Genomic DNA, 230,686 nt, shown 5'->3' on the forward strand with positions numbered 1-230,686 from the left:
TAATAATCTACATATATGCCTTGGGCTCGTATCATTAGTGGACTGATTGCCATCGTTCTAGCGTTGGGCATGATTTTATTGGGTGGATGGTACTTTACCCTTGGTTTTTGCATCCTTGTCTATCTGGCTCAAGATGAGTATTTTGACCTGGTTCGGGCCAAAGGTAACCGGCCAGCTGGCAAAACTACCATGATTGTTAGCCAGTTGCTGTTGATCACCGCCACCATTAACGGCATGCTGGCTGATGCAGTTTTACCCGTTGCGGGAACCTTCATCTGTTTCTATCTGTTATTTCAACCGAAACTGGCCACTATTTCCGATATTTCTAGTTCAATCTTGGGTCTCTTTTATGGGGGATACCTACCCAGTTTTTGGATTAGATTACGATCACTAGGTACGCCAGAAGCCAGCAATTTACCTCTATGGGGATATTGGCCAGAACAATGGTCGAATATCAATTTGCTGCCTGTCGGATTAACGATTACCCTTCTTGCCTTTGGTTGTATTTGGGCTGCAGATATTGGTGCCTATACATTTGGTCGGCTATTTGGTAAAACCCGCTTATCAGATATTAGCCCCAAAAAAACAGTAGAAGGAGCAGTATTCGGAGTTTTAGGTAGCCTGACCGTTGCTATTATTGGTGCATATACCTTTATTTGGCCATTTTGGCTGTTTCTCGGAGCAGCCTTGGGGTTGTTGATTGGTGTTGCCAGTTTATTAGGAGACCTGACGGAATCCATGATGAAGCGAGATGCAGGAGTCAAAGACTCTGGGCAACTAATTCCTGGCCACGGCGGTATTTTAGATCGCGCAGATAGTTACGTATTTACGGCTCCCTTGGTTTACTATTTTGTCACCCTATTATTGCCTCTCATAGAAGCCATATAATTCGAGAGCTTTTATTAGTTAGTTCATAGCTATAATCGAAGTCAAGTTGGTTGATTGATAGCTGGATGGAAGGCTAAGATTCATGTAAACCATGCCAGCTCTATCTTTGACTTAGTTCAAAGACGTATATTGAATCATGGAGGAAGTTGTGGCTGTTTCCTTTAATATGAAGGATTGTCGCTATATGTACCTTCTTCAAATCAGGCAAGCGATTACTGCATAGTCCTTTCTGGCCAATACAGCTCTCCATAGAGATACATTGATTAAGAGTGGCTAAGCTGTCCTGGAACCAAATACAGGACAAAAACTCTGCTGTAACTTAGGGGATTAGATTGATGCCCTTGTACAGAAAGCATGTCAAAACTTTATTCTTAAAGCTTTGAACAGGGAAAGTTTCAAGGGGCTTATCTTGTACTTAGACTTTAAAGGTGGTGAAGCCTAGTACACCAGATGAAGTATAAAGTTGAACCAAAGCTTGATGCTAAAACTCTATGATCTCAGGTTTCAAGCTCTTGACAGAATAATTAAATTGTAGCCACCAGAAAAATTTGCTGAAGTATTCAGCCAAACTTGGAGTGACGGCATAAAAAAATGAGAGTAAAAGGAGTGATCGAGAACACCTTAAATTTCAATACCGATCGCATATTTTCCCAACAGAAAATTTGAGCGGATTAGTTTTAAGAGCTTAATCCGAACAGAACACAAACTATACTTTGGAACTGCTATCAGTTAGTTATTTAACTAAAAGACTTGAGTAAACTTATGGAGCAACTTTATCTTTAAACAATTTCCCAGCACTAAAGGCAGGAACTCTGGTGGCAGGGATTTTTAGCTTCTTGCCAGTTTGTGGATTACGGCCATTTCTGGCTTTGCGATCGCGTGGTTCGAAACTACCAAATCCGACTAAAGTAACTTTATCGCCATGGCTAACGGCATCGATAATGACATCAACCGCAGCACTGAGCGTAACGTCAGCTTGCTTCTTGGTTACTCCTGTTTTATCAGCAATAGCATCAACTAATTCGCCTTTATTCATTGAGTTATCCTCAAAACCTTGCGAGCATTCTATCTCAAGTTTTTAAAAAGTGAACAGATATAGCAAAGAAATTGCACAAAAGTAACAAAGAAAACCCAAAAAAGTAACAATGAGGGTATTGAAAGGTTGCTTCAATCTACCAATTTGCTGCTATTAAATTCTACCAATATTGAAAATACCTAACTTCTTTCAAATTGGAGATTTAGAATACATGAGCCTAAATTCAAATAACTGAGTAGAGATGGATAAATTAGCTAGCTTTACGAGCTAATGTGCTGCAAGAACCTGAAATCTGAAATGGAACAGTTTGAGAAAACCTTGCCCGACTACCTTGGCTTTGCACTTCAACATGTAAATGCGGACCTGAAGACCATCCCGAATTGCCACTGTAGCCTATAAGTTGTCCCGCTTTTACCCAGTCTCCAGCTTTAAGTTGGACCCGTTGTCGGAAACCTTGTTGTAAGTGAGCATATGCCGAGCGATAGCCATGTTCATGTTCGATCCAAACATAGTTAAACCTGGAGGCATTCACTCGGGTCCCGCCCGTGTCTGGATATTTATCTTGTAGTCTGATTACCCGCCCTGCCCGCATTGCATAAACAGGGGTACCAATTGAACTGGCGATATCGTAAGCATATTCCATCCGATTTTGATGAGTTTTACCACGAATTCCTTGAGATAGATATCCTCTTCCATTAAGAGGGTGGCAAAACCCTTTCAGGGGAGTGGCAACGGTTGGGGTATGGCTAGCTGCAATAGTGAGAGACAGTGGATCTGGCTGAGATACTTGGGATGTGGAGTTTAGAGCACCTCCAACATTAGATTTAGGCTTTAAACGCAGAACTTTCTGGTTCTCAGGAGATTGGGAACTGGCAGATTGAGGAGGTGTGATAGAGAAAGTGGGGCCAAGGGTACTGAGGGTTAGTAGAGAGCAAGCTAGGAAATTTCGACACCGTTGCTCAACTAAAACTTGCTTCAGCTGAAGTTGAGAAATATGACCCTGCTGAATCAGTATTTCACCTAACTTTTGTCCAGTCTGCTTTTGGATTTGGAGGGCTTGTTGTAATTGGAAGTCACTAATAAGTCCTTTTTGAATCAGGACTTTACCAATACGGACTAGATACATTTGTAACAAATGATATGTGATGGATGGGAGTAAATGGTAGCTAGAGAGAATGGTATAGCCAACTTCTCTCATTGTTTTCAACTTGAGGAATGTCAAGTATCTTGTACCAGTAGCTACACCTTAACTGGGCATCCAGCAAAATGAGATCCGAATTGATACGGAGGTATAAATAGATTTTTCGAAAGCTCAGGAAATTAGGAATATAAGCCGGTTCGTAAGGAGTGTATAAGGTAAAAGTCTTATTCAGCAAAGGGTAAACCATAAGTTAAAGTTGCCAAAAACAAAAAACCTTCACCGTAAAAATACTGTAAGTTTTATGCTTTTTTAGTTGGATTCTGAAACCTCAAACCCTGAAATAATTAAGAAAATATTAATACAGGTACTTAACGACTCTGCACTGAAAGTACAGAGGTTATTTATGGACTTTAAGTCCGATTCTTCTCAGGACTAAAGTCCTGATTCACTCCAGCATGAACATATCTACATCGTTATTTGACACGGGACGGTGATGCTCCAAATATTCTTCTACCATCCGTTCACTGATGTTACCCGTACTCCAGGCTCCATAACCTATGGCCCACAAATGCTTCCCCCAATATCGCTTCTCCAATTCTCGATACTCTTGCTGAAGACGTCTTGATATGCGACCTTTCAACCGCTTGACGATGTCACTAATCGATTTCGATGGTGGATATTCAATCAGCATATGAACATGATCTTTACTGACCACACCTTTTAATATGCGGATATCCTCTGCATCATATATCTGGATGAGTAATTCTCGGCATCGTTCTTGCACTTCCCCTTTGAGCACTTGATAGCGATACTTGGTGACCCACACGATATGAACTGTTAAACGGGTGACGGTATGATTCCCTCGACGATTCTCGACCATAGACTTCTGGATGCTGCTTCTCTATCCTGCTTTAGAGGTGGGTAGCAACTAAAGTCTCGCACTGAAAGTGCGTAGTTTTGGACTAGCGTGTTTAGGATAATTAAAGCTCTAACAGCCAAGACACTGAAGATGCTTAAATTGTTGTCGTTTATAGGAACTGTTGAGGCTGTTGTACGACTCGCAGGATATCTTGATCATCGCTACGATACACTGATTAACGTTCAATTATTCTGGAATGAATGGGCGAAACCTTTTGGATGCATTAACCTTCTTCTCAATTTGCTGTTTTTATGCAGAGCTTCAGTGATTCTTCATGGTGCGATGACATGAGCTATTGATTGAGTCTGTCTTTGCCCTATTTTTGATACAAAAACACTCGCGCAAACCAACCGAAGTGCGCGAGTGACAATCAACGTTCTAACCAATTTAGATAAGCTAATCTCAGTATTCCCACTCCTAGAAAAAAGAAAACTTTTTCTTTAGATATGCAACTTTAGCTTGCAAGGCCATGTTGCTAGGATCTGTGTCGATAGCGGCTTTAAAGGGTTTTTGATATAAAAATATCCCCTGCCGCACTCAGAGACAGGGGATAGTTCCCTTATTAACGAAATCAGGTTCGGTCTAATTCCAAAATCGAACCTGAAGCCATAGGATGAATTATGGCTTGATTAGATTATGCCCATAGATCGGTAAAAGATGGCTATATCAGAAAAATACTCACATTTTGTGTAGAAAATTAAACAAAAAAGGGGAGTAAGGCTTAGATAGTAGTGAATAGCAACCTGTGTCTTATGCTTGGATCTTAGTTCGGTGACAATTATGAATCTTCTTCGAATGCTGTTTTGATCCTCAATTTGAAGGTAACGCCAAGCATTTTGTGATTAGGCTAGTCATAGTTATAACTCCTAGATAAAACAGCTAGACTATCCAGATTAAGGAATAAGACAAACTAATTGTTTCATGCTGTTGTGGATAGGGTTAGATTTTGTTCAAAATTCTATAATCGTTGGGAAGCTTGGGGGGAGCATGTCACCTTTGCAGATGCAAAAATTTAGAATTAAAAATTTGATGTCTGAAAGCAAGGCTAGCAAGGATTTCTGAGATGAGTATAAATACTAGCTTGCAAAGGTGACATGCTCCCAGCTTGGGGACATTAACCTTTCCGCACATGATGGCTGAGAAGCTGATACCCAGTGGAAAGAGCTGATTGTTAAAAAGTTGAAGGTATTGTTCTTGACAAGTACCCAACAATAATTTCAAGGGTGTTGGACAGAAAGGGAGCTACCACTCTTGAATACATCAATCCTTACAAGGATGATTCTGTCTAACGATTTCTTACTGTAATTGACTTAATTCTGGCTAATTGGAATTAGCCTGAGAATAAGTGAGAGATTGAGCCACACGGTGTTTGTTTTAAATAGAATGGTAGTCATTCTCGACAAAGAGGAGCATGAAGATTGAATTCTGTTGCTTGAGGATCAGCCCTACCAATATAGAGCATGCAGATTCTATTGAATAGCCAAACTTGCTTAAAGTAAGGTTGCCAAACATATGACCCTGTATTGTAGAGGGTTTAAGGTGAGTTGCAGAACGCTATGAGTCTACTTAATTAATGGAGCTGACGGGAGTCGAACCCGTGTCCGCCCTAGCTATTAGCTCCCCATTCATTCACAGGCTTAGCTTTTCTAATCCTCAAAGCGGGAATCGCCACTTATCCCGGACGATGGGATGCTCAGTTGTAAGTCTTTACCATTAGAGACAACAGAGAAACCCTAGTGGTGCATCCGTTGGGGGTTATCCATAGAAATTAACGGAGTCAATCTACAGATGCTCAAACCAAGTTAGGTTTTTTTAGGCAACAGCAGTAGCCGTGCGCTGACGAGCGAAAGATACGATGTTGTTCGCATGTACGATGTTTTGAGTCTTTTATTTGCGAGAGATGACTCACTCTCGGCCTGAATCATGAGGCTACGTTTGCTAAAACGTCGAAACCGTTACAGCCCCAGGTTGTGGAATTACATTATAGTATCTTGACCACAGAGATTACATCATTTCTTTTGTGGATAGTTGAATACCGTCAATGATAGGGACCGGTAATTGTCGGGTTACTCTCGAGAAAATCCATTCTTCTAGAGATTCTACTAAGTCATGCCGGCATTGCTCTAGGGTGTCTGCACGGGCAGAAACCTTCTCGAACCCAGGTATTTCTCCATAGGTTGTGCCATCGGCAGCAGCAGTATATGTCGCTCGGGACATAACGGCTCGAATATAGTTAGACAATATGGATTCCACGTTCTGCTAAGCGTATGACAGAATAGGTCATACATAAATGAATAAATTGTGACAATCACTTTTTGCAAGTCACTACTCTTTAGTTATTGCCTTATCAACGATGTATTCACAAGATTTTTCTAGTATTCCCGAAATTGATGTAGAGACGCTAGCAGCTCAATTGAACGATGATGCAACTCGCATTCAACTCCTAGATGTTAGAGAACCTCAGGAAGTTGCGATCGCAAGTCTGAATTCATTCCAAAATATTCCTCTCAGTGAGTTTGCGGAGTGGTCAACTACCATTGGCCAACAGCTCGATCAGCATCAGGAAACCTGGGTAATGTGCCATCATGGCATGAGATCGGCTCAGGTTTGTGTATGGTTAAGTCAAAATGGGTTTACTAACGTCAAGAATGTCAGTGGTGGCATTGATGCTTATTCAATGAAGGTAGACACCAGCATCCCACGCTATTAAAGTCTGAACGCACTTTTTACCCAAGTTCTATGGACCTTAGCCTTACTAACCGTCAACAACAAGTTTTGCGGGCAACCGTGGATCACTACATTGCTACGGCTGAACCGGTCGGGTCTAAAGCTTTAGCACGAGAATATTCTTTGAGTATTAGTCCAGCGACCATTCGCAATGTGATGGGGAGGTTGGAGGAAGAAGGCTTGCTCTTTCAACCCCATACTTCAGCGGGTCGTGTTCCTTCAGACTTTGGCTATCGGCATTATGTGGATGAACTGGTGATGCCCTCAACCACATTGATGTCCCAGATTAAACATGCCCTCGATCAAAAGCTACGAACTGACAGCTGGATTTTTGAAGTGCTGCTTCGCGATGCTGCTCAAATTCTCGCGACCTTGAGCGGCTGTGTGGCTTTGATCACCCTGCCCCAAGCCACGACCTCCACTATCCGCCATCTCCATCTCGTCCAGGTTGAGCCCCATCGGGTCATGTTGATTTTAGTGACCGATGCCTACGAGACTCAGTCCGTGATGATGGAGTTACCCCACTCGACCTGGGATGAAGTGGATCCAGACCGAATTGAACAGGAACTGCAGATTCTCTCTAATTTTTTGAACCACCATTTTGTGGGAAGTTCATTGCAAGACTTAGTTGCGCTGGATCCATGTGAACTGGATCGGGAATTTCAAAAATATACTGATTTCTTAAAAATATTGCTGACGGATCTGACACAACAGTGTAAATCCCTCAGTCCTAAAAATATCTTAGTGGGTGGTTTAGCAGAGGTTTTGCGACAGCCTGAATTCTCTGAATTACAGCAGGCTCAGACCTTAATTCACTTATTAGAAGATGGCCAAGATCTGCTTCGACCTCTTTTTAATGAGTTGATGGCTGATGAGATTAAACAAGGGGCTGATGTGGTACATCGGAGTACGAAAGTCAACGTTCGCATCGGCTCAGAAAATAGCCTTGAGTCTATTCAGGCCTACTCCCTGGTCTCTTCAACCTATCAAAAAGGCGAATTGCCGATGGGAAGTGTTGGCGTACTTGGACCCACTCGTATGGCCTATGAAAAAGTCATTGCTCTGGTAACAGTGACCGCCGATTATCTATCTACCTGTCTCACCCAGGTCGCTTAAAGATTATTTTATTTTTTAGAATAAATATGACCTTCTGAGAAAAAGTCAGGTGGCATCGCTGACTTTTTTTCGAAGATTTCTGACCTTTTCTGTCTGTTTATTCTTACATTGCCTTGGCTATATTAGTGTGCATTGGGATTAGTATTTGGATTCAAGAGACGGTTATTTCCAAACTAGTTGGATCAAAAGTTGAGAGAAGTCTATGTCTAGTACTACTGAAATGTTGACAAATCCAAACGATCTTTCGCAAGAATTGATCAAGCATTGGCTTACAGAATTGACCAGTTACACCCCCCAACAGGTCGATACAGCCATTGCCCAAATGGAACAACTACGCACACAGACTGCTCAACATAACTAACCTTTTATTCCAACCATAACCAACGCTCTTGAGGAGAGGGAAATATTTCCCTCTCTTTTTTTGGCTATTTAACAAGGTCGAATGAGATAGTGAAGACAGGCAGCTTGCCCAGTATATGTTTAGCACGGTCAGATCAAGAGCATGGGAAATACCTTTGGACATTTATTTCGAATTACAACCTTTGGTGAGTCCCATGGTGGCGGTGTTGGGGTCGTCATCGATGGCTGTCCACCTCAAATTGAAATTGCGGTAGAAGACATTCAGTTTGAGTTAGATCGGCGACGACCGGGGCAAAGTCGAATCACCACGCCCCGCAAAGAAACAGATACCTGCGAAATCGTTTCGGGCATGTTTCAGGGAAAAACATTAGGAACACCGATCACCATTTTGGTGCGGAATAAAGATACTCGCCCCCAAGACTATAGTGAGATGGCCCAGGTCTATCGGCCGTCCCATGCTGATGCCACCTATGATGCGAAATATGGCATTCGGAATTGGCAAGGAGGGGGTCGCTCATCTGCTCGGGAAACCATTGGCCGAGTCGCAGCTGGGGCGATTGCGAAAAAGATTCTTCAGCAAGCGGCTGGGGTGGAGGTGATCGGCTATGTCAAACGGATTAAAACCGTGGAAGCGGATGTTGATCCGGATCAAGTGACCTTAGCTCAGGTAGAAGCTAATATGGTGCGCTGTCCCAACCCTGAAACCGCTGAGAAAATGATTGACCTAATTGATCAAACCCGACGGGATGCTAATTCGATCGGAGGTGTGGTGGAATGCGTAGCTCGTCAGGTGCCGAAAGGATTAGGCGCTCCTGTCTTTGACAAGCTGGAGGCTGAACTAGCCAAAGCAGTGATGTCTTTGCCTGCCTGTAAAGGATTTGAGATTGGCTCAGGATTTGCGGGTACTCAGCTGACGGGGTTAGAACATAATGATGAGTTTTATACCGATGAGACAGGTCGTATTCGCACCGTAACCAATCGGTCTGGTGGGATCCAAGGTGGTATTTCTAATGGTGAAAATATTGTGCTGCGGGCAGCATTTAAGCCAACCGCAACCATTGGCAAACCCCAAAAAACGGTCAATCAGGCGGGTGAAGCGACAACATTAGCGGCGAAAGGCCGCCATGATCCTTGCGTATTGCCGAGAGCTGTACCTATGGTGGAAGCGATGGTTGCTTTGGTGTTGTGTGATCATTTACTCCGGCATCATGCGCAATGCCAGGTGCTGACAGAGTAATCGTTAGGAACTCAAGCGATCATGCGATTGCTGTTGATTCGCCATGCCGAGACTCGGGGAAATACCCAACATAGGATGTTAGGGCAGTTGGATGAGCTGCTGTCGCCTCATGGGGTTCTGCAAGCACAGCTCTTAGGGCAATTTTTATCCCAGCAAAGCTGGCGACCGACGCATCTTTACAGTAGTCCACTCCAACGGACAGTGATTACGTTGGAGATGTTGGTGGCGGGTTACCCGGAGGGCGATGATTTCCCCCTAATTCAAACGGATGAGGCTCTACTGGAAATTGACAATGGCATTTTTCAGGGGCTGACTTGGCAAGAGGCCCAAGAGCAGCACCCTGAACTGTGTGAACAGTTGATGAATAGCCAGGAGGTAATTCCCATCCCAGGGGGGGAGACCTTGTCTGATTGTTGCGATCGCACTTACCGTTTCATCCACACCCTCTATCATACTCACCAATCTTCAGATCGAGTTTGGGTAGTAACCCATGGAGGAATCTTGCAATATCTGATTGCCGCTATCCTCGATACGCCCATGATTTGGGGCATCAATATCGGCAACACGGCTCTGTTCGAGTTCGAAGTTGCTTTGCCTCCTGCTTCTCAATCCAAACCAAATCCCCAGCTATGCCGCATTCATCGATTTAATGAATGTCCCCACTTAGCCAGAGATCAAAATAACTCCTCTGGAATGGGAAAATTTAGATGCATAGATGGGGAATAGGGAACTATCGAGTGGCAATATAGCCCGCAGCAATGGAGAGAAAAACGAGGGTACAGAATACCCAGAGGAAAAACAGCACCCCTGAGGAAAACCGGGGGCCTTCAGGGGAGGACTGGGGTTGTGCTTCCTTTGGCTCAGATTTTGCCGCCGGAGATGGGGACTCTGCTTTGGTGGGTTCAGGAGTGGCTACCTCAGCCTGTTCAGGGGGAGCCGTTGCTGCCACTTGAGGTGTTTCGGCATTGGGTTCAGAGACAACTTGATTATTGGCAGTGGCTGTCTGTTCTTCGGTCATGACATTACCTTTGAGTGGTTCAGAAAATTTTTTATCTAAAAAGAATGGCGTTGAGACCCTAATCGCTTTGGTAAAGCAAGCCTTGCCGCTTTTAGGCAAGATGGCTACCTTATGGGGATAGCCATCCTGCCAAGTTACGAGAAAGATAGCTCTATCAATCTCTGAAATGCTATTCGCCAGCAGGCTGAGCTGCTTCTGTAGGCTGGGAAGATTCAACTTTGAAAGCCGCACCAAGAGCTTTAGGGAGATTTTCAAACTTGACGCCCATGGCTCTGAGGCTATGGAATAGATGGCCCTGCAAGCAGTAGAAGCCAACATAGTAAGTCACATTGGATAGCCAAGCTCGGGAGCTATACACACCATCTCCTAACTCAACCGAGTCCTTGAAGTAAGGGGCAACGTTAAATTTCACTTCCAACGCAGCACCGTAAAACTCAACCGGATAGACAAAGGTATTGACCGCACAAAAATAGGCAGAAATAAATCCCATGATGGCAACACCGCCTAGGGATAAGCCAATCAGCCCATCAGCGCTATAGTTATCTCGTCGAGCACCTAGCTGTTGTTCCCAACTAAAGGGGGCGACATTAATATGCCAAATTCCGCCGAGCATGTCGAAGAGGCCAATTAAAATATGACCCGCGGCTAAATCCCCTAAATTATCGATAAAAAATGGATTAAATCCAGGCGTTGACCAACCATATTGGTAGATATGGGTAAAGTTCTCAGCCGTGGGGGTGACAGCATGAACCTCCCCAACGGTGGGGTCATAGATACCATGATTGATCATCCAGCCTGCAAACAGGATTGAAGCGAATCCAATAAAAAGGAGGTGATTGCCTAAGATATATCCCAACTGTTTTGGATCATCCCAGTCAAAGGCAAACCGTTTTGTATTTCCTCGGCCTCCTTTAGACAGGTCAGACGGCCCCACGGCAAGATGATAATAGCCACCAAATAGGAGAACTAAACTCGCAACCCAATGCACAAAGGCAATGGCAAAGTAGGGGAATGTATCCGTAACCACTCCCCCTGGACCGACGCCTATCCCTTCAGCTGCCATATGAGGGATTAGCACTAATCCCTGCTCATACATAGCAACATCGGGGTCAAAGACCTGTAATTCCGATAGGGTATTGAGCCCCACCCAGAACATAATAATGGCCGCTTGGAGAATATGGGCAGCTAACCATCTCCCTGAAACAGAGGGTTCAATTAAGCGGCTATTCCCTGCATACCAGGGATAGTCTTGGTTTTCAATCGAGGATTCCATAATGGTGTTCCAATATATAAATAAAAGAAAAAGGACAAAACGAGGGTTTTGAATATCGCTGCGCTGTATCAGTACGGAACAAGAGCGATTTGTGACTCTTGTTGTGAAGGGATAAAACCAGGCGCTTGTGGTCGCGAGTGATCGCGACGGTTTAGTTTTTTCAGGACAACATGACGATATTGCTGGGCCGCAACATCGTTGGGGTCGATCGCTAAAGATTTTTGGAAAGAGGCTAATGCTTCTTCATACCGTTCCAGCTTGATCAAGGTATCGCCCCGATTATTCCAGGCGAGAACCTGTCCACTAAATCCCCATTGCTGATCACCAATTAAAGCCATGTCACAGGAATCTAAGGCTTCGGGATATCGACCTAAGACAGTGAGAAGACCGCATCGGTTGGCCAAACCCAGGGAGTAATCGGGCTTCAGCAACAAGGCATTTTCAAAAGAAATCAAAGCTTTCGTATATTGACGAAAATCGAATAGCTTTTGGCCATGGTTGATCCAAGCTGCGGCTACATGGGGATTGATCTTCAAGGCTTGTTCACAAGCTGCTAAGGCATCTTGGCCTTGAAGATGTTCACATTGCTTGAACCAATATAGAAATTCTGCTTTGTCCGAGGTCGATGATGGTTCACCTTGAGGATGAGATGAGTGACTATCGGCACTGGGAAGCGCCATCGCTGCCGATGAACCATTCAAGAAAATGGCACCTGCTAGAAAAATGGTGATTAATCTGAGAGCAATGCGTTTCATATCTCCACCTTTCATGGGCACTGAATCCTGCAGACTTTGCTAGATTCTCGTTCTAGTCAGTCAAGGGTAGGATTCAGTTTTGCAGCAATAGTCTGATGCTGGGGCGGCGTGCAATAACCACGGCCTAGCCCTGAAAAAAAATAGGGAACTGAGTACTTACAGCTCCCCTTGCCATGTCTCTGAGAGGAGAACATTTTTTAGAGCGATCAATGATTGCCAGAATAGTTTTATTGAAAGTAAGTGTCAATAATCTAGATGTGCAGCTGTAATAAAACTCAATAATATTAGAGCTGATAGATAGCTTGGCAGCAGATTTATGCAGTAAAACTAACTATTCACAATGGATTTTGAACTTTTTGTCGATAGATGCGATTTTGATCTGTTGGCAAGCTTGTGTAATTATTGAGATATACTATCAATAAAAATTGTACAGAGGATTATCACCGATGATTCGCAATAGTCTCAAGCGTTTGCTGATCAGCGCTGTAGGTGTGTGCTTAGGTTTGTTGATGATGACTAATTCCGCATGGGCTACCACCTACTCCTTCAAGAGTGCTGGCAATATTGGAGATGAGGGAGTGATCTCTGGCAAGGTTTCCTATGACAAAGATACTGTGGTCAATGCCTTAAATAGTGGCAAAGATTTGGAAGGGTTAATGGGCAGCTTAACCATCAATGATTTGGGTAAGGATGCAAGATTTTCTTTTGAATATATTTCTCCCCATACGGGGGTAAAGCATACAGAAGAGACCATCTGTAATCGGAATATTTATGATTTGGATAATGGTCAAGACGGAAATTATTCAATTGGCGGCCAGGATGGTCCTTTCTTTAGCTTTGACAGTGGCGGCAACTTGTATTTGGTAGACTTCAAGTCCTGTGTTGGCGAAGAAGGTGGACTAGCCAGCTCAATTTCCAAGAGAGATCCCAAAATTGCTTATAGTGAGCTGGATGTGCAGTTTAGTCAATATAAGTTGGCTGAATTCGACTATATCGGCAACAAGCCCCCTAGATTTATCCAGAAAAATATAAAAATTAAGTTCGACAGAGAAATTGCTTAACCCATGTTCCATTCCTGGTCCAAGCAATTCCCCTTGGGCTGGAAAACAAACTGGTACGAGTCCGACATTTATCCATCGCACCCTCATTTCTGAAAATTCTCAGTTGCCTGGACTTAACCAATGGCGGATTAGGTGGGCTTGATAGTCTAAAACGCTTTAAATAGGTGCCCTAGCAGGGTTGTTTTACGTTCCTCCTAGAAAAAATAGGATGGTTCTACTGACCAACAGTAGAGAGACCGATGAGCCATCTAATCGATACTTTGAAGCAAGTCCCGGATTTCCGCAGTGCCCATGGCCGTATTCATCCGTTATGGCTGCTGTTGCTATTGATGGTGATGGGCATGCTTGCTGGATATCAAGGGTACCGTCCGTTAGAAACCTTTGTGAGCGATTATCGCCAGCCTTTAAGTGAGCTATTGGGGCTTGAGAGCCTCGAAGTTCCGTCTCACTGTACCTTTCGTCGAGTGATGAAGGGTCTTGACTTCCAAGCGTTGAGCCACCAATTTGAAGCATGGATGCTCTCGAAAGCCCAGACTCACTCTCCCGATAATTATGCAGCCTCCATTGATGGCAAACGGATTCGTCAGGGGCTGACAGATGCCAAGGGGAAGCAGCGTTTTGTAGGGTTGGTGAGTTTATTTGCGGTGGAAGCAGGCACCACCCTCAAGCTCGAAGCCCTCACTCAGGAGGATAATAGCGAAATCAAAGTCGTCCAGGCTTTGTTGGAAACCCTTCAACTCGATGGCTTGCTGATTACCATGGATGCCTTACACGCCCAAAAAACACTTGAGAAGATTGTGGCCTCGGGTAACGACTATCTTGTGGCGGTCAAATCCAATCAGGGAAGACTTTACGACCACCTCCAGACTTACTTTGAGTGTCTTAAACCCATGGCTGAGCACATCCACTCCGCCCAAAGTAGAGGACGAGATGAACATCGGTGTATACAGGTTTATGAGCCTGTCGGCATAGCCCTACAAGAATGGACAGCAATTCGCTCTGTGCTTTGTGTCCAACGATGGGGCACAAAGCAAAGGAAAGGAGTATCACAACACGGCCTATTACATCAGTTCAGCTGCCACCTCACCCCATCATTGGCAATCTCTGGTCCGAGAACATTGGGGCATTGAAAATCGGTTGCATTGGCCGAAGGATGTTGTTTTTGGCGAAGATGATTATCGACTCGAAGATGAACAAGCACTGCTCAATTGGTCAGTGCTTAGAACTATTGGGATTAATATCCTGCGGCTAAACGACTATCAATCCCTCAAAACCGCGATGACTAAGCTTGCTAATCGGGTCGATATTATTTTTTCGCTGCTAACTTAAAACAGCCCTGGGTGCCCTAGGCTTAAGCCATTGATTCTCCTCTAAAGGAAAGGGCTACTTACCCTAGATTAAAATGTGCTTTTACCAACAAATTGAGTTTCAATCAGAATAGATATATTTTCTGCTGAATGTTCCTCAGTTCGCTCTATAGGGTGTAATGCATGCACTTTCTTTTTGAAATTCCTGATCCGCCATACTTTTTGATTGGCATTGCTGCCCTCTGCGGATTTGCTTGTGGCAAAGCGTTTGAAGTGTCAATCAAACGCAAAACAAAAGAATGGTCGGAGGGATTATCTGAAAAGCCACTCAGGAATGTTAATGAACCCAGGTTATTTGTACCTTACCTAGGGATTTGTATTTGTAGCTGGATTTTTGTGGGTTCATCCTTAACGACTTTTGCTGTTACCTGGGCTGTTGGATTTACCATGTCTACTTTTGTGGTGCTATCCAGTGGGCTATTGGTGTGGTATCAGCTGGGAATACTTCTAAGAACTTTAGAGGAAGGCGGTTCAGAAGCCTTAGAAATTAAATAATTGGGTTCAGGCAAGAGGGGTAGATCGCTACCCCTTTGCAATTTTGCAAGTTGGGCAAATGGCATGAATCGTCAATTGACAGTCTAGGAGATGAAATCCAGATTGCTTCGCTTTACTTTTCCCCACTTTGAGGATGGAATCGCTTTTAAACTCAATCGTCTGATTACATTTGACGCATATCAGGTGATGGTGATGATTCGGGTAGGGTTGATTTAGCTCATAGTGCTTATGCCCTTCAGCGAATTCCAGCTCTCGGAGTATTCCCATATGGGACATAAGCTTAGTGTTTCTATAAATGGTGGAAAGGCTGATGGGGTTACCTTGTTGCATTAACAGCTCGTAGAGATCTTCGGCGCTGAGATGTTGCCCTTTCTCCAATTCTTGGAAGGCCGTCAATATGATTTCCCGCTGAGGAGTCAGTCGCCAACCTTGCTCATTTAATTCGGCTTTGAGTGAGCTAGAAGTATACATGTACCGTCCTGACAAGATATTTTCCTATGGGCCTGAGGGGATAGATGCCTGTATATAAGGGCAGCGGCTAGTGATAGCTGAGGTTGTGATGTTGTTTCCACAAAATCATTCCAAGTTAAAGAGCTGTGTCCAGGCTTAACAGTAGATAAAGGACAACACACTAGGCTGAGGTTTAGGGCGTTCAGTCTGTCTCCAAATTTACAACAATTCTCAATAAAAATTAAAATCATTGCTCATGAAAGGGCAAAAAATGGGCTGGTGATGACGATTGGCTCCTCGCTTCCAAGGGCTGGATTTGCGCCGTTATAGCTTTTACTTATCAAATCTCTAAATGAGAACAGAAATCATCTCTTGCATTATTGAAAATTAGTTGCAATAATAAGCCTGTGAATAAGAATTATTCTCAACTAAGTTAGGAGATGCTTATGGCCGGTGTAACAGGTGAGCGCCCGTTTGGTGAGATTATCACCGATTTTTCTTTCTGGAAGCTCCACGTTATTAATATTCCAGCTATTTTTATATCGGGATGGCTCTTTGTCAGTTCTGGGCTAGCATACGATGTTTTTGGAACTCCCCACCCTAATGAGTATTTTTCTCAGTCTGAGTCTCAAATTCAAATTGTGACGGATCGGTATGCCGGTAAACAGCAAATCGATGATTTTCGCAATCTTAGTCCAAGTCTTGATACCAACAATTAGGAGGCATTCGATATGACGGCAAGAACTCAGCTCCAGCGACCGCCCCAAAGGAAATATCCTATCTATACGGTGCGCTGGTTGGCGGTCCACACATTGGGCGTTCCTTTGGTGTGGTTCCTCGGTGCAATTGCATCTATGCAGTTTATTAACCGAATGGATGCCTATGAAGCTGTTACCCCAACGATGATTGCTGGAATTGATCTGCGGCTAGCCTTGGTACTGGCTCCCATCTTGTTCTCGGTTGTTTGGAACATAATCTTCTTTGGAGGTCCGACGTTGCAAGAACTCCAAGAAGTCTTACAACGCGAATAAGGTTGGCAAAACGACGCTAGCTTGACACTCTCTTGAGGCAGAAGGGGGTGTCTTTTTTTGCTTCTGTTGGTAGGTATGAACAAAATTTTAGGTGCAATATTATGAAACCGATCTTTTCAAACCAAGTTGTCTTTTTAACTCGATTGGTATGGATTAGTTTGGGATTGACCATCAGCCTGTTGGTGGAAGTCGTTGGCAAATCCTGATATACTGCCAACGGCTGAGGGCTTAACATTTCAGATTGAGCTACAACTCTCTCTACCAAGGAATTTTAAGCTCATCTAAAAAGTAAACTTTCAACTCGTTCGGAGTATAGCGATATTACACCTATTAATTATTGGAAGTTAATTGTTTGAGGGGGGCTCCAACTCCTAACTGGTTCAAGTCTGTCAGGATTTAATATCGGTGGTGATTCCACCCCATTTAAGTCTGTGAGTTACCCTTTATCAGCCTTGAGTACCAGATCTTTAACTTTGACTGCTGTTTCTTCAGGCTTACCGGATAGGGGAAACACTAAAATGCCTTTTATTTTAGGATCCTCGACGAGTCCTTGTAACCGGTGGAGCTGGTTGTCAGTAATGGCAATACCGACGTGGGCGTGAGCGTACTCTAATTCCTTGGCAAAATTAGCCTCGTTATAGGCTTGGACAAAGACCCGGTCCACGTCCCAGTTCTTCCAATCCGCAGCAAAATAGCGTTTGGACCAGTAAGGATTATGGTGACACAGATCGAAACTCACCTTGGGGTTTGCTTTTTTCATTTCCTTGATCATGCGCTGGGAAAATTTTGTGAGGCTGGCGGTTCGGTCCACCTTGCCTGGGAGTTCAGCGTGATACCCCAAATAGTCATCCCACTGCACCGCATCGATGGTGGGATATTTCTGCACAAACTCCACCGTAATGTCTGTGAATAGGTCTGCGACTTTCGGGTTGTCCACATCCAGGACATAATGCTCAATACCGCTATAGGTTTTATCGACGCCAGGGACCAGCCACTTTTCAGCCACAGCCCGTTTATAAACGGGGCTGTTTTTATCAATTTTGATGCCTTTTTCAAAGTAGGCATGCACTTGCATATCCTGCTTATGGGCTTCGTCGATGAGCCAGTCCAGCCATTGATCTTGAAATAGATTTGGGCAGCTAGGAAAACCCAACTGTTGGGCCATTACTTCGCTTTTATACATGGTGCAGGCATTGCCCCACACCCCATGCAAGATGGTGTTGAACCCTTGGGCGCGATAATATCGAACCCGTTCTCGAATGGTTTCTTCAGATGCGTTATTGGTGACTTGATATCGACTGAGATAAATTCCCCGCATCTTCTTCTGAGTCCAAGCCTTGGGAAATTCGATTTCCTTGGGCACCTCAACTTCGACCACTTCTGGCGTCGGCAGGGGTTCGACTGGTTTAATAGGGACAACACTGGGAGCCGGAGAAGGCGATGATGGATTGAGAGTAATTGGCTGGTTTAAAACGGGAATGGTAACCGTTGTATCTTTGGGGAAATATCGGCTTAGCTGTCGATTCTCTGCTTGGCTAAACCACCACCCTCCAACCCCTAAAACCAACAAGATCACGGAGAAAGGAATACTGCCACAGCCACAGCCCGGCTTTTTTTTCTTCTTTTTTGCCATCGAAGTATGAGTTGAACCTTACTAGTTATTTTTGAAGATAATCGTAAAAGTCTTCTTTAAAAACGAGGACTTCTTTGGGGCGCTTATGTTTGAAAAGCTTGAAACTGGGTGTAATCAGCGCAAAGCCAAATTGAAAGGATACACATTCAATTCCAGTCATAATGGCTGACTTGTCCATCGACTGAATCCATTGGCTTAACTTCTCCATGGACAGTCGTTTTAGCAGACTACGATTTTGGAAAATTGGATTTGCAGGTCGGAATAGAAGAATGCGATCGCAAAGGGAGCATGTCACCTTTGCATTCCAATTAAGCCATTGAGGTAAGCACACCGATGTGCCAGCACTTGCGGGACATTACTTTCATTCCACTGCGCCCCTGAAATTTTGACTCTGCGACTAATCTGCTTGATAGCAGATTCAACAGCCCCAGACCCAATAGAGCAGATTTGCTCACTCTGGTAATAGTCATAATTGACGATCCGATGCCGATGTTTGCGAACATAGTTGCAAAAGACTTGGGCCTGCTTTTTCTTCAATGACTCAAATAGAGCCAAGGTTCATCAACCTTCCCCTGCCATAAGAGCTGCTCAGCCTGGTGCAGACGTTTGAGGGACCCACCGACCTTATGAAGATTTTCCACCAGATGGTACCAGTCCAGAATCTCTCGCCGTTGCTCAGGTATGCTCAGCTGACGAATGATATTCCAAATGCCATCATGACCATCCCCTAAACAAGTCAGTGGAGAGGCTAACGGTTGCTGGTGAGTCCAGTCAATGAGCCGGGCATTATTGTGATAATCCGCGATGAGTCCCACATGCGTTGCCAGGGTTTTATAGTCTTTCCACTGACAAGGGTGTCCTAAAGGGGTGCGGATGCGCACTTTGCCACCATCTACACTCACTTCGGTTAAAGCTTCATGAGCCTGGGGGGTAGGAAACCGTTGTTGATGCACCAATCGCTGCTGGGTTTTGGCTGGTACCTGAATCCCAGTTAAATAAGCCACATCTTTAGCAGTTTGAGCATAGGAGACATTGGCACTGATGCGCAAGCAACAATTCTCTAAATGAGGACTGATTTGACGATAGGGGGAAACGGCTAGATGCTGTGCCTGTTGAGTTGTAATGCTTAGAACGCCCAAGGTGCTTTTCAGGCGTCGGTTGCGGCCTGCTGCTGTGCCAGTAGCTGTGCGGATAAAAATGACCGAGTTCGGGACTGACATGGGTCTGAATTTGCTGACGCACCGTCATCTCAATACCTTCTAGCGTCTTCAGGTTCTCTGGATCGCTTTCTTCGTACAGTAATTGGGCTATCGCATCAAGATGGACTTTGAGTTGAGCTGCTTTTTCGGAGTTCATTGATGAAGACTTCTGGGCAACACTTGTATCCTGAACGATTTCAAAACAATCTGCAAAGGTGACATGCTCCCGATCGCAAAGATGATTGGGAGCTTGATAACAAATATTCAACCCAAGCACACCAAAGTGATCCCTAATTTCAGAGGAGTCAGAAAGCATAGATGTTTTTGGTGTACACTTCAAGACTCGTCGAACTTGCTTAGGAGTCATTCCTATCTTGACTGGCCCAACACTCTCATAGGGTTTGATTCGGAAATTCATCAACCGTGAACCCAAAATCTAGCTCTTAGACGTTCTTTCTCAGTATTCCCCAGAGTTCTAAACGCAATTTCTTTGAAATGCTTTCGAATCCAAATCATTTATATTCAGAAATTACCTTCGTAAAGAAACACCAATGCTTCAGTCGGTTCTACAAAATTCATTGGACAATGTAAGCTAATCAGTTGCTTCAGGTCTGAAATCATGCAACTTTCCAGCCACTCCACTGCTCCACAAACTGACGTCAACCACCGTATTTTAGAAGCTGCCCAGCGGTTATTTGCCCGTCAAGGATTTGAAAAAACGACGACACGTCAACTAGCAGAAGCTGCTGAGATTGCTGAGGGCACCCTATTTCGGCATTTCGAGAACAAAAAAGCCATTTTGGTCGCAGTGGTCACCCAAGGCTGGAGTGAAATGCTGACAGACCTACTCACTCATTTAAGTGAGATGGGTAGCTATCGATCCATTGCCAAACTGATGCGTGAGCGTATGTTAACGCTTCCCAAACAGGCCGACCTGATGCGGGTTTGTTTTATGGAAGCCCAGTTTCATCCTGAACTCCGAGATCGAATTCAAGCTGAAATTATTTCTAAAATGACCAGCGTGGTGGAAGCCTTTATTCAAACGGGGATTGAGCGAGGAACCTATCGTGACCTCAACCCCCAGGTTGTTGCCCGTGTGTTCCTAGGGATGTTCATGATCGCTGGATTTAGCCAGGATACGCTGATGGATGAAGACCCTTCTCCAGGGTTTCAGCGAGAAATGGCCGAGACCTTAGCAGATATATTCTTAAATGGAATTCTGACGCAACCTGCCATACAAAAGCAGCCAGAGATCTGAGACCCTGACTGCTTGACCGAATCTAGTTGAGGTAACCCCTAGGCTTTGGATCTAGAGCGTTAAAGAACACCCAAATAGGTGAGTCCTAGAATCGCTCCAGCACCTAAGACATGACCAAACACTTGGGTCCCCAACACAGCATTGAAGCTAAACCCACCAAACAAGTTGGATGCTGGCATGCTTGGGCCAACATTGGGATATTGAATGCTGTACTTTGCGATCGCAATTGCCAAAATATTGGCTGCAATCATTACAACACCTACTGCTGGGGTCCAATTAACCGCGCGGACGGCAACCGTAAGAAAAGTTGGTGTGAACAATTTGTATGCTCCTTAACCCTAAAAATAATAATATTCAGTCTGAACTGAATGTTGATAAGTGCAATAAGAGTGCCTTGTAGAACGATACTGTATCAAAGGTGCATCGTGAATCTTTGTATGAAGATTTACTAAAGCTCTTGTCAATAATCTTTATGGGCTACGTCAATAAAGTTCATGTTGAGAGGGCAAGGGGACAACTATTGTGGTATTTGCAGTAATGGTTCGAAGGGATGTTCTTCTCTCAACCCGCCCCCAACGTACAAGCTGTAAAGCATTAATGTTGTTGAGATAGGGCAGGATTAGAGACCACTCCTCCAGCTTATATTTACCCAATAGGTAGAAAGGAAGTTTGCGATTCCTGCTGATTTAAGAGCCATATAAATATATACTTTTGTAAATTAAGCTTTTATTTATATTTTCTCTAAAAAGATTTATTCAATCAAGGAGTGACTGTGTACATTGTCCAGATTGCCTCTGAATGTGCCCCAGTAATCAAGGCCGGTGGGCTCGGAGATGTCGTCTATGGTCTGAGTAGAGAACTTGAAGTCCGGGGCCATTGCGTTGAACTCATCTTGCCAATGTACGACTGCATGCGCTACGACCATGTTTGGGGTCTGCATGAAGCCTATCGAGACTTGTCAGTGCCTTGGTATGGCGGAGCTGTTCATTGCAACGTCTTTTGTGGTTGGGTTCATGGCCAACTATGCTTCTTTATCCAACCCAACTCTGGCGATAATTTCTTCAATCGGGGGCATTACTACGGGGCGACCGATGACCATATGCGCTTCGCCTTCTTCAGTAAAGCAGCCCTAGAGTTTTTGCTCCGATCCAATAAACGCCCCGATATTATTCACTGCCATGATTGGCAGACAGGACTGGTGCCTGTCTTGCTCTACGAGATGTATCAATATCATGGCATGGGTCGCCAGCGTGTGGTTTACACCATCCATAACTTTAAGCATCAAGGCATCGCTGGAGCCAATGTTTTGTGGGCAACGGGGCTCAATCGAGAATCCCATTACTTCAACTACGATCGCCTGTTAGACAATTTCAATCCCTTTGCCCTCAATCTGATGAAAGGTGGGATTGTTTACGCCAACTATGTGAATACCGTATCCCCTCACCATGCCTGGGAGGCGCGCTACGAAACGGTGGGCTATGGGTTAGGACATACCCTAGAAATCCATCAGGGTAAATTTGGCGGTATCCTCAACGGCATTGATTACAATGTCTGGAACCCTGAAAAAGATGACTATATTCCTCATCCCTATTCCATCAATGATTTAAGTGGTAAAGCCCTGAATAAAAAGGCGCTACGGGAGCGATTATTGCTTAGAGATGTCAATCGGCCTCTAATTGCCTTTATTGGCCGATTGGACGAGCAGAAAGGGATGCATTTGGTGCACCATGCCATTTACCATGCCCTCAATAAAAATGCCCAATTTGTTCTCTTGGGTTCTGCTACTGAGCCTGGAATTAATACTTGGTTCTGGCATGAGAAGCATTTCCTTAACTCCAACCCAGACTGCCATCTCGAACTCGGATTTAACGAAGAACTGGCCCATCTGATTTATGCTGGGGCAGATATGATTGTGGTGCCCAGTAACTATGAACCCTGTGGCTTAACGCAGGTGATTGGCCTCCAGTACGGTACCGTCCCCATTGTGCGTGGGGTGGGTGGTCTAGTAAATACCGTCTTTGATCGCGATTTCGATCCAGAAAAGACGCCTGACGAACGCAATGGTTATGTCTTTTATCAGACCGATAACCAAGCCTTAGAGTCAGCCATGAACCGAGCGATGGGGCTATGGACGGATTATCCTAAAGAGTTTCAAAAGTTGGTGATGCAGGGGATGGCCTATGACTATTCCTGGAATCATCCTGGAGAGCAGTATCAAGGCGTCTATGAAATGGTTCGTTGTTAACTGCTAAGTAGCATCAGTTGCCGTGCTCAACTCCTAATCTCATGAGATGAGGATAAGCTTTACGATTTATATGTGAATCGCTTTATGGACAGTGACGCATAATCGTGACCGATGCCGTTTCGACCACCACCCTGCTTAAAGATCGTGATCGTCTAGAAGCCAGACTGAAGGAGATCCCACCCGAGCCGGGTGTGTATTTTATGCGAGATGCTAATGATGACATCTTGTATATTGGCAAGTCCAAAAAACTCAGAAATCGCGTCCGCTCCTATTTTCGACAAATTCAAGACCACCCACCTCGAATTGAGCTGATGGTTCATCAGGTGGCGGATATCGAGTTTATTGTTACGGATACCGAAGCAGAGGCGTTGGCCCTAGAAGCCAACCTGATCAAACAGCATCAGCCTCACTTTAATGTTTTACTTAAAGACGATAAAAAGTATCCCTATCTCTGTGTCACTTGGTCCCAAACTTACCCTCGCATCTTTATTACTCGCAAACGGCGGTTAGGGAAAGCTCAAGATAAATACTACGGTCCTTATGTTGACGTATGGCAGCTTCGTCAAACCCTGCGGTTGGTCAAGCGCCTTTTTCCCTTACGACAGCGACGGAAACCCCTATTCAAAGATCGTCCCTGCCTCAATTATGAAATTGGCCGCTGCCCTGGCGTTTGCCAATCTTTGATTACGCCAGAAGCCTATCGCCAGATTCTGCAAAAAGTCGTGATGATTTTCCAGGGGCGCACCAGCGAGCTGATCAACACCTTGTCACAGCAAATGGAGCAGGCCGCTGAAGATCTGAATTTTGAGCTAGCCGCTCGACTGCGAGATCAAATTAAAGGATTACAGGGATTGGGGGTTGACCAAAAAGTTGCCTTACCCGATGACACTGTATCGCGAGATGCGATCGCCCTCGCTGCTGACGATCAAATTGCCTGTGTTCAACTCTTCCAGATTCGGTCCGGGCGTTTAGTGGGCCGGTTGGGATTTATGGCGGATGCTCAATCGGGTTCCCTCGGCATGATTCTGCAGCATGTACTGGAAGCCCATTACGGTAGCGCTGAACCAGTAGAATTGCCTTTGGAAATTTTGGTGCAAACTGAGTTACCAGAAACGGAATTACTCGCCAGCTATCTCAGCCAGCGAAAGGAACGCAAGGTCAGCATTACCTGTCCCCAACGGCAGATCAAAGCTGAACTGATCGAAATGGTCGAGCGCAATGCTCAATATGAGTTAGCCCGAACCCAAAAGAGCCGAGATCGCACCCTTAATGCCCTCCAAGACCTAGCCGAACTTCTAGATCTGCCCGAGCTACCTCACCGGATTGAATGCTATGACATCTCCCATATCCAAGGGTCAGATGCCGTTGCATCTCAAGTGGTCTTTATCGATGGGTTACCCGCTAAGCAACATTATCGACGCTACAAAATTCGCAACCCCAACGTTAAAGCCGGCCACTCGGACGATTTTGCCAGTCTAGCGGAAGTCCTACATCGACGTTTTCGTCAGTACCATGAATCTCCAGAGCAGCCGCGTCAAGGCACCTCTGACTGGCCTGACCTAGTGGTTATTGATGGGGGCAAAGGGCAATTATCAGCGGTTTTAGAGTCGTTGGCGAAAATTGAAGTCGTTGAAGATCTACAGATTATCAGTCTGGCTAAGCAACGGGAGGAGATTTTTCAGCCTGGAGAAAGCCAGCCTTTGCCCACGGATCCTGAACAACCTGGCGTTCAACTTATTCGCCGATTACGGGATGAGGCCCATCGCTTTGCCATCAGTTTTCATCGCAAGAAGCGATTAGAGCGAATGCGGCGCTCGCGGCTAGATGATATCCCAGGGCTTGGCCACCACCGCCAAAAGGAACTACTCGCGGCTTTTCGGTCCATTGACTATATTCGGGAAGCTAGCCCAGAGCAATTAAAAGCCGTCCCGACCATTGGCCCTCAACTTGCTCAGAAAATCTATGATTATTTCCATCCCGCTTAAAAAAGATGACGTTAGTTTATCTTTTAATAAAAACAATAAAGGATTTTTATGGGATATTTTCCCCGAGAATGCTATTGATGCATCTCTCAAATCAGGGAATTGTTTTCGAGTATTTTGCTTTTACAAAAAATCAATCTCCCCATCCGTGAAGTAAAAAAAGTCTTTTTTATCTGATCCCCGATAGTTCATCTCAATAGTTCCCTAATAGTATTCCCTCTCAGGGATAGTTTTAGCCATCGGGGATCAAATCTAAAAATTCATTAAAAAACACCATCACCCTTAAGAAGTCGGTGCTATAAAAGAGGGGATCACGGGCTAGAGAACACCAACAAGCTTAGGATTTAAACACATTTATTTAATCTTTTTTTTAGCTTCTGTAACTGGGTCACTCACTTCTCTCTTCAACAAAGGTATTTACTCATGAGTCGTATAGAAAAGATTCGCTGTCCTAACTGTGGAAGCCAGCATGGAGAGCGCCACTATATTGATAATTTAATGCGCACCCAATGCGTAGAATGTGATTATTTAATGATCACTGATGCCAAGACAGGTGAAGTTGTTGAAGCCTACGCACCTGGACTTTATATGCATCAACTCAGTAGCTGCTCATCCTAACAAAGCCTAAGGCAGCTCTACTGATGTTGGCTTAGCGATGTGGGGTAACCCCCAACCCAGTTTCTCCCGCAGGATTTTAAAGAACTCTGGGGAGCCAAGCCGAATAAAGCGAGCTGAATAGGGTGACTTAATTACACGTACGCGATCGCCGGGTGCAATATAGCATCCGGCGTTTCCGTCTACTTCCAGGACAAGCTGCTGTTGGTTGGCTGGAACCACCTCTAGAGGCTCGGTATCAGCAAATACCAGCGCTCTGGATGCCAGGGAGTGGGGGCAAATCGGGATTAGCTGCATCACTGGAACGCCGGGAGCAATCACTGGACCTCCAGCAGCCAACGCATAGGCCGTAGATCCTGTGGGGGTTGACACCAGCAGGCCATCTGAAGCAATATCAACCACTGCATGCTCGCCGACGGCTATTTCAAAGTGGCACATCCCGGCTAGGGGTTCTTTATGGAGCAACATCTCATTGAGAGATAAGGCTTCCCAGAGCACTTTGCCATCTGTGATCACCTGTACCGTCAGAGTCGCTCGCTCTTCGACGGAAAATTGATCTTGCAGCAACAGATCCAGAACTTCATCTAATTGATTGACATAGGTTTCCGTCAGGAACCCCATATGCCCCGTGTTCACCGTCAGCATCGGCACATTACAAGGAGCCAACTGTCTGCAGGCAGATAAAACCGTTCCATCTCCACCTAAAACGATGGCAAATTTGACATCCTGATCAAAGCCAGTAGGGACCAACTCATCAATCGTCGTGAAGCAAACGGGATGTTCAGGGCGTGAATATCCAAGTATGCCGCCAACCCCTGTCGCCAAACAGACTTGCCAACCACAAGCATAGAGCTTGTCTCTGAGTTCAGTCGCAATTCGGCAAGCGAACGGCTTGAGTTCGTTATAGATAATGCCAGCTTTCGGCACGCTCAAGGTTCAACCTATCGTTAGGAACTGGGAGTTTTGAAAGGGCTCCGTTTGCGAGATTGTTTCTGGTTCTTCTCGTATTCGAGCTGCTTCAGTTTCTTGAGAATCCGATCAAAATATTCTTGCATATAGGCTTCCAGAGTAGAAATCTCAGATTCATCTACTCCAAATACCTTACAGGTCTCTGTCATCGGGACGGTGATCGGCGCTTGAGACGTAATCACTTCACTAAACGCTAAGCGATCAGCAATGTTCCAGCTCCATTGGAAGAAACGAGCAATTTTTTGCCCACTCCGTAATAAGCCAATCGGCATCCGTGTCACTTTGGCGGGTTGATTGGCAATATTCTCGCAAAGGGCCACAATTTGTTCAGGGGACCAATCTTTGGGGCCAGCTAAATCAAAGGTTTTGTTCTCGGTTTCAGAATGGGAAAGTGCATTCACCGCAAACTTGGCGATATCTTGCGTATCCATGTATGCCGTTGAGGTGGCTTCATTCATCACCCAAACGGACTGATCCTCAAGGATGGGAATGGCATACTGTCCAATTAGTCCCTGGAAGAAACCGCAGGGCCGCAGAATCGTGTAGTTTAGGCCAGATTCTTTGATAAACAGTTCGGTGCAGTTCTTAATGTCCATCAAGGGCACCTTTGGATAATTCTCCGCACCCAAAATAGAGAAGAACACAAATCGCTGGATGCCAGCAGCTTTAGCGGCCTGAATCAGGGCCACCTTACCATCCCAATCCACTTCTCGAATGCCGATGGAATCTGTGGCCCGAACCGTTGCAGCGTCAATAACGGCGGTGTTGCCTTCCATCGCCAATTTGAGGGTTTCTGGATCCCGTAAATCCCCTTTAATCAAGGAAGCACCCCATTCCCTTAGAAACGTGGCGGCGCGAGGTGCGCGCACTAAACAAGTGACCTCATGTCCCTCATCTAAGGCCCGACGGGCAATTTGCCTGCCAAGTGTTCCAGTAGCACCGACAATTAATAGATTCATGAGGTCTTAAATTACAAATCTTAACTTTTGTAATATTTTATCAGAAAGTTGAGGGTTGTATGGGTGAAGTCAAGAGATTTCTCTACTCACTAACGGGATTTTCCGAGCAGATTTGAGCGGGGATCATATTGCCGCAGGTTTGAGAGTTGCTCATATAACTCCTTTTCGGCGGTGCTCAGATCAGGGGGAGGGATGATTTGAATCTTAACCACCAGATCGCTGGCACTCCCCTTAGCGCTTGGCCATCCCTTTCCTCGCAGACGCAGGGATTGTCCGGATTTGATACCGGCAGGAATATTCATACTGACTTCCCCAGTTGGGGTTGGAATATTAACCTTGGCTCCTAAGACCGCTTCATCCGGGGCAATAGGGAGAGTGCATAAAACATTTTCCTTGTCAAACTTAAAAAAGGGGTGGGCGTCTAGTTTGACTTTGAGGTAAAGATCCCCTCTGGATTGATTGAGGGGGTTCACTTGTCCTTTTCCTTTAACTCTTATGCGACTATCAGGTTTGGCACCGGGGGGAATCCGGACGGTGATGGTCTCAGTGCCGCCAATGGTCAGTCGTTTTTCTACGCCTTTGAGGGCTTCTGAAAAGGTCAATTTTAATTCTGCTTCGGCATCTGCAGAAATACCGGGTGTGTTGAAGCCTGAAAAATCTTGGAACCCGCCAAACCCTGGGGCGCTAGATGTTCCTCCGCGGTAGGAAGTGCTTTGGGATCTGGTCGAGGCGTTTCCCGCTCCAAACCCACCGGAAAATCGCCCTAATAGTTCATTGATAAAGTCGTCAAAACTGCCATATTGCCCAAAATCAAAATCGAAGCCACTCCCTTGTCCACCGGCTTGATTCCAATATTGGCCAAACTGATCATATTTGCGCCGTTTATCTGGATCCGATAGTACCTCGTAGGCTTCGCTGATTTCTTTGAATTTGGCCTCGGCAGTTTTATTGCCCGGATTCATATCTGGGTGGTACTTTCGAGCTAGCTTACGAAAAACCCGCTTTATTTCTGCTTCACTAGAAGACTTACTCACCCCAAGAATTTGGTAGTAGTCTTTGTAATCCGCAGCAGGCATTAGCGTTACTCCTTGGGTCAAGCAAGACAAAAAATACTGGAGACCAACCGATGGGTGTTAAGCCATGGGTTCCCTTGTCAGGTAAGAACGCAGCCTGGGGGTAAGGCTTAGGCCTTGTATTTATCGAGTGATAAAAGCGTCAAAACACCTGAGATAAAAGGGTTGGCGTAGCTTTAGCCTAGCAAGTTTGTGGCATTCATAGGTTCGGTTTTTGCTAAAGCAGGGTGAGACATAACCGTACCCTTTTCCTCAGCCTGAATGGCAAAGGGTGACTTAAGTGAGGGCCAGCCCCCCTCAAGGGTAGAACGGTACTATATTAAGCCAGCAAACCAATTCCTAATAACAAACCACTCACAAAATGTAGGCCTACAGCAATAAATTTGCAGTCTTTGACCTGGTCTGGCTGATCGTGATATCGCCACACATGGCGACAGAGATGGATGGCGAGGGGGAGACTGACCCAGCTCAACACCACTCCATTGCTAAATAGATTGAACCCCATAAAGATCAAAATCAGACCAAAAATTCCCCCGCAGATCCAAGGCAATAACCGAGCGCCCCGAGCGGTGCCGAGACGAGCAATGGGGGACCGTTTTCCGGCCGATAAATCATCGGCGACTTGGTGAAAATGGGAGCAGAATAGAATCAAACTAGTGGTGAGGCCGATAATGATCGCGGCAGGTAAGGGGCGAATCGACCAGGTTTGGGTTTGACTATAGTAGGCTGCGGAAACGGCAAGGGGACCAAAGGTAACAAAACAAATCAGTTCTCCTAGACCTTGATATCCCAAGCGGAACGGTGGGCCTTGGTAGGTGTAGCCCAGAAAACAACTCAAGAGGATGAGGGCCAATACCGTAATGTCCTGCTGCCACCAAGCGATCGCAACTAATCCCAGACAGCCTAATCCCAGGAAACCATTGGCTAGCCAAAAGATCAGGGACTGATTGCCTGTTAAGTTAACCAAGGAATGGGCCTTGTTTACGTCAATCCCGGTGTCGGCATCAAAAACATCATTGGTGAGATTAAGCCAGGCAATAATCAGGATGGCGGCGCTGAGGAAGGTCCAGAAGATGGGGGCGTTTAAGTGCTGTTGTTCTGACCATGCGATCGCAGATCCCACCCAAATTGGTATCACAGCCACACTATACATAGGGGGCTTTAGGGCAGCGAACCACAGTTTACGAGTTGGTAGGGTTTGGGTGGTCATAGAAAAATTGCAATGGCCTTCATTAAGTTTAGGGTACAGGATTGGCTCTTTCTAAGCATTTGTGAACAAGGGGGCGGTGAACCACACGGGTTGCCCCTTTCAATGGTTAGATGGAATATTAGGTACGAAGTCTGGCCCGACCTAGTGGTCATGCTATAGCCAGATTGTGTCCTTTACCTTGGAGGTAACCTGCATTCCCGGCGGCCCACCTTGCTATCCTCGAGTTCATGACAGTAACTTCCTCTTCTGCCAATTTATTTCAGGACCGCAGGTCACTCCACGAGTTTCTCGCTTCCTGTCGTACTATCGCCCTTGAGAAGGAACATGCCCAAGTTGTTAGTCTTTCTTTGGAACTCCCCAAGTTAGACCCACTGGCTGCTCTGGATTTACTGCAACAGGCAGATCATCCTTATTTTTATTGGGAAAAGCAGTCGCAACGGACTGCGATCGCAGCAACGGAACCATTACTCCATCTACAAATCGACGGAACGCAGCGATTTACCCAGGCTCAACACTTTATCTGTACTTCTTTGGTGGATACCGTTTCTGCGGGTGCCCTCCACCTTCCCTTTGCAGGGCCTCATTTTTTCTGCAGTTTTACCTTCTTTGATCACACCCATCAAGAACAGGCGTTTTTCCCTGCAGCTTCCGTTTTCCTCCCCCGCTGGCAAGTGGCTTGTGTTCAAGACCAAGCCGTACTGGTGGCTAATGCAGTTATTGATACAGACACTGCCTTAGAGCCCTTGGCCCGGAGCATCTGGGAACGATGGCAGCTATTACAAACGCCTCGCCGCTGTCCTTCACCCCGATCTCAAGCATCCCAATTCTATCCCCAGTTAACGAATGCAGACGCTTTTACAACAGCAGTCGTCGATACATTAGGACTTATTAAGGCTAACAAACTGCAAAAGCTGGTCTTAGCTCATACCTTAGATGTCAAAACACCTCAGCCGCTGGATTTATGTCATGCCTTGGGGACTCTTCGGGAACGCTATCCAGAATGTTATGTCTTTGCCGTTAGTAATGGCCAAGGCCAGAGCTTTATTGGCGCCAGTCCTGAGCGGCTGATTGAATTACATGATCACCACCTGGTGACGGATGCATTGGCCGGATCAGCCCCTCGGGGGCTTTCCCATGAGGATGACCAGGCCTTAGGTCATCAACTGCTCAGCAGTAAAAAAGATGGCCATGAACATCGCGTTGTCCTAGACTTCATTCGCGATAGCCTCTGGGAACTGGGGATTACCCCCCAAGTGACTTCTCTGCCCCATCTGCTCCAGCTCCCTAATATTCAACATTTACGCACCCTGATCACAGCTGAAGTCCCTCAACATCTGCATCTACTGGAAATTTTGGCAGCCTTACATCCAACCCCTGCTGTAGCAGGAATGTCACGAGAAGTCGCTCAACAGCAAATTCACAAACAAGAAACCTTTGAACGTCATCTCTATGCAGCTCCTTTAGGATGGATTGATTATCAGGGGAATGGTGAATTTACAGTCGGCATTCGGTCCGCATTGATCAACGGCTCCCAAGCCCGGCTCTATGCTGGGGCAGGGATTGTAGCTGGCTCTGACCCCCAACGAGAACTGGCCGAAATTCAGCTCAAACTCCATACGCTACTCGATGCACTGTTATAGGAAGATAAGCTGTTATCAGTATCAGAAGCGGCTGCAGTCCTCTGCTTTCAACCCAACAACCTCTTCAGATCAAATCAACTGTATATGATGCGATGACGATGACCCTAGATTTTCGCAATGTCAATATGTTGTGGTCATCGATTATTGCAGAAACCCTGAGCCGATTAGGGTTAACAACTGCCATCATTTGTCCAGGGTCCCGCTCCGGTCCTCTAGCCGTCGCCTTTGCCCAGCATCCTGACATTGAAGCCATTCCAATTTTAGATGAGCGTTCGGCCGCCTTTTTTGGATTAGGCATCGCTCGCCGTAAGGGTTTACCTGTTGTGTTAGTGTGCACCTCCGGGACCGCAGGGGCCAATTTCTACCCAGCCGTCATTGAAGCTGAAGCCAGCGGAGTCCCCTTACTTTTACTCACGGCAGATCGACCACCAGAATTGCGACACTGCCAGGCGGGCCAAGCCATTGATCAAGTCAAGCTCTATGGACATTATCCACGGTGGCAGGTTGAGTTAGCTTTACCCAGTACTCGTCCAGAGATGCTGGCCTATTTACGCCAAACCTGTGTTTACGCCTGGGAACAATCACAAAGACCAGTTCCTGGCCCGGTCCATCTCAATATTCCGTTCCGCGATCCGCTCGCACCTATCTCCGAAGTAGAAACGGAGCGCCTAGCGACGACGTTCGATATCGATCAATTCTTTGCTGCTGTTCACCCTTTACCCTCGGTCCAGATCTCCCTCGACCTTCAGACCACCAACGTCTATTTGGATCAGTGGATGAGTTGCGATCGTGGACTCATTATTGCAGGACCTGCACAACCCGATACCCCAGAACACTATTGTTTAGCCATCGCTCAACTCGCCCAAATACTGGGTTGGCCGGTACTTGCAGAAGGGCTTTCTCCCCTGCGCAATTGGGCAGATCGAAATTCTTATCTGATTTCAACCTACGACCTGATACTGCGCAATCCGACCATTGCGAGTCAGTTACAGCCTGAGCAGGTCATTAGCATCGGAGCCTTGCCAACCAGTAAAGTCTTGAGAATGTGGCTGACCCAGAGGCGTCCTCAAACTTGGGTGGTAGACGTCTCTAATCACAATATGGATCCATTGCATGGTCTCTCTATTCCAGTACGCATCTCCGTGGAAGGATTGATCGCATCTATCCCCGCAGCTAAGAAGGAACACTGTCAGCCGCTTACAGCGTATGCAAAGTCATGGTTAAATGCCGATCATTCTGTGCGAACCCTGATCAATCGGGCAATGCAAAAACAGTCAGAACTTATCGAAAGTAAAATCGCCTGGTTACTTTCTCAAATCTTGCCACCTCGCACCCCACTATTTATTGCCAATAGCATGCCGGTACGCGATATCGAATATTTTTGGCAGCCAGGAACCCTGCATATTCAGCCTTACTTCAATCGAGGGGCAAACGGCATTGATGGCACCCTCTCTACGGCCTTGGGGATGTCCCATCGTCAACAAAGTAGCGTCCTGTTGACGGGGGACTTAGCGCTGCTCCATGACACCAACGGATTTTTGTTGCAGTATTATTGGCAAGGCCATTTGACAATTATTGTTGTTAACAATGGCGGAGGCGGTATTTTTCAAATGCTGCCGATCTCAGCCTTTGACCCCCCATTTGAGCGATTTTTCCGCACTCCACAACAGGTTCAGCTGAAACATCTAGCAGCAACCTATCAGGTCAAGTGGACACTTATTCAGTCCTGGGCACACTTGCGACAAGCCTTAAACCCTTTACCAGAAAGCGGTTTACATATATTGGAAATCTCTTGCGATTGCCAGAATGATACCCAATGGAGGAGAATATTTTTTAAGGAATGCGTGAAAAGTCTCTAAATGCTAGGAATTTCTCTAAAAGTTCCATCATTTTGGATCATAACTTGCACTAGATTCTGTCCATCTCTCATGAACTATTTTTTAGCTTATAAGATGAAAGACATTCAAAATTAGCCAGTTATTTAGCCTCTAAAGCTTAATGAGGTCATTACTCCAATAGACTAACGCTAACAGGGGGAAGTTGGGGGATTGAGTCACATCAACAATCCAAAAGAGTCCTAATTCGAAACAGAGAATTCTCCCTGCCAGAAATATGGATTAATTGGGGAACACTAGGTCAGTATGGATGAGCTACAGGCAATAGATTCTCAGAAGGACATTCTCTAAGTTGAGTATTTAATTCAACTTAAAGTGTGATTTCATCCAAGATCTTTTGGTTGTCAATGATCTTGTTGCAGAACCATTAAAATGCAGACTTTAGAACAAACTCAGCAATTTTCTTTTCAGTCCCAAGAACTTCCAACTAAATTGCTGGACCCCTCGCTGATTAATAGTGACGGACATTGGAAGATACAGTTCTCTCGCTTAGCGAACCGGAAAGAGAATACCTTTGGTTACCTGGGTATTACGGATGTGGGGACCATTAGCTACTCCGGCTATCGTCCTTGGAGTAGTCGTGAACTTCTACAAGCCGCCAAGCGCTACATTTTACAGACCCGCCAGGAATCCCTTAAGCCTCATGTTGCCCGTTGGCAGGCTGCCCTCAAGGACCAAACGATCACTGCAAAAGCCATTTACGAGCATATGCTGCAGCTGGGGATTATGCCTGAACAGGTTCAGCAAGCCTTGAGATTGAAGATGCTCAACGACTTTGATGCATTTCTAACCCTCGGAGGGGGAGAAGCGTCTTTCATCCCCAGTGCGCAACTGCGGGATATCATTCCGGTCCCAGGCATCCCCATCGCTGAACTGTTAGACGAATCCCAGAAACGTCTCGTCTTATGGCAACAGTTGCGACCGATTATCCCTTCGATGAATATGTTGCCGGTGCTAGATCCTCAGATTCTTGACGCGGCTAATTTACCGCAATCCCAGCGACAGTGGATCGAAAAAATCGTTCAGCACCAGCGCCCTTTGAACAAGATTGCTATTGGTCTAGCGAAAGATCCTTTAGAAGTTGCGCGTCTCTTTGCAAAATGGGTGCGGGCAGAATTGCTGCATTTAGAGCCCCTGCAAAAGACTCAATCGACTAAAGTCATGATTATCGATGACTCCCCTCTAGTCCTCAAGCAATTTCATAGTCTGGTGGGAGCGCTGGGTTATCAAGTGGAAGTTTGTCAGCAAGCTGAAACTGCCCTAGAACAAATTACTCAAGTGAAACCTGGCATCGTTTTTATTGATATTAATATGCCCGGAATTACGGGCTTTGAATTGGTAAAGGAAATTCGGCAACAGCCCAGTTTAGCGGCAATTCCGCTAGTCATATTAACGGGAGAACAGAAGCTATCTAACAAATGGCGGGCCCAATGGAGTGGTTGCGAGTTTCTCAACAAACCCCTTGCAGCAACAGAGATTAACCAATTTCAACTGCAATTGCAGGAGTTGATCCATGCGTTGGTGTTTGGTCCATCGATGATCACGGGTGCTTAGGAATACACCTCTTTATCTAGAGTGTTATTAGCAGAGCAAGTTTTTTGGAGTTAGGAAGATGCGCTTATTAGTTATTGATGACAGTTCAGTAGATCGATTGGCTTTGGTCACAATGTTGCAAAACCTAGGCCATGAAGTCGATGAATGTGATGGAACTGAGAATGCCCTCCATCAAATTGAGGCGGGAAACTACAACCTCGTTTTTCTAGATGTTGTGATGCCTGGCCAGGACGGCTACAAATTTCTACGCTCTCTTCGGCTGAACCCCCCAACTGCTGACCAATATGTGGTGTTCTGCTCCAGTAAGAAAACGCCCTTAGAAGTGAACTATGGCATTAAACGGGCTGGGGCCAATGATTATCTCACCAAGCCTGTCACCAACGAAACGATCGAAGAAATCTTACAGCGCGTTAGCTCGTAATGGAGGTATAGATGTCAGCTGCTGCGACAACCAAACCCATCGTCTACTCCTCTGCCTCCATTAAAGAAAGGTATATCCTCACCCAGGTTGGGGCATGGGTTCTGGTTTTCCCCGCCCGCTGGGCCGCTGAAATTTTTAGAGTTCAAAGATCCCGAATTCTAGATCTGCCTTTTTATCAATCCCCCTTGGTTGGTGTTACCCATCACAACAGTCAAATTATTCCCTTAACTTCAGCCCATCAGGTATTGAAGACCCAAGAAAACACCCTGCGAGAAACCGTCACCGTACTTCAGCTAAGTCATGAAGCAGGAAGGTTAGCCAATATGGGCATCATTGTTGATAAGGTTCTTGGCAGCACCAGCAAAGAACAACTCCCTCCAGCCGTTCTTACCACTCAAGCACTCCACCCACCGGACACGGATTCCCAGGTTCTATTCCAGCCTGATTGGTTTCCTTCAGACTTGTGGCACCCTCAAGGATAAGGTGCGCTTCTTCGTCCAAGATTTTTCCCCTGTGAACGCCTAAAAGATAGATTGTGCTGTCTTATTGGATGGCCTTTCCCGTACTGTAATCAGTTTGCGCTTATGAACTCTGATCAACTTCAGCCCAACCCCTCGGATCAAGCCTTCTCGATCCAATATTCTTCTCCTCTACACCACGCTAAACAGTTTGTCAGGAAGAACTTGGTGGCAACCCTTGCCATTTCTGTTGCTACTAACCTAATAGTGGCAGCAGGCTGTGGGGTGAGTATCTGGAATAGTTCACGTAACCTAGAACAGATTTCAGAACGTGAACTGCAGCTGCAAAAGAACACTGGAGATATTACCTATCTCGATGAAGTGCTGACCATGTCGGCTCGAATGGCTGCCAGTACGGGAGATTTAGCATGGCTCCAACGCTACGAGAATCATGTGCCTTTATTGGATCAAGCCATTGCTCAAACTTTAAAGAATGTGACCGAGGACATTCGGGCTGATGCGAGTAAAACGGATGCAGCCAACAAACGGCTGATTGAAATAGAAGATCAGGCGTTTGGACTGGTCAAGGCCAACAAAGCGGAAGATGCACAAAAGCTACTGGCAGGGGAAGAATATGAGCTACTGAAAGCCCAGTATGCTGAAGGCAATCGACAGGTTATTAAGCGCATTGAGATCTTTATCAATCAACAGCTAGAGGCCTATCAAAACCAACTTAAGAATTCCATTAACTTTGCCGGTTTGGTGGCTTTCCCTATCCTGTTGGCTAGCTGGATTTTGGTTTTAGCTGCTGTCCGTGATTACGTTCGCGATAAGCAAGCCACCCAGGACAAGATTAACCAATCTCAGCTGGATCAATTGGTCTTGAATAGCCAGCTCCAAGAAGAGATCGATACTCGGAAACGGCAGGAAGAAGAGACTCGCCAGGATAATGACCAATTGCAAGGAGACATTATCGAGCTACTGGACGTGGTTGCCAATGTAGAAGAAGGAGACTTTACCACCCAAGCTACGGTGAACGATCGAGCGACGGGCTTAATTGCAGATACCCTCAACCGGTTGATTGAAGAACTCGGCAGTATTCTCAAGCAGGTCTCGGCTACTTCCCGTCAAGTTTCGGCAAGCAGTATCCGCCAAAAAGATATTTCCGAAATTGTGGCCCGGAACACCGATCAGCAATCACAAGAAGTTATGCAGGTCTTGGGCTTGATTAATGACGTTCGCTCCTTTGCTACCAACGCCGCTCAGCAATTGGCAACCACCAACCAATCTTTGGTGACCCTCAATACTGCTGTGGCCCAAGGTCAAGTTGAGATTGGTTCGCTGGGGGAAGAAATTGATGTGCTGCAACAGGGTAGCGATCGCATCGTGCAGCAGATGAAAACCCTAGGGGAATTTGTGGGTCTAACGGATCAATTTGTGCAGGACCAAGGGGATATTGCTGAACAAACCCAGATGTTGGCTTTGAATGCAGCATTGGTAGCCGCAAGAGCCTCTGAACAATCCGATCCGAAGCGATTTGCCCAAGTGGCACAAGAATTTGAATCGATTGCGAACCAGGTCAGTCAACTCGCTCAACAAACCAACGATGGCCTCGGGTCTCTAGAACAACGGAGCGCTCAGATTCACCGGGTTGTAGCCGATGTAGACGCCGATGTGCAACGACTAGGCGGCGTGGTGGATGACTTTACCCAAGGGGTTCGACATACCCAATCCGTGTTCCAAAAGGTACAAGATGTGACGGGGCAAGCGGTCGCATCTGGTGAGGCCGTCGCCAAAACCAGTGAAGAGATTGTTCACACATCGGAACAAACGGCGATGACCATGGAGGCCATTGCCCAACTCTCGAACCAAATTGCAAGTCAGTCGGATGATGCGCAACAGTTAGCGGATACCATGAATCAGCTTTCTGATGACTTGTTAGAGAAAGTCAAAGTCTTCACTCTGCCCGAAGAAGACGAATTCACCCTGCTCCAAACGACTCCTGTCGAACAGCCTGAGGCATTCACTGCTGATTCACAATCTGAAGATTTAAATCCCATTGTGGAATCAGAAGAAATCGCCTCGCCATTGGAATATGAAGAATTAAGCCCTATGGCAGAATCGGAAGAATTCACGTCTGAAGCACAATTCGAAGAATTCACATCTGCATTGGAATCCGAAGAAGTTACGACTGCTGAACAATTCGGAGAATCCATTCCTACTGAAGACTTGGAAGAATCCACTCCTGTATTGGCATCAGAGGAATCTGTACCGGTTGCGCAAACCGAGAAACTCGAAGCGGTTGAAGCATCCATTCCTGCTGCAGAATCCGAGGCATTGTTCCCTTCTATGGAATGTGCAGACTTGACGCCTACGGCAGAATCCGACGCATCTGTTCCTGTTGAACAATCTGAAGATCTCACTCCTCTGATGGACTCTGAAGCAGTCATGCCAACGGCAGAGTCCGAGGAATCCTTGTCTGCTGAGTCCTCTGACGAATTCACTCTTGCTGAGCAATCTGAGGGATTAACTTCAAATCCGGACTCCGTAGAAACCATTGCTGTTGAGCCATCCGACGAGTTAATTTCTGCTGAAGAATCCGAGGAACCCACTCCTGCTGCAGAATCTGAAGAATCCACGCTTGCGGAACACTCCGAAGACGCTGTTGCTGCTGAAGAATCTGAGGAATCCGCTTCATCTGAGTCAGCACTTGCTGTCTAGATTCACACCATTCATTTCAAATTATTTGGTCCACTGACACTAGGTACACATGATGACTACTGGCCCATCCCTTTCTCCCCTATCTGAAGATGCTCCTATCGAGCAGGTTGAGTCTTCAGCCGTTTTCATAGAGGAAAATGAACAGGGCTCTTGGCTCCAGCGAATCCAACAACGTTTGCAGAATCACTTAGTCGGCACGATCTCAGCCTCTGTTTTAGTGAGTTTGGCTCTTACGGGCACCTCTGCTTGGAATATCCGACAGATTAAACAGGGACTAGAAACCACGATTGCCAAAGAATTCCAGCTACAGGAATTGAGTGGTTCTATTGTGCATCTAGACGAAGTGCTGACCATGTCGGCGCGAATGGGGGCCAGTACAGGCAATACGCGCTGGGAAGATCGATACAACGAATATGTGCCCAAGCTCGATGCCGCCATTGGTAGCCTTTTGGACCAGGTGCCCGTTGACGAGCAATCTAATCCTGAGCAAACCGATGAGGCGAACAAAAAACTTGTGGCCTATGAGGTGCAGGCCTTTGAGTTAGTAAGAGAGAATAAAGCCCCCGAGGCGCTGGCCTTACTGCTGGGTCCTGAATATGAAGCTCAGAAGAAAATCTATAATGATGGGATTCAGGGGACTCTACAAACGGTAACGGACAATGTTCAGACCCAGTTGAGCAGTTATCAGCAGCGATTGACTTGGTCATTTACCTTTGCCCTCGTAAGTTTGGCCGTGTCAGCTCTAACTTGGTACATCGTCTTTCTAGCGGTTCAGGGGTATATCCGAGAACGGAAGCGATCCCAAGTCAAATTAGAGTCATCCCGAGTCGATTTACAGGCCCTTAACCAACAACTAGAAGCCCAGCTCAAACAGCAGTCGGCTCAAGAGCAGGAAATTATTGCAGAGAGTGAGCTATTCCAAGAAGATGTGGGCCATATTTTGGATGTGGTCTCTGCGATTGAGTATGGGGATTTGACCATTGAAGCGCAGGTCAATGACCGAGCAACGGGTTTGATCTCAGATACCCTCAATCGTTTGATTGAATCCTTGCACCGAATTATGTCCGTGGTCTCGACCACCGCCAGCGAGATTGCGAATAACACCGAGCAGCTAGAGACATTGGCGGTTGAGACCAATGAGCGGGCCGCCAGCCAAACCCAGTCGGTTACGGATGTGCGATCGCTGATGGAAAACGTCAACACCCTGACCACCAACTCCCGGGAACAGGCCACCACCACAGAGAACGCGCTGGAGCTGGCTAAAGCAGCCGTTGAAACCGGTCAACAAGAAATGAACGCCATGGTCCAGGGTATCTCAACCTTGGAAGAAGGCACCGAGCAAATCGTCAAACGAACCCAGCTTCTGAATGAATTTGTGGATTTGGCCGCTCAATTCTCGAAAGACCAAAAGCGGGTGGCTTCTCTGACTCGCGTCTTGGCCCTCAACGCATCTATGCTGTCCACCCGGGCCTTAAAAGAAAAAGACCCGACCCAATTTGCCAGTATTGCTAAAGAATTTGAGACCCTCTCTCGCCAAGTGAATGATTTGGCGGCTGAAACGAACCAGACCTTAGCTCAGCTGCAGCAACGAACGGATCAGATTCAGACCGTAACATCGGGTTTGACCCAGGATGTCAGCGACATCAACCAGTTGGTTAACAAGTTCACGGATGAGGTGGGTAAATCACGACAAGCCTTTACCAATATGCAGGCCGCTACCGACCAGGTGGCCTTGGCGGGTCAGCAGGTCCGTCAAGCCAACGATGACATCTTTGAGGCGGTGCAAAGTACCCTGATCGCTACTCAAACCATTGCTCGTGAAGCGGAAGATACTGCTTCTCAAGCCAACATTACCCAGGAACAAGCGGCTGCCATGGGTGAGTTAGCCCATAACCTCGCCAATATGGTGGAATTCTTCCAATTGCGGACGATGAGCGAAGATGACCTGTCTCCGCTGATGGCTGATCCTGAATTGAAATCAGCCAATATTCCCCTAGCGGTTGCCGCTGAGTCTTAACAGGGGCATTGGATTTACCGAACCACTGCCACAGAAAACGTATCTTTTTCGTCCTACTGAGATGACTGACTCCGACTTCGCCTATTCGTCCCCCCACAATCCTGCGATCAACGATCCTGAAGCTGAACTGCAGAAAGAACTGCAGGCCATGTTCGAGATTGATAGTCAAGAGCATCTGCGGACCTATTTTCAGCTGTCTCAACACCTCAATCCCAGATCTTGGGTGGCAGATATCCAGAATATCTACCGGGCCATTCATACCATTAAGGGAAGTGCGGTTACGGTGGGGGCCGATGCGGTTCTCCATGCCGCCATGGTTTTAGAAGATCTTTTATCCGATTTGCGTTATCTAGAAGAAGCGCCTCCCCTAGAAGATGGGGCCTTACATCGCATGCTTCTAGAAGCGGGGGAACTGCTGGGTAGCTGTTTGCAACTCTCAGGCCCTGAAGCTCAATCTGCGGTTACGCCCACGGTCAACCGCATCAAAACCCTACATGAGCAGATTCAGCTCAACTATCTGCCTAACTGGGATGAGTTGACCCAAGTTCATCAAGAATTTGCTGAGCAAGGTTTCGATCTGGTCATTTTAGAACTAGAAATGGCCGTCAACCAACTGGACACTCCTCAGGTGCCCTCGTCAACCCTGGCTAAGGCGCAGCAAATGTTAGGCCAGCTGCAACAAATTGGTGAGGACCTCCAGCTCGCCGAGGATTGGTCCAAGCTGTTGGATAGTGCATCTCAGCTCCAGCAGTTTCCATTGGCGGATGTATGGCAACAGCAATGGCCTCAGTACTTTGATTTACTCAAACATTGCGCCAAACAAAGCGGCCAGCTAACCTCTGAACAACAGGAGCAGTTTGAATCGCTGATTGCAGCCCTGCCAGAAGAGCCAGTTTCAGTCCCCTCGCCCGTTCACGAACCTGAGGCAGTCTCTCCCATTGCCGATGCCACCTTTGATGACTTCGATGCAGACATCGACCTGGATGCAGATATCGACCTCGATGCAGATATCGATCTAAGTTTCGATGAAATGGACTTCGATCTGGCCGCAATGGCCCCTGCCGACCCCACCTTCTCCAGTGCCGTTGCTGCAGATCAACCCGAATCAGCCAAGCTGGATGACGAGGCCGATCTGGATGACATGGCTGATTTGTCCGATGAATTCCTGGCTGCAGCAGATGCCATGGACTTCGATGACCTCATCGATCTAGATTTAGGCACTGACGATCTACCAGACCTACCCGTTGATGTTGCAGAGTCGGTTGAGTCATCCTCTCAGCCCGGTCTATTCCCCAGTTCTCAGCCCAGTTCCAAACCGTCTACTGCAGCCCCAGCCCCCAGCCCAGCAAAACGGGAAATCAAAATCCCGGTCCCCTTAAGCCGCCTTAATCAATCCTCTCAACAAGTGGTTGAGACCCTGCTGACTGCTCGGTCTGCCTTTAATGAGTCTTCGACTCTGCAGTCCCAACTCACCCAACTGACGGCCCTCACCCAAGAGAGTGCTGAATATATTTCTAGACTTCGACAGCTTCAGGATGACTATGCCTTGTTGCGGGATATCAGCGACGTGCAGGATTCGGACAGTGGCGTCTCCATGGAACGCTACCGCCAGGGTTACACCACCATCAATCGTCTTTTAGAAAATATTTTACGGATGGCTGAGCTGGGGGCAGAACTAGAAGGCACCACCCAGCACACCGTCAACAATTTAGGCCAGCTCAGTCGCAATATCACCCAGCTCAAAGATGGTATTGAAACCAGTCGCCTGGTGCCCTTTAGCAATCTCACGCTTCGGGCCCGAGCCATTCTGCGAGATTTGACCAATCGTTATGATAAACCCGCCCATTTAGAAATAGAAGGTGAACAAGTTGAACTGGATGCCGGTATTATCCAGCAATTGGAACCGGCCTTGCTCCATCTCCTCAGGAATGCCTACGATCATGGCATTGAGACGATGGATGAGCGCTTGGAGCGAGGGAAGCCGGTGCAAGCCACCATTCAACTGGCCTTGGAACGGCGTGGTAATTTATATCGGCTATTGCTACAAGACGATGGCAAAGGGATTGATGCCCAAAAAGTCAGTCAGATTGCCCAAGAGCGAGGTTTTCCCCTCACTCAAACCAACACATCAGCGGATCTGATCGCCGTTCTCTGCCAGCCAGGATTTAGTTCCCGTAGCTCCGTCAGTGAAGTCTCCGGCCGAGGGGTCGGCATGGATGTGGTTGCCAACCAAATTACCAATATTGGGGGTCGGTTACTGCTCGACACCCGGTTGGGACAAGGCACCACCTTTATCATTGAAATTCCAGCACCACAGCTATTGGTTCCTTGTGTCCTGCTCAAAGTAGGAGAACGCAAGGTGGCGGTACCCACCGATGACATTCGAGAAACAGTCCTGGCTAGCGCAAATCAACTGCAGCCGCCAGCAGATAGTGACTTGAGTTGGCAGCTCTCTTTTCAAGATGGCTCTGGAACGGGCTTTGGGCTGGCAGCTTTTTGGCATGAATCCACCCAAGTGTCCGATACGGCTATTTGTGTCCACATATCCCTACCAGACGGCAATGATGTTTGGTTAATTGCGGATGATTTGTTGGGTCAAGAAGAACTGCTGATTCAGCCCCTGCCCCATCCCCTCGTCAGTCCGCCCGCCTTAATGGGCGTCAGTTTACAAGCGGATGGTCAGTTACTGAGTGTCTTAGATCCCCTGGAACTAGCTCAGTCTTTGGCGAAGCAACAACCCCAAACCAACGCAGCTCCAGAAGAGACTAAAGCTCCTATATCTGAAGATGTACAAACGATTTTGGTGGTGGATGATGCTGCCCTGATGCGTCGGCGATTGGAGAGTAGCCTGAATACCTATGGTTTTGCCACCTTTACCTGCAGCGATGGCCAAGAAGCCTGGCAATGGCTGCAAGCGAATGGTGCTCCCGATATGATGATTACCGACGTGGAAATGCCCAATATGGATGGGTTTACGCTGATTGACCGCTGTCGGCAGTCCAATATGGAAATGCCGATCCTAGTGGTATCTTCCCGGCTTTCTGAAGAGTGGGGTAAAGAGGCGGAACGTTTGGGTGCCAACGACTATTTGAATAAAGGGTTCTCGACTCCAGAGCTGATTAACTGCGTCAAAACCCACCTTAACAAGCAGCCAGCCGAATGTTGACCAACAGGTCATGGAGATCGGCCCAAGCAGAAGGACTATCTGGAAGCATACTAGATTGACTGGCGTTTTCTAGCTTTTGTAAGAGACGGCGATACTCTCCTTCAAAGAACACCTGATCTCCCTCTTTAATGACTGCCCGTTCTGGACCAGATGTTTTTTGGGCGATTAAATCGGGGATGTAGGTTAATTGAAACTTTTCATTCAAGTGTCTGAGATTAGCCTCAATTTCGCCCGTCTGCATCAGGTGAATTCCCGTAAGCAAGACTCGAAAGACATACAGCAATGGTTTGACCCGAGCTGGAGATTCTTTGGTGAAGAGCCGCCATTGGGTCTGGGCAAATCCCACATAGTGATAACTATGATGTCGCGTGATGCATCGGGTTGCGATCGCTTTCAATGCATCATGCTCAGGAGACGTCGCCACAATCAGCGGTGAGTAGAGCTGCTCCAGCACATAGCCATTACGCTTCAGCAGCAACCCCATAAATTTCTTGACATCATGGGTCACCAGATCTAGCTCAATGCCCTCCTGATCGGCAGAAATTTCCCGAGTCTCTGGTCCCGTCTGTAGTCCAATCACTTCCTTTAGGGGCAGGATATGAACCCCTCGCAAGTCATAGTCAGAATCAGCAGAGGGAAACCCATACAAGTGAGCACCACTAATGGTGGCAAAGAGCAGGGGATAAGGCTGCTTGGCTACAACATCTTTGAGCTGAGGCGGTAAGTTAAAGGTCATGGGATTTGGCTGCGGCTGGGTAAAAAAGCCGAGATTGGCTTCTGGCAGGTAGTTTGCCCACTATACTGCTACTACCCTAGGTTCTGATTCAGGGGCTATGGGTGCAAAATGTAAAACCATCATTTGAGAGTCTTGAAGGGCAATAGATTCATAAGTTCGACCTTCTTGATCGCTGAACTCAACCTCAAAAGCATCGCCCTCAGCAAGTATTTCCACGACCGTACCGACTTGGCCACGGTAGAGTTGATACTCAGGCAGGTCATTGGTTAGCGCTACAACATCAAGCAAGTTGAGTTCCTGTGTAGTCATGGGCTACATCTCCCCACATTACAGTGGATAGCAGGTTCCAGTTATGAGCCGTAACTTGTTTGAGTTAAGCTCGATAAACCAACCACTCTGTCAACAAGTGTAAGCTATACGATTTGCGTGCTAAACGTCTTGATCTGCTATGAAGTAATGCTTTCTGATATCCATCAGACTGTCGCATGAATAGTGAGACGGATTTTCTGGAACTCCCCTATTGTTTTTAGAGCTATGAGTTTACGGATAATTGGATTGCTCTGTTTAGGGGGTGTAGGGATTGCCGGAGCATCTTGGTGGAATACTGACAAAATAATGAATCCCGTCAATGAGGAAGTTGTTATATCGATTGATCGAATCAACTCCTTAGCATTTACACCGACTCAAGAAGTTTCAGAGAGAAAGTATAATGCGCGGCTTTATTTAGAAAATAGCCGAAAATTATTGTTAACTTGTGAGGATATTAAATTTCTTGGCATTCAGTGGGAAATATCAAACAGAAACATCGCAAAGTCGTGGAATTTACTAGCCAATACAGATTACACCTGTGACTCTTGGGATAATACGACAGTCGTAAGTTTTGTGGCTCCACCATTCAATCCCCATACAAAGTATTTTTTTCATGTATCAAAAAGCAATAAAGCTGAGATGCGAACCAGTATCAAAGGTCGTGCTGGTATTCAACATAAAGATGGAATAGGCACACATTATCTATTTATGGACAAAGCATTTTCAGAATTATTGGGAGCAGGATTGCTCTTCATCAGCCTTATTTGTTTCGCGATAGATTTCTGGAAAGTTTGTCACTCTTGGGTATTGTCAAACCAGTCCATACAGCGGTAAGTCAAAGGTCATGGGACTTGACCTCAGCCTGGCAAAAGAGCTGCTGGGGTGCAGATTCAAAGTATTTGAACAGGGCGGGACAGAGCCACCCTTCCATTTCCTCCGCCGACCAACGATACCAATGGCCACCAAATTCTGGCCGCAGCCAGTCTAGCTGAGCTTGATACCCCGGAAAAGGGGTTTGAGCAAAGATCAGCTTAAATCCTTGCTCAGCTTTAGGAATATCGACCACCAACCGATCGATCATTTGGGGAATACCGCTGACAAAGGGTTCCTGCACTAATCCCGCTAGCGGATCGTCAAATACCCACATCTCTTCATATCGATAAGGGGCAATTACCATAATTGAATTTGCCATTGCTGGATCTCCTTGTCTTACACCATGCTTTGTCGTGCTTCGATCAAAAAAGCATTGGCTTGTTCATAGTTAGGCCGTTCTGGCAGTTGGGTTTGAGCAAAGGCTTGCTCGAACTGCCGATGGAGTTGCAGCCGCCACTGATCCACCTGGGGCCAAGTCCAGTGCTCGTATTTTATCCCTAGCAGACGCTCACGATAGTCACGCATATCGACGGGGACAAACCCTTCCTTAAGCACGGTAATCCCAGATAAGAGCAGCCGAATCAGATGCATCGCATGTTTCCAGCGGATATGGCCTTTGGACCGTAAATCCTGCTCCATTTTTTTGAACTGGGAGAGGGCATAGCCGTTGTAGGTTTGATAGACCAACCGGGATAAAAACATCGTGCGCTGGTCTAGAAGCATTTGTGCCAGAGGCGTTGCCGTTTCAATCAGCGGTGAATAGAGACATTCCAAAACATTGGGGTTGGCCTTAAGGGCTAACAAGAGAAACTTCTGCAGTTCCCAATAGCATTCTTGAGCCGGTTTATCTTCAATTTGCTCGGGAATTCCGTACAGAGACCAATGCAAGGGGGCAGGGGGGAGGTAGATACCTCTGCGATCGCAATCTGAATACTCGTCATCCAAACCATAAGCTCGCGACCCGACCACACAGCGATAAATCACGTAATCTTGCAGGTTGTAGTCTGCCAAAAAGTCAGGGAACCCTTGTGTCTGATACTGTTTACGCAGGCTAAACTGGTGCCGCTGTAAATGTAATTGGCGACCATCGGGCAATTCAATTTCATAGGAATGGGAATTATCCGTGGGGGCTTTGACAATTTTGCCAACGGCGCCCGCGAGACAGACCCCTGCCTCAGTATTAACATCGACTCGGCTGACCACTTGGGTACCCACCGGCACAATCAAATGGGGTTGCATGGCCTTGTGTGACTAAATGGTATGGCTGCTCACCATCAATGAAAATGAGCAGAACTAATTGTAGTATACATAATACAAAACGGCTAGTCTTTTAGGTATTCAACCTTCCATTGAAACCTTAGGTCGTATATTCAGCATTGATTTTGACGTAGTCATAGCTCAAATCGCATCCCCAAGCTTTGCCCATCCCATCTCCATCTCCAACACTAACCTGAATAATCACCGGATCTTGATGGAGATATTGGCTAGCCGCCTCACGATCAAACCCTTGGGGTGCGCCCTGATGCATCAGGACAAAATCACCCAACTGAATATGGAGTTGGGTCGCATCGAAATCTACCCCTGCCCGACCTGCCGCCATCGCGATCCGGCCCCAATTGGGGTCACGACCAAACACTGCCGATTTCACCAACATCGACCCGGCAATTGTTTTGGCTATTTTCTGGGCTTCTGCTTCATCGGTAGTGCCTTGGACCTGTACTTCAATCAGACAGGTCGCTCCTTCCCCATCTCGGGCAACTTTTTGTGCCAACTGCTTACAAACTTCCGTCACCAGAGCTTCCACTTGATCCGCTTCAGGACCGGGACCCTGAATGGCTGGAGCGGCAGATTGGCCATTCGCCAATGCCAACAGCATATCGTTGGTACTGGTATCCCCATCCACCGTCACTTGATTAAAACTGCGATTGGCAGCTCGCCCAATCATTTGTTGCCAGAGCGTTGGTTCCACCTGGGCATCACAGGTGACAAACACTAACAAGGTCGCCATGTCAGGATGAATCATGCCCGAGCCTTTGGCAATCCCGCCGACTCGAACTGGCTGACCGCTAATGTGAGTTTCTAAAGCAACGGTTTTGGGCACTAAATCAGTGGTCATAATCGCCTGGGCTGCTTGATCAGACCCTTCAGCAGAAAGCTGCTCTACCAGTTGGGGCATTGCTGCTTCTACCTTATCGATGGGGAGTTGTTCGCCAATGACCCCAGTCGAAGCAATCAGAATGGCGTCCGGAGTCAGTCCCAAGATTTGAGCTGCGCTCTTTGCTTGTGAGATCGCAATGGCGTCTCCCTGGGGGCCTGTTCCCGCATTTGCCTGGCCAGAATTGCACAAAATTGCCTGAATCTCGGTCGGACCAGTTTGGATCCGGTCCTGGCTATAGGTCACACAGGCAGCTTTGACCCGATTGGTCGTAAAGACCCCAGCCCCATGAGCTTTGACATCAGACACAATCAGAGCCAAATCTTTTGCCCCTGAAGGCTTTAAGCCTGCTGCTATCCCTGCTGCACGGTATCCCTGGGGAGCGGTCACCCCGCCTGGAACGGTCTGCCAATCTGCCATTACTTTTCCTTACCCCCATTAGGGACTGCATCAGCAAGCGTCATCAACGGGCCTGCGTCGCCCTATTCTAATGGGCATCAAGGGTGGGTTTCAAGCTAGCATCAGCTCAACCCAAGTGGTTCTAGCGCACAGGCTTTGACTCAATTTCGGGGGCGTTGTTTGTCATAATGAGGCTATTCCTGTTCATTATTTATATAAAAATCACTTTTAAAAAATGACTGCTGCTTCCCCCCAAGCACCCCGACTTGCGTCTCGCGTCGTCAATGGTCTCTTAGCTATCAAGCCGCTGGCTAACTTTGCTAAGTTCCAAGCCCGGAAAATGATGATTGAACGGGCAGAGTCAATCGGAGTCCCCTGGCGAAAACGAGCCTCGTCCCTGATGGATCGAGGATTAGAGGTGTGGGAAGCAGAGCGACAAGCCATTCAAACCCCCGATTTGGACTATCCAGACTATTATGTGGTTTCCTTTCATGCTTACGAGTCAGGAAATCTGAGTTGGGAAGCGGCGACAGAAGTGGAAGTCGCGTCTTATGCTGCCCATGCTCGGATTTGGCCTGAGTCGGGTGCCCAGGGGGATAGCCGCTTACGCCAGAGTTATCACACAGTGATGCAGGAGAAAATCTCGACAGCTCCTAAAGATATTTTGGATATGGGCTGTAGCGTTGGGCTGAGTACCTTGGCGCTGCAAGAGACCTATCCAGAGGCGAGGTTAACGGGGTTGGATCTGTCTCCGTATTTTTTGGCGATCGCAAACCACAATACCCCCGCCAACGACTCTCTCCAGTGGATACACCGCGCCGCAGAAGAGACGGGCTTACCGGATAACAGTTTTGACTTAGTCTCTATTTGCCTGGTCTGTCACGAGTTACCCCGCACAGCCATCCGCAATATCTTTGCCGAAGCCCATCGCCTACTGCGGCCCCAAGGACATTTAGCTGTAATGGATATGAACCCCAACTCCGATGTCCACCGCAAGTTGCCCCCCTATGTGCTGACGCTCCTTAAGAGTACCGAGCCTTATCTAGACGACTACTTCACCTTTGATATTCAGCAAGCTTTTGTCGAGGCCGGTTTCCGACGGCCCTCCCTGACCTGCAACAGCCCTCGTCACCGCACCCTGATTGCCCAGGTGAAATAATTAATTTTCTGTTTATTTCTAATCCAGCACGCTAGCTTCTGCATTCCCAGGCAGAAGCTAGCTTTTCGACGTTAAATAATGCAGTAGAGCCATTTCATCTCGAATCAGGTGAAAATCACGATTATTTAGCACAAATTATTTATTTGGTTTTTGTATACTCATAAATTAAATTAAATTTTTTCGTTAATTATCAATAGATATTTTAGCTATTTATAAAGTACTATTTCACGATTCACTCATTTAACTGAATTTACTGAAATAAATGCAGAGATGACTATTAAGAACCTGTATTCCTAATTTTATATATAAATCAATTGATATTTCTATTCATAGCTAATGCAAAGCTTCTATTTAAAATTAAAAAACTTCAATGAATTTCAATCATCTTAACTTTTATTGCGACTTGAATAAAGTCATAATCCTGGGCTGAAAAGTAATGGTTGCAGTCCAGTACTCCTTTTGAATTGTGAACCTGACTTGAGGCCCAATTTTGTTTGTTTGAGAAAGCATCAATCCTGGACAGCCCTACCTATCGCTAAAATCCGATATCTCATAGGTGGAATGCTGCCCCTATGCTTATTTAACCCTCACCCTCTCCAGGCCCAGATCATTCCCGACCAAACCCTACCAATTAATTCCCAGGTCACGGCCAATGGCAACAATATTGTGATTGAAGGTGGAACAACTGCAGGAAACAATCTCTTTCATAGCTTTGAGTCATTTTCTCTAACAAATTCTAATCAAGCGATATTCAATTCTGCTTCTGCCATCGACAACATCATTAGTCGAATTACTGGGAAATCTATATCCAATATTGATGGCGTTATCAAAGTAAATAGCAATGCTAACTTACTCTTTCTAAATCCCAATGGCATTATTTTTGGTCCCAATTCCAGCCTGGATATGGGCGGCTCCTTCCTTGCTAGTACGGCAGTTGGAGTCCAGTTCCAAGACGGTAGTGTCCTGAACACAACCAATTCACAATCGCCACCCCTCTTAACGATTTCCAGGCCAACTGGGCTCCAGTTTAATGGAACTCAATCTGGACAGATTATGGTGCAGGGCACATTAGCTGTACCCCCTAGTCAAACCCTAGCCCTAGTGGGCCGTAATGTTGAGTTCAATAGCGGCACAGCCATCGCAGAATCTGGACGGCTTGAAGTGGGTAGCGTCCGTCAAGGCTCAGTCACCCTTTCTCCCTCTAAGATTGGATGGCATCTGAGGTACAACCAAGTTCAGGCATTTAGTGATATTCAGCTGCTGTCAGAATCGGCCCTATTAAATCCCAATGTGGTTAGCAATCCTTTTGGAGGGATTCAAATTCAAGGCCGTCACATCCGCCTCAGCCAATCTGAAGTTCGAGCCCAAATGTTGGCCGATCAGCCTGGTGCAGATATCAATGTCCAGGCAAGTCAATCCTTAGAGATTGGCGGTGAAGTAGATAGCTTCTTTCCGTTCAGCTCTTGGATTGCCAATGTGGTTGAAACAAATGCAAACGGTAATGGTGGCAGTATAAAGATAAACGTTCCCAAAGTATCTTTACTCGATGGTGGACGTATTCAAACCCTGAGTTTGGGGAATGGCTCAGCTGGAAATGTTCAGGTTAAAGCTGATACTTTGTCTTTGAATGGGGGAGCATCCCCCATCATGAATACTAGACGAGAGCTAGGAGACAGCCTAAATAGTCAAATTTCAAGCTCTAATTTCAGTAATGGAGTTGGCGGGAATGTCACAATTACAGCCCATTCCCTTTCATTAACTAACGGTGGTCGGATAGGAACTCTAGTTGGTCCTTCAGCCTCAAGCCAAGGTGGCAATGTAGATGTCACCATCTCAAAGTCAATTTTTGGCAAAGAAGTTAACCCATTTCAAAGAGACTCTGGTAGCGGCATCACAACGTTTACTTTTGGTAACGGAAATGCCGGACAGATTAACGTATCTACTCAGCAGCTATCTCTTCGGGCTGGGGGACAAATTAGTTCACGTAGCTTAAATTTTCCGTTTGGGAATCAAGGTTTTTCTCCTGGAACTGGCAACGCAGGCAATGTTGATGTTCAGGCTAATCAATCGATCCATCTTCAGGGGGCATCCAGATTATCTCCAGACATCATTAGCTTTTTAGGAAGTATTAATAATGGCACTGGAAAAGGGAGTGATGTTTCTGTTACTACCCCGCAATTGACCGTAGCAGAAGGCGCCAGTGTATCTTCAGCTGTCTTTTCTTTTGCGGCTAGTGCTGGTGTGCTGCCACCAGGAGTGGGAAAGGGGGCAGGAGGTAACTTAACTATTAATGCTGCAAACTCGATAACAGTCATTGGCATTAATTCTTCCCCGTTCAATCCCTCACCCAGCATATTAGGAACCTTTACTCTCGGCCAGGGCAATGCAGGTGATACCACCATTAATACCCGAAGATTAGCTGTCTTAGATGGAGGGCAAGTCAATACTGGAACCCTGGCTAGTGGTAACGCTGGCAGGTTATTTATCAACGCTTCAGAATCAGTGTTGGTCAAGGGAAGAGCCTCAAATGATCTTCCAGCTCAAATTGCATCAAATACCTTGGTTCTAAATGAAGCCACTCGCAACGTTTTCTTTCTCCCCTCTCAGCCAACTGGCAATACAGGAGAGGTTACCATTCAAGCGAGGCAAATTACCCTCACCGATGGGGGGCGTATTGGTGTGCAGCATATTGGTAGCGGTAATGCGGGTGAGTTGAGCATCCAAGCGGATTCCCTTTTCTTAAATAAGCAAGGAGCAATTATCGCAGAGACCGCTTCTGGCGAAGGTGGCAACTTAGATCTTATGGTCAAGGACATCTTGCGGTTACGGAACAATAGCCTTATTTCCACAGAATCCGAAGGACTCGGGAATGGTGGCAATATTAATATCAACACTCAATTCCTGATTGCCTCTCCCTTCGAAAACAGCGATATTATTGCCAACGCCTTTGATGGAGATGGTGGGAATATCACCATCAGCACTCAAGGTATTTTCGGTTTTGCGTCTCGCGACACAGTCACCCCATTCAGCGATATTACAGCCAGCTCTCAACAAGGCATTAATGGTGTTATCAAAATCAATAGCCCCGAAGTAGATCCCAGCCAGAGCCTAGTGGAGCTACCTGCTGTCGTTCCACCACTAGAAAACATTGCCCAAGGCTGCCGACCTGGACAAACATTGGGTGGTAGTTCTTTTACCCATATTGGTCGCGGAGGACTTCCTTCTGGGCCAGGTCGATACTTAACCCCCCATACAGTATGGCAAGATCTCAGACCGAACCATTCAGCTCATCTGAGTCCTGTTCACGATCATGCAAAAAATTCTGCCATGGTTAAATCCCCCATCCAGATTGTTGAAGCAAAAGGATGGACTCAGGATGCGCAAGGTCGTATCCATTTAACTGCCCAAACGACTTCCAGCAGAACGCATGGAACAGGCTGCTAGGTTAATTGAAAATGGGATTCGCCCCCATGTTCAATCCAGCCATAAATCATGCCCGAGGTGGAGTGGCCAGCACCGCATCTGCCTTCTGCATCAATAACGATCACGCCCCCCAAACCTTTGACCTTAGACACTAAATACGCCATGCCAGCCTCAGCAGCCTGAGCAGCAGTCAGAGATTGGAAGAGAATATGGTCTGAAATCGTTTTGGCAAGCACAGTCCGCATAAACTGCTCTCCATATCCCGTTGCCGAAACTGCGCAGGTCTCATTGTCTGCAAATACGCCAGCACCAATAATCGGCGAGTCTCCCACACGCCCCCACCGTTTATTAACAATGCCCCCCGTTGAGGTGGCCGCCGCTAAATTGCCTTCCAAATCAAAGGCTGTCGCACCTACGGTTCCAAACTTGCGTTGGGGTTCCTGCTCAATATCTTCATGATCCAGCACCATCTTGCCCGCCTTTTTGGCTTCTTGGAACTGTTTAACTCGGGCTTCGATAACAAAGTAATCATCGGGTAAACATTCCACTCCCCATAATTCTGCAAACTCCATGGCACCATGCCCCACCAACATCACATGCTCGCTTTTTTTGAGTACTAGGCGGGCAAGGGAAATTGGGTTTTTGATATTTTTAATGCCTGTGATCGCACCAGCAGCCAAATCTTGACCATTCATAATGGCCGCGTCCATCTCTACTTCGCCATACTCATTGAGGACGGATCCGCGTCCAGCGTTGTACAGCGGATCATCTTCTAACAAGCTGACACAATGCTCTACCACATTTAGAGCAGGCTCCCCTTGCTGCAGCTTTTGGCGCCCCTGTTCTAAGATGCCATTGATACTTTGGGCAAAGTCCTCTTCACTGCCCTCGGCTTGAATATGTTGTAGGGCACCAGCGCCCCCATGAATCATTAGGGAGTAGTTAGAAGACATGATGGGGGAGAACGGGAGACTAAAAGGTCATTACTTGATCCTCTTCGCAAGATCGCCACAAGGATAATCCTCCCTTGGGATCCATAGACAGAATCTGTTGCCAAGCTTGAATCCTATTCTCGCAACAAATGGCTGGTCTAGACTAGATTTATCTCGACCACTCAAAGTCGCTGCTTTAGCTGTTCTCTCAAGCGATTTTGCTGTTCTGGTGTGCCTGCAAGCAGGATGACCAGTTTACCAATCAAGATGCTGCCCCAATTCACAATTACAATCCCTTGCTGAGTATGGGAGTTGTACTCAATATCCGTTAAATCGACCTGTTGTAAAGAGCGGGCTGATGTGATGAAGGTTTCACTGGTCCAGCTCGTAATATTGAGTTTCCGAGCAATTCCCGTGGGATAAGAAGCCCCATTAAACCGAGGATTACATTCAATGGCTAAATAGCGAGGTCCTCCTTCGTTCTCAGCCACAGCAACATCAAAGGCAAAAATATCCTTCATGCCTTGTTGTGCCATCCATTGGGCCATGGGTTCAACCACATCCCAGGGCTGATGATGAGTGGGATAACGATTCCCACTATGGGCACAACCATCTAAAATTTGCTCGGAGGCAGCCAAGGGTTCTACCCCTTCAGGGGTCACTTGGTATTGCAAATTTAAAAAACTGATGGCTTGAACCTCTTCTTGAATCTGGAAGGGCATATAGTCTGGTAGCCCTTGTAAAGCCGATAGGAGATGCGGCTCATCGTCACACCGCACTATCCCCACGCCGTCGACGGAAATAGAGGGCTTGAGATAACAGGGATAAGGAATATCCGCGTTCAGGTCAATGGCTGACTTGTCATCAAAACACAAGGTTTGGGGCACGGTAACCCCCAAGGTATGGGCCAAGTCCATAAAGTTGTTCTTGGAATTCACATAATCCACCACCCCATACCAGTTTTGATCTAACTGTCGGCATTGTTCGGCGTAGGAACTTTCATGATTAACCGCATCACCAAAGTAAAAAACAGATCGCTCTAGTTCAGGATTCTCGGCAATTCGACTGAGGGAAACGTCCCAAACCACTTGATGAGTGTGATGGAGGCCAATGCGATGATAGTGCTCTGTGATTGCCCGCCATTCTGATTTCAGTTCTGGGTGCAGCTGAATGACATCATCAGGTTCCGTCAACCCCAGCACCCGCCCGGAATACAGATAGTTGCCCTGTACCTGCTCATGGGTGCAGTTCATAATGTCATGATTGAAAATTTTCATACCGCATATTTCTCCGTTGGGTTCAGTGGGGATTAAGGTGCGATCGCACCCTCAATACGAACATTCTGAATGTCTTGAATTTGTCAAACGAAATTAAGGGCAAATAACAATTCATTGCACCAGCATTCAATCAGCCCATCAGAAATAACAAATTAAACGCTGTTCACTACTTTGGCTATTCAAAAAAACAAAACTCATGCGAAAAACGCATTAAGACCGACATTGATATTCATGAAGCGATCATATGCAATCTAATAAGACTCTGCCTGAATTGATTAAACAATAGCACAGTTATTGCTTATTTAATTTATTCAAAGTTAATCATCTCTAAATAAACTAATTATTTCCAATGCTTTCAAGTGTTCTGATCGCACAAATTATTCCCTTAAGTAAATATCTGAGATCTTCTAATAGCAAGAGTTCCAGAAATCTCTAAAGTACTAACAAACATAAGATAGAGGCGTTTGTCACTTTTGCGGCCAATGAGTAGCGCTAGATATTTTCCAGCTCAATATGCCATTTCTGCATCATCAAAGAATCCACGCATCGCCCTTAAATACTCAACCATTAAGCAGGTAACTTATTCGGATCAATCGAAATATAAATTTTAAGAAAAAGTTGTTAGAAATTTAACAAATTAGATTACTCTTCTCTAGGGCACTGATAAGCACCCTTATCCTCCCATACCTAAATATTGAGCACAGAAAGATTCAAGTTGAAGTATCTTTCTAGGACTTGCTAGCCTTTCTAGAAAATGGAATGAAAATATTTAATCACGACATTCAGACCAGTACCTACGAAGCCGTTGGAGGCACTCACCTTTACTCAGGTAGAGTGCTCGGACTGTCTGAACAAGATGATATTGTCCAAATCCATCCAGCCCTGAAATCCGAATGGGAGGCTATCTGTGCTCATTATCTACAGATTGGCTTGAGTCATTCCCAGAACGTGGTTTGGGATCTCGCTCTAGAGCATCTGCAACAGGAAGGCTATGAGCCTTCTGTCTATTTATTCGGGGATGCTGTCCATGCCAATAGTGCGCATGCCCAGCTCTTTCGGTCGATGGATGAATCCTGGTTTAAGGTGGTTGAGTTTATCAACTCCAAAAATAATTTTATGCACCTGGCTCAGGCCCTAAACATAGCGGTTCCCTCTACGGCCTGTTTTCATAGTGCTGAGGCGATTCCATCTCTAGATAGGTTAGCCTATCCTTGCTATTTCAAACCGTCTGTCTCTGACAGTGGCTTTGGTATTGTCCGTTGTACCAGCCCTAGACAGCTATCCGCCACCCTGTTGGAATTGGGGAATCAGATTCCCTTTCAAGTGCAAGCAGAAGTTGCCACCTCAACCTTTATCAACCTTCAGTATCACATCACAGACCATGGGGTAAGCCACCTATTAGCCTCCGAACAAATTCTGCATGGCTGCGTGCATGGTGGGAACCGCTATCCCACCCTCCACCAACCGTGGTCATTATTTGATCCAATGGCCGAGTGGCTAGCTCAGCAAGGCATGAAAGGGGTGTTCGCCTTTGATGCGGCAGTGATACAAAATGGCTCAGCAGTGGAATATTTAGCCATCGAATGCAACCCGCGATTTAACGGGTCTTCCTATCCAACCTTGATTGCTGAAAAATTAGACATTCCCCAATGGAGCAGCGAAACGTTTGAAACTCACCATCATTCCTTAGCAGATATTGATCTGAAGGGGTTAGAGTTCGAGCCTCAAACTGGGACCGGAATTATTTTAATCAACTGGGGAACGGTTCTGGTCGGTAAAATTAGTGTTCTGCTCGCAGGCACCATCGAACAGCAAGCTACCCTAAAGCAGCATCTGCAACAACGCCTAGTCGATCCAAAGCAGTTGTCCATCTCCACAAAAGCCCTTGCGGATTGGGAACCTGCCCGAATTTAGGGTTTCTTGAGTTACCAATAGACTTGTCCGAAAATTTACAGCCCATAGTGTGTCTGGTTTTGAGCATGGTTGCTCTGACAGCAGACACACTATGGGCTGTAAATTTTCGGACAAGTCTATTGATGACGTCAGTCGAAACGGCCTGAACGTCTTGGTTGTGAATCATTTGGGCTTTATGGCTCGCTGAACGAATCACACTCACACAAGTGTTGTAAGCCACACCTGTGATGCGGGATAGGCCTCTGAGGCTACTGCCTTCAGCATGAGATTGAAGGATGGTCTGGATGGTTTCATACCAAATCCGATTTATATAACTCCGATATAATGCATAATTAGAGAATGCCAAGAAAACTATATCTCGAACCCCATTTTTAGCCTGACGAGCTGAAGTCTCATTACCGAGCCAGCCAAGACCCAGTAGAATCGCGCCGCTGGCATCTACTATGGCTCGTCAGTGAGCAAACAACGCTAACTCAAGCAGCCCAAGTGGTCGGTCTCAACTACGATTACGCTCGAGAAATCGTCAGGGAGTATAACCACAATGGCGCCCATGGGTTACGCAACCGACGCAAAGATAAGCGACCTCATCAATCTCGCAGTCTTCTGACTCAAGACCAATGTGCACAATTGTTGACTCGTCTACAAACCCCACCCGCCGACGGTGGTCTATGGAACGGCCCCAAAGTAGCCCAGGTCATCGCTCAGATGACAGGAGTCGATAAGGTTTGGCCCCAACGCGGTTGGGACTATCTCAAGCGATTGGAGCAGTCCCTGCAATGCCCACGTCCTCACCACCGTAAAGGTGAACCAGAGGCCCAAGCCGCTTTAAGAAACTGCCTGAGTACAAAGCAGAATTGGAGCGACGCTACCCTAATGCTCAGGTCGAAGTTTGGTCCTTGGATGAACATCGTTTAGGCCTTAAACCCATTATTCGAAAGATTTGGGCGCCTGTGGGTCAGCGTCCAATTGCTGAGGTGGACCATCGCTATGAATGGACCTATCTGTATGGATTCGTTCATCCCGCAACTGGCAATACCGAATGGTTCATTCTGCCTCGGGTCAATGGAGAATGGTTTAATCAAGCCCTACAAAGCTTTGCTCAGCAAGTTGGAGCGGGAAAGCACAAACAGATTCTTCTCGTTCTGGATGGAGCCGGATGGCATACCTGTAAGAATCGGGTGGTGCCACCTGGCATTCATCTGAAGGTTTTACCCCCCTATTCTCCAGAACTACAGCCCGCTGAACGGTTGTGGCGGCTAGCGGATGAACCACTGGCCAATCGGTGTTTTGAGACCCTGGAAGACCTCGAAGATGTTCTCGAACAGCGCTGTCGAACTTTAATGACAATGCAATCAGACATTCAAGCTCTCACTCACTACCATTGGTGGCCAGCTTGACAGATAAGATATTTCGGGGGTTAATGAGTCGGATTTGGTATCAGAAGAAATCTGACGGCGATAATAAAGGGTATCAAAGGTCTCACTGAAGGTTTGGTGACAGTGGGGGCAACGGTAACGTTGGCTGCCTTTACTGGTTTTACCGTGTTTGTGAGACTTAGGATGACCACATAGAGGACATTGCATCAGAAGATAGGATAACTCAACTCCCTATAGGTTTAACAAACCCACACTTTTTTGATGCACGACCCTCACATTCACTCAAACGCGAACGTTATACTTCTAACCAGGGCATGCAGAGGGACGCTACGCAGCACCCGAACCTTCGGGCTCGATACGAGATTTCTCGTGCGCCCCTGATGCTGCCCCGTTAGGCGAACATGGCAGAGCATCTGATCCGACAGGCGGTCCCCGACGACATCTCGATCTTATGCGACCTCGATCAAATCGCACGCAGTAGTTCCGACCGAAGGGACTTCATCCAAGATGCTGTGCAAAATAGTCGCGCTTGGGTCGTCGAGATTTGCGATCGCATTATCGGTTACGGAGTCATTTCCCATCAGGGTTGTTTTACGTTACTCCTAGAAAAAATAGGATGGTTCTACTGACCAACAGTAGAGAGACCGATGAGCCATCTAATCGATACTTTGAAGCAAGTCCCGGATTTCCGCAGTGCCCATGGCCGTATTCATCCGTTATGGCTGCTGTTGCTATTGATGGTGATGGGCATGCTTGCTGGATATCAAGGGTACCGTCCGTTAGAAACCTTTGTGAGCGATTATCGCCAGCCTTTAAGTGAGCTATTGGGGCTTGAGAGCCTCGAAGTTCCGTCTCACTGTACCTTTCGTCGAGTGATGAAGGGGCTTGACTTCCAAGCGTTGAGCCACCAATTTGAAGCATGGATGCTCTCGAAAGCCCAGACTCACTCTCCCGATAATTATGCAGCCTCCATTGATGGCAAACGGATTCGTCAGGGGCTGACAGATGCCAAGGGGAAGCAGCGTTTTGTAGGGTTGGTGAGTTTATTTGCGGTGGAAGCAGGCATCACCCTCAAGCTCGAAGCCCTCACTCAGGAGGATAATAGCGAAATCAAAGTCGTGCAGGCACTGTTGGAAACCCTTCAACTCGATGGCTTGCTGATTACCATGGATGCCTTACACGCCCAAAAAACACTTGAGAAGATTGTGGCCTCGGGTAACGACTATCTTGTGGCGGTCAAATCCAATCAGGGAAGACTTTACGACCACCTCCAGACTTACTTTGAGTGTCTTAAACCCATGGCTGAGCACATCCACTCCGCCCAAAGTAGAGGACGAGATGAACATCGGTGTATACAGGTTTATGAGCCTGTCGGCATAGCCTTACAGGAATGGGAGGCAATTCGCTCTGTGCTTTGTGTCCAACGATGGGGCACTCGCAAAGGAAAGGAGTATCACAATACGGCCTATTACATCAGTTCAGCTGCCACCTCACCCCAGCATTGGCAATCTCTGGTCCGAGAACATTGGGGCATTGAAAATCGGTTGCATTGGCCGAAGGATGTTGTTTTGGCGAAGATGATTATCGACTCGAAGATGAACAAGCACTGCTCAATTGGTCAGTGCTTAGAACTATTGGGATTAATATCCTGCGGCTAAACGACTATCAATCCCTCAAAACCGCGATGACTAAGCTGGCTAATCGGGTCGATATTATTTTTTCGCTGCTAACTTAAAACAGCCCTGCATTTCCCATAGATTCTTTGGCCGCTCTTTCATTGATCTCATCTACATCGCAGAACCGCTGCGCTCATCCGGGTACGGACCCAAATTGTTAACCTTCCTTGAAGGCCAATCGCAATCGAACGATCTATTCACCTCGACCAACACATCCAACTCGCACATGCAGCATGTCCTTGAGAAACTAGGTTACGAACGCTCAGGAGTCATCCATAATCTTGATCCAGGCGACCCAGAGATCGTGTATGTCAAACGTTTGGTGCGCGCCTAACAAGGAAGTGCTCGAACGATTGGAGCCACCCGATATCAGGGAAATTGTTACTTGTTCAGAGCGCTCTGTACTATTTGCTATGACAGCTAAACTTGAACACACCGCCCATCTTATCAATCAATCTCAGGCAGGAGATCTTGAAGGAATAAAGAAACCCCTGAATAAAGAAAGGGAGTTCATCAACCTATCCGTTTCCTGGCAACTCAACCTTCCCAAGGCACAGCAATACAGTCAACAAATAGGTTATCCGATTGCCAAAGACCTTATTCTTCAGGGAAGTCTAATGGCTTAGTCGCAGGTACTCCTGATCCATACCATGCGATCAATAGCCAAACCAATCCAAAACATGCTGCAATACCTGAACTCACTCCTGAAGGAATCTGAACTTTTCAGGATTTTTTCTGCTGGCTATTTCGAAGATAGTGAATTCAACAAAGCACAGCAGTGCACCAATAACCCGCAGAACCTAAAGGAGAATCAACCATGCTGACATTCTTATTCATTCAAATCATGAGTACCTGGGCTATTTGTTTCGTCTTCGGATTTTATTTTGCCTTGGAAGCTGTTAATGCAGACTAAGGCAGCCCTGCGCACCTCAATGAACCAATGAAGCAAGTTCTGATGTTAATTACAAGCAGCCTGAAAAATCTTAAATTGACAGGATACATTCTCAAACGGTTCTTTCTAAAGCTCATTCACCCATCTTTGCCTCCAACAATATTGAAGATCCATAAACCACAAGTCTGATCTGTGAACTAATTCCATACCAGTGCCCATTTGAACGAGAAATCTATTTCCAGAGCCATAAATTATTCCAGCTTGCCTTACTCGGCAAGTTCAACCCAGCTGAGGGTGAAGTAATTATGTTGAGATTCCAACTACTTTCCTATTTAGCCAATCAGTGTAGCAAGGATATTAATCGATACATCTACTAATCAGCCACGATCCCTGAATAGAATCAGTGTATAACACCATGAATCTAAATCTTTAGTGGCCCAAACAGGAATAAAGCATATTACCTTAAGATCTTGCAAAGGAAAAAATCAATTAAATACCTGATAACTAAAAACTGTATTTTAAAATACGTTCCTAATAAAAGATTTTGCTTTTTCTGGAGATATAGTAAATATTTTCTTGCCATATTTACATCTCGATATTGTTAGTTTAAGCTTGAAAACATTATCCTCAGATAATCAGTTAGGACAAAAAATATGGTTTATGTCGCACTGGAATGGGACCATAAAGTTGGACATCCACCTATTCAGTGGCTAGTGGTAGAGTGCTCTAGCCTTGGGGAAAAATTTGGTGGACCACAAGCCTTACCACCCAGAAGGGATGTGGCTTATTTTGTGGACGAAGAAACGGCCCAAGAAGATGCTCGGATGTTTGCGGACTACAAAAATACGATCAACTCTGATGATCCGTCTCTCGTCAAGCGATATTCAGAGTTATTGCATAAACAAGCGAATCTTCACCGTCATGTCCCATTTGCCTGGGATCATGACATGTTTAAGGGGTTGATTCGCTGGGCAGTTCTCGAATGGGGAAAACCGGGTAGAGAAGATATGGCCTATTTTCTTGATCCAAAAATTGCCCAAGAAGATGCTAAGGCATTCAGCATTTTACGAGATAGAAGACTTTACTCTTCTGAAGAACAAATTCGTAAACTGTATGCAACGACTCATAAAGTTGCCGAACGTACTATTCATCCTGTCCATAGCTAACCAAAACCCTCTTTGGGCTGCCTTGAACTTCTAATCATTCAGACATGGCTGTGAGAGATCTACTTGGGAGCATGTCACTTTTGCAAGCTAGTATTTATACTCATCTCAGAAATCCTTGCTAGCCTTGCTTTCAGACACCAAATTTTTAATTCTAAATTTTGTGCATCTGCAAAGGTGACATGCTCCCGATCTACTTGAGCCATGAAATGACTTTTTTAAAGTTAGAGGCAGCCTCATTTTTTGAAGGCAATGGCTCTCAATAATATTGCGTCCAATATTGTTGAAAATTTGGTTTGCATTCTTTTATAAAAGACTATATTAATAGCCGGATTTTTATGCATCTATAGGTCATGCCTCACTGTTCAAACGTCTTGGCACTGGTCTACTAACAGGGCACATACCTAAACCCTTTATTGGTGAGGAGTTCTAGTGTGCTCAACGGACGAGAACAAAATCCCATCTCCATTGCTGGTGTGGTCTGCTTACTGAGCCCCCAATGGGGTCTAACCCAGTTATGAATCAGGCGTTGTACATCTAGCACTCGCTGTAACCCCGACCGCTTCTTAGCGTAGAGATTCTGCCGTCTTCGATAAGCACTACATCGTCTCCTCAAGGCAGCATTGTGAGCCTCATTATGATTGGCATGGACCTCAGACCCTAGACTGATAGCGGTAAAGGGATGCTCTGCTTTCACCCACTCTACTCGCCGATTCCCCTGAGACCCTTTAACTTTCATCGCGACTTCTAACCCCTCTCGCCAAACCTTGCGATGCCCATAGTCAGGATGACACTCCTCACCATTGAGATAGACATTGGCGAGCTTCCAAAGTTCTTGTCCATAACGCCTCTCACCATCGGTAAACCATCGAATCCCATCACAGGCTTTGACCCACTCCCAAGCTGAGTAAACGCCATTTGCAAAAGTTGTGCATCCTTGAGGCCAGCTTGTGCTGTCAACCAATAGCGGCTTTCGCGTTCAAGGAAATGGATGGTCCAGCCCTGGGATTGGCTGGGGGGGAAGATTTTTGCCTACACGCGTGTAAACTTCATCCCCTTCTACCGTCACATCAGAGGCTGCTGGTGCGGGAGGTGACCAGTTCTGTGCTTGGTCTGCTAGGCGTTTTCCCAACGCATAATGGTGGTATGAGATTTACCGAAAGTTCGACCTGCAGCACGAATACCCATCCCTTCGGTGCGAGCTTTGATGGCATAGCTCACTACTGAACTAGCGGTGCGTAAGCGAGCCATTGGGGTACCCGTGCGTTCGTTGAAACGCCGATTGCAATCCTTACACTGATATCGCTGGACTAATGTCCCATCTTGCAGGCTATCAAAGCCGCGCTTTAGGATCTTCTCGCTTAGACAATATGGGCATTCCATTGATCTACATTAGGTTGCGTCGGAAGCATTATAGCTAGATCCTGCTAACAGACCAGTGCCAACGTCTTTTTTCCCAACCAATAGCTCTAAGAAATTTTGGAGCACTGGATTTGCCGCATTCTGCCGCCAAGCGGCACCAAATTCAAGCTGAATTGGACAATCTTGTATGGGTCTACAAACGACGTTCGTCCCCACCAAAGTTTGCAAACGATCTGACACAAAGGTAATTCCTAAACCTGCAGCCACCAGACATAGGCGTGTTTGCAACGTAATGGATTCTTGGATGACCTTGGGCTGGAAGCCTGCCATCTGACAGACTTGCAGAAACCCATCGTAAAGGATAGGCCCTTCCTTGCGAGGGTGAACGATAAGGGGTTCATTGGCAAACGCCTCTAGCGGGATGGCGTCTAAGTGAACGAAGGGATGCTGAGGCGGTAGTACTGCGACAAAACGTTCTGCCAAAATGACCTGCAACTGCAATCCTCGTTGATCGATGGGGGGATGCAAAAAAGCAACATCAATATTGTCCTGATTGAGGGCTGTTACTTGTGCTTCCGTTGCCAGTTCTCGCAGATCTAGATCGACCTCTGGATAACGCTGGACAAATTGCCGTAGCAGTTGCGGCAGGACTGTTTGGGTTGCGGTTTTAGTAAATCCAATCGATAATTGGCCAATTTCACCATCCCCTGTGCGTCTGGTCAGTAGAACTGCCTGGTCCCTTTGCAGTAGCAGTTGTCGGGCTTGGTGCAAAAAGGTTTGCCCTGCATGGGTCAGAGTTACCGTCCGCTTGGTCCTAGAGAAGAGCTGCACGCCCACGGCTTTTTCTAAGACCAAAATCTGTTTACTCAGAGCTGGCTGAGTAATGTCTAGGCGATCTGCCGCTCGTCCAAAGTGCAGCTCTTCGGCAAGGGTGATAAAAGATTGGAGTTGCCGAAACTCCATAGAGCATACCAATTAATAACTTTTAGCTATTAGTTTAATGCCAAAAATGAATTGGACAACCTTTTTTCTTCTCGATAGGCTGTCAAGGGAGAACCCTGAATTGCTCTGAAACGCAGATATGATCAGTCTTTTGAAATCTAAGGGGCTAAAGCGAGGGCTGCTAGCCGGACTAGGGATGCTCCTAGCACTGTTGATCTATGGCCTCCTCCAGCTGATTGAGCCAATTGGTATCACCCCCATCTCTGCCAATGCAACAGTGCAATTTACGGGACAAGCCTTATTGGTGGCATCGGATGCCGATATGGTCGCCACCGCTTATGCCGACGCCCAATTGGATCGGGTTGCGGGCATAGAGGATGCGTTGACGATTGTGGGACTGCCTCTGAATGCGAAACAACCTGCGATCGCATCGGTGCAAGTGTCCAATTCAGTGATGTCCTGGCCTCAGATAATCGCCGTTTCCCCGGATGGTCAGCGAGCTTATGTTGCCGAAGTGCGATCGCGTCCTGCTGACGGCATTCAATCCTTCGATGATATTGACCAAATGCCTCCTGGGGAGAAGATTACCGTGGTTGACATAGCCGATCGTAGCCAACCGAAAGTACTTGAAACCGTCAAAGTCGGTCGCAATCCTGAACACTTGAGTCTCAGTCCAAACGGGCGCTTTTTGGCTGTCAATTTAAATGAACCTGGCAAAGAATTGCTGATTGCCCAAATCAAGGCAGATGGAACATTAGGTCATCGCACCTACTTCCCGGTGGAGACAGAAGGAACTCGTGAGGATAATCAGACCGCAATTTGGCATCCTTCCGGGCAATATTTAGCGATGATTCAGGCAAAGAATCGACGGCTAGGGTTTTATCGAGTGCAAACCGCTAATGAAGAGATTAACCTCACTCCAGTGACTGACTCGCTTCCCCTCGGCAACCATTTAAGTCACCCTCGTTTTACTGCCGATGGTCGTTTTGTTCTAGTCACAGATTTGAAATGGAGTCTACACACCATTCCAATTTTCAACCATTTGCTGAACCCCAAAGGCGAATTAATTGCCGTTCAGTTTGAGCCTAACTTAGGAAAAGCGCCCCAGGTCGTTTCTAGGGTTGAAGTGGGTCTGAGTCCAGAGGGGTTTGCCCTCAATCCCGACAACTCTCTCATTGCCACGGTGAATATGCGGCGCACCTATTTACCCAATTTCCTACCCGCATGGCGAGGGAAACCCTACAGTTCCTTATCATTGGTCCCGTTTGATCCAAGCACTGGCCAGCTCACCCAGGGTAAGGAGTATGGATTCGAAGGCCTCTTAGCCGAACAAGTCACATTCGACACCAGCGGCAATGCCTTAGCCGTAGTGATATACAACTACCGAGAACCCAGTCCTCAAACAGGGGCCATTGAATTTTGGGCTGTAAAAGCGGGCAAATCTCCAAAATTAGAGCGCACGGGTTACAAACTGGAGGTTGTCCGCGGTGCCCACGATATCTTCTTAGTCCCCTGAACAACTTGTAGATGACTTCAGTGGCAATGCAGCGCAGCAGATAACTCTCAAGATAAAAACGTAGCCTTATTTCAAACTGTTCTACCCAGGTTCGTAGTGGGCCATCATAAAGGGGCTAAAGGGTTTTGGGCTAACCTGTGAAAAATCTACTGATTCCCCTGTTTATTTTGGGATGTATTAGCCTACTGACAGGCTACTTCCAGTTTATTGTCGATGACAAAGGCAATATTCCTATCAATCGTTTTCGACTGACGGGCTGTATCGGTGATGTCCTAGTGGGAATGGTTCTGGGAACCAGCGATTTATGCGCTCGCCAACTATCGGACAAGGCGAAATCTGCTTTGTTGGTCTATGGAGGGATTGCTCTTTTTTTTCTGGGATTTCGACTGGGAACTTAAGCTCTAAAGCGGTGAGCAGAGGTGGCGATGTTGATGTCCCTGAGCATTATTTTTTAGAAAATTTGAGATCCAACGACAAGCATATTCCTCTTCCTTTATCTGTAGAAGTTTCGCCAAATTCCAGCGCATTAGGGTTTGGTCATCGCTCGCTGAAACTAAGGATTTCCCATCTGGACTAAACGCAACGCTACGGACTGCACGATCATGCCCGGTTAGCGTTCGCACCAAAGTGGCCGGTTTCGTTCTTGAAAGATCAACCTGCCAGAGTTTGACCGTGTTATCCATCGCCGCAGACGCTAACCATTTGCCATCTGGGCTAATGGCGACCTCCCGGACCGCAGATTGATGATCAGGCAGGGTTTGAATTAATTGACCTGAAGCGGTCCATAGCTTAATATCGCTATCTTCTGAGGCCGATACAAACCACTGGCTGTTAGGACTTATGGCCACACTTTGGACAGCCGCACGATGCTCAGACAGCGTTGTTTTTAAGGTGCCATCCTTTGCCCACAGTTTTAGAGTCTTGTCGAGAGAAGCGGAAACGAACCATTGACCGTCGGGGCTAAAACTAACATCACGAACGGTGGCTTGATGCCCGTCTAAAATTTGAAAGGGAGTCTGTTCCAATTGCCCTTGATCATCAAATTGCCAGCGTTGAATCGTATTGTCAGCGGACCCTATTGCTAACTGGTGACCATCGGGACTGTACTCTACTGACCATAGGCGGCTTGGCGTTGATCTTCGGGTGCGAAGTGAGCCATCTGCATTCCAGATATGAATATAGCCACCGCGATCTGTTGTCACAAATTCTGGTTTGTTAGGGTGATAGGCCAACCCATGTAAGGGGCCACCTAATTCAGGCGATGTGACTTGAGGCACGGCTTCAAAGGTTGTTGATGTCTGACGATGCCAGCGATAAATTTTGTGGCTAGGGGCAATCGCTGCCAGTTGCTGTCCATCCGAGTGATAGGCCACTTGGCTGAGAAAATCTGTGGGGCCAACTAACCGTTGCCAAAAGGGATTGTTAAGCTGCCAATAGCGCACTGTTCCGTCTTCTGAAGAAGATAATAAAAACTGACCATCTGGGCTAAATGTGACGGACCAAACGGTCGCTTGATGTCCCTTGAAGGTTCTCAATAACTGGCCATTTCGGTGCCAAAGTTTCACTGTTTTGTCGGACGACACTGAGGCGATTAGTTCACCATTGGGGCTAAACGCCATGTCTCGGATTAAGGCACCATGACCTGGTAGCTCACTGACTACCTTGCCTTTTTTGGTCCTAATCCGAATTTTTTGATCCAGCCCTGTTGCTGCAATATAGTCCCCGTTTGGGCTTAATCGTATGATTCGCAATAATTCGGGAGCTGGTGGCAGCTCCCGAATCAGGGTGCTATCGGCATCACGAATTTGAATAACATGCCCTTTGTAGTTATTAGCAAGATAGCGACCATCCGCACTTTGGGTAAAAAACTTCGTCTTGGTAATGGAGTTGATCAGTTCGCCTTTGAGTGTCCAAGACTGTACTTTGTGGCTATTCGTAGAGGTCACAATCCGATCCCCCTTAGCATTGAAGACTAAGGCACGGACCTCAGCATCAAACGATGAGAGGGTATGGATGACCTTGCCTTGCAAATTCCACAATTTGACGGTTCTATCGGCTGAAGCTGAAGCAAGGGTTTGCCCATCTGGGCTAAAGACGACTTGGTTGACCTCGGCTTGGTGATTAAATTTTTGCCATCGTATTTGTCCATCCCACCCCCAAAGACTGACAGAGCCATCGGCGGCGGCAGTGGCAATTTGGGTGCCATCTGGGCTAATCGCAACATGCTCCACTTTAACGCCTAAAGTTAGACGATTTCGCTCCACCATCCGGTGGACGTTACTAAGGAGTGTGGCTTGGATCTCGTTCGCTAGACCATCAGCCCCCTTTTGCAGGTGATCGAGTTGTTGATGGGCTTGAATAATGTCGGCGAGGGCTTCAAGCTGTCGATGGGAATCCATATTTCCCTGGGAAGAGGAGAGGAAAGCCCTAATGTTACTTTCTAGGGTCTTTTGCTCACTGGCCTGGGCCAATTCAGTCTGTTTTTGGGCCGTTTGTGCTTGCTGATAGGCAGCTCCTCCTAAGCCCACAGCAATTAAGAAGGCAATAGAAACGGTAATGGAGAAGCGCTTTTGGAGTTTGGTGGTTTGCTGTTCCTGTTGAAGCTGGGTTTCAATAGCCCGTGCCCGTTCGGCTTCGAGGGTCATTTGAATCTGTTTGCGATCGCATTCCACAGACGCCGTTAAAAACTGATGATCCTCATCGCTGAGCCGTTTCCCTTGGGACCAGTCCAGCGCCTCTTGCAGGGTTTGGCCCCGCAATAACCGGGATTCATCTTGCTGCTCTGAGGCCAACCAAAATTCCAAAGACGTTTTGTAGGGACGGAGTCGGCCGAGCTGCTTCTCCACCCAAGCTTGATTGAAAACCTGGCGATAGATGGGGTTCTTAACCCGAAGTTGTCCATCCTGCTTAACGACTAACCCCGATAGAATCAGGTCGGTTTGATCTGGGCTCTCTTCTGCCGGAATAGCGGTAGCCTGCAACACCTGCTGATAAAGTCCTAAGCGCCGACCAGCAGAAGCTGAATGATTGAGCAATCGATTCTGCACCGTTCTTAAATGTTCCGGTTCATCCTGGGATTCCCAATGCTGAAGGATATGGTCTTTCACAACTTGCTCGACCCAGTTCGCTTCCTTCCCCGGTGAAATGCTGACAGCTTCATCACTGGCTTGAGCCACGAGTTGACAGAGCTTTTGGGTCAGGAACGGCTGACCTTGGGTCCAGTACAAAATCGCAGCTAAGATTGCATCGGCATCCCCACCTTTCAAATCCAGCCCCTGAGCCAATATCTTACTTTCCGCCACCGTAAAACCTTGGAGAGGAATGGCGGTGCCTAAATTAAAGGGCGTACGCTGACGGTTTTGGATCAGGTCCGACGGTGTGGCTACACCAAAAAGGGCAAAGTTGAGTCGACAGTAGTCTGGATCCACGGCCCGTTGGTTATAGCAAAAGCGAATCAGGGCAAAGAAATCATCAACAGAAAAGGGCAACCCCAAAATACTGTCGATTTCATCGATGAAAATCACCAGTTGCTGATCGGGGAACTGCTCTAGCAGCCCAACCTTGATAAATTGACTCAATCGCTGTAGTAAAGAAATATCGGCTTCGTCTTGCCACCAAGATTTGAAGTCAAACTGACGGATCAGTTTGAAGTTGCGCCACAGATCTTTGATCATCCCTTTGTACCACTGCAAAGGAGTGATATTCTCGCTACCGATATTGGTCATATCGACAACTGCACATCGATAGCCCTCTGCCTGCAAACGGTGACGCGTCTGCACGAGTAGAGACGACTTGCCCATTTGCCGGGAGTTCAGGACATAGCAGAACTCGCCCCGTTTTAGGGCAGCGTAGATCTGCTGATCGGCTTGCCGGGCAATATAGGTCGACGCACTGGCTGAAAGACTACCACCAATCTGATATTGCATAAGCTTAAGGCCAGGTTAGTCAGCCGCAATAGCAATCTGCACCCGATCTCGCCCTAATGCTTTGGCCTGGTAAAGTGCCTGATCCGCTGCTTTGATTAAACTCGTCGGATCCTGATCGAGGGTGGGAATGATACTGGCGACCCCCATACTGGCCGTGACAATTTTGGTGGCGACGGTAGAACGATCGTGACTTATCTTTTTCTCCTTGATGCAGTTCAGCATGGTCTCAGCTATTTGGGCCGCACTTTCTGCAGTGGTGAGGGGCAGCACCACCACAAATTCTTCGCCGCCATATCGTGCCACCAAGTCCGAGGCTCGTTGAGCGCACCTTTGCATAGCCTGAGCAACCTGCTGAAGGCATTGGTCTCCAGCCTGATGACCGTAGGTATCGTTGTAGAGCTTAAAGCAGTCTACATCTGCCAAGATCACGGCCAAAGGAGCTTGCATCTCGCCTAACTGTTGCCACTTTGCCTGAATAAACTCATCAAAGGACCGACGATTGGCAACTTGGGTAAGGGCATCTAAATTAACAAGCTGTTTTAATTGCGTATTCTCTTCTTCCAGTTGGGCTAACCGTTCTCGCCAAGCATCCAGTTGACTGAAGGTTTTGTGAACAAAAAATTGCCTATAGAGTTCACAGGAGATCAGGCACTCATTTCTCCTTAGCTCCACTAACCCTAAGCTATTGAGCTTATATGCAATGACGGGTTCTAATTCAAACCCGCTCTTTGCTGATACCACATCCTTGAGGGCCGCCGCTAGCTCAGGCTGGTGATTGAGGGTGGTTAAGAGCTTCTGGAGGTGGTGGCGATAGATGCTTGCTTGGGTGGGAGCCTCCTGCAAAAACTGGTCTAGGGTCTTTTGGCCATAGCTAATGTCATACAGGGCCATATTGACTAAAGCAGGACGCCCACCCACTAAGTCCATTAACTGCTGGGCCTCACTGTCGGATTCCCAGTCCAAACCATAAGCATAGGCCAATGCTTTGACTTGGACCAAATTAAACGGCGGCAACCGAATCGGCAAGCCCACATTAAACGGCGAGTGATTAATATTCAGGGGAACATACACTTCTGTGGAGTGACTGACCATGAGTCGCAGATGGCGAAAAACATCACCTTGTTTGGCTTGCTCATGCCAAAAGCGCAACAAGGGTAAGAAATCGACGGCAATGGCGACATGTTCAAAGATCTCTTCAACATGCTGAAGGGCAATGACCAGGGGGGTATCTAGCTCAGCCAGCAAATAATCTTCAAAATACATGGTGCAGCTTAGCTTTGCCCCAATGTCGTCATCCCAATAGTCATCTAAACAAGAGGGCTTTCTCAGCTGATAAGTAACGCTAGCGCAGAACCACCGCAAAAACTTGCCAATATTGGTAAAAATATCTTGATCCGCAGTCTGAAAGTTGATCGTCACCGTCTGATAGCCCTGGGCACGAGCATGAGCAGTGAGCCGCAATAACAGAGAGCTTTTTCCCATGCCTTGGGGCGCTTGAATACGCACTAAACCGCCCGGTTTTTCGATGCCCTGATAGGCATGATTCTCCAGGGGTAATCGCTCAATATAGAGGGATGAATCTAACGAAATCGCACCGCTAGGGAAGTGAAGATCGGCAGGATTAATTGAGGGTCTTGTTGGAACAGAAGAAGGAGGGTCGAGTGGTGACTCAGAAACCGTATTCATTCTAAATAGAGTCTTAGCTTAAAGTTGAGCAAAACCAGGAGGTCAGTTGGTTTGAGCCTATTGTGCCCAGAACAGATTGGCATTCTCAATTTCGATTCAGCTTTTCTTCGTTGAGAGCTTTTTTTGCCTCTTCTTAAGCTCTGGGATCTCTTCAAGATTAGGGGAGGTTAATGGTGGTGCCGAGGCGGAGGAGGCCAATTACCAGGGTGGGGCGGACGTCAATGTCGAGGGGGTCGATGTCGAGGCGGATGGTGTTTGGGTGGATGCTGCTTAGGAGGAGAGGGAGGGTGGTGGTGTGGCCTCCGCGAAGGCGGCAGATGATTGCGGGCAAAACTTGAATCAGGGGTGCCTCGAAAACATCTAGGAATAAACGGATAGGTCTCAGTAATGTAGTAGTGATAGATCCCTTGAGGATGCTCCGGGGTGACACCCACTCGGCCATTACACTGGTCCAGATCACCGATACCCTGAACAAACTGATAATCCTGCTCAAAGGTACCGTCATATAGCCCTAAAGGGCCGTCGGGTCTCCGGCCTGACTTTAACCGATAACTCGGTTTCATTTGTTTTAGCTCTGAATTAGCATCTTGGGCATCGGTATAGCCCTTAACAGCGTAGATGGGAAATCCATCAGCTGCATATCCCACCAAAATCATCGGTTTGGCAGAGGAGAGAGAGACAATTAAACCTGTGGGTAACCCATGATAGTGATATGCTCCCGTCGGCTGAACATGGGCATGATGGTCATCCAGTCCCAAATTGATAGCCCCAGACAAGGCATTGTACCGCCATCCCGATTGGCGATCGTTATTCCAAAATTCTGCCGTTCCTGGATCAAACGGAACCCCATTCAATGCCACGCCAAACGGCTGTCTCTTCATAGGGGTAATGGTTGCAGCTTGTTGGGGACGAACAGTCACACGATACTGATGGGTTTGGGGTGAGATTCGATTGGGGTTGCCACGATTTGGAAAGGTGCCTGGCGGATGATCAGGGATACCATTACTGGTGATGTAGCGATAATTCCCCTTTACTTCAATGGTGACTTGGTGCTGGAATGCCAGTTTTTGGGCAATGGTGGACGACCCTTGAGGATGGGTTTGAGCAGCGGACTCCAGCCAAAGGGGTAAACAAATAATGCTCCAATGTCCGAACTTTATTCCCCATGTTCGCAGCTTACCCATAGAATGATCGTCAACCCCGTATCCCTAGAGACGCACTCAGTTTACCCAATCCCATGGGCATGAATGACACTTCACCTAGGGCTAAAGGAACACCAGCTCCTCAAGACATATAGCCGTTTGGTATCCATCCCTATGACGATTCCTTTTATTTTGGCCTCTGCCTCCCCCGCTCGTCGCCAACTACTGAAGACGGTCGGTATTGATCCGGTGGTTCTTCCCAGCCATTTTGACGAATCTCAAGTCACTACAACGGATCCGGAAGCCTTGGTCACCACCCTGGCCACAGGCAAAGCTAAAGTGGTTGCCCACCAGCAACAGCCTCCTGCATTGGTGTTGGGATGCGATTCGGTGTTGGAGTTAGGAGGCAAAATTTATGGTAAGCCCCAGGGGATTGAAGATGCGATCGCAAGATGGAAAACTATGCGCGGTCAGACAGGTCGCCTACTCACCGGACATACCCTGATCGATCTCAGGCAAAACCGTCAGCTCGTCCGTTGCCAAATCACTGAAGTAGATTTTGCTCCCCTAACGGATGGTCAAATTCGAGCCTACGCAGAAACGAGTGAACCTTTACACTGTGCAGGCTGCTTTGCCCTAGATGGTCGAGGGGGACTGTTTGTCGAGCAGATCAGAGGTTGCCATAGCAATGTGATTGGCCTAAGTCTGCCGTTACTGCGGCAAATGCTAACAGAGCTAGGTTATGACGTTACAGACCTATGGTCTAACGAGTCACCTTAACGGGAGTCCCCACCGCAACCAATTCAAACAGCTCCTGAATATGTTCGTCATACATGCGAACACAACCGTGAGACGCGGCGGAGCCGACGGAAGCCCGATTAGGGGTGCCATGAAACCCGATCCAGTTTTTGCCATTGGTCCAAAATCCTAACCAACGGGTACCGAGGGGATTATCGGGGGCACCCCCTGGAATGACGTAGTCCTTACCCTGAAAAGGGTTTTGCCAGGAGGGATTACGAACTTTTGTTTGAACTTCGAAATCTCCTACAGGGGTGGGCCATCCGGCTTTTCCTACCGCTACCGGATAGGTTTTTAAGACCTGATCTCCCTGAAATAGGGTCACCTGGCGACGACTAATGCTGAGTTCTAACCGGCGAGTCCCATGGGCACTCGGCAAATAATTTCGAGGTTGATCCAAACCTGGCAAAGGTGTTTCAGGAATATTTTGCTCTGCTGCTTGAGCGACATCAAATGAAGCTATTGTGCCGACATAAATTACTACACAGGCAATTTTAATAAATTCAGTTTTCATGGGAGAAATTAAAACAGCAGAAGATGCATTAGAGACGTTAAACCAATAGTTCCCAAAACATCTGCTTCAAATCTAGCTTATGAAAATTTGAAGAGCAATATTTATTTTGTTTTCGAATATAATTTAATCAAAGAGGTTCTACTTCATTCCTTTTTTTCGCTAAGCGCATTTTTAACTCAACCCACCCATTGGCATCAGTGATTGGTGCTGGGGATAGCAATAGCCAGATAAAATGTTAGGGGAGTGTCAGCACAGATCAGCACAGAGTGGTCTTTCTTTAGAACGCGACAAATGCCGCAACAGAACCATTCTCTGCATTCCTCTTGATTGAGCCTATGAGCCCAGATCAATACCCAGGCATATTCTGAGTCGGTTACCCCTCCACTAAACGGGTATATAGCCCCACTAGGTTCACGTACTGGTACAGGGCTAAGGAAGAATAGCGGGCCACATCTTGTTGAGTTTCAGGAAAATATAAACCTAAGCCACATAACACTTCAGCCTCAGTGTGGGGCAGAGGGGGACCGAAAAGTTGTCCTCCAGTCTTATGGGACACTATCACCGAGGTTTTGAGAAAATCAGCAAATTCAACCAGTTCATCCTCACTTTGTTCACTGAATTCCGAGAGACGCTGGAGTAGCATGAGCGCATCACAGTGCAACTCACCGAAGTATGGATAAGTGGAAATATTTAATTGACTGAGTGAAGGTAGACGCCCCTTAAGAATGGGTTGGAGCAATTTTGAAAGTTGTTCAGGAATTTCCTCAACAGCTTGATTATCCACCAAAGTCAGGGTGTGATACATATCAGCCCTTTCAGTATCCATGATGGTAAGGGCAGCTTCACGTCCATCTACTAATGTGTCAAGCTTTTTCAGCCAATCTTCATAGTAGTAATTTGGGGCACCCAAGGTAAGTTGTGAGGCAAGGGTGTATCGTGCACAGTCCTTGGCTTCATAAATCACTTCGAGGGTCGCTTTATTGCAATTTTGGAAATACAGTAACTCAACCTGGTCCTGCGTCGATGGGTTGAATTGACGGATAGCTTTTGTAAATTGGTCAACGCTCATCCAGGTGCGCGTCTGACGATGATGGGTGTGATCATCTGGACTCAGTTCATTGATCTTGCCGCCATGACCCACAACAATGACAGCCCAATGCTCAGCTTCAAAGGTTTGATTGGCCCAATTCAAATACGCGACTAAAGCAGTGTGATCGCTACTGTCTTCTTCTAAAACCTCGATCTCAGTGACAGTACCCTTAATAATCTGACGACGACGCATTCGGGATTTTCCCCAATAGTCAGATTGCACGGCTATTGCAACGTCAGTGTTTTGGGTGCCAGAGATCAACATCTCAATGATGGGTTCCCCAAAATGTGACAGGTCGTTGTCATAAGGCATCCAATACAAAACAGCCCATTTATAGTGTGCATGGGCTGAAGCCAATTGGGCCGTTTGAGCAACGTTTAATTCACGGCTCACTATCCCAGGAAAGCAAGCTGAGCCCACCGCATACCGAATAAACTTCCTTCGTTTCATAAGGAAATTAAAGCATTTCAGAAATGCGAGTGGGACCGCACAATCATTCCTAGGCTAGGAGATTCTTTGAACCAGGCCTTTGAGGCCGTTGTTCTACACCAGATTGCGATCTGTCAGGATTTCATATCCAGTTTTAGTAACCAGAATGGTGTGCTCAAACTGAGCTGACAGCGCATTATCAACCGTCACTGCCGTCCAGCGATCTTTGAGAATCTTGGTCACCTTGGAACCCGCATTGAGAATCGGCTCAATGGCTAACGTCATCCCAGAGCGAAGTTTGACATTGCGCATCTGGCGGGTGCGATAGTTAAACACCGAGGGTTCTTCGTGGAGATTACGACCGACCCCATGCCCCGTGAAGTCTTCTACCACTACAAAACCATTTCCTTCCACATGGTCTTGGATAGCTCCGGCAATATCCATGAGGTAATTGCCTTCTTTCACCTGCTCAATACCCTTAAAGAGGGATTCTTCAGCTATTTTGATGAGTTTGGCCGCATCGGGAGTGACTTCTTCAACCGCAATGGTAATACAGGAATCGCCATGAAAGCCTTCAAAATACGCGCCTGTATCAACTTTTAAGACATCCCCTGACTGAATCACTTTTTTGGGATTGGGAATCCCATGCACCACTTCATGGTTAATGCTGGCGCAAATAGATGCCGGGAAACCGTGATATCCCTTAAAACTAGGGGTGGCGCCCATCTCCCGAATTCGCTTTTCAGCATGGGCATCCAAATCGGCAGTCGTCATGCCCGGCTCGACTAGTTCAGAAATCTCCTTCAGAACCGTGGCGACAATGCGGGACGCCTGTCGCATGATTTCAATCTCACGCTTGGACTTGATTTCAATCCCTCGACCTCGTTGCTTCGGTACAGAGGGCTGGGCAGGCTGTGCCAATAGATTAGAGAGAATGTTCATGCGTTTTTGAAGACAGGTTTGCTGAGGATGTAGACCAATCGACTGAACAATGCAGCAGCAAGCTACATGAATTGATCACCCTATCCATAAGGATAACGCCAAATTCTCCTTCATAGGCAGATAGCCACTGCCTTAAGAAGGATTTATCATACTGACCAACGCCTCCTCCCTATGTTGAGAATTGTGGTTGAACCTCTTCAGAGACCACTAAAGCTCAAGCTTTTAATTTACACAACCAATATGCTGAAGCATTTCCAGTTGTTGTTGAGCAGGCACTAAAGCATGAGCGGCTAAGAATCCACTCGCTGCCACTGCAGGCATGCCAATCCCTGGAAACGTGGAATCGCCACAGCAAAGCAGACCCGGAATTTTCGTTTTGGGACCAGGAAACAGTCCGGTACCTGCACGAATCCCGGGTCCATAGGTCCCCCGATGGCGACGTAGAAATCGCTCATGGGTTAAGGGTGTGCCCACCAAGGACACCTCACAACGGGATCGAATATCGGGGATAATCCGCTCCAAAGCCTGCCACATCACCTCTGCCCGCTGTTGCTTAAGCTGAGCATAGTCAGAACTGTTCCGATCCAACCCCTGCCAGAGATCATAGGGTTCATTGCCGGGGGTGTAAGCATGAATCACATGCTTATTCTCAGGAGCCAGTGAGGGATCCAGCAGGGATGGAATAGACACCAAAACTACATTCTGGGGGGCCGTCACCCCTTGTTGCCAATCATTCACCACAATGTAGTGACAGGCCAAATCTGAGGGCAGGTTTTGTCCGTCAATTCCCAAGTGCAAATGCATAAAGCTGGGGCAGTCCGGCAAGGTTTGTTTTTGCCGATGACGGCTATGGGAAGCGGGCAGTAAAGCAGCCGTATCCCAGAAAGAGGCATTTGAAATCACGGCCTGACGACATCGCAATTCCTCTCCGGTTCGTAATCGCACCCCAGCGGCTCGATGGTTCTCAATCAGGATCTCTTCGACATGGGAACTGAATCGGATCTGGCCGCCCTTTTTTGTCAGTCCTCGGAGCAGCGCCTCTGCGATCGCACCGCTGCCACCCATGGGATAATCCAACACCACATCCGGGCGATACCATTCCCCAAACATAAAGGCCATTTCCGCCGCAATAATCCCATCCGCTGGTAACCCCGCTAGTAAGAAGCTCATTAAATCCAGCCAGTTGAGCAGAAATTCATCCGTGACCTGTCCCTGAATCACCTGGTTAAACGGGCCGTTTAGTTGGGCTAATCGCGGAAATTTCTTCAGGAGTTTGGGGATAAACCGACCGACGGTTTGCAATACACCTAAGTCAAATCGAACTGCTGCAGCAGGAAGTGCGATAGCAGCTTCTTTCAACGGCTCCATTCGCTGCTGTAAGGTCCGCCATTCAGCAACGGCTGATTCTCCTCGCAGCTCCCGCACGACTTCACAAAACTGATCGGCCCCGACAGAAGTGAAGAAATTCCCCTCCGGTAAACAGCATCCCCAAGTATCGTAGGTGGCCCATTCCAAATCCTCACCAATGGCATCGAGCACCTGGCGTAAGGGGTTCGGGGATGGACTAAAAGATAATCCTGAGAACAGAGACGGACCTGAATCAAAGGTATAGCCCTGGCGTTGAAATCCATGGGCAGCTCCACCGGGTAGAGTATGACTTTCACACACTAAAACCTTAAGGCCATACTGGGCCAACAGCGCCCCACAGCTCAATCCACCAATGCCACTGCCGATAATGATTACATCTAAATTGTCGTCCTTCACCATCCACAATTACCCCATACCTCGGTTATTAATGGTAAATTCGCCAAGGATATTAAAACAACGCGATTTCTCTTCTCCTCTACACGGCTATGACCTTACTGCAAGCAATTATTTTGGGGATTGTACAGGGACTCACAGAGTTTCTGCCCGTCTCCAGCTCTGGGCATTTAGTGCTCGCCAGCTATTACTTAGGTTGGTGGGAGAAGCTGCCCCTCTATGTAGATATCGCCACCAATACAGGCACCTTCTTAGCCGTTTTAGTTGCTCTCCGTAAAGATGTCTGGCAAGCTTTATCGGGTTTTTTTGCGGGCCTGACTTCGTCTGCGGCTCGACAGCAAGAGGGATGGCGAATGGCGCTACTGGTGGTTTTAGGCTCCATCCCCACAGCCATGATTGGTTTAGGCTTAAAACCCATTTTTGAGGAACTCAATCAACCTCTCTATGTATCCTTTGCCTTAATCGTGACGGGACTGGTGTTATGGTTCACCCCCAAGTCCGGCCTTAAGCGCAATGCCATGTCCCTTAGCTGGCTGGATGCCACTATAGGCGGCATTGCTCAAGGATGTGCTGTTATTCCAGGCATCTCCCGGTCTGGCAGCACTATTTCCACCATGCTCTGGCGCGGTGCGACCTCCGATTTAGCACCCCGTTTTTCTTTTCTCATGTATTTAGTGGTGTCCTTTGGTGTAGCCATTTTGGGTATTGATGAAATGCGAGAAGAAGGACTACAACTCGCTCCCCTCTTAGGCATGATTATTGCCTCTTTCGTTACAGGCTACATCGCGTTGCTTTGGCTGTTTTCCGTCTTAAAAAAAGGACAGTTCAAATGGTTTGCCCCCTACCTCTGGCTCGTTGCAGCGATCACGCTGATGAAATTGGCCATAGGCTAACCTCAGCCCACCTCTAGAAATGATCGCTCAGCCACGGTTGAGGACCACTAAAGAGTGTGGTTGCCAAAGCCAGAACCTCCCTCGAACCATCGACAGCCCCCAGTAACTTTAACTCCTGGGCCGTCAGCAGACTGGAATAGAGCGGCGCAAGACCGCGAATATTCAATTTCAAGTCTCCCCGCCCCCCGGTTCTCACCTGCCCCTGTCCTTGGGATACTTGCAATACAAACTGGCCTGAATTAGCAGGCACGAGCGGATCGTCTACTTGTAAATGCAGCTCTGCTTCCAGGGCAGGTGGGTAGCCCCGCAGGGTTAACGCCTTGGGTAAATCGACAATCCGCATCAACCAGCGTTCTGTTTTCTTTACCTGATAGGTTTGTTCCGCCAGAAAAAGCTGCAATGGATCGACTGGAGCCCCATACCACTGGATATCCTTGGCTAAGGACCGATGATCGGCGAAAAAGGTCCATAGCCGTTGTCCTGCGGCGGGAGTAATCCAGACCCAGTCGTAAATATTGATGTTGTAACACCCTGAATCCACCTGATGGGCAAAGATCACATATCCCTCCGGGTGGGCCTGTTCCCCAATTAGGTAGGTATAGATAGGCGTATCATCCTCTATCATCTGTTCCCAAATCGCCGGGTGGCGATCCAGGTTACCGTTGGTTTGCTGGGCTCGCTGCTCATACAGCTCAATCAAGACAGCTAAATCACTGGGGTCCATCGCCGTGATCGGTAAACTCCGATCTTGAATCGTCAAGGACTGGGTGGACAGCTCATAGAGGCAGTAAGTGCCCGCTTGTTCAAACCCCACGCTTCGATAGAGCTGTGAGGTGGACGCATACAAGGTTGCTAACGGAACGCCCTGCTGATGCAAGGTTTTCACGGTTTCAGCCATCAGGGACCGGGCGACCCCTGCCCCTCGATATTCTGGGGCGATGCCCACGCCAGCAATACCATGCATGGGAATGCGCTGCCCGCCAAACCACTGGCCCATGGGATAAATCCCTAGGCCCCCTAATACGGTGTCACCATGGCAAATGACCCTTAAATTATCTTGTCCCAGCTGCCGGGCAAAGGTTTGCCAATGCTCGGCAGACACATTAAAACACTGGGTTAACAATTGGCCCAAGGCCTGGACTTGTCGGGAGGTGGTGGGGATGCCAACCTCGTAGTGCTGATGGGAAATCTGGGACATTCTCAAGCACCTCGTCTAGAATTACCCCTGTTCAGTCTCCAGAAGAGACCGCTCAAATCGTTGTTGGTCAACAGATAGGCAAAAATTTTCAGCCCCCAGATGACATCTAGGGATATGTTGGTATACTAGATGAGCTTTTGTGCATTAGTCATCCTGACTGGTGTCGAGGTGCTTCCCAGTCTGCGGATGTGGTGGAATTGGTAGACACGCACGCTTGAGGGGCGTGTGGCTTATGCCTTGCGAGTTCGATTCTCGCCATCCGCATAGCTATTCCTTATGAATATTGAGATTTTAGGTCTAGGGTTCGCTGGCTTCTGCTTGAGGGGCAAACAAAACGTTATCTGCATGACTTTGCGGGAAAAAGTTAACGCCGACGGCTGATGCAGCCAAATAAGCGGTACTCAGCACCACAGCAGACAGCAGGCTTCCCGCCAATCCCATGGATAGATAGCGACGCAGGCCTTGATCATGAACCTCTAGCTGGGCAATCCTCACTCGTTTATGAGTTCTCCGATCTTTCCCTAACAAAACAACAAAGTAATATTTGCGTCCCAACAGCGAGAAGGACTTACGGACATCCAACTTCCGACTGGGTGGAGAAGAACTTGTTAAAGCCGTCATCAAAGCCTGACGCTGTGTGGCATCAAAGGACTCAGACACCTCTAAGGGGAGCTTGTTCAGAAATCGCGCGAGAGTTTCTTCTTCCTTACTGTTATTGGTCGGAATCATCAGGAATTTCTCCCAAACTGTACTAGCAGAATACCGTGGTTATTCTGCCCAAAACAGCGTGATTTCACTTATATTTGTGGCGGGCATCAAACACTCATCTCTAGCATGCGCTGAATGGGATGGAGGGCAGCTTGGCGAATGTCTTCCGGTATCGTGATTTCCGGTTTGCGATCGCGCATCGATACATACAGCTTCTCCAACGTGTTCAACCGCATGTAGGGGCATTCATTACAGGCACAGTTCCCCGTCGGTGGAGCCGGAATAAATTGCTTGCCGGGGGCCTGCTTCTCCATCTGGTGCAAAATGCCCGATTCCGTCGCCACGATAAAGGTGTCTAGGGGACTGGTTTGCGTATATTTCAGGAGAGCTGTTGTCGAGCCAATAAAGCTGGCATGTCTCAAAATGGTAGCTTCGCATTCCGGGTGAGCAATCACCTCTGCTTGGGGATTTTTGGTTTTGAGTTCAATCAACCGCCGTTCAGAAAAGGTTTCATGAACGATACAGCTTCCTTGCCAGAGCACCAAGTCCCGCCCCGTTTCGGCCATCACGTAGCGACCCAGATTTTGATCAGGAGCAAAAATAATCGGTTGATCGACGGGGATTTGATTGACGATATGAACCGCGTTGGAGCTAGTGCAGATGATGTCGCTCATGGCCTTAATCTCAGCCGTACAGTTGATGTAGGAAATCACCAAGTGATCGGGGTGAGCAGCTTTGAAAGTGGCAAATTGGTCAGGGGGACAACTATCTGCCAAAGAACAACCGGCGTCCACATCAGGCAGCAATACCAATTTATCTGGATTCAAAATTTTAGCCGTCTCCGCCATGAAATGAACGCCAGCGAAAACAATGACTTCAGCATTGGTGTCAGCAGCTTGGCGAGAGAGGCCTAAAGAGTCCCCTAAGTAATCTGCGACATCTTGGATCTCGGGCTCTTGATAGTAGTGAGCCAAGACAATGGCATTCAGGTCTTTCTTTAGGTCATTAATCGCACCCACTAAATCATGGGGCGTTGACAAAACATCATTTGGGCGAAGGGCGGTTGTAAACACTGGTCAGCGTCTATTTTTTGACGAAGGTTAATAGTTGACAATTAGAATTATAGTTGAATTTACCAAAAATGCCTAATCCAACCCTGCGAACCCTCTCTGCGAGGGATCCATCTCGGAGCTAAGAGGTCTGCCGTCTCCCACTAAATGATTCCGAAGATGAAGTGACATTCTAGAAAGACTAAGAACAATGAAGCAAAATATTCAAATATTAAATTAAGGTAAGGCTTATCCCTGGCAAGGGTTAAGGAAATTGGATCAGTGTTAGCCTATGTGCAGACAAATGATTACACAATTAAATATTTCTGGTATCGAGGCATCAGCTTTCACCAACATTTAGTTTGGTCTCGTTTATTCTTCCACCTGGAGATTCTTACATTTAGTCACTTAGTTCTACTAAGGTGTGGTTTGAGGAAGATAAAGCTGATAGGGGGGAGAGAAGCTTATTGCTTCAATGTCAGTGTTATGGGCGTTTACTAGCTGAATTCTCTCACTAATTCGCTAGGAGCCTAGCGCTTATCTCTCATGCATTATCTCAGATAGATGATGTCCAGTATTCCTTTTGGGGGCTGGGTTAGATGTGTGTTGACTTGAGCACGATTCCATTTGAGCTGTTTCAGCATCAAGACTTGAACCATGGACAATATCATTCCTCTATTTAGTACTTCACAGCCGGAGATTAAGGTTGTGAAGCCCAGCTCCTTTGAAGAAGCCCAACAAGCAGTCGATCACCTTAAAAGTGGTTGTCTGGTAATGTGTAATGTTTCTGAACTCCCCTTTAAGCTAGCTCAGCGCATTATCGATTTTTTATCCGGTAGTATCGATATTCTCTCTGGAGATGTCGTGAAAGTGGGTAGTGGCGTTTTTCTCTACAGTTTGACGGAAATTGAAGTAGCGGGCTTCCAGGATCAGCGATCTGCTTAAATTTCTAACTCTCTAACCATCCAAAATCATTGTGATTAGTGCTGCAGAAGCACGAACGACAGGGGCATTGACTCCTAGATTGAGCTTCCTCAGCCTGAGGGGGCGTAATTCTAGTCTAAGCTAGGCATAGGTCATTGCGGCCTGCCCCTTACTGCAGACTATATCCTCATGATTGCCACAGATACTCAACGCAATTGGCAACCGATTATCCGACAAATGCAAACCGTTGTCGGCCAAGATGGGGTGATCGTCACGCCAGAAGAGTTATCGGTTTACGAGTGCGATGGCTTAGCGAGCTACCGACAACGACCTAGCCTGGTTGTTTTGCCACAAACGACGGAAGAGGTGGCAGCGGTGGTGGAGATTTGCGATCGCAACCAGATACCGTTCGTGGCCAGAGGCTCGGGAACAGGTCTGTCTGGCGGAGCAATGCCTACAGAAGGTTGTGTGTTAATCGTGACCTCCCGCATGAATAAAATCCTCGAAATTGATATTGAGAACCAATGCGTGGTGGTCCAACCGGGGGTGATTAATGCTTGGGTGACCCAGGCGGTCGCCCCTGATGGCTTTTACTATGCCCCTGATCCGTCCAGCCAGATTATTTGCTCCATCGGTGGCAATATTGCCGAGAATTCCGGTGGCGTCCACTGTCTCAAGTATGGGGTGACCACCAACCATGTCTTGGGAATGAAAATGGTCCTCACCAACGGTGAAGTGGTGGATCTAGGCGGCAAGGTTGCAGATATGCCAGGCTATGACCTGACAGGGGTGTTTGTGGGGTCGGAAGGGACCTTAGGCATTGCCACAGAAATTACCCTGAGAATTTTACGCAGCGCTGATGCTATTTCCGTGCTACTCGCTGATTTCACCACCATTGATGCCGCCGGAAAAACCGTTGCCGACATTATCGGGGCAGGGGTGATTCCCGCTGGCATGGAAATTATGGATAACTTCAGCATCAACGCGGTGGAAGATGTGGTGGCGACAGACTGCTATCCCCGCGATGCGGGTTCTATCCTCTTGATTGAGTTGGATGGTCTGCAAGTTGAAGTGAATGCCAGTAGTGAACGGGTCAAAGAAATTTGCCGCCAAAACGGGGCTCGAAATATCACCGTAGCCACAGAACCAGAAGAACGGCTGAGGCTTTGGCAGGGACGGAAAGCGGCTTTTGCAGCGGCTGGAAAGCTTAGTCCCAACTATTTTGTCCAAGATGGGGTGATTCCAAGAACTGAACTGGCCTACGTATTAGGCGAAATCAACGCCCTTGGTGATAAATTTGGCTACCGCATTGCCAATGTTTTCCATGCCGGAGACGGAAATTTACACCCGCTGATTCTTTATGATGAGTCGGTTCCGGGGTCTTTAGAAAAGGTGGAAGAGTTGGGAGGCGAAATTCTGAAGCTCTGTGTGCGCGTTGGCGGCAGTATTTCCGGTGAACATGGCATTGGGGCGGATAAACGCTGCTATATGCCGGATATGTTCTCGGAGGCGGATTTAGAGACGATGCAGTGGGTCCGTCATGTGTTTAACCCCAAGGAGTTAGCCAATCCTGGTAAGGTTTTTCCCACACCTCGCACCTGTGGGGAAGGGGCCCATACCCATTTACCTGTGGAGATTGATGGGGCGATGCTGTTTTAAGCAAGGTGTTGCATAAAATCACTCATATTCGGTTTCTTTTCGCTAATGTTCAATTTCATCGGAAGCTTGTGCTGCCGTGTTCTGCTGCGGTACCAATTCTTCTTTCATAAATTTGAACGTTTCATTGCAGACCTGAATCTGTAGCCTGCAATCTGGGAAAGCTATATCACATCGTTCCTTGCTCCCACGGCTTGTGTGGACTTTGAGCAATGATATTTGTAGTTTGGTGAGCGGCAATTAGAGAGCATCATGACAACTTGGTATTTCAACTACGGTAGCGATCGCCTTGGTCCTTTTGATGAAAAGCAGGCGATTGACCAAGCCAGACAAAATCCTAATGGCTATTGCTGGCGCCAGGGATTTACCGATTGGCTCCCCATCTCCCAAGTAGCCGAACTTCAGGGAGATGCGGTTGCCGCTGCAGCCCCACCTCCCCCACCTCCTGTAGGACCGGGTGCAGCCCATGAGATTGACTATCAAATTTTCGGCGAAGACATGCAGTTTGTCGAAGTCGAACTCGATCCAGGTGAAAGTGCCGTGGCTGAGGCGGGAGCGATGATGTACAAAGATGCCGTTGTCCAAATGGAAACCATCTTTGGCGATGGGTCAGCCCAAGCGTCCCAGGGGGGCTTTATGGATAAGTTAGTCGGCGCAGGCAAACGTCTGGTTACGGGCGAAAGCTTGTTCACAACTGTATTTACCCACGGCGGTCCCCAAGGGAAAGCCCATGTGGCCTTTGCGGCTCCCTATCCCGGCACCATTATTGCTGCCAAGCTTAGCGATTATGGCGGCCGGTTGATTTGTCAAAAAGATAGCTTCCTCTGCGCTGCCAAAGGAGTTCAAATTGGCATTCATTTCCAGAAAAAGATTCTGACAGGGCTTTTTGGCGGTGAAGGCTTTATTATGCAGAAGCTAGATGGTACAGGCTTAGCCTTTCTCCATGCCGGTGGGACAGTAGTTCAACGGGACCTGAAAGCGGGCGAAACCTTACATGTGGATACGGGTTGTCTCGTTGCCTTAACGGACTCTGTCCATTACGACATTCAGCAAGCAGGTAATGTTAAGTCCATTATCTTTGGTGGAGAAGGGTTATTTTTCGCGACCCTAACAGGGCCGGGGCATGTGTGGTTACAATCTCTTCCCTTTTCCAGAATGGCAGGGCGAATGTTAGCAGCAGCGCCTCAAAGAAGTGGAGGGAGTAGTCGTGGTGAAGGATCTTTACTAGGAAGCCTTGGTGACTTGCTAGATGGGGACAACTTTTAGTGGGATAGTTTCCTCAAATAAGGGTATTTTCTGCGAAAAGATCTATTCTGCTGCTCCTATACCATTTACATCAAGCAAAAGCGAACTTAGTTCATTGCCTTGTCATACCGCGATCTAAAGCTAGTTGCCCTAGCCAAAATGAAATGCCTCAGCTGCAGTTGGGGATATCATATGTTCTGGAAATTCAAACGCCATACAGGCTGGTAGATTATCTTCCAGTCTGATTTCTGTATGCAATTCAATGGCATCACATTCTTCTGTTATCCAGTCCAGATGGCGACGCATACCATGAAAAAGAGGTGTGGGAAGACATGGGACAAAATCACGAGCGCGTTTAGAAGTTAACTTAAGCAATTTCTTGATTTTAAGAATGGCATCCTTTCGATCTTGGTCACCTGTGAGCCAAAGGCACCAAAATTTACCACTTGCTAAAATTTCCATCTCATAATCATAGATTTCATCGTTCAAGCTGCAGCCAGAACCAAATTTCCGAATTTCACCCGTATGGCGATTGAAAAACACAGGTCCAGGACCAACAACAGCATCTAAATGATTTCTTGTTCGATAATATTTTTCGTTATTAAAGAAAAATATCCAACCCCAGTGTTTCTCAATGGTTGAATCATCGAAAATAATCATTCGTTGCTCTAGCGGAGCATTTTCGTCTCGATATAAAGCTGAACCATAAAGAATCTGAATCGCCTGATCACGTGAAAACATTTTATGGGTATTTATTCCAAGAATATAAATGTTAATTATATTCTTGGATATATTCTTGGAATCTAATACTCTTGTCTGCCGGGAGAATGGAGCTTCCTTTAAGTCGAATTGTCATGCTTGACATTACTTTCTATCTGCACGTTAATCACCATTAGTAGGCGTTTGGAGCATCCCCGTTGAATTGGCCTAATCTTCGTTTTTGTCGTAGACAAGTTGTGATCGCAGTCTGTACCTGCCTAGTTTTAATTGGCTTTCACTTCCATCCCCCCCAAGCAGTCACCGCCAAACCTACTACCAATCAGTTAGAGATTGTGGCTGAACTCCCCCAGGGGGCAGAAGTCGGAAATATTGCCGTTACGGCAGATAAGCGAATTTTTTGTAGCGTCCATAGCTTCTTTGGCAACCAAAACCGGGCCATCGAAGTACTTGATCAAAAAAATTGGCAAATCTATCCCAATTCAGATTGGGGGAAAGCCCCGGATGCTAGCCCTCCCAATTGGTCAGGTCTCAACAATACGTTGGGAATTCAGGCAGACGGGACGGGAAATATTTGGTTCTTGGATAATCCTAATCCTGCCTTTCCCACAGGACGCTTAATTGCCTGGGATACGCGACGAGATGAACTTCATCAGGTGATTTATTTACCTCCACCCGTGATCACGGAGAATGCCTTTCTCAATGATTTTGCAGTGGATGCCAAGCATGAAGCCATTTACATTGCCGATACTGCAGGTGGACCGGATGCGGCTCTGATTGTGGTTGATCTAAAGACTGGCTTAGCTCGTCGAGTTCTGCAAGGTAGCCCAAATACTGTCCCAGAAGATATCGATATAAAGATTGATGGTCGAGTCATTTCCCTAGGAGATGCCCCAGCCCGAATCGGCGTTAATCCCATCACCATCGATCCGGCCTATCAATGGGTTTACTTTGGGGCGATGAATGGCCAGTCTCTCTATCGAATTCGCACCTCGGATTTATTGAATCAATCCTTAAATGAGCAGCAGTTAAAGCAAAAAGTCCAACGCTATGGCGATAAACCAATCAGTGATGGGATTACGGCGGACAGTGCAGGAAATATCTATATTACAGACATTACGGCTAATGCGATTGGTGTAATCAACGCCGCTGGTAAATACCAGATTCTCTATCAAGATGATCAGACCCTGAGTTGGCCAGATGGCTTAGCAATTGGCCCCGATGGCTATGTTTATGGAACGGTCAATCAACTCCACAAATCACCTCCCTTAAATGGGGGTAACAACGATGCGATCGCACCTTTCTTAGTTATTCGATTCCCCACCTTAGCCCCGAGCAGTGTCGGTCGATAAAGGAGAGTGCAGCTTAAGCTTTCAATGGAGAGAGCTGATGCTCCTCAAGATTGAGGGTTTTCTCAATGGCCCACCAGTCTTCTTCACTCACCAAAACTGCATTTCCCTGCTGACTCGTAATGGTCACGGGAGCATGGGTATCGTTAACACGGTCAATTAAACCAACTAACTTACACTGAGCCTCATGGGCCGGAATGATTGGGGAAGTAGGCATTTTTATTTAACAGCTTTTTTAATGCTGTCTAGTTTAGGCCATCTTGGTGCCTAATTTCTCAGCTACCTTGAAGAGCATCAATAACGCAATCAAGACATTGTTGCCTGGGAGTAACTAACCTCTTCCTCACCAATCGCCATCAACCTTAGCCATCTGTAGTTAGAAGCGATAGCTTCTGCAAAGGTTGGGTACACCATATAATTGACGCCAAATTCCTGGCAAACTTCGGCTACGATTGGAGCAATTTTGGGATAGTGAATATGACAGATTTGAGGGAATAAGTGGTGTACAGCTTGATAGTTGAGTCCACCCACATACCAATTTAAGAAAGGATTACGAGGCGCAAAGTCCGCTGTTGTTTTCAACTGAAAAATCGCCCATTCATCTTCAATCTGGTTTGATTCAGGATCAGGCTTAGGGAAGTCAATGCCTTCCATGACATGGGCCAACATAAAAATCTCACAGACAATAGCCCCATAAGTCCAATAGGCGATACAGAAACCCAGCACTATCTGTAAGGGAGAGTAGCCCACCAAATAAGGGGTGACCATAAAGAACGACACACCAATGATTCGCCCCACCCAAAAGGTGACGTAATCAATGGGTTGCCTGGCTGGAAGGGTGTTGGTTTGATAGGGAGTATTGCGGATAAACCGTTGAATATCTCTGAAATACCAATAAATAGGAATAAAGGGATAAATAAACCAAATCCAATAATGTTGCCATCGATGGTGAGGTTTATGGTCCGTATGGGGTGACATACGAACAACACCATCTCCCTCGATTTCGTTGTCGTACCCTTCAATGTTGGTATAGATGTGATGGAGCTGATTATGGCGAAATTTCCATAAAAAGCTAGAGACACCAATAACGTCGTAACAACTGCCAACAATTCGATTGACCAGGGGGCTCGACGAGTAACCACCATGATTGGCGTCATGGCCTACGCTCATGCCGAAGCCAGCCACCCCCATTCCTAAGGCCACACACCCCATTATCTTGATGGCAAGATTGGGTGGCCCAAAGAGGATGATGCTCCAAGCGGTCAGCGTCCAAGTGGTAATCACTAGCGTCTTGAAATACATCGCTGGATTATCCCGAGGCCTGATATTGTTTGTGGCGAAATATTCGTTAACCCGTCGGCTCAATTCTTTCCTAAACCCGACGTTCCTGGCAAAGGTAACTTGTGGATTTGTCAATTTCGATACCTGTTTAGTTGATCGAATTTTATATCTAAACCTTGCCCTTAAATGAGAAACATTCGATTTCAGATAGTTATCTTAATCAAACAATGATGGAACGTTGGCCAGCACTACAGTAAATCAGGAAATACTGAGAACTGTGAAAAGTTGTATATCGACCTCCAAAAAGTCGCCATTCAAGGATATACAGGCTTTTTTGTTACCTCATCAAGATTCAATATTGATAGAGATGACGAGATTAGGGACCTGGAAACAAAGGACCCACTTCACCAGATTTCCACTGGGGGTACTTGCCCATAATTTGCTGAAAGAGGTCGGATTCTAAAAATTCTGCTAACCAAGCCTGTAGATGGGGCCAAGGTTGAGCATCAAACCAAGGTCGATCGGTATTGGCAAATTGACGAACAAATGGGGCTATCGCCATATCTGCCCAGGATCTGTGCTGATCACAAAGATAAGTTGTTTCGCCTAGTTGATGATTCAACGTTTCCAAAAATTTAGAACCCTCAGTCCGATGCTCTTGGGCATTGGTGTTTTCGTAGCGTTGGGCGTACTTGTAGCGATCTAGGTGATGCTTAAAATGACCATCACTTGCCGCCACTAAAGCTTGCAGATGTGCCATTTGCCCTGGATCTGCTCGAAGCCAGACTTCAGAATCCTGTTGATTAAGAGCCCACATCATAATTTCTAGGCTTTCTTCCAAGATGGAACCGTCCACCTGAACTAGGACAGGAACCGTTCCTTTAGGGGAAATATCCAGCATCTCCTGGGGCTTGTCTCGCAACACCACTTCCCGAAGTTCACAGATCTGTTGGCTAACGGTTAAAGCCAATCGCGCCCGCATGGCATAGGGACAGCGGCGAAAGGAATACAAGATAGGATAGGTTGTCATGGAAATTAGCCGGGTTGATGACGGGCATATTTCGCCCCAATGTGGACTTGATTTCGTTGCTTAGCCAACTCGATCTGCCGCTGACGTTCAGCAAATCGTTGTTGTTGCTCTTCGGTTTTGGTGCCATAGCAATGGGGGCAGCTTTGGCCAGGCACATAGTGCTCCGACTTCATGTCCTCGGGACTAATGGGCGTGCGACAGGCTCGACACAGCTGATATCGTCCTGGCTTAAGGCCATGGCCGACAGCAACCCGCTCATCAAAGACAAAGCAATCCCCTTGCCACAGACTTTCATCCTCTGGCACTTTCTCTAGGTAGCTGAGAATGCCCCCCTGCAGGTGAAAAACGTCTTCAAATCCTTCATGTCGCAATAAAGCAGTTGACTTTTCACAGCGAATGCCGCCCGTACAGAACATGGCAACTTTCGGCTTCTTCTGCAATTCAGCCTGTTCTTGGAGCCATTCGGGCAACTCAGAAAAACTTTTGGTATTGGGATTTATAGCGCCTTTAAACGTGCCAATGGCCACCTCATAGTCGTTGCGCACATCAATGACCACCACGTCTGGATCGGCGAGTAGCTGGTTCCAGTCTTCTGGCTTCACGTATTCGCCAACGGTTTGGGTGGGGTCAATGTCTGGCACCCCCATTTTGATGATTTCTTTTTTCAGTCGGACCTTCATGCGATAAAAGGGCTGTTTCTCCGACCAGGATTCCTTCGGTGCTAAATCGGCAAAGCGTGGATCTTCGCGCAGAAAATTGAGGACCGCATGGATATTGTGGGGGAGACCTGCGATCGCACCATTGATTCCCTCTGTCGCTAAGAGAATTGTGCCTTGAACATCATTATCTTGGCAGCATGCTAAAAGAGGGGCCTTCAACTCTACATAATCTTGCAGCTCAACGAATTTATAGAAGGCAACCGTTAAAAAGTCAGACATCAATTATTGATTAAAAATATCTAGGAACAAGTGAGGCATAGCCCCTCACCATGAAGGTCAATGCTTCTAAGCTGTTTCCTATGTTAGGACATCCCTATGCATCCTAGATATGGCAATAGCCCAAACTTGCCCCAACCAATTTTCCAAAGTATGGCTAGAGTCAAAGAGGGGCTTAATCAGATATCTAAAAAGATTGTCCAGCTGTAACAGATCTCAATTGGTTACCCTGTTTGAGCACACTTTGTTCGCCATCAAATTCCACAAAAGTTGCCCCTGTCTCATCAATGGATTCCCCTAACTTAATATGGCGGGTAGAACCATTGATCGAAACCATAAACACAGGCTGATTACCCAAGTTAGTGCCCCCCAAGAACTTCCGCTCACCATTGCTCGGTGGAGTTAGAGGTAAAGGTTTAACGACGGGTAACTCATCCTCTTGGGTTGTGGCCTTAGCAGCCGCAATCACCGGTGTACTGGCAGGCTTAGGTGCAGCTGCAGGAGCAGGGGCTTCTGTAACTGGAACGTACACTCGCTCGACATTATTGGGAATGGGAGCTGTGGTTGGGCTAGCAACACTCACCTTAGGCACATTCGGCAAACTAGGAAGTCCCGCACTTGGGAGAGTTGCCACTGTTTTAGATTGTGTTCTAGCCTTGGCAGCAGCCAGTTTTGCAGCTTTGGTGTCTTGATGAATTCGTTCCAAAGACTGACTAACATAGTCAGCAAAAGCAACGGTTTCTGAGGGGACCTGAGGAAGTGCGATAGCCGGCTGAGGAGCAGCTGCTACAGGGGCGTGCTGTAACCGCAATTGTCGTCCGACCCAAAACATACTGATGCCAACCAGGGAGACGCATGCTGATGTCATCAGTAGACGTTTGCCCGTGAGTTGATTTTTGTCAGATTCTTGCGAGGATGCTAAATCAAGACTAAGGGAAGCCTCTAGATCCTCTCTCAGTGCCAACGTTGAATCTAATGGTGTGTAGGGTACTAATAAATCGTCCCCAGGATGATTGGACGGGTTTTGTCCTTCAGTCTCTAGCAACGCATATCCTACAGACTCATCTCCCCGCGTTGCTAAGGTAAAGTTTGAATCATCCAGACCCATTTCCAGATCGTGGAATAACTCATCCATTAGTTCGTCAGCCCCCATACTGGCGTGAGACGTAGGCAATGCGGATGATTGTTGGGATTCATTGGTGCCTAATGTAGGGTTTGAACTGACTTCCTCAAACATATCTTTTTAGAAACGATCAAAATTGACTGCAAAGAGTACAAGAAGCTTAGCAAGTTTTAGTTTGGGCAGAAAGTAATAGCAAACGACCCACTTCTTGTAACCCCATTAAATAACTTGCATCCAGTGTGCCCAATTCATTGCCCAAGAGATCCATCCTTCTCAATCCCCACTCATTAGCGAAAAGAGATGCCGCACAAAACACTCAATACATCTCACGCAATGTATCCTTTCACACTAATGCTCACGAAGATAAGGCTAAGACCGTATTTTGTCCACCAAAACCAGAACTTAGGCATAGGGCAGACTGCGTATTATGCCCATGGAGTTCACGAACAAAATTCAGGTCAAACGCTGGCTCTTGCAATCCAACACAAGGCGGAAGGACCTTCTGAGAAAGAGCCATCAAACTGAAAATGCATCCGAAAGCTGCTGATGCGCCTAATGTATGTCCAGTCGCTCCTTTTGTAGAGCTAATGGCAACTGAAGACGGAAATAGTGCTTTAATCACCACAGCCTCTGCTTGATCATTTAAATGAGTGGCCGTGCCATGGGCATGAATATAGCCAACATCCGATGCCTTTAAGCCACTGCGTTGCAGGCAATCCTGAATAGCGGTTATGGCCGCCCGCCTGCTGGTCTCAGGTGCAGTCATATGATGGGCATCCACCGTTAATCCCACTCCCAAGACTTGACCATATATTTTGGCCTGTCGTTTCTGAGCAACCGACTCTTCTTCTAAAACTAAAATAGCGGCCCCCTCTCCTAAAACAAATCCTTCTCGATTTTGATCAAAGGGATAAGCGCCTGATTGAGCCATCGCACCCATTTTATTGAATCCGGCGAGGGTCAATGGTGTGATGGGGGCTTCAACAGCACCGACAATCGCGCGTGAACAATAGCCTGCCCGTATCAGGTCAGCCCCTTGGGCAATTGCCCAAATCCCTGTTGCACATGCAGCACGGGGGGCGAGAACAGGGCCTTGAGCTGAAATTGCCTGGGCAACAATTGAGGCAGGAGATACATTATAGATGTGGGCAAGTTGCTCTGGAGCAGCTAAAAGTGATCTCTTTTCGCCATGAGAGGCCATGGGAGTGTGATAAGCAAATGCTCCCTCCTCCCACTGCGATTGAAAACCACGACTAGACCCGATAGCGACACCACAATCAGCAATGGGTGGCGCAAGATCCGCATCATCTAACGCTTCAGACAATGCAGGTTTTAATAAGTCTTCAAGATGACTAGGCTGAGAACCAACCAAGGCTAACGGTTGAGCAGAAATGTCTGGAAAAGGATGGCAATGTTGGATCCCTGACTCACCACAAAGTAATCGCTGCCAGGTCTTATCCAGACTAGGTGCCAAGGCTGAGACTAACCCCATTCCAGTAACAACAATTTTGGCCATCATGCAGGATTACAAAATCTTCTCAAACCACAGTTGTTGTCCACCTTGCCATCGTAAGGGTTGGCAGTTAAATCCGTTTTGAGTGTAGAGATTTTTGGCAGCTATATTTCTGTCATTGGCATTCAACGCAATTAGCCGACATTGACGTTGTCGAGCCCGATCAATTGCAAAAGCCAGTAACCGGGAGCCCACCCCTTGCCCCCGCGCTTCAGGTATAACGTATACATCTTCAAGCTTGGCTTCTAAACCCAGTGACCATAAGGAGTAAAAATAGCGGATTTGTATGTATGCCACACCTGATTCATTTGCCGCCACTGCAAGGGTGAAATCACACATCGGATCTTTCATCAACTTCGTTAATGCAGCGTACAGTTTTTCTGGGCCTGCTATCGGCATATGCAAGTGTTCATAAAAAGCAATCAGCAAACTTAGCAATATATGCCTATCACCTAAGTTTGCTAATCGTACTTGGGAGTCCACTATGGCCATAGAGCCACAAATACCCGCCTATCGCTTTAGATTCTCTATGCCTGCAGTAACTTTTGCAGATTCAATGCGATCACCCTGTTGGATCTGATCCACAACGTCCATACCTTCTGTCACATAACCAAAGACGGCATAGTTTCCATCTAGGAAATCTACATCGGCAAGAGCAAAATAGAACTGGGCAGACGCTGAATCAGGTAATTGAGAGCGAGCCATGGCGACCGCCCCCCGAGTATGTCGTAATTTTGGAGGCTTGTTTTCACCTGCAGATTTCAACGTTTTACTGTAAACGGCTTGCTCAGCCCCTTCTGGCAGAATTTCCAATGGTAGGTATCTGGCTTGTTTCGTCTCGGGATCAATATAGCTACCCGTCCCCAGCCGTTGTACAGGGAAATTAGGATCCTTACTTTGTGGATCTCCCCCTTGAACAACAAAGGGAGAGGGAGTCCGAACTACCCGATGAAAAGCAGTACCGTCATACACTTTTTTATCAACTAAATCGATAAAGTTCCCTGCTGTAATAGGAGCATCCTTACCATTAATGGCCAGGGTGATTGTTTTCCCATTGACTTGCAGTACTACCGTAGCTTCCCCTTGTAGTTGTGGTAGTTGAGCTAAGGGAGATGTTGATTCTGAACCCGGTACCCCAGTCGTTTCTGAATTGCCTTCTTGAGTGCTTTCAGATGCAGGAGAACCAGATGGTGACGCGCCACCTGTATCTGATGTACCTGAGGAATTGGAAGGAGCACTACATGCCATTAATAAGAACACGAGTACCATCACCCAAAATGATCTGAAGAAGCTGATAGATTTGGTTGAGTGAAGCATAAGGAGTCTATACACTACATTTTTGGGTTTTACAAACCTTCCATGGGAACGCCCAAGAAACGAGCGATCTCAGCTGCTTGATTCTCAATTTTGTCCAGAGCCATAGGTTGCCCCGCTCGGGTGAGAGGAATATCATTACGCCCTTTGATTCTCAGATAGATGGTCCGTTGAGGATTGAGTCCCTCACGGATCTTGATCTGGACGGATTGAATATTCTCTAAAGGGTATGTTTGCTCAACTTTTCGGTTCTTGCCTGGGCGGCCCCAACGAAAGAGTCGAAATTTACCAGAATCTTGACTGAATTCATTAAAACCGGCTCCGACGTTCCAGCTTATGGTTAGCCATAGGTAGGTTGCGAGCAGTAAACCACAAGTACCGTAGAAGGAAAGAGCGATGCCTTGAGGGATAAAAATTAGATCAACAGCATTACCAGTTGGCAGGAGATCGACTTTGAAATAGCTAGAAAGACCAGCTAAGAAAAAACCAACCCCTCCAATGGAGACCATCGTTGCGATCATGTAATTGCTAAACCGGCGAGTCCCAAGAACTTCGTAACGCAAAGTTTGCTTATCTAATAGTTTTTGTGTGGTCATGGTCGGATAAGTTCTTGTGATTCCTAAACTAATGATGAGCACTGATATATGAGTATAAGCTGCCCAGCTCAACAATTGATGAGGCTATAGTTGACTCCTAAGAACCTAATTTTTAGATTCCCAAGGTGCAACCAAAGCTTACGGTCACATCTAGACCTTTTATATAGCGTTAAATATAAATTTGATGAGATCAATAAAATTGTTGATTTGTTTTATGAAGTTTTGTTTCAGTGCCCCACATAACTTTACTTCTCTTAAGGCCAAGCTGAGGACAAGCCATTTTAGGAGCCAACCCCTAAAAAATCGATGGTTGAGGTAGATAAAGTTTTGTACTCAGTATTCATTCTAAGTTGGCTAAACCTCAGTGGAGGTGCCTTTGTAGCCGCTACAATTTCTGACGAAACTCTGTTACATTTAGTGAATGATCTCTATAACATTTGGTTATGAAGAGGTGTAGGTTGAGGTTCTAGGGCGATTTACACTATTAATTCCCAGAACCCAAACTCTCGATTCCTTAGTCCGGTTTCTGAGAAACCTCACAAGGTTCGAAAGAAAATTTTGCGGCCTTGCAATTTTTAAGTTAGATCAAGAGGGTTTATTTCCATGACCATAGCAGTCGGACGCGCCCAGGAGCGAGGATGGTTTGACGTCCTCGACGACTGGCTTAAGCGTGATCGGTTCGTCTTTATTGGTTGGTCAGGTATCCTACTTTTCCCCTGTGCGTTTCTATCCATCGGGGGATGGTTTACCGGCACAACTTTCGTAACTTCCTGGTACACCCACGGTCTTGCTAGCTCCTATCTAGAAGGGGCTAACTTCTTGACCGTTGCTGTATCCACCCCCGCCGACAGCCTCGGCCACTCCCTACTTCTACTTTGGGGACCCGAAGCTCAAGGTGACTTCACCCGCTGGTGTCAGCTGGGTGGACTGTGGAACTTCACCACATTACATGGTGTCTTCGGCTTGATCGGCTTCATGCTGCGTCAATTCGAGATTGCCCGTCTAGTGGGCGTGCGTCCTTACAACGCAGTTGCCTTCAGCGGTCCTATCGCCGTGTATGTTTCCGTCTTTTTGATGTATCCTTTGGGTCAATCCAGCTGGTTCTTTGCGCCTAGCTGGGGTGTAACAAGCATCTTCCGATTCTTGTTATTTGCTCAAGGTTTCCACAACCTAACCCTCAACCCCTTCCACATGATGGGTGTTGCAGGTATTTTGGGTGGTGCGCTGTTGTGCGCCATTCACGGAGCCACTGTTGAGAACACCTTGTTTGAAGACGGTCAAGACGCCAATACATTTGCTGCGTTCACTCCGACCCAAGCAGAAGAGACCTACTCCATGGTCACTGCTAACCGATTCTGGTCTCAGATTTTCGGGATTGCCTTTTCCAACAAGCGTTGGTTGCACTTTTTCATGTTGTTCGTGCCTGTGACCGGTCTATGGGCTTCTGCCATTGGCCTAGTGGGTATCGCCCTCAACATGCGTGCTTATGACTTCGTTAGCCAGGAAATCCGGGCTGCTGAAGACCCTGAGTTCGAAACCTTCTATACCAAGAACATTCTCTTGAATGAAGGTCTGCGTGCTTGGATGGCACCCCAAGACCAAATCCATGAAAACTTCATCTTCCCTGAGGAGGTTCTACCACGTGGAAACGCCCTTTAATCCATCTGCGGCTGGTTATGACCGCGCAACCACTGGCTATGGCTGGTGGGCTGGAAATGCACGACTAACTGATCTATCTGGTCAGCTAACTGGTGCCCACATTGCCCATGCTGGAATGATTACCTTCTGGGCTGGTGCAATGACTTTGTTTGAAGTCTCTCACTTCATTCCTGAAAAGCCTATGTACGAGCAAGGCAGCATCCTGCTTGCTCACCTGGCCGCTGAAGGTTTTGGTGTTGGACCTGGTGGTGAAGTTATTAGCACTTATCCTTATTTTGTGATTGGTGCTATTCACCTGATTGCTTCTGCTGTCCTCGGTTTTGGTGGTCTTTACCACACATTCAGAGGCCCTGCTAAGTTTGAGGATTACTCTGATTGGTGGGGATATGACTGGGAAGACAAAGAAAAGATGATGCAGATCCTGGGGATTCACTTAATCTTCCTCGGAATTGGTGCTCTTGCTTTTGCTGCAAAAGCAATGTTCTTTGGCGGTCTTTATGATCCCTGGGCGCCTGGTGGTGGAAATGTTCGCCTGATTACTAACCCAACTTGGAACTTAGGTACTTTCCTGGGTTACATTACCCGGTCTCCCTGGGGAGAAGGTGGCTGGATCGTTAGTGTTAACAATTTAGAAGACGTTGTAGGTGGTCACCTTCTCGTAGGTGTTCACTACATCTTCGGTGGCGTTTTCCACATTCTTGTTAAGCCTTGGGGTTGGGTTCGCCGAGCCTATGTCTGGTCTGGTGAAGCCTATCTCTCTTACAGCTTGGGTGCCCTTTACATGTGTGGCATGATTGCTGTGGGTTATGTTTGGTTTAACAACACTGTTTACCCCAGTGAATTCTACGGTCCTACTGCTGCTGAAGCTTCTCAGGCTCAGGCAATGACCTTTTTGATTCGTGACCAACGGTTAGGGGCTAACATCGCTTCTGCCCAAGGTCCTACAGGTCTTGGTAAGTATCTGATGCGTTCTCCTTCTGGTGAGATCATCTTCGGTGGTGAGACCATGCGTTTCTGGGATTTCCGTGGACCTTGGTTGGAGCCCCTTCGTGGACCCAACGGTTTGGACCTCAACAAGCTCAGAAATGATATTCAGCCTTGGCAAGCTCGTCGTGCGGCTGAGTACATGACTCATGCTCCTTTGGGTGCATTGAACTCTGTGGGTGGTGTGGCAACTGAGATCAACTCGGTGAACTATGTTTCTCCCCGTTCTTGGTTATCCACTTCACATTTCTGCCTTGCTTTCTTCTTCTTTGTTGGCCATATTTGGCACTCCGGCCGCGCCCGGGCTGCTGCTGCTGGTTTCGAGAAGGGTATTGAGCGGAAGACAGAATACGCACTATCTCTGCCTGATATCGACGCTACATCAGTTGACTAAGTTACCTTTAGTAACTTTGATAACTAGCTGAGTAATATCGGCTAGAAAGCCCCTACCTAAAATAGGAGGGGCTTTCTCATGAGTATTTTCGTTGCTAACTTAAACAGATAAACAAGCTAGACCAACATCTAAAGTTGTTTAGGATTTAAAATAAATAAAGGAATTCTCCCAAGAGGTGCTGCAGACAATGCGCGAGTCTGACTTGACTGATCTACTCCAATGGACTTCCACTGCAGAAGCGAAACTCAAAAATATTCCGTTTTTCGCAAGATCCCAAGCAAGACAAAAGATTGAAGCGATTGCTCGAGAATCAAATTTGGATGTTGTCACTGTAGAGTTGGTCGAGCTAGCCCGTCTAGAATTTGGTCAATAATGCAGTTAGTTACTTGTGTATCGATTATATACGGCGTAAACAAACATGCCATTATTTAATAAGAATCAAAGCTATAAGGGTATTTAAAACGGCAATCGTTAGATTAATGAGCTTAAGTATCCTGCTTGATGGTGATCAACACCTTACCCAATGGGTGAAACAAAATATTTATTTCTGATTGGATTGAACTCTACTATCTAGAACCATGCTTAAAACATTATTGGGCGACCCGAATAAGCGAAAGCTCAAAAAGTACCAACCCGATGTGGTTGAAATCAATCTCCTTGAAGAAGAAGTAGAGGTTCTCTCAGATCAGGAATTAAGAGCAAAAACTGATGAGTTCAAAGAGCGCTTGAAAAACGGTGAGACCTTAGATGATCTTTTGCCAGAAACGTTTGCCGTTGTGAGAGAAGCATCCAAGCGAGTATTGGGTATGCGTCACTTTGACGTTCAGCTTCTAGGCGGGATGATTCTGCATGATGGTCAAATTGCAGAAATGAAAACTGGAGAAGGTAAAACGTTAGTATCAACCTTGCCAGCATATTTAAATGCGCTAACTGGCAAGGGAGTTCATGCTATTACGGTGAACGATTATCTGGCCAGACGAGATGCGGAATGGATGGGGCAGGTCCATCGATTCTTGGGGTTGAGTGTAGGGCTGATTCAACAGTCCATGTCTCCGACGGAGCGCAAGAAAAATTATGCTTGCGACATCACCTATGGGACCAATAGTGAGATTGGCTTCGACTATCTACGAGATAATATGTCAACTTCCATCGAGGAAGTTGTTCAGCGACCCCTCAATTATTGCGTCATTGATGAGGTGGATTCTGTTCTAATTGATGAAGCACGAACTCCTCTAATTATTTCGGGTCAGGTTGAGCGACCAACGGAAAAATATTTGGATGCCTCTAAAGTTGCCAATGCTTTGCAACCCGAAGAGCATTACGAGGTGGATGAAAAGGCTCGCAATGTTATTTTGACGGATGAAGGCTTTGTTGAAGCAGAGAAAATCTTAGGGGTTAGCGATCTATTCGATCCTGAGGATCCTTGGGCTCACTATGTGTTCAATGCTATTAAAGCTAAAGAACTATTCATTAACGACGTTAATTACATCGTTCGTAATGACGAAATAGTCATTGTTGATGAGTTTACGGGTCGAGTGATGCCAGGGCGGCGATGGAGTGATGGCCTCCATCAAGCAATTGAGGCCAAGGAAAAAGTTGAAATCCAGAATGAGACACAGACTCTAGCCACGATTACCTATCAAAATTTGTTCTTGCTTTATGACAAGTTGGCAGGGATGACGGGTACAGCAAAGACAGAAGAAGCTGAATTTGAAAAAATCTATAAGTTAGAAGTCACGATTGTACCGACTAATCGCTCTAATCAACGGCAAGATATCTCTGATGTGGTCTACAAGAGTGAAGAAGCAAAGTGGTTAGCCGTTGCCAATGAATGTGCTGATATGTACGAAGTTGGGCGCCCCATCTTGGTAGGAACCACGAGTGTTGAGAAATCCGAGGTATTGTCAAAGCTTCTTTTGGAACGCAATATCCCACATAATCTCCTGAATGCGAAGCCTGAGAATGTGGAGCGGGAATCGGAGATCGTGGCTCAGGCAGGTCGAGAGGGCCGTGTAACGATTGCCACAAATATGGCGGGTCGAGGGACGGATATTATCTTGGGCGGTAATGCTGAGTATATGGCGCGTCTCAAGGTACGAGAGTATTTGATGCCCCGGATTGTCCAACCCGAAGATGATAACCCGTTGTCAATGATGCAGGTCAAGCTACCTGAGGCTGACAGCCAAGGGTTTGGTGGAGACGGTCAACAAAAGGGAATACAGAGAAAAACCTGGAAGGTTTCTCCCGAAATCTTCCCTACCACTATTTCTAAGGACGCTGAATCTTTATTGAAAGAAGCCGTAAACGCGGCTGTTAAACAATATGGTGAACAGAGCTTACCTGAATTACAAGCTGAAGACTTAATGGCGGTCGCCTCTGAAAAAGCACCTACAGATGATCCTGTCATCCAGAAGCTCAGGGAAGTCTACAACCTGATTCTAGAAGAATATGAAGCGTTTACCAGCAAGGAGCATGACAAGGTTGTAGAACGAGGCGGTCTCCATGTGATTGGTACGGAAAGACATGATTCTCGCCGCATTGATAACCAGTTGCGAGGTCGGGCTGGACGTCAGGGTGACCCAGGTTCAACCCGCTTCTTTTTGAGTTTGCAAGACAATCTTCTGCGCATTTTTGGTGGTGATCGGGTTGCAGGATTGATGAACGCTTTCCGGGTAGAAGAGGATATGCCCATTGAGTCACGGATTTTGACGAGCAGCCTAGAAAATGCCCAAAAGAAGGTTGAGACTTACTACTACGATATTCGGAAACAAGTTTTTGAATATGACGAGGTAATGAATAATCAGCGACGAGCGATTTATGCTGAACGTCGACGGGTATTGGAAGGTGAAGACCTGAAAGAGCGGGTTATTGAATATGCAGAACAGACGATGGATGACATTGTGGAAGCCTATGTCAATCCAGAACTACCGCCGGAAGAGTGGAATTTGGAGCAATTGGTAGACAAAACCAAAGAGTTTGTTTATTTGCTGGAGGATCTAGAAGCCAGCCACATTGCTGATCTGTCCATGCCAGAGATGAAAATGTTCTTGCGGGAGCAGGTCCGCATTGCCTATGACCAGAAAGAGTCAGAGGTAAACGAGATGGAACCGACCTTGATGCGCCAAGCAGAACGATTCTTTATCTTGCAGCAAATTGACATGCTTTGGCGAGAGCATTTGCAGCAGATGGATGCATTGCGTGAAGCTGTTGGGCTTCGCGGCTATGGTCAGCAAGATCCACTGATTGAGTACAAAAGTGAAGGGTATGAAGTCTTTTTGGATATGATGACTGCAATTCGTCGTAATGTTGTTTATTCTCTCTTCCAATTCCGACCGCAACGACAGCCTGAGCCCTCTGAGGTAGCCTAGTTAGACCTGCCTCCTTTCATCTGTTGAGGTAAGGTCAGTCGGCTGAGGGTTCTCCCGTCTTCGAGCTGGGCAATTTCCATTCGCCCCCCCAAAAGTTCGATGATCGATTGGCATGCGTTTAAATTTCGGCCCGGTCCTTTATCTAATAGACTCGGCAATAATAAATCGCGAGTCTTTACAGATTGAAAGTCTTGGATGAACTGGGGGTGGAGTTGTCCTTGATCGGTGATGGAAAGTTCAACCCATTTGGCATTGATTAGACGACACCAAATATCAATCCGATCCCCTGGGTTAGAGCGGTGGCAAGCAGCTACCAATAATTCGTAAAGAACAAGTTCTAACTTATTGCTGGTTCCTGTAAGGGTAGTATTGGACGTAAGATTATGAATTTGGGTCCATAATTGTCTGGATTGAACAAGGGGTTCTATCTGTTCCAAGCAGCGTCGAAGGATACTAGCTAGGGGAATAGAATCTTGGGCAAGGCTGAGTTGCCAATCTTCCGTCTTGAGTAAAGTTGTCAGGGAAGTGATTGCTTCTTGGCGTGAGTCACATTTAAGTTCTATGGACTCGTCTTGTGATGATTCTTGAGGATTTTGCAAGTCCTTAAGATGGCTTAAGTTTGTTTCTAAAAATCGGTTTTTATACCAAGTTAAACTCTCCAAACTCATCCATTGTCGTTGGAGTAAGTTGGTTTCTCGCAGGTACCGATAACGACTGCCTAACTGTTGAACCAGGGTTTGTATCAGCTTAAGCTCTGAGGTCTTGTAACAGAAATCATCGGAAGTGCCAAGGACGATGGCACCCAGAGGTGTTGGAGAATCGGGCGATCGCAATGGCATGACTAGAACTTGAGCGACCCCAGGAGCATTTAACCAAATACGAGTTTCTGGAGCGATGTTTTTGGCCGATATTTGGATGATGGACTCAGATGGGTGAGGGAGTTGATCCAGTGAGTGCAATAGTTGTGTGAATAGAGGATCTTGATCCAGTTGAATCAGTTCGTCATCTGAAATGGCAAATTCGGGTGATATTGCATGGCAAGCGACAATCTTCCCTTGGTTATGGCCAGGGATCCACAGTATGCCTGCAGCAAGAGGACCATTAAAAATATGGGTAATAAGTTCGATGCCTGAAGTGATAAGTTGAGTCGGATCTTCAATTTTCAACAGGGTTTGCAGACCATTGTGGGCAAGGTCATATTGATTCAGCTGAGATTGCTGGAGGATGTAATCTCGCTGTTTTTGCTCAAAGGTCCCAAGGGTTTGGGCAAATTCCTGTAAGAATTCAATCTCTTTGGGCTTCCAAGTGCGGGTTCGATGATTGCCTAAAACAAGGATAGTTTGGGGTGTCGAACTATTGGCAACTGTGCGACAGAGCAAAAGGGAGCGCAATCCCTGATTGATCAGTGACTCTCGCCATGCTAGGAATCGTAAGTCTTCTTCAAGATCTGAGATGGTGATCGAGCCGATGTTTCGCTCTAACATCCGCCGATCCACATCACTCAGAGGATGTAAGGACTCTAACAAAGGCCGCAGCTTGGGGCTATGGTACTGATATTCGATCCGAAACCCACCTGTTTGTTCATCCTGGCTAAGTAGTAAAAGCCGTTGGGTTTGCAAATGCCGACACAAGTGCTCAGAAACCTTTTTGAGTGTTCTAGGCCAATCTTTGGATTCCACCATCAATTGAGTGAATTGCCCCATCAAGGTTTGGGTTTGGGAGGAAACTTGGACGGGGTTATCCCCGACAGGGGCAACGGCAGATAAACCCATTAATTGGGCTGCAGCTTGGATAAAGTTCTTTTCTTGTTCTTGCCATACTCGAGGTTCTTTGCCCTCGACTGACAAAAATCCCATCAGATGTCCATTCCCCATAATGGGTGCGCAGAGAAAAGACCGAGATTTAGTTTGTTGCATTAAGCGCAATGGAACTTTGGCATTCACAGTACCTTGGCTTTCGCTGACCGATATCATCTGACCTGCGGATAAGGCTTGACAAAAAGGTTCAATTTCAGCAATCTGGACTTGTGCTTTAATCGGGCGTGCTCGACCTAAGCGACTGCCCTGGCCAGGTTGATAAGTTACTTTTAAAGTGCAATTATTTTCTTCTAAATCTAACCAATACAAACCAGTAAAGGTGGGATCGATGGCCTGCTGTGTTGATTTCAAAATGACATTGACCCGTTCATCCCAATCCGTGAGTACACTCATCTGATTAATGAGGTGTGCTAGGGGTTGGGCAGGTGTCGAAACAGGCTCAATTGCCTCCTGGCTCAATCGATTGAAGGCGGCCCCTAGGGAGTGAGTTAATAGGGAGAGTAAAGTGCTTTCTTCGGTGCGTGGATTTCTGCCCCAATGGACAGAACCTAATAGCAGAAGGCCAACACATTCTTTTCGATATTGAATGGGGTAAAGAATAGCTCCTTGAATGTCAAACCGCTGAGCAAGTTTTTGCCATTTGCCGACTCGACCTTCTTCTTGGAGATTCATAACCTCGATGGGGTTTCGGGTCAGCAAGGCTTGATCAAATAAATCGCCTGGTAAGACTGGATAGCGCTGACTAAAAGCGGTGGAATCAGCCTGGGGTAAACCACCACTTAAACCGATCAATTCAGATTGATTAGCGTCGTACTGGGCAATCCACAATAGTGGGTAGTCCAACTCGGATTTCAAAAACGTTAAGGCACTATCTACTAAAGACTCAAGCTGATCATGATCCAGTAATCCTTCTATCAAAGTCTGGATTCTTACAAGTTGTTCTTGGCTGGATCGTCCTACTCTTTGAATCATAAAGTAAGCCTAGAGGGCTGCAAGAATTGACACAATGGTGGTGCTGAACCAAAGTGTCTTGGTCTCGTCATCCCCTAGTGTTGCCTAATCACTAGCAAACTCTAACAATCAGATAAAAAATTTTGATTTTTGCAGATCAGCTAGTAATGGCAAATGCTTTGATGCAGGTGCACTTGAAAGCTTTAGGAATCGATACTCACTCTTGTTAGCCTAATCCAGGTAGGAGCTCTTTGACACCATCGGCAATAAATTCGATGGAAATAGCGGTGATGATTAATCCCATGACTCGACTAATCACATTCATACCTGTTTTACCCATCACAGTATCCATCAGGGGGGCAATGAGTAATCCCACTAAGGCGATTACAGAGACACTTAGAATTGCTAAACCAACGAGAATGGTATGTTCTATAGATTCCTGGGTATGCGCATAAACAATGACGGTGCTGATGGCACCAGGGCCGCCGAGTAGAGGAATGGCAATGGGGACAACGGCAACAGGAGCATCCGGTAATGTCGGTGGTTCATTCGGATCGACGGTACCTGTTTCTGTGAGTTGGCGTGATTCGATGGTTTCTGCCCGTAACATGGATAATGCTGTTAGCAGGATTAATAAGCCGCCTGCGACTCGGAAGGACGGTAGGCTAATGCTAAAAAAGCTGAGAATGGCTTCTCCAGCGACAAGAGCCACTAACAGAACAATACTTAAAGCAATAGAGGATTGAAAGGCAATAAGACGCCTTTGGCTAGAGCCTTGCCCCTCTGTCAAGCTGAGGAAGATAGGGATAACACCCACAGGATTAACGATTGATGCGAGACCCGCCACTAATTTCAGATATTCTGGCAAGTCAAACACAATATGGATAGTCCTCGCTAACGGTTCTGTGGATTCAGGCAAATCTACGGTGCGAGTTGCGATCGATCGCAACCCGATTCTCTCCTAGGACGTATAGCTCAATCCAATACAAACCATAGACTCTATCCTTCTAATTGTCAGCAATCTCAGTCTTCAAACTTAGTTTTGAAAGAAGACTGAGGGATATAAAGCTAACTTTGTTTATTTTCTCACAGTCGCAATGAAACGGTCGTGCATCAAAAAAGTGTGGGTTTGTTAAACCTATAGGGAGTTGAGTTTTCCTATCTTCTGATGCAATGTCCTCTATGTGGTCATCCAAAGACCCACAAACACGGTAAAACCAGTAAAGGCAGCCAACGTTACCGTTGCCCCCACTGTCACCAAACCTTCAGTGAGACCTTTGATACCCTTTATTATCGCCGTCAGATTTCTTCTGAAACCATCCAGACCATCCTTCAATCTCATGCTGAAGGCAGTAGCCTCAGAGGCCTATCCCGCATCACAGGTGTGGCTTACAACACTTGTGTGAGTGTGATTCGTTCAGCGAGCCATAAAGCCCAAATGATTCACAACCAAGACGTTCAGGCCGTTTCAACTGACGTCATCAATGCAGATGAGTTGTGGTCCTTTGTCAAAAAAAGCAAAAGCCCTGTGACCCGAAAGAGTTGAGCGTCGGTGATTGCTGGATAGCGTTGAGTCTCTCTAAAGACAGTGGCTTGGTGCTCAGTGGCCGTATTGGCAAACATACCGACGAACTCGCTCAAGAATTAATTGAGAATACCGAAGGCAAAACTGCCTGTCACCATTGGCAAACCGATGGCTGGGAAGGGTATTCACGACAATTAGCCGATGAGGTGATCCATCAAGTGAGTAAAGCTCTGACTTTGGGGATGACAAGGGTTTTACAACATAGTCTGAATCAGTGATAGCGCCCTCATGCCCCTCTGATAATTGAGTCGTTTATGGGGTATCAGTTGCATTAATTCAGTGGCGAATGAGGTCCAAATTTCCATGCCACAACACCATAAATGTCCATACAACGCCGTGCCAAAATCACTGTGTCGAGGCCGCCGCCGAGAGTGCTCATTGAGCCGAGCAACATAGTGGTTGACTTTCAATTTTTTCAATCCATAGCCAGCGACTGTTGCTAAACAATAGGCCATCGCCATCACCAGTACCAAAGCAAGGAAACGAGCATCATTGACTTTCGTTCGTTCGAGATTGTATCCCCACTCTTGCAGTCTTTGAACATCATCTCTATTCCCCATCGGCAAGCGTAAAGCGAGAGAGCCTGCTCCAGTGTCGGTAAACTCGTCATGATAAACCAAGGATCTTTTCCCTCCTTGCCTCGATACTGTCGCTTCCAGTAAAACGCGAGGTTAAACGGTCCCAACTGGTCTCGCTTTCCTGGAGGGGCGACATGCCCTGTGGACACCTTGCTTCTTTGGCTAATAATCAGGTAGACAAGAAAAAAGATGGGCTGAAAATGATGTATCTCCAGCTCACCTTATTGACAATGATATTGCCACTATACCAACCCCATTTACGCCGTCAACTGTCTCCTGCCCAGTATCTTCTCCTTGAGATTCTGGTTCATCTTTTACAAACGCTTCGCTGTGTCAAAATCGAGACCCTAGCAGAAGGACTGCCACTGCCGATTCTATTTGAGAGTCGCCGAAAAAATACAACGGTTCTTATCCTTACCGACCCTTGAGCTTGAAACGCTTTGGCTACCGCTGGTTGAACTGTGGCTGAGCAAGCAGTACCCTCAAGGCTCCCAGCTTTATATCGTCATCGACCGTACCAGTTGGGGTGTGATTAATCTATTGATGGTGAGCGTGGTCTGGCAACATCGCGCTATTCCCATATGGTGTGAAGCGCTCGCTAAAAAGGGCAGCAGCAACTATGACGAGCAAACGGCTATTTTGAGCAACGTCATTCGCCATTTATCCGCCTATCGTCTGGTTATCCTCGGTGACCGAGAGTTTTGTTCCGTCAAGCTCGGACAGTGGTTAGCTCAACAGAAGGTCCACTTTTGTCTGCGCCTCAAGCGGAATACCGAAGTGTCTATGGACCAGCAGTTTACTCAACAACTTCAACAGTTTGGCCTTGCCCTGGTCAAAAGCTGTTTCTCAATGATGTACGCGTCACTCAGGCTAAAGGCTTTGGACACTTCAATGTGGCCGCCAAATGGAAACGACGCTATCACGGCTTTGCGCCTGATGAAGCCTGGTTTATCCTCACGAACTTCTGTGACCTCAACAGCGCTATCGTCAGCTATCAAAACGCTTCTGTATCGAAGAAATGTTCCGCGACTTCAAACAGGGAGGCTATTGCCTCGAAGGCTCTCAAGCGATGGAAGAGCGTTTGGTTGCGATTGTCATTCTGATTGCCATTGCCTATACCAGTGCAGCCCTGCAAGGGCAAAGTCTTAAGCAAAAAGGACTCCAGCGCTACATTACTAGACCCGAATCTCCCACCTCACCGAACAAGCGTCATAGTGCATTCCGAGTCGGACTCTCTGCTCATCTGTGGGCGATAACAGGGGATGGAGTTCTGGCTCGATTGGTGGATGAGCTGATGAAACTCTCTCCCAATAAGCTACCTGAATATCAACGGGGGATGAGAGCGATGGAGCTTGTCTGTGCTGGGTTATAGTCGCCATGTCGCCCTTGCAGCTCGCTTTCCCCAATAGACATCGCGAAGGAACCCTTTCTGGTCTGGGGCAAATCCCCTCTGTTTGAGGGGTTGATAGTCCACTTCACCCTGGAGTTGAACATAAGCACTCTTCTTTTGCCTGAGCACAAACTCAACCTGTCGTTGGCTCAACCACAGTGACCTTTACTCGAAAAAGTGGACATTTGACCTTTACTCGAAAAAGTGGACATTCCCGAAGAGTCGATAACCTAGGAGAATGTTTACATGACACAAAGACCCCGTCGAACCTTTACTACTGAACAGAAGGCTGAGGCCGTCAAAATTGTTCAACAGTCTGGTAAATCTGTTAATCAAGTGGCGAGAGAACTGGACTTAACCCGAGTGCCTTACGCAAATGGATCAAACAAGCCCAAATTGACCAACACCCTATCCCCGGTGGCCCCTTGACATCTGCTGAGCGTCAAGAACTCAACCAATTGCGTCGAGACCTCAAACGCGTTCAGATGGAACGAGATTTCCTAAAAAAGCAGCAACCTTCTTTGCTCAGGAAAGCTCAACCCCTATGAGTTAATCAAAGCAGAGAAGGTGAACTTCCCCATTGTCTTGATGTGTAAAGTCCTCAAGTTATCGAGAAGTGGCTACTATGCCTGGGTAAAGCGAAAGCCCTCCCCTAGACACCAGGAGAATGAAATCTTGTCAGAGCAGATTCAACGCTAGGGATTTGTGCTCAAGCGAAGCGTCCATTCAAAGTCACTACTCATTCTGAGCATGATGGGCCGATGGCCCCGAATATCCTAGACAGGACGTTTACGAGCGAGAAACCTGACCAAGCTTGGGTTGCAGATATCACCTATATCTCGACCCATGAAGGATGGTTATATTTGGCCGTCATTATTGACTTGTTCTCTCGACGAGTCGTAGGTTGGTCCATGGCTGAGCATATGCGGACACAATTAGTTCTCAATGCCCTAAAGGCTGCCTTAGGACAACGGATACCAGCACAGACTGGATTAATCTTTCATTCTGACCGAGGCAGTCAATATGCCAGTGGGGACTATCAACAGGCTTTAATCAAGAAGGGAATCACTTGTAGTATGAGTCGTCGAGCCAATTGCTGGGATAATGCGGTGGCTGAAAGCTTTTTGGGGACCCTCAAAACTGAGTTAATTTATCCCACAACGTTCCCTAATCGAGCGATGGCTAAGACGGCTATTGCAGAATGAATTGAGGTTTTCTACAACCGACAACGACTTCATTCAACCCTTGGATATTGCGCCCCTGTCCAATTTGAAGAAAATTACTGGAGGACACGAAATCAAACACTCGCAGCTTAAATGAACTGTCCACTTTTTCGAGTAAAGGTCAATCTCGAACCCCATTTTTCGCCTGACGAGCTGAAGTCTCATTACCGAGCCAGCCAAGACCCAGTAGAATCGCGCCGCTGGCATCTACTATGGCTCGTCAGTGAGCAAACAACGCTAACTCAAGCAGCCCAAGTGGTCGGTCTCAACTACGATTACGCTCGAGAAATCGTCAGGGAGTATAACCACAATGGCGCCCATGGGTTACGCAACCGACGCAAAGATAAGCGACCTCATCAATCTCGCAGTCTTCTGACTCAAGACCAATGTGCACAATTGTTGACTCGTCTACAAACCCCACCCGCCGACGGTGGTCTATGGAACGGCCCCAAAGTAGCCCAGGTCATCGCTCAGATGACAGGAGTCGATAAGGTTTGGCCCCAACGCGGTTGGGACTATCTCAAGCGATTGGAGCAGTCCCTGCAATGCCCACGTCCTCACCACCGTAAAGGTGAACCAGAGGCCCAAGCCGCTTTAAGAAAACTGCCTGAGTACAAAGCAGAATTGGAGCGACGCTACCCTAATGCTCAGGTCGAAGTTTGGTCCTTGGATGAACATCGTTTAGGCCTTAAACCCATTATTCGAAAGATTTGGGCGCCTGTGGGTCAGCGTCCAATTGCTGAGGTGGACCATCGCTATGAATGGACCTATCTGTATGGATTCGTTCATCCCGCAACTGGCAATACCGAATGGTTCATTCTGCCTCGGGTCAATGGAGAATGGTTTAATCAAGCCCTACAAAGCTTTGCTCAGCAAGTTGGAGCGGGAAAGCACAAACAGATTCTTCTCGTTCTGGATGGAGCCGGATGGCATACCTGTAAGAATCGGGTGGTGCCACCTGGCATTCATCTGAAGGTTTTACCCCCCTATTCTCCAGAGCTACAGCCCGCTGAACGGTTGTGGCGGCTAGCGGATGAACCACTGGCCAATCGGTGTTTTGAGACCCTGGAAGACCTCGAAGATGTTCTCGAACAGCGCTGTCGAACTTTAATGACAATGCAATCGGACATTAAAGCTCTCACTCACTACCATTGGTGGCCAGCTTGACAGATAAGATATTTCGGGGTTTAATGAGTCGGATTTGGTATTAGATCGCATTCTACTGTTCTTCAGATAACTTGGAAACCTCTGCAATAGCTTGCTGGAAGAGTTCAGTCATAGGTGCAAATTGTGATTAACTATCGACATTCCCAAAGTTGCCAATCTTGATGCGCCAATTTTGCTTTGCCATTAATTTATTGTTACTGCCCAGGCTTAAATCATTGTGTTGAGAATGAAGGTATAACTCTATCTGAGACTATGTTTTAAGCACACCAGCAGTCAATCCGTACTCATTCGTTGAACAAGAAAGTCTCTGACCAGAAAATTAGTGAATCTGATATTCGAGCAATCTACCATCAAGGAGAGGATGCAGTTGTTGAGCTGGTCACCCTTCTTATTAAACGGATAGAGCGACTAGAAGAGCATCTTGGCAAAGATAGTCGGAACAGTAGTAAACCACCCTCAAGCGATGGCTTTGGGAAGCGGACCAAAAGTCTACGGGGTAAGAGTAAGCGTAAAAGTGGGGGTCAAAAAGGCCATCCCGGTAGTACCTTGGAATGGCGTGAAACCGTCGATGCCGTAGTGTTACATCCAGTCACTCAATGTCAAGGCTGTGGTGCCTCGTTAACAGAGGTCGCCGTCCTTGAGTATGAACTGCGCCAGGTTCATGAGCTGCCCTCCTTGTCATTACAGGTCATCGAGCATCAAGCAGAAGTCAAATATTGTGAGCACTGTCAAACCTTGAACCGGGGTAAATTCCCCAGCGATGTCACCAATGTGGTTCAGTATGGCAGTAATCTCAAAGGCTTGATGGTGTATTTGATGGAGGCTCAACTGTTGCCGTTTGAGCGCACCCGTGAACTGCTTAAAGACCTCTTGGGTTGTCAGGTTTCTGAAGGAACCCTGTGCAACACCCGTACAACCTGTGCCCAGCAATTAGAACCGATTGAAGCCCAGATCAAAGACGCTATTGAGCAAGCAGCTGTGGGACATTTTGACGAGACGGGGTTGCGAGTCAACAGCAAGTTGTGGTGGCTGCATGTCGCTTGTACGAGTGGATTAACCTACTACTTTGTCCATGCCAAACGCGGCACAGCAGCGATGGACGAAATGGATATTCTGCCAAACTTTACGGGCACGAGTATTCATGATGGTTGGAAGAGCTATGCCCGCTATGGTTGTACGCATAGCTTATGCAATGCCCATCATTTGCGCGAACTCCGATTTATTGTTGAACGCTACAAACAACCTTGGGCTGAGGAGATGATCTCACTGCTGCTAGATATCAAAGCTGAGGTAGAGCGGGCAAAAGCTGAACACTTAAGCGTTCTCGATGCGAGACAAGTCGAGGCGTTTGAGCAGCGGTATCGCCAAGTGTTAGCCGATGGATTCAAGCATAATCCAATGCCAACCGTCGATGAAAATGCACCCAAGAAACGAGGCAAGCAGAAGCAGAGTACACCCAAAACTTGCTCGACCGACTTCGAAAGCACCAAGCTGCTGTCTTGGCGTTTATGTATGATTTTCAGGTGCCTTTGATAACAATCAGGCTGAGCGCGATATCCGCATGATGAAGTTGAAGCAGAAGATATCGGGATGTTTTCGCTCCTTGGCAGGTGCCCAGCAGTTCTGCCGCATTCGCGGTTATATTTCAACTTTGAGAAAGCAAGATATCCCTGTACTGGATGCACTCAAAAGTATTTTTGCTGACAATCCTGTTAGACCAGTGCTTCAGCCTGGGCAGTAACAATTTATTTTTAGAGTGGGTTGCTGAATGTCATCGATTAATTCTGATCTATCCTCCGAAAGTTCAAGGCTAAGGATAGATCAGTGCGACCTGTGGAAAGTATGTTTTATATTTGCTGACATCTCTAGTGATTAAGTCAAATTCTGAAACAGAAGCATGAGCACCAATAAAGAAATCAGGTAAGGGTGAGGTTTTCGTTCCTTTATTTTTTCTATATTGCAAAAATACCTTACCGGTTAGGAACAATGCTTCACGAGGCATTTCCAAAACTTTCAAATGCAATACTTCGATAGCGCTCTCCAATTCTTCTATTTTTTCAAACCCCATTGATATTTCAGTGTAGACAATCGAGTTGATATAGAGGGTGTTGGTGAGGCTATATCTCTCTAAAATGCTTTCTGACCACTCTGCCCAATTTGGATCATCCGTAAATAAATCTAGCAACACGCATGAGTCAATCAAAATGCCGTTCACGACTGTTCTCTGGTGAGATCTAAAATCTCATCAGTCGACATCTTGACTGTCGCTATGCCTCTCAGCTTCTCAAATTTTTTGGTTGCCCTTTGGCTACTGACTTTCTCGATGTAAAATCTTCCGTTCTCTTCGATAAATTCAACCTCTGTCTCAGGCATAATACCTAAAATTTCTCTAACCTTCCTAGGGATTGTCACTTGTCCTTTTGTGGTCACTCGCATCTGAGCGGCTCTTTCTCAATCAATGTAATACCAATATAGTATTACTTTTTAATCATTGAAGAACGAGAACTGCACAGGTACGTTCAAGTCTTATTCCAGCAACCAAGCAAACAACTCTTTTACCGTAAGCTGTAACCCACTAGCACAAGAGGGTACAGGAATGACTTTATCTGGCTCATCCAAGACTTCAGGTTCTTGTTTGGGGCGATAGACAAACACTGTTTGCTCACCTGGGTCGATTAACCAACCCACTTCGGTTCCGTGGTGCAGACAGTGGAGAATATTCTTTGTGACCTTCGTTTGGCTTTGATGGGGAGACAGGATTTCAACGGTCCAATCTGGTGCGATAGAAAAGGTGTTGGCAATTTCCCCATTCTGATCGCGGGGAATTGGTGCCAAAGAAACACTGCAATATCAAGAACAATGGAACGATTACCAAAGGTACAGCGCAGTTCAGGAAAGGCACGAGCAGTACGCTTGGACTTAACGGCCCCATTGATAGCAGGTACAAGTTCTCCTTGAATGACACTATGTTTCCCTTGGGGCATTGGCTTTTGAATAATGTGACCATCAATGTATTCATTTGCAGGCTTCGTTTCAGGCAGTTCCAGAAACTCCGCCAAGGTCAGCGTTTTTGAGGGTGTTTGTACCATTTAGGTTTACTCTTTGCCCGCAAGTTTGGAAACTCAACACTATTTTATCTAGGAACTGGATGGGGAGTACTTTGGTGCTTGGAAATACGGCACTTTATGCTGATAGCCTGAGTGAGTATCTTTGCAGTAATTGAAAAAGAACCATATTGAAACCATAATGGTATTTACCGCTTTTCAAAAAACCATGCCTTATGGCTAATCTAACTCTAAAGAATATTCCAGACGACCTCTACGAGTTGCTCAAGGAGACTGCGAATCGCAACCACCGAAGCATTAACAGCGAATTAATCGCATGTCTGGAGCAAATGTTACTGCCTAATCGACTAGCCCCAGATCAGATACTCGCGAATGCGCGAGCCGTTCGAGCACGAGTAAAAACAAAAAAAATTAGTGCTAAAGATATTGCTGATGCGAAGATGATGGGACGCCCTGAGTGATTGTTGTTGATACCAATGTTATTGCGTATCTATTCTTGCCAGCGGATAACAATACGAGATATGTGGAACATCTCGTCGAAACGGATGACCATTGGGTAGCGCCCATACTCTGGCGGAGTGAGTTTCGCAATATTCTTGCTTTATATCTGCGTAAAGATATTGTAGACTTTCCGACCGCTCTTGAAATCCAGAGCCAGGCGGAAAGTCTGATGGATCAGAATGAATTCAGTGTGCAATCCAGCCATGTCTTATCCCTGGCAGATAAGAGCGCTTGCTCTGCGTATGATTGTGAATTCGTTGCGCTCGCACAATCCTTCTCAATTCCGCTTGTTACTGCCGACCGTAAACTGGTGAAGGCATTCCCCGATATTGCTTGTTCGTTGAAAAATTTCGTCGACAATGATCGCTGACGGTGGAGTTGAGCGGTTTGGAAATGAGGCAGAGCAAAAGGGCGTGACGCATTTCCAGGTCTGCTCCAACGATTGGTTAGGCGCGCAATGAACGTTTGACATACACGATCTCTGGGTCGCCTGGATCAAGATTATGGATGACTCCTGAGCGTTCGTAGCCTAGTTTCTCCAGGACATGCTGCATGTGCGAGTTGGATTCGTTGGTCGAGGTGAATAGATCGTGCGATTGCGATTGGCCCTCGAGAAAGGCTAACAATTTGGGTCCGTACCCGGATGAGCGCAGCGGTTCTGCAATGTAGATAAGATCAATGAACGAGCGGCCAAAGAACCCATGGGAGATGACTCCGTAACCGATAATGCCAGTGCAAATCTCGACGACCCAAGCGCGATTATTTTTCACCGCGTCTTGGATGAAGGCCCTTCGGTCAGGACTACCGCGTGCGATTTGATCGAGGTCGCTCAAGGTCGAGATGTCGTCGGGGACCGCCTGTCGGATCAGATGCTCTGCCATGTGCGCCTAACGCCTACAGCAGAGGCAAGCCGGGGCATAGCGTAGTTTTGTCCTGCTGACTGTACTTGCTATGTGTTTTTTGTCCATTCATAATCCATCTGTTTCGCTGTTTTTTCTGCCAATTCTGGGCTGTAAAGTTTACTGACTAAGTGAAGACTCATATCAATGCCTGCAGATATACCTGCAGACGTAACGACTTCGCCTTCATCTACCCATCGTTGATTTTCAATAACTTCTAAGTTTGGATACGATGTTCGCAGGTCTGGAATATCTTCCCAGTGCGTTGTCACTTTTTGACTAGAAAGCACCTTAGCTTCAGCTAATAGAAATACACCAGTGCAAATTGAAGCAACAAGTTGCGCATGTTTAGATTGCTCTTTAATCCAGCTCAGTACCTGTTGTTTTTCGAGTTCCCTAGTATGAACACCACCTACGATTACAAGAACATCAATTGATGGATGATTTGAAAAACTGTAATGAGGCTGTACTTTATAACTTCCACGGGCTGAAACTATACCGCCTGTTTCACTCACTAGAAAAATGCTAAAAGTATCGGCTGTTATTAAAACTCTTTCTGCCGTTGAGAACACTTCAAACGGGCCTGAAAAATCCAGAACCTCAGCTTTATCATAAATGTAAATTCCGATATTCATATCTTTTTCACTCTTGAATCGGCTTCGGGAGATCAGCAAACTTTTCCCGGAAATTAGAAGTGGTTCTAGACCTCACAACGTTTCTGGGTCTAATTCCTGAGTCTTGCCTGCTCAATATTCTGCCATTGCGTCGGCTGCCAGTTTTGCCAACAAGTTTGGAGAGCGAGCGAAGGAATCATCCCAGCGTTGCTCTTCTTCAAGTTCTTCTAAAATCAGGGTTGCGATCGCATCTTGCTTGTCGGTCAGCAAGGTCTTTAATTGGGCAATCGCTTGTTCAAGCAACTCACTCATACAGATAAATCACTGGGAAGGATATCTCTAGGCTATTACTTGTTCAAGGAGACGGATAGGTAAATCTCAAAAATTGTTCAATGTGAGGATTTGAGCAAATTAATGACACAAAATCAGTATTCCTCGAACTCTGACATAAAAATAATTTACCGCGACGTTATAGCCTTTAAGCACTTTTGTACCCTTTATGAAATATTTTTGTTTCATTGGGCTTTATTAGAACACTGTCATCATCACAATGCGTATGGGCGGTATAATAGTTACCGGAATCGCGTAGTTTAAAGAATAATTCAAACTCATCGTTGTCTTCAGCTTGTATCAGATCTCCCGGTAATGGCTCAGGAGTCATGAAATATGGGTCAACGGACTCTAATTTCTCCCACCAAATTTCCAGTTCTTTTTCATCCATTGAAGGGAACCAAAACCACCTTCTATATCCGTACTCTTCAGCGAGTAGAACGAGAAAATCTGTTTGATATCTTTCTTTGATCTTTTGGTTCATCTTCTAGCTATAACGGCATAGACCTAAAAAAGAACGCTGTGGCTATGGCTACCGAACTCCGGTGCAGGTGTTGGCAAGACATGGATTTAGCTCAAACTAGGGTGTTGGCTGAATGGTTAGCTTGAATCCGAGCGCTTTAGTAACTTTAGCGATCGTCGAAAATGTGGGGTTGCCATCAGGAGACAGCGCTTTATACAGCCCTTCTCTACTCAAACCTGTATCTCGGGATAGCTGACTCATATTTTTAGCTCTAGCGACTACCCCTAGGGCATGAATAATTAAAGCGGGATCATCCCCGGCTTCTTCCAGACATGCTTCTAGGTATAGCTGAATATCTTCTTCTGTTTTGAGATGTTCGGCTGAATCCCAGCGGGTTGTGCTTATGGGCATCACTCAATCCTCGCTCCAACGATTTTTTAGGCACGCACTGAACGCTTGACGTACACGATATCTTCAAGATCATGAATAACTCCTGACCGTTTGCAACCTAGTTTTTCAAGGATATACTGCATGTGTGAGTTGGATTTGTTGGTCGAGGTGAATAGATCGTTCGATTGCGATTGATCTTCAAGAAAGGCTAACAATTTGGGTCCGTACCCGGATAAGTGCAGTGGAACCGGACTTTCAGTCCATAAATAGCCCTCTGTACTTTCAGTGCAGAGTCGTTAGGTCAGCTATGATTAATATTCTGCGATTAAATGGTCATTAACATTTCAAAACCACCATGACTAAAATTGCTAATCGGATCGACAACATTTTTTTCTAGTAGCTTAAAATAGCCCTGAGGTCTGAAAACTAATAATCGCTCCCTAAATCAAAGCTTTTACAGGGAAGGTAAAGATGGGGAAAAAGATCCCTCATCTCATTAGTAACTAGTAAGTAATAATCATCCCTATTTTTTAGATCCATCTTTTCACCAGAAAAAAGAATACAAAAAACAAGCTGAAATAAAGATATACTCCTAGGCACTGAATTGCTACCAGTGTCGTTAATATAACTAGTGATCTTACTTAATAATTTATCTATGTCATTGATAGGTTTATAAGATCTTCCAGTCGGTTTCTGGTTAGATGCCAACTGGAAGATCTTATAGATATTAATAGAAAATCTTGTCCAATCAGATGGCTCCAACTCTGTGGGTAGACTTCCTCTATCAAATAAATCTTTGAACTGTTTATATATTTTTGCTTGATCTTCAATCTCAGGGCTGTAGCTAGCAGTAATATGCTCACTAGCAAGATCGAAGGCTAAAATAAGCGTTTCCATTTGCTCAGTTGCTGCCTTGAGTTGAGCAGCTAGACGCTGCCGTTTCCAATCAACTACAGGTGATTTATATGCTAAAGCATGAGTAGTCTTTGACCAAGCGTATTCAAAAATCGTTCTAATTTGTACTTCAAAATAAACTTCGTAAAGTCTCTGGCTGGACGGGAGCATGTCACCTTTGCATTCCAATTAAGCCATTGAGGTAAGCACACCGATGTGCCAGCACTTGCGGGACATTACTTTCATTCCACTGCGCCCCTGAAATTTTGACTCTGCGACTAATCTGCTTGATAGCAGATTCAACAGCCCCAGACCCAATAGAGCAGATTTGCTCACTCTGGTAATAGTCATAATGACGATCCGATGCCGATGTTTGCGAACATAGTTGCAAAAGACTTGGGCCTGCTTTTCTTCAATGACTCAAATAGAGCCAAGGTTTCATCAACCTTCCCCTGCCATAAGAGCTGCTCAGCCTGGTGCAGACGTTTGAGGGACCCACCGACCTTATGAAGATTTTCCACCAGATGGTACCAGTCCAGAATCTCTCGCCGTTGCTCAGGTATGCTCAGCTGACGAATGATATTCCAAATGCCATCATGACCATCCCCTAAACAAGTCAGTGGAGAGGCTAACGGTTGCTGGTGAGTCCAGTCAATGAGCCGGGCATTATTGTGATAATCCGCGATGAGTCCCACATGCGTTGCCAGGGTTTTATAGTCTTTCCACTGACAAGGGTGTCCTAAAGGGGTGCGGATGCGCACTTTGCCACCATCTACACTCACTTCGGTTAAAGCTTCATGAGCCTGGGGGTAGGAAACCGTTGTTGATGCACCAATCGCTGCTGGGTTTTGGCTGGTACCTGAATCCCAGTTAAATAAGCCACATCTTTAGCAGTTTGAGCATAGGAGACATTGGCACTGATGCGCAAGCAACAATTCTCTAAATGAGGACTGATTTGACGATAGGGGGAAACGGCTAGATGCTGTGCCTGTTGAGTTGTAATGCTTAGAACGCCCAAGGTGCTTTTCAGGCGTCGGTTGCGGCCTGCTGCTGTGCCAGTAGCTGTGCGGATAAAAATGACCGAGTTCGGGACTGACATGGGTCTGAATTGCTGACGCACCGTCATCTCAATACCTTCTAGCGTCTTCAGGTTCTCTGGATCGCTTCTTCGTACAGTAATTGGGCTATCGCATCAAGATGGACTTTGAGTTGAGCTGCTTTTTCGGAGTTCATTGATGAAGACTTCTGGGCAACACTTGTATCCTGAACGATTTCAAAACAATCTGCAAAGGTGACATGCTCCCTGGCTGGACTCTATATGGGCAGGTTTTCTGAGCTTGCAATATGTTCTTGTTGAATCATATCTAAAAACATCAGCAGGTTTGTTTTGCTTTCCTTTATATCGTGTTTTATCTTCATCCAAAACAAATGACTCCGATATGAATTTAAGAACTGATGCTTCATCGCTAGGAAGGTTAACAACTATGGTGCAAGCATATAAGTCATTGATATCTTCCCATTTCGAATACATTCCAGTCTCTAACTTTTCAGATACGGATTCTCTTGACTTTATACGACCTTCAAACAAGAATTTATTTGCCTCACAGAATGGCCTTATAATACCTTTTGCCGTATCTTGAAGTCTTGATATTGTTGGCATATCATCTGAATACCGTAGTATTAAACATGAGGATAACATTATGTTTAATACTCCTTGATTATAGACTTCAGAATTCTAATTCTAGTAGTACGCGGACCACTATCATTGGATGCAGAACGAGCAGCTTTATAGTATTCCTCATAATCAGCTTGAGTAGATCTATGTTGTTCATCATCTATAGCGTCTGCGAAATCAAGCAAACAGTTGAGAAGTGAATTACTTTTTTCTAAGTTTTCACTTTTTAGTAAACCTGATACAGTTCCAAATAACGAATAAAAATCAGCTTGATTTTTGAATCTAGATTTTACTAAGCGCCCATCATTATCAAGTTCTACAATTGAATTAATAAATTTAATTGTGGTTTTGAATGCATCTTCGATATCTGTTTTCTCATCCCATTCTAAATCTCTTGCAGAGAACTCCTCGTCGAGACTTTGAGTAGAATGTCCCTTAGTTCCAATTTCAAGAAATAGTAACAAATGTGCAACAAACTCTACATCCTTCATTTGTTTCCTAGATTGAGCACTAATCTTAGGAAATCCTTCTGGCAAATTTCTAGACATCCATGAAGACATTTCCTCACATGAAGTTATGAAAAGGCCATCAAATTGAGCATGCCTCAACTCTTGATTGGAAAGTTTTGCTGTATTGCGGTTTATTCTGTCAAATATTTTATTGATAATGCCTTCATTATCTGTAGGCAAATACTCAACTGAAAACTGATATGACCAAATATCTTTCTTTATTCTTTTATCAAGTTCACTAAAATACTTTCCTCTTAGTTCGCTAGTTTGTGCTTTGTCTGAAACTGTGAATTGATCATTCACAAACTCAAAAATAGTTGTTAAGCGTTGTTTGCCATCAACAACATGATATTTGGCAAGACCCTCATCATTTATTTCTTCATATAAGAAGATTGCTGGGGCAGGATAATTTAGAAGTAAAGTATCAACAAAATAATCTTTAAACTCTTGATTCCAAACACTTCTTCTTTGATAAGGAGGAGTTAAATCAAGCAAATTGCGTTTGTGTATGTCATTAAACCAGGCAATTGTTTGAAAATTTTGTTTTCTATTCACTTTTTTACCTTGCTATATATAAAATCAGCTAAACAATATATTTTAGTCTGAAGATTTTTTCTGCTTGATAGTATTTCTAGTACTTATCAGGAAGATAATATCTAAGCAATAAATTAACATAAATAGTTATTTATCGATAGAAATAATCTAATAAATATTTTTACTTTGGGCACCATGAAGCTTTTAAGAGACTACAAAAAGAATATATTTTTATTTCACTCTAAATAATACTTAATTTCATAAAGCTATTAGCAGTTTATGAAAGCACGCAAACTTAAGCGAGTTATCGATAACAAGTTAAGACTGTTTATTCGAGTTCATTACTTTTTAATGCCAAAGAAAGCTATGTTAATGAATTAAATGGAATATTATTTTACTAAAAAATATAATCTCCATAATATTGAGTCCTGCTCAAGTATTTAGGGCATCCTCCTATCGACTAAAGACAAGGTGTAATGTAGCACCCCTTGAGAGTAAGGTGATGGGTCGTGCTACTTAGAGCCTGCTAACCAAAGAATGTTTAGGCCAGATATTCTCTAGAATAGTGAAGCAAACGCAGACCTTCAGGAGTAATAGTAGTGGAGTCCCGTTACAATCCCACCGAGATTGAACCCAAATGGCAAGCAAGCTGGGCCAAACAGGGGCTAGATGCAACTCCTGAAGACACCAGCAAACCCAAATTCTATGCCTTGTCCATGTTTCCCTACCCCTCGGGTAGCTTACACGTCGGTCATACCCGCAACTATGTAATCACCGACGTCATTGCCCGCCTCAAGCGGATGCAGGGCTACCGAGTTCTCCAGCCCATGGGTTGGGACGCCTTTGGCCTACCCGCTGAAAACGCTGCCATCGCTCGGGGCATTCATCCCGCCGAATGGACCTATGCCAATATGGCCCAAATGAAAAAGCAGCTAGAACCCCTAGGACTCTCCATTGACTGGAGCCGGGAAATTGCCACCTGCTCTCCTGACTACTATCGGTGGACCCAGTGGATCTTTCTGCAATTTCTGGATATGGGACTGGCCTACCAAAAAGAAGCTGCCGTTAACTGGGACCCGGTGGATCAGACCGTACTTGCTAACGAACAGGTGGATAATGAAGGCCGCTCTTGGCGATCCGGGGCCAAAGTGGAGCGCAAACTTCTGCGCCAGTGGTTTCTGAAAATTACCGACTATGCCGAAGAACTGCTTTCTGACTTAGATAAACTGACCGGCTGGCCTGAACGGGTCAAAACCATGCAGGCCAACTGGATTGGCAAATCCGTAGGGGCCTATCTGGAGTTCCCGATTGTAGGCATGGATGACAAGGTGGCCGTCTTTACCACCCGTCCTGATACGGTGTATGGAGTCACCTATGTGGTGCTGGCTCCAGAACATCCCCTCACCCCCCAAGTCACCAGCAAAGCCCAGAAAAAAGCGGTGGAGAAATTTATCGAGGCAGTGGGGGCCGAGAGCGAAATGGATCGCACAGCGGAGGACAAGCCCAAAAAAGGAATTCCCACAGGGGGTAAGGCGATCAATCCCTTTACGGGGGAAGAAATTCCCATTTGGATTGCTGACTATGTGCTGTATGAGTATGGAACAGGTGCGGTAATGGGGGTTCCTGCCCACGACACCCGAGACTTTGTGTTTGCAAAGCAGAATAAGCTACCGATTCAAACGGTGATTGTGCCGGAAGGTGGCGATGCGGAGACGCCCCTAGAAGCTGCCTATACGGAACCGGGACTGATGGTCAACTCCGGTGAATTTGACGGCAAAGTCTCCACCGAAGGCAAGCAGGCCATTATTGCCAAAGCTGAGACCAAAGGCTGGGGCAAGGCCAGGGTCCAGTATCGTCTGCGGGACTGGCTGATTTCCCGCCAACGCTATTGGGGCGTACCAATTCCGGTGATTCACTGTCCCAATTGCGGAGCCGTTCCGGTTCCCGAAGCCGATCTGCCTGTGGAACTGCCCGAAGATGTGGAGTTCTCGGCTCAAGGGGGATCGCCATTAGCCAAGTTGGAGTCTTGGGTGAATGTGGCTTGTCCCAATTGCGGGGCGGATGCCAAACGGGAAACCGATACCATGGATACCTTTATCGATTCCTCTTGGTATTTCCTCCGCTATCCTGATGCCAAAAATGACAAGGCCGTTTTTGATTCAGCCAAAACCAATGATTGGCTACCCGTGGATCAATATGTAGGTGGGATTGAGCATGCGATTTTGCACCTGCTGTATTCGCGATTTTTTACGAAAGTGATGCGCGATCGCAAACTTCTCAATTTCGACGAACCCTTCCAAAAGCTGCTCACCCAAGGGATGGTGCAAGCCCTCACCTATAAAAATCCAGAGACAGGCAAGTATATTGCACCTATTAATGTTGATGCTGACGATCCGAAGGATCCAGAAACCGGTGCCCCCTTGGAAGCCTTTTACGAAAAGATGTCCAAGTCTAAATACAATGGTGTCCCCCCAGAAGAGGTCACCAATAAGTATGGAGCCGACACCGCTCGTCTGTTTACCTTATTTAAGGCTCCTCCTGAAAAAGATCTGGAGTGGGAAGGCGCGGATGTGGAGGGTCAATTCCGGTTTCTGAATCGGGTCTGGCGACTGGTGAGCGAACATGCCGCCCAAGCCAAGGGCAAGAAAGCGAAGGTGAATAAAGCCAAGCTCTCGAAAACGGAGAAGGAGCTACGACGGTCTGTTCATATTGCCATCAAAGAAACCAGCGAAGATTTAGACGGCGATTATCAGTTCAATACCGCCGTATCTGAGTTGATGAAGCTGAGCAATGCCCTCAGTGATTCCAAGGAGAAAGCCTCTCCCGTCTATGCCGAAGGCGTGGAAACCTTGCTGCTGCTGCTCACTCCCTTTGCTCCCCATATCAGTGAAGAGCTATGGGAGAACCTAGGGCATTCCGATTCGATTCTGGGTCAGGCTTGGCCCCAGGTGGATAAAGAAGCCCTAGTGGCCGATGAGATTACCTTAGTGATTCAGATTATGGGTAAAACCCGAGGCACCATTCAAGTTCCGGCTGGCTCTAGCCGGGAAGACTTGGAACAGCTTGCCCGCGAGTCGGAAGTGGCCCAGCGGTATATTGCTGGCAAGGAAGTGAAAAAGGTAATTGTCGTTCCAGGCAAGCTGGTGAACTTTGTGGTTCCTAAATAGTGCGGGCCTTTAGGCTAGGGCCTCCAAGGACTGGGCGATATCCTCAAACACTGGGGTGGAATTCATAATAAAGGTGTGAATGGCAGGCACGGTCACTACTTTGTGTCCGTCACTGGCTTCTGCCACCGTGAGAATGCCATCGTTTAATTCATTGCCAAAGGGGAGCCACGATGCCCTAGGTCCGCCCGTGCCAACATAGATTTTGGTATGGGGTGGTAGGGTTAATTGGTTGATAAAACGAGCTTGGGCCAGTAACTGTCCCATTTCTCCTGTGAGCAGTCGATAAAGGCCGACTTTGGAGAAGAATTTTGCGGCTTGACAGGCCATCATCGGTGGGGCAAGGAAGAAGCAGGCTGCGGGTGGATGGGAGCTGAGCTGGGGATAGGCACTGCGGATAATGATGGTGCCGAGGGAATGACCCAGCAGGGCATAGGGTTGAAAACCGATTTGGGCTTGAATCAGTTGCACTAAGCGGTCTGTGACGGTTTGCAAGGATTCTAAGGTGGGGGAATAGCCAAATAGGTGGGGAGTATGGCCCAGCTTGCGGAGTCGGTGCTGTAAGTACAGCATGGACAGGGGTGTGCGGCCCATGCCGTGAATCAACACTACGTTTAGTCCCATCCAAGTCCGCTCAGCAAGATTTATCGATAGAGATCATTATTGCTTTTAGGTGTGAGTTATGGGGTGATGGTTTGCGATCTGAGTTCCAAATAGTACTACTGAAGTTTAGGGGGAATTCCAGATAATATCCCTATCTCAGAATTAAACGAATGGCATCTGAATAATGTCCCTAGTCTCTGAGCTATCATGTATTGTCTGCTTAATAAAGAGTTATTCACGAAATTATGCCAAATAACATATAAACAAGTAATTTTACTTTCTACCTTAAGAATCTTGTTGGCTATACAAAATGTTCTAAAAATATTCTGGGGGAATAAAAATAAATGAATATTGTTTATATTATCGGAAATGGTTTTGATCTCAATTTAGGATTAAAAACGAGTTATCAGGATTTTTATAAATTCTATGACAAGCAAGATTCATTAGGCAAAATAGTAATTACAGAATTAAAAGAAAGTATTAAATCAGACATAGAAACATGGTCGGATTTGGAGCTTAGTCTAGGGAGGTATACCTCAAGCCTAAAGTCATCAGATCATGTCAATATGATCATTTTTGATATCGTAGAAAAGCTGTGTATATATCTTGAGGAAGAGCAGAACAAGATTGACTATTCAAAATTAGATCGCAACGTATTAATTAATGACTTACTAAATCCAGAGAAATATCTGCCACAGAGGGATCAGAATATACTCAGGGAATGGATGAAAAGATGGAATAATAATCCAAAAATAAGCCTTCATATATTAACGTTTAACTATACCAATACAATTGAAAAAATTGTAGGCCAAGAAATATCTAATATTAATATTGGTTTAAAGGAGAATAAATCCGCAATACTTGGGGGGATCGAGCATATTCATGGCTTCATAGATGACAGGCCCGTGTTAGGAGTAAACGATGTCGATCAGATTGGGAATGAAGAATTTCATCAGTTACAAGAGGTTGTCGAAGTAATTGTTAAGCCCATACATAATCAGGAGCTAGGTCACACAAGAGATGATTACTGTATACAGCTGATAAAAAATGCAAATCTAATTTGTATTTTTGGTTCTTCTATCGGAAAAACCGATAAAAAATGGTGGGAGGAAATTGGAAGTAGAGTCGGAGATGCATGCCGTTTAATTATATTTCGGCGAGCCCCTGCGATGAACCCGATACTCCAGATTCAAGAGGCCCCCATAAGACGAAATACCAAAGATCAATTTTTATCAATGACCAATCTGAGTGAGCCAGAGAAAGAGAATGCCAAGCAGAGTATATACGTTGGTATAAATGCAGATATATTCAGGCTTCAAAAAAACACATAACAATCAGTTGCGGACGGACGGTGTACGCCATAGACCCGATGTGATTATTCGACAAGCAACCACTTCAGACGCCACTGCTTACAAATCACTCCGTGAGCGACTTGATAGTGAAACAGATACCTGGGGTGCCGATCCGGGTGAACGTTTTAGAACCGATGAAGATGTTAAAGCTGTAATCAAAGAGTCAGCACTACAGAAAAATTCATTCCTCTGGTTGGTAGCAGATGCAGATAAGTTGATAGGATTTCTGCATGCTAAAGGCTTAAAGTGGCGCAGAACTAATCATACCATTGGGCTAGATATTGGAATTCTTAAAACACATTGGGGTCGGGGAATCGCAGATGAACTATTTTTTCAACTTGAAAAATGGGCAGTTGATAATAACATTCTTAGAATCGAATTCTTTGTCTATGAAGGTAATGAACGAGCCCGTTCTTTTTATAAGAAGTGGGGCTATTGTGAGGAAGGCGTTCGTATTGGTTCAATCTACGTGAAAGGTGTTCTCTCAAATGAAATTTGGATGTCAAAATTGCTAGGTAGTTGAAAGGCATCTAAGGAATAGATATTCTGGATGAATTAACCCGAATATTCTATGAAAAGTATTTGGAGTCATCTTGGCTAGCCACAAATGTCCCAAACTGTTAAGGCTACTAAGTATACTCATCTGACGTTGGAATTAGAGGCGGTGCCAGCTTCACTGGTTTACCCTAATTCTTGACTAAACACGATTGAGAAGATTCGTATACCCGATAAATTCGTTCTTCCAGTCGCCATATACACCTGAGAGTCCACAGGCAGAACATTCACAGCCCAGATAGAACCACCGCACATCTTCACTCATACGGTAGAGCGCCACCCCTGCCATAATCTCAAACTGATTATGACCACAAGAGCACGTTACGGGGTAAACAACTTCAACCTCGTCGATATAGTCATCACTATCGCCGATACCATGCTCGGTACCGCAGGCCGTGCAGATTCGCGCGGCCACCCCTTCCTCTTCATTCATGACTAGCCGAAAACCATGACCCTCGCAGCATCTGGCAACAGCAAAGTGTTCAGCCTTGTAGCCATTTTTGATGCTGTAATCGATGATTTGCGATCGCAGTAGCTCTTCATTCACAGCATCAGCCCAAACTGTGGTCCCTGTCTCCTACCCATCCGTTGCCGCTTTTTGCTGCGTTTTGAGGGTTGCCAAATAGGTTCGCAAAAAGGGCAATCCACCAATTGCAGGCAGAAAATAGCGCATCGTACATAGAAGCCCTAAAGCCGCCCCCGTGGGTTCATCAAAGTAATTGGCATAGAGGGCAATCAGGGCTGCATCACGGGTGCCCACCCCTGCGAACGTCAGTGGCAATAATCCCGCCAAAATGGCCAGCGGAGAGAGAGCAAGGCTGACAATAAAAGGAACCGTCGCCTTCAGTGCTAGGGTAAAAAACCAAATCTGCACCATGTGCAGAAACCAGATAAAAATTGAAGTGCCGGAGACCTTGGCAAGCTGTACCCGATCTTTCCAGAAATGCTGCTGCATCTCTTGCCAAGACTCTTGCAGGCTCTTAAACTTCCGACTAATCCCCTTGGGGGTAATTTTTCTAAAGGTGCCAAAGAAGACGTTCGCAAATGGGGCAGACCCCAATAGCAGCAGCCCCAGGGTCACCCCTGCCACCACCCCAGCCGTCATCGTCCAGAAAAACGCATCCTTCTGGGGATAGAGGATCAGACCAAACGCGCACCAGAATAACAGCGACAGCATATCGCAGGTCTTTTCAAACACCACTAGGGAGACCGAGAGGGTGCCGCTCAGATAGCCGCGATCGCGAATAAAATACGCCTTGGCGATATCTCCCATTTTGGAAGGGAGAACCATATTCAGGGTGCTGGCCGCCAATACGAGTTTGTTGGCTTCTCCTGCCCCCATCCCTGAACCGGACGGCATGAGCTGCTGCAATCGCCAGGAAGTAAATCCCGTCAGCGGAATCACCATTCCCAGACTGATCACCATCCACATCAGGTCACAATTGCGAAAAACCTCAATCAGTCCCTGGAAGTCAATCTTTGAGTAAATAATGCAAAGAATAAGGACGCTAACGGCAATGGAAATGGGGCGTTTGTACCGTTTCATATCAAAGTTTACGCTCCAGTTTAAAGGATTCTCCTGCCCCTAAGGCTCGGACATGCTGAGTCAGGTCTTGCCAAGGCTGTAACCTGACTGCCTGACAGAAGTATCTCAAAGCCTTTATTTTCATAGTCTTTGAGAAAAGAGTGGAGCGACATGTGAAGCTAGATTTAAGCACAAATCAGCGTTACTCAAATGTCAGGCTCCACCCAAATTTATCGTCAACTGTTCTCCTTTTTACGTCAACACAGCCATTATCGAGATTTGCGTCATCTCATGACCCTGGGATGGATGGTGAGCGCCTTAATCTGCAGTGAACGATTATGCTTATCTGCTTGGGAATCCTATGTCCCCTGCCGAGCAAAAAAAGCCCAAAGTGTCGAGCGTCGCTGGCAACGCTTTCTGTGCAATCCGCTCATTGATGTCCACAAACTGTATGTCCCTTTGGTCCTTCTAGCGCTTAAGAACTGGCGAACCCATCGCCTTTACCTAGCGATGGATACCACGGTTTTATGGAATGAATACTGCATGATTCATGTATCCGTTGTCTGCTGTGGCAGAGCAGTACCGTTGTTATGGAAAGTATTAGAGCACAAGAGTGCGGCGGTTGCTTTTGAGGAATATCAACCGCTATTGCGTCAGGCCCGTTGGTTATTACGGCAGCATCCAGATGTCATGTTGTTAGCAGATCGTGGGTTCGCGAACCATCAACTGATGAGCTGGTTACAGCAGAGCCGTTGGCATTACTGTCTGCGTATCCCATGTGATGTCCTTCTCCATGGCCCCCGTCAATGTCCAAGAGAAGTCCGTAGGTTATGGCCATCCAAAGGAGAAGCTCTCCTCTACCGTAATGTCGGGCTTTGGGATGATGGCCTCTATCGGTGCAATTTGGTACTGGCGAATATCCGAGGCGTAAAAGAACCATGGGCAGTGATTACAGATGAATCACCCTCGTTACAAACCTTGTGGCAATACGCCTTGAGGTTTCGGGTGGAAGAATTATTCCTCGATAGTAAATCTGGTGTGTTTGAGCTTGAAGAGTCGAAAATTCGCTGTGCTGATGCTCTGGAGAGGCTGTACCTGATTGCTGCTGTGGCACTGCTATACAGCACGGCTCAGGGGATGGCTGTTCATATTAAAGGGCTACGCCAACAGGTTGATCCCCATTGGCACAGAGGCATTAGCTATCTCAAGATTGGATTGCGGTGGCTCAAGGGGGTGGTCCATAAAGGACGGGAGTTGTTGATGCCAGTCCCCTTATTCACCAAGGATCCGCAACCGTGTTTTGCCTCTAAAAAGCTCAAAGAAACACTACAACAAAATCTGGTTCTCTCGTATCCGCTCTCTACAGTGCAAAGCTTTATGAGCTATGGAATACAAAGATCTGTCAGGCAGTCAGGGCTGTAACTGTCCCACCTGAAAGGTCCGGCTCATCACCACATAAATGGAGGTTTGATCGCCTCCTAGGCCCATCGCCAGCACATTCTGCCAAGATGGGGACTGCAACTCATCGGTCACCACCCAGTGGTCTCCGTGCCAGCTAAAGTTACGTTTGAACTGAAAATCAGTACTGTTTTTGCCCGTAATCAACATTTTTTGCAGTAGCGAGCGGATCAAGTTGGGAAAGAATCGGCCCACGGTCAACATCACCACCCGTAAAATCATCAGATTCAGGGGTGTCATTTGTTTCTGTTTGGCCCAGCCCAAAGCCCCTTGTACCGTGATTTGATCCTCCTGCAGGGAACTGGGGTAATCTCCGACTAAATGGCCGACGGCATTTTTAACTTTGCCCCCCGCTTTTACTTGCAGCGACAGGTGCGTATCCGACGCCACAAGCTGCCCCTGGCGGAAGAACTTAAACACACCACCTTTATTCAGGGCCAGATACAGCTCCGTATCCCCTCGCCGATCAATCAGCACTCGGGCTTCGGGTAACCAAAACCGTCCCTGGGGACGTGGCTTTTGGGGTGGACGGGCCGGGACATAATCCTGCCAGGCCAACAGATAGTTCCAGGTGTGATGGCCGACAATATGGTCATCGGCATAGCAGGACCCCAGGCCGTTAGCCAATCCAGCTAGTATCCGGTCATTGATATTGAGGGCTTCTGGCCACCATTTACCCACCAGCTCAAACCCGTGGGGGAAAAAGTTGTAGGTATTGCGGCTGGTATATTCGCCGCCATAGGAGCCATCAGGATGGACAAACTCTGCTGCCAAAGCCACTGCTTTTTTCAAAGCTGTTTGCAGCTGTTCTGTGGGGTTGAGTTCGTAAATTCTGGCCAGACAGGAAATCGTTAAGGTGTGGTAGCCCGGATCGCACCCTTCATATTCTTGAAACCAGCCCTCGGGATTTTGCCATTCAAATACCCGATTCAGGCGTTCTGCCTTCGCCTGATCCCATTTAGAGGTCTTTAGGAGCCGAGATACCTGTTCTAAACACAGGACAATCAGCGCCTGGTGATTGGTCAGTCGACCGCTCTCATGGTGATGGGCCAACCAGTCTGCTCGCAGTTCAAAGAAGCGCAGAGCCTCTTCATTCTGCAATCCCAATAAGGTATAGCTTTCCACACAGGCCAACAGAGAAAAGGCAGCGGCCCCACCCGCTCGCTCAAACGGGAAATAATCATCGCAGGAGCCATCTTTATGGGCACTACGCGCTGCAAATAGAATCCCGGCTTCAACCCAATTCCGAATCGATTCCTTTTGATAATATTGATTGTTGGGCAGTTGATGGGCATAGACCAACGCCAGGGGCCAAACAAACTCCTGGGACATGCCGCTAGGGAAATCAATGATTTTGTATTGCCAGAAGTTGCGATCAAAACAGCCATAGTGGGGACTATGGGGATTTCGATCCTGCAAGGTCAATATCTTGGGAATTTGGTCTAAGGCAATCTGGGCGAAAAGATCTTTATTCATCCTTAGTTATGGGACTCCAAGTCAGCCCGGCGTTGCCGTAGCTGGATATCTTCCAACAGTTTACGATTGACCGTTAATAAATCAGCTAGCAAGCCAAACATATAGAGCTGGAAGCCAATCAAAATCAATACCGCCGAAATAATTAGACTCGGAGCCCGAGCCCGGGTCGGATCTTGGAAATACAGGATCAGCCATCGCAGCCACAGGAGTAAACCGAAAACCGAAGGGATACTGCCAAGAAACGTAAAGAACTTCAAGGGCCGATAGGCCATGAAAATCCGCAGGATAGTGAGAATGGATCGCTGAATATAGGATGCGATACTCTTGACCAAACGGGAGGGGCGCAGATAGTCATTCGTGCGAATGGGCACGGAGGTAATCACCATGCCATGTTGTCCCGCCTGAATGATGGTCTCCAGGGTATAGGTATATTCGTTGAACACATTCATCCGCAGGGCGGCGTTGCGGCTAAAGGCTCGAAACCCGCTGGGGGCATCAGAAATATTGGTGCCACTGGCAATTCGCACCACCCAGCTGCCCAGTTTTTGCAGGAATTTCTTGGCTGGGGAAAAATGCTTGATTTTTTGAATGGGCCGAGCCCCAACCACCACCTCTGCTTGCCCCGCCAGGATGGGGGTAATCAATTTGGGGATATCATCTGCGCAATATTGATTATCGGCATCGGTATTTACAATGATGTCGGCACCAGCCTTTAAACAGGCTTCAATCCCGGCCATAAAAGCTTTTGCCAAGCCCTGATTATGTTCTAGATCAACAACATGGTGCACACCGTGGGCGCGGGCCACTTCTACCGTGTTATCGATACTGCCATCGTTGATAATTAGCCATTCCACACAATCGACACCGGGCAATTCTTTTGGCAGTTCATTGAGGGTAATGCCAAGGGTTTCTTCTTCGTTAAAACAAGGAATTTGGATGATGAGTTTTGTCATAAATCAGCTAAATATAGGCTGTGCTTGGCAATTAAACTCTGTGCTTATTCTGGCATGCAGTTTGCTAAAACTAGCTCCTGCTATATATTTTTATGTCTCCTTGCTCCCAGGTTTGTCGGTAACGCCGATCACCGAGCTGAAGTTCTGTTTGCTCTAGATAGTCAGGTTTATCCGTCAAGACCATACAGGCCTGAAAGTCCTGATGGGGAGGCTGCGAAGCTAGCTTTGAAGAAGGATTCTCCACCTGCAGGTGTTCAAACCGAAGAGAACGCTTGGATTGTTCTCGACCCAGCTTCCACAGGGGATATTCCCATGTATCTCCTGTAATAATCAAACCAATCTCGTTACAGGACTGACTCGCTAAATGGTCGACGGTGGCAATGAAGGGTTTGGCTAGTTTGGGTCGACTACTAAAGTAACGGTCGGTTCTGGATTGGTTAAAGATGGTTTCTACTTGGCGCTCTTCCACAAATTTGGTGTTGATGACCAGAGGGCGGGTTTCATTGCAAAGGACCCAAAAGAAGGAAATAGCAAGAAAACCAGCGGTAATGGCGTTAGCAATGGGCTGCTTAAAAAGTTCAGACAGGGCCATGCCCACCCAAGGAGACAGCAATATAAACACAGGTAGATGAAGCCGACTGCGCCAAGGGGACCAAATCACGAGAAAGCAAAAGAGCAAAAAGCCCACCAAGCAGCACAATAAATAGGTGCTCCAGAGGAGCTGGTCGCGAGTCTTCAGACGCTTTCTAAACAGCACAAACACAACAATGCAAAGGAGAATGAGCAGTAAATGTTGGGGGTTGCCCGCCAAGTCTTCATGGTTGACCAGGCTGTGCATATCAAACTTTTGGCCTGGGGGTGAGGTAATACTGGGATCGCTCGGGTCTAATCCGATGACTTGATGGATGGCCGTCACGATCCGAATCGTGATTAGGTTAATAGATCGAACAGGCGTACTGAGATGGAGGGCCAAATTTCTCAGAATATTAGAAATCAGGACGGGTAGACCATAGGAACCACTGTCTTGCCCCGTCGGCCCAAACAAGGAATCAAAGACTTTGAGGTTGCGCGAATATTGGCCTAAGTTCAGCAAGAAAATAATGCCACAGGCCACCCCTAGGGGTTGCCACACTTTCCAGCGTAGATACCAGATTCCTACAAAAAACAGCCATAGGGCAAAGGGAAAGGCATACAGATAGGCAGTTGGTTTTGTCAAAATCGCTAAGCCTAAACTGGCTCCCAAAGCTGGGACATAGGTCCAACTAATTCGGTTCTGGATCGTAACCAGGGAGAAATAGACAAAGCAAACGAGCCACAGGGAGACCACATAGTCCGTTTGGGTACTGGACGATTGCAAAATCCCCATGGGGATGGTGGCACTGATGACGACGGCAATGAGTTGCGATCGCAAATTCCCCCCAACCGTTCTGTAATGAGTGATACCCCCAATAGACTGACCACCATACTCAGCCATTGCACCAAGTTGAGGAACCAATCCCCTGTCAAAATAAACAGCTGAACAACTGCAAACGCAGGACCAGGTCCTGAGTAAAGTTGCCTGGGAATATGGGTCGGATAATGCCCCACACCTTGATTTTGTGTCCAATGAATGACTCGGCCCAGATGGTAGGTCATTGAATCCCAATTATTCGGAGGGGACAAAAGAGCCGTAATCCCCGTTCCCAAAACGATACCTATTACCCCAATCAGAAGAATTTGCTGAAAGCGAGTGAAGGATGGATTACTGGCTTCTGGCCCAGACTGGAGACTAGCCTTGCGGGACTGACGAACAAACCAGAAGCCTAACCCTAGGTTGACCGCAATCCAGGCAATCAATAATCCTTCTAAGGCTAGGGCGGAGAAAAAGCTCAAAAATTCGGCAATCACCGTGGCGATCACCGCCCAAGACACCGCTGACAATAGAACAGCTGTGCGCCAATCGTGATCTCGGCGATAGATGAGAAACAGCAGGATAAAGGCAGAGATCAAAAAAATGACAGGCATTGAATTATTTATCTACTTCCTATGGGACAAATCAATGGTCAATCGTTGTTGGTTATTCCAGCAAAAATAGTTCGAGCAAAGTTCTCAGCAGAGTTTTGGTTTGCCCATCGTTGCATCTTCACTGGATCGTAGAAATCATTCCTGGATGCACCTATTAATTTCATCATGCCTTCACAAATTTGTTCTGGCTGTGTGGAATCTATCGACAGTCCTAACTGATGCTGTTTTACCATGGCCCCCATCAAACCAAAGTCGGTACTGAGCACGGGCTTCTGTGTCGCTGCAGCCAGCAACAAAATACCACTCATCCCCACATGCTTTTGATAGGTCGCCAGAATGACATCTGACATTCGGAAATAAGCCCATACTTCTTCTTCCGAAACGAACTGATAATTCCGAACAATTTGAACCGGTTGGGAAGCCGTAATTTGGGTGATGCGCGTTTCTAACTCTTTCTGGATTTTGGACTCACCAACCAACACAAGACAAAGTCGTTTCCCCCAATCGGGGGATAACCGTTGAATCGCATCTAGGACTTGATAAATTCCTTTGCGACCATCAATTGCTCCAAATAATAGAAATACGGTTCTCTCCGCTTCAATCCCTAAATCATCCCTTAAAGTACACGCTGCAGCAGGCGGTGGGACAAACTCGACCGGATCCGGCAAGTGGATCACTTTAGCCTTACTCGGTCGCTGCTGCAAAGCCGGCACAGCTAGCGGATCTAAGCAGAGTAAAGTGGCCAACTGTGAATTCTGCAAAACCTTGTTTAAGGTTAAATTCTCTCGCCCTTGATTCAATTTTTGCCGCCAGTTCAATACAGGCTGAACACCGAGTTGACGATAGTGTAGCGTCGGTCGAAAATAAATCCCTGAAAAAGCACAGGGCGGTTTCAGCCACCAAGCGATCGACAAGAAATACGTATCCAAATACATGATTAGGCCATGGTCCACCTGAAGCTGACCCGCATAGTCACAAAACAATCGCCATTCTTGCAGGTTGCGGAGGTTACGGTCTATGGCTTTTTTTCGCGATTTAAGGGCAGATTCCTGTTGATCGGTAATGGCGATAAACTGAATATTCGGGTTGGATTGTTGTTCTGCGAATTCAACAACATCGGTATGTTCGGTCAAAAAGTGAGGCGACACCACAACCGACAGAATCTGAAAGTGCTTTTGAGTATGCCAATACCGAATGAGATGGCGAATGTAGTTAGGATGGTGCCCCCGAATGGATAGATCGAAAACTAGCAAATGTGGAGTAGTTTTCTCGGATTTATGGGGTATGCCTAACGCCTGTTGGCTGCTCTGCATTGTTTTGTTATTGCATTTAAAGTAATCACTGAATATTAACTGTCCCCAGTCAATTTTATAAGGGGAGACAAATGCTTAAACGAATCACAAAATCCGCTTGCTGTGTGGAAGATCACATTACAAATTGCGGATGTGTTTAATGATACAGGTATATCGCCTGGAGTAGCTTGCAAGTGTCCCATCCATCCACAACGATTTCATTCTTCCTAACTTATTTCGGCGGCGGCGGAGCCGAGCGAGTACTCATCAATCTAGCTAATGGATTTGTTAAAAGTGGGTATCAGGTTGACTTTGTCCTAGGGCAAGCTTGGGGGCCCCATCTCAAAAAAATCCCGTCTGAAATAACGGTGGTTGATTTGGAGGCTGCTGGCAGTTTTGCCAGTATCAGAAAGCTAGCCCAGTACCTCAAGCACAAAGAACCCCAAGCTTTAATTTCTGGCATGCACTTTGCGAATGAAGTGGCGATTCTAGCAAAACGGCTCGTCAAGACAAACACCGTTGTGATCGCGACAGAACACAACACGCTAACCCACTCCCTCAGACACAACAAGAACCGCAAGAAAAGGATCATTCCTTTTGCCATTCGCTTGTTATATCCCTGGGCAGATCGTGTCGTCACCGTATCCCAAGGAGCAACTGCCTCCCTAACAGAAATCAGCAGTATATCTCCAGATAAAATTACAACAATTTATAATCCAGTCATTGCCCCTGACCTTTTTTCCAAAGCCAATGCTGATATTGATCATCCCTGGTTCCAACCTGGAGAACCACCGGTCATTATTGGTGTAGGAAAACTCGAACCCCAGAAGGATTTCCCCACATTGATCCGAGCCTTTGCTAGGGTCCGCAAACAACGCTCCTGTCGATTGGTCATTTTGGGATGGGGACCCGACTTAGAAAAACTAAACGAATTTACAGCCGAAATGGGTGTCCAAGACGATGTTGACTTAATGGGGTATGTGGATAATCCTTACCCCTATATGGCCCGTGCTCAGGTATTCACTTTGTCATCCGCATGGGAAGGACTACCCACGGTTTTAATTGAGGCTTTGGCCTTAGGGAAGTCCGTCGTTTCGACGGATTGTCCCAGTGGCCCTAGGGAAATTTTACAAGGGGGGAAATATGGGGCATTGACCCCTGTGGGTGATGATGTAGCTTTGGCAGCAGCCATTGGTGATGTTCTTGGACAGCAGTCTCAAAGCGATGTGTCTGAATGGCTACATCAGTTTTCCATAGAAGCTTCAACCAACCAATATCTGGATTTAATCAACACGCTCAAAACGGCTGCTTGATGATTTTTTATATGTTTTGTGTGGGGGTAAACTGTGATCATGAAAAACTCTAAACCTCTTGTTAGCGTTATCATCCCCACTTTTAATCGAGCTAACCTACTGATACCTGCTATTCAAAGCGTATTGAATCAAACTATCGAAGATTTTGAGTTGATAGTGGTCGATGATGCGTCAACGGATGACACTCAGCAAAAAGTTGCTGGTATTGACGATTCACGACTTCGCTACATTTTGCAGGAAAAAAATCTTGGTGAGTGTGGTACCCGAAATACAGGCTTAGGTGCAGCCCAAGGCCAGTACATTGCTTTTTTGGATTCCGATGATGAATGGTTGCCTAATAAGTTAGAGAAGCAGCTTGATGTGTTTAGATCTGCCCCAGATGAAGTGGGTGTTGTTTACTCCTGGCTACAGGTGATTAACGATCAAGGAAAGGTCGTCCGGATGCGGAAACCCAACATTCATGGGGATGTTAAGGATTATCTAATCTATAAAAATCTCATTGGCACACCGTCAACGGTCATGATTAAGCAAGAATGTATTGAGCCAGATCTGCAGTTCGACACTAATCTTCGGTGTTGTGGAGATTGGGATATGTGGTTGCAGATTTCTAAAAATTATCGGTTTGAAGTGATTCCTGAACCGTTAACCCTTTATCGTGATCACGATGAAGATGCAAGGGGATCAACTAACCATGCCATGGTAACTGAGGGGCATCTCGTCTTTTTGAATAAACACCACCAAGGGATCAAAGAATCTTATCGGCAGCCGAGCACGTTAGATAACAAGCATAAATCCCTGTATTTATTTGAAATTGGCAGGCGGTTGATGTGTCATGGACATGAAATTGACAGAGTGGATGCCATTAATATTGGTAAAAGATATCTTTACTTAGCTGCCCTCGCGAATATTTTTAACTTATATTTGTGGATTAATTATTTTGCAGCCTGCTGTGGCAGTGTCTTTTATACATCGTCGATTCAAGTGGAGAATCGCTTTCGATCACGATTGGGAGTAATACGCAGAAAAGTGACTTTCTCCTATAGTCTTCAGTAATATCGGTTGAGTTTTGGCTTGGACTAGCAAAGCAAGGATAAACGCTTTCAATTAGAGTTTTGGCAGATTCTGGAGAGGGATGGGGCAAACTGGGGCGGCTGGACACCGTCAGCTAGAATACTTCAGCCTTAGTTTGAAACTGGGTTGAATCTAAATAATGGTTAATTTTCAGAATCTCAAGACCTATGAGTCCCGTGGAATCATTCAGCACTATACTCAACTCCAACAGCTACAGCCCGCTGAATCAGCCATACTGAGCCAACTCAAAGATCAGTTGCCCACCATGAGCATGCTGGATATGGGCGTCGGTGGAGGGCGAACCACCCAACATTTTGCCAAGCTTGCCGCAAATTATCGGTGCATCGACTACTCAGCCGGGATGATCAGTGCTTGTCAAAAGCGCTTTGCAAATTCTATAGATCCCGACTCCTTTGCGGTATGCGATGCACGGGATATGAGTTGTTTTGCGGATAACACCTTTGACTTTATTCTGTTCAGTTTCAATGGGATTGACTATATTGAGCATTGCGATCGCATCCAGGTCTTGCAAGAAATCCAGCGGGTCGGTAAACCAGGGGGCTATTTCTGCTTTTCCACCCACAATCTTCAAGGGATGGAGCAGGTATTTAATTGGCGATCGCATCTCAGCTACAACCCCATCAACACCTATATAGAACTCGTGATTTGGGCATTACACAGAGTCTTGAACCGCTCTTACTCTCTAAAGCAACTCCAAGCCTCTACCCATGCCATGATCCGAGATGAACCGCACAACTTTCGCTTGCGCACCTATCATATTCGCCCCCAAGAGCAACTTGTCCAGCTTGAATCAGGATTCAAAAATATCAAGGTCTATTCTTGGAACCAAGGGGTTGAACTTGATCCTAGCGACCTATCTTCAAACACAGATATGTGGCTCTACTACCTCTGTAATATTCAATAACAATACGGCGAAAAGATATCCATATCAGCTGTATCAGACCCATCTGTACTGAATCAGACCCTTGAAATTTGTAACATCGCATTGCCCTGGCTGTAGAATACGCAACTAATAGTTCTGCACTGATTGAATATGTCAGAAAAGATACTTGGTGGACGGTACAAAATTCTGCAACCTCTAGGGAGCGGAGGATTTGGTGAAACCTTTTTAGCTGAAGATACTCAGTTTCCTGGAAATCCCCACTGCGTTGTCAAAAAACTAAAGCCGCAGCTAGACAATCCCAGCATTTGGCCAGACGCCTGCCGACTTTTTCAGCGAGAAGCAGAGATCCTTTCTAAGCTAGGTATACTCTAGACGGCTAAGATATTAACTTTTTTAAAAGACTGAAACTTGAGTGATAGCAGGCTTGTGAGTTTCGCCTTATGCTCACCATTGCACTGGTCGAGGCACTGTTGAATGGCTCCCTTAAAGGCGGGGAAATCAGCATAATACTTTGAGTAGAGACATTCTTTGCGCACAAAGCGCCAGAGCCGCTCAATTAAATTCAAATGGGGTGAATAAGAGGGCAAGTAGACTAACTCAATATCGACGATCTCAGCAAAGTCTGTCACAAGCTGGCATTTTTGATATCGAGCATTGTCTAAAATCACGCTGATGGGTATGACAGGGTCGAGTAGAGCAAGCTTGGCTAGCAACAAACACATGCTATGAGAGTTGATGTAGGTGTGGTTGGTGATGCTGATGATATCTTTAGTGACGGCGTTGAGCGCCCCGAGAACATTGAATCGTTGACGACCGGAAGGAGAGGGGATGAAGATCCGACGGATGCACCAGAGAAACCCCAGATAAGCCTGATGAACAAAATGAGCAGCATCTACAAAAAGACAAGACGCTCTTGGCGTTGAGCTCCCTCTAATAAGGGTTCAAGGCAAGTTTTTCGGAACTGCTCTTGCTCCTCAATTTTCTCGGGTAGACTCGACTTTCCCGGCACATACCCCACTTTTCGATAGCGACAACCGATGCGTTTGAGGAAAGCTTTGATCTGGGTTGGACTACGTTTAATGCCCGTCAATTGTTCAATGACTGCTTGAGCTTCTGCACTGGTGCGGGGCGGGTGTTGCTCAAAATAGGCTCTCACACTATCGCTATGAGCGTTGAGTGAACTGGGTTGACCTTTATATTCCAGGGTCTTCAGTCCTTCAATTCCTCCTTGTTGATACAAACGAAGGGTTTTGGCTAAGGTCGGACGGCTAATCTGACAAAGCTGGCAGATCTGGGCATGGGCAAGACCTTGACTCTTTAAGTAGAGGACTTCCATCCGTCGCTGCACCCGTGGGTGAGGATGATGATAGCGCTCGTAGTTGAGGTGTTGGATTTCCTCTGCGGTGAAATCAATTTTAATCATGCGAGTAGGAGAGTCGGTTGGGGGATACTCCCAGTGTGCCAAATCTCTCCGCTACAATGTTAAGCCACTAGTCGTCCGCAGTATAACCACGATCAAATCCCCAGATTACTGGCCCATTTCGAAGAAGCAGAACATTTCTTCCTGGTCCAAGAACTCATTAATGGAGCAGATTTAAGTCGAGAACTAGTGCCAGGTAAACAGTTCTCGGAATATTACACGGTCACATTATTAGATGGAATTCTAGAAGTCCTAGAATTTGTTCATCAGCAGGGGGTGATTCACCGGGATATGAAACCCTCTAATCTGATTCGTCGTCAGCCCGATGGCAAAATTATTTTGATTGATTTTGGAGCAGTTAAGGCCGTTGGTCTACAAACTACCATTGCCCATGGCAATACAGCCCAAACGATCAGCATTTGTACCCCTGGATATACCCCCAATGAACAATATTCAGGTCAACCCAAACTCAGTAGTGATGTCTTTGCCGTGGGCATGGTGGGGATTCAAGCCCTGACTGGTCAACTTCCCAGTCAGCTAGAAAAGGATCCTCAGACTGGAGAAGTGATTTGGCAAGATCAAGCCACTGTCAGTCCTCATCTGGCCACTATCCTCAACAAGATGGTGCTCTATGACTTTCGGCATCGCTACCAAAATGCCACAGAAGCCAGAGCCGCTTTGCAGAATTTATTAACCACTCAACCGATTTCACAACCCATATCTTCTGGCTCCACACCAGCGACCGAACTTTCAAGCAACCCTAATATTTCACCACTATCTGGTACCCTACCATCCTCCCCCTCAACGTCGATGAAACCCAAATTACCCATCCGTACCTTCTTCACTGCATTATTTTTAGGCTTATGCGGTGGCGCGGCAAGTGCCGTATATGTCGTATCTCGTTACTTTCCCACGGCTTTTGCGCCAACCGTAGTTTCTGCACCGTCTGCAACCTCTGAGTCTTCTGTACCAGATAAAACTGTGGTGGAAGGTGGACCAGGGGAAGAATTTACACCTGAAATATCTGGAAAAGGTGCTGCTGACACCGATTCTTTACCAACAGATACCCCTGAAGCTGTTACAGCTGCAAGTGCGCCTGTTGTAGTAGATTACACGCCTCTAAAAGAGTCATTAACTGCGGGACAATGGAAAAATGCGGATCAAATCACCCGTGATCTACTTTTAAGTGTTGCTGGACGAGCAGGCAGTACTCTGCGGGTGGAAGATTTAGAACAGATTCCTTGCAAAGATCTTCGCACTATCAATCAATATTGGAATCAAGCTAGTCAAGGACGATTTGGATTTACAGCTCAAACAAAAGTTTGGCAAAACTTGGTTGGGAAATTAACGGATAACACAAATGTTCAACGTAATAACTCAGACACTGCCCTAATTGAATTTGTCAAACGCACACAGTGGTTTTATTCAAAATACAGTAGCGTTTTTCCATATAGGTATGGGAATTTGGCTTTTGCTTTGAATTCTCCTCAAGGACATTTACCTGCAAAAGTATTTTTACCCGTTGTATCTCCCAATGACTCAACGTCTTTGAAAGGTGCAGCAATTTTAATTCCAACGCTCGCTCAAAGAGTCTCTTTCTGTGAGCGTGAGACCACACCAAATAAGTCTTCTACTTAGTGCATCAAGACTAAATTACAGTAGTGGAGATTCTATGTCTCATTCAGATGATTTGCAATAGCTTGACAAAGGCTAAAACCATGGTGATTTTGCAAGCGAGAAAACATATGCCTACCCTGCTTTCGTTAACCCACTAGCCGAATGGATTTGAGAGGTCGCAATTGAGATCCATAGAGATAATTGTAATTCTCCCAACGGAGATGATCTTGATAATGTACTGACTTTGATTGCTTGTGCATTGTGAATCTCAAAGATAGGATTGTGGTGCAAGATCAGCCTTGCCTCAGCAATACTCATGCCCAATCTCATTTTTAAATCCGCAGATGTAGCCATTGAAGGCAGAGTTGTTTCCCACTTATTTATCAGTAACGGCCCCCTATGGCTCAAAAAGAAGATACTCAGTTAACAGGACCCGGTATCGGATTAACATTCTTGTATTACTTCAGCATGACAGTAATCATTGTGATGTTCATAGGGTCTCGTTCTGATGCCTTTACCTTTGCATCTCCTGAACTCCGTCAATACGGCACTCTGGCAGGTTTGGTGGCCGGAATAATTGGCACTATTGTCAACCGCAATGTGACCATGGCCATCACATTTGAAAATCGCAACCGATTTCAAACACGCTTAAACCAAAAGCTGGCAGAAATAGGATTTGAGCCAGAAGAGCTGGAGGATGAAATTACCGACAACACTGCAGACCCCGAGCCAGAGGGAGAATACTTAAGCTATTTTCGTTCTGGCTTAGCTGGACAGTTTGCAGGGGGCGTTTATGTCCTTCTGTCAGCTCGCTCCGCCACGATTTCCAGTCGAGCCATCAATATTCGGCGTATTCGCAAGCTTCTATAAAGTGGCCACTTAGGCGAAGATCCACGATCAAGCGGTACCATGATCAGTGTTTCTTTACCTCAAATTTGTACTCCATCTTCTCTCGACTACTATGGCTAATTCGGATCCATCCCAGGTACCTGCCTCTGCTGACAATACCGAGGCCACAGCAACCCCTTCAGAACCATCAGCCGTAGAAGCTACTGAACAAGGTAGTGCAGCTCGCCAATTATTGGGTATGAAAGGGGCTGATACTGGCGATACCAATATTTGGAAAATTCGCTTGCAGCTAATGAAACCCATTACCTGGGTCCCTCTTGTCTGGGGGGTTATTTGTGGAGCCGCAGCATCAGGTCATTTCACCTGGACTCTAGAACATGTCTTGATGTCTGCCGTTTGCATGGTGATGTCGGGTCCTTTGTTGACGGGATATACCCAAACCATCAATGACTTCTACGATCGCGAAATTGATGCCATTAACGAACCCTATCGTCCTATTCCCTCTGGAGCCATCTCCATTCCCCAAGTTGTAACCCAAATTTTTGTTTTACTTGGAGCTGGGATTGGGGTTGCTTACGGACTTGACCGCTGGGCGGGCCATGAGTTTCCCACCTTAACCGTACTTGCTATTTTCGGATCCTTTATTTCATTTATTTACTCGGCTCCCCCTATCAAGCTCAAACAGAATGGTTGGACAGGCAATTTTGCTTTAGGCGCTAGCTACATTGCTCTGCCTTGGTGGGCAGGCCAGGCCTTATTTGGCACTCTTACCCCAAAGGTCATGGTGTTGACGCTGGCCTATAGTCTTTCAGGATTAGGCATTGCCATTATTAACGACTTCAAAGCCGTCGAAGGCGATCGCGAATTAGGACTCAAATCCCTCCCAGTTGTATTTGGGATTGAAAAGGCTGCCTGGATTTGTGTGCTGATGATTGATGTCTTCCAAATTGGTATGGCGCTTTTCTTAATCAGCATTCACGAAAACCTGTATGCCGTCATCCTATTCTTGCTGGTTATTCCTCAAATTACCCTGCAAGACATGTACTTTCTTCGTGATCCAGTCGAGAATGACGTGAAATACCAAGCGAGTGCCCAACCTTTCCTCGTTTTGGGGACGCTTGTAGCGGGATTAGCGATTGGCCATGCAGGCTTGTAACAAAGTGAACAGCTAGCGATTGCGAAATAAGGAAGCAACTCAAGGGAAATGGCCTGCTCATTTCGTCATGAGTAGGACGGCTCAAACCCTCAACGATTTAATTTATCGAGTTTGCAACCAGCCCCAGTTTGCCATACCAAACTTTTGAACAAGTCGCAGCGAAAGGTCCCTCCCAATATCCAATCTTGTAATTAATAAGCTCTGGCATTTGTCTACCAGAGCTTATTGCGTGAATGGATTTTACCAAAGCGCTTTAACAGGTGGGGGAGAAGTAGGATCATCCCGTGATGGTGCTGCTGAGTCCTGCTGAGGAGCAGGTCGTTCTGCAGGATCGGGGAAGGAATCTGCAGGAGTAGGCAGTTGTCCACCTGGTTCTGACACAGGTACATCAGCTCCCGGAGTAGGTGTTTCTAAACCTGGAGGCACTGTAGAAGGGGTACCTGTTGTAGGTGTTTGGACTGAACCCGGAGCAGGGGTTCCTCCTGGTACAGATCCTGGTCCGGGTGAGGGTCCAGGTCCTGGGAACGGCACAGGAAATGGAATGGAATTTGGACTAGAACTGTCAGGAGGTATTGCACCTGGAGCTGGACTAGACGAGGGAGCAGGCTCGGGTGTTGGGGTTGGACTAGGACTGGGGTCTGGTCCATCAGGGCCAATATCCGGTGTTGAGGCTGGTCCTGGAACTGGTATTGGAATAGGTCCGGGAGAGGGACTAGGCTCTGGCGTTGGATCAGAACCAGGATCTGATATTGGAGCAGGAGCAGGATCGGGAGTTGGGTCTAGAGCAGGCTCGGGAGTTGGGTCTGGATCTGGATCTGGTGTCGGATCTGGGTCTGGCTCGGGAGTTGGGTCTGGAACGGGAGTCGGATCAGGATCTGGATCCGGGGTTGGATCTGGATCGGGAGTTGGATCTGGGTCTGGATCTGGTGTCGGATCTGGATCTGGATCCGGGGTTGGATCTGGCGTTGGATCGGGAGTTGGGTCTGGATCTGGATCCGGGGTTGGGTCAGGGTCAGGATCAGGAGTTGGATCAGGATCTGGTGTCGGATCTGGATCTGGGTCTGGATCGGGAGTTGGGTCTGGATCGGGAGTCGGATCTGGATCTGGATCCGGGGTTGGATCTGGATCGGGAGTTGGATCTGGGTCTGGATCTGGTGTCGGATCTGGATCTGGATCCGGGGTTGGATCTGGCGTTGGATCAGGATCTGGTGTCGAATCTGGATCCGGGATTGGGTCAGGGTCAGGATCAGGAGTTGGATCAGGATCTGGTGTCGGTTCGGGTTTGGGTTCTACAACTGTATTTTCAGAAGCTTCATTGTCATCAGGATCTGGATCATCTTCATTCCCTTTGGCACTAGCGGAATTCGTCAAAGTACCAGGAGAATCGGCTGTGACCGTTACTTCTAGGACCGCACTCTCACCATTTGCTAAATCAATGGGGTTACATGTGATCGTTCCGCTTGTTTCAGTACAGGTTAAAAGACCACTGCTATCTTCATCTGAGACAAAAGTAACTCCTGAAGGCAGGTTGTCTGTTAACACTACGCCAGTGGCTGGATCAGGACCGTTATTCGTAACTGAGATTTTGTAGGTAATCGTATCTCCTACGGCAACCGGATCAGTGGCATCTTTTTTCTCAACCGTAAGATTGGCTTCGTTGCTGACTGTGGTATCGATCTTTGTGTCATTATTACTTTTATCAATCTCAACCAAGTCGCTTAAGGGGCTCTCTACAGAGGCTGAGTTGACGATTTCTCCTTCTTGGGTTGGAGAGACTACTATTTCTATGTTGACAACTTGATCTTTGACGAGATCACCAAGATTACAGGTGATCGTTCCACTCGAGTCTGAACAGTTGCTAGGTAGTGTAACTACATTGACTCCAGCGGGAAGGTTTTCAGTAACCGTGACTCCTCCAGCCGTATCAGGGCCAAAGTTGGTGACGGTCAAGTTATAGGTTAAATTCTCCCCTACACTGACTGGATCGGCTGACTCCGCTTTGGTGATGCCTAAGTCATACTCGGTAATTTTGAGGGGAGTAGGGTCATAAAATTCCCCACTATCTGGATAATCTGAGAGTAAGGTTTTTGAACCATCTGGACCTGGTGGAATTTGATCTCCTGATAAAGAGGCTTGGTTAAACACAACTGCAAATTCCGCATCCTCAGGAATTTGTACATCAACTGTAATTTCACCTGATTGACCCGCTGGAATGGTTAAACCTTGAATATTGAAGGTTTTATTGTCGGCAGAAAAATCGACTGTTCCTCCAAACGGATTATTCACAGAAAGGGGTTGATAAACCCGTCCATCAGTGGCAGGCATACTATCCGAAAAATCTACCGTCAACGGGAACCCGTTAGGATTCACAACATTGTATGTGTAGGTAACGATTCCACCTGGCTTCACTGCCTCAGGTGATACCGTTTTTTCTATTTTGGGAGACCCTGTACAAGACGCCCCATCATTTGCACTAACTTTAGGCGCACTACTAAGAAAGGTTGAAGCTCCAGTACCAGACTGAACATCGAACCGATAGAATTCTCCCTGGTTGTGATAACCAAATAAATTGCCAAAGGCATCAAAATAAGTTCCACCCACTGCTTTGCTGATAGGGGTTTTCTGAGGCTGAAACGTAACGCGTCCCGTGGTTGGATCAATAACTGCAACTTGATCTTTACCGGCATTTACGCCATATAATTTGCCATCAACTGGATTAAAGGCAATATCAGCCACGCCTGGATTAGCTGAAAGTTTAATGGTTTTCAGATATTGAGCATTTGCACCAGAAACATCGATTAAATGAAGTTTGTTCCCCCGCTGGATATAGTAGGTTCCATCAGGAGCAACATCCCCTGAATAGCTACTACTGGGTAAGCCTGGGGGAATGCCCATTGACGTAGCCACACCATTGGCATCAATGCGATAGACTTCACCAGTGCCAGGGTGTATGCCATATATAAAGCCATCTTGGACATTGAAGCCAATCGCATTATATTTAATCCCGGGACTGGTACCTCCAACCGGTACTAACTGATAAGGCGTAGTACTGGTATCAACAATAAAGAGTTGTGTCGGATCTTTACCGGTTTTCCCTTGGGCAATGAAAAATTTGCCGTCGCAAACAAATGGTGGGTCTTTTTTATCTTGGGCAATTGCTAGATCCCCAAATGCAAACAATGTTAGAAGAAAAGTGCTTAGCGGAACTTTTAAAGCCAGAAATTTTAACCAACGGAACATACTTGCTCCCCCAATACATTATTTGCTAGTTTTTGCTACCACTGGATTTGAACGGCTTAGTCTTATTTGCACTAGGAATAAGATAGAGAAATTATAAAAACTTTAAAGGCAATCATAGATTTCAAGGTTGGAATGCACCATACATATTGAGCAATTGATCGTAACTGTAGAAAACTAAAAGGTTGAAATAAAGAAAGACTAGGACGATAACTTCTTCCTTCTGACCCAGTAAAGTTCAGCTAAATATTCCTTGTCTCGATAAAGGGCTGATTGTACCTACCTAACTTAAATTTTATTCCTGTAAATATTTTAGATAATATATCACACTAGAGTTCCGACATCTCTCGCAAAATATTGAAACATTGCGAAATATTCTAGGGCCCAATCATCATGATTCCAGGGAAGAATAACCAACTAAAAAGGCAAACCCTACATGCACCTATCGGATGAAAAGCTTTCAATCCCAAGGTAATTTAGGCTACAAAATTTGTGATAAGAAAAGTTTGGTTCGATCTTCTTGGGGATTTTGAAAAAATTGCTCTGGAGCAGCTTCTTCTACGACAGTGCCTTGGTCCATCAGCAAAATACGGTTTGCTACTTCTCTGGCGAACCCGACTTCATGGGTAACAACGACCATAGTCATGCCCGATTTAGCTAACGAACGCATGACCACTAGCACTTCTTTCACCATCTCAGGATCAAGTGCAGAGGTGGGTTCGTCGAACAACATAATCTTGGGCTGCATGGCGAGTGCCCTTGCGATCGCAACCCGTTGCTGCTGTCCGCCCGACAACTGTCCCGGATACTTCTGGGCTTGCTCCAAAATATCAACCTGTTCGAGGAGCTGCATCGCCACTTCTTCCGCCTTGGCCCGGGGCCAACGTCTTACCCAGATTGGTGCCAAGGTGATATTCTGTAGCACTGTCAGATGGGGAAATAAATTAAATTGCTGAAACACCATCCCCACTTCCCGGCGAATCGATTCAATATTGCCGAGATCCTGGGATAGGGCCATGCCATCAATGACAATCTGCCCCTGCTGATAATCTTCTAAGGCATTAAGGGTACGGATAAAAGTCGATTTGCCTGACCCTGATGGCCCCATCAGTACGACGACTTCTTGGCGTTCCACCGTTAGATTCACGCCTTGTAGAACGTGAAAAGTGTCATACCACTTGTGAACATCTGTAGCCACAATAATTGGGTTCGTTTCAGTCATTGCAGTTCATCTATAGGTTGGGACACAGCAAGCTTCACTTCACACCGAGTTGACGTTCTAAACGCCGACTCCCCAAAGACATCAGATAACAGAATAACCAGTACAGCAAACCAATAAACAAATATACTTCTCCATGGCGACCAATAAATCGGGGTTGGGATAGCACAGATCGAGAAACCCCCGTCAGTTCCACGAGACCAATAATCGATAGTAATGAAGTATCTTTGAACAATCCGATAAACTGCCCCACTATCGCGGGAATCACCGATCGCAGGGCTTGTGGTAACACCACTAGTCCTAAAACCAACATGGGATTTAGCCCCAATGCCTTTGCCGCTTCAATTTGACCTTGGGGGATAGACTGTAATCCTCCACGCACATTTTCTGCTAGATAAGCCGCGCTAAAGAGGGTGAGGCCACAAATTGCCCGAAAGACGGCATCTAGCTGTACTTGGCTGGGCAATATTAATGGCAACATCACCCCAGCCACAAAGAGAACCCCAATCAAAGGCAACCCTCGAATAACCTCAATATAAAGAACGCTCAGGGTCCGAATGATGGGTAAGGGGCTACGCCGTCCTAAGGCCAACAACACCCCCAGGGGGAAGGACAGGGCAATACTCACTAACGCCGCCACCACCGTCAATAGCAACCCTTGCCAAACACTGGTTCTGATAGAACTTATCCCCAACCCTCCCATCAGCAGCCACAAAACAATAAATGCGGTCAGGAACCAAACAGCGGGCAAACCTCTGCTGAGCAAGCGAGGAGACAGGTGAGTTTTTAACCACGGTCCCCCTAGCAGATTGAGTACTGCAACACTTCCTATCGCTGCAACCCACACAAGTTCTGGACCTTGCCCGCCAACTAGAGGGACAACGCCCAAACTAATTGCTGTCAAAAGGCCCATACTGATGGGTAAAGTCCGGCTCCACTGAATGACTCCCACAGTCAAACTCGTGACAGCAGAAACCAACATTAAAATTAGCCAGACTCGCCAAATTTGGTCGATGGGAAAACGGCCCACAAAGAACAGGCGCAAGTTCGCTTTCAAAACCGTCCATTGGGCCTGACTAAACATCCATTGCACTAGCCCCCGTCCCCCTGAATAGATAATCCAGAGGCTAATCACCGTCAGTAAACTGTTGTACCAAGTGCTGAAGAGGTTGCGGCGCAGCCAGATTAATAGGGAGGATGCTGAAAGGGGAGTCGGAGATTTCGGTGGCATTAGACTTAACGTCCCTATCGCTCGACCAATTGAATACTGCGGTTGTAGAGATTCATCAGAATTGAAATGAGTAAACTCATCGTCAAATAGATCGCCATTAATAGCAGGACGATTTCAACTGAGCGTCCAGTGTCTTCTAAGGAGGCAGAGGCTACATAGTAAATATCGGGGTAACCTACCGCTACTGCAAGACTAGAATTTTTCGCCAAGTTCAAATATTGACTGGTGAGTGGCGGCACAATCACCCTTAAGGCTTGAGGGAAGACTACAAACCGCATGACGAGTGTTGGCTTTAGCCCCAAAGCGCGGGCTGCTTCCGACTGGCCGATGGAAACAGAGCGAATTCCCGCTCGGACAATTTCGGCAATAAAGGCTGCCGTATATAAGGTGAGACCCAGGAGTAACGCGGAAAATTCGGACGTTAACTGTAGGCCACCGGTCACCACCCGTTGGTCTACGTAGGGGAGGCTTACATCAAACGGAAAACGCTGGGTGAACAGTGCGGCTCCTCCCCCTATGCCAACCAGCAATAGCAATGACCATAACCCGGCAAAGGTAATGCGGCCTTGCTCAATTTGCAGCCGAATAAGGTAACGCCACAGTAAAAAAGCACACACACTGCCGATGGCTAAAGCCAATATCCATGGCAGGGTAGCGGGATTCCCTTTTAGCCACGGGAACGCCACCCCATTTTTACTGAGAATAATCGGCCCTGGGAGCTGGATGCGATTTTCGAAGGTTGGCAACTTCAAAAAAACTGCCAGATACCAGAACAGCAGCTGTAATAGCAACGGAAAATTCCGCAAGGTCTCGACATAGAATGTTGCCAGTTTACGCACCAGCCAGTTATCCGATAGGCGAGCCATCCCAACGCCAATACCAACAACGGTCGCCAAGACAATTCCCAGGACAACCACCCGCAAGGTATTGAGCAGGGCCACGCCAAAGGCCCGAGCGATATTATCGGTGGGGGAATACTCAATCAGGGTTTCACCGATACTGGGGCCAGACTTGGAGAATAAAAAATCAAATCCAAAGGGGAGACGCAGGCGCTGTAAGTTTTGAACTAGATTGGCACCAAAGTAAACAACAGCCACCCCAATCAGGAGAAGAACCAATCCTTGGATCAACCCGTTCCGAATCCGGGATTGTCGCCATTTGGGTCCCAGGCGCAGCTTGGGCATGAAGTTTTCCAGCAATTCGTATGATGACTCTACCAGACACAAGGGGGGATAGTAGGCACAATTTTTTACCCTAAGTTTTAGGAGGGATGGGAAAACGTGCTTTTACCCAGGCTTGTGCTTGATCTCGGTCCTTGAGTTCACCGTCTAAGGTAGCAGCCCCAAGGGCTGCCAACATCGATTTAAATTCTCGCCCCGGTCGATACCCTAACTGAATCAAGTCTTTACCTGTTAGTAAGGGTTTGCGGCTCGACCAATCCGATAGGTACTGCCACACCCACTTGCGAATCCTGACATTGCTATAGATGCCGACTAAAATCAATCCGGAAATGGTGTGGGACTTTAACAAATCTGTGAGTTGGCTAGGAGAGGCTTGCTCCGGTTGCTTTTCAAGTTCTTGCAAGCCCCCATCCAGATTTTGAAGCCTCTGTTGAGTGGAGTCTGATAAATGTAAGTTAGCGGCCACTGCACAGCGTTCTGATGGTGGTAAAGCAGTCAGCAATACTTCTAAAATCAACAACCAAACAGGCATCTCTAAGTGAGCGGGTTCAAAGGTGTTGTACCAACAGATGGCCAGTCGCACCCGTTGCCACCAGTGTTGATTGATTTGTAGTTGAGGATGGATACACTGCAATGCCTCTAAGTCAGCCAGTAAATTGAGCGCTCTTGCCCAGTGAGATGTTTTGAAAATGTACTTAAGTTCGTTCTTGAGGCGGGATTGTAAGGCAGGTGTTTTATCCTTCTCTGCCTGGACTTGGGTATAGATACCACTTGCGATCGCATGGCGAATATACGCCTCGGTATGTTCGCCAATCTCAAACTCCAAGCGGGTCGCAAACCGCACGGCTCGAAAAATTCGGGTGGGGTCTTCAATAAAGCTATTGGGATGTAAGACTCGGATTTGGCGATCCTGCAGGTCCACTACCCCCCCAAAGAAATCCAGTAGCTCACCACTGGGCTGAGGTTGAAACCCCTGACGCGTTAATCGAACGGCCAAAGCATTGATGGTAAAGTCTCGCCGATAGAGGTCTTGGCGAATGGAGCTGGCTTCTACCTCTGGATTAGCGGCGGGGTAAGGGTAAAACTCACTGCGCGCCGTGGCAATATCCACTGAAAATCCAGCTAACTCCGAGCCAGAGGGCCAAATCAAAGCCGCGGTTTGGAACTGACCATACACCTGCAATTGGGTCTCAGGATAGGCTGACTGTAAGGTTTGGGCAAGAGAAACCCCTGCCGCTTTTGCCGTGGTTTCAACGCCATCCACAACGAGATCAAACTCTTTCACCCTAAAGGGCTGGTTGGGGCCCGAGAGCAACAAATCCCGTACCGCTCCCCCCACTAAATACAGCTGCCAGCCTTGAGCTGCTGCCGCATCTGCCGCCGTCGATAACAGGGTTTGCAATGTGGGAGGGAGTTGCGATCGCAGTTGGTCCTGAATGGATGTGCGCACTACTTGTTGATGGGTCGGGAGTACTGGATGCTTCAGTTGATGGAGCTGGCGCAGGATATCCGTACGGGTTACGATCCCCACCAATTGCCCCTGTTCCACCACTGGCAACCGGCCAATATCGTAGGTCACCATCATCAATTCAATCTCAGGCAGAGAGGTCCCCAAACTAATCGTGCGAACTGGGGCCGTCATATAACCTTTAACTGGAGCATGTCCAAAGCCATGATGGAGGGCAATATCGAGATCACGCCGAGATAAAATCCCTACCAACTGATCTTGGTCATTCACCACTGACAGCCCAGAATGGCCATAGCGCAATAAAATTCGCCGGGCTTGATCAATGGTGGTCGTGGGGCGAATGGTTCGAACGGGGGAGGACATTAAGTCTGCCGCCATAGGCGGTAAGGGCATCTGCTCCAGCAGCGTTTCCACTAAGTCATCCATTACCCTTTGGGGCGTTTCTGTTTTTAACGTCACTGCAGCTGCCCGAGCATGTCCCCCACCTCCTAGGGGCTGCAATAGTCCATTCAGGTCAACTCCTTCAACCCGAGAACGACCTATCAAACTTAGTTTCTGGGTTTCAGCCTTGCTATAGACATGCCCCAGCAAAAAACTGTCACTCTCATGCAGAAGCATCAGTTGTGAGGTCAGGCTGGCTAAACCCGGCACATAACCCTCTGTCTTCAACATCACCCAGGACAAAGAATTTCCATGTCTAGACTGAGTTTGTGTTAATTCCAAGGCTTGGGTCAGCAAATCCTGTAAATCTGAGGAAAAAACGGGTTCGGTGTACTCTGCGATCGCCCGTTGATTGGCCCCTTGTGCCATTAACCAAGTTAAAGCAGCCGCATCTCGCACGGTCGAACTCGGATACGTGAGAGACCCAGTATCCACATGAATTCCCAACGCCATCACCGTTGCCGCTGTTACAGGCATCTGTAGATGTTCTCGCTGCAACTCTTCGGTGACCAGGGTAGTGGCTGCACCCACTGCCCCCAAAATCAACTGATCGGCAACAATATCCCTAGCTGTGGACTGATGATGATCATAGATTTTGACTTGGACTTGGGGCAGATCAAGCCAGTTTGCAGCAGGTCCCAAAAGCTGGCGTCGCTGTGCATCAACGATCGTAATCGAGCGAAGCCGCTCAACATTGACCGCCCGATGCTCAATCAGAGGAAATTGATCTCGATAAAGTCCCAGAAACTCTCGAACCGTTGGATGAGCTCCCCCACACAGAACAATTCGAGTTCCTGGGTACAAAAGCGTGATACCGACAGCGGCTCCTAACGTATCAAAGTCTGCCGTACGATGACATAAAACGATATCCATCCAGCCTATTTACATCCCAACGCCTACGGCCCAATCGACTGCAGTCAAGTAAATCTCCTCTTTTAGGGTATGATTATCTGGCGTAGGCACTCTCAAATGCCTAGTTAATTTGCTTATATTTAAACTTCTTTCAGGACTGGATTGGGAGAGAATCATGTCAGTATTGTTTCAACTTTTAATTGCTGCTTTCGTTGCCTTATCTTTTGCCATGATAATTGGCGTGCCTGTAGTTTTCTCTACAGGTGATGCATCGGACGACGCCAATAAACTCATTTGGGGCGGCGCTGCTGCATGGGTTGTTTTACTATTCGTAGCTGCATTAGCCTCTATTGTTGTTATCTAGATTCCTTCCCAACCCGTGAACCTTGAGTATTCTATGTTTCGTGCATCAAGCTCAAGCGTTTTAGGAATCGCTCGTATATTCTTATCTGTGTCTCTAAATTGATAAAGGTAAAGGCAAACTGGAATGGCTGTCTTTGAAGGCAAATTTACGCATTCGGCATCCTTCCGGTTTGCTATTGTTATTGGGCGTTTCAATGATCTAGTGACCAGCAAGCTGCTAGCCGGTTGCCAAGACTGTCTACAGCGTCATGGCGTTGATACCCATGAGACCGGAAGTCAGGTTGACTATATCTGGGTACCAGGAGGCTTTGAAATCCCCCTAGTGGCTCGGCAGCTAGCTCTATCTCATGGTTACGATGCCATCATTTGCCTGGGTGCAGTTATCCGCGGCCAAACCCCCCATTTTGACTATGTTGCCGGTGAAGTTTCGAAAGGAATAGCGGCCACTAGCTTACAAACAGGTGTTCCGCTCATTTTTGGCATCCTGACGGTAGACAGCATGCAGCAAGCCCTGGAGCGGGCAGGCATAAAAAGCAACAAAGGTTGGGATTTTGCCATGAACGCCTTGGAAATGGCTAGCCTAATGCATCAACTCCGGCCACAGCTTGCTGTAGCGGATGCGAGCAATCAAAATCTAGGTGAAGCTGCCGTATTGCCTCCAAGTGTAAGTAGCGTCCAACCCTCTAACACTTTAAAGTCGGAATCCAATAATTCCTAATTTATTGACAGACTCGGCTACATTTGAGAAGCTAGATAAGCGGAAGATTTATTTGCGGGTATAGCTCAGTGGTAGAGCGTCACCTTGCCAAGGTGAATGTCGCGCGTTCGAATCGCGTTACCCGCTTTCTTTAAGTTCACTCCCCTCCCATAGACTTCAGGTAAAATGGGGAAATCTTCGTCAACTATTTTCCCATTTTCGGCTTTCATGGCCAAAGTGTGGAAACATGGATTTCGCTACTCTCCCCAAAGCTGGAGCAATGATCCTGGATCATCGGTGTCTCCATACTTTGGGCTAGATCATCTGAAGGGATTTGTTAATTCGTGCCTTCCACGAAAGTCAACAAAATAGACGTAAGTAGTCCTTATCCATGTCCCTGTCGACGGCATGGACACCTTAGCCCCATTATTCTTACAGAGGCCCTTGGGTGTGAGCAATGTCATCGGGTTTTTGTTGTGAAACCTGATGGGTATACGATTGAACAGTGCTCAGACTACCCCCATCAAAGTTGGTATTGGACAGGGCGTCGATGGCAACCCTCTCGATCCAGAAAACCCCTATTTTATTTTCGGTTATTTCTATTCTGGCTCCTGGTCATGGGCATAATTGTATTAGTCTTATTCCCATCGCTCCTGCCTTGGGCTCTAAGGCGGGAGTTTCGCCTCGGCCTTGCTGTATTCATGGCAGTCCCCACTCTCCAACTCGGTTCATATCTTTATCGACGTTAATGGATGTATTTTGCCTATGGATGCTGCTCAAAGATTTGACCTGAACACAACAGTGCATCAGGCTCACATTGCCTCGCAGAAACTAGCACTCCTGCCCCATCCAAAACGTAATGAATTGCTGCGTTGTTTGGCTCAAATCTTGCAAGATCGCCAAGATGATTTGTTAGAAGCAAACACCATAGATTTAGAAGTCAGCCGTGATCTAGCGATTCCTTCCTTAGTTCTGAACTGGCTAAAGCTCGCTCCAGAACGTCTGCAAACCTTGGGGCTAATGTTGAACCATTTGGCGACAACAACTGACCCGTTGGCGATGACAGCCTTTCCACAGTCCACTTTTATGGTGGCTCTAGGCTATGCCAAGTTACAACCCCGGGGAGTTATTGCCTTTATTTATGAGGCGTTTCCAGACTTAGCGTTGTTACTCGCTGGCATGTGCTGGAAAACGGGTAATGCGTTACTGCTGAAGGGAGGGGCTGAGACTAAGCATTCTAATCAGGTTGTTATCGAGTTGCTGCATGCTGCCCTGGCCGCCGCTGATTTGCCCTTAACTTGTGTGCAATGCATCCCTTGCGATCGCAACATTTCAATCTCCGATCTGGTTGCCCGAGACCTACCCATCGATCTTGTCGTTCCCTATGGTCGCCCCAGCTTGGTTCAACAGGTTGTGCAGCAATCCACCGTCCCCACGCTTCAGTCTGCTATGGGCAATTGCTATCTTTTTTGGTCTGACTCGGGCAGTACAGACTTAACCCGATCCATGATTATTAATAGTCATCAAGGCAGTCCAGATGCGGTCAATGCCATTGAAAAAGTCTTGCTAACCCCCAACATTAAGCAGTCTCGACTCACCCTCCTATGGAGTACCCTCAAGGAAAAAGGATTCGAATTACGAGGAGATGCCACCCTAGCAGCTGAGTTTCCAGAGTTAATTCTGGCAACCAAGGAAGAGTGGCAGCAGCCTTATCTACAAAAGATTGTGGCCTTTCGCGTTGTGGATGATTTAGCCGATGCCCTCAACTGGATTAACCGCCACAGTAGTCATCATGCCGATTGTTTAGTCACGGATTCTTATCAAGACAGTCAACAATTTATCCAAGGTGTTCGCAGTTCTCAAGTGTTTATCAACACCAGCCCCCAATTTTTGCGACAGTCCAGCGGGCCTGGAGGGTCTCTGGCGATAGGCATGAGTTCAGCCAAAAGCCTTTCTCCTGGGGTAATTAGTCTTGAAACCTTAATGACTTCCAAACAAATTATTCAAACCCCATAACGGATCCTTGCTCAAGGATCCGTTAACCAAAGGTTGAACCATTCCATCCCCACATCATGCCCTTTGCATCCGCAAACTCAATATAGATTCGCTGCTTAGGGACCCCTAAAGCAGTTTCGAGCTCTTGGCAAAACGCCTGGCTCATGGCTTTTGTCTGGGGACTACTCACGGCCCGTTCGCTTATTCTGGGGAACCCAAATAAATTAACGATTTGGGAGGCTAGGCATAGAGCAATCGAAACAGGCAAACAGGAGAGATGGGCTAGTGCAGTAGGCTACAGAGCAATGAATGGAGCCTTCAGTATATGAGTGACGCTGTGCAAATCAGTTCAGAGCGGGTTGATGATATTCCCCTGATCGTCGAATGGCTCAAGCAGATGCAGATTGTCGAATGGATGGATCAAGAACTCAAACAACCTCACGGAAACCGTAAAGGATTGAGCTATGGTCAATTGAGCGTATTGCTGTTGACCTACATCATGACTCAAGCAGATCATCGCTTGTGTGGCGCAGAATCGTGGGTGACATCACACCGTCAGATATTGGAGTTGGCCACTGGTTGGGGCATAGGGGAAAAGGATGCAACCGATGATCGTCTGGCCCGGATGGTGGAAGAAGTTGGCCAAGCGGAAGAAGCTTGTCGCCAGATTGAGGTGAACCTTGGTCAGCATGTGATTCGAGCCTATGAATTACCGACAGAGGTTGCTAGGGCAGATACAACCAGCTTTAGTGTGCATCATCGCTCAGATGAATCTGCTGAAGAGAGTCTGCTCCGTTTTGGGTACTCCAAAGATAAACGCCCTGACTTGCTTCAGTACCGTCAACTGCTAGGCACCCTTGACCCTGCAGGGATTCCGTTAGTCAGTGCAACGCTTCCTGGTAATGGAGCAGATGACCCATTGTATTGGCCCACCTGGCAGCAAATGGCTCAAGTTATTGGCCACAAGCACTTTGTCTTTTTGGCAGATTGCAAAGCTGCCGCGATTGCGACCCGTGCTCAAATTGCTTCAGAGGGAGGAATCTATTGTTTTCCTGTACCCATGACGGGACAACATCCGTCCTGGCTAAAACAATGGGTGTTCAACCCACCCAGTCCGAGTACAGAGATTCGTCTGCCGACCCAAGATGCGAATGAAGCTGCAGTTGGGAAAGGATTTGAGGTTGAACTCGGTCAGTTTTGGTATCATCCAGACACTCAAGAATGGGTGCAGTGGCATGAACGTTATCTGGTCGTTTACTCCCAGAGTTTTGCGGCAGCGCAGATTCAGGGTCTGCAGCAGCGGCTTGAACGAGCCCAGAACGCACTTGATAAGCTAGCGGCAAAACCAGGCAAAGAGCCAGAGGAACTCAATCTAAAGGTAGAAGCTATTCTCAAACGTCACCGTGTGAAGGAATTCTTCTGCGTATCCCTGAATGTAGAGACGGATACTCAAAACCGTTATATGGGACCGGGTAGACCCATCCGTAACTCAGTGAAAAAGGAGGTTACACAGATCCGACTTCACCTCCACATTGAGCGGGACACTGATGCGATTGAACAAGCCAAGCAATTGGCGGGATGGCGCTTGTATGTCACTAATGCCCCCATCTCTCAACTTCCTCTACCTCAAGCTGTCCTCTACTATCGAGAGGAGTGGCTAGTTGAACGGGGGTTTCATCGCTTCAAGCGGGGGCGGCTACCCGCGTTGCCGATCTATTTTCAAAACCAAAATCGAATTGTCGGTTTGATGTTCTTGCTGACGCTAGCATTAAAAGCATTTACCCTGGTTGAATTTGTTGTGCGGCGCGCATTACAAGCTGCTGAGGAATCCCTAGCAGGGCTCTACGATGGAAATCCTAAGCGAGCGACCCAACGACCTTCTACTGAAAAACTCTTTAAGGCGTTTGACCAAATCACACTCTATTTATTGCCAGACCTGACACGCTTCATAACGCCTCTATCTGATCTTCAAAAGCAGATTCTTCGGCTGATGAAAATGCCAGAATCTCTATACCTGCCACATCCCATACAGCATAAGACTTAATTTATTTCTCTCTACAAGAAGGGGCGAACCGACCGTACTCATGGTACCCACACTTTTAATTTCCACGTAGCACACGGGTTCAGTCGTTCCAGCAAATGTCATCGGCGTTTCTGCCTCAAAAGCTGTCATCACATAGGACTCTGGCTTACCTAAATGTTGGGCGAGCTGAGCAGAGAGTTGCTTTAATAAGGCTTCCACAACAGATTGTTCAGGAGTACTGATCGAAGATTGCACTTTAATGAGAGGCATAATAGTCGGCTAGCATGTAACGATAGTTTTATTAAATCAAGAGTGGACGTTCCCAGCTACCCTGAACATCAACAGTGGATGGAAAAAGCGATTGCTTTAGCGACTCAAGCAGGTGCTGCAGGAGAGGTGCCGGTAGGTGCAGTGATTATCGGCCCTGATGGAGACTGCATTGCTGAAGGAGAAAACAAACGAGAACGCGATCACGACCCGACTGCTCATGCAGAAATTGTAGCTCTCAGAGCTGCTAGCCAAGTTATACAGTCTTGGCGACTCCATGAATGTCGCCTCTACGTCACCCTCGAACCCTGTCCAATGTGTGCAGGGGCAATTATCCAAGCTCGCCTTGGCCTGTTGGTCTATGGAGCCCATGATCCGAAAACTGGAGCGATTCGATCCGTCCTCAATCTACCGGATAGTCCTTGCTCCTACCATAAACTTCCCGTCATTGCAGGCGTCCACGAGCCCACCTGCCGTCAACAACTACAAGAGTGGTTTGCCCGCAGACGGCAACAGAAAAAAAACGCAGCCCCTTCCCCTTAAAATCAAAACCGACCTTGGGTTGATCTGCTATAAGCGCTCTTGAATGGTATTAATCAAGCAGTTGACGTCTTTAATTTGGTTTAATTCAGCGGTATCTATAAAAATATCGATGTGGCCTTGGTCTTCCTTCAAAATAATGGGATAAGAATACGTCTTTTTCGACTCGCCCAAACTTGGCTCGTTCAACTTTTGCTCATACTCATCCTTATGCAGAAACTCCATGGAGATTGGAAAGGATTCTCTAAAGGCTTTCCACGCTGTTCGTTCTGCAAAGGTATCGTGGGTCAACATACATAAATTGCAGCTGTAGGTATCCGGTGACAACACCTTATGGGCAATGTCCAGCGCAGTATTAATCAAGCCAGCATCGGCATTATAGATAAAGATTAATTTAGCCATTCTTTGAGACAGTCGTACCGTCTAAAAACTGCTCTATTGCTTTATCCCGAAGATGGCAGCAGTCTGTGGTATCAGACTCATGGGTAGGAACATTCGGAGAAGACTGTCTTAACTGTTCTACTTCCTGTTCTAGACTTTCAATTCGATCGACTAAATAGCGAATAGCCTGAGCTTCAGAGTCAGGGAGTCGAGCATGATCCAATGGATCTACTTTTGCTCCTCCCCGATAAACAATGCGCCCCGGAACACCAACAATCGTGCAGTCTGAGGGGACATCTCGTAAAACGACAGACCCAGCGCCGACCCGCACATTACTGCCTAAGAGGATATTGCCTAGAACTTTAGCTCCAGCACCAATCACAACGTTGTCCCCCACAGTTGGGTGCCGTTTTCCTGTTTCTTTCCCTGTTCCCCCTAACGTCACTCCCTGATAGATCAGGCTAAAATCACCGACAATTGCAGTTTCTCCAATCACAATCCCCATGCCATGATCAATAAACACACCTTGTCCCAAGGTGGCACCAGGATGAATTTCAATCCCTGTGAGAAAGCGGGAGACATGGGAGATGAGCCGAGGGAAGAAGGGTAAGCCTAAGACAAATAGCCAATGGGCAAAGCGGTGTAACAATATAGCCTGCAAGCCCGGGTAACAGACCAACACTTCCAACCAGTTCCGAGCTGCAGGGTCTCGATCGAAAATGATCTGAAAATCAGTTTTAAGTGTCTTCAGCACAGAGTCGGCCTTTGAAGGTAAGACAGGACCTTTTTATCCTAGCGTCTTTATGAAGGACAAAGATCGGCAATCCGAACATTGACGGTGGAGGAATAGCAGGGGCTGGTTACGCTCAACATTGCTGACTCCCCTTAAATCTTTGAAGGCTTATCGGTAGCCTTCAGGGACCCATCTGCTGCTTTCCCATCTGCTGCTTTCATAGATGTCCTACGTCATACTGATGGGAAAAAAGCCCGGTTTTATTCCAATTGCTTTCTCAGTATTCTAAAAATTACGAGCATCAGCCCAGCCCCTAAAGTTCCAATCCTCTCCCCAAAATGTCTTTGAACCCCCTCCATCAGAAAAGATATCGTTCTGCCTTCGCGATGATCCTGTTTGTCTGTACTGGCATACTGTCCGGTTGCTCTCACAGTTATGCGAAGCCCCATGCACCCATTAGGGTTGACTGGAATCAATCCACTGGCTCTGCTCGCAATGTTTATAGCTTAAATCTTTGGTCTGCCACTGATCCCACCGTAGGAGCGAATCTCAAATTTGGTGAACAATTAGGTCAAATCCGGCCCTCCATCTGCCGGCTTCACGCAGCTGAAATGCTCAAAGTGGGTCATGGGAAAGCGTGGATTGATAAAAAGGGGGCCTGGGACATTGGCAAAATTGATGCCATTTTGAAGAATATTGCTCCTCACTGTGAGGACATTATGATCTCCATTCCCAGTTGGTCCCCCACGCTATATCAAGGCTCTCAACTTCCTCCCGAAAAGCACCGTGCGTTTGCACAATGGTGTGCTCAGCTTGTCCGCTTAGTCTCCTCAAGGCACCTAGTTCGATATTTTGAAATACTCAACGAAAAAGATCCCGCATACAATGGCAATTCTCAAGAACTGGCTAAGTTAGCAAAACAAACCGCCCATGCAATGAGGCGAGCTAATCCAGCTATTCGTATTGTTGTTGGTGCTTGGACCCACCCCTATGACAAAAGGGATATTCAAGCATTTTTAGAGGCTTCCAAAACAAGTGATATTCAGGCTTTCTCCTATCATCAATATGGTACACACCAACCTTCCGGCGATCCCTTCAAGCTATACAAAACTGCCAAAATAATTGGTCAACGACCGAAAGCGATTCGCCAGTGGATGAACCAAAAAGGCTTACACAATGCTGAACTGTTCCTAGGGGAGACCCATATGTTCACAACCTGGGATAGGGACAAACAAAAATTGATGCGTACCCATCATGGGGCTGTATTTCTAGCCCTAGTTTTTCAGCAGGCTGCACAGCACAACGATATTGATGGTATTTTCCCTTGGAATGATGCCGACAATACCTATGGACTTTTCAATCACAAAGATGGAGTCTATTCCTTACGCTCAGCAGGATATGTGCTCAAGCTACTGAGACAATATTTTAGTCATGGTCAACGGATTCGTGTCTCGACGCCTAGAGGAATTGATGCCTTTGCTGTCAGAACTCCAAGCTCCCATAGCCTGATGATCATCAATAGTCACACCTATCCAAGCAAAATCACTCGTCTAGATATGAGGGGGTGGCAGCCGCCACAACAAAGATATCAACTTTACACGATTGACTCAGATGGAATACGGGTGAGCCAACAGACTTGGGACCAGCAGCAATCCCAGACCCTACATTTACCGAATGACTCCGTCTCTTTTTTAAATTTTTCGGGTGAGAGCAGTCCGAACATCGATGAGAGATCGACATGAGGCCAGGCAAATAAGTTTAATCCAACCATGAGTCCCGTAAGGGAGGGAATTGTCCTCGATGCTTGCGAGCCTGCATGGCTTTTTCTAGCAGAACCAGCAGCCCGGGCGCCTCTTGTTCGATCGTCAGAAGGAGACGTTCACCTAGAGCGACATCCCCTGGATCAACCCCCGTCTCCATCACTTCGCGCAAACGGGGCATTGCCCAGCTATCTACCATTTCGACTAAACCACTGAAACAGCGATCAAACTGTCGCTCGGTCATAATGGCGTCTTCCAAGGGAAATTCGATAATGGCTCGAATTTCACCATCGGAGGCATCATATTCCCACTGCAACATCTTAGTTTCCCAAGAGATCACTAACATGGTTTGCAAAATGGCGGCCTTATGGGGGTGATTTTGGACACCCGTGAGAACTTCTGGCACGAAGAGTTTAAAGAACTCTCCCTCTTCATCAAGCTGAATCACGATCAAAAAGTCTTCAACATGTTCAGCTTCGACTTGAGTGATAATCCGTGCCTTCTCGGGCTGAATCTCGTAGATCAGACCTTGTTTATCTAAGTACCCAGAAATTTGCTCTAACGTAGCGCCCATACGGGCATCCTCTTCTTAAGTTATGGTAGGCGTTTGTCCCAAGTCCAGTGTGACAGGTTTCTTGAAATTGGCAACACCTATTGATTTTGCGAGTCAGGAAGTTGTTGGTAGGCTTGTGCCGTTTTTTCCCGATCGAGGGTGAAGACCAGAGTAGCCAAAGGCGGCAAACAGAGATCCAATGAGTAGGGACGGTTATGGAAAGCCCATTCATCTGTCCATTTCCCCCCTAAATTCCCCATATTACTGCCGCCATACTGACGGCCATCGCTATTAAAACGCTCGACGTAATAGCCCGCTTCGGGTACCCCCACTCGGTAATGGCTATGGGGTTGGGGGGTCAAGTTGCAGACTGTGAGTACAAACTCATCTGAGTCCTTGGCTCGACGAACAAAGGAGATGACGCTATGACGATTGTCGTTACAGTCGACCCACTCAAAACCGTCATAGCTGAAGTCGTTGGTGAATAAAGCTGGCAATTCTTTGTAAAGGTGGTTCAAGTCGGTAACAAATTTCTTGAGATTTTGATGGGGGTCATACTGCAAGAGCTGCCATTCCAAATCTCCCCAGACATTCCACTCACTCCATTGGCCAAACTCCATGCTCATAAACAAGGTTTTTTTGCCGGGATGGGTAAACATAAAGGTGTATAGACACCGCAAGTTAGCAAATTTCTGCCACTCATCTCCAGGCATTTTGCCCAGCATATTGCTTTTGCCATGAACAATTTCATCGTGAGACAGGGCCAACATAAAGTTCTCACTAAAGGCATACATGATGCTAAACGTGACATTGTTTTGATGAAATTGGCGGAACCAGGGATCCATGTTGAAATAATCCAACATGTCATGCATCCATCCCATATTCCATTTGAGGTTAAAGCCTAATCCCCCCACATAGGTGGGCCAAGATACCATGGGCCAGGAGGTTGATTCTTCGGCAATCGAAAGGATACCGGGGTAGTAACTAAAGAGCACATCATTGAGGTGGCGGAGGAAATCTGCCGCTTCGATATTTTCGGCCCCTCCATATTCATTGGCCACCCACTCACCATCCTTGCGACAGTAATTGAGATAGAGCATAGAGGCGACAGCATCCACACGAATACCGTCGATATGGTACTTATCGAACCAAAAGAGGGCATTCGCAATCAAGAAATTCTTGACTTCCTTGCGGCTGTAATTGAAAACCAAGGTGCCCCATTCTTTATGCTCACCTTTACGGGGATCAGCATGTTCGTACAAATGGGTGCCATCAAAAAAGGCTAGACCATGGCCGTCTTTGGGAAAATGTCCAGGGACCCAATCGACAATCACGCCGATGCCCTGCTGGTGGCATTGGTCGACGAAATACATAAAGTCTTCGGGGGTTCCATACCGAGAGGTACAGGCGTAGTAGCCCGTCACTTGATACCCCCATGATCCGTCAAAGGGGTGCTCGGCTACAGGCAAGAGTTCTATATGGGTGAAGCCTAGGTCTTTAACGTAGGGAATTAATCGCTCTGCCAACTCTCGATAGGTGAGGAACCGAGCGCCAGGCTTCAGCTCAGAGACAATAACGGGAGGGAGGGGATGGCCTTCTTCTGATGTCGGAGGTTCGTCAGAGGAGGCATGCATCCAGGACCCTAGATGCACTTCGTAAATCGAAATCGGTTGTGCTAAAGCATCTGCATTGCGTCGCTGCTCCATCCAGGACTCATCGGACCAGCTATAGGAGTTGAGATCGGTGACGATAGAAGCGGTTTTCGGTCGAACTTCTTGTTGAAAACCATAGGGGTCAGATTTTTCGTAAATATGCCCCTCATAATTTTTGACTTCGTATTTATAGTGCTCGCCGATGCTCAATTCTGGAATGAATAATTCCCAAATGCCGGACGGTCCTTTACGCATCTGATGTTGGCGTCCATCCCAGGCGTTGAAATCACCTAAGAGAGAAACATTGCGAGCATTGGGGGCCCAGAGGGCAAAGTAAACCCCTTCGACGCCATCGAGAGTGGTGAGATGGGCGCCTAACTTCTCATAGATGCGATGGTGATTGCCTTCAGCAAATAGGTGTTGGTCGTAATCGGTTACTCGGGGAGACTTGAAGGCATAAGGATCGTAGATAACGCGCTCATGGTCTCCTTCTTTTACCCGCAATTGATAGTTAAGCGCTCCATCAACGGGAACTTCACATTCAAAGAAGTGGGGATCATGAACACTCTGCATGGGATATTCTTGCCGATGCCCTGGACAAACCACTGACATTGCATCTGCTTTTGGCCAATATGCCCGCACAACCCACCCTGGCTTACCGTCTTGACTGGGGTGGGGACCGAGAACCTCGAAAGGATCGTGATGGTGATTCCAAACAATTAGATTGACCTGATCGGCAGTAAGAGGGGTGGACATGAAATTACCTAACTGGGGATAAGAGGGCTAAGAGTTAAGGCATCGGGCAAGTGCCGATTTTACCTTTTTTGCAGCAGAATCCGATCAACGAATTTGAGAATGAGTCGATTTGACTCTGGTGTGGGGTGGAGGTTATCTAGGATGGTTTGTAAGGATCCATCCTGCTCCAGATAGCGATCTTGATAGCGGGTAATGCGGGCAGCTAAATCATGGTGATCCACCTCAGGATGAAACTGGAAGCCGTAAAACGGTTTATCCATTACTTTAAAGGCATGGTAGGGACAACGTTCTGTAAATGCCAGTAATTGAGTATGAGGCGGCAGTTTAAAGGCCCGCTCCTTATGGCCAGAAACGGCTAAAAATCGTTTAGGAGTACCAGCGAACAATTGATCGTCCCGAGCAGATGAAGTGAGCTGCATCGGGTAAATCCCCATTTCCATATTTTGGGCATCATGGATGACTTTCCCACCTAAGGCTTCCACCCCTAACTGAAAACCAAAGCAGGAAGCAAACACCGGAATAGTGTGATCGACACAATGTTTGAGTAATTGCTTGGCAGGCTCCACAAACGGATATTGATCCGGCTTCAGGACTGAAGCATCGCTGGATCCACCCACAAATACGGCGTCAAACTGAGTTGCATAGTCCGGGGAAAAGTCGGGTTGATCAAAGACGTTGAGAGGGGTGAACTGGCTTTCATTCAGTTGGCTATGACGCGCAAATTCCTGTAGCTCTTCAATTCGTGTTACTTGATCGTCACGAATTTGCATGTAGAGGATATGGAGTTTTGAGCGGTCTTTAATCATAAGAAGTCGTTATGGGTCATTGAAGGAAAAATTATTTCGTTATCCTATAAATTTCTGAAGTCAAGTCACCACTGGTCTCTAGCTCACGTCCAAGAGAGAGTCGTTCCCCAGGCAATGAATTCCACTTCTTTAATACATAACTTAATATTCCTTCATAATCTCATTTGATGCTAAAGTATTTCTTAATAATTAGATAAAATTGGCGTTATGACCCTTTCTCAAACTGCGGTCTCTCGTCCCCAGATCTTTATCTGTACACTACTGAGTTCAGAATCTTTAGTTGACCTTTATACCCGGATTTTGGAGGGCGATCGTTATAGTTTGGTTCATGCAACCTATGACAATTTCTTAGAGATAGTCGAACAAGGCAAACATCGTATTGATTGTCTCATCTTCGAAAAGAATGCCGCACTCCCTAAAGTTGTAAGTCATTTGCATCGGGAAGCGATTTTACTGCCTGCTGTGCTGCTACAGGTTGAGGAATCGGTAGAAAAGACATCCCAACCCAATTCTGCGGATCGTGACCCACAACAGGACAGCTACTACCACATTGCTGAAGTGATTGTGGATCATGATCAAGAGGATATTTTGTCCAGTATCGATTGTGCGATCGCACAGTTTCTACAGCTATCTAAAGCTTGTCGACTCCCCACTAGATTGCAAAAAAAATATGCTGACGAAGCCATCCAAGATAATCTTGCTACCCAGCAGCAACGGCTGTCTCAAAAACTAAAGGAGCGTCTCGGTTACTTAGGGGTTTACTACAAACGCAATCCTCAACAGTTCTTTCACAAACTCACCGAAGAAGAACAGGCCGATTACTTGGTGACCCTCAAGCGAGATTATCGGGATATCATTCTCAACTACTTTCGGCAAGATAGTAGTGTGAACCAAGAAATTGATGACTTTGTGACTCAAATATTTTTTGCGGATATCTCAATCTTAAAAATATTAGAAATTCATATGGAGTTAATGGATGCCTTTGCTAAAAAACTAAAATTAGAAGGCCGCAATGAAGATATTCTGTTGGACTATCGCTTGACCTTAATCGATATCATGGCCCATTTGTGTGAGATGTATCGTCGATCTATTCCTAAAACCCGTTAATTATTCAAGACCGATCAACCCTAATTCCCTGCCATGAGCTCTATCAGAAAAACCTATGTTCTTAAACTCTATGTTGCTGGCAACACCCCTAATTCTGTCAGGGCTTTAAGAACTCTAAATCATATTCTTGAAACTGAATTTCAAGGCGTTTATGCCCTAAAAGTGATTGATGTATTGAAAAATCCGCAACTGGCTGAAGAAGACAAGATTTTAGCGACGCCAACCCTAGCAAAAGGTTTGCCCCCTCCCGTTCGCAAAATTATTGGTGATCTATCCGATCGTGAGCGAGTGCTGATTGGTTTAGATCTGCTCTATGAAGAACTTTCTGATGGCATTATGGAGTACTAGCCTACTTAATAAGGCGACTTCAGCCCATATTCGACTTTAAAAGTTTTTATTCATTTTGATTTAGATGAACAATGAAGAAAAGTAATTTATCTCAGTATAAAAAGAACGATAAGAATAAAGTCGAAGTAACCAAGATTTTGACTCGTATCGAAGGCTTTGACGATATTAGTCATGGGGGCTTACCACTGGGGCGAACCACTTTAGTCAGTGGCACCTCTGGAACAGGTAAAACCATGTTTGCAATTCAGTTCCTCTATCACGGCATTGTTCATTTTGATGACCCGGCTGTGTTTGTCACCTTTGAAGAATCTCCAAAAGACATTATCCAAAACGCCTTGAGCTTTGGATGGGATCTTCAACAACTCATGGACGATGGCAAGCTATTTATACTGGATGCGTCTCCTGACCCAGAAGGGCAGGATATTGCCGGAGAATTTGATCTATCTGCCCTGATTGAGCGTATTCAGTATGCCATCAGCAAGTATCAGGCCAAGCGAGTCGGCATTGACTCGGTAACCGCTATTTTTCAGCAGTATGATGCGGCGACAGTAGTTCGGCGAGAGATTTTCAGGCTAACCGCTCGTCTCAAGCAAATTGGCGTGACGACGGTAATGACCACGGAGCGGGTGGATGAATATGGTCCCGTGGCGCGATATGGTGTCGAAGAATTTGTCTCCGATAATGTCGTGATTGTTCGCAATGTCCTAGAAGGGGAGCGACGCCGACGAACCTTAGAAATTTTGAAATTACGGGGCACCAGCCATATGAAGGGGGAGTATCCCTTCACGATTACGGACGACGGCATTAATATTTTCCCCCTCGGGGCCATGCGCCTTACCCAGCGATCTTCCAATGCTCGGGTCTCATCTGGGGTTCAAACCTTGGATGAGATGTGTGGGGGTGGCTTCTTCAAAGACTCAATTATTTTAGTTACGGGGGCGACAGGAACCGGGAAAACCTTACTGGTCAGTAAGTTCCTAGAAAATGCCTGTAGCAACGGCGACCGCGCTATTCTGTTCGCCTATGAGGAATCTCGGGCTCAGTTGTCCAGGAATGCTTACTCCTGGGGGATTGACTTTGAGGAGATGGAACAAAAAGGCCTCCTTAAAATCCTCTGTACCTATCCAGAATCGGCAGGCTTAGAAGATCACCTGCAGCAAATTAAATCCGAAATCGCTGAATTTAAACCGTCGCGAATTTCGATTGACTCCCTTTCGGCCTTAGCGCGGGGGGTTAGCAACAATGCCTTTCGTCAGTTTGTGATTGGCGTAACGGGCTTTGCTAAGCAGGAAGAAATCACCGGTTTCTTTACCAATACAACGGATCATTTTTTAGGCTCCCACTCGATCACGGAATCCCATATTTCTACGATTACAGACACGATTTTGATGTTGCAATATGTGGAAATTCTGGGGGAAATGTCCCGAGCCATCAATGTCTTCAAAATGAGAGGATCCTGGCATGATAAGGGAATTCGCGAATACTCCATTAGTCAGCATGGTCCTGAAATTAAAAATGCGTTCCATAACTTTGAAGGCATCATCAGCGGTACCCCAACCCGGGTCTCACTAGATGAGAAACGAGACCTATCTCGGATCGTGCAAGATGTTAAAGGCTTAAGCGATGATGATTTGCTGTAGCTAAGGCTTATTTAGCCCAGAATTATATAGAAGGGAAGTCGGGTAACCCCAACTCGGCAACCCCCTGCTGTAATTGTTCTGCGGCAGCGATATTGTTGTGTTGGCGATGGAGGGCAATGGCCCGACTGAAAGCTTGCTGACTGGCCTGAAGCTGGCCTTGCTTGAACAGAGCCACCCCTAGATTTTGATAGGCCTCTGCATAGTCAGGTTGTTTTTGGATGGCTTGGCGGTAGGCGGCAATCGCTCCTGACAAATCCCCCATTGCTCTACGGGTTAGCCCTAAGTTGTAATAGCCCACCGACCAATCGGGTTGCAAGGCAATGATCTGTTGGTATTGCTGACTTGCCTGTTCATATTGGCCGCAGTCTTGAAGTAAATTAGCCCAGTTGTTGTAAGCTCCAAGTTTTAGAAGTTCAGGCAGCTTCTGCTGAACCGCTTGCTGATAATGGTGAAGGGCTAGGGCTGCCTGTTGACATCGAGCATAGGTATGGCCTAAATGATAATGGAGTTCGTAGCAAATGGAGGCTTCAGGTGGATTTAGGTTCAAGCCTTGTTTGAGCAAATGGATACCGGGTTCAACTTGGCCCATATCTACATATAAAGCCCCTAGCTTGCTGCAAAGATAGGCGTCGTTTGGGTTGTTTGCCAGGGCAGCAGCCATAATTTCGCAGGCTCGCTGGTGTTTGTTACGGGTTGCGATCGCATCCACCTGATAGCCAAAATGCTCAATGGCAACCTCTGGTAAATGCCCCACTTGCCAGCCAGATTCCTGTTTCTGCAGAGCCAGCACGCGATCATCAATCAGTTCATGATAGGGACGCTGAAAACGGATTTGCGGGTGATTGCGAAAGAGGCGTGACAGCAATGAATACGGGGACTGCTGAGCCCCCACTTCATGCCGTAGTAATGTCACCGCCAGCAAATTGTCTTGCTCTAGAATGCCTTGTAGTTGAGGCTTAACTTCCGAGTTCAACACTTCATCGGCATCTAAAACCAGTACCCACTCTGACTGCACATATTGCAGTCCAAAATTACGGGCAGCGGCAAAGTCATTGCCCCAGTCATAGTTGTAAACTTTGGCCCCGAAGGATTGGGCAATCGAGGGAGTGTCATCGGTGGACCCCGTGTCCACAATGATCATCTCATCCACCCACCCCTCTACACTTTTGAGGCAGCGAGATAAGCTCGCTGCCTCATTTTTGACAATCATGCACAAGCTCAGGGTCATGATTTTGGGAATCAGTCCCTTCAACAACTCGACATTAGAAAATGCTGGTGATTTCTAAGGCTGCAGATCCACCTTCTTCGATGGCTTTCATAACCTGAATCATTTGCGTCCACAGTAGAACAGCACTAAAGGTCACCACAAAAAAGGCAGTGGTGAACCCTTGGGCCCAGGACACAGCAAAGATGGTTAAGGCAGATCCCAAAAAGACCCAACTACAGAGACAAACGCCAGCCAAGGGAAAAAGCAACCGAATTTCAGCAACATCACTCAGGGGCTTGTTTGTTTTTCGTTTTGACCATTCTTCGGCCTTTTGCTTCAAGGACACTTCAAAGGCTTTACCACAAGCTACGCCAAGCACAGCTGCAATCAGGACGAGAAAGTAAGGGGGGGAAGGAATGTTATAGATTGCTGGCAGGGTATACTCCATCAGTTCCTCAATATTTTGTAATCTAGCTACATAAATTGTAAGGCTTTAATGGAGCCCCATGCATATCCATTTTGAGTTGTTGCAGAAGGGGTGCTTTCGGTTCTTTTTTATGGGCAGATTCTAAATTGAAACCATTAGCTCAATCCTTCAAATACAGGCACTGAACCCGAATCCTAGCCCCATTCAGGTTGCTGACATAGGGGGTGAAAATCCCCTAAGACTGGAGCAGCCAAGAATTATGCCGAGTCATTAACAATCAGATCAACGAGTGCTTGAATCATCCGTTCACGTGCAAACGGTACAACTTCTTTGGCGTAGAGTAGCTCCTGAAAAATCACGTAATGCACTAAGCTACCGATAAAGATGCGGGCCGTCGCTTCTGGATCCTTGAGGTTGAGCCCCGATTGAGCTCCTAAATAGTCTTTCAAAATCGATAGAAAACAGCGGGGGGTATGGTGGCTGAAGGCTCGCGCTAGTTCTGGGAAACGACCCGACTCCCCAATAATCAGCCGCATAAAGGCTTGGAAGGGCTTATCTTCGATGATGTTCTCTAACATATTGCTGGCGAGATGATGCAACACCTGCCGCGGAGGCCCCTCTAGGCGTTTCCCTTCCGGTGAGCCATAGACCACCTGAAATTTTTTCTCCTGTAATTGCTGCACCAGCGCAATAAACAACCCTTCCTTATCTTTGAAGTGGCTATAGACCGTGGCTTTAGAGACCTTTGCGGCTGCGGCCACCCGATCCATCGTGGTGGCCGCATAGCCTTGGGCTAAAAACTCTTGCATTGCCCCTGACAAAATGGCGCTGCGTTTGGTTGCAGACAGCTGACGTTCGGAGGGGGGAGATTTGGTATCCATGGTGGGCGGGCGCCAATTCAGCAATTAAACCGCTAGTTTTCCCATCCTAGGGCAAAGTGGGTCCGCCCTTGACAGAACTAAACTAATCAGTTTAGTCTAATAATATCAAATCTAAACTAAACAGTTTAGTTATTCTCTTTGGAGGCGGGTGATGGTCTCAAATAGTGTGTCCCAACAATCTCGATTGAACTGGCCCCGCGTAACCTGGGTTGCGATCGCAGCTGCCCTGGCCTTGGGTGGGGTCTCTGTATGGACCCTGCGGCAGTATTCCAATCCCCCAAAACAGTCCAACACTCCGCCTACCCCCTTAGAGATCAAGACCGTTTCGGCCTTGGGACGCCTGGAACCCCAAGGAGAGCTGGTCCAGCTTTCGGCCCCTAGCAGTGCGGAAGGGAATCGAATTTCCCAACTATTGGTAAAGGAAGGGGAAGCCGTTTCTTCGGGACAAATCATTGCCATTCTCGATAGTCGTGATCGCCTCCAAGCAGATTTGCAGACGGCTCAAGAGCAGGTCCGGGTAGCAGAAGCAGAACTCGCTCGAATTAAAGCGGGGGCCAAGCAGGGGGAACTGGCGGCCCAGCGCGCGGAGATTGCCCGATTAGATGCCCAACGACAGGGGGAAATGACGGCTCAATCCGCAACCATTGCCCGCCGCCATGCCGAAGTAGACAATGCCCTAGCCGAATTCAACCGCTATCAATCCCTCTATCAGCAAGGAGCAATCTCGGCTTCAGAACGGGATCAAAAACAGTTGGTGCTGCAAACGGCCCAACGCAATCTACAGGAAGCTCAAGCCGTAGCCAACCGTTTACAGGCCGTTCAATCTCCTGAACTAGTTGCGGCTCGGGCTCGCCTCAATCAAATTGCTGAAGTGCGTCCAGTGGATGTGAATGTCGCCCAAGCCAATATCAACCAAGCTCGCGCTAGCGTTAAGCAGGCCCAGGCCAGACTGGATCAAGCCTATATTAAAGCGCCTCAATCGGGAGTGGTATTGGATATCCATACCCATCCGGGTGAAGTCGTGGGGACAGACGGCATACTAGAGCTGGGCCAAACGCAGCAAATGTATGCGGTGGCAGAGGTCTATCAAAGCGATGTCCGTAAGATCAAAACTGGGCAGGCCGTCAAAGTGAACAGCGAGGCCTTGCCCCAATCCTTATCGGGCACCGTCGATCGAGTTAGCACCAAGGTCCGGCGGCAAACCATTATTAACACCGACCCCAGCGAAAATATCGATGGCCGAGTGGTGGAGGTTTACATCAAGTTGGACAACACCTCTAGCCAACAGGCTGCCCAATTTACCAATTTGCAAGTGAATGTGACGGTGCAGTTATGAAGGCTCCGCTCTCCAAACGTACCCCGTTGGGGTGGCTCCAGCTCAGCCATGAAAAAGGCAGATTGTTGGTCGCTTTAGCCGGTATTGCCTTTGCGGATGTGCTGATGTTTATGCAGATGGGTTTTCAGGCCTCTTTGTTTGTCAGTAATACCCAACTGCACCGCACCTTAAATGCGGATATTGTTCTTCTGAGTCCCCAAGCCCGAAATCTGCAAGCCCTGTCCACCTTTTCTCGACGACGGTTGTATCAGGCACAGGATGTTCCGGGGGTGAAATTCGCGGAACCCTTCTATATCAATACGTTGAACTGGAAAAATCCCCAGACCAAGCGAGAAACCTTAGTCCAGGTGATTGGGTTTAATCCTGATCGATCTGCCATGAATCTACCAGGACTGACGGAGAAACTTCCCTTGGTGAAACAGCCGGATACGTTTATCTTCGACCGAGGCTCTAGAGGAGATTATGCCGAGTCTTTTGCCCTCATTGATCAAGGCAAACCTGTGCAGACCGAAGCGCAACGCCGCACTATTACCATTGCCGGATTATTTGAGATGGGGGCTTCCTTCGGCGCAGATGGGACTTTAATTACCAGTGACCAGAATTTTCTGTTGCAATTTCCTCGACGACAGGCGGGCAGCATCAATTTGGGGCTAATCCGACTGGAGCCGAATGCGAACCCAGAACAAGTGGTGGCAACCCTAAAGGATCATCTCCCGGAAGATGTCCAGGTCTTAACCCTGGAGGAGTTTATTGCCTTTGAAACTGCCTACTGGCAGGTGCGTAGCCCCGTGGGTTTTATTTTCGGCTTAGGCACCGCGATGGCCTTTGTCGTCGGGGTGGTGATTGTTTACCAGGTGTTGTCCACGGATGTGAATGCCCATATTCGCGAGTATGCGACCTTCAAAGCCATGGGCTATCAGAATCGCTATTTCTTAGGGGTGGTGTTCGAAGAAGCCATTATCCTAGCGGTCCTTGGATTTATCCCCGGTGCCATTCTGCCTATGGGACTGTATGGTTTGGCCCGATCTGCAACAGCCTTACCCCTATTTATGACCACAGGCCGAGCGATCACGGTATTCGTACTGACGGTGGTGATGTGTACCCTTTCCGGTGCAATAGCCACTCGGAAACTCCAGTCCGCTGACCCTGCCGATATGTTCTAACCTCAAGCCCCCCTCAACCATGAAAGACCCCGTTATCTCTATCCGCCATCTCGACCACTACTTCGGTCATGGTCGCCTGCGCAAACAGGTGTTATTCGATATTCACCTAGATATTACAGCGGGAGAAATTGTCTTGATGACCGGCCCCTCTGGATCGGGAAAAACAACCTTACTAACCCTAGTCGGGGGATTACGGGCCGCCCAAAATGGCAGCCTCAAAATTTTGGGTCAAGAATTAACAGGTGCAAAAGAGAAGGAACTGGTGCAAGCTCGTCGCCATAATGGCTATATTTTCCAGGCCCATAATTTACACCGCAGTTTAACGACCCTGCAAAACGTAAAGATGGGGCTAGAAGTGACGGGCACCCGGTCCCCCCAAGAGATGGTGGAGCAAGCAACGACCATTCTCAATCAGGTGGGGCTAGGCGATCATATCCATTACTATCCGGATGATCTGTCTGGGGGACAAAAGCAACGGGTTGCGATCGCAAGAGCGTTAGTCAGTCACCCCGCCATTGTCCTTGCCGATGAACCCACGGCTGCACTGGATAGTAAGTCCGGTCGAGATGTGGTGAATCTGATGCAAACCCTGGCCAAAGAACAGGGCTGTACTATTTTGCTGGTCACCCACGATAACCGTATTCTTGATGTGGCTGACCGGATTGTCCATATGGAAGATGGTCGATTAGAAACCAACACCCTAACGGCTGAAGCTCCTCCGAAAGCGGCTTAACTCTCCAATGAATAGGCATTGGTATCTTGCGGGGCTCTGTTTTTCCTCTGTCGTTATTTGGCATGGTAGTCTCTTGCTAACTTCAAAGCCCATAGAACGCATGGATTGCGACCTTGTAAATCTTGTCAAAAGACCAATGCCGTCTAAATAGCCTCATGCCAAGCTAAACCATTTGGAAGGTGTTGAGGACCACAGAGAAAATGTAACACCCGTCGGCGTTGGGGAAGCGTCATCTTACTGGACGCATGCAGAAGCAATGGTCGCATGGCTAACACACCGCCTTTGGGCACTAAGCAGGATATCTCACCGGAGTGGTCCCGCAGTTTTGTAATCATCGGGTCAGAGAGTCGCCCCTGTTGATGAGAGCCTGGCACCACTTTTAGGGGACCATTGTTGATTGTGCAGTCATCTAAATGGATACGAAGGGCAACTAACTGTTCCAAAATCTCGATGGGTGGCTGTACAAAAGACAGACCTTCTTTTTGAGATATTCCCAACTGAGTGGCAGCAGCATTAGGTTGAACGGCAATGCTGACATCTTGATGCAGTGCCACTAACCAATTTTGATCAGGGGATTTCTCAAAATAGGTGCATTGGTTGGCAATGGGAGAAGGACCCAGTAAAGGTGAGATAAATGGATGGAATTTGAGGCTTTTGGCCAGTTCTTGGCACCAGTCAAAGGCGAGTAAGCGTCTACTCCCAGGCCCTGTTTGGACTACTTCATCAAGATGCTCGCAGACCTGTTCGCAGATGAGAGAAGAACAGATTTGGGGCAGGATAACATACCCCTGTTGATGAAATTTTTCTTGGGTATTGCGGATAAATAAGGGTAGAGATGGCTCCACAAGAGTCATAAAAAGATGAGTAAGAGCAAGGCTTACACGGAGTATTTACAGCTCAGCCTATCGGAGGGAATAGCGGCAAGTATCAATCGTATGTTTTAACTCACGCAAGCTTGGCGCTCCATCTCGATTTTAGGGCCATCGCTTGAAGTTTAACGCTCCAGCGTTATGAACTTTGGCGGTGAGGTGGAACCCAGATATAGCTATACATCAGCTCTTCAGAAAATTAATCTGGCTTTTCTGAAGAGCTGATTGTGAAATGCGTTTAGACGAAATGGTGGCGTCAAAAGCAGGTTAGACAACCCTAAGACTTTTGGAAAACGACGTTTATCAAAGTATTTTGATCAGGTCTTCTCTCACCCACCCGTTCTCTGATTGGTGCAAAATTTGGTTGACGTAGCGGATTTTGTACCATTTATAGCCCTTTGCTTGATAAGAAGAGAGAACATCGACTTCAAGTCCTCTAAAGCTGCTGTATCCAACTTTATAGCTGGTTCCAGGGCCTCGACGAATATTGATTTTTACATTGGCATCATCGCAGTATAGAACCCCATCATAGTTGAGGTTTTTTTGCTCTGCTTTGGCAAGCCAATCAGCATTTTGAACTTCTAGATAATCCTGTGCATGGGATGAAGATGCAAAATTCAAACTTGAGAGGCTGACTAATCCTGCCACAGTTACAATGCTGAAAACTCTAATGCCGTGATTCATATTTTCCTGCTCTGCTTTCTACAAATCTGAATATAAGAAAACTTTCTGGCTTTCCATGTGATCCGCTGCAGGGTAAATGTGTGATTCTAAACCACCCTATTCGCCTGGCACTCTGTTAAAGCGTCCCTACCGATGGACCCAAAAGTGAGACGGCTCATGGCTAAATATTTCAAAAAGCGCTCAATCAAGCAATCACTCTGAGTCAGCACTTCAGCGGTTGTGGTGGCTCACTCACAACTTTGACTCGCTCCTGAGAGGTTGGGTGGATAAATTGTAAAGAGAAGGCATGAAGCCAATAGCCACAATCCCCAGGTACGGGTTGTGATCGTTCTTCAGAACTTATTGACTGAGGTTGTCCTCCCGCAACATATAACGGATCGCCAAGTAAGGGATAGCCAATGGTTGCTAAATGAATCCGAATTTGGTGGGGACGTCCAGTGGTAATCGTCACAGCCAGTAAAGTAGCCTCTGGACGTCGTTGAAGAATGGTACAAGCGCTATGGGCGGGGCGTCCTTTTTGAGTAGCAGCATAGATATATCCCAACTCTGGATAAGGAACTTTACCAATGGCCTGAGTAATTTCAAACTGCTTTTCTAGGGGGTGGGTGGTTTGTTCAGGCCCAATTAACGCTCGATATACTTTCTGAATTTGCCGAGTCCTCATTTGTTGGCTTAAAGCAGCGCGAGCCTGTTGAGATCGCGCCATCAATACCACCCCTGATGTCCCTCGCCCCAAGCGATGGATGGGAAAAGGTGTCCCTTGGGGAAAACATTGCTGTACCTGGTGGAGCAAGGTATGTTCTAAAAAGGCCCCCCCGGGAAGCACCGGTAACCCTGAGGGTTTATGGATTGCCAACACATCTGCATCTTCGTATAAAACATCAAAGGTCAAGGGCACCGTTGGTTCCTGCCAGGGGGGACGATGGTAGGCCAAATTCTGTCCCTGTTTTAATACCGTATCTGGAGTAGCTTGCCGACCGTCTATGGTTACTTGTCCAGTTTCAATTCGGGCTTGCCATTCTGTCCCACTCGAATGCCGGTAGCGTTGAGCATAAAACTCTAACAGGGTCAGCCCCGCGCCTGCCTGATTAACTTGATTGTGATAAGTCCAGCCTTGATTCATTCTTGCTCATGCAGCGTTCTAATCATTCTGTTGGGACCAGAGCTTCGGTAGAATTGGAACGCAATTCTTTTCGAGCGACAGCATGTACCAATTCAAGGTATTACCGTGGCAACAACTGATCAATGCCTCTGTGATTACCCTTGTCTTAGCTTCTGTAATTGACTATGGATTGACCCTTATCTTACCGGCATCTTCCCAAGTGCAGATTGAAGCAGTATTGGGTCCCCCTTGGGGATTACTCTCTTCGGCTGCAATCGATATGGCGATCGGTATCCTGGGCGTCATTATTTTGGAACGGGTAATGGAACCTAGGCGACGAATTCAGGTATCTACCCTATGGGGATTGGTCCTTTGTTTATTGATCGCTCTAGCTCTAAGAGCATCCCTTCCGATTCCGGGACTATTTTTAGGTCCTTTCCACCAAATTACGATTGTTGGCCTCTTGTTAGGGGTTTTTAGTAAAGGCCAGCAATATCGTCGTTAGAGGGGCGACTGTTCTGTCTATGCTTCGCTAAAAAAGAGTCATCGGTTTTGGGGTGTCCTACTCCAGGCAACCCTAAAATTACAGCTTCAAGAGCCTCCTTACATTTTATAACGAACATATGTTATAAAATAAATAATACATCCAATACTGGTGCTCTCGCCCATGCCTAAGGTTGTTGATCGAGAACAGTACCGAAAAGAGTTGCTAAATGGCTGCATTGAACTTTTTGCTCAAAAGGGATACGGTTCAATCACTATGCGGCAGATTGCTGAAGGGCTCAAGGTTTCAACCGGAACGCTCTACCACTACTTTGACAGCAAGGAAGCGATCTTTATGCAGCTGGTTCAAGAGCTGTGTGAACAAGATATCTCCCGGTTCTTTGCCCAAGCCCCTGAGGTAGAAACTTTGGAGGCGCGTCTACAGGTAGTAATGGCTTTCGTATTGAAAAGCCTTCAGTTCTATCAGCAACAGATGCTGCTGTGGGTCGACTTCTTTCAGCAAACTCGAACGGGGGGTGATGAGGAACTGCAGTTCCTCCGCCAGATCTGGGATGGGACTCGTGATGCAACAGTGGATTACTTACAGCTCCCGAATACGGAGTTAGCCGACTTCTTGATGATTTTTATTGACGGTCTGATTATTCAATGTGTCTATAACCGAGGCATTGAAGATATGGACTGGTTTCATCACCAAAGCCAACTTATGATTCAAATGGTCTGTAGCCATGAACAGTTGTCCCCTCAAAGTTAAACCCAAACCCTGGTTAATCGGTACGTTAATTGCTGCCATCGCAGCCAGTGGCGGCATTGTCCTAGTTGGTCTGGCTCAAAGTGGCTGGCAGACCCCCCACTCTGCAGAATCCAGTGATGTACAACCCACAACCCTACCAAATATTGCCGCTTTAGGCCGACTCGAACCCACGGGTGAAATTGTCAAAGTTGCAGCTCCGCTGACCCTAGATGGCGATCGCCTTGCCGAACTCAAGGTCCAACTGGGAGATACAGTGCAGGCGGGTGAACCCATTGCCGTTTTGGATTCCCGCGATCGCCTGCTAGATGAGGTGGCCCAAGCTCAGGCCCAGCTCCGCGTTGCTCAGGTCAAGCTGGCTCAGGTAAGGGCAGGGGCTAAACCAGGCGCTATTAATGCCCAACGAGCAACCGTCTCCCAAGAGGCTGCTGAGTTAACCGGGCAATTGCGAATTCAGCGGCAAACCATTGCCCGATTGGAAGCCCAATACGAGGGCGATCGCAGTGCCCAAACTGCGGCTGTTCAACGGCTACAGGCTGAGCTGCGCACAGCCCAAAAAGAACTGGCCCGCTATCAATCCCTCTATCAAGCAGGAGCCGTTTCTGCATCCTTGTTTGATAGCAAGCAGCTGAGTGTAGATACCACTCGCCAAGCCTTGAAGCAGGCCACTGCAGAACGCTCCCGCACCGACGGCATTGCCCAGCGCCGCCTCCGGGAAGCCCAGGCAGAGTTGGGTCGGCTGGAAACTACCGGGCAAGCTCAGGTGGCAACGGCCCAATCTCGACTGGCAGAAGTGGCAGAAGTCCGGTCCGTGGATATTCAAATGGCTCAAGCAGAGGTGGAAGCGGCTCGGGTCGCCCTCACTAAGGCCCAGAAAAATCTGGATCGAGCCACCATTAAAGCCCCGAGTGATGGACAGATTCTCAAGATCTACACCCGTCCTGGTGAGCAGATGAGCGACGGCATTGTCGCCTTAGGACAAACAGAACAGATGCTGGTGGTCGCTGAAGTTTACCAAAGTGATATTCACCGGGTTCAGGTGGGACAAGCCGCCACGATTCGAGGCCAAGGCTTTCCTGGCGAACTGCGCGGCAAAGTGATTGAGCTAGGCCGTCAGATTAGTCGCCAGCAGGTCTTTAGTGGCGACCCTGGCGAAAATCTGGATCGTCGCGTGGTCGAGGTCAAGATTGCCCTTGATCCAAAAGACAGTCAACAAGTTGCTAACCTGAGCAATTTGCAGGTGCAAACGGTGATCCAAATTTCCGATGACTCTTGATTTGGCATTTTTTATAACGAACGTTTGATTTTGGAAAGTGGCCATGAACAGTTGGATAAGGCGAAAACGGCCTAAATTTCTAAAGAGAACCCCTTTAGCCTGGCACCAGGTGACGCGGGAGCGCACACGGTTACTGGTTGCGATCGCAGGCATTGCTTTCGCCGATATGCTGATTTTTATCCAGATGGGGTTTGAGGGGGCCTTATTCGATGCGGCCGTCCAGCCCCACCGCAATCTGCAGGCAGATTTGGTTTTAACCAACCCCCAAATGCAGACCTTGTTTTCCGTCAAAGCTTTTCCCCGCGCCCGGCTGTATCAGACCCTGGCCCATCCCCAGGTCAAGTCCGTGAATGGGGTTTATATTGCCACCGGACAGTGGAAGAATCCTGAGACCAAGCGAGAGCGAGCCATTTTGGTCTGGGGCATTGACCCGGCTGAGCCGTCCTTTAAGTTCCCGGAAGTCACGAACAATCAGGATAAAATTCAGCCCCTGCATCGCGTCTTATTTGATCAGGCTGGACGACCAGAATATGGATTTACCACCACTGCGTTTGAGCAAAAGGGGCATTTCGCCGCCGAACTGAATAACAAGCTGATTCAGGTGGACGGGGTGTTCACCAACGGAGCGTCCTTCGCTGCCGATGGCAATGTAATTGCCAGTGACTCCACCTTTCTGCAGCTGTTTCCGAACCGGAGTCCAGAGCAGATTGAAGTGGGGCTGATTCAGCTGCAGCCGGGGGCCAACCTGGCACAGGTCAAGGCCGATCTAGAGGCTCTGCTACCCGACGATGTTTTAGTCGGCACCACCGAAGACTTTGCCCAGATTGAGCGGGACTACTGGGCCAACGGCACCGGGATTGGCTTTATCTTTGGCCTCGGGGTGGGCGTGGGCTTTATTGTCGGCATCGTGATTGTCTATCAGATTCTATATTCTGATGTATCTGAGCATTTGCCTGAATATGCCACCTTAAAAGCTATGGGCTACACGGACAACTATCTGTTGGGGATGCTTATTCAAGAAGCCCTCCTTCTGGCTGTTCTCGGGTATTTACCCAGTGTGGGATTAGCTTTAGGACTGTATCAGCTGGCCTTTGCAGCCACCATGCTTCCCATCTCCATGACTACCCAACGAGCCGTCACTGTCTTGATTATGACTATTCTGATGTGTTCGATGTCGGGGGCCATTGCCATGCGCAAGCTAAGGGCCGCAGATCCAGCCGATATCTTCTAGTCCTTTTAATTCAAGCTAATGATGAACCTGATTCCTGTTGCCGAAAATCTATGGACTGTATCTCAACCCTTTCGCTATCTGGGGTTAGAAGTGGGAACGCGGATGACCATTGTTCGACTGGATAGTGACCTGATTTTGATATCCCCGATTCAGCTTCAGACCAGGGATTGCCCAACCCTGAATGCTCTGGGAACCGTTCGTCATCTAATGGCTCCAAATCGCTCCCACTATCTGTTCTTGAACCAAGCTCAGGATCTATTTCCAGATGCCGTTGTTTGGGGGGTCGAAGGGCTCGCAGAAAAACGGCCAGAACTCAAACTGGATGCCCTACTCAATCAGCCCGGTCGCATGGGGGACAATCTCGATTATTTGCCCATTGATGGCTTTGGAGCGCTCTTACCCCGAGGGATTGCCCTTGCCTATGAAACGGTCTTTTGTCATCGGCCCAGTCGGAGTCTAATCCTAACGGATATTGCCTTTAACTTCGACGCTTCCTACCCTTGGGTGACTCAATTGGCTGCGCGGGTGATGGGAACAACTGGCCTCAAACCCTCCAAGTTTGAGAAATGGGGGACTCGTGAGAAGGACAAGGTTAAAGCCTCAATTCAGCGGGTGTTGGCCTGGGATTTTGATCGCGTGATTCCCGCCCACGGCAGCATCGTCGAAACCGATGGCAAGGCCCAATTGAAAACCGGTTTTGAATGGTTTTTTGATGAGGCCCTCTAACGGTTTGATTTTGTTCTGGAGTGATTCCCATGTCTAACGTCATTATTGCCCACCAACTCGACCATTCCTTTGGCGAAGGCCAGCTCCAGAAGCAGGTCTTATTCGATATCAATTTGGAGATTGAGGCGGGTGAAATTGTGATTCTCACGGGTCCTTCAGGCTCTGGGAAGACAACACTACTCACATTGCTCGGAGGCTTAAGGGCAGCCCAAAGCGGCAGTCTCCAGATCCTTGACCAGGAAATGTTGGGAGCCTCGAAGCAGCAGCTCAGTCAACTTCGTTGCCATATCGGCTATATTTTTCAGGCCCACAATCTGATGAGCTTTCTAACAGCCCAGCAAAATGTGCGCATGTCCCTGGAACTACATGACACTTTTTTGGAGCAAGACTTGGATGCGATCTCATCCAACATACTCACAGCAGTCGGTCTAGAAGAGCGCATCAACTACTACCCCGATGAACTCTCCGGGGGACAACGTCAGCGCGTCGCCATTGCCCGAGCGTTGGCGAGTCATCCCAAAATTATCTTGGCGGATGAACCCACTGCCGCTCTGGATAAAAAGTCTGGACGAGGCGTGGTCGAGATTATGCAACGCCTCGCCCGAGAACAGGGCTGCACCATTCTCCTCGTCACCCATGACAACCGAATTTTGGACATTGCCGATCGGATTATCTATATGGAGGATGGACGTTTAGCGCCCCTACCACAGACAGAAGAGGGCATTGCTAACTCATCTCCTAGCATCGCCGCTTAGAGTGTGGCAGTCTCTTTTTGGAGTGATCAATATGAAGTTGAATCAGTGCTCGCTGAAAAGGCCGAGCTAATACCAAATCCGACTCATTAACCCCCGAAATATCTCATCTGTCAAGCTGGCCACCAATGGTACTGCGTTAGAGCTTTAATGTCCGATTGCATGGTCATTAAAGTTCGACAGCGCTGCTCGAGAACATCTTCGAGGTCATCCAGGGTCTCAAAACACCGATTGGCCAGTGGTTCGTCCGCTAGCCGCCACAACCGTTCAGCGGGCTGTAGCTCTGGAGAATAGGGGGGTAAAACCTTCAGATGAATGCCAGGTGGCACCACCCGATTCTTACAGGTATGCCATCCGGCTCCATCCAGAACGAGAAGAATCTGTTTGTGCTTTCCCGCTCCAACTTGCTGAGCAAAGCTTTGTAGGGCTTGATTAAACCATTCTCCATTGACCCGAGGCAGAATGAACCATTCGGTATTGCCAGTTGCGGGATGAACGAATCCATACAGATAGGTCCATTCATAGCGATGGTCCACCTCAGCAATTGGACGCTGACCCACAGGCGCCCAAATCTTTCGAATAATGGGTTTAAGGCCTAAACGATGTTCATCCAAGGACCAAACTTCGACCTGAGCATTAGGGTAGCGTCGCTCCAATTCTGCTTTGTACTCAGGCAGTTTTCTTAAAAGCGGCTTGGGCCTCTGGTTCACCTTTACGGTGGTGAGGACGTGGGCATTGCAGGGACTGCTCCAATCGCTTGAGATAGTCCCAACCGCGTTGGGGCCAAACCTTATCGACTCCTGTCATCTGAGCGATGACCTGGGCTACTTTGGGGCCGTTCCATAGACCACCGTCGGCGGGTGGGGTTTGTAGACGAGTCAACAATTGTGCACATTGGTCTTGAGTCAGAAGACTGCGAGATTGATGAGGTCGCTTATCTTTGCGTCGGTTGCGTAACCCATGGGCGCCATTGTGGTTATACTCCCTGACGATTTCTCGAGCGTAATCGTAGTTGAGACCGACCACTTGGGCTGCTTGAGTTAGCGTTGTTTGCTCACTGACGAGCCATAGTAGATGCCAGCGGCGCGATTCTACTGGGTCTTGGCTGGCTCGGTAATGAGACTTCAGCTCGTCAGGCGAAAAATGGGGTTTGAGATATAGTTTTCTTGGCATTCTCTAATTATGCATTATATCGGAGTTATATAAATCGGATTTGGTATAAGACAATACCGCAGTTAAAACCCTTATTCATCCCGTATAGAAAACCAGATTCTGGTATGCAGGCTCTTCCATAAATCTTTTCGGTTAGGGCAAGGGGGTTGGGTGCTTAGGCGATTCTCACAACAACTAACCAAATCACAGGAATACTAACGATTAGCGTCGTTAATACCAGGCGTAATTGGCTATTTTGACGCTGAACTTGCTGCCATATTTTGGAATAAGGAACGTCAGCATCTCCAAGTTGGAAAAGAGCATATTTTTGAAACCATCTGGGGAGTAATTTATGCAGAAACATCAGGATCACTACTTTGCTGATAAACAGGAGACTGCTGGCTCGTTTATTCCCCCCAAAGCCAATTTCTGATAGCTGGGCCACTGCATCCGTATCAGGCTTTCGGGCTTCGGTATAAGCGGGTAACGCGCGGGATAAATCTCCTTTGGTTTGGGCCAGTATCTCAGCAAAAATGCGGCAGCTTTCCAGGGCGACATTACACCCTTGCCCCAAGGAAGGCCACACCGAGTGGGCCGCATCTCCCAACAGAACCACGCAGTCACTACCTTCAAATCGATTGCACTGGGTGGTGATTCCTCCGTGGGCCGCCTTTTGTGACAATAAATCTTGGGCAAACTGTGACGGTAAACCCGTTTGATCTAGATTTGGGAAAAAATCAGGAAACTTCTCTTGAAATAAGGCCAATATATCTGCTTCTGATTGCAGGGTCTCATAAGTGATGTCTCCCACTTGAGGCAAGATCAATACCCCTTTGAGAGAGCCATCGGTACTAGGGGGAGCGAGTAACGTCAGGGGTTGGGCATTCGGCCAGGCATGAAAACTCTCTGCCCACTTTTCCTCTGCGCCGGGTAGATCTTTCGCGAACCCTAAATCACAGATTTTATACATCATATTGTCTTGATTTTGCTGGACTTCGAATCCCTGAATCTGTGATTCCATAGAAGCCCTGACGGTACTGTAAACACCATCTGCACCAATTAATAAGTCAAAGGTTTGCTGATGTTGGTCTTGTTTGCCTTGAAACAACGCTGTTTTATCCTGAAAATTGACCTGCAGCAAGGTTTGATCAAAGTGGTATTGAATGTTTTCTGGAAAACGATGCTGCCCCTCCTCAATAAGACACTGAGCCAGGGTAGTGCGATCGACTGACACGGCATCCTGAAACCCTTTACCGAGATTTGCCCCTTTGGCCGTATGTCGAACATTTCCTTGGAGAAAGACCTGTTTTTCCGGCAGTAGCTCTACGCCAATGTCCTTCAGAGCTTTTTGTCCCCGACGGCTCAGAATAATATTAAAGGACCGTCGATTGCTAGATACTCTAAAATCAGCACTGCGCCGCTCGTAAACAAAAACTTGCCAACCCATCTGGGCTAAATACAAAGCAGCCAGTGTGCCGGTTGGCCCACCCCCCACAATCACAACTTTTCTGCCTTCAGGAGATGGTGAAGCGTTCGCGGACTGAGTCTCTACCATGCTTGAGTTCCAGCGCTGATCCACTTCATCTTACAGCGCCATCGGTGGCACTCCCGTACTTGATTCGTGTGATTAAAACGAGGCGAGATTTGACCTTCAGGTGCTGCTAACAGGCTGTCCTTTGTGCTTTTTGGGCGCTGTTCAAATTCATTAATTTTGTTCTACGAATGCAGGATTAAAAGTCTCTTGTGTTTTAGCCTGTGGCCATAAAAATCTAATCCGTTGCAGTTGACTCTTCTGGCTGGCGCTCTGCAAATTCAATCCACAATAGGGCATCAAAAGGAATTTTGCCCTGGCCCGGTTCATATTGGTCAAGCACCTGACTGGCATCGTCAATCCTCACCTTCTCAACAGAAACACGATGTACGGTGTAAGGCGTATCAGCAAAAGGTGCGTCCAAGCGATGCCTGAATGCTTCATCGATGAGTAAAGATTCAATCAGACGGTAGGGATGACCGTCATGACTAGTGCCCCTCTTCAGATCCCACTCTTGACTCTGAAGAGCTGCCTTTGCCAGATACGTTGAAATCCATGGATAATCTTCCACACTGCCCAGGTACATTCCCTCAAGCGGTGCGGCATCCATAGGACGCTGACTCAGCCATTTCTGAATAGATGTTCGATAGTTCTGTTCATCAAACGTGCAGCCAAATTCTCGTCCTTGTAGTCTAAATCCCGTGGCGGAGGGGCTGCTATCAATAATGGGAGAACATTGATTGCTGTTCCAATGGTTTAAGCTACTTCCCGAAATAAAGTACCAGACTCCAAGGGTAACGAGAAATACTGGCATCCACTAATCGTCCTTTATGAGCAAGATATTTCAAGTCTAGCTAAAGTGAATTTGCTAATTGGTCAAAAAGTAATGTCTGAGTACTTCCCTGAGCAGGGTTGTTTTACGTTACTCCTAGAAAAAATAGGATGGTTCTACTGACCAACAGTAGAGAGACCGATGAGCCATCTAATCGATACTTTGAAGCAAGTCCCGGATTTCCGCAGTGCCCATGGCCGTATTCATCCGTTATGGCTGCTGTTGCTATTGATGGTGATGGGCATGCTTGCTGGATATCAAGGGTACCGTCCGTTAGAAACCTTTGTGAGCGATTATCGCCAGCCTTTAAGTGAGCTATTGGGGCTTGAGAGCCTCGAAGTTCCGTCTCACTGTACCTTTCGTCGAGTGATGAAGGGGCTTGACTTCCAAGCGTTGAGCCACCAATTTGAAGCATGGATGCTCTCGAAAGCCCAGACTCACTCTCCCGATAATTATGCAGCCTCCATTGATGGCAAACGGATTCGTCAGGGGCTGACAGATGCCAAGGGGAAGCAGCGTTTTGTGGGCTTGGTGAGTTTATTTGCGGTGGAAGCAGGCATCACCCTCAAGCTCGAAGCCCTCACTCAGGAGGATAATAGCGAAATCAAAGTCGTGCAGGCACTGTTGGAAACCCTTCAACTCGATGGCTTGCTGATTACCATGGATGCCTTACACGCCCAAAAAACACTTGAGAAGATTGTGGCCTCGGGTAACGACTATCTTGTGGCGGTCAAATCCAATCAGGGAAGACTTTACGACCACCTCCAGACTTACTTTGAGTGTCTTAAACCCATGGCTGAGCACATCCACTCCGCCCAAAGTAGAGGACGAGATGAACATCGGTGTATACAGGTTTATGAGCCTGTCGGCATAGCCCTACAAGAATGGACAGCAATTCGCTCTGTACTTTGTGTCCAACGATGGGGTACTCGCAAAGGAAAGGAGTATCACAATACCGCCTATTACATCAGTTCAGCTGCCACCTCACCCCATCATTGGCAATCTCTGGTCCGAGAACATTGGGGCATTGAAAATCGGTTGCATTGGCCGAAGGATGTTGTTTTTGGCGAAGATGATTATCGACTCGAAGATGAACAAGCACTGCTCAATTGGTCAGTGCTTAGAACTATTGGGATTAATATCCTGCGGCTAAACGACTATCAATCCCTCAAAACCGCGATGACTAAGCTTGCTAATCGGGTCGATATTATTTTTTCGCTGCTAACTTAAAACAGCCCTGCTTCCCTGAGTGATCTGTATTTCTAAAAAATGACTCGAGCTAGTCCATTTTTCTTTTAGCTAGCCTTAAGCAACCTGCAACCAAGCTAAGCAGTACTGAATTGCAACAATGGCTCCATAAACTCCTACGCTGATCCAAACTAAAGGCATCCCCCTCCATGGGCGAATTTGAATGATTCCTGGCGGTAAAAACAACAGTTGAAACTTAGCAAAAGACTCACCTTCAAGCTGCTGATCTGCTTCGTCTACTGAGGAGGCAATGGTCGGTAATGGTGTTAAATCAACATTATTTGCTGACGTTGCGTTCATTGGCTCAAAGAAAATTTTGGATCTAGTAGGGTTAATGCCTACTAGGTAGGAAAGTTTACCGACTGATGAGCTCAATTCTGTTGCCCACAGTTGAGTTAAACGGGCGTATAGCTTGTTGCCCAAGGAGCGACTTTTTCTATATCCAGTAATATCTGGTGCACAAGCTAAAGCCGTTTGCAGAATATTTTGCTCTGACTTTTTGTGTAAACAGCAAAAGGCAATCGCCTGAATTGCAGGATAGAGATAAATAATATTCGTCAGAATAGGAAAGGGGAGAGAAATATATTGTTGGGCTAAAACGCTCAATACCAATGGAATGATAGCCACTAAGGTTGTTATGAGTGGGATTATCATCCACCACTTTGCAGAGGCAACATAGGCTTGCAAGATATACCACTGTAAGAACCCAGCAATAACAGTCGCCCCAAGCAGCGCCATATACATGGCGGTCAGTTCTGTAGCAGCATTGCTTCTAGAGCTAGATAAGTTCTCTACAGTCCCAAACAAAAGCTCATCGAATCTCTTGTCAAAAGCAAATTGGAGCGTGTTAAACAATGTACTCCCTACAGCAACCGCTAGAATCCACTTCCAGTCCGGAAAGTACTGACGAAGAATCAACCATTGGGCCGCTCCCATAAATGTTCCACCGATCAGTCCAGCAATGATAATGAATTGCATCGGATTTTGTTGCCACAGGTGAACAAAGGGAGCTTGCCCTGTTACGATGTTGGCTGCATAAATGCTGACAACAGTGGCAAATAGATACAGGCTGATGAACCCCAGCCTATCGAAAGGTTTGATAACCAATCGCTGAGCATTTGCGAAGTTATAGGATATCGGCATGAGACAATAGCACGGCTCCAGCTATATCAAGTATTCATAGAGTACGTGCAATTGCCAAAATTTCTAAAATTTAGCCCTTAAGAGGCTGCTTCTCTTTTCTGAACAACGTGAGGCTCACCAAAAGCTATTAGCGGGATTTAAGTAACGCTTGAGCCTTAGGATGCTCCAGTAGTGCAGTGGTCTCCTTCAGTAACCGTTTGCCTAACACTTGGCTTAGAAATCCTTGATTTGTCCAGGTTCGTTCAAGTTGTTTAGCTGTTTTCAATTTCTGTAAAGCCTCATTTTCTCGACCTTGAGTTAATAAAGTCGCACCAATCAACAAATGAGCACCAGCAGACTCTTCGGGACTAGCTTTAATGGCAGCTTGCCAGTCTTGGATTGCTCCAGGAACTTCGGAGTTCTCATAGCGGGCAATTCCTCGATAAATATAGGTTTTACCCTCTTTCGGTTTTAGCTGGATAGCCTGATCGTAATCAGCTATTGCCTTCGCTACTTCTCCCTGTCGAAACTGTAGCCGACCGCGGGTTTGATAGGCTGGCGCGTAGGTTGGATCGATGGTGAGGGCTTGCTTGAGATCCAACAAAGCGCCGCGAATATCTTGTTCTAGCCAGCGAGTGAACCCTCGATTTTTATAGGCTTTGGCTAATCCCGGATCTAGACGCAAAGCCTGATTGTAATCGTCAATTGCTTGGGTTCTGGCACCCAGATAGAAGTTGGCTAATCCACGATTATTGTAAGCAGTGCTGTCTTCAGGATTGAGCTTAAGAGCTTCACTAAAATCTCTCTCGGCCCGCGAGGCCCCAGACTGTAAATTTCGATTAGGCTTGAGTGCCTGGGCTAAATGGACTGACCCGCGACTGTTGAAGAACAAAGCGTTGTAGGGATCGATGGCGATCGCATGGTTCAAATCCACCAACGCTTCCTTATAGTTACCTCGCTGGTAATGGGCCAATCCTCGGCCATGTAGCGCTACGGCTTTGCGATCGCTCCCCAATACCTGATTAAACTTAGAGACAGCTTTACTACTCTCGCCCCGACCAAGCGCCTGTCCTGCTTCCACCAACGCTTGATCGACGGAGGCCGGAAGGGCGGGTTTAGCAGGTGGCACAACAAAACCCAATTCTAGATTGGCATCTTCAGCTTTTTGCAAAAACGTATTGATGGGAATGCCTAAGTTAAACCCTGTTTTGACGTAGATATCTGGATTTAGATTCGGATTTTGGGCTTGAGGCGTTGTATCTGCTCGACCATGAATCCCGATCAGTTGACCTTGGCTATCTAAGACTGCGCCACCACTCATCCCTGGCAAAGTGGCATTGGAATAGACCAATCCATACCCATCCCGTAAAGGTCGTACAGCATTCGCTGTAATTTGTCCGGCTGTAAAGTTGTAAACCACCTCATTGATGGCGGCGGTCTTACCTGGGAATCCGGCAACATAGCAGGGCATTCCCGCAGAAATCTGCTGGGCATTACCCACTTCTGCCACTTTATAAGCCTGGCTACTAGAAAATTGAATCAACGCCAGATCGACATTGGGCAGCCGCTGGATGGTTGTATTTGCAATCGGATGTCGAGCCCGATCGGGGGTGACAACCTCATAGGTATCTTCGCTGCCCACCACATGGGCTGCCGTTAGCACTGTGTAGGTGTTCCCATCCTGCTTGATAATCACACCAGATCCAGGAGCTTGACTATCAACTCGGACCGTGACGTTGCGGGCAATTTTGGCAACCTCAGCCGCACTCAACGCATGACTGATCTGGGGCTGTGCAATCACCGCAGTAACCCCTATCAAAACAGCTGGAAGACCAGGAGCAAATTTCATTTTATCGATCGCAGTTATGGTTGTTAGTCACTATTAGCATGCCCGAACGATCCCGTCGTAAAGCTTACCTGTCATAAACCGTAAGGATTTTTCCATGGTTAAAATTACTACTTTCAGCTGTCGTATCACCCACTCATCAGGATCTGCAATTTTGACCATCAACCTAGATCCGACTTTCCGACTTTTAAGTCCCGACTCTGGCCGACTGACTTCTGGATAGTCCTTGCTTAGGCTATTGGATGCAAGCTACCCCGGAAAGTGCCATGACTCCCACGTTATTGTTCAATCCCTCGTTCCTTGACCCATCTTCATCCACCCAAGTGTTTGAATCGGCTCCCATTCCCCACCGACTCAATCAACTGATTCAGACTTATTTGGCCACTGATATCCTCAACGATAGGCTGCAGGATTTATCCCAACAATTCCAAGATCCCCAACCCCGACCTTGGCAACCGCTTAACTGGAATCAGATTGAACCAGATCAGATAAGGGGAATTGATCCCCTTATTTTTTTAGCTATTCTTGCGGGCAGTATTGGATGCTGTTGGCGAATGTACTACGAGAGATTTTTTTGTATTATCAAAACCTGAAAATTTGTCAATTCTAGGGAGTGGCTAACGCTGCAAATCGCGATGTCCGGGTTTGAGCATGCGGTGTTCCCTGCAACCATGAAACAATGCGTTTTACATTGATCGCAGTACTTGTGAGCACATGCTGCAAGCGCGTTTTAGCTAATCCTAAATAGCGAGATCGCCTCATTCCAAAGGCATTGACTCCTTGCGAAATAGTCCCTTCAATCCCCGCTCGCTTGTTATAAGTCTGTTGCCATTCTTCTGTATTTTGTTGCTTTCGAACCTCTTGCAATGCTTGATGTCTTTTTTTAGTACGTAGGGTCAGAGACCTCGCTTCAGTGGGGGAACGAGTACATAAACCACGATGCTGACACAATCGACAGTCTGTCCGGGAGAACTTGACAACAATCACTCGGTTGCCCCAAGCATCTTTTGCTCCTTTCCAAGTTCGGCTTTTTTGCCTTGAGGACAAGTCACTCGTCGCGTATTCCAATTGATCTTGAATTGGTCTAAATCATATGCTTCAGGGTTTTGGCTTGCCAACTTGAGTTGGGTCGTGTGGGGCCAATTAATGTCACTTCATATCGACTTTGGCTTGTTACAAGCAATTCACTATCAACATAGGCTGAGTCGACAATATGTTCACTTGGAAGTAAGTCTTTGAGTTTCAGTGCCTTGTGTACTTTTTCAGTCTGATCGACATCAGCAAGATGAGCATGGGTCGTCAGGACATTAGTAATCAGATGCATCTGATTCTCGTCACAGGATTCTGTTAAATGTACCTTGTAACCAACCCAGGTAGTGGTTCTCTTATTGGCATAGTGAGCCTCAGGGTCATAGGGTGAATCGAAGCGCTGACCTGCAGGAGGTAAATCCTTCGCGGGGCGAAGCCGGACTTTGCCGCGTTCAACGAAGTATTGATGGACCCAAGTCAGACGCATAATCTCAACAGTTTGAATCTGGCGCAGATGAATAGGAGTAGTTTCATCCCAAAGCTTTTCAAGCAACTGCATCCCATCCCTGCCAATCATTTCAGCGTGTTTTTGGCGTGCTGCTATTCCCTTAGGCAGATGATACTCTTCTACTGGTAATGCGTAACGGCCATACCAATCTTGTGGAACCCATTGCTGCAACCAATCAGGATCAATTCCAGCGATCTCGTTCAGCACCGCTCGCAAGGTTTCTCCAATACCTTCAAGTCGATTCAGCATCCGAATATGAGCGATGACATGGGTGGCGTCTGTTCGTTGCTTACCACCTGCTTTGAGCCATTCTTTCTCTTGGCATCGTTGCAACAAGAGATCGAGTAGATGCTGTTCCGTATGACTTTGGATAAGACGCTGACGGAATTCACATAGCACCGAGAAATCAAATCCTGAATCGGTTAATTCTAGTCCTAGCGCATATTTCCAATCAATTCGACTGCGGACAGCATCTGCTGCCTTCCGATCAGTCAGTCCTTCCATAAACTGCATGACACAGATTAGAGCTAAGCGCCAGGGACTAATAGCAGGTTGACCTTGAGCTGGATATAAAGCTGAGAAGTCTTGATCGGTGTAGATGGTTCCTATCTCTTCTCTTAAAGCCATGAACACATTGCCTTTAGGGAATGCAGCATGTGCAACACGAATAGTTTCTTCAGGTATAAAACCAGGAGCATGCGGTTGAAGTGACATAGTGTTGAGAGTTCTGATAACGATTAGTTTGGATACTCAACTAATTATCAGTGCTTATTTTTGTACTTTAGATAGCAAAGTGAAATCAGGTTTTGATAATACAAAAAAATCTCTCGTAGTACATTCGCCAACAGCATCAGTATTGATACAGAAACCCCTATTCGCGGCTATACCCAAACCAGTCGCCAATATCTCTTTCCCCTCCATCCCCCCATGGCTCGATTTGTGGGCGGTACCGTTAATGACCAAGGAGACTTAGTGGAGCTGGGACTTTGGGAAAAGGAAGAACGCCAACATTCCCCCGCACTACAGCGGTTATATACCCAACTGTCTGGGTTAAAGCTAATGCCTTTGCCCCACGATCCCAAACCTTATGAGCCCACGGATAATCTCCATCAAGATCTGTTCGAGCATGGTCTCCATCGCGTGGCGACGGAATATGGGGCTACTTGCCTGTATGTGTGGTTAATGGCGCATTCAACGGGGCCATTGCATCAGGTGTTAGCTGAGCTATTGATTGACGAAATTAACCATATGACCAAATTTTGGGGATTTGGGCGCTGGGCTTATCCTCACACCTCAATGTTTAAGATTCTGGTGACTTTACTCTGCCCCCAGTCGAGAACAACGAAACAAAAACCTAGTAGTTTTAGTCGTACCCTGAAACGGATGATGCAAGTACTCCACTGGGAAGCCTGGTCTTTACCCAATAAGTTATCCCTTTTATGGACCTTTGTTTATGTTTTATGGCATCTGTGGCGATGGAGTCGCTCTTTGAACCCAGACCAGCTTAATCGCTGGTTTGGGCAGTCCCCAGAAACTCCTTGTCCTTCCACTGGCATTTAGTTCTAGCCATGCTCTTCAGGTCTCTACTCGGTCGTCTCTTTCTTTGTTTACGCCATTAGACCTTGACAATCCTGGTCAGAGATTGTTAGACCAAACTACTGACCGGGGAATTATTACGAACAGAGAATAACTTCCTCTGACTTGTATGGGCTCCTGATTTAACCAATTGATGTCACTGACACCTGCTGTATTAATGAACAACTTCGATTACGTTACTCGCCCTACAGATTTAGATCCTGATTGTTTACCCCAACATGTTGCCGTCATTATGGATGGCAACGGTCGCTGGGCCAAACGCCAAGGGTTTCCCCGGATTGCGGGTCATCGCCAAGGGGCACGGACTCTCAAAGATTTAGTGCGCTGCTGCAAAGACTGGGGCATTCCCACCCTGACGGCCTATGCCTTTTCGACAGAAAATTGGCGTCGCCCCCTAGAGGAAGTCGACTTTCTTTTGGTCTTGTTTGAGCGCCTCCTTCGTCAGGAACTGGCTGAAATGGATCGTGAAGGGGTGCGAATTTCCTTTATCGGCGATTTGTCTCCCCTACCCTCTTCTCTGCGGAAGGAAATCGATCGAGCGGTTTTAGCAACGGCCAATAACCGGGCTGTTCATTTCAATGTGGCGGTGAATTATGGCAGTCGAGCCGAACTGACCCAAGCCTGTCGTCAAATTGCGGAGCAGGTTCAGCTGGGTAATATTGAGCCAGGGGCGGTGGACGAGCAACTGATTGAGCAATATCTCTACACCGCTGGCACCCCTGACCCTGACCTGTTGATTCGCAGCAGTGGCGAACTCCGCTTAAGTAACTACCTGCTGTGGCAGCTAGCCTATACAGAGTTTTATTTTACAGATGTGTTCTGGCCTGATTTCGACCGGGCGGTTTTTCATGAGGCGTTGCAGCACTACCAGATGCGCGATCGCAGATTTGGAACGGTTAAACTCAAACAGCCCTGCGCAGGTTAAGTCTTTCCGTCAACATCTGAAATGGAAGGTGGCCACTGGTCAATAGACTTGAGTCTAGAGTCGTCCCTTCCGACGTCTTAAGGTATTGAACTCATCATCGAGACTGTCATGCTTCTGGGTATCGCCTCCAGTTACTCTCAGGAAGCCAAAGTACATGACCCCTGTCAATCCCAGTAGTAAGAAGACGAGATACTGAAACGGAATAAACGAGAAAATCACGATTCGCGTGGACTTTAACATCCATGCGAGGCCTAGATATCCGGCTGCGATTAAGGCGATGCCCTGCACCATCCGCGCCACAGGCACCTGACTCAAAGGAAGACGTTGCTTAGTGACCCAAAATGAAATGCCCACGTAGTAACAAGGGGCCAGCATTAACAAAATGTCTGCTTCCTTCATTACCCGCGCCCAACCGCCGTTGTTGGTGGCGAACAACAGGTAGCCAACTGCTAAAACCAAGCTTAAGAGGGCCATCCCCAAATTAAAGCTCAAGACAAAGGGTTCCTCTTTCTGTCCTGGGATCACTACACAGATTGCCAGCGCCACCCATGGCGCAAACAACATAATCCCCAAGAGCAACGGTTTGTACTGAGTTAAAAGTGAAAACAGGTCTTGAAAGGTCATGTCCTTCCTTGTGTGATGGAGCCTCCACCCCCAGTGTGCCCAATCACAGAAAGGGAATGATGAGCAGCTTATTTCCCAGATTCAAAATGAATGCTATCGGCATATAAATTGAAAGCTAACGCTTAAATTTCTTCTTGGGTTTCGCTGCTTTCTGCACCCGCCAAGACGTTTCGGTACCCATTTGGCCGACTTTAGTGAACACAAACCCATATCGCTCAAACTTAGGATACTTGCCCACGGAACGTCGAGAAAGACCGAGGGCCATAGATAAATCGGAAGTGGGTAACAACCACTCATGGGTTGCCGCCTTCTCCAATAGATCTAGACGATTAAGCAGCATTTTCAGGGGGTCAGGTCGAGTGGAAAAAGCGTCTAAAAACGTAGCAAAATTCGTATTCTGAGCCATAGGAGCGGTTCCGTCGTCGGCAGCAACGGTCAAGGCACCAGCCCCCACCGATGAGGGCTGTTCCGTAAAATCATGAATGGTTCCGCCTGCTTCAATGTGATCGCCGAGGGCATCTAATCGCACGACATCAGCAGGCGTAATAAAGGCCCGCCGTCCCACTTTGGTGGGTTGTAATTCCAATGCCGACAGACGATTGTAGAGGGCTGATCGCTTAATGTTATAGCGCTCTTGTAGCTGGCTGACCGGAATGAGTTCAGCAGAATCTTTAGCCATGATGTCTGAAAAACGTTGAGGAACCTTGTTAGCTTAGAATACTCAAAATTGAGGGCTATGCTAAGGGACCGTTGTTTTCCGTTACATCCAAGCTCTCTTTAATCCGGGATAAAGACCTCTGCCAAGAAAGGAGCCAATTCCTTATTGAGGCGACCTGCTCGGACAAACTCAGCATAGGTATCTGCCTCAATGGCCAGTAATTCTTCTTTCAGTTGTTCTGCCGTAAATTCCTTTAGTTCAGGATATTTTTTTTGCATGTCGTCCAATTCAGACTCCAGTTTGGCCAACTGTCCCTCGACTAAGGCTGTCTGATACCGATAGAACTCAGGTTCAATCCCCGGTCTAGCGTCCCCTTTCTCTAGATAATCTAAAACGCGGGAGAGGGCTGCTCGGCGAGCAGTCGCAGCCAGATAATCCTGTTGTTGGGTCTGATCGCTAATTAATCCCAGTCCTTGGAGAAGAAACTTCGTCGTGAGTCCTTGCACCAACAAGGTGAATAACACGACTCCAAATACCGTGGCAATAATCTCTTCTCGTTCCCCTAACACTGCAGGCACACTTAAGGCCAGAGCAATGGATACAGACCCTCGCAGGCCGCCCCACCAGAGAACCGTCTGATCTTTAATGGGAATCTCGGACTTTGCGGTGACATTACTAAATAGGCCCAGAACATAAATGGAGATGGCCCGAGTCACCAGCATTCCCAAAATAGTGACGACGATGGTTCTTAAGTTATTCCCTAAGATGGCAAACCGAATCTGATCCCCAATCAGTAAGAACACGATGGAGTTGACAAAGAAAGCGAGAAAATCCCAAAACTCTGTGACAATCAATCGAGTTCTAGGGTTCATGCCAATCCGAGAACCGAAATTACCTAGCACCAAGCCTGTTGTGACTACACCGATGACGCCAGAACCGCCCAAGTCTTCCGTTAGCAGATAGGTGCCATAGGCTGATACGAGAGTTAGGGACTGCTCCACTAGGGGGAGATCAAACCGTTGGGTAAGGTAGGAAATGCCAAACCCAATTAGAGAACCAACGCCAATACCAATACCAATGACCGCCAGTAGTTGTCCCAACACCTGAGATGGCTCAAAGGTACTGACTCCCAAGGGCAAACCCACCAGAAAGCTAAAGGCCACAACCGCCATACCATCGTTAAAAAGGCTTTCCCCTTCCATCAGGGTTTTAAGGCGTTTGCCTGCCCCCAATTCTCGAAATAGGGCAATCACGGAAACGGGATCGGTGGCTGATAAGCTGGCTCCGATTAACAATGCTGTGGTAAGGGAAATCCCGGCAAATTTGTTTAAGCCAAAGGCAACACCACCAATCGTGATCACCACGCCAAAAACGGCATAGAGACAGATAGGGAAAAGATCTTTTTTGAGGTCGGACCATTTCAGATTCCAGGCGGCTTCAAATAGCAGCGGCGGTAAAAAGATGGCCAGAATCAGCTCTGGGGATAAATCCACTAAGCGGACATCCACAAAAGCTAAACACAAGCCCACGATCACGAGCAGTAGTGTGTAAGGAATCTGCCGAAACCAGCTAAATACCTGGGGTAGCGTAGCAACACTCAACGAGACGGACAATACCAGCAAAAATTGTTTGAGATTATTTGCGATCGCATCTTCTGCTTCCATCGCCATCTCAGCCACAATCGGATTGCTCAACAGCATTCAGTACTATTCCCCACAAACATTTGCTTTGGCTAAGGACAACAGCACAAATAAGCCATTAGCCCCTTATAGGCTACCCTGTTCAGGCCAAAATCTTGACGTCACATTCTGGTAGTCTCACCATAAATGTGCTGCCTGGTGTTGCTCCCATCAGCGAATCGGGCTGATCAATGCGTGGACTAAAGGCTTGAATATCGCCCTGCATTTGTTCCATTAACGTTCTGGCAATGGCTAAGCCTAACCCAGTTCCTGGAATATCAGTTTGGGCCTGCACACCCCGATATTGCCGCTCAAAAACCCGTGTTAAATCAGCCTGAGGAATGCCGGGGCCGCTATCGCTAACCAACAGAAATTGGGCCGGTTGACGGCCCTCAGTCACTTGGCGACAAACCTCTACTTGGACCTCGCCACCAGCTGGAGTATATTTCAACGCGTTATCAAACAAATTGCTACAGACCTCCCGCAATGCGCTCAGATCGGCGTTAATCGGGGGCAAATTACTTGGAATCCTAACCGTGAGCTGTAAGTCCTTTTGCTCTACTCGTCCCACCGCTGATTGGATGAGGGGTTGAAGAATATCTCTAAACTGGCAAGGCTGCAGATGTAGTTCATCTTCCCCTAACGGCAGCGAGGGAGGTAAAGCCGGAGGGGTGGGCTGTGGCGTTGAGCCCCAAGCATCGGTTTCAAATGGCTCAATGGCCGCTTCCCCTATATCAATCGCTCCATCAAACTGGCGGAGCATTTCTTCTAAGCGATCGCTTTGCTCCACAATACTGGCCGCAATTTTGCGATTATTATCATCTTCCCCAAACCGCTTGTGGAGTAGCTTACCTAAGGTTTTTAAGGCAGTGAGGGGATTACGAAACTGATGTAACAGATTCGACAGAGTTTGGTGTTGTTCCGACTGCAATGCTCGCTGCTGATATTGGGCATTCGCGAGCCATTGGGAGCGCTGATCCAGAATACAGGCCAGGGCTAAGGTATCCGCAATCTGCTGCAACTGAGATTGTTCTACCTTGCTCCAAGAACGATGCTCACGGGCAGCGACCAGCAATCCCAACACCATCTCTTCATGAATCAATGGAATGACGACTTGTTGGGCCTGGGATAAGGCCAGGGCTGAAGTGGAGAGCGTATTCTCTGACCAGAATTCTTCCTTGTCTAGCTCAGACAAAATATTAGTTTGGCTAGACGTTAGGGCAGGATTGGGATTCCGTGGCTGTTCAGGGTCGCTCGCAGGCAAACGTAGGGGAGCTGGCTGTAGGTTTTTCCCTGACTCTTCGGGATAGATAACAACGGGAATCAGCTCCCCTTGCTGTTGTGCAGGCAAATCTTTAGACAAGTACACTGCTCCCATGCTGGCCTGAAAGCTTTGCATCAAAAAAGTCACCTGTGTTCGACAGAGATTTGTGAATTCGATGCTAGCGGGCAACAACATAAGACAGGAGCAAACAAGGCTGGAGTGAGAGTCTCATCCTTACACACTCTAATAGATCTCTAGAGACTTGATCAGCTAATTCTAGGATAGGAGGGTTGACATAAAACACATTTTCTTCTCCATTTTATATTCCTAGAACAATACAAGAAAGTTATAAGAAATTCCCTAGCAAGAGCCTGATGATTTCATCAGTCTTTTTACTCAGAATTAGCTGTACTGGCAATAAGAACCTTGTACATGAAGAAGCGAAGTAGGCAGGATGAAATAAGATTCAGGTCCGCCTCAAAAAACGGCTCAAGCCTTCTTTTCTTACGAATCATGGAACCTTGAAGGTATAAGACAGGAAGTCATCAAACTGCTGAGAAAGATTTATTTTTGTTGAGTAACTGCGTATTTTTTAAGAGACATCATGATGTTAAAGTGAGCTTAATCAATATAGAATCACTTCCCTATTCCTAAGCTAATACAGTTACTGATAAACCCTAAAGATGGCTTCTGAATATCGTTTTATTCGCCTTCGCTTTCACCTACTCAGAACTTTATTGGGATTATGGGGACTTTATCTTCTACCGCTGAGGGTAAGAGCACAGACCGCCCCCGTGCCTCCACCCGATTTTAATCGTATAGAGCCAGAGATATTTCCTGAGCCAACACCCCCAAGCAAAAAAAAGTTACCTCCTTCGGAAGACTTGCTGAACGCTCCCCCTCAGCCAACGCCTCAGCCAGAATCCCCTGACAATCCAAACTTTATCCCTGTGACGAGATACCGTGTCACCGGTAACACGGTGCTAAGTGAAGAAGAGATAGAAACAGTTACTAAGCCCTTCACGGGGGATGCGGTTCCTTTCTCTCGATTACTTGAAGCTCGTTCTGCCCTAACTCAGTACTACATCGATCAGGGCTACATCACCTCAGGAGCCTACTTACCCGCAGACCAGGTGATTGAAGATGGGGTAGTGACCTTACAAGTCGTAGAAGGGCGACTGGAAGGGATTGAAGTCTCAGGTAACAAGCATCTGAAGTCCAGTTATGTCAGCAAACGACTCAATCTGGGGGCAGGGCCACCCCTGAATGTGAATGAGCTATTGGGGGCAATGCGGCTGCTTCAGATTGATCCTCTGATTGGCAACCTATCGGCTGAGCTGACTGCAGGCTCGGGGCCAGGCTTGAGCATTCTACAGGTGAAGGTAGAAGAAGCCCCCACCTTTGATGTGCAGTTTGTCTTGGACAATCAGCGTTCTGGTAGTATCGGTAGTTTTCAACGACAAGTGGTCGTCAGCGAGGCCAATCTGTTCGGGTTTGGGGATGGCGTGCGCTTAGGCTATGCCAATACAGACGGTAGCAATGAATTAGATTTTACCTACACCTTTCCCATCAATGCTCGCAATGGCACCATCAGTGCGAGCTTTAGCCAAGTTTGGAGTCGGGTGGTGGAAGAACCCTTCGACCAGTTGGATATTGAAGGGGTATCCCGAGATCTGAGTTTGACCTATCGTCAGCCCGTGATTCAAACACCCCAGAAGGAACTGGCCCTGGGAATTACCTTGGGCCGTCAAGAAAGTGACACCTCGTTATTAGGGATACCGTTTCCGCTGTCACCCGGTGCTGATGCTGAAGGACGCACCGAAATTTCCCAGCTTCGGTTATTCCAGGAGTGGACCCAACGAGGGAATGATTCGGTTTTAGCGTTGCGATCAGAGTTTGGCATTGGTCTAGATGCCTTTGCCACGATTAATCCCAATCCAGTGGCACCTGGTGATCCCAATATCCCTGATGGGTTGTTTTTCCTCTGGCGTGGACAAGCCCAATGGGTGAAGCAATTCGCCCCTGGCAATCTCTTGCTCCTGCGTTCAACGGCTCAATTTGCCGACCGCCCCCTAGTACCTCTGCAACAGTATGGTTTGGGTGGACTCAATAGCGTTCGAGGGTATCCCCAGAATCTCTTGCTGGTTGATAATGGTTTATTTGGTTCTGCCGAGTATCGTTTACCCCTAGCTCGGTTTGGCGATAACCAAGAAGGATTATTGCAGCTTGCCCCATTTTTTGATGCAGGCCATGGCTGGAGTAATACAGATGGGTCGAGAACTGAGACACTAGCAGCTGTGGGTTTGGGCCTCAGATGGCAGTGGTCAGATTTGATGTCAGCTCGTTTGGATTGGGGAATTCCGATCCTCTCTGTTGGTCCAGAAACCAGTGGTTTTGATGATAGCCAGCTCTTCTTTTCGATTGTGGTCAGTCCGTTCTAGGTATCGCGGGTCTAGGTCATTCCATTGCTCTCTGCATTAATGACCGTGCAGGTGGGCAAATTGGGAGTAAAAGACCTTACTAAAAAAATGACGATGCAACTGCCTGCCAATTGGCAACTACCCGATGAAATCAAACGTCGTTTTGGCCAAAAGGGAGCGGGCAAACAACGTGCCATGCTAGCTGATGACCATCTGTTGCTAGTACTCCATAAGTTGCCACAGCCTGGAAGTCGACTACGGCAAGGGATTTTCTTTTGGCGCAACCCCAAAGGGGCTTGGAAATGCAGTGAGGGGGGAGAAGGGTTACCCCGGCTCAAGAAACATCTTAAAGACTACAGCAAAGCCGAACAGCAACTCAGTCAAGCGTATAGTCAAGCGGCCTTAGCTGAAGACTTTTTCCAAATCCTAGAAAACTTGGCACCGATCTGTCGGGCGGCTAAAAATATGATGGATACCCTGCAAGCAGCTCGGGAGGACGTTCCTGAGGATAGAGACATCATTGATCTAAGAGATTGGGCCAATGATTTAGACCGGACTTTGGATTTGCTCTATACCGATGTTAAAAATGCCCTGGAGTTTGACTTAACCCGACGGGCTGAAGAACAAAGTCGCCTCAGCTTGGAGTCAGTTCGTATAGCTCAACGCCTAAATCTTTTAGCTGCTGTGTTTCTACCCCTCACAGCCCTCTGCAGCTTGTTTGGCATGAACTTGCCCAACGGCTTAGAACGTTCGCCTTTAGGCTTCTGGATCATTTTAGGCTTCGGGATTGCCTTAGGGATCGCGACCCAACGGTGGATTCTCCAACCTGCTACTAAAACTTAACCCTTCGGTCTACCTGGATTAACGCCAGGGCTAGTGCCTCACCTTCTTCTCAGCAAAAGTCTAGGCCGATTTAAGCTAAGCTCCCAATCCAGAGTGGTAGAGTTGGTGCGAGTGAAGCTTGAATACACTGAGGGTAAAGCAACATGGTTAATCCTGGGATATTTCTCGCCATCGGTTTAGCGGTTGTCCATGCTTTTTTTTCCAAGCTCACTATCCCCAGCTTTATCCCTCCCCATCGGTGGCTCTCGTTTGCGGGTGGCGTATCCATTGGCTTTGTATTCTTAGAAATTTTCCCGGAATTGAGTCATGCCCAAGAAGAAATAGAACATGCGCAACTGCCAGTCATTGTTTATTTAGAGAATCATGTTTATCTTTTGGCCCTTCTGGGGTTAGCGGTCTTTTATGGATTAGACAGCCTGGTGTTGCAGTCTCGAAAAGCCAATCAGGAAGAGCAGAATGCTGATCGGGCTGGTACCGTTATTTTTTGGATTCACATCGGCGCCTTTGCAGCCCTTAATGTGATTTTGGGCTATTTACTGCAAGATTTAGGGGCCCATAGTCTATATACCTGCATCCTCTTTTTTGCTGCGTTGGCCTTGCACTTTTTTATCATTGATCATCATTTGTATGAGCATCATAAAACCCCCTATAACCAGCGGGGGCGGTGGTTGTTGGTGGCTGCGATTATTTTGGGGATGGTTTTAGGGCAAGCGGCCATGCTAGATAAGGCAGGCGTCTTGATTATTTGGTCATTTTTGGCAGGCAGCATTATTCTCAACGTGCTCAAGCGGGAACTGCCGGATGAGCAGGAGAGCTGTTTTATGTCTTTTATCATGGGGGCTGCTTTGTATACCGGACTGCTGTTAGCGAAATAGACTGTTAGCGAAATAGATTACTTCGGTTGAAACTGCCGCAGTCGGAGGGCATTGGTTACCACCGAAACGGAACTAAAAGCCATTGCTGCCCCGGCAATCATCGGGTTGAGAAGCAGTCCCCACAGAGGGTAGAGAATTCCGGCTGCGACGGGGATGCCGATAATGTTATAGATAAAGGCAAAGAAGAGATTCTGGCGAATATTGCTCATGGTGGCCCGGCTCAGCTGAATGGCCGTGACGATGCCCTGTAGATCCCCTGAAATTAAAGTGATGTCACTGGCGGCAATGGCAACGTCAGTACCTGTGCCAATGGCCATCCCTACGTCAGCCTGAGCTAAGGCGGGGGCATCGTTAATGCCATCCCCCACCATAGCAACGATGTTGCCATTGGCTTGGAGTTGCTGGATGGCGGCGGCTTTTTGGTCAGGGCGGACGTCTGCCTGGACCTGGTCAATATGGGCTTGGGCTGCGATCGCACCTGCAGTACGCTGATTATCCCCCGTTAGCATCACCACCTCTAACCCCATCCGCTTCAGGGTTTGGACCACCTCAATCGAGGTAGGTTTCAAGGCATCCGCAATGCCCATAATGGCTTCGAGTTGATGATCCACTGCCAGCCAAATCACGGTTTTGCTTTGGGTTTCCCATTGGTGAGCATAGGTCTGCAGCCCATCCGTTTCGACTCCCAAAGTCTGAAACCAGCGCTGGGTGCCTATATGAACCTGGTGGGCTTGGACTTGAGCTTGGACGCCTTGACCTGCGATCGCAGTAAAGTTTTGCGTATCACCCAGCGATACGTCCACGCCCTGGGCTTGAGCGTAACGAACCACAGCGTCAGCCAACGGATGCTCGGAGTGGCTTTCAACCATACCCGCTAGCTGCAAGAGATGAAGCTCATTGCCATGACTCGTGCCTTTTACAGTCATAAAGTCCGTCACTGTTGGCTTCCCTTCGGTCAAGGTGCCCGTTTTATCCAGCACAATGGTTTGAATCTGATGGGCCAGCTCCAAACTCTCGGCCCCCTTGATCAAAATGCCATGTTCTGCCCCTTTACCCGTACCCACCATGACCGAAGTAGGCGTGGCTAATCCTAAGGCACATGGGCAAGCAATAATCAGAACACCAACGGCTGTAATTAGGGCTAAGGAAAGGGTTTGGGTGGTGAGTAGCCAGACGATAAAGGTGATGACTGCAATAGTGATCACGGCTGGGACAAACCAGCCCGTGACTTGATCGGCTAAGCGCTGAATCGGCGCTTTCGACCCCTGTGCCTCTTGCACTAATTTGACGATCTGAGCCAAGACCGTCTCTTTGCCAACATGAGTGGCACGGAATTGGAAACTGCCTGTTTTATTGAGCGTTGCCCCAATCACGAGATCGCCGGGTTGCTTCTGGACGGGCTGGCTTTCTCCCGTTACCATTGCTTCATCTACGGTGGATTGACCTTCAATGATTTCACCATCCACGGGGATTTTTTCTCCAGGACGGACGAGGACGGTATCGCCAGGTTGCACAGCTGCGATCGCAATCTCCACGACCTGCCCATCCCGAATCACCCGCGCCGTTTTGGCCTGCAAGCCCATCAACTGACGAATCGCGGTAGAAGTTTGGCCTTTGGCTCGCTCTTCAAACCATCGTCCCAACAGGATTAGGGTAATCACCACAGCAGAGGTTTCGTAGTAAACCCCAAGGCCCTGGTTTGATCCTGCAGGGATAAAGGTCACAACTAAGGAATAGAAAAAAGCAGCACTGGTGCCCAAAGCAATCAACGTATCCATGGTGGCCGTTCGCTGCTTTAGAGCCTTGATTGCTCCACCATAGAAGGAATAGCCACACCAGAACTGAACTGGCACGGTCAGAACAAGCTGCAAGATGGGGTGATGGGACCAGGCTGGAATCCAGGTAATGGGTATACCCGTCATCATCGGCAATGACCCCACCATCAGCAAAACGCTGATCACGCCACCAATCAGTACTTTAAGCTGAAGGTGTTGAGAGGTTGGGGGGGAAGGACGCTGAGATAGGTTATCTGCGAGGGTGTACCAATCCTGATCGTCTAGAATCTCGGCCCTGTATCCAGCAGCGCCGATGGAGGCGGCCACTGCTGCGGGTTGAATTTGATCGGGGTTGAACTGAACCGTTGCTTGCTCAGCCCCAAAATTAACACTGCAATCTTCAATACCATTTAAATTCCTGAGGACTTTCTCGATATTGTTGGCACAAGCGGCACAGCTCATCCCGTCTAGCTTTAGTGTCAAAGTTTGGGTCATGTCAAACTCCTCCCCAAAGCAGGTTGCCATCAGGCTACCCCACCATAGGTAATTGGACTTTTAGCTCTAGCTTATCCTTAGGCCATCAAGATTTGACCCAGCGTCAATTGCAGCTCTGGGAAAGTCAAAGATTGGATCAGATCGTTTTCTTGAAATCGCTGGAATTGATAGTGGCTTTGGGCATCCAACTGGTAAACGAACACAGCAGGTTGTTTAGGGAAGCCCAGGTAAGTACGACTTCCCAAAGCAAGATAGTCCACAATCCAGTATTCTGGGATTCCTAATCTTTGGTATTCATCTAGTTTGTCTTCATAGTCGTCTTCCCAGTTGGTGGAAACAACTTCAACCGCAAGCTGAATCGGTTCCCGAAGGGCTGTATAAGCGGTCCGATTGGACCGCCAAATAGCTTGATCAACCACGCTGACATCAGGATGACGCCCTTGTTCTTGCCCCGTTTGGGTTTGGGTGGCCAAGACGATGCGATCCGATACTTTGTAGTTCATCTGGCATCGGCTCACTTCTGCCTTGAAGACATCCGCAATAAAACCAGCAATATCTTCATGTTGCCGAGTGGCCAATATGCGTACAATTTCTCCGTTAACTAGCTCATAAAATCCATCTTCTGGATATTGGTCCAGAAATTCTGTAAATGAGAGATTCCGTTGACTAGCAAGGGTCATGGTGCCGTCCTATCTCGTCGTCCATAGCATCATTCTGTAATGGCTTTATTTGATGCCAGAGTAGCTGATTCTATTTCTAGTGTAGAACCTGCTTACGATTGAACTTCTGAGAGTTGAGAAGTTTCAAGGGTTCCTAAAGATCGATAATTATCCGTTTCTCGAAGGCGCTGACTCAGGAATCGGCAAATTTCCAAAATAATATGGGGGCGCTGGGTCATTAGGCTAATAAAGCGGTTCTTCTCCAGCTTTAGCAATGTGCAATCTTCTAACGCGACAGCTCCATCCCAATGGGGGGCGTCATCAAACAAAGCCACTTCCCCAAAATATTCACCGACAGAAAGCTGCTTTAAATCGCGGGATTGGTCATCAATGTTTTTCACAATCTGAACCTTACCCTCAGCAATGATGTAGAAGTGAGTACACCAGCTGCCTTCTGAAAAGATAGTTTCCCCAGCCAGTTTTTGCTCTTGTTCTAGAGTTTGGTCAATCAGCAGTAGCTCATCCAGCGATAGATTCTTAAACAGAGCGACTTCTTTGAGCAGCAGCAGGCGTTTCATAAATTGATGGGTGGGTAAAGGATCTGGATCAACCGACAGAAAAATCTGTTCTGCCACGGTTTTGACCAGGGGATCTGGATCATTGACTAAAGCAGAGGGTACCCCCGCTAGGGCAATTAAAGCCCCGATCCGAATCCATCGATCCTGAGTTTCCAAGGCTTCTAACAGTAATTTATACCCTTTATCGCGCATCCATTGGGGTTCAACACAGCTCCGTCCACTCGTCGGCTCTTTTTTGACAAACTGTTCCAGCACGGGCAGAAGCGGTAAGACAAAGCGACGATTTTTCAAGGAAGCCAAGGCTTCGACCGCGCTGGCCAAATCCTTTTGCTCATTGGTGCTCAAAATCCGATTAATGGCGTTGACGGTGCGGTCATGGCCCAAACAGGCCAAAATGTAGAGCACCTTTTGCAAGAGGCGATTGTGAAAATCTTCAATGGCTAAGGCTAAGGGGTGCCAAGTGGGGTCTGTGCTGGGGATTTGCTGCTGCCATTTGCGAGTATGGACGAGCTGCTGAAATTCAGGCGCTAGGTGTTCATACAAGATCTTGCCGGCCTGGCGATTGCGCACCTGTCCGATGGCTGCGATCGCAGTCTTTACAACTTCCGTATCATCCGCAGATAAGCTCTCTTGGGCCATCAGCAATCCAGCCTTGCCATAGGCGGGCAAAATCTGAGCTGCCTGCTGTCGAACCCGAGGATCAGGATCTTCAAATCCTACGGCAATATGGGTGACATAATCAGGGACATGGACCACCCCCAATAGCTGAAAGGCTGCAGCTCGCACCAGCGGAGCAGGATGATCGAGGGCTGTAATGGCAATATCTGCGAGATCTCGGTCCCCCGCTTGGCCCAGAGTAGCAAGGATAGCCAAGCTTTCTTGCTGGATGCCAGGGTCGTCCTGGATCAGCAATTTTGTGAGCAATGGCATCAAGCTACGATCTTGGCTGCAGGCAATCACCCGCACAACGGCTTGACCCGCAGCTTCAGACAGACCTGAGTACCAGATTTGATCGCAGGTGGATTGCAGGGTCTCGTCCGTTTGGCCGACTTGATCGACGGCGACAGCGGCTAAGGACCGAATGGTTGGATCGGCTTCTTTTAAAAGGATTTGTAGCTGTTCTGCCGTAAAGGGATAACGATTGGCAATTAGTATCTCTAAGGCGGTGGAGCGGAGCGGTCCAGAGACAGTCAGAAGGCAGTCTTCGAAAATCGCGACGGTTTCTGGATCGGGATTCGTGCTGAATAGACGAACGATAGCCGTTTGCAACTCGGGATCATCCTGTCCTAGCAAGGGCTGGACATCCAGATAAAACTGGCTGGGTTGCCCCAATTGGGTTGCAAATTCCAGACCCTTAATTTGAGTGTAGCGATCGCTATCTTTGAGCAAGTCGCGAATCACCGCATTGGACTCTGCCGGAAATTGCGCTTGCACATCCCCCAGCTCATCCAAATTAATGGCATCCGAACGAATCATTTCTTCCAGGCCCTGGGCATAGTATTTGCCCATGGGTAAGCGCAGACCAAATAAGACGCAAGTTAGGCCAATGGCAATCCAGGAAATTTGGGCCAGGCTGAGAGAATGATGGCAGATCAATAGCAGTCCCCCCGCTGAGGTCAAGCCCACTGCATAGAAAAAGCCATCGCTGAGGGTGCGAATTCGACCGAGAAACTCTCGGGGAACGGCATTGTAATTAAGCTGATGAACCGGGATGTTGATGCTTTTGTAGAGGCCATCTCCGTTGATATGGAGGGCGACGGCAGCAGGCAGGCTGGTTTGCAGGACGATGCCAAACAGACCAAACAGGGTGGTTAAGGGATAGACCACATTCATGCGGGCCACCCCGACCCAGTGCAAAAGAGGACGGGTAAAGCAATAGAGCACCAGCACCTGAATAACGCTGACGCTCACCCGCATCAAGCCTAAGAAGCCGGTGAGGGCATCTTCCGTAAAGTTATTGGCGTAGATGCTAAACCATAAAAATTCGGCAGATAGGTAGATAATCACCAACAAAAAACTGCTGGCGGCTAGAAACAGCATCAGCGGGTAGCGCTTCACCAAGTCGGGAAAGGTCTTCAGGGCCTCGATCATGCCCACATTGTCTTTTTTGCCAACGGTTTCAATTTGGCGCTGGGTATTTTCCAGAAAGAACAATTGTGCGATCGCAATCCCAAAAATCACGGGTAACCCCAATAGGAGTTCTCGGGTCGAGAAAAAGTGTGATAGCAACGCCGTCAATCCCCCTCCAACCAGGGTTCCCCCCGCCTGGGCCATGCCAATGAACGGGGCATACCGCTTATAATCCAGAGCCGAAAAATAATCTGTCAGTAAGCTGGCATAGAGAATATTGTTATGAAAGTCCCACTGAAAAAAGACCAAAATCAGAACAATATAGTAGGTGGCGAGCCCGGTCTCAGCGAGCAGGAACCGCATGCCGACAGCCATTACTGCAGCCAGCATCAGCATGTAACGAAAGAGTTGAGGCCGACTATACCGATCTACGACTTGAGAAAACAGTGCATAGGCTGGGATTGAAAACAGGCCAATCAAGATAAAGGCTAAGGGCAAACCATCTGCGCCTACATGGGTGAGAAATAGTGAATTCGCCACCGCCATCTCAATGACGCTATAGGTGAGCACCACCACGGCCAAAAGCAATAGCTGAGCCAGACGTCCCAATTTCCACGGGGACGAACCAGACGGAATCTCAGCTAAGTTGACCATAAATACACTCTGCTAAATAACTTAATTTTGGCTTAATTTCCGTCTTAGGTGAATAATTCTGAGGCTGATCCCTGATGATCCCAAGCATGAACATTTCTGAGCCTAAAACATACCTGGATTGATCCAGATAAACTCAATGAATCGCAATAAGTTATCTCTCTTCTTGTCCACTATTTGGATATATCCTGCTCCTCAATCACTACAATTGGGGTAGAGCAATGGATCCCTGTCTTTGGTGGGGCGGGGGTAAAAGGCCATGCATTTAGAGGGAAGCCAGTATGGAGTGGTATCAACTGCATCCAGAGAACGTCCTGAATCATCTGGACACCTCTCTTGATCAGGGGCTTCCCCACACTGAGGCAGCGATTCGGCAACAGACCTATGGTCTGAATGAACTGATTGAACAAGGCCGCGAAAGTCCTTGGCAAATGCTGTGGAAACAGCTAACGGCCACCATGGTTTTGATTTTAATTGTGGCTGCAGTTCTATCGGGTTTGCTAGGAGATCTTAAAGATGCCCTAGCGATCTTAGCTATCGTTATTTTCAATGCTGGACTAGGCTTCTTTCAAGACTATCAGGCTGAAAAAGCGATTTCTGCTCTTAAAAAGCTGGCTGTCCCCCAAGTTAGAGTCAGGCGTCAAGGGGCCTGGCAGACAATCGGGGCTCAGTCTCTAGTCCCAGGCGATATCATCTGTCTTGAGGCAGGAAACTTGGTGCCTGCCGATGGCCGAGTCATTGATAGTGCCTCCTTACGAATACAAGAAGCATCACTAACGGGTGAGTCGGAACCCGTTGATAAGACGATTGATGCCTTAGCAGGTCAGTGCCCCTTAGCCGAACGCCACAATATGGTCTATATGGGGACTGCCGTTACCTATGGGCGAGGTCAAGCGGTTATCACTGACACTGGGATGAAAACAGAGCTAGGTCAGATTGCCGCAGCGATCCAAACGGCAAAGCCTAGCCCGACGTTACTGCAGCAGCGGTTGGATCAGTTTGGTAAACAACTTGCGATCGCAATCACAATCCTAATCCTCATTATTTTTCTCATAGGACTACTCCAAGGCGAAAACTTGCGGTTTATGTTTTTGACAGCGGTGAGTTTAGGGGTAGCAGCGGTCCCAGAGGGGTTACCTGCCATCGTCACCATTGCCCTAGCGTTGGGGGCTCAGCGGATGTTGAAACATCAGGCTCTGATTCGGAAGTTGCCTGCTGTGGAGACCCTGGGGTCCGTGACGGTCATTTGTTCGGACAAGACCGGGACCCTGACTGAAAACCGCATGACCGTCACAGATTTGGTCTTTGCAGATACAGAAATCACCCTCCCGACTACCGCCATACCCTTGACCCCCGAGCACCCTCCCCATCCAGGTGTGCAGCACCTCCAACCCCATCAACAATCGGCCCTCAATGTTATGTTGACCGGGCTGGCCCTCTGTAATGATGCCTGCCTAGAATCGGACCCTGAGCACCCTGACCACTATCGTTTTCTCGGGGATCCGACTGAAACAGCGTTGCTAGCCGTCTCAGCCCAGTTGGGCTCCTGGCCACCTCAATTCCGTCAAGATCTGCCTCGACATCAGGAACTGCCCTTTGACGCCAATCGCAAATTGATGAGCACCGTGCATCCGTTTAAGACAATGCCCTATCTGGAAGCCCTGGCTCAACAGGCTCCCGCGCCCCTCAGCTCCTTAAATCTGATGTTTACCAAGGGAGCCCTCGACCGTCTATTAGATTTATCCAGTCATATTTGGAGTCCAGATCGGGTCGAACCGCTCTCCGAGACGAAACGCCGCGAGATCTTTCAAATCCATGACCGCTTAGCCGCTGAAGGAAAACGTATCTTGGGGATTGCCCTGCGCTGGCTTCCCCAAAGTCCGAATGGGCTGTCCCCACAAAATCTGGAACAAGACTTAGTTTTTATGGGATTGGTGGCCATGATTGATCCGCCCCGCCCCGAAGCCAAAGACGCCGTGTTCTTATGCCAATCCGCAGGGATTCGCCCGGTGATGATTACGGGGGATCATCCGATTACCGCCAACGCTATTGCCCAACAGCTACAAATTTCCAGCCGCCCACCCCTGACTGGTCAAGACTTATCCCAGTTGAATGAAGCTCAGCTCTCTGAGTCTGTGCAGCAGGTTTCGATTTATGCTCGGGTCTCTCCTCAACATAAGCTGGCGATTGTACGTACGTTGCAGCAGCAAGGGCAGGTTGTGGCCATGACAGGCGATGGGATCAATGATGCCCCTGCCCTGAAACAAGCCGATATTGGGGTCGCCATGGGTATCACGGGCACCGATGTCGCCAAACAGGCCGCAGATATGATTCTGCTAAATGACGATTTTTCCACCATTGTGGCGGCCGTGCGAGAAGGACGAGTCATTTATGACAATATTCGCAAATTTATTAAGTACACCCTTAGCGGCAATTGTGGTGAACTGTGGGTGATCCTGATGGCTCCCTTGGTGGGGATGCCCATTCCGCTTCTACCCCTGCAAATTTTGTGGATCAATCTGTTGGCTGATGGTTTATTGGCGATTGGGTTGAGTGTAGAACCCTCAGAGCGCAACATTATGCGTCGTTCTCCCTACTCTCCGACCGAGAATTTGTTTAGCCGGGGTGTCGGTCGGGATATTGCTTGGATCGGATTATGGTTAGGCTGTCTGTTTTTAGGGGTGGGTTACTGGGGTTGGCAGTTGGATTTGGCCCAATGGCAAACCTTTATCTTTACGACCCTGGCGTTTTCTCGAATTTTTCTAGTTCAGGCCATTCGAGGTGAGCAAGAGTCTTTTTTCAAAATGGGAGTTTTGAGCAACAAGCCGTTACTTGGATCGGTGATCCTAACTACAGGACTCCAATTATTGGTCCTCTACAACCCAATGTTCCAAAAGATCTTCGAGACTCAGCCCCTTACTGTTATTGAGCTACTGCTCTGTCTTGGGGTTGCCAGCCTGGGCTTTTGGGCGGTGGAGCTACAGAAATGGGGGCTGCGCCAAAAAAAGCGCTAAATTCCCCTACTCAATCCGATGAATCTTGATAAAGTTAGTCCCCCTAGCTCGTTGGGTAGGAATGCCGCCAATAATCAAGATTTTGTCTCCAGACTCCACAAACTGTTTAGCCAGTAAAAATGATTGGGCTTGGGATACCAGCTCTTCAAAGGATTCCACCTGGTGGTCAATCAAAATGGGCTTGACGCCCCAAACCAAATTAAGGCGATGGTAAACCTTTTCACAGGGGGTAATGGCAATGACCGGAGTTCGAGGCCGCTCGCCTGCCGCCATCATTGCGGTGTAACCCGATGAGGTAAAAGCGGCAATGCACTTTAAGGTCAGTACGTCCTGAATCGCACTGAGGGCCTCACTGAGGGCATGGGTCTCATCAAAGCAGGCGGGTGGATTATTAACGAAGTTCAAATCAGGTTCCACATCCGTGGCAATCCGAGCCAACATTTCCACCGATTTAACGGGATATTCGCCTACCGCCGATTCTCCCGACAACATCACTGCATCCGTGCCATCAATAATGGCATTGGCAACGTCACTGGCTTCGGCTCGCGTCGGTCGAGGATTGCGAATCATACTGTCCAGCATTTGGGTGGCGGTGACCACGGGGAGCTTGCGCTTATTACAAGCCCGAATAATCTGCTTCTGCAGTTTAGGGACTTTTTCCGCACTCATTTCAACCCCTAAATCGCCACGGGCCACCATCACCGCATCACAAGCATCCAGAATCGCTTCCAGATTTGCGATCGCATGGGGTTTCTCAATCTTGGCCATCACCGGTACATCTGCTGCCCCATGCTGCGCTAGCACCTCTTTGAGCAGATGAATATCGGCGGCCCGACGGACAAAGCTAAGGGAGACCCAGTCCACCCCTTGGGACAGGCCAAACTCCAAGTCTTGCCGATCCTTGTCCGTCAAAGAGGGAAGCTGCAAATCTAGACTCGGAAGATTGACCCCCTTACGACTGCCTAAAATGCCACCTTGAATAATTTGACAATGGATTTGATCCCCTTCAACCTGTGCCACCCGTAATTCCAGCAAACCATCATCCATCAAAATAGGCGTTCCAGATTGGGCTTCATTCGCCAAATAGGGATAGTCAATGGCCACGGTTTGTGGTTGGTTGTGAAAGTGCTCTTCCGCCACTAACGTCAACCGTTCGCCTACAACTAAATTCATTGCCCCATCTGCAATCTGGCCAACTCTAATTTTGGGGCCTTGTAAATCCTGTAGCAACGTAATAGGCGTATCGAGTTCTGCAGACACAGACCGCAACAGCTTTACCATTTGGGCATGCTGTTCATAAGTGCCATGGGAAAAGTTTAAGCGAGCCACATCCATTCCGGCCCTCACCATTTGGCGAATAATCTCTGGGGAGCTACTGGCCGGACCAATAGTAGCAACGATTTTTGTCCGGTGCGTCAGGGATGCAATCACGGTCGGTATTCTTTGGAAGTAAAGGCAGTCTTTCAACCATATCTTGAATAGATAACTGATCTAAAAAATTGCTTAGGAAAATCCTGTCATCCATGAACCTCTCTTAACGTGGTAGTTGTTGAGCCATATTCGTCTCATCATCAAAACTGCACAACTTTGTAAAGGCTTTCTATCTCTACAGTCCCTTTAACGCCAAAAAAGTCAGCATTTCCCAAATTGAATTTATCTTTGACCGCTGTGTTTCTGTTTATCTACAACTGAACAGAGATTGAGTTCCGGTTAGATGATTTGATGGTCAGATCTTATCGCTCTAGCAGCTCAGAGCGATAGGACTGGCTGAGAGACATCTGATTTTCGCTGCATGAATAGGGCCTAAAGCAAGTGCTTAGTACTCCTTCCTATGAGGTTCTCAATGACTATAAAAATAGGCATTAATGGGTTTGGCCGTATTGGTCGACTAGTATTCCGAGCTGGGATCAATAATCCCAATATTGAATTTGTCGGCATTAATGATTTAGTCCCTGCCGAGAACATCGCTTACCTACTGAAGTACGACTCAACCCATGGTCCCTTTCGTGGCACAGTTGCGGCTACGTCTGAGGGCATTATGGTCAATGACAAATTCATCCCCTGTACCGCGATTCGTAATCCAGAAGAACTACCCTGGGGCCAGCTAGGGGCAGAGTATGTCGTGGAAGCGACAGGACTCTTCACCACCTTTGATACTGCCTCAAAACATCTCGCCGCCGGGGCCAAGCGGGTTGCTATTTCAGCCCCTACGAAAGAAAAGGATCCTGAGAAGGTTCCGACGCTCCTTATGGGAGTTAACCATGACCTCTACAATCCCCAGCAACATACGGTTGTATCTAACGCCAGCTGTACCACCAATTGTCTGGCCCCCATTGCCAAAGTCATTCACGATAACTTTGGTTTTGCCGAAGGACTGATGACGACGGTTCATGCCATGACTGCCACACAGCCGACGGTAGACGGCCCCAGCAAAAAAGATTTGCGCGGAGGCCGAAGTGCAGCCCAAAACATTATTCCGGCTTCCACCGGTGCAGCCAAAGCGGTCACCCTAGTTCTGCCCGAACTCAAAGGTAAGTTGACGGGGATGGCCCTGCGGGTTCCGACTCCTGATGTCTCTGTTGTTGACCTCACCTTCCGCACAGAGCGTTCTACCACCTATGCCGATATTTGTGCAGCCATGCGAACCGCTGCCTACGGGGAACTCCAAGGAATTTTGGGATATACCGAAGATGCCGTTGTCTCTACGGATTTCACCAGTGATCCCCATTCCAGCATTTTTGATGCTGGAGCGGGTATGGAACTGAACTCTAATTTCTTTAAGGTTGTGGCTTGGTATGACAACGAATGGGGTTACTCCAATCGCATGATTGATTTAATCCAGTCCATGGCCGCCAAGGAATCGGAAAGGATGGCATTTGCCTAGTTAGCCATTGCTTTATACCACACTCCCTTAACCTATGGTTGGGGGAGTGTTTTTTTGGGAACAAGTAATGCATCAGCCCTCTGGCGACGCCGCTTTTGCCATAGTTTGGCCAGGGCTCGAATACTTCGCATAAACCGATCTTTCTCAGGAGCAGATAATTGAGTCTGCTGCCAAGCAGGTCTGGCCATCAGCACTTGGAGCCAGCGCTGTAACTTTGGCTGTTGATCCAATGTAAATCCTAAGTCACCAAGTACCGGGACAAACGAGCCTGCCACAATATCCGCCAAACTTAAACCATCGCCACCAAAATAGGGGGCTTCTAGAAGCCCTTCAAATATATTCAGCACCGTCACTGCCCGATATTTAGCATAGGTTTGTTGGTCTGGCTTTTTCATCAAGCACTCACCAATCGCTGGGACCAATTCATTCACAGCAATCATTTGCACCTGTCGCACCTTGGCAACTGCCTGGACAGATGCGGGCAGCAACTTAGGTTGGGGATATTGCAGGTCCAAATAATCCAAAATGGCTTGGGATTCTGTAATCGTCAAGCCATTGTCCACTAGTACCGGAATCCGACAAAAGGGGTTGAGGGTTCTGAACTCTGGAGTAAATTGATCGCCCCCCATATTTACGTATATCGGATCAAACGTTAGCCCCTTCTCAAGGAGCGTGATCCAAACGGGACGGCTAAAGAGGGATGGCTTGGCATAATAAAAAGAAATCATTGGTATTTTAGAACGAACGATCGTACTAAATATAAAGCAAGCAGTATCATACCTTCAACCCCCAACGCCAGAACTCTTTCATTGTCTGAATTTAGCTGTTTTGGGATTGACTTGATAATGTCACTGAACGACTTTGTGCCTAGGGATAACCTGGCCTAAGCAGGACCTCAGCCTTTCTCCAGACAGACTATTGCGTCCACTCAGGGCTTAACTGACGGAAGTTGAGTTGGGAAACACCCGGATGACACCGAACACAGGTATCAGGGGTGACTGGTTCAGCAAAATCAACACCGGGATGCAAGATCTTAAAGAATGTTGAACGCCTAACTTGGTATGGAATGGGGCGAAGACCATCTTCTCTCATCGGTCGAGAGAAGAATCTTAGGTATTCCCAGGTCTGGGTAAGTTCTGGATTTCTAAACGGGGGCAACACTACGCCGTAATGGTTGGTGTCCGGTAAGAGGGTCTGCCAAGTTTGGCTCGGTAATACTTGTGGGGGTAAAGCGACATGGCACGTTCCACACCGTTGCTGATAGAGTTTTTCACCCTGCTTGAGCTGAGGAGGGACCCGATCAACGCCACCGACAGACTCAGGGGTTGGCAGGGATTCTGAGGCTTGGGCTAAGGGGGCAGTTTCAATGGCCACAGAGGTTTGGATGTGAGCTAATCCCCAGCCCAGTACACAACTCCATAGGCTTAATAAAAAGATGAGGCCCCAGATTGAACGTCGTCGTTTTCTTCTCAGTTTGATCATTTTGGACATTGCCTCTCACCATCTAATAAAGAGTCAGACGTTTGGGTCAATGTTCCATTACCTGACATTGTTCAGGGCACAGCTAAACCACAACGTTGGTTCCAGAGCCTCTCACTAAAATGATGGTTGCCTCTGTCCCTTGGGCAATAGCTAGGGGGATGTTTCCCTTAAGTGCTTGGTGGACTAACCCAGCTGGACTGGCTCCAATGACGATGATGTCAGTCTTTTGGAGCCTTGCCAGTTCCACAATAGCGTCTGCCACATTTTGAGCACAAATTTGTGTCCGTTTGACTGCGCTATCCGGGCAAGCCTGTTTGAGGAACTGTGAGTAGTGATCGAGAATGCTGGGGTCAGGCAGATCACTACTGGGGGGATAAACTTGAAACAATTTCAGTTTGGGTGACTTGCTAAGGGGAACAAGGGCTGGCAACAGTTGAATCGCTTGTTGCACATTGGGCCCTCCAGACACTGGGATAAGCCAACGCTGGTTTTTACTCCTATTAAAGTGGGCGGCAGGTCTTATCACCAAGACTTGGCTTTTGGCCTGCTGGAGAATCGTCCGAACTGTGGGATTACCAATCTGTCCACCAGAAAAAAATTGCCCTTGCCACCCCATAAGCAGGAGATTGATATGCTCCGTCTGTTCGACTTCCAAAATGGCTTGGGCTACGTCCTGAGCCGCAATGATTTGGGTATGAACAGACACTTGGTGGCGTTGGCCATACCGAATTGCTCTTTGTAGAAGTCGCCGACCTTTGACGGTTTGGACGGGGGTCTCAGCTGGTAAACGATTACGAGGTAGACGGATAATGTGCAGGCACTCTAACTCATAGTTCAGGGCTTGAGCCATGGCTACAGCAACCTTTAGGAGGGTTTCAGCCGTGTCAGGATTCGCGAGGGGCAAGAGGATTCGCCCTTCGCCAGTGGCGGGCCCTCGAGTTAGGTAGACACCATAGGACGGGGCAAAAGCCTGATTATCCTGTTGTTTCTGGCCGGAAATGTGATCAAATTCGGCGTGAATAATATCGGCACGGGTAATGATGCCGATGAGTTTGCGTCCATCTAATACGGGGAGACGACTGATATGGGAGCGATTGAGAATATAAAGGACATCTGACAAGGAAGCCGTGGGGCCGACCGTTAAGGGTTGGGACGTCATGATATCCCGGATTAAGGTATCGCCGGGTTTCTGTTGTTGCGTCACTCGATTGAGATCCGTGCGACTCAAGATCCCCACTAATCGTCGGTCTTCGAGCACTGGAAAACCCCGATGGTGGGAACGGGAAAAAATCTTTCGGGCTGCATCTAAAGACAGATCGCTAGGTAACGTTTCCACTTGCCGCTGCATAATGTCTTCTGCAGTCAGGGCATCTAACATCCGTTGGGCAGAGGGAGATGCATTTTGGAGTTGAATCCCTTGTTGCTGTAGCAACAAATCATAGATAGAACTTTGATTGACTTGCTCAGCGGTTAGATAGGCGACTACAGAGCTGATCATCAGAGGGAGAACGAGATTGAAATCCTGGGTGATTTCAAAGATAATCACGATCCCGGTGACAGGGACACGACTAACGGCCCCAAAAAACGCCCCCATGCCCACAAACGCATAAGTCGTGGGTAAACCAGCACCGAGTAGTTGAGCCTGACCTAGCCCTACTAAATTCCCTAAGGCGGCCCCCATGACTAGGCTGGGGGCAAATAATCCGCCTGGAGCCCCTGAACCATAGGCAATCAGGGTTAGTCCAAACTGGACAACGAAGGCTGTTAGAGCCAACTGCCAACCCAGATCCCCTAAACCCAATAGTCCTCTGAGCCCCGTATTGTCCTGGAAAATGCTGGGCAGTTGGCCAATAATACCGCCACAAATACCGCCTGCTAAGCCGATGCGCCAGGGTAACCCGAGGAACTTGAGGCGGCGGTTTAGATCAACACTGAGGAGCAGGCCTCGATTGAATATGGCTCCAAATCCTCCTGCCAAAATCCCCAGCAAAATAAAGAAGGGAATTTCCGGAACGGAGAAGCTGGTGGCGGTGGTGACCTGTTCAAAGCTGATAGATAGGTTTTGCCCCCCTAAAACATGGGCAACAACTGCACCGATAAAGGAAGACAGAATGGCGGTCCCCAGGGTTAATCCAGATAAGTCATGCAACAGCTCCTCGACAATAAATAAGACCCCAGCAATGGGGGCTGCAAACCCTGCTGCGAGTCCTGCCCCGGCCCCGGCTGCAATCATTTGCTGTCGGTGGTTGGGAGCTGTAGGGAACCAGTAGCTTAGCTGTGCGGCCAGAGCAGCGCCTAATTGCACCGTAGGCCCTTGCCGCCCTAAAGGTAATCCGGTTCCCAGGGCAGTGATGCCGCTGACCAGTTTAACCAGGGCGACTTGCCAATTCAGCGCAATGGGAAACTGTGCCAGTGCAGCCTTCACTTGAGGGATACCACTCCCCTTGGCATCCGGGGCAATGGTTTCTATCAGCAACCCTGCGGTTAAACCACCGATAACCCCTATTAACGGCAGCATCAGAGGAGAATGAAACTGGTTGGCTAAAGATATCCGTAGCCCCCCTAACCACCCAATCCCATCCTGTAAGGCGACGGCTGCTAAACCAGAAATAAGACCAATCAGACAGGCTTCAATAATGGCAAAGCGACTGGACTGAGTGAGGTGGCGCAGGGGTTGGAATGCCGAAATTAGCTTCATAGAGGTATGTCCAGAAGCCTTTGCTTTGTTTGATCAGGGTTAGATCTTGGGCTGGAATAAGTAAAGCAGCGTTGTAATTTGAGGTTGAAAAATGCTTGGGGGGGAGAGGATGAGATCGCATCTTCCGTATCATCACTACGTCTGACCAAGAACCACATCGTATGGGTATAAAAAAGTGTGATGGGAGGGGGAATACCGGAAGGCGAAAGAACAGCCCACATAAAGCGTTGTGGAGTCACCTCACAGCAATCACCATCATCTTACCTTGGTGCTTAGCTCTGATCGGCATCCCGCCGCTGTAGAGGATTGAAAAACTCACTTAGACCTTCACTGGCAAGGGATAATCCCACCGATAATGAGGCCATTGCTAAGCCAGGAAATAGGGTGGTCCACCACACTTCCCCAGTGAATCCTTCTAGGGCCACTTTTAAGTCATATCCCCATTCTGGGATTTCAGCGGGCAAACCTAGACCCAAGAAGCCCAGGGCTCCCAGGGTTAAAACAGAGTCTGCGGCATTTAAAGAGAACAAAACTGGCACACTTTGAATCACATTACCGAAGAGATATCGCGTAATAATTCGCCAAGGAGAAGCCCCTAGAGCTCTAGCGGCTTCCATAAACAGCTCTGTCTTAATGCTGACGGTATGGTTACGAACCACACGATAGTACTTAGGGATATAAGCTACACCTAACGCAGCCGCAGCACTCGGAACTCCTCGGGCTGCCTCACCAATCGAAAAGGACAAGGTTACGGCAATCAGTAAACCTGGAATGGCATAAATCGAATCCATTAAAAAGAGTAAGATTCGATCTACCCAGCCCCCAAGATACCCACTGATGAGTCCCAAAATAACGCCAAAAACAACACTAAATAAGGTTGCTGCCACCACAACTTGTAGGGCAGCCCGAGCCCCATAAACTGTTCGAGCAAAGACGTCATACCCGAGCTTGTCCGTACCAAACCAATGCTTACCAGAGGGCGCACTATGGGGAATATTTTCAAGAATGCTGGTGGAGGTTGGATCTTGAATCCAATTCCATTGCTCTAAAGAGGGAGCTATTAGAGCAATAATGACAAAAAACAGGGTAATCATAATGCCCGTAATCATTAACCAGACTGATAAGCTGGCATGATGGGGAAACCGTAGAAAACGTGGCCAAACTTTAGTAGGAGTCATTGGCGAAAGAAAATACGAATAAAGAATTCACTACAATTGATACGGAATATGAGGGAAATGTTACAAAAGTTCTGATTTTTTGGCCGGTTTTAGGGTACACTCTAGACCACATTCTCCTGAAAATTTTTGGTGTGGTGTAGGCCATTGAATACTCTTAAAACCGTTTCTTCCCCCGTTAGCATAGTGGATCAGTCTGTTTCGACCAAAGCAAACTCGTCGATCCTTGAGGTATGGGGAGGGACACCACTCCAAGGGAAAGTCAACATTAGTGGAGCCAAGAACTCCGCCCTCGTGCTTATGGCTGGGGCACTCCTCTGTTCAGAACCCTGCCGTTTGCGGAATGTTCCATCCCTTGCAGATATCCAAGGAATGGCCAAAATCCTCAAAGCCTTAGGGGTCAAAATTAAGCAAGATAACGATGTTTTAGAGTTGGATCCGACCCACATCACCACAACGGATGCCCCCTATGAACTCGTCAGTAAGCTAAGGGCCAGTTTCTTTGCCATTGGTCCATTACTAGCCCGAATGGGCGTTGCCAAAGTCCCTTTACCCGGCGGCTGCGCCATTGGTGCGAGACCCGTAGAAATTCATGTTCGAGGTCTAAAGCAGCTTGGAGCCGAAGTTTACATTGAACATGGTGTCGTTCATGCCTATGCTTCTAAACTTAAAGGCGCCAAGATTTATCTGGATTACCCCAGCGTGGGGGCGACCGAAACCCTGATGATGGCTGCAACCCTGGCCGAAGGGGAAACCGTTTTGGATAACGCTGCCCAGGAGCCTGAAGTTGCAGACTTGGCAAACTTCTGTATATCCATGGGAGCCAAGATTACGGGAGCGGGCACCAAAACGATTACCATTTCTGGTGTTCCTAAACTGCACAGCACCGATTACAACATTGTGCCAGATCGGATTGAAGCAGGCACCTTTTTGATGGCGGGAGCGATTACCCACTCTGATATTCTTCTGTCGCCTGTCGTGCCTGATCACCTAACTGCAGTCATTGCTAAACTCAGGTCTATCGGATTTCAATTGACACCGGATGCCCAACAGGGATTGCGGATCCAGTCTAAAGGGGTTCATACAGGGACCGAAATCGAGACGCTTCCCTATCCGGGGTTCCCCACCGATATGCAATCCATTTTCATGGCTCTGCTGACCTTAAGTGAGGGAAACAGTGTTGTGACTGAAACAGTATTCGAAAATCGTTTGGGCCATGTTCCTGAATTGGTCAGGATGGGGGCTGATATTCGAGTGAAGGGCAATATTGCTGTGATTCATGGTGTGCCATTCTTGTCAGGGGCACCGGTAACAGGAACTGACTTGAGGGCAACGGCAGCACTCGTGGTCGCCGCCCTAGCCGCCAAAGGTAAAACCAGCATTGAAGGTCTACAGCATCTAGACCGAGGCTATTCTGACTTTGAGCAGAAGTTACGGGGCTTAGGTGCCAAAATTGAGCGGGTTTCTGCTCCCAACGCTTAAACCGAACCGTTTTCGTCTTTAACCTGTCCCAGTCTCAAGATAATAAGCATCTTGAGACTGGGATTTTGGTTTCGGCTTGAGTTGAGCTTCAGGCTTGTTCAACTCCAATATCCTCGTACCAAAGTTGAGGGGTGCCTTTAATAAACGCCTGCATCATTTGGTGACACTGGGGATAGTCTAGGACAGTAACCTGGACTCCACGAGATTTCAGCAAGGCTTCTTCTCCCATAAAGGTCCAATTTTCGCCTATGACCACGCGGGGGATTTTATAGAGCAAAATAGCGCCTGTACACATGCTGCAGGGTGACAGGGTGGTGTATAACGTAACGTCTTGGTAAAACACGGCAGGTTGGCGCCCCAAGGTTTCCAGAGCGCTCATCTCGGCATGTAAAATCGCACTGCCTTGTTGCACCCTTAGATTATGGCCCCGACCCACAATATTCCCATCCTTGACCACTACAGAGCCAATCGGAATTCCGCCAGCCGCTAACCCCCGCTGAGCCTCTTCGATGGCTGCATCCATAAATGAGTCTGAATTCATCTGCACCAAGGAGTCATAATCGGCTTTAACCTTTAAGCTTTTTAGCCAACATCTGATTCGTAGCTTTAGGATCAGCCCGTCCACTAGTGCGTTTCATGACTTGTCCCATAAAAAAGCCTTGCAGTTTAGTTTTACCGTTGCGGTATTGTTCCAGCTCTTGGGGATGGGCAGCCAATACTTCATCAATCAGGGATTCCAAAGTAGCAGCATCCGAAATCTGAGTGAGTCCTTTCTTTTCGACTAGTTTTTTAGGAGAACCGCCTTTTGTCAGCAGCTCAGGCAAAAGCTCTTTGGCAATTTTGCCACTGATGGTGTTGGCTTCGATAAGCTCAATGAGCTCAGCTAAGGCTTCAGGGTTTAAGGCAATGTCTGTAATGGATAAGCTCTCATTGTTGAGATAGCCGGTGATATCTCCCATTAGCCAGTTTGCTGCCTGTTTGGCCGAAGCGCCCGCTTTTAAGGTGGTCTCAAAATATTGAGTGATGGCGTGATCATCCGTGAGGATACGAGTGTCATAGGGGGACAGCCCAATTTCTTCCTCGTACCGATGACGCTTGGCTGCAGGAAGTTCTGGTAGTTCTGACTGCCACTGCTTGAGCAGACTGGGGGCAACTTCAATGGGGGTTAGATCTGGCTCTGGGAAATAGCGATAGTCACTAGAGCCTTCTTTGCTGCGCATGCCGATGGTACGTTGTGCGCCTTCTTCCCATAGCCGCGTTTCTTGAATAATGGGTTCACCCGTTTCAATGGCTTCAATTTGGCGGGCAATTTCATAATCGATAGCCCGTTGAATAGCACTAAAGGAGTTCATATTCTTGATTTCTACTTTGGTACCAAATTCTTTCTGCCCCCGAGGACGGACAGAAATATTGACGTCGCACCGCAGAGACCCTTCTTGCATATTGCCGTCACTAACCCCAAGATACCGAACAATTCGGCGAATCTCTTGGGCGTATTCGGCGGCTTCTAACCCCGTGCGCATATCGGGTTCAGAGACAATCTCTATTAGAGGGATGCCAGTGCGGTTAAAGTCCACCAGAGAGTGGGTGGAACCCGCTAGGCGATCGCTGCCACCATGGACCAATTTGCCTGCATCTTCTTCCATATGTAGACGGGTAATGCCGATTTTTTTGCGGGTGGCTTCCCCTTGTTCATCAACAATTTCGACTTCTAACCAACCATGCTCGGCAATGGGTAAGTCAAATTGGGAGACTTGATAGTTTTTGGGCAGATCGGGGTAAAAGTATTGCTTCCGGTCGAATTTGCTGTATTTAGCAATCTCACAATTGAGAGCGCGACCTGCCTTGACGGCATATTCTAAAACCGTTTCGTTAAGGACGGGCAAAACACCAGGCATGCCCATGCACACGGGGCAAACTTGGTGATTCGGATCTGCGCCAAAGGCAGTGGAGCAGTTACAAAAAATTTTGGTGTCTGTACTGAGCTGGCAATGGGTCTCTAAACCAATTACCGCTTCATATTCAGTCTTTGCAGGAGCCTTTGTGACCATGTAGCGTTTGCCTTATTGCAATAACTCCCCCCTATTCTAGAAGGTTTGGGGAGGAGAACGAATGGCAGGTGCGATCGCAACCACAATCTTGGCTAACTTATGACGGGGTTTGAAGCATTCTTCAAACGAAAAATTCTGGTCGAAAGCTTGGGGGATCCTATATTCCGGCCAAGCTTTCGGATGGATGCCTTTGTCTTAGATCAACTTGACGGCCTTGAGCCCAAAATAGAGACCAAGAGCCATACCTGTAAAAAGACTGATAAATAAAATGTAGGCGACAAAACCCATGCTGATACCTCTAACTAGAACTTAATAGTGAATGATTGTAATATCCCACTCTTGAGTAGCTTATCGGATGGCGATCCCACCTGTCCAAGTTTGATGTAGAGATGGGGACTGAATCCATCTTCCCAAGAGCAAAGCTAAGAACCAAGCCTAAATTGACTTATCCGTTTGCTTCAATAAACTCATTTAGATCTTCGATGGTACGGGTCAGTTCAGCTTCGGTTGTGAGTCGAATTCGATCATCCCTCACGGTAATTAAAACTTTTGCTGCAAAAGGACTAGGCCAAATATTAGGGTTGCAAAAGCATTCCAAAAAAACGTCCCCAGTATACTGATACTCCATGGAAGGTTGGGGCTGTACCTTTTCTCCAGGCGTTTTGTTGGCAACAGCCTTCAGGCTGGTCATTAAGGTTGCAATGGCAGCTTTAAACTCCTGGGCTGCTTCGGCCGTAAAACTAAAAGTAACGGATCCTTCTATTAAATTTAATCGCAGTTGTGCGGATGACATAGGGAAAACGTTGACGAGTGGCTTTGCCTCTCAATAGTACCTGGGTATTGGTAGCAGAACCTATGAGAAATGTAGAGGAATCTATCCCTTGCGATGGATAGCCTCGCTAAAAATATTTTTTCATCACGCTTCATAACAATTGACAAATTAAGGTGAGCTCGGGAACATCCTAGAAGTAAGACACATCATGCAAGAAGTACTGCAAATATGATGAAATGTGTCAAAAATAAACTAAATTGTTTAACTTAAATAGCGCTTTGTCGCAGGGAAGGCTTAAATAGATGAATTATCAACCTAAGATTACAAAGGTTCGATCATTCAGTTCCAAAGCAGGCCGATTCCTTGGTGTTGTTCTTCACTCTTTTCACTTACAGGAGAAGTTTTATGGTTCGTTCTATCCGAGCTTTATCCATCACCCTGACTGTTGCGAGTACAGTAGGGTGTTCTAGTTTTTTGCTTCCGAGTCAGGCAAAGGCTCACCACGAAAGTCCGACTCAAATTTCATCTGCCAAATATACCTATAACCCCCAATTGGTGCGTTTATATACTTACGAGTGCACTAAAAAATTAAGAGAAGTGAAAGGGGATACTGCTGATAAAGCCTCCCAGATTTGCCAATGCTCGATTTCACAAATGCAGCAGCAGCATTCACAAGTGCAGGCGATTCAAATCTTTACGAAAGCCCAAGCCAGTATTAAAAACGATCCAAAAGCGATGCCTCCAGAGCTATCGCCTTACTTCACACCTTGCATTTCTACTAGCGGCTGAAGATAGGATTTGCCCCTCGCAGCTCCACGTCATATTGCGAGGGTGTTGAGTCGGTTGATAGCCCGGCAAATATTCATGGACGATAGGTGCAAAAAAAGCATCCTTCTCATTCCACTGTCAGACGAAGACTAGAGGCGTGGTAAAGGGGACCTTGGCATTCGTCAGAGTTTTGTCCAGGGGAAACTGCGCTGTCTCTTTACAGATGTTAGAAATAGGAAAGGCTTATTCCCTTCAACGAATCCTTTGATTGATGTTAGAGTCACCATCACCTTCTTTGCTGGTTGTGATTGTCAATTACCGAACGCCCCAGCTAACGATCGATTGTTTGCAGTCTTTGCAAGCAGAGGTGAAGCACCATGGGAATACGCGGGTTGTCGTTGTTGATAATCAGTCTGGGGATGGATCCGTTGTCGTATTGCAGGATGTGATCGCATCTCATCATTGGCAAGAATGGGTATCACTCCGAACCTTGGATACCAATGGGGGATTTGCAGCTGGCAACAATGCTGTAATTGGTCCTGCTCTCAAGTCGGCTCAACCCCCTGACTATATTTGGTTGTTAAACCCCGATACGGTGGTTTGCCCTGGAGCCCTCAAGACCTTACTAGCATTTCTCAAACAACACCCTGATGTGGGCATCGCGGGCAGCCGTCTAGAGCATTTAGATGGTACCCCACAATATTCAGCCTTTCGATTCCATACCATCTGGAGTGAGCTAGATCAGGGATTACGGTTGGGACTGGTGTCTAAAGTTCTATCCAGGTGGATATTAGCACCACCGATTCCTAAGGAGGCGGTGGCCACAGATTGGTTAGCCGGGGCCAGCATGATGATCCGACGCCAGGTCTTTGAGCAAATTGGGCTGCTGGATGACGAGTTCTTTATGTATTACGAAGAAGTTGATTTTTGCCTGAGGGCAAGACACGCTGATTGGGCCTGTTGGTATGTCCCCGCCAGTCGCGTGGTTCATCTGGTCGGGCAAAGTTCAGGGGTAACGGGAGCCCAAGCGACCCAACAGCGACGACCTCAATATTGGTTTGACTCTCGCCATCGATACTTCCACAAACACCACAGTCATTTGTATTCGGTCCTGACGGATTTAGCATGGTTGGGGGGCTTTTCCCTCTGGCAGCTTCGGCAATTCGTCCAGCACAAACCTCAAGTCGATCCCCCCTACCTTCTACAAGACTTCTTCTGCAATAGTGCTTTGATTAAGGGGGGACAATGTCGCAGCGGGATTTAAGTCTCTGGCAACAAATTATCGAAGACTGGCGAGCCCATCAGTCGGACTGGACCAAACCGGGATTTCGCGCAGTTGCCGTGCATCGGTTTGGGGGGTGGCGGATGCGAATTCAACCGAAGCTGATACGAGCCCCTTTTAGCCTGATTTATCGGGGACATTACCGCTACATTCGCAATGTTTATGGCATTGACTTGCCCTACACCGTCAAATTAGGGCGTCGAGTCGTCATTGAGCATCAAGGAGCCATCGTTATTCATGGGGATAGCGAGATTGGCGATGACTGTATTATTCGTCAGGGCGTTACCTTAGGGAATCGCTACCTAGAACACCCTTTTGATGCCCCTAAGCTGGGGGCACGAGTAAATGTTGGGGCAGGCGCTAAAATCTTGGGAGATGTGGAGCTGGGGAATGATGTCAATATCGGGGCGAATGCAGTTGTTTTGTCGAACGTTCCATCTGGAGAGACAGCCGTGGGCATCCCAGCTAAAATCTTGACCCTTCATCGTCTCCCTATCCCGAGCGGAGAGTAGGAACGCTAGCATTAGCATAATACTTATATGCCTCAGGACGTCGTTAAACCCGCACCCGCAGAACAAACCCTTGGCTTAGTGGCCATTGGTCGCAATGAAGGAGAGCGTCTCAAGGCTTGTTTGAATTCTGCGATCGCACAAGTTCCTATCGCCCATATTGTTTATGTGGACTCCAGTTCTACAGATGACAGTGTCACCTGGGCAACGGACCTAGGAATCACAGTGTTGACCTTAGATTTATCCATTCCCTTTACGGCAGCTCGTGCACGTAATACTGGATATAAATATCTTTGCACCGAATATCCCCAGCTGACATTTATCCAGTTTCTGGATGGGGACTGCCAGTTAGCCCCTGATTGGTGCACCACCGCCCTAGCTACGCTAGTGATGTATCCCGATGTGGCGGTCGTATGTGGTCGGCGACGAGAAAAATCTCCTGAACAGTCTGTCTATAATCTGCTCTGTGATATGGAATGGGACACGCCCATCGGTGAAGCACTAGCTTGTGGTGGAGACGCCCTGATGCGGATTTCAGCCCTTCAACAAGTGGGCGGATATCGAGATTCTTTGATTGCAGGAGAGGAGCCGGAACTCTGTCTGCGGCTGCGGCGCAACCATTGGCGCATTCTTCGCATTGATGCTGATATGACCTGGCATGATGCCCAAATCACCCAGTTTAGTCAATGGTGGCAGCGTACCGTTCGAGCTGGCCATGCCTATGCAGAAGGGGCATGGCTCCATGGAGCACCTCCCGAACGCCATTGGGTGCAAGAAAGTCTGCGGAGCTGGATCTGGGGATTTATCCTGCCCATTACCCTGTTGGCAACTTTGCCTGGGAGCCAAGGATGGAGCCTAGCGGGTGGGGTAGTTTATGTCTTGCTAGCTGCAAAGATATGCTGGACACAGCACTCCAAGCATTCTTGGTCAGCATCTGCAACGTATGCACTATTCTGTGTACTGGGTAAGCTGCCAGAGGCTCAAGGGCAGCTCCAGTTCCATTGGTACCGGATCGCAGGTCGAACCCAGCAAATTGTGGAATATAAATAAGGCGCTTAATCCATCAGAAACTAGGCCCAATGGATTAATAGGCTAAGGTCTCTAGGGTCTGCTTGAGGTAGGACCGAACCAACACTTCTAGGGTCTTGCCTTGGGCATTTGCATCTAATCCGCGCTCAAGCACCCAGCGCTTAAAGCCGGAGCTACTGGAGATGACTTGCTTGAGATCAGGCCAGAATAGCTCTGAATCATCAGAGAGATAATGATTAGCTGTAGGAGACGAAAGAGGACTCATAACTGTCTTCCAAATAGGTGAGGAATAATCACTCAGCATTTAACTCTTCTTTTAGAATAGCTGAGTTTATGGGCCTATGCACACCTTGCATCAAAAGAAAATGAAGAAGAAGTACTTTCAAAGATCCATCTGCTCCCTGGATCTAAGAGGGTGGGGCAACCCTTTAAGATTCGCTTAAACTCGTCTCCAGCATACTTAACTTAGATGCTGGAGAGTGTGACCGGGAATACAGAAAATGAAGGATTCAGGCTAGGTCGCTGCGGATAGGGTTCTCCGCTTCGTCACCATCTGATAGGCTTCAATTCGATCGCCTTCAGTCCAGCCACTGAAGTTATCGACGCCCACACCACATTCATAGCCTGAGTTCACTTCACGGACATCATCTTTCATGCGCTTGAGGGAATCTAAGATACCTTCAAAGACCACGTCATTGCCTCGCTGGATGCGGATGCGACAATTCCGCACCAATTTCCCAGACTGAATGTAACAACCTGCGATCGCACCTCGTCCCACAGGGAATACGGCCCGAACTTCGGCCTCGCCCAAGTCTTCCTCCACAAACTCAGGTTCGAGCAGACCTTCCATCGCCCCTTCAATGTCTTCTAAGAGCTTATAGATAATGTCGTACTCACGAATATCAACCCCAGCCTGATCGGCGGCTTGGCGAGCCCCACTGGCTAAGCTGGTGTTGAAGCCAATAATGACGGCACCACTGGCAGAGGCTAAATCCACATCTGTTTCGCTGATTTCGCCGGGAGCGGACAGCAATACACGAACTTGAACTTCATTCTGAGGCAGTTGAGCCAGAGACCCTAACAGAGCCTCCAGAGATCCCTGTACATCTGCTTTGATAATTAGGTTCAATTCTTTCAGCTCTCCTTCACGGGCCTGTTCAGACAAGGCATTGAGGGAGACTCGTCGAGAAGCCATGGCCTGCTGCAGACGGGTATGGCGTTGCTGATCCGTGCGCTGCCCCGCTTGAGAGCGGGCTTCTTTCTCATCTACGAAGACTTCAAATTCTTCACCCGCTGCGGGGACTTCACTCATCCCCAGCACTTCAACAGCAAAGGAGGGACTGGCCGTATCGACGCGGGCACCGCGATCGTCAACCATGGCTCGCACTTTGCCGAAGACAGACCCGGCAACCAATACGTCACCCACTCGCAGGGTCCCATTTTGGACCAGCAAGCTCGCTACCGGACCTTTAGCCTTATCTAAGTGAGCTTCGATGACCGTGCCCTTGGCTGGACGATCAGGATTGGCTTGCAAGTCTTCCACTTCAGCGACCAGAAGCACCATTTCAAGCAGCGTATCGAGATTTTCTCCCTTTAGGGCACTGACCGGCACCATCACCGTTTCGCCACCCCAATCTTCAGGAACTAGATTATGCTCGCTCAGTTCTTGGCGAACTCGGTCCAGCTGAGCCCCTTCTTTGTCGATTTTATTGATGGCAACAATAATGGGAACCTCTGCTGCCCGAGCATGGCTAATGGCTTCCAAGGTTTGGGGACGGACGCCATCGTCAGCAGCGACCACCAGAATGGCAATATCCGTCACTCGGGTTCCCCGAGCCCGCATAGCGGTGAAGGCTTCGTGACCCGGTGTATCTAGGAAGACCACCTGTTGCATCCCATCCTCATGGGGAAGGTCAACGTGGTAAGCCCCAATATGTTGGGTGATGCCACCGGCTTCTCCTTGGGCAACTTTTGTTTCGCGAATCGCATCCAAGAGGGTGGTTTTACCGTGATCTACGTGTCCCATGATGGTGACCACAGGTGGACGGCCTTGCAGTTTCTCTAGATCTTCAACATCCAGCATTTCTGAGACTTTACGGGCCTCAGATTCTTCTTCCTGGGTTTCGACTTCACAATCTAGTTCTTCTGCCACCATCGTGGCAGTCTCAATATCTAAAACCTGATTGATATTGGCGGCAATTCCCTTCATAAAGAGAATCTTGATCACCTCAGTCTCAGGAACAACGAGTTCCGCTGCCAAGGCTTGAACCGTTAACTCGGAGGTTAAGGTCAGAAGCGTTGGCCGTTCGACCTCGACTTCCTGCTGTTGACGATAGCGATTTCGCTGCCGTCGATTGCCCCCTTTAGAGGGACCGGGGCTACGATTGATAGGAACAGTCGTGGGTTTAGACTGCTTCATGGATTTAGGCTTAGGTGGACGAACCAAAGATTGACTCACATCAACAGCCGCTTGGCTATTCGCGCCATCTGCACCAAAGAGATCGTCTTCGTCCTCCTCCATTTCTTTTTGGGTCCGTCGCTTCTGCTTCAGACTCGCTTTCGAAGCCTTGGTGGGCCGATCTTCTAATTGATCATCTGATTTATTGGACCGTTTATCTTTTTTCTGACGTGACGTGGGCGGCTTGAGCACGAGCAATTCAGTCGTGTCATTGTCATCATTAGCTGCGTCCCCGCCACCAGATTTGGCAGTGGAAGCTTCCAGCTCTTTCTCTGCTTGCTGTTTAGCTTTGGTAATGG

Annotated in this window: 197 protein-coding genes, 2 tRNA genes, 1 other RNA gene and 18 pseudogenes (1 of these 218 only partly in view); 103 read left to right on the plus strand and 115 right to left on the minus strand. The window is 47.4% G+C overall.

Annotation, left to right across the window (positions count from 1 at the left end; translation table 11 throughout):
• Positions 1 to 15 precede the first annotated feature (15 nt).
• On the plus strand, positions 16 to 888 hold the full coding sequence (locus ON05_RS24795) for a phosphatidate cytidylyltransferase (RefSeq protein WP_010468397.1): 873 nt from the start codon (positions 16 to 18) through the stop codon (positions 886 to 888).
• 760 nt (positions 889 to 1,648) lie between these two features.
• Here ON05_RS24795 and ON05_RS24800 read toward each other — a convergent pair.
• From ON05_RS24800 to ON05_RS24820, 5 genes are all read right to left on the minus strand, one after another.
• Positions 1,649 to 1,924, minus strand: a complete 276-nt coding sequence (locus ON05_RS24800; protein ID WP_010468395.1) for an HU family DNA-binding protein — start codon at positions 1,922 to 1,924, stop codon at positions 1,649 to 1,651.
• A gap of 250 nt (positions 1,925 to 2,174) precedes the next feature.
• The gene (locus ON05_RS24805) at positions 2,175 to 3,050 is read right to left on the minus strand and encodes a M23 family metallopeptidase (RefSeq protein ID WP_039778620.1); all 876 of its coding nucleotides are present in this window, start codon (positions 3,048 to 3,050) and stop codon (positions 2,175 to 2,177) included.
• 460 nt (positions 3,051 to 3,510) lie between these two features.
• Positions 3,511 to 3,945 (minus strand): IS200/IS605 family transposase, encoded by a 435-nt coding sequence (gene tnpA, locus ON05_RS24810; RefSeq protein ID WP_010468390.1) that lies wholly within the window; start codon positions 3,943 to 3,945, stop codon positions 3,511 to 3,513.
• A 1,610-nt stretch (positions 3,946 to 5,555) separates the two neighbouring features.
• Positions 5,556 to 5,949, minus strand: a transfer-messenger RNA (tmRNA) gene (gene ssrA / locus ON05_RS24815).
• Between the two features lie 39 nt (positions 5,950 to 5,988).
• The gene (locus ON05_RS24820) at positions 5,989 to 6,225 is read right to left on the minus strand and encodes a type II toxin-antitoxin system HicB family antitoxin (protein ID WP_010468388.1); all 237 of its coding nucleotides are present in this window, start codon (positions 6,223 to 6,225) and stop codon (positions 5,989 to 5,991) included.
• A 112-nt stretch (positions 6,226 to 6,337) separates the two neighbouring features.
• Here ON05_RS24820 and ON05_RS24825 point away from each other — a divergent pair, with 112 nt between their 5' ends.
• The 5 genes from ON05_RS24825 to ON05_RS24845 all read left to right on the plus strand — a co-directional run bounded on the left by ON05_RS24825 (position 6,338) and on the right by ON05_RS24845 (position 10,150).
• The gene (locus tag ON05_RS24825) at positions 6,338 to 6,694 is read left to right on the plus strand and encodes a rhodanese-like domain-containing protein (protein WP_010468386.1); all 357 of its coding nucleotides are present in this window, start codon (positions 6,338 to 6,340) and stop codon (positions 6,692 to 6,694) included.
• Between the two features lie 29 nt (positions 6,695 to 6,723).
• Entirely contained in the window at positions 6,724 to 7,827 is a 1,104-nt protein-coding gene (hrcA, locus tag ON05_RS24830; protein WP_010468384.1) for a heat-inducible transcriptional repressor HrcA, read from the plus strand.
• Between the two features lie 202 nt (positions 7,828 to 8,029).
• Positions 8,030 to 8,188, plus strand: a complete 159-nt coding sequence (locus tag ON05_RS24835) for a hypothetical protein (protein ID WP_012161729.1) — start codon at positions 8,030 to 8,032, stop codon at positions 8,186 to 8,188.
• Positions 8,189 to 8,329: 141 nt separating this feature from the next.
• Positions 8,330 to 9,424: a chorismate synthase gene (aroC, locus tag ON05_RS24840; RefSeq protein ID WP_010468380.1), complete on the plus strand. Its 1,095-nt coding sequence runs from the start codon at positions 8,330 to 8,332 to the stop codon at positions 9,422 to 9,424.
• A gap of 21 nt (positions 9,425 to 9,445) precedes the next feature.
• Entirely contained in the window at positions 9,446 to 10,150 is a 705-nt protein-coding gene (locus ON05_RS24845; protein WP_010468378.1) for a histidine phosphatase family protein, read from the plus strand.
• Positions 10,151 to 10,154: 4 nt separating this feature from the next.
• On the opposite strand, the gene ON05_RS24850 is transcribed toward ON05_RS24845, so the two are convergent.
• The 3 genes from ON05_RS24850 to ON05_RS24860 form a co-directional block, all read right to left on the minus strand.
• The gene (locus ON05_RS24850) at positions 10,155 to 10,658 is read right to left on the minus strand and encodes a hypothetical protein (RefSeq protein WP_010468376.1); all 504 of its coding nucleotides are present in this window, start codon (positions 10,656 to 10,658) and stop codon (positions 10,155 to 10,157) included.
• Entirely contained in the window at positions 10,612 to 11,715 is a 1,104-nt protein-coding gene (locus ON05_RS24855; protein WP_010468375.1) for a chlorophyll a/b binding light-harvesting protein, read from the minus strand. The genes ON05_RS24850 and ON05_RS24855 overlap by 47 nt, the downstream gene beginning before the upstream one ends.
• A gap of 68 nt (positions 11,716 to 11,783) precedes the next feature.
• Positions 11,784 to 12,470 (minus strand): tetratricopeptide repeat protein, encoded by a 687-nt coding sequence (locus ON05_RS24860; protein WP_236618812.1) that lies wholly within the window; start codon positions 12,468 to 12,470, stop codon positions 11,784 to 11,786.
• 446 nt (positions 12,471 to 12,916) lie between these two features.
• On the opposite strand from ON05_RS24860, the gene ON05_RS24865 reads away from it, so the two are divergent.
• The 3 genes from ON05_RS24865 (at position 12,917) to ON05_RS24875 (ending at position 15,393) form a co-directional block, all read left to right on the plus strand.
• Positions 12,917 to 13,531 (plus strand): hypothetical protein, encoded by a 615-nt coding sequence (locus ON05_RS24865; protein WP_010468371.1) that lies wholly within the window; start codon positions 12,917 to 12,919, stop codon positions 13,529 to 13,531.
• A gap of 239 nt (positions 13,532 to 13,770) precedes the next feature.
• Positions 13,771 to 14,860, plus strand: a protein-coding gene (locus ON05_RS24870; protein ID WP_262561528.1) for an ISAs1 family transposase whose coding sequence is annotated in 2 segments (ribosomal slippage) — positions 13,771 to 14,565 and positions 14,567 to 14,860 — 1,089 coding nt in all. Because the reading frame shifts where the segments join, the coding sequence is not laid out codon by codon here.
• A gap of 161 nt (positions 14,861 to 15,021) precedes the next feature.
• The gene (locus ON05_RS24875; protein ID WP_010473526.1) at positions 15,022 to 15,393 is read left to right on the plus strand and encodes a hypothetical protein; all 372 of its coding nucleotides are present in this window, start codon (positions 15,022 to 15,024) and stop codon (positions 15,391 to 15,393) included.
• 27 nt (positions 15,394 to 15,420) lie between these two features.
• Here ON05_RS24875 and ON05_RS24880 read toward each other — a convergent pair whose 3' ends face one another.
• On the minus strand, positions 15,421 to 15,864 hold the full coding sequence (locus ON05_RS24880) for a Fur family transcriptional regulator (protein ID WP_010473527.1): 444 nt from the start codon (positions 15,862 to 15,864) through the stop codon (positions 15,421 to 15,423).
• 425 nt (positions 15,865 to 16,289) lie between these two features.
• Between ON05_RS24880 and psbE the strand changes: the two genes are divergently transcribed.
• Together psbE and psbF are read left to right on the plus strand one after the other, a co-directional pair.
• Positions 16,290 to 16,562 (plus strand): cytochrome b559 subunit alpha, encoded by a 273-nt coding sequence (gene psbE / locus ON05_RS24885; RefSeq protein ID WP_010473528.1) that lies wholly within the window; start codon positions 16,290 to 16,292, stop codon positions 16,560 to 16,562.
• A gap of 12 nt (positions 16,563 to 16,574) precedes the next feature.
• Positions 16,575 to 16,715: pseudogene (gene psbF / locus ON05_RS24890) on the plus strand (cytochrome b559 subunit beta); the annotation flags it as partial.
• A gap of 595 nt (positions 16,716 to 17,310) precedes the next feature.
• On the opposite strand, the gene ON05_RS24895 reads toward psbF, so the two are convergent.
• The 3 genes and pseudogenes from ON05_RS24895 to ON05_RS24905 form a co-directional block, all read right to left on the minus strand.
• On the minus strand, positions 17,311 to 18,507 hold the full coding sequence (locus tag ON05_RS24895; RefSeq protein ID WP_010473534.1) for a family 10 glycosylhydrolase: 1,197 nt from the start codon (positions 18,505 to 18,507) through the stop codon (positions 17,311 to 17,313).
• Positions 18,508 to 18,532: 25 nt separating this feature from the next.
• Positions 18,533 to 18,802, minus strand: coding sequence for a hypothetical protein (locus tag ON05_RS24900; protein ID WP_139025762.1), 270 nt, complete (start codon positions 18,800 to 18,802; stop codon positions 18,533 to 18,535).
• Positions 18,799 to 19,863 (minus strand): annotated as a pseudogene (locus tag ON05_RS24905) (ISKra4 family transposase). Before ON05_RS24905 ends, ON05_RS24900 begins: the two are co-directional and overlap by 4 nt.
• A 462-nt stretch (positions 19,864 to 20,325) precedes the next feature.
• On the opposite strand from ON05_RS24905, the gene ON05_RS24910 reads away from it, so the two are divergent.
• A complete protein-coding gene (locus ON05_RS24910) occupies positions 20,326 to 20,964 on the plus strand; it encodes a TetR/AcrR family transcriptional regulator (RefSeq protein ID WP_010477769.1) in 639 nt (212 codons plus the stop codon).
• A gap of 59 nt (positions 20,965 to 21,023) precedes the next feature.
• On the opposite strand, the gene psaK is transcribed toward ON05_RS24910, so the two are convergent.
• Complete coding sequence (gene psaK, locus ON05_RS24915) at positions 21,024 to 21,284, minus strand: photosystem I reaction center subunit PsaK (RefSeq protein ID WP_012161712.1); 261 nt, start codon at positions 21,282 to 21,284, stop codon at positions 21,024 to 21,026.
• A 452-nt stretch (positions 21,285 to 21,736) separates the two neighbouring features.
• Here psaK and glgA point away from each other — a divergent pair, with 452 nt between their 5' ends.
• From glgA to ON05_RS24930, 3 genes are all read left to right on the plus strand, one after another.
• The gene (glgA, locus tag ON05_RS24920) at positions 21,737 to 23,209 is read left to right on the plus strand and encodes a glycogen synthase GlgA (protein WP_010477773.1); all 1,473 of its coding nucleotides are present in this window, start codon (positions 21,737 to 21,739) and stop codon (positions 23,207 to 23,209) included.
• A gap of 104 nt (positions 23,210 to 23,313) precedes the next feature.
• Positions 23,314 to 25,194, plus strand: coding sequence for an excinuclease ABC subunit UvrC (gene uvrC / locus ON05_RS24925; RefSeq protein ID WP_010477775.1), 1,881 nt, complete (start codon positions 23,314 to 23,316; stop codon positions 25,192 to 25,194).
• A 420-nt stretch (positions 25,195 to 25,614) separates the two neighbouring features.
• Positions 25,615 to 25,809, plus strand: a complete 195-nt coding sequence (locus ON05_RS24930; protein ID WP_010477777.1) for a hypothetical protein — start codon at positions 25,615 to 25,617, stop codon at positions 25,807 to 25,809.
• 6 nt (positions 25,810 to 25,815) lie between these two features.
• Here the strand turns inward: ON05_RS24930 and ON05_RS24935 are convergent, their stop codons facing one another.
• The 4 genes from ON05_RS24935 to menA form a co-directional block, all read right to left on the minus strand.
• Positions 25,816 to 26,733 (minus strand): NAD(+) kinase, encoded by a 918-nt coding sequence (locus ON05_RS24935; RefSeq protein WP_010477779.1) that lies wholly within the window; start codon positions 26,731 to 26,733, stop codon positions 25,816 to 25,818.
• A gap of 20 nt (positions 26,734 to 26,753) precedes the next feature.
• Positions 26,754 to 27,734, minus strand: a complete 981-nt coding sequence (locus ON05_RS24940) for an NAD(P)H-binding protein (RefSeq protein WP_010477781.1) — start codon at positions 27,732 to 27,734, stop codon at positions 26,754 to 26,756.
• Between the two features lie 89 nt (positions 27,735 to 27,823).
• Entirely contained in the window at positions 27,824 to 28,810 is a 987-nt protein-coding gene (locus ON05_RS24945; protein WP_010477784.1) for a DnaJ C-terminal domain-containing protein, read from the minus strand.
• A gap of 316 nt (positions 28,811 to 29,126) precedes the next feature.
• Positions 29,127 to 30,017, minus strand: coding sequence for a 2-carboxy-1,4-naphthoquinone phytyltransferase (menA, locus tag ON05_RS24950; protein ID WP_010477786.1), 891 nt, complete (start codon positions 30,015 to 30,017; stop codon positions 29,127 to 29,129).
• 227 nt (positions 30,018 to 30,244) lie between these two features.
• On the opposite strand from menA, the gene ON05_RS24955 reads away from it, so the two are divergent.
• From ON05_RS24955 to ON05_RS24990, 8 genes are all read left to right on the plus strand, one after another.
• Positions 30,245 to 31,657, plus strand: a complete 1,413-nt coding sequence (locus tag ON05_RS24955) for an isochorismate synthase MenF (protein ID WP_010477787.1) — start codon at positions 30,245 to 30,247, stop codon at positions 31,655 to 31,657.
• A 98-nt stretch (positions 31,658 to 31,755) separates the two neighbouring features.
• Positions 31,756 to 33,516 (plus strand): 2-succinyl-5-enolpyruvyl-6-hydroxy-3-cyclohexene-1-carboxylic-acid synthase, encoded by a 1,761-nt coding sequence (gene menD, locus ON05_RS24960; protein ID WP_029315488.1) that lies wholly within the window; start codon positions 31,756 to 31,758, stop codon positions 33,514 to 33,516.
• Between the two features lie 408 nt (positions 33,517 to 33,924).
• Positions 33,925 to 35,106 carry a response regulator gene (locus ON05_RS24965; RefSeq protein WP_010477792.1) on the plus strand — a complete coding sequence of 394 codons (1,182 nt, stop codon included), beginning with the start codon at positions 33,925 to 33,927 and terminating at the stop codon, positions 35,104 to 35,106.
• A 58-nt stretch (positions 35,107 to 35,164) separates the two neighbouring features.
• Positions 35,165 to 35,527, plus strand: a complete 363-nt coding sequence (locus ON05_RS24970) for a response regulator (RefSeq protein WP_010477794.1) — start codon at positions 35,165 to 35,167, stop codon at positions 35,525 to 35,527.
• An 11-nt stretch (positions 35,528 to 35,538) separates the two neighbouring features.
• The gene (locus ON05_RS24975) at positions 35,539 to 36,009 is read left to right on the plus strand and encodes a chemotaxis protein CheW (RefSeq protein ID WP_010477796.1); all 471 of its coding nucleotides are present in this window, start codon (positions 35,539 to 35,541) and stop codon (positions 36,007 to 36,009) included.
• A 102-nt stretch (positions 36,010 to 36,111) separates the two neighbouring features.
• A complete protein-coding gene (locus ON05_RS24980) occupies positions 36,112 to 38,706 on the plus strand; it encodes a methyl-accepting chemotaxis protein (protein ID WP_010477798.1) in 2,595 nt (864 codons plus the stop codon).
• 49 nt (positions 38,707 to 38,755) lie between these two features.
• Positions 38,756 to 40,723 (plus strand): methyl-accepting chemotaxis protein, encoded by a 1,968-nt coding sequence (locus tag ON05_RS24985; protein WP_262562345.1) that lies wholly within the window; start codon positions 38,756 to 38,758, stop codon positions 40,721 to 40,723.
• A 61-nt stretch (positions 40,724 to 40,784) separates the two neighbouring features.
• Complete coding sequence (locus ON05_RS24990) at positions 40,785 to 43,889, plus strand: response regulator (protein WP_010477802.1); 3,105 nt, start codon at positions 40,785 to 40,787, stop codon at positions 43,887 to 43,889.
• Here the strand turns inward: ON05_RS24990 and ON05_RS24995 are convergent.
• Together ON05_RS24995 and ON05_RS25000 are read right to left on the minus strand one after the other, a co-directional pair.
• Positions 43,864 to 44,625, minus strand: a complete 762-nt coding sequence (locus ON05_RS24995) for a nucleotidyltransferase domain-containing protein (RefSeq protein ID WP_010477804.1) — start codon at positions 44,623 to 44,625, stop codon at positions 43,864 to 43,866. The two genes, ON05_RS24990 and ON05_RS24995, sit on opposite strands and share 26 nt — an antisense overlap.
• Positions 44,626 to 44,685: 60 nt before the next feature.
• Positions 44,686 to 44,934, minus strand: a complete 249-nt coding sequence (locus ON05_RS25000) for a DUF4926 domain-containing protein (RefSeq protein WP_010477806.1) — start codon at positions 44,932 to 44,934, stop codon at positions 44,686 to 44,688.
• Between the two features lie 225 nt (positions 44,935 to 45,159).
• Here ON05_RS25000 and ON05_RS25005 point away from each other — a divergent pair, with 225 nt between their 5' ends.
• Positions 45,160 to 45,768, plus strand: coding sequence for a hypothetical protein (locus tag ON05_RS25005; protein WP_010477808.1), 609 nt, complete (start codon positions 45,160 to 45,162; stop codon positions 45,766 to 45,768).
• Position 45,769: 1 nt separating this feature from the next.
• On the opposite strand, the gene ON05_RS25010 is transcribed toward ON05_RS25005, so the two are convergent.
• The 3 genes from ON05_RS25010 to argJ form a co-directional block, all read right to left on the minus strand.
• Positions 45,770 to 46,126 (minus strand): DUF6717 family protein, encoded by a 357-nt coding sequence (locus ON05_RS25010; protein ID WP_010477810.1) that lies wholly within the window; start codon positions 46,124 to 46,126, stop codon positions 45,770 to 45,772.
• A gap of 17 nt (positions 46,127 to 46,143) precedes the next feature.
• Positions 46,144 to 47,046 carry a DNA polymerase beta superfamily protein gene (locus tag ON05_RS25015; protein ID WP_010477812.1) on the minus strand — a complete coding sequence of 301 codons (903 nt, stop codon included), beginning with the start codon at positions 47,044 to 47,046 and terminating at the stop codon, positions 46,144 to 46,146.
• A gap of 118 nt (positions 47,047 to 47,164) precedes the next feature.
• Positions 47,165 to 48,382, minus strand: coding sequence for a bifunctional glutamate N-acetyltransferase/amino-acid acetyltransferase ArgJ (gene argJ, locus ON05_RS25020; protein ID WP_010477814.1), 1,218 nt, complete (start codon positions 48,380 to 48,382; stop codon positions 47,165 to 47,167).
• Between the two features lie 214 nt (positions 48,383 to 48,596).
• On the opposite strand from argJ, the gene ON05_RS25025 reads away from it, so the two are divergent.
• The gene (locus tag ON05_RS25025) at positions 48,597 to 49,520 is read left to right on the plus strand and encodes a class I SAM-dependent methyltransferase (protein ID WP_010477816.1); all 924 of its coding nucleotides are present in this window, start codon (positions 48,597 to 48,599) and stop codon (positions 49,518 to 49,520) included.
• Positions 49,521 to 50,081: 561 nt separating this feature from the next.
• On the plus strand, positions 50,082 to 52,964 hold the full coding sequence (locus ON05_RS25030; protein WP_010477818.1) for a filamentous hemagglutinin N-terminal domain-containing protein: 2,883 nt from the start codon (positions 50,082 to 50,084) through the stop codon (positions 52,962 to 52,964).
• Here ON05_RS25030 and ON05_RS25035 read toward each other — a convergent pair.
• Both ON05_RS25035 and ON05_RS25040 read right to left on the minus strand, forming a co-directional pair.
• Positions 52,961 to 53,896 carry an isoaspartyl peptidase/L-asparaginase family protein gene (locus ON05_RS25035; RefSeq protein ID WP_029315489.1) on the minus strand — a complete coding sequence of 312 codons (936 nt, stop codon included), beginning with the start codon at positions 53,894 to 53,896 and terminating at the stop codon, positions 52,961 to 52,963. The two genes, ON05_RS25030 and ON05_RS25035, sit on opposite strands and share 4 nt — an antisense overlap.
• 161 nt (positions 53,897 to 54,057) lie before the next feature.
• Positions 54,058 to 55,152, minus strand: coding sequence for a hypothetical protein (locus tag ON05_RS25040; RefSeq protein ID WP_010477822.1), 1,095 nt, complete (start codon positions 55,150 to 55,152; stop codon positions 54,058 to 54,060).
• Between the two features lie 759 nt (positions 55,153 to 55,911).
• Between ON05_RS25040 and ON05_RS25045 the strand changes: the two genes are divergently transcribed.
• Positions 55,912 to 57,066, plus strand: coding sequence for a hypothetical protein (locus ON05_RS25045; RefSeq protein WP_010477824.1), 1,155 nt, complete (start codon positions 55,912 to 55,914; stop codon positions 57,064 to 57,066).
• Positions 57,067 to 57,184: 118 nt separating this feature from the next.
• On the opposite strand, the pseudogene ON05_RS25050 reads toward ON05_RS25045, so the two are convergent.
• A pseudogene (locus ON05_RS25050) lies at positions 57,185 to 57,367 on the minus strand (IS1 family transposase); the annotation flags it as partial.
• 83 nt (positions 57,368 to 57,450) lie between these two features.
• Between ON05_RS25050 and ON05_RS25055 the strand changes: the two are divergent.
• Positions 57,451 to 57,837, plus strand: a pseudogene (locus ON05_RS25055) (transposase); the annotation flags it as partial.
• An 83-nt stretch (positions 57,838 to 57,920) separates the two neighbouring features.
• Complete coding sequence (locus tag ON05_RS25060; RefSeq protein ID WP_010468543.1) at positions 57,921 to 58,463, plus strand: IS630 family transposase; 543 nt, start codon at positions 57,921 to 57,923, stop codon at positions 58,461 to 58,463.
• Between the two features lie 36 nt (positions 58,464 to 58,499).
• Here ON05_RS25060 and ON05_RS25065 read toward each other — a convergent pair.
• Positions 58,500 to 58,649 (minus strand): annotated as a pseudogene (locus ON05_RS25065) (IS1 family transposase); the annotation flags it as partial.
• A 194-nt stretch (positions 58,650 to 58,843) separates the two neighbouring features.
• Between ON05_RS25065 and ON05_RS25070 the strand changes: the two are divergent.
• The 6 genes from ON05_RS25070 (at position 58,844) to ON05_RS25085 (ending at position 62,176) form a co-directional block, all read left to right on the plus strand.
• Positions 58,844 to 59,071, plus strand: coding sequence for a hypothetical protein (locus ON05_RS25070; RefSeq protein ID WP_262562346.1), 228 nt, complete (start codon positions 58,844 to 58,846; stop codon positions 59,069 to 59,071).
• An 18-nt stretch (positions 59,072 to 59,089) separates the two neighbouring features.
• Positions 59,090 to 60,177, plus strand: a protein-coding gene (locus ON05_RS25075) for an ISAs1 family transposase (RefSeq protein ID WP_262561952.1) whose coding sequence is annotated in 2 segments (ribosomal slippage) — positions 59,090 to 60,008 and positions 60,008 to 60,177 — 1,089 coding nt in all. Because the reading frame shifts where the segments join, the coding sequence is not laid out codon by codon here.
• A gap of 41 nt (positions 60,178 to 60,218) precedes the next feature.
• Positions 60,219 to 60,452, plus strand: a complete 234-nt coding sequence (locus ON05_RS38720; RefSeq protein WP_396150494.1) for a GNAT family N-acetyltransferase — start codon at positions 60,219 to 60,221, stop codon at positions 60,450 to 60,452.
• On the plus strand, positions 60,427 to 60,744 hold the full coding sequence (locus tag ON05_RS25080) for a hypothetical protein (RefSeq protein WP_010467653.1): 318 nt from the start codon (positions 60,427 to 60,429) through the stop codon (positions 60,742 to 60,744). The genes ON05_RS38720 and ON05_RS25080 overlap by 26 nt, the downstream gene beginning before the upstream one ends.
• Before the next feature lie 496 nt (positions 60,745 to 61,240).
• Positions 61,241 to 61,387 carry a Mo-dependent nitrogenase C-terminal domain-containing protein gene (locus ON05_RS38725; protein ID WP_396150497.1) on the plus strand — a complete coding sequence of 49 codons (147 nt, stop codon included), beginning with the start codon at positions 61,241 to 61,243 and terminating at the stop codon, positions 61,385 to 61,387.
• Positions 61,388 to 61,663: 276 nt separating this feature from the next.
• Entirely contained in the window at positions 61,664 to 62,176 is a 513-nt protein-coding gene (locus ON05_RS25085; RefSeq protein ID WP_010467654.1) for a hypothetical protein, read from the plus strand.
• Between the two features lie 385 nt (positions 62,177 to 62,561).
• On the opposite strand, the pseudogene ON05_RS25090 reads toward ON05_RS25085, so the two are convergent.
• Together ON05_RS25090 and ON05_RS25095 are read right to left on the minus strand one after the other, a co-directional pair.
• Positions 62,562 to 63,556 (minus strand): annotated as a pseudogene (locus ON05_RS25090) (IS1 family transposase).
• Positions 63,557 to 63,565: 9 nt separating this feature from the next.
• Positions 63,566 to 64,498: a LysR family transcriptional regulator gene (locus ON05_RS25095; RefSeq protein WP_010477274.1), complete on the minus strand. Its 933-nt coding sequence runs from the start codon at positions 64,496 to 64,498 to the stop codon at positions 63,566 to 63,568.
• A gap of 118 nt (positions 64,499 to 64,616) precedes the next feature.
• On the opposite strand from ON05_RS25095, the gene ON05_RS25100 reads away from it, so the two are divergent.
• Together ON05_RS25100 and ON05_RS25105 are read left to right on the plus strand one after the other, a co-directional pair.
• The gene (locus tag ON05_RS25100) at positions 64,617 to 65,993 is read left to right on the plus strand and encodes a beta-propeller fold lactonase family protein (RefSeq protein ID WP_029315464.1); all 1,377 of its coding nucleotides are present in this window, start codon (positions 64,617 to 64,619) and stop codon (positions 65,991 to 65,993) included.
• A gap of 137 nt (positions 65,994 to 66,130) precedes the next feature.
• Positions 66,131 to 66,391: a hypothetical protein gene (locus ON05_RS25105; RefSeq protein WP_010477270.1), complete on the plus strand. Its 261-nt coding sequence runs from the start codon at positions 66,131 to 66,133 to the stop codon at positions 66,389 to 66,391.
• A gap of 3 nt (positions 66,392 to 66,394) precedes the next feature.
• On the opposite strand, the gene ON05_RS25110 is transcribed toward ON05_RS25105, so the two are convergent.
• The 3 genes from ON05_RS25110 to ON05_RS25120 all read right to left on the minus strand — a co-directional run bounded on the left by ON05_RS25110 (position 66,395) and on the right by ON05_RS25120 (position 72,789).
• Entirely contained in the window at positions 66,395 to 69,919 is a 3,525-nt protein-coding gene (locus tag ON05_RS25110) for an AAA-like domain-containing protein (RefSeq protein ID WP_010477268.1), read from the minus strand.
• Positions 69,920 to 69,934: 15 nt separating this feature from the next.
• Entirely contained in the window at positions 69,935 to 71,605 is a 1,671-nt protein-coding gene (locus tag ON05_RS25115) for an AAA-like domain-containing protein (RefSeq protein ID WP_010477266.1), read from the minus strand.
• Between the two features lie 218 nt (positions 71,606 to 71,823).
• A complete protein-coding gene (locus ON05_RS25120) occupies positions 71,824 to 72,789 on the minus strand; it encodes a YHYH protein (protein WP_010477264.1) in 966 nt (321 codons plus the stop codon).
• A 132-nt stretch (positions 72,790 to 72,921) separates the two neighbouring features.
• On the opposite strand from ON05_RS25120, the gene ON05_RS25125 reads away from it, so the two are divergent.
• Positions 72,922 to 73,527 (plus strand): nucleoside triphosphate pyrophosphatase, encoded by a 606-nt coding sequence (locus ON05_RS25125; protein WP_010477262.1) that lies wholly within the window; start codon positions 72,922 to 72,924, stop codon positions 73,525 to 73,527.
• Here ON05_RS25125 and ON05_RS25130 read toward each other — a convergent pair.
• The 4 genes from ON05_RS25130 to ON05_RS25145 form a co-directional block, all read right to left on the minus strand.
• Positions 73,511 to 74,059: a L,D-transpeptidase gene (locus tag ON05_RS25130; protein WP_010477260.1), complete on the minus strand. Its 549-nt coding sequence runs from the start codon at positions 74,057 to 74,059 to the stop codon at positions 73,511 to 73,513. The genes ON05_RS25125 and ON05_RS25130 overlap by 17 nt on opposite strands.
• 373 nt (positions 74,060 to 74,432) lie before the next feature.
• Positions 74,433 to 75,542, minus strand: a complete 1,110-nt coding sequence (locus ON05_RS25135) for a clostripain-related cysteine peptidase (RefSeq protein ID WP_262562347.1) — start codon at positions 75,540 to 75,542, stop codon at positions 74,433 to 74,435.
• Positions 75,543 to 75,692: 150 nt separating this feature from the next.
• On the minus strand, positions 75,693 to 76,520 hold the full coding sequence (gene map / locus ON05_RS25140) for a type I methionyl aminopeptidase (RefSeq protein WP_010477256.1): 828 nt from the start codon (positions 76,518 to 76,520) through the stop codon (positions 75,693 to 75,695).
• A gap of 222 nt (positions 76,521 to 76,742) precedes the next feature.
• The gene (locus ON05_RS25145) at positions 76,743 to 78,287 is read right to left on the minus strand and encodes an NAD(P)/FAD-dependent oxidoreductase (RefSeq protein WP_010477254.1); all 1,545 of its coding nucleotides are present in this window, start codon (positions 78,285 to 78,287) and stop codon (positions 76,743 to 76,745) included.
• Positions 78,288 to 78,373: 86 nt separating this feature from the next.
• On the opposite strand from ON05_RS25145, the gene ON05_RS25150 reads away from it, so the two are divergent.
• The gene (locus ON05_RS25150) at positions 78,374 to 79,174 is read left to right on the plus strand and encodes an undecaprenyl-diphosphate phosphatase (RefSeq protein WP_010477252.1); all 801 of its coding nucleotides are present in this window, start codon (positions 78,374 to 78,376) and stop codon (positions 79,172 to 79,174) included.
• 13 nt (positions 79,175 to 79,187) lie between these two features.
• On the opposite strand, the gene eis is transcribed toward ON05_RS25150, so the two are convergent.
• Positions 79,188 to 80,372, minus strand: a complete 1,185-nt coding sequence (eis, locus tag ON05_RS25155) for an enhanced intracellular survival protein Eis (RefSeq protein WP_010477250.1) — start codon at positions 80,370 to 80,372, stop codon at positions 79,188 to 79,190.
• A gap of 182 nt (positions 80,373 to 80,554) precedes the next feature.
• Here eis and ON05_RS25160 point away from each other — a divergent pair.
• Positions 80,555 to 80,636 (plus strand) — tRNA-Leu (locus ON05_RS25160).
• A 33-nt stretch (positions 80,637 to 80,669) separates the two neighbouring features.
• On the opposite strand, the gene ON05_RS25165 is transcribed toward ON05_RS25160, so the two are convergent.
• Together ON05_RS25165 and nadA are read right to left on the minus strand one after the other, a co-directional pair.
• The gene (locus tag ON05_RS25165; RefSeq protein ID WP_010477248.1) at positions 80,670 to 81,101 is read right to left on the minus strand and encodes a hypothetical protein; all 432 of its coding nucleotides are present in this window, start codon (positions 81,099 to 81,101) and stop codon (positions 80,670 to 80,672) included.
• Positions 81,102 to 81,187: 86 nt separating this feature from the next.
• Complete coding sequence (nadA, locus tag ON05_RS25170) at positions 81,188 to 82,153, minus strand: quinolinate synthase NadA (protein ID WP_010477246.1); 966 nt, start codon at positions 82,151 to 82,153, stop codon at positions 81,188 to 81,190.
• Between the two features lie 633 nt (positions 82,154 to 82,786).
• Here nadA and ON05_RS25175 point away from each other — a divergent pair.
• The 3 genes from ON05_RS25175 (at position 82,787) to ON05_RS25190 (ending at position 85,975) form a co-directional block, all read left to right on the plus strand.
• On the plus strand, positions 82,787 to 83,074 hold the full coding sequence (locus ON05_RS25175) for a cell division protein SepF (protein WP_010477244.1): 288 nt from the start codon (positions 82,787 to 82,789) through the stop codon (positions 83,072 to 83,074).
• Between the two features lie 168 nt (positions 83,075 to 83,242).
• Entirely contained in the window at positions 83,243 to 84,712 is a 1,470-nt protein-coding gene (gene glcD / locus ON05_RS25180; RefSeq protein ID WP_010477242.1) for a glycolate oxidase subunit GlcD, read from the plus strand.
• Between the two features lie 249 nt (positions 84,713 to 84,961).
• A complete protein-coding gene (locus tag ON05_RS25190) occupies positions 84,962 to 85,975 on the plus strand; it encodes a TIGR00266 family protein (RefSeq protein ID WP_010477239.1) in 1,014 nt (337 codons plus the stop codon).
• Between the two features lie 129 nt (positions 85,976 to 86,104).
• Here the strand turns inward: ON05_RS25190 and ON05_RS25195 are convergent, their stop codons facing one another.
• The gene (locus ON05_RS25195) at positions 86,105 to 86,695 is read right to left on the minus strand and encodes a YrhB domain-containing protein (RefSeq protein ID WP_010477237.1); all 591 of its coding nucleotides are present in this window, start codon (positions 86,693 to 86,695) and stop codon (positions 86,105 to 86,107) included.
• A 176-nt stretch (positions 86,696 to 86,871) separates the two neighbouring features.
• On the opposite strand from ON05_RS25195, the gene ON05_RS25200 reads away from it, so the two are divergent.
• Positions 86,872 to 88,023 (plus strand): L-dopachrome tautomerase-related protein, encoded by a 1,152-nt coding sequence (locus ON05_RS25200; RefSeq protein WP_010477234.1) that lies wholly within the window; start codon positions 86,872 to 86,874, stop codon positions 88,021 to 88,023.
• Positions 88,024 to 88,036: 13 nt separating this feature from the next.
• Here ON05_RS25200 and ON05_RS25205 read toward each other — a convergent pair whose 3' ends face one another.
• The 9 genes from ON05_RS25205 to ON05_RS25245 form a co-directional block, all read right to left on the minus strand.
• Positions 88,037 to 88,237, minus strand: a complete 201-nt coding sequence (locus ON05_RS25205; RefSeq protein WP_010477232.1) for a type II toxin-antitoxin system Phd/YefM family antitoxin — start codon at positions 88,235 to 88,237, stop codon at positions 88,037 to 88,039.
• Positions 88,238 to 88,326: 89 nt separating this feature from the next.
• A complete protein-coding gene (locus ON05_RS25210; RefSeq protein ID WP_010477230.1) occupies positions 88,327 to 89,322 on the minus strand; it encodes an acyl-CoA desaturase in 996 nt (331 codons plus the stop codon).
• Between the two features lie 355 nt (positions 89,323 to 89,677).
• Positions 89,678 to 90,331, minus strand: a complete 654-nt coding sequence (locus ON05_RS25215) for a glutathione S-transferase (RefSeq protein WP_010477228.1) — start codon at positions 90,329 to 90,331, stop codon at positions 89,678 to 89,680.
• Positions 90,332 to 90,336: 5 nt separating this feature from the next.
• Positions 90,337 to 91,269 (minus strand): rhodanese-related sulfurtransferase, encoded by a 933-nt coding sequence (locus ON05_RS25220; RefSeq protein WP_010477226.1) that lies wholly within the window; start codon positions 91,267 to 91,269, stop codon positions 90,337 to 90,339.
• A gap of 184 nt (positions 91,270 to 91,453) precedes the next feature.
• The gene (locus ON05_RS25225) at positions 91,454 to 92,503 is read right to left on the minus strand and encodes a hypothetical protein (protein WP_010477224.1); all 1,050 of its coding nucleotides are present in this window, start codon (positions 92,501 to 92,503) and stop codon (positions 91,454 to 91,456) included.
• 241 nt (positions 92,504 to 92,744) lie between these two features.
• Positions 92,745 to 93,908 (minus strand): beta-ketoacyl-ACP synthase, encoded by a 1,164-nt coding sequence (locus ON05_RS25230; RefSeq protein WP_010477222.1) that lies wholly within the window; start codon positions 93,906 to 93,908, stop codon positions 92,745 to 92,747.
• 6 nt (positions 93,909 to 93,914) lie between these two features.
• Positions 93,915 to 94,301: an N-acetyltransferase gene (locus tag ON05_RS25235; RefSeq protein ID WP_085945231.1), complete on the minus strand. Its 387-nt coding sequence runs from the start codon at positions 94,299 to 94,301 to the stop codon at positions 93,915 to 93,917.
• 111 nt (positions 94,302 to 94,412) lie between these two features.
• Positions 94,413 to 95,171: a peptidylprolyl isomerase gene (locus tag ON05_RS25240; protein WP_010477218.1), complete on the minus strand. Its 759-nt coding sequence runs from the start codon at positions 95,169 to 95,171 to the stop codon at positions 94,413 to 94,415.
• A 77-nt stretch (positions 95,172 to 95,248) separates the two neighbouring features.
• Positions 95,249 to 95,812 (minus strand): photosystem I assembly protein Ycf4, encoded by a 564-nt coding sequence (locus tag ON05_RS25245; RefSeq protein ID WP_010477216.1) that lies wholly within the window; start codon positions 95,810 to 95,812, stop codon positions 95,249 to 95,251.
• A 603-nt stretch (positions 95,813 to 96,415) separates the two neighbouring features.
• On the opposite strand from ON05_RS25245, the gene psbD reads away from it, so the two are divergent.
• The 4 genes from psbD to secA all read left to right on the plus strand — a co-directional run bounded on the left by psbD (position 96,416) and on the right by secA (position 102,217).
• Positions 96,416 to 97,471 (plus strand): photosystem II D2 protein (photosystem q(a) protein), encoded by a 1,056-nt coding sequence (gene psbD, locus ON05_RS25250; RefSeq protein WP_010471451.1) that lies wholly within the window; start codon positions 96,416 to 96,418, stop codon positions 97,469 to 97,471.
• Positions 97,419 to 98,849 (plus strand): photosystem II reaction center protein CP43, encoded by a 1,431-nt coding sequence (psbC, locus tag ON05_RS25255; RefSeq protein ID WP_085945229.1) that lies wholly within the window; start codon positions 97,419 to 97,421, stop codon positions 98,847 to 98,849. Before psbD ends, psbC begins: the two co-directional genes overlap by 53 nt.
• Positions 98,850 to 99,036: 187 nt before the next feature.
• Complete coding sequence (locus ON05_RS25260; protein WP_010477213.1) at positions 99,037 to 99,222, plus strand: PCP reductase family protein; 186 nt, start codon at positions 99,037 to 99,039, stop codon at positions 99,220 to 99,222.
• A gap of 205 nt (positions 99,223 to 99,427) precedes the next feature.
• Positions 99,428 to 102,217, plus strand: a complete 2,790-nt coding sequence (gene secA / locus ON05_RS25265) for a preprotein translocase subunit SecA (RefSeq protein ID WP_010477211.1) — start codon at positions 99,428 to 99,430, stop codon at positions 102,215 to 102,217.
• Here secA and ON05_RS25270 read toward each other — a convergent pair.
• Together ON05_RS25270 and ON05_RS25275 are read right to left on the minus strand one after the other, a co-directional pair.
• Positions 102,214 to 105,006, minus strand: coding sequence for a GAF domain-containing protein (locus ON05_RS25270; RefSeq protein WP_010477209.1), 2,793 nt, complete (start codon positions 105,004 to 105,006; stop codon positions 102,214 to 102,216). The genes secA and ON05_RS25270 overlap by 4 nt on opposite strands.
• Positions 105,007 to 105,211: 205 nt before the next feature.
• On the minus strand, positions 105,212 to 105,934 hold the full coding sequence (locus ON05_RS25275; protein ID WP_010477207.1) for a MarC family protein: 723 nt from the start codon (positions 105,932 to 105,934) through the stop codon (positions 105,212 to 105,214).
• Between the two features lie 219 nt (positions 105,935 to 106,153).
• Between ON05_RS25275 and ON05_RS25280 the strand changes: the two are divergent.
• Positions 106,154 to 106,761: pseudogene (locus ON05_RS25280) on the plus strand (IS1 family transposase); the annotation flags it as partial.
• Positions 106,762 to 106,764: 3 nt separating this feature from the next.
• Here the strand turns inward: ON05_RS25280 and ON05_RS25285 are convergent.
• A pseudogene (locus ON05_RS25285) lies at positions 106,765 to 107,270 on the minus strand (IS4 family transposase); the annotation flags it as partial.
• Positions 107,271 to 107,282: 12 nt separating this feature from the next.
• On the opposite strand from ON05_RS25285, the gene ON05_RS25290 reads away from it, so the two are divergent.
• From ON05_RS25290 to ON05_RS25300, 4 genes and pseudogenes are all read left to right on the plus strand, one after another.
• Positions 107,283 to 107,576: a transposase gene (locus ON05_RS25290; RefSeq protein WP_262562350.1), complete on the plus strand. Its 294-nt coding sequence runs from the start codon at positions 107,283 to 107,285 to the stop codon at positions 107,574 to 107,576.
• 115 nt (positions 107,577 to 107,691) lie between these two features.
• A pseudogene (locus ON05_RS38730) lies at positions 107,692 to 107,886 on the plus strand (hypothetical protein); the annotation flags it as partial.
• An 11-nt stretch (positions 107,887 to 107,897) separates the two neighbouring features.
• Positions 107,898 to 108,251, plus strand: coding sequence for a hypothetical protein (locus ON05_RS25295; RefSeq protein WP_262562351.1), 354 nt, complete (start codon positions 107,898 to 107,900; stop codon positions 108,249 to 108,251).
• Entirely contained in the window at positions 108,218 to 108,520 is a 303-nt protein-coding gene (locus ON05_RS25300) for a hypothetical protein (RefSeq protein WP_262562352.1), read from the plus strand. Before ON05_RS25295 ends, ON05_RS25300 begins: the two co-directional genes overlap by 34 nt.
• Before the next feature lie 21 nt (positions 108,521 to 108,541).
• On the opposite strand, the pseudogene ON05_RS25305 reads toward ON05_RS25300, so the two are convergent.
• A pseudogene (locus tag ON05_RS25305) lies at positions 108,542 to 108,700 on the minus strand (IS4 family transposase); the annotation flags it as partial.
• A gap of 84 nt (positions 108,701 to 108,784) precedes the next feature.
• Between ON05_RS25305 and ON05_RS25310 the strand changes: the two are divergent.
• From ON05_RS25310 to tnpC, 3 genes and pseudogenes are all read left to right on the plus strand, one after another.
• Positions 108,785 to 109,854: pseudogene (locus tag ON05_RS25310) on the plus strand (IS3 family transposase).
• Complete coding sequence (locus ON05_RS25315) at positions 109,855 to 110,928, plus strand: IS630 family transposase (protein WP_262562353.1); 1,074 nt, start codon at positions 109,855 to 109,857, stop codon at positions 110,926 to 110,928. It abuts the pseudogene before it with no gap.
• Between the two features lie 318 nt (positions 110,929 to 111,246).
• Positions 111,247 to 112,669 (plus strand): annotated as a pseudogene (tnpC, locus tag ON05_RS25320) (IS66 family transposase).
• 69 nt (positions 112,670 to 112,738) lie between these two features.
• On the opposite strand, the gene ON05_RS25325 reads toward tnpC, so the two are convergent.
• From ON05_RS25325 to ON05_RS38735, 3 genes and pseudogenes are all read right to left on the minus strand, one after another.
• Complete coding sequence (locus ON05_RS25325; protein WP_010480903.1) at positions 112,739 to 113,143, minus strand: type II toxin-antitoxin system VapC family toxin; 405 nt, start codon at positions 113,141 to 113,143, stop codon at positions 112,739 to 112,741.
• The gene (locus ON05_RS25330; protein ID WP_010480901.1) at positions 113,140 to 113,364 is read right to left on the minus strand and encodes an AbrB/MazE/SpoVT family DNA-binding domain-containing protein; all 225 of its coding nucleotides are present in this window, start codon (positions 113,362 to 113,364) and stop codon (positions 113,140 to 113,142) included. The genes ON05_RS25325 and ON05_RS25330 overlap by 4 nt, the downstream gene beginning before the upstream one ends.
• Before the next feature lie 90 nt (positions 113,365 to 113,454).
• Positions 113,455 to 114,017 (minus strand): annotated as a pseudogene (locus ON05_RS38735) (Uma2 family endonuclease).
• A 191-nt stretch (positions 114,018 to 114,208) separates the two neighbouring features.
• Between ON05_RS38735 and ON05_RS25340 the strand changes: the two are divergent.
• Both ON05_RS25340 and ON05_RS25345 read left to right on the plus strand, forming a co-directional pair.
• Positions 114,209 to 114,454 (plus strand): FitA-like ribbon-helix-helix domain-containing protein, encoded by a 246-nt coding sequence (locus ON05_RS25340; RefSeq protein WP_010480898.1) that lies wholly within the window; start codon positions 114,209 to 114,211, stop codon positions 114,452 to 114,454.
• Positions 114,451 to 114,864, plus strand: a complete 414-nt coding sequence (locus tag ON05_RS25345; protein ID WP_010480896.1) for a type II toxin-antitoxin system VapC family toxin — start codon at positions 114,451 to 114,453, stop codon at positions 114,862 to 114,864. Before ON05_RS25340 ends, ON05_RS25345 begins: the two co-directional genes overlap by 4 nt.
• Positions 114,865 to 114,940: 76 nt before the next feature.
• On the opposite strand, the gene ON05_RS25350 is transcribed toward ON05_RS25345, so the two are convergent.
• From ON05_RS25350 to ON05_RS25390, 9 genes and pseudogenes are all read right to left on the minus strand, one after another.
• Positions 114,941 to 115,375, minus strand: coding sequence for a GNAT family N-acetyltransferase (locus ON05_RS25350; RefSeq protein ID WP_010480895.1), 435 nt, complete (start codon positions 115,373 to 115,375; stop codon positions 114,941 to 114,943).
• Between the two features lie 68 nt (positions 115,376 to 115,443).
• Positions 115,444 to 116,028 carry a DJ-1/PfpI family protein gene (locus ON05_RS25355; protein WP_010480892.1) on the minus strand — a complete coding sequence of 195 codons (585 nt, stop codon included), beginning with the start codon at positions 116,026 to 116,028 and terminating at the stop codon, positions 115,444 to 115,446.
• Between the two features lie 111 nt (positions 116,029 to 116,139).
• Positions 116,140 to 116,319, minus strand: coding sequence for a hypothetical protein (locus ON05_RS25360; protein WP_010480889.1), 180 nt, complete (start codon positions 116,317 to 116,319; stop codon positions 116,140 to 116,142).
• 166 nt (positions 116,320 to 116,485) lie between these two features.
• Complete coding sequence (locus tag ON05_RS25365; RefSeq protein WP_010480887.1) at positions 116,486 to 116,821, minus strand: hypothetical protein; 336 nt, start codon at positions 116,819 to 116,821, stop codon at positions 116,486 to 116,488.
• 96 nt (positions 116,822 to 116,917) lie between these two features.
• The gene (locus ON05_RS25370; protein ID WP_010480885.1) at positions 116,918 to 117,211 is read right to left on the minus strand and encodes an addiction module antidote protein; all 294 of its coding nucleotides are present in this window, start codon (positions 117,209 to 117,211) and stop codon (positions 116,918 to 116,920) included.
• A 405-nt stretch (positions 117,212 to 117,616) separates the two neighbouring features.
• Entirely contained in the window at positions 117,617 to 118,255 is a 639-nt protein-coding gene (locus tag ON05_RS25375) for a hypothetical protein (protein WP_262562354.1), read from the minus strand.
• Between the two features lies 1 nt (position 118,256).
• Positions 118,257 to 119,317: pseudogene (locus tag ON05_RS25380) on the minus strand (ISKra4 family transposase).
• A gap of 40 nt (positions 119,318 to 119,357) precedes the next feature.
• Positions 119,358 to 119,744 carry a hypothetical protein gene (locus ON05_RS25385; protein ID WP_262562355.1) on the minus strand — a complete coding sequence of 129 codons (387 nt, stop codon included), beginning with the start codon at positions 119,742 to 119,744 and terminating at the stop codon, positions 119,358 to 119,360.
• A 44-nt stretch (positions 119,745 to 119,788) separates the two neighbouring features.
• Positions 119,789 to 120,823 (minus strand): DUF262 domain-containing protein, encoded by a 1,035-nt coding sequence (locus ON05_RS25390; protein ID WP_010480882.1) that lies wholly within the window; start codon positions 120,821 to 120,823, stop codon positions 119,789 to 119,791.
• Between the two features lie 578 nt (positions 120,824 to 121,401).
• On the opposite strand from ON05_RS25390, the gene leuS reads away from it, so the two are divergent.
• Positions 121,402 to 123,969: a leucine--tRNA ligase gene (gene leuS / locus ON05_RS25395; RefSeq protein WP_010480881.1), complete on the plus strand. Its 2,568-nt coding sequence runs from the start codon at positions 121,402 to 121,404 to the stop codon at positions 123,967 to 123,969.
• A 9-nt stretch (positions 123,970 to 123,978) separates the two neighbouring features.
• Here leuS and ON05_RS25400 read toward each other — a convergent pair whose 3' ends face one another.
• On the minus strand, positions 123,979 to 124,590 hold the full coding sequence (locus tag ON05_RS25400; protein WP_010480880.1) for a triacylglycerol lipase: 612 nt from the start codon (positions 124,588 to 124,590) through the stop codon (positions 123,979 to 123,981).
• Positions 124,591 to 124,913: 323 nt separating this feature from the next.
• Here ON05_RS25400 and ON05_RS25405 point away from each other — a divergent pair, with 323 nt between their 5' ends.
• Both ON05_RS25405 and ON05_RS25410 read left to right on the plus strand, forming a co-directional pair.
• Complete coding sequence (locus ON05_RS25405; protein WP_010480879.1) at positions 124,914 to 125,900, plus strand: bacteriophage abortive infection AbiH family protein; 987 nt, start codon at positions 124,914 to 124,916, stop codon at positions 125,898 to 125,900.
• A gap of 40 nt (positions 125,901 to 125,940) precedes the next feature.
• Positions 125,941 to 126,444 carry a GNAT family N-acetyltransferase gene (locus ON05_RS25410; protein ID WP_175307299.1) on the plus strand — a complete coding sequence of 168 codons (504 nt, stop codon included), beginning with the start codon at positions 125,941 to 125,943 and terminating at the stop codon, positions 126,442 to 126,444.
• Positions 126,445 to 126,618: 174 nt separating this feature from the next.
• On the opposite strand, the gene ON05_RS25415 is transcribed toward ON05_RS25410, so the two are convergent.
• Together ON05_RS25415 and ON05_RS25420 are read right to left on the minus strand one after the other, a co-directional pair.
• The gene (locus tag ON05_RS25415) at positions 126,619 to 127,023 is read right to left on the minus strand and encodes a hypothetical protein (RefSeq protein WP_010480877.1); all 405 of its coding nucleotides are present in this window, start codon (positions 127,021 to 127,023) and stop codon (positions 126,619 to 126,621) included.
• Between the two features lie 30 nt (positions 127,024 to 127,053).
• Positions 127,054 to 128,022 carry a lysylphosphatidylglycerol synthase transmembrane domain-containing protein gene (locus tag ON05_RS25420; RefSeq protein ID WP_010480876.1) on the minus strand — a complete coding sequence of 323 codons (969 nt, stop codon included), beginning with the start codon at positions 128,020 to 128,022 and terminating at the stop codon, positions 127,054 to 127,056.
• A 189-nt stretch (positions 128,023 to 128,211) separates the two neighbouring features.
• On the opposite strand from ON05_RS25420, the gene ON05_RS25425 reads away from it, so the two are divergent.
• The gene (locus tag ON05_RS25425; protein WP_262562356.1) at positions 128,212 to 129,423 is read left to right on the plus strand and encodes a transposase; all 1,212 of its coding nucleotides are present in this window, start codon (positions 128,212 to 128,214) and stop codon (positions 129,421 to 129,423) included.
• On the opposite strand, the gene ON05_RS25430 is transcribed toward ON05_RS25425, so the two are convergent.
• The 4 genes from ON05_RS25430 to ON05_RS25445 form a co-directional block, all read right to left on the minus strand.
• The gene (locus ON05_RS25430; protein WP_010481540.1) at positions 129,412 to 130,935 is read right to left on the minus strand and encodes a hypothetical protein; all 1,524 of its coding nucleotides are present in this window, start codon (positions 130,933 to 130,935) and stop codon (positions 129,412 to 129,414) included. The genes ON05_RS25425 and ON05_RS25430 overlap by 12 nt on opposite strands.
• A 2-nt stretch (positions 130,936 to 130,937) precedes the next feature.
• Positions 130,938 to 131,888, minus strand: a complete 951-nt coding sequence (locus ON05_RS25435; protein ID WP_010481539.1) for a glycosyltransferase family 2 protein — start codon at positions 131,886 to 131,888, stop codon at positions 130,938 to 130,940.
• 70 nt (positions 131,889 to 131,958) lie between these two features.
• Positions 131,959 to 133,299 carry a glycosyltransferase family 39 protein gene (locus tag ON05_RS25440; RefSeq protein WP_262562357.1) on the minus strand — a complete coding sequence of 447 codons (1,341 nt, stop codon included), beginning with the start codon at positions 133,297 to 133,299 and terminating at the stop codon, positions 131,959 to 131,961.
• A gap of 631 nt (positions 133,300 to 133,930) precedes the next feature.
• Positions 133,931 to 135,205, minus strand: coding sequence for a glycosyltransferase (locus ON05_RS25445; RefSeq protein WP_010481537.1), 1,275 nt, complete (start codon positions 135,203 to 135,205; stop codon positions 133,931 to 133,933).
• Between the two features lie 173 nt (positions 135,206 to 135,378).
• On the opposite strand from ON05_RS25445, the gene ON05_RS25450 reads away from it, so the two are divergent.
• The 4 genes from ON05_RS25450 (at position 135,379) to ON05_RS25465 (ending at position 138,844) form a co-directional block, all read left to right on the plus strand.
• Complete coding sequence (locus ON05_RS25450) at positions 135,379 to 136,497, plus strand: glycosyltransferase (RefSeq protein WP_010481536.1); 1,119 nt, start codon at positions 135,379 to 135,381, stop codon at positions 136,495 to 136,497.
• Positions 136,498 to 136,536: 39 nt separating this feature from the next.
• Positions 136,537 to 137,550, plus strand: coding sequence for a glycosyltransferase (locus ON05_RS25455; protein ID WP_010481535.1), 1,014 nt, complete (start codon positions 136,537 to 136,539; stop codon positions 137,548 to 137,550).
• A 157-nt stretch (positions 137,551 to 137,707) separates the two neighbouring features.
• Entirely contained in the window at positions 137,708 to 138,493 is a 786-nt protein-coding gene (locus ON05_RS25460) for a class I SAM-dependent methyltransferase (RefSeq protein WP_010481534.1), read from the plus strand.
• Positions 138,494 to 138,622: 129 nt separating this feature from the next.
• Positions 138,623 to 138,844 (plus strand): serine/threonine protein kinase, encoded by a 222-nt coding sequence (locus ON05_RS25465; protein ID WP_010481533.1) that lies wholly within the window; start codon positions 138,623 to 138,625, stop codon positions 138,842 to 138,844.
• Here ON05_RS25465 and ON05_RS25470 read toward each other — a convergent pair.
• A pseudogene (locus tag ON05_RS25470) lies at positions 138,841 to 139,937 on the minus strand (IS630 family transposase). The gene ON05_RS25465 and the pseudogene ON05_RS25470 overlap by 4 nt on opposite strands.
• A gap of 48 nt (positions 139,938 to 139,985) precedes the next feature.
• Between ON05_RS25470 and ON05_RS25475 the strand changes: the two are divergent.
• The 4 genes and pseudogenes from ON05_RS25475 to chlG form a co-directional block, all read left to right on the plus strand.
• A pseudogene (locus tag ON05_RS25475) lies at positions 139,986 to 140,531 on the plus strand (protein kinase); the annotation flags it as partial.
• 171 nt (positions 140,532 to 140,702) lie between these two features.
• Positions 140,703 to 141,530 (plus strand): GUN4 domain-containing protein, encoded by an 828-nt coding sequence (locus ON05_RS25480; protein ID WP_255345132.1) that lies wholly within the window; start codon positions 140,703 to 140,705, stop codon positions 141,528 to 141,530.
• A gap of 378 nt (positions 141,531 to 141,908) precedes the next feature.
• On the plus strand, positions 141,909 to 142,379 hold the full coding sequence (locus ON05_RS25485) for a hypothetical protein (protein WP_010482258.1): 471 nt from the start codon (positions 141,909 to 141,911) through the stop codon (positions 142,377 to 142,379).
• A gap of 91 nt (positions 142,380 to 142,470) precedes the next feature.
• Positions 142,471 to 143,514 (plus strand): chlorophyll synthase ChlG, encoded by a 1,044-nt coding sequence (gene chlG / locus ON05_RS25490; RefSeq protein ID WP_010482257.1) that lies wholly within the window; start codon positions 142,471 to 142,473, stop codon positions 143,512 to 143,514.
• 240 nt (positions 143,515 to 143,754) lie between these two features.
• Here chlG and ON05_RS25495 read toward each other — a convergent pair whose 3' ends face one another.
• The 5 genes from ON05_RS25495 to ON05_RS25515 all read right to left on the minus strand — a co-directional run bounded on the left by ON05_RS25495 (position 143,755) and on the right by ON05_RS25515 (position 153,164).
• Complete coding sequence (locus ON05_RS25495; RefSeq protein ID WP_262562358.1) at positions 143,755 to 146,754, minus strand: DUF6923 family protein; 3,000 nt, start codon at positions 146,752 to 146,754, stop codon at positions 143,755 to 143,757.
• Between the two features lie 478 nt (positions 146,755 to 147,232).
• Positions 147,233 to 147,973 (minus strand): amino acid ABC transporter ATP-binding protein, encoded by a 741-nt coding sequence (locus tag ON05_RS25500; protein ID WP_010481318.1) that lies wholly within the window; start codon positions 147,971 to 147,973, stop codon positions 147,233 to 147,235.
• A 34-nt stretch (positions 147,974 to 148,007) separates the two neighbouring features.
• Positions 148,008 to 149,201 (minus strand): amino acid ABC transporter permease, encoded by a 1,194-nt coding sequence (locus tag ON05_RS25505; protein WP_010481319.1) that lies wholly within the window; start codon positions 149,199 to 149,201, stop codon positions 148,008 to 148,010.
• Positions 149,202 to 149,215: 14 nt separating this feature from the next.
• Positions 149,216 to 150,385 carry an amino acid ABC transporter permease gene (locus tag ON05_RS25510; RefSeq protein ID WP_010481320.1) on the minus strand — a complete coding sequence of 390 codons (1,170 nt, stop codon included), beginning with the start codon at positions 150,383 to 150,385 and terminating at the stop codon, positions 149,216 to 149,218.
• Between the two features lie 70 nt (positions 150,386 to 150,455).
• On the minus strand, positions 150,456 to 153,164 hold the full coding sequence (locus ON05_RS25515) for a CBS domain-containing protein (RefSeq protein WP_010481322.1): 2,709 nt from the start codon (positions 153,162 to 153,164) through the stop codon (positions 150,456 to 150,458).
• Positions 153,165 to 153,318: 154 nt separating this feature from the next.
• Between ON05_RS25515 and psbZ the strand changes: the two genes are divergently transcribed.
• From psbZ to ON05_RS25535, 4 genes are all read left to right on the plus strand, one after another.
• Positions 153,319 to 153,507 (plus strand): photosystem II reaction center protein PsbZ, encoded by a 189-nt coding sequence (gene psbZ, locus ON05_RS25520; RefSeq protein ID WP_010481323.1) that lies wholly within the window; start codon positions 153,319 to 153,321, stop codon positions 153,505 to 153,507.
• Positions 153,508 to 153,630: 123 nt separating this feature from the next.
• A complete protein-coding gene (ribH, locus tag ON05_RS25525) occupies positions 153,631 to 154,224 on the plus strand; it encodes a 6,7-dimethyl-8-ribityllumazine synthase (RefSeq protein ID WP_010481325.1) in 594 nt (197 codons plus the stop codon).
• A 54-nt stretch (positions 154,225 to 154,278) separates the two neighbouring features.
• Positions 154,279 to 154,350 (plus strand) — tRNA-Gly (locus ON05_RS25530).
• A gap of 618 nt (positions 154,351 to 154,968) precedes the next feature.
• Positions 154,969 to 156,219 (plus strand): aldehyde dehydrogenase family protein, encoded by a 1,251-nt coding sequence (locus ON05_RS25535; protein WP_010481326.1) that lies wholly within the window; start codon positions 154,969 to 154,971, stop codon positions 156,217 to 156,219.
• Positions 156,220 to 156,241: 22 nt separating this feature from the next.
• On the opposite strand, the pseudogene ON05_RS25540 reads toward ON05_RS25535, so the two are convergent.
• Positions 156,242 to 156,388 (minus strand): annotated as a pseudogene (locus ON05_RS25540) (phenylpyruvate tautomerase MIF-related protein); the annotation flags it as partial.
• Positions 156,389 to 156,523: 135 nt separating this feature from the next.
• On the opposite strand from ON05_RS25540, the gene ON05_RS25545 reads away from it, so the two are divergent.
• Positions 156,524 to 158,242: an IS1634 family transposase gene (locus ON05_RS25545; protein ID WP_010482461.1), complete on the plus strand. Its 1,719-nt coding sequence runs from the start codon at positions 156,524 to 156,526 to the stop codon at positions 158,240 to 158,242.
• Here the strand turns inward: ON05_RS25545 and ON05_RS25550 are convergent.
• A complete protein-coding gene (locus tag ON05_RS25550; protein ID WP_039781843.1) occupies positions 158,207 to 158,491 on the minus strand; it encodes a phenylpyruvate tautomerase MIF-related protein in 285 nt (94 codons plus the stop codon). The genes ON05_RS25545 and ON05_RS25550 overlap by 36 nt on opposite strands.
• A gap of 42 nt (positions 158,492 to 158,533) precedes the next feature.
• On the opposite strand from ON05_RS25550, the gene tadA reads away from it, so the two are divergent.
• A complete protein-coding gene (gene tadA, locus ON05_RS25555) occupies positions 158,534 to 159,031 on the plus strand; it encodes a tRNA adenosine(34) deaminase TadA (protein ID WP_029315642.1) in 498 nt (165 codons plus the stop codon).
• Positions 159,032 to 159,058: 27 nt separating this feature from the next.
• On the opposite strand, the gene ON05_RS25560 is transcribed toward tadA, so the two are convergent.
• Positions 159,059 to 159,430: a hypothetical protein gene (locus tag ON05_RS25560; protein WP_010479761.1), complete on the minus strand. Its 372-nt coding sequence runs from the start codon at positions 159,428 to 159,430 to the stop codon at positions 159,059 to 159,061.
• Positions 159,423 to 160,163 carry a serine O-acetyltransferase gene (gene cysE / locus ON05_RS25565; protein WP_010479759.1) on the minus strand — a complete coding sequence of 247 codons (741 nt, stop codon included), beginning with the start codon at positions 160,161 to 160,163 and terminating at the stop codon, positions 159,423 to 159,425. The genes ON05_RS25560 and cysE overlap by 8 nt, the downstream gene beginning before the upstream one ends.
• 317 nt (positions 160,164 to 160,480) lie before the next feature.
• Between cysE and ON05_RS25570 the strand changes: the two genes are divergently transcribed.
• Positions 160,481 to 161,884, plus strand: coding sequence for a cellulase family glycosylhydrolase (locus ON05_RS25570; RefSeq protein ID WP_262562360.1), 1,404 nt, complete (start codon positions 160,481 to 160,483; stop codon positions 161,882 to 161,884).
• Positions 161,885 to 161,900: 16 nt separating this feature from the next.
• Here the strand turns inward: ON05_RS25570 and ON05_RS25575 are convergent, their stop codons facing one another.
• The 3 genes from ON05_RS25575 to ON05_RS25585 all read right to left on the minus strand — a co-directional run bounded on the left by ON05_RS25575 (position 161,901) and on the right by ON05_RS25585 (position 165,669).
• A complete protein-coding gene (locus tag ON05_RS25575; protein WP_010479755.1) occupies positions 161,901 to 162,476 on the minus strand; it encodes a hypothetical protein in 576 nt (191 codons plus the stop codon).
• A 77-nt stretch (positions 162,477 to 162,553) separates the two neighbouring features.
• Positions 162,554 to 164,863: a 1,4-alpha-glucan branching enzyme gene (gene glgB, locus ON05_RS25580; RefSeq protein WP_010479753.1), complete on the minus strand. Its 2,310-nt coding sequence runs from the start codon at positions 164,861 to 164,863 to the stop codon at positions 162,554 to 162,556.
• Between the two features lie 59 nt (positions 164,864 to 164,922).
• Positions 164,923 to 165,669 carry a type 1 glutamine amidotransferase gene (locus ON05_RS25585; protein WP_010479750.1) on the minus strand — a complete coding sequence of 249 codons (747 nt, stop codon included), beginning with the start codon at positions 165,667 to 165,669 and terminating at the stop codon, positions 164,923 to 164,925.
• 207 nt (positions 165,670 to 165,876) lie between these two features.
• Between ON05_RS25585 and ON05_RS25590 the strand changes: the two genes are divergently transcribed.
• The 3 genes from ON05_RS25590 to kaiC all read left to right on the plus strand — a co-directional run bounded on the left by ON05_RS25590 (position 165,877) and on the right by kaiC (position 168,764).
• Complete coding sequence (locus ON05_RS25590) at positions 165,877 to 166,776, plus strand: circadian clock protein KaiA (RefSeq protein WP_010479747.1); 900 nt, start codon at positions 165,877 to 165,879, stop codon at positions 166,774 to 166,776.
• A gap of 33 nt (positions 166,777 to 166,809) precedes the next feature.
• Positions 166,810 to 167,124: a circadian clock protein KaiB gene (gene kaiB / locus ON05_RS25595; protein ID WP_262562361.1), complete on the plus strand. Its 315-nt coding sequence runs from the start codon at positions 166,810 to 166,812 to the stop codon at positions 167,122 to 167,124.
• A 71-nt stretch (positions 167,125 to 167,195) separates the two neighbouring features.
• The gene (gene kaiC / locus ON05_RS25600) at positions 167,196 to 168,764 is read left to right on the plus strand and encodes a circadian clock protein KaiC (RefSeq protein WP_010479741.1); all 1,569 of its coding nucleotides are present in this window, start codon (positions 167,196 to 167,198) and stop codon (positions 168,762 to 168,764) included.
• A gap of 22 nt (positions 168,765 to 168,786) precedes the next feature.
• On the opposite strand, the gene ON05_RS25605 is transcribed toward kaiC, so the two are convergent.
• The 3 genes from ON05_RS25605 to ON05_RS25615 all read right to left on the minus strand — a co-directional run bounded on the left by ON05_RS25605 (position 168,787) and on the right by ON05_RS25615 (position 171,279).
• Positions 168,787 to 169,992, minus strand: a complete 1,206-nt coding sequence (locus ON05_RS25605; protein WP_039781839.1) for a glycosyltransferase — start codon at positions 169,990 to 169,992, stop codon at positions 168,787 to 168,789.
• 34 nt (positions 169,993 to 170,026) lie between these two features.
• Positions 170,027 to 170,419: a hypothetical protein gene (locus ON05_RS25610; protein WP_010479738.1), complete on the minus strand. Its 393-nt coding sequence runs from the start codon at positions 170,417 to 170,419 to the stop codon at positions 170,027 to 170,029.
• Positions 170,420 to 170,655: 236 nt separating this feature from the next.
• The gene (locus ON05_RS25615) at positions 170,656 to 171,279 is read right to left on the minus strand and encodes a TetR/AcrR family transcriptional regulator (protein ID WP_010479735.1); all 624 of its coding nucleotides are present in this window, start codon (positions 171,277 to 171,279) and stop codon (positions 170,656 to 170,658) included.
• Positions 171,280 to 171,430: 151 nt separating this feature from the next.
• Between ON05_RS25615 and ON05_RS25620 the strand changes: the two genes are divergently transcribed.
• Genes ON05_RS25620 through ON05_RS25630 form a run of 3 tightly spaced genes read left to right on the plus strand, consistent with a single transcriptional unit; the run spans position 171,431 to position 174,511 of the window.
• Positions 171,431 to 172,615 carry an ABC exporter membrane fusion protein gene (locus tag ON05_RS25620; RefSeq protein ID WP_010479733.1) on the plus strand — a complete coding sequence of 395 codons (1,185 nt, stop codon included), beginning with the start codon at positions 171,431 to 171,433 and terminating at the stop codon, positions 172,613 to 172,615.
• Complete coding sequence (gene devC / locus ON05_RS25625) at positions 172,612 to 173,778, plus strand: ABC transporter permease DevC (protein WP_010479731.1); 1,167 nt, start codon at positions 172,612 to 172,614, stop codon at positions 173,776 to 173,778. The genes ON05_RS25620 and devC (ON05_RS25625) overlap by 4 nt, the downstream gene beginning before the upstream one ends.
• Positions 173,779 to 173,797: 19 nt before the next feature.
• Positions 173,798 to 174,511 carry a DevA family ABC transporter ATP-binding protein gene (locus tag ON05_RS25630; protein ID WP_010479729.1) on the plus strand — a complete coding sequence of 238 codons (714 nt, stop codon included), beginning with the start codon at positions 173,798 to 173,800 and terminating at the stop codon, positions 174,509 to 174,511.
• A 143-nt stretch (positions 174,512 to 174,654) separates the two neighbouring features.
• Here ON05_RS25630 and ON05_RS25635 read toward each other — a convergent pair whose 3' ends face one another.
• The 3 genes from ON05_RS25635 to ON05_RS25645 form a co-directional block, all read right to left on the minus strand.
• The gene (locus tag ON05_RS25635; RefSeq protein ID WP_010479726.1) at positions 174,655 to 175,365 is read right to left on the minus strand and encodes a phytanoyl-CoA dioxygenase family protein; all 711 of its coding nucleotides are present in this window, start codon (positions 175,363 to 175,365) and stop codon (positions 174,655 to 174,657) included.
• A gap of 318 nt (positions 175,366 to 175,683) precedes the next feature.
• On the minus strand, positions 175,684 to 176,064 hold the full coding sequence (locus ON05_RS25640; RefSeq protein ID WP_010479724.1) for a hypothetical protein: 381 nt from the start codon (positions 176,062 to 176,064) through the stop codon (positions 175,684 to 175,686).
• 202 nt (positions 176,065 to 176,266) lie between these two features.
• The gene (locus tag ON05_RS25645; RefSeq protein ID WP_262562362.1) at positions 176,267 to 177,187 is read right to left on the minus strand and encodes an RluA family pseudouridine synthase; all 921 of its coding nucleotides are present in this window, start codon (positions 177,185 to 177,187) and stop codon (positions 176,267 to 176,269) included.
• Positions 177,188 to 177,269: 82 nt separating this feature from the next.
• Between ON05_RS25645 and ON05_RS25650 the strand changes: the two genes are divergently transcribed.
• The 6 genes from ON05_RS25650 (at position 177,270) to ON05_RS25675 (ending at position 182,406) form a co-directional block, all read left to right on the plus strand.
• Positions 177,270 to 177,671: a hypothetical protein gene (locus ON05_RS25650; protein WP_010479720.1), complete on the plus strand. Its 402-nt coding sequence runs from the start codon at positions 177,270 to 177,272 to the stop codon at positions 177,669 to 177,671.
• Positions 177,672 to 177,833: 162 nt separating this feature from the next.
• Positions 177,834 to 178,421, plus strand: a complete 588-nt coding sequence (locus ON05_RS25655) for a TetR/AcrR family transcriptional regulator (RefSeq protein ID WP_010479718.1) — start codon at positions 177,834 to 177,836, stop codon at positions 178,419 to 178,421.
• On the plus strand, positions 178,396 to 179,694 hold the full coding sequence (locus ON05_RS25660; protein ID WP_010479716.1) for an efflux RND transporter periplasmic adaptor subunit: 1,299 nt from the start codon (positions 178,396 to 178,398) through the stop codon (positions 179,692 to 179,694). The genes ON05_RS25655 and ON05_RS25660 overlap by 26 nt, the downstream gene beginning before the upstream one ends.
• A 43-nt stretch (positions 179,695 to 179,737) precedes the next feature.
• On the plus strand, positions 179,738 to 180,925 hold the full coding sequence (gene devC / locus ON05_RS25665; RefSeq protein WP_010479714.1) for an ABC transporter permease DevC: 1,188 nt from the start codon (positions 179,738 to 179,740) through the stop codon (positions 180,923 to 180,925).
• Between the two features lie 18 nt (positions 180,926 to 180,943).
• Complete coding sequence (locus ON05_RS25670; protein ID WP_236619135.1) at positions 180,944 to 181,651, plus strand: DUF4336 domain-containing protein; 708 nt, start codon at positions 180,944 to 180,946, stop codon at positions 181,649 to 181,651.
• A gap of 29 nt (positions 181,652 to 181,680) precedes the next feature.
• Complete coding sequence (locus tag ON05_RS25675; protein WP_010479710.1) at positions 181,681 to 182,406, plus strand: ATP-binding cassette domain-containing protein; 726 nt, start codon at positions 181,681 to 181,683, stop codon at positions 182,404 to 182,406.
• A 110-nt stretch (positions 182,407 to 182,516) separates the two neighbouring features.
• Here the strand turns inward: ON05_RS25675 and ON05_RS25680 are convergent, their stop codons facing one another.
• The 4 genes from ON05_RS25680 to ON05_RS25695 form a co-directional block, all read right to left on the minus strand.
• Positions 182,517 to 183,059 carry an IS630 family transposase gene (locus ON05_RS25680; protein WP_396150142.1) on the minus strand — a complete coding sequence of 181 codons (543 nt, stop codon included), beginning with the start codon at positions 183,057 to 183,059 and terminating at the stop codon, positions 182,517 to 182,519.
• Between the two features lie 13 nt (positions 183,060 to 183,072).
• Positions 183,073 to 183,576, minus strand: coding sequence for a winged helix-turn-helix domain-containing protein (locus ON05_RS25685; protein WP_262562364.1), 504 nt, complete (start codon positions 183,574 to 183,576; stop codon positions 183,073 to 183,075).
• 154 nt (positions 183,577 to 183,730) lie between these two features.
• Entirely contained in the window at positions 183,731 to 185,110 is a 1,380-nt protein-coding gene (locus ON05_RS25690) for an NAD(P)/FAD-dependent oxidoreductase (protein ID WP_010473544.1), read from the minus strand.
• A gap of 214 nt (positions 185,111 to 185,324) precedes the next feature.
• A complete protein-coding gene (locus tag ON05_RS25695; protein WP_010473543.1) occupies positions 185,325 to 185,900 on the minus strand; it encodes a hypothetical protein in 576 nt (191 codons plus the stop codon).
• A 159-nt stretch (positions 185,901 to 186,059) separates the two neighbouring features.
• Between ON05_RS25695 and ON05_RS25700 the strand changes: the two genes are divergently transcribed.
• Positions 186,060 to 187,148: an ISAs1 family transposase gene (locus ON05_RS25700; RefSeq protein WP_262561924.1), complete on the plus strand. Its 1,089-nt coding sequence runs from the start codon at positions 186,060 to 186,062 to the stop codon at positions 187,146 to 187,148.
• 75 nt (positions 187,149 to 187,223) lie between these two features.
• Here ON05_RS25700 and ON05_RS25705 read toward each other — a convergent pair whose 3' ends face one another.
• Both ON05_RS25705 and ON05_RS25710 read right to left on the minus strand, forming a co-directional pair.
• Entirely contained in the window at positions 187,224 to 188,084 is an 861-nt protein-coding gene (locus tag ON05_RS25705; RefSeq protein ID WP_262562366.1) for a hypothetical protein, read from the minus strand.
• Positions 188,085 to 188,436: 352 nt separating this feature from the next.
• Positions 188,437 to 190,137, minus strand: a complete 1,701-nt coding sequence (locus ON05_RS25710; protein ID WP_010467542.1) for a tetratricopeptide repeat protein — start codon at positions 190,135 to 190,137, stop codon at positions 188,437 to 188,439.
• A gap of 239 nt (positions 190,138 to 190,376) precedes the next feature.
• Between ON05_RS25710 and ON05_RS25715 the strand changes: the two genes are divergently transcribed.
• A complete protein-coding gene (locus ON05_RS25715; protein ID WP_010467544.1) occupies positions 190,377 to 190,727 on the plus strand; it encodes a hypothetical protein in 351 nt (116 codons plus the stop codon).
• 13 nt (positions 190,728 to 190,740) lie between these two features.
• Here the strand turns inward: ON05_RS25715 and ON05_RS25720 are convergent.
• Positions 190,741 to 192,385, minus strand: a pseudogene (locus tag ON05_RS25720) (IS1182 family transposase).
• Positions 192,386 to 192,598: 213 nt separating this feature from the next.
• On the opposite strand from ON05_RS25720, the gene ON05_RS25725 reads away from it, so the two are divergent.
• Together ON05_RS25725 and ON05_RS25730 are read left to right on the plus strand one after the other, a co-directional pair.
• Entirely contained in the window at positions 192,599 to 193,231 is a 633-nt protein-coding gene (locus ON05_RS25725; RefSeq protein WP_010477107.1) for a ferritin-like domain-containing protein, read from the plus strand.
• Between the two features lie 193 nt (positions 193,232 to 193,424).
• On the plus strand, positions 193,425 to 194,192 hold the full coding sequence (locus ON05_RS25730; RefSeq protein ID WP_010477105.1) for an isoprenyl transferase: 768 nt from the start codon (positions 193,425 to 193,427) through the stop codon (positions 194,190 to 194,192).
• Positions 194,193 to 194,246: 54 nt separating this feature from the next.
• On the opposite strand, the gene ON05_RS25735 is transcribed toward ON05_RS25730, so the two are convergent.
• The 4 genes from ON05_RS25735 to ON05_RS25750 form a co-directional block, all read right to left on the minus strand.
• A complete protein-coding gene (locus tag ON05_RS25735; RefSeq protein ID WP_010477103.1) occupies positions 194,247 to 194,816 on the minus strand; it encodes a hypothetical protein in 570 nt (189 codons plus the stop codon).
• Positions 194,817 to 194,931: 115 nt separating this feature from the next.
• Positions 194,932 to 195,495 (minus strand): hypothetical protein, encoded by a 564-nt coding sequence (locus ON05_RS25740; protein ID WP_010477102.1) that lies wholly within the window; start codon positions 195,493 to 195,495, stop codon positions 194,932 to 194,934.
• A gap of 98 nt (positions 195,496 to 195,593) precedes the next feature.
• Positions 195,594 to 197,174, minus strand: a complete 1,581-nt coding sequence (locus tag ON05_RS25745; protein ID WP_010477100.1) for a Na+/H+ antiporter — start codon at positions 197,172 to 197,174, stop codon at positions 195,594 to 195,596.
• Positions 197,175 to 197,256: 82 nt separating this feature from the next.
• Positions 197,257 to 198,612, minus strand: coding sequence for a GAF domain-containing sensor histidine kinase (locus tag ON05_RS25750; protein ID WP_029315455.1), 1,356 nt, complete (start codon positions 198,610 to 198,612; stop codon positions 197,257 to 197,259).
• A 488-nt stretch (positions 198,613 to 199,100) separates the two neighbouring features.
• Here ON05_RS25750 and ON05_RS25755 point away from each other — a divergent pair, with 488 nt between their 5' ends.
• The 3 genes from ON05_RS25755 to ON05_RS25765 all read left to right on the plus strand — a co-directional run bounded on the left by ON05_RS25755 (position 199,101) and on the right by ON05_RS25765 (position 202,555).
• The gene (locus tag ON05_RS25755) at positions 199,101 to 200,858 is read left to right on the plus strand and encodes a ShlB/FhaC/HecB family hemolysin secretion/activation protein (protein ID WP_029315454.1); all 1,758 of its coding nucleotides are present in this window, start codon (positions 199,101 to 199,103) and stop codon (positions 200,856 to 200,858) included.
• A gap of 24 nt (positions 200,859 to 200,882) precedes the next feature.
• On the plus strand, positions 200,883 to 201,680 hold the full coding sequence (locus ON05_RS25760; protein WP_236619073.1) for a CorA family divalent cation transporter: 798 nt from the start codon (positions 200,883 to 200,885) through the stop codon (positions 201,678 to 201,680).
• 143 nt (positions 201,681 to 201,823) lie between these two features.
• Positions 201,824 to 202,555: a hypothetical protein gene (locus ON05_RS25765; protein ID WP_010477091.1), complete on the plus strand. Its 732-nt coding sequence runs from the start codon at positions 201,824 to 201,826 to the stop codon at positions 202,553 to 202,555.
• Positions 202,556 to 202,572: 17 nt separating this feature from the next.
• Here ON05_RS25765 and ON05_RS25770 read toward each other — a convergent pair whose 3' ends face one another.
• From ON05_RS25770 to ON05_RS25780, 3 genes are all read right to left on the minus strand, one after another.
• Positions 202,573 to 204,825 carry a heavy metal translocating P-type ATPase gene (locus tag ON05_RS25770; protein ID WP_029315452.1) on the minus strand — a complete coding sequence of 751 codons (2,253 nt, stop codon included), beginning with the start codon at positions 204,823 to 204,825 and terminating at the stop codon, positions 202,573 to 202,575.
• Between the two features lie 77 nt (positions 204,826 to 204,902).
• Positions 204,903 to 205,505 carry a Uma2 family endonuclease gene (locus ON05_RS25775; protein ID WP_010477087.1) on the minus strand — a complete coding sequence of 201 codons (603 nt, stop codon included), beginning with the start codon at positions 205,503 to 205,505 and terminating at the stop codon, positions 204,903 to 204,905.
• A 92-nt stretch (positions 205,506 to 205,597) separates the two neighbouring features.
• A complete protein-coding gene (locus ON05_RS25780) occupies positions 205,598 to 208,786 on the minus strand; it encodes a cyclic nucleotide-binding domain-containing protein (protein WP_010477086.1) in 3,189 nt (1,062 codons plus the stop codon).
• A gap of 278 nt (positions 208,787 to 209,064) precedes the next feature.
• Here ON05_RS25780 and ON05_RS25785 point away from each other — a divergent pair, with 278 nt between their 5' ends.
• Positions 209,065 to 211,797, plus strand: coding sequence for a cation-translocating P-type ATPase (locus tag ON05_RS25785; RefSeq protein WP_010477084.1), 2,733 nt, complete (start codon positions 209,065 to 209,067; stop codon positions 211,795 to 211,797).
• Positions 211,798 to 211,803: 6 nt separating this feature from the next.
• Here ON05_RS25785 and pyk read toward each other — a convergent pair whose 3' ends face one another.
• Entirely contained in the window at positions 211,804 to 213,225 is a 1,422-nt protein-coding gene (gene pyk, locus ON05_RS25790) for a pyruvate kinase (protein WP_039781246.1), read from the minus strand.
• A 415-nt stretch (positions 213,226 to 213,640) separates the two neighbouring features.
• Here pyk and gap point away from each other — a divergent pair, with 415 nt between their 5' ends.
• Positions 213,641 to 214,681, plus strand: a complete 1,041-nt coding sequence (gene gap / locus ON05_RS25795) for a type I glyceraldehyde-3-phosphate dehydrogenase (RefSeq protein WP_010477080.1) — start codon at positions 213,641 to 213,643, stop codon at positions 214,679 to 214,681.
• A gap of 32 nt (positions 214,682 to 214,713) precedes the next feature.
• Here the strand turns inward: gap and ON05_RS25800 are convergent, their stop codons facing one another.
• The 4 genes from ON05_RS25800 to ON05_RS25815 form a co-directional block, all read right to left on the minus strand.
• On the minus strand, positions 214,714 to 215,409 hold the full coding sequence (locus tag ON05_RS25800; RefSeq protein WP_010477078.1) for a glutathione S-transferase family protein: 696 nt from the start codon (positions 215,407 to 215,409) through the stop codon (positions 214,714 to 214,716).
• 187 nt (positions 215,410 to 215,596) lie between these two features.
• Positions 215,597 to 216,172: a hypothetical protein gene (locus tag ON05_RS25805; RefSeq protein WP_010477076.1), complete on the minus strand. Its 576-nt coding sequence runs from the start codon at positions 216,170 to 216,172 to the stop codon at positions 215,597 to 215,599.
• A 73-nt stretch (positions 216,173 to 216,245) separates the two neighbouring features.
• Positions 216,246 to 218,861, minus strand: coding sequence for a chloride channel protein (locus tag ON05_RS25810; RefSeq protein ID WP_010477074.1), 2,616 nt, complete (start codon positions 218,859 to 218,861; stop codon positions 216,246 to 216,248).
• Positions 218,862 to 219,133: 272 nt separating this feature from the next.
• Positions 219,134 to 220,039, minus strand: a complete 906-nt coding sequence (locus tag ON05_RS25815) for an ABC transporter permease (protein WP_012161551.1) — start codon at positions 220,037 to 220,039, stop codon at positions 219,134 to 219,136.
• 183 nt (positions 220,040 to 220,222) lie between these two features.
• On the opposite strand from ON05_RS25815, the gene murA reads away from it, so the two are divergent.
• Complete coding sequence (gene murA, locus ON05_RS25820) at positions 220,223 to 221,518, plus strand: UDP-N-acetylglucosamine 1-carboxyvinyltransferase (protein WP_029315450.1); 1,296 nt, start codon at positions 220,223 to 220,225, stop codon at positions 221,516 to 221,518.
• Positions 221,519 to 221,606: 88 nt separating this feature from the next.
• Here the strand turns inward: murA and ON05_RS25825 are convergent, their stop codons facing one another.
• The 4 genes from ON05_RS25825 to ON05_RS25840 form a co-directional block, all read right to left on the minus strand.
• Positions 221,607 to 222,059 carry a nucleoside deaminase gene (locus tag ON05_RS25825; protein WP_029315449.1) on the minus strand — a complete coding sequence of 151 codons (453 nt, stop codon included), beginning with the start codon at positions 222,057 to 222,059 and terminating at the stop codon, positions 221,607 to 221,609.
• Positions 222,060 to 222,084: 25 nt separating this feature from the next.
• Positions 222,085 to 223,569 carry an Asp-tRNA(Asn)/Glu-tRNA(Gln) amidotransferase subunit GatB gene (gatB, locus tag ON05_RS25830; protein ID WP_010477067.1) on the minus strand — a complete coding sequence of 495 codons (1,485 nt, stop codon included), beginning with the start codon at positions 223,567 to 223,569 and terminating at the stop codon, positions 222,085 to 222,087.
• 195 nt (positions 223,570 to 223,764) lie between these two features.
• Positions 223,765 to 223,857 (minus strand): cytochrome b6-f complex subunit PetL, encoded by a 93-nt coding sequence (petL, locus tag ON05_RS25835; protein ID WP_071826383.1) that lies wholly within the window; start codon positions 223,855 to 223,857, stop codon positions 223,765 to 223,767.
• Between the two features lie 157 nt (positions 223,858 to 224,014).
• Positions 224,015 to 224,362: a hypothetical protein gene (locus ON05_RS25840; protein WP_010477066.1), complete on the minus strand. Its 348-nt coding sequence runs from the start codon at positions 224,360 to 224,362 to the stop codon at positions 224,015 to 224,017.
• A 384-nt stretch (positions 224,363 to 224,746) separates the two neighbouring features.
• Here ON05_RS25840 and ON05_RS25845 point away from each other — a divergent pair, with 384 nt between their 5' ends.
• The 4 genes from ON05_RS25845 (at position 224,747) to ON05_RS25860 (ending at position 227,950) form a co-directional block, all read left to right on the plus strand.
• Positions 224,747 to 225,130 carry a hypothetical protein gene (locus ON05_RS25845; RefSeq protein ID WP_010477064.1) on the plus strand — a complete coding sequence of 128 codons (384 nt, stop codon included), beginning with the start codon at positions 224,747 to 224,749 and terminating at the stop codon, positions 225,128 to 225,130.
• Positions 225,131 to 225,380: 250 nt separating this feature from the next.
• Complete coding sequence (locus tag ON05_RS25850; protein ID WP_010477062.1) at positions 225,381 to 226,373, plus strand: glycosyltransferase family 2 protein; 993 nt, start codon at positions 225,381 to 225,383, stop codon at positions 226,371 to 226,373.
• Complete coding sequence (locus ON05_RS25855; protein ID WP_010477060.1) at positions 226,355 to 226,903, plus strand: serine O-acetyltransferase; 549 nt, start codon at positions 226,355 to 226,357, stop codon at positions 226,901 to 226,903. Before ON05_RS25850 ends, ON05_RS25855 begins: the two co-directional genes overlap by 19 nt.
• Positions 226,904 to 226,930: 27 nt before the next feature.
• Positions 226,931 to 227,950: a glycosyltransferase family 2 protein gene (locus ON05_RS25860; RefSeq protein WP_010477058.1), complete on the plus strand. Its 1,020-nt coding sequence runs from the start codon at positions 226,931 to 226,933 to the stop codon at positions 227,948 to 227,950.
• Positions 227,951 to 227,984: 34 nt separating this feature from the next.
• On the opposite strand, the gene ON05_RS25865 is transcribed toward ON05_RS25860, so the two are convergent.
• Complete coding sequence (locus ON05_RS25865) at positions 227,985 to 228,194, minus strand: hypothetical protein (protein ID WP_012161540.1); 210 nt, start codon at positions 228,192 to 228,194, stop codon at positions 227,985 to 227,987.
• Between the two features lie 249 nt (positions 228,195 to 228,443).
• Positions 228,444 to 230,686, minus strand: partial view of a translation initiation factor IF-2 gene (gene infB / locus ON05_RS25870; protein ID WP_010477053.1) — the 3' portion only. 730 nt of this gene lie beyond the right edge of the window; 2,243 of the gene's 2,973 nt are visible here — the last part of the coding sequence; its start codon lies beyond the right edge, outside the window — the gene reads right to left on this strand; the stop codon is at positions 228,444 to 228,446.

Origin of the sequence: Acaryochloris sp. CCMEE 5410, from assembly GCF_000238775.2 — a bacterium.
Lineage (GTDB): Bacteria > Cyanobacteriota > Cyanobacteriia > Thermosynechococcales > Thermosynechococcaceae > Acaryochloris.

Bases quoted from the DNA above. Each gene is read 5' to 3' on its own strand.
- ON05_RS25245 (WP_010477216.1), bottom strand. From the start codon at position 95,812: ATGACCACACAAAAACTATTAGATAAGCAAACTTTGCGTTACGAAGTT.
- ON05_RS25405 (WP_010480879.1), top strand. From the start codon at position 124,914: ATGAATATTGTTTATATTATCGGAAATGGTTTTGATCTCAATTTAGGA.
- ON05_RS25610 (WP_010479738.1), bottom strand. From the start codon at position 170,419: ATGGAGTATACCCTGCCAGCAATCTATAACATTCCTTCCCCCCCTTAC.
- ON05_RS25215 (WP_010477228.1), bottom strand. From the start codon at position 90,331: ATGACAACCTATCCTATCTTGTATTCCTTTCGCCGCTGTCCCTATGCC.
- menD (WP_029315488.1), top strand. From the start codon at position 31,756: ATGACCCTAGATTTTCGCAATGTCAATATGTTGTGGTCATCGATTATT.
- ON05_RS25150 (WP_010477252.1), top strand. From the start codon at position 78,374: ATGACCTTACTGCAAGCAATTATTTTGGGGATTGTACAGGGACTCACA.
- ON05_RS25700 (WP_262561924.1), top strand. From the start codon at position 186,060: ATGAGCCATCTAATCGATACTTTGAAGCAAGTCCCGGATTTCCGCAGT.
- ON05_RS25000 (WP_010477806.1), bottom strand. From the start codon at position 44,934: ATGACTACACAGGAACTCAACTTGCTTGATGTTGTAGCGCTAACCAAT.
- ON05_RS24855 (WP_010468375.1), bottom strand. From the start codon at position 11,715: ATGGAATCCTCGATTGAAAACCAAGACTATCCCTGGTATGCAGGGAAT.
- ON05_RS24945 (WP_010477784.1), bottom strand. From the start codon at position 28,810: ATGCCTGCTGCGGATTACAAAGACTACTACCAAATTCTTGGGGTGAGT.
- ON05_RS25375 (WP_262562354.1), bottom strand. From the start codon at position 118,255: ATGCTCCCGTCCAGCCAGAGACTTTACGAAGTTTATTTTGAAGTACAA.
- ON05_RS25300 (WP_262562352.1), top strand. From the start codon at position 108,218: ATGGAAGAGCGTTTGGTTGCGATTGTCATTCTGATTGCCATTGCCTAT.
- ON05_RS25590 (WP_010479747.1), top strand. From the start codon at position 165,877: ATGACCCTTTCTCAAACTGCGGTCTCTCGTCCCCAGATCTTTATCTGT.
- ON05_RS25115 (WP_010477266.1), bottom strand. From the start codon at position 71,605: ATGAATACGGTTTCTGAGTCACCACTCGACCCTCCTTCTTCTGTTCCA.
- ON05_RS25645 (WP_262562362.1), bottom strand. From the start codon at position 177,187: ATGAATCAAGGCTGGACTTATCACAATCAAGTTAATCAGGCAGGCGCG.
- ON05_RS24985 (WP_262562345.1), top strand. From the start codon at position 38,756: ATGATGACTACTGGCCCATCCCTTTCTCCCCTATCTGAAGATGCTCCT.
- ON05_RS25220 (WP_010477226.1), bottom strand. From the start codon at position 91,269: ATGTCTGACTTTTTAACGGTTGCCTTCTATAAATTCGTTGAGCTGCAA.
- kaiC (WP_010479741.1), top strand. From the start codon at position 167,196: ATGAAGAAAAGTAATTTATCTCAGTATAAAAAGAACGATAAGAATAAA.
- ON05_RS25015 (WP_010477812.1), bottom strand. From the start codon at position 47,046: ATGCAACCCCATTTGATTGTGCCGGTGGGTACCCAAGTGGTCAGCCGA.
- ON05_RS25710 (WP_010467542.1), bottom strand. From the start codon at position 190,137: ATGAAATTTGCTCCTGGTCTTCCAGCTGTTTTGATAGGGGTTACTGCG.
- aroC (WP_010468380.1), top strand. From the start codon at position 8,330: ATGGGAAATACCTTTGGACATTTATTTCGAATTACAACCTTTGGTGAG.
- ON05_RS25030 (WP_010477818.1), top strand. From the start codon at position 50,082: ATGCTGCCCCTATGCTTATTTAACCCTCACCCTCTCCAGGCCCAGATC.
- ON05_RS25575 (WP_010479755.1), bottom strand. From the start codon at position 162,476: ATGGGCGCTACGTTAGAGCAAATTTCTGGGTACTTAGATAAACAAGGT.
- ON05_RS25035 (WP_029315489.1), bottom strand. From the start codon at position 53,896: ATGTCTTCTAACTACTCCCTAATGATTCATGGGGGCGCTGGTGCCCTA.
- ON05_RS25770 (WP_029315452.1), bottom strand. From the start codon at position 204,825: ATGACCCAAACTTTGACACTAAAGCTAGACGGGATGAGCTGTGCCGCT.
- ON05_RS25570 (WP_262562360.1), top strand. From the start codon at position 160,481: ATGTCTTTGAACCCCCTCCATCAGAAAAGATATCGTTCTGCCTTCGCG.
- ON05_RS25655 (WP_010479718.1), top strand. From the start codon at position 177,834: ATGCCTAAGGTTGTTGATCGAGAACAGTACCGAAAAGAGTTGCTAAAT.
- ON05_RS25545 (WP_010482461.1), top strand. From the start codon at position 156,524: ATGAGTGACGCTGTGCAAATCAGTTCAGAGCGGGTTGATGATATTCCC.
- ON05_RS25730 (WP_010477105.1), top strand. From the start codon at position 193,425: ATGAACAACTTCGATTACGTTACTCGCCCTACAGATTTAGATCCTGAT.
- ON05_RS25175 (WP_010477244.1), top strand. From the start codon at position 82,787: ATGGACAATATCATTCCTCTATTTAGTACTTCACAGCCGGAGATTAAG.
- ON05_RS25130 (WP_010477260.1), bottom strand. From the start codon at position 74,059: ATGAAAACTGAATTTATTAAAATTGCCTGTGTAGTAATTTATGTCGGC.
- ON05_RS25510 (WP_010481320.1), bottom strand. From the start codon at position 150,385: ATGCCCAAGCTGCGCCTGGGACCCAAATGGCGACAATCCCGGATTCGG.
- ON05_RS24895 (WP_010473534.1), bottom strand. From the start codon at position 18,507: ATGGCAAAAAAGAAGAAAAAAAAGCCGGGCTGTGGCTGTGGCAGTATT.
- ON05_RS25725 (WP_010477107.1), top strand. From the start codon at position 192,599: ATGGCTCGATTTGTGGGCGGTACCGTTAATGACCAAGGAGACTTAGTG.
- ON05_RS25370 (WP_010480885.1), bottom strand. From the start codon at position 117,211: ATGCCCATAAGCACAACCCGCTGGGATTCAGCCGAACATCTCAAAACA.
- ON05_RS25480 (WP_255345132.1), top strand. From the start codon at position 140,703: ATGAAACCCAAATTACCCATCCGTACCTTCTTCACTGCATTATTTTTA.
- ON05_RS25365 (WP_010480887.1), bottom strand. From the start codon at position 116,821: ATGAACCAAAAGATCAAAGAAAGATATCAAACAGATTTTCTCGTTCTA.
- ON05_RS25190 (WP_010477239.1), top strand. From the start codon at position 84,962: ATGACAACTTGGTATTTCAACTACGGTAGCGATCGCCTTGGTCCTTTT.
- petL (WP_071826383.1), bottom strand. From the start codon at position 223,857: ATGGGTTTTGTCGCCTACATTTTATTTATCAGTCTTTTTACAGGTATG.
- ON05_RS25445 (WP_010481537.1), bottom strand. From the start codon at position 135,205: ATGCAGAGCAGCCAACAGGCGTTAGGCATACCCCATAAATCCGAGAAA.
- ON05_RS25560 (WP_010479761.1), bottom strand. From the start codon at position 159,430: ATGGCTAAATTAATCTTTATCTATAATGCCGATGCTGGCTTGATTAAT.
- ON05_RS25455 (WP_010481535.1), top strand. From the start codon at position 136,537: ATGAAAAACTCTAAACCTCTTGTTAGCGTTATCATCCCCACTTTTAAT.
- ON05_RS25865 (WP_012161540.1), bottom strand. From the start codon at position 228,194: ATGAGTCCTCTTTCGTCTCCTACAGCTAATCATTATCTCTCTGATGAT.
- ON05_RS25620 (WP_010479733.1), top strand. From the start codon at position 171,431: ATGGTCTCAAATAGTGTGTCCCAACAATCTCGATTGAACTGGCCCCGC.
- ON05_RS25430 (WP_010481540.1), bottom strand. From the start codon at position 130,935: ATGAATAAAGATCTTTTCGCCCAGATTGCCTTAGACCAAATTCCCAAG.
- ON05_RS25315 (WP_262562353.1), top strand. From the start codon at position 109,855: ATGAACTGTCCACTTTTTCGAGTAAAGGTCAATCTCGAACCCCATTTT.
- ON05_RS25750 (WP_029315455.1), bottom strand. From the start codon at position 198,612: ATGTTGTTGCCCGCTAGCATCGAATTCACAAATCTCTGTCGAACACAG.
- argJ (WP_010477814.1), bottom strand. From the start codon at position 48,382: ATGGCAGATTGGCAGACCGTTCCAGGCGGGGTGACCGCTCCCCAGGGA.
- kaiB (WP_262562361.1), top strand. From the start codon at position 166,810: ATGAGCTCTATCAGAAAAACCTATGTTCTTAAACTCTATGTTGCTGGC.
- ON05_RS25805 (WP_010477076.1), bottom strand. From the start codon at position 216,172: ATGTCCAAAATGATCAAACTGAGAAGAAAACGACGACGTTCAATCTGG.
- ON05_RS25195 (WP_010477237.1), bottom strand. From the start codon at position 86,695: ATGTTTTCACGTGATCAGGCGATTCAGATTCTTTATGGTTCAGCTTTA.
- ON05_RS25025 (WP_010477816.1), top strand. From the start codon at position 48,597: ATGACTGCTGCTTCCCCCCAAGCACCCCGACTTGCGTCTCGCGTCGTC.
- ON05_RS25240 (WP_010477218.1), bottom strand. From the start codon at position 95,171: ATGGTACTCGTGTTCTTATTAATGGCATGTAGTGCTCCTTCCAATTCC.
- glcD (WP_010477242.1), top strand. From the start codon at position 83,243: ATGATTGCCACAGATACTCAACGCAATTGGCAACCGATTATCCGACAA.
- ON05_RS24880 (WP_010473527.1), bottom strand. From the start codon at position 15,864: ATGTATACTTCTAGCTCACTCAAAGCCGAATTAAATGAGCAAGGTTGG.
- ON05_RS24940 (WP_010477781.1), bottom strand. From the start codon at position 27,734: ATGAATCTATTAATTGTCGGTGCTACTGGAACACTTGGCAGGCAAATT.
- ON05_RS25125 (WP_010477262.1), top strand. From the start codon at position 72,922: ATGACGATTCCTTTTATTTTGGCCTCTGCCTCCCCCGCTCGTCGCCAA.
- ON05_RS25630 (WP_010479729.1), top strand. From the start codon at position 173,798: ATGAAAGACCCCGTTATCTCTATCCGCCATCTCGACCACTACTTCGGT.
- ON05_RS25400 (WP_010480880.1), bottom strand. From the start codon at position 124,590: ATGGGACTAAACGTAGTGTTGATTCACGGCATGGGCCGCACACCCCTG.
- ON05_RS25675 (WP_010479710.1), top strand. From the start codon at position 181,681: ATGTCTAACGTCATTATTGCCCACCAACTCGACCATTCCTTTGGCGAA.
- ON05_RS25755 (WP_029315454.1), top strand. From the start codon at position 199,101: ATGGCTTCTGAATATCGTTTTATTCGCCTTCGCTTTCACCTACTCAGA.
- ON05_RS25330 (WP_010480901.1), bottom strand. From the start codon at position 113,364: ATGCGAGTGACCACAAAAGGACAAGTGACAATCCCTAGGAAGGTTAGA.
- ON05_RS25425 (WP_262562356.1), top strand. From the start codon at position 128,212: ATGTCAGGCTCCACCCAAATTTATCGTCAACTGTTCTCCTTTTTACGT.
- ON05_RS25235 (WP_085945231.1), bottom strand. From the start codon at position 94,301: ATGCCGATAGCAGGCCCAGAAAAACTGTACGCTGCATTAACGAAGTTG.
- devC (WP_010479714.1), top strand. From the start codon at position 179,738: ATGAACAGTTGGATAAGGCGAAAACGGCCTAAATTTCTAAAGAGAACC.
- ON05_RS25860 (WP_010477058.1), top strand. From the start codon at position 226,931: ATGCCTCAGGACGTCGTTAAACCCGCACCCGCAGAACAAACCCTTGGC.
- eis (WP_010477250.1), bottom strand. From the start codon at position 80,372: ATGTCCCAGATTTCCCATCAGCACTACGAGGTTGGCATCCCCACCACC.
- ON05_RS25350 (WP_010480895.1), bottom strand. From the start codon at position 115,375: ATGGCAGAGCATCTGATCCGACAGGCGGTCCCCGACGACATCTCGACC.
- ON05_RS24980 (WP_010477798.1), top strand. From the start codon at position 36,112: ATGAACTCTGATCAACTTCAGCCCAACCCCTCGGATCAAGCCTTCTCG.
- ON05_RS25110 (WP_010477268.1), bottom strand. From the start codon at position 69,919: ATGCAATATCAGATTGGTGGTAGTCTTTCAGCCAGTGCGTCGACCTAT.
- ON05_RS25715 (WP_010467544.1), top strand. From the start codon at position 190,377: ATGCAAGCTACCCCGGAAAGTGCCATGACTCCCACGTTATTGTTCAAT.
- psbC (WP_085945229.1), top strand. From the start codon at position 97,419: ATGAAAACTTCATCTTCCCTGAGGAGGTTCTACCACGTGGAAACGCCC.
- ON05_RS25735 (WP_010477103.1), bottom strand. From the start codon at position 194,816: ATGACCTTTCAAGACCTGTTTTCACTTTTAACTCAGTACAAACCGTTG.
- ON05_RS25615 (WP_010479735.1), bottom strand. From the start codon at position 171,279: ATGGATACCAAATCTCCCCCCTCCGAACGTCAGCTGTCTGCAACCAAA.
- ON05_RS25045 (WP_010477824.1), top strand. From the start codon at position 55,912: ATGAAAATATTTAATCACGACATTCAGACCAGTACCTACGAAGCCGTT.
- ON05_RS25290 (WP_262562350.1), top strand. From the start codon at position 107,283: ATGCCCTGTGGACACCTTGCTTCTTTGGCTAATAATCAGGTAGACAAG.
- gap (WP_010477080.1), top strand. From the start codon at position 213,641: ATGACTATAAAAATAGGCATTAATGGGTTTGGCCGTATTGGTCGACTA.
- glgB (WP_010479753.1), bottom strand. From the start codon at position 164,863: ATGTCCACCCCTCTTACTGCCGATCAGGTCAATCTAATTGTTTGGAAT.
- ON05_RS25225 (WP_010477224.1), bottom strand. From the start codon at position 92,503: ATGTTTGAGGAAGTCAGTTCAAACCCTACATTAGGCACCAATGAATCC.
- ON05_RS25810 (WP_010477074.1), bottom strand. From the start codon at position 218,861: ATGAAGCTAATTTCGGCATTCCAACCCCTGCGCCACCTCACTCAGTCC.
- ON05_RS24910 (WP_010477769.1), top strand. From the start codon at position 20,326: ATGCAACTTTCCAGCCACTCCACTGCTCCACAAACTGACGTCAACCAC.
- ON05_RS24990 (WP_010477802.1), top strand. From the start codon at position 40,785: ATGACTGACTCCGACTTCGCCTATTCGTCCCCCCACAATCCTGCGATC.
- hrcA (WP_010468384.1), top strand. From the start codon at position 6,724: ATGGACCTTAGCCTTACTAACCGTCAACAACAAGTTTTGCGGGCAACC.
- ON05_RS24805 (WP_039778620.1), bottom strand. From the start codon at position 3,050: ATGTATCTAGTCCGTATTGGTAAAGTCCTGATTCAAAAAGGACTTATT.
- ON05_RS24955 (WP_010477787.1), top strand. From the start codon at position 30,245: ATGACAGTAACTTCCTCTTCTGCCAATTTATTTCAGGACCGCAGGTCA.
- ON05_RS24875 (WP_010473526.1), top strand. From the start codon at position 15,022: ATGCACTTTCTTTTTGAAATTCCTGATCCGCCATACTTTTTGATTGGC.
- ON05_RS25670 (WP_236619135.1), top strand. From the start codon at position 180,944: ATGATGAACCTGATTCCTGTTGCCGAAAATCTATGGACTGTATCTCAA.
- ON05_RS25010 (WP_010477810.1), bottom strand. From the start codon at position 46,126: ATGGCAAATTCAATTATGGTAATTGCCCCTTATCGATATGAAGAGATG.
- map (WP_010477256.1), bottom strand. From the start codon at position 76,520: ATGAACATTCTCTCTAATCTATTGGCACAGCCTGCCCAGCCCTCTGTA.
- ON05_RS25695 (WP_010473543.1), bottom strand. From the start codon at position 185,900: ATGCCAGTATTTCTCGTTACCCTTGGAGTCTGGTACTTTATTTCGGGA.
- ON05_RS25825 (WP_029315449.1), bottom strand. From the start codon at position 222,059: ATGAATTCAGACTCATTTATGGATGCAGCCATCGAAGAGGCTCAGCGG.
- ON05_RS25515 (WP_010481322.1), bottom strand. From the start codon at position 153,164: ATGGATATCGTTTTATGTCATCGTACGGCAGACTTTGATACGTTAGGA.
- ON05_RS25165 (WP_010477248.1), bottom strand. From the start codon at position 81,101: ATGATTCCGACCAATAACAGTAAGGAAGAAGAAACTCTCGCGCGATTT.
- ON05_RS24865 (WP_010468371.1), top strand. From the start codon at position 12,917: ATGATTCGCAATAGTCTCAAGCGTTTGCTGATCAGCGCTGTAGGTGTG.
- ON05_RS25815 (WP_012161551.1), bottom strand. From the start codon at position 220,039: ATGACTCCTACTAAAGTTTGGCCACGTTTTCTACGGTTTCCCCATCAT.
- ON05_RS25660 (WP_010479716.1), top strand. From the start codon at position 178,396: ATGAACAGTTGTCCCCTCAAAGTTAAACCCAAACCCTGGTTAATCGGT.
- tnpA (WP_010468390.1), bottom strand. From the start codon at position 3,945: ATGGTCGAGAATCGTCGAGGGAATCATACCGTCACCCGTTTAACAGTT.
- ON05_RS25080 (WP_010467653.1), top strand. From the start codon at position 60,427: ATGTCAAACGTTTGGTGCGCGCCTAACAAGGAAGTGCTCGAACGATTG.
- ON05_RS24800 (WP_010468395.1), bottom strand. From the start codon at position 1,924: ATGAATAAAGGCGAATTAGTTGATGCTATTGCTGATAAAACAGGAGTA.
- ON05_RS25740 (WP_010477102.1), bottom strand. From the start codon at position 195,495: ATGGCTAAAGATTCTGCTGAACTCATTCCGGTCAGCCAGCTACAAGAG.
- ON05_RS25230 (WP_010477222.1), bottom strand. From the start codon at position 93,908: ATGATGGCCAAAATTGTTGTTACTGGAATGGGGTTAGTCTCAGCCTTG.
- ON05_RS25205 (WP_010477232.1), bottom strand. From the start codon at position 88,237: ATGCCTACTTCCCCAATCATTCCGGCCCATGAGGCTCAGTGTAAGTTA.
- ON05_RS25435 (WP_010481539.1), bottom strand. From the start codon at position 131,888: ATGACAAAACTCATCATCCAAATTCCTTGTTTTAACGAAGAAGAAACC.
- ON05_RS25745 (WP_010477100.1), bottom strand. From the start codon at position 197,174: ATGCTGTTGAGCAATCCGATTGTGGCTGAGATGGCGATGGAAGCAGAA.
- ON05_RS25535 (WP_010481326.1), top strand. From the start codon at position 154,969: ATGGATGCTGCTCAAAGATTTGACCTGAACACAACAGTGCATCAGGCT.
- ON05_RS25095 (WP_010477274.1), bottom strand. From the start codon at position 64,498: ATGGAGTTTCGGCAACTCCAATCTTTTATCACCCTTGCCGAAGAGCTG.
- ON05_RS25780 (WP_010477086.1), bottom strand. From the start codon at position 208,786: ATGGTCAACTTAGCTGAGATTCCGTCTGGTTCGTCCCCGTGGAAATTG.
- menA (WP_010477786.1), bottom strand. From the start codon at position 30,017: ATGACCACCCAAACCCTACCAACTCGTAAACTGTGGTTCGCTGCCCTA.
- ON05_RS25210 (WP_010477230.1), bottom strand. From the start codon at position 89,322: ATGTATTTCAAGACGCTAGTGATTACCACTTGGACGCTGACCGCTTGG.
- ON05_RS25485 (WP_010482258.1), top strand. From the start codon at position 141,909: ATGGCTCAAAAAGAAGATACTCAGTTAACAGGACCCGGTATCGGATTA.
- ON05_RS24930 (WP_010477777.1), top strand. From the start codon at position 25,615: ATGAGTCGTATAGAAAAGATTCGCTGTCCTAACTGTGGAAGCCAGCAT.
- ON05_RS25270 (WP_010477209.1), bottom strand. From the start codon at position 105,006: ATGATTCAAAGAGTAGGACGATCCAGCCAAGAACAACTTGTAAGAATC.
- ON05_RS25145 (WP_010477254.1), bottom strand. From the start codon at position 78,287: ATGGTGAAGGACGACAATTTAGATGTAATCATTATCGGCAGTGGCATT.
- ON05_RS25005 (WP_010477808.1), top strand. From the start codon at position 45,160: ATGAGTTTACGGATAATTGGATTGCTCTGTTTAGGGGGTGTAGGGATT.
- ON05_RS25360 (WP_010480889.1), bottom strand. From the start codon at position 116,319: ATGAGTGAGTTGCTTGAACAAGCGATTGCCCAATTAAAGACCTTGCTG.
- ON05_RS25855 (WP_010477060.1), top strand. From the start codon at position 226,355: ATGTCGCAGCGGGATTTAAGTCTCTGGCAACAAATTATCGAAGACTGG.
- ON05_RS24835 (WP_012161729.1), top strand. From the start codon at position 8,030: ATGTCTAGTACTACTGAAATGTTGACAAATCCAAACGATCTTTCGCAA.
- ON05_RS25340 (WP_010480898.1), top strand. From the start codon at position 114,209: ATGGCTAATCTAACTCTAAAGAATATTCCAGACGACCTCTACGAGTTG.
- ON05_RS25845 (WP_010477064.1), top strand. From the start codon at position 224,747: ATGGTTCGTTCTATCCGAGCTTTATCCATCACCCTGACTGTTGCGAGT.
- ON05_RS25840 (WP_010477066.1), bottom strand. From the start codon at position 224,362: ATGTCATCCGCACAACTGCGATTAAATTTAATAGAAGGATCCGTTACT.
- ON05_RS25460 (WP_010481534.1), top strand. From the start codon at position 137,708: ATGGTTAATTTTCAGAATCTCAAGACCTATGAGTCCCGTGGAATCATT.
- ON05_RS25495 (WP_262562358.1), bottom strand. From the start codon at position 146,754: ATGTTCCGTTGGTTAAAATTTCTGGCTTTAAAAGTTCCGCTAAGCACT.
- ON05_RS25690 (WP_010473544.1), bottom strand. From the start codon at position 185,110: ATGGTAGAGACTCAGTCCGCGAACGCTTCACCATCTCCTGAAGGCAGA.
- ON05_RS25640 (WP_010479724.1), bottom strand. From the start codon at position 176,064: ATGAATCACGGCATTAGAGTTTTCAGCATTGTAACTGTGGCAGGATTA.
- ON05_RS25040 (WP_010477822.1), bottom strand. From the start codon at position 55,152: ATGAAAATTTTCAATCATGACATTATGAACTGCACCCATGAGCAGGTA.
- ON05_RS25385 (WP_262562355.1), bottom strand. From the start codon at position 119,744: ATGCCAACAATATCAAGACTTCAAGATACGGCAAAAGGTATTATAAGG.
- ON05_RS25635 (WP_010479726.1), bottom strand. From the start codon at position 175,365: ATGACTCTTGTGGAGCCATCTCTACCCTTATTTATCCGCAATACCCAA.
- ON05_RS25465 (WP_010481533.1), top strand. From the start codon at position 138,623: ATGTCAGAAAAGATACTTGGTGGACGGTACAAAATTCTGCAACCTCTA.
- ON05_RS25785 (WP_010477084.1), top strand. From the start codon at position 209,065: ATGGAGTGGTATCAACTGCATCCAGAGAACGTCCTGAATCATCTGGAC.
- ON05_RS25775 (WP_010477087.1), bottom strand. From the start codon at position 205,505: ATGACCCTTGCTAGTCAACGGAATCTCTCATTTACAGAATTTCTGGAC.
- ON05_RS25585 (WP_010479750.1), bottom strand. From the start codon at position 165,669: ATGATTAAAGACCGCTCAAAACTCCATATCCTCTACATGCAAATTCGT.
- ON05_RS24970 (WP_010477794.1), top strand. From the start codon at position 35,165: ATGCGCTTATTAGTTATTGATGACAGTTCAGTAGATCGATTGGCTTTG.
- ON05_RS25100 (WP_029315464.1), top strand. From the start codon at position 64,617: ATGATCAGTCTTTTGAAATCTAAGGGGCTAAAGCGAGGGCTGCTAGCC.
- ON05_RS25085 (WP_010467654.1), top strand. From the start codon at position 61,664: ATGGTTTATGTCGCACTGGAATGGGACCATAAAGTTGGACATCCACCT.
- ON05_RS25800 (WP_010477078.1), bottom strand. From the start codon at position 215,409: ATGATTTCTTTTTATTATGCCAAGCCATCCCTCTTTAGCCGTCCCGTT.
- ON05_RS25070 (WP_262562346.1), top strand. From the start codon at position 58,844: ATGGCAGAGCATCTGATCCGACAGGCGGTCCCCGACGACATCTCGATC.
- chlG (WP_010482257.1), top strand. From the start codon at position 142,471: ATGGCTAATTCGGATCCATCCCAGGTACCTGCCTCTGCTGACAATACC.
- ON05_RS24825 (WP_010468386.1), top strand. From the start codon at position 6,338: ATGTATTCACAAGATTTTTCTAGTATTCCCGAAATTGATGTAGAGACG.
- psbD (WP_010471451.1), top strand. From the start codon at position 96,416: ATGACCATAGCAGTCGGACGCGCCCAGGAGCGAGGATGGTTTGACGTC.
- ON05_RS25685 (WP_262562364.1), bottom strand. From the start codon at position 183,576: ATGCCAAGAAAACTATATCTCAAACCCCATTTTTCGCCTGACGAGCTG.
- ON05_RS25355 (WP_010480892.1), bottom strand. From the start codon at position 116,028: ATGAATATCGGAATTTACATTTATGATAAAGCTGAGGTTCTGGATTTT.
- gatB (WP_010477067.1), bottom strand. From the start codon at position 223,569: ATGGTCACAAAGGCTCCTGCAAAGACTGAATATGAAGCGGTAATTGGT.
- ON05_RS25765 (WP_010477091.1), top strand. From the start codon at position 201,824: ATGGTTAATCCTGGGATATTTCTCGCCATCGGTTTAGCGGTTGTCCAT.
- ON05_RS25500 (WP_010481318.1), bottom strand. From the start codon at position 147,973: ATGACTGAAACGAACCCAATTATTGTGGCTACAGATGTTCACAAGTGG.
- ON05_RS25605 (WP_039781839.1), bottom strand. From the start codon at position 169,992: ATGACCCTGAGCTTGTGCATGATTGTCAAAAATGAGGCAGCGAGCTTA.
- secA (WP_010477211.1), top strand. From the start codon at position 99,428: ATGCTTAAAACATTATTGGGCGACCCGAATAAGCGAAAGCTCAAAAAG.
- ON05_RS25260 (WP_010477213.1), top strand. From the start codon at position 99,037: ATGCGCGAGTCTGACTTGACTGATCTACTCCAATGGACTTCCACTGCA.
- ON05_RS25505 (WP_010481319.1), bottom strand. From the start codon at position 149,201: ATGCCACCGAAATCTCCGACTCCCCTTTCAGCATCCTCCCTATTAATC.
- ON05_RS24860 (WP_236618812.1), bottom strand. From the start codon at position 12,470: ATGAAACGCATTGCTCTCAGATTAATCACCATTTTTCTAGCAGGTGCC.
- ON05_RS25850 (WP_010477062.1), top strand. From the start codon at position 225,381: ATGTTAGAGTCACCATCACCTTCTTTGCTGGTTGTGATTGTCAATTAC.
- ON05_RS25420 (WP_010480876.1), bottom strand. From the start codon at position 128,022: ATGAAACGGTACAAACGCCCCATTTCCATTGCCGTTAGCGTCCTTATT.
- ON05_RS25550 (WP_039781843.1), bottom strand. From the start codon at position 158,491: ATGCCTCTCATTAAAGTGCAATCTTCGATCAGTACTCCTGAACAATCT.
- ribH (WP_010481325.1), top strand. From the start codon at position 153,631: ATGGCTGTCTTTGAAGGCAAATTTACGCATTCGGCATCCTTCCGGTTT.
- devC (WP_010479731.1), top strand. From the start codon at position 172,612: ATGAAGGCTCCGCTCTCCAAACGTACCCCGTTGGGGTGGCTCCAGCTC.
- ON05_RS24995 (WP_010477804.1), bottom strand. From the start codon at position 44,625: ATGACCTTTAACTTACCGCCTCAGCTCAAAGATGTTGTAGCCAAGCAG.
- ON05_RS25650 (WP_010479720.1), top strand. From the start codon at position 177,270: ATGTACCAATTCAAGGTATTACCGTGGCAACAACTGATCAATGCCTCT.
- psbE (WP_010473528.1), top strand. From the start codon at position 16,290: ATGGCCGGTGTAACAGGTGAGCGCCCGTTTGGTGAGATTATCACCGAT.
- ON05_RS25120 (WP_010477264.1), bottom strand. From the start codon at position 72,789: ATGGGTAAGCTGCGAACATGGGGAATAAAGTTCGGACATTGGAGCATT.
- ON05_RS24795 (WP_010468397.1), top strand. From the start codon at position 16: ATGCCTTGGGCTCGTATCATTAGTGGACTGATTGCCATCGTTCTAGCG.
- psbZ (WP_010481323.1), top strand. From the start codon at position 153,319: ATGTCAGTATTGTTTCAACTTTTAATTGCTGCTTTCGTTGCCTTATCT.
- ON05_RS24965 (WP_010477792.1), top strand. From the start codon at position 33,925: ATGCAGACTTTAGAACAAACTCAGCAATTTTCTTTTCAGTCCCAAGAA.
- ON05_RS24975 (WP_010477796.1), top strand. From the start codon at position 35,539: ATGTCAGCTGCTGCGACAACCAAACCCATCGTCTACTCCTCTGCCTCC.
- ON05_RS24845 (WP_010468378.1), top strand. From the start codon at position 9,446: ATGCGATTGCTGTTGATTCGCCATGCCGAGACTCGGGGAAATACCCAA.